Annotated in this window: 229 protein-coding genes, 1 tRNA gene and 2 pseudogenes (2 of these 232 cut by a window edge); 134 read left to right on the top strand and 98 right to left on the bottom strand. The window is 63.4% G+C overall.

Annotated elements, in window-relative coordinates; genetic code table 11:
• Together FJ972_RS10660 and FJ972_RS10655 are read right to left on the bottom strand one after the other, a co-directional pair.
• Positions 1-84: the beginning of a DUF3137 domain-containing protein gene (locus tag FJ972_RS10660; RefSeq protein ID WP_140524958.1), read on the bottom strand. The gene continues 885 nt to the left of window position 1, outside the view; 84 of the gene's 969 nt are visible here — the first part of the coding sequence; its start codon is at positions 82-84; the stop codon falls past the left edge of the window.
• 164 nt (positions 85-248) lie between these two features.
• The gene (locus tag FJ972_RS10655) at positions 249-1277 is read right to left on the bottom strand and encodes a CapA family protein (protein WP_140524894.1); all 1029 of its coding nucleotides are present in this window, start codon (positions 1275-1277) and stop codon (positions 249-251) included.
• Between the two features lie 143 nt (positions 1278-1420).
• On the opposite strand from FJ972_RS10655, the gene FJ972_RS10650 reads away from it, so the two are divergent.
• From FJ972_RS10650 to FJ972_RS10610, 9 genes are all read left to right on the top strand, one after another.
• Positions 1421-2674: a hypothetical protein gene (locus FJ972_RS10650; protein WP_140524895.1), complete on the top strand. Its 1254-nt coding sequence runs from the start codon at positions 1421-1423 to the stop codon at positions 2672-2674.
• A 618-nt stretch (positions 2675-3292) separates the two neighbouring features.
• On the top strand, positions 3293-4924 hold the full coding sequence (locus tag FJ972_RS10645; protein ID WP_140524896.1) for a DUF2778 domain-containing protein: 1632 nt from the start codon (positions 3293-3295) through the stop codon (positions 4922-4924).
• Between the two features lie 127 nt (positions 4925-5051).
• A complete protein-coding gene (uvrB, locus tag FJ972_RS10640; protein WP_140524897.1) occupies positions 5052-8213 on the top strand; it encodes an excinuclease ABC subunit UvrB in 3162 nt (1053 codons plus the stop codon).
• A gap of 416 nt (positions 8214-8629) precedes the next feature.
• Positions 8630-10156 (top strand): ABC-F family ATP-binding cassette domain-containing protein, encoded by a 1527-nt coding sequence (locus FJ972_RS10635; RefSeq protein ID WP_140524898.1) that lies wholly within the window; start codon positions 8630-8632, stop codon positions 10154-10156.
• A gap of 64 nt (positions 10157-10220) precedes the next feature.
• Positions 10221-10499: a type II toxin-antitoxin system RelE/ParE family toxin gene (locus FJ972_RS10630; protein WP_140524899.1), complete on the top strand. Its 279-nt coding sequence runs from the start codon at positions 10221-10223 to the stop codon at positions 10497-10499.
• Positions 10500-10526: 27 nt separating this feature from the next.
• A complete protein-coding gene (locus tag FJ972_RS10625) occupies positions 10527-10835 on the top strand; it encodes a HigA family addiction module antitoxin (RefSeq protein WP_140524900.1) in 309 nt (102 codons plus the stop codon).
• A gap of 127 nt (positions 10836-10962) precedes the next feature.
• Complete coding sequence (locus tag FJ972_RS10620) at positions 10963-11145, top strand: hypothetical protein (RefSeq protein ID WP_140495993.1); 183 nt, start codon at positions 10963-10965, stop codon at positions 11143-11145.
• A 154-nt stretch (positions 11146-11299) separates the two neighbouring features.
• A complete protein-coding gene (locus FJ972_RS10615) occupies positions 11300-11725 on the top strand; it encodes a VOC family protein (protein WP_140524901.1) in 426 nt (141 codons plus the stop codon).
• A 113-nt stretch (positions 11726-11838) separates the two neighbouring features.
• On the top strand, positions 11839-12192 hold the full coding sequence (locus tag FJ972_RS10610) for a DUF1428 domain-containing protein (protein ID WP_140495995.1): 354 nt from the start codon (positions 11839-11841) through the stop codon (positions 12190-12192).
• 51 nt (positions 12193-12243) lie between these two features.
• Here FJ972_RS10610 and FJ972_RS10605 read toward each other — a convergent pair whose 3' ends face one another.
• Positions 12244-13878, bottom strand: a complete 1635-nt coding sequence (locus FJ972_RS10605) for a tetratricopeptide repeat-containing sulfotransferase family protein (protein WP_140524902.1) — start codon at positions 13876-13878, stop codon at positions 12244-12246.
• 187 nt (positions 13879-14065) lie between these two features.
• Positions 14066-14290 carry a hypothetical protein gene (locus FJ972_RS10600; protein WP_140516868.1) on the bottom strand — a complete coding sequence of 75 codons (225 nt, stop codon included), beginning with the start codon at positions 14288-14290 and terminating at the stop codon, positions 14066-14068.
• Between the two features lie 323 nt (positions 14291-14613).
• On the opposite strand from FJ972_RS10600, the gene FJ972_RS10595 reads away from it, so the two are divergent.
• The 5 genes from FJ972_RS10595 to FJ972_RS10575 all read left to right on the top strand — a co-directional run bounded on the left by FJ972_RS10595 (position 14614) and on the right by FJ972_RS10575 (position 16030).
• On the top strand, positions 14614-14820 hold the full coding sequence (locus tag FJ972_RS10595) for a cold-shock protein (protein WP_140495998.1): 207 nt from the start codon (positions 14614-14616) through the stop codon (positions 14818-14820).
• 168 nt (positions 14821-14988) lie between these two features.
• On the top strand, positions 14989-15258 hold the full coding sequence (locus tag FJ972_RS10590; protein WP_140516870.1) for a hypothetical protein: 270 nt from the start codon (positions 14989-14991) through the stop codon (positions 15256-15258).
• Positions 15255-15536, top strand: a complete 282-nt coding sequence (locus tag FJ972_RS10585) for a hypothetical protein (protein WP_140496000.1) — start codon at positions 15255-15257, stop codon at positions 15534-15536. Before FJ972_RS10590 ends, FJ972_RS10585 begins: the two co-directional genes overlap by 4 nt.
• Before the next feature lie 42 nt (positions 15537-15578).
• On the top strand, positions 15579-15716 hold the full coding sequence (locus FJ972_RS10580; protein WP_181165218.1) for a hypothetical protein: 138 nt from the start codon (positions 15579-15581) through the stop codon (positions 15714-15716).
• A gap of 89 nt (positions 15717-15805) precedes the next feature.
• The gene (locus FJ972_RS10575) at positions 15806-16030 is read left to right on the top strand and encodes a hypothetical protein (RefSeq protein ID WP_140496001.1); all 225 of its coding nucleotides are present in this window, start codon (positions 15806-15808) and stop codon (positions 16028-16030) included.
• 78 nt (positions 16031-16108) lie between these two features.
• On the opposite strand, the gene FJ972_RS10570 is transcribed toward FJ972_RS10575, so the two are convergent.
• Positions 16109-16513 carry a Kazal-type serine protease inhibitor family protein gene (locus FJ972_RS10570; RefSeq protein ID WP_140516872.1) on the bottom strand — a complete coding sequence of 135 codons (405 nt, stop codon included), beginning with the start codon at positions 16511-16513 and terminating at the stop codon, positions 16109-16111.
• 581 nt (positions 16514-17094) lie between these two features.
• On the opposite strand from FJ972_RS10570, the gene FJ972_RS10565 reads away from it, so the two are divergent.
• The 3 genes from FJ972_RS10565 to FJ972_RS10555 all read left to right on the top strand — a co-directional run bounded on the left by FJ972_RS10565 (position 17095) and on the right by FJ972_RS10555 (position 18455).
• Positions 17095-17307, top strand: coding sequence for a cold-shock protein (locus FJ972_RS10565; protein WP_006202520.1), 213 nt, complete (start codon positions 17095-17097; stop codon positions 17305-17307).
• Between the two features lie 322 nt (positions 17308-17629).
• Positions 17630-17842, top strand: a complete 213-nt coding sequence (locus FJ972_RS10560; protein WP_006202521.1) for a cold-shock protein — start codon at positions 17630-17632, stop codon at positions 17840-17842.
• Positions 17843-18032: 190 nt separating this feature from the next.
• Positions 18033-18455, top strand: coding sequence for a BA14K family protein (locus tag FJ972_RS10555; RefSeq protein WP_140516874.1), 423 nt, complete (start codon positions 18033-18035; stop codon positions 18453-18455).
• Between the two features lie 87 nt (positions 18456-18542).
• Here FJ972_RS10555 and FJ972_RS10550 read toward each other — a convergent pair whose 3' ends face one another.
• The 3 genes from FJ972_RS10550 to FJ972_RS10540 form a co-directional block, all read right to left on the bottom strand.
• Positions 18543-19181 carry an MBL fold metallo-hydrolase gene (locus FJ972_RS10550; RefSeq protein WP_140496004.1) on the bottom strand — a complete coding sequence of 213 codons (639 nt, stop codon included), beginning with the start codon at positions 19179-19181 and terminating at the stop codon, positions 18543-18545.
• 170 nt (positions 19182-19351) lie between these two features.
• On the bottom strand, positions 19352-19666 hold the full coding sequence (locus FJ972_RS10545) for a hypothetical protein (protein ID WP_140496005.1): 315 nt from the start codon (positions 19664-19666) through the stop codon (positions 19352-19354).
• Positions 19667-19812: 146 nt separating this feature from the next.
• The gene (locus tag FJ972_RS10540) at positions 19813-20706 is read right to left on the bottom strand and encodes a branched-chain amino acid aminotransferase (RefSeq protein ID WP_140496006.1); all 894 of its coding nucleotides are present in this window, start codon (positions 20704-20706) and stop codon (positions 19813-19815) included.
• A 258-nt stretch (positions 20707-20964) separates the two neighbouring features.
• Between FJ972_RS10540 and FJ972_RS10535 the strand changes: the two genes are divergently transcribed.
• The 4 genes from FJ972_RS10535 (at position 20965) to FJ972_RS10520 (ending at position 24939) form a co-directional block, all read left to right on the top strand.
• Positions 20965-21498, top strand: a complete 534-nt coding sequence (locus FJ972_RS10535; protein WP_181165219.1) for a MarR family winged helix-turn-helix transcriptional regulator — start codon at positions 20965-20967, stop codon at positions 21496-21498.
• Positions 21485-22204: a response regulator gene (locus FJ972_RS10530; protein ID WP_140496007.1), complete on the top strand. Its 720-nt coding sequence runs from the start codon at positions 21485-21487 to the stop codon at positions 22202-22204. Before FJ972_RS10535 ends, FJ972_RS10530 begins: the two co-directional genes overlap by 14 nt.
• 48 nt (positions 22205-22252) lie before the next feature.
• Positions 22253-23668, top strand: a complete 1416-nt coding sequence (locus FJ972_RS10525) for an ATP-binding protein (protein WP_140496008.1) — start codon at positions 22253-22255, stop codon at positions 23666-23668.
• Positions 23669-23916: 248 nt separating this feature from the next.
• The gene (locus tag FJ972_RS10520) at positions 23917-24939 is read left to right on the top strand and encodes a glycosyltransferase family 4 protein (RefSeq protein ID WP_140496009.1); all 1023 of its coding nucleotides are present in this window, start codon (positions 23917-23919) and stop codon (positions 24937-24939) included.
• A gap of 13 nt (positions 24940-24952) precedes the next feature.
• On the opposite strand, the gene FJ972_RS10515 is transcribed toward FJ972_RS10520, so the two are convergent.
• From FJ972_RS10515 to FJ972_RS10505, 3 genes are all read right to left on the bottom strand, one after another.
• Positions 24953-25312 carry a tRNA-binding protein gene (locus FJ972_RS10515; RefSeq protein ID WP_140496010.1) on the bottom strand — a complete coding sequence of 120 codons (360 nt, stop codon included), beginning with the start codon at positions 25310-25312 and terminating at the stop codon, positions 24953-24955.
• Between the two features lie 16 nt (positions 25313-25328).
• Entirely contained in the window at positions 25329-25829 is a 501-nt protein-coding gene (locus FJ972_RS10510; RefSeq protein WP_127855850.1) for a YbjN domain-containing protein, read from the bottom strand.
• 316 nt (positions 25830-26145) lie between these two features.
• Positions 26146-26448 (bottom strand): accessory factor UbiK family protein, encoded by a 303-nt coding sequence (locus tag FJ972_RS10505; RefSeq protein WP_140524903.1) that lies wholly within the window; start codon positions 26446-26448, stop codon positions 26146-26148.
• Positions 26449-26662: 214 nt separating this feature from the next.
• Between FJ972_RS10505 and FJ972_RS10500 the strand changes: the two genes are divergently transcribed.
• The 7 genes from FJ972_RS10500 (at position 26663) to FJ972_RS10470 (ending at position 33138) form a co-directional block, all read left to right on the top strand.
• Positions 26663-26902, top strand: coding sequence for a BrnA antitoxin family protein (locus FJ972_RS10500; protein ID WP_031250360.1), 240 nt, complete (start codon positions 26663-26665; stop codon positions 26900-26902).
• A 130-nt stretch (positions 26903-27032) separates the two neighbouring features.
• The gene (gene lgt, locus FJ972_RS10495) at positions 27033-27893 is read left to right on the top strand and encodes a prolipoprotein diacylglyceryl transferase (protein WP_140496012.1); all 861 of its coding nucleotides are present in this window, start codon (positions 27033-27035) and stop codon (positions 27891-27893) included.
• Positions 27890-28987 (top strand): class I SAM-dependent methyltransferase, encoded by a 1098-nt coding sequence (locus FJ972_RS10490; protein WP_140516882.1) that lies wholly within the window; start codon positions 27890-27892, stop codon positions 28985-28987. The genes lgt and FJ972_RS10490 overlap by 4 nt, the downstream gene beginning before the upstream one ends.
• A 357-nt stretch (positions 28988-29344) precedes the next feature.
• Complete coding sequence (gene pgeF, locus FJ972_RS10485) at positions 29345-30139, top strand: peptidoglycan editing factor PgeF (protein WP_140496014.1); 795 nt, start codon at positions 29345-29347, stop codon at positions 30137-30139.
• Positions 30139-31290, top strand: coding sequence for a M24 family metallopeptidase (locus FJ972_RS10480; protein WP_140516886.1), 1152 nt, complete (start codon positions 30139-30141; stop codon positions 31288-31290). The genes pgeF and FJ972_RS10480 overlap by 1 nt, the downstream gene beginning before the upstream one ends.
• 43 nt (positions 31291-31333) lie before the next feature.
• Positions 31334-31963, top strand: coding sequence for a hypothetical protein (locus tag FJ972_RS10475; protein ID WP_140496016.1), 630 nt, complete (start codon positions 31334-31336; stop codon positions 31961-31963).
• Positions 31964-32202: 239 nt separating this feature from the next.
• On the top strand, positions 32203-33138 hold the full coding sequence (locus FJ972_RS10470) for a ribose-phosphate pyrophosphokinase (protein WP_140496017.1): 936 nt from the start codon (positions 32203-32205) through the stop codon (positions 33136-33138).
• Between the two features lie 117 nt (positions 33139-33255).
• Here the strand turns inward: FJ972_RS10470 and FJ972_RS10465 are convergent, their stop codons facing one another.
• Entirely contained in the window at positions 33256-34125 is an 870-nt protein-coding gene (locus FJ972_RS10465; protein WP_140496018.1) for an AraC family transcriptional regulator, read from the bottom strand.
• A gap of 121 nt (positions 34126-34246) precedes the next feature.
• Here FJ972_RS10465 and FJ972_RS10460 point away from each other — a divergent pair, with 121 nt between their 5' ends.
• A complete protein-coding gene (locus tag FJ972_RS10460) occupies positions 34247-35500 on the top strand; it encodes an MFS transporter (RefSeq protein ID WP_411908957.1) in 1254 nt (417 codons plus the stop codon).
• A gap of 40 nt (positions 35501-35540) precedes the next feature.
• On the opposite strand, the gene FJ972_RS10455 is transcribed toward FJ972_RS10460, so the two are convergent.
• From FJ972_RS10455 to msuE, 5 genes are read right to left on the bottom strand one after another with little or no spacing between them, the layout of a single operon-like run.
• Positions 35541-36299, bottom strand: coding sequence for an ABC transporter ATP-binding protein (locus tag FJ972_RS10455; protein WP_140496020.1), 759 nt, complete (start codon positions 36297-36299; stop codon positions 35541-35543).
• 17 nt (positions 36300-36316) lie between these two features.
• Positions 36317-37315: an ABC transporter substrate-binding protein gene (locus tag FJ972_RS10450; RefSeq protein WP_140524904.1), complete on the bottom strand. Its 999-nt coding sequence runs from the start codon at positions 37313-37315 to the stop codon at positions 36317-36319.
• 47 nt (positions 37316-37362) lie between these two features.
• Positions 37363-38211 carry an ABC transporter permease gene (locus tag FJ972_RS10445; protein WP_140496422.1) on the bottom strand — a complete coding sequence of 283 codons (849 nt, stop codon included), beginning with the start codon at positions 38209-38211 and terminating at the stop codon, positions 37363-37365.
• A gap of 24 nt (positions 38212-38235) precedes the next feature.
• The gene (locus FJ972_RS10440) at positions 38236-39594 is read right to left on the bottom strand and encodes an LLM class flavin-dependent oxidoreductase (protein WP_140524905.1); all 1359 of its coding nucleotides are present in this window, start codon (positions 39592-39594) and stop codon (positions 38236-38238) included.
• A gap of 34 nt (positions 39595-39628) precedes the next feature.
• On the bottom strand, positions 39629-40186 hold the full coding sequence (msuE, locus tag FJ972_RS10435; RefSeq protein WP_140524906.1) for an FMN reductase: 558 nt from the start codon (positions 40184-40186) through the stop codon (positions 39629-39631).
• Between the two features lie 97 nt (positions 40187-40283).
• On the opposite strand from msuE, the gene FJ972_RS10430 reads away from it, so the two are divergent.
• Positions 40284-40430, top strand: coding sequence for a hypothetical protein (locus FJ972_RS10430; protein WP_181168390.1), 147 nt, complete (start codon positions 40284-40286; stop codon positions 40428-40430).
• A gap of 185 nt (positions 40431-40615) precedes the next feature.
• On the opposite strand, the gene FJ972_RS10425 is transcribed toward FJ972_RS10430, so the two are convergent.
• Positions 40616-42586 carry a putative bifunctional diguanylate cyclase/phosphodiesterase gene (locus tag FJ972_RS10425; RefSeq protein ID WP_140524959.1) on the bottom strand — a complete coding sequence of 657 codons (1971 nt, stop codon included), beginning with the start codon at positions 42584-42586 and terminating at the stop codon, positions 40616-40618.
• A 321-nt stretch (positions 42587-42907) separates the two neighbouring features.
• On the opposite strand from FJ972_RS10425, the gene FJ972_RS10420 reads away from it, so the two are divergent.
• The 5 genes from FJ972_RS10420 to FJ972_RS10400 all read left to right on the top strand — a co-directional run bounded on the left by FJ972_RS10420 (position 42908) and on the right by FJ972_RS10400 (position 47945).
• Positions 42908-43942: a class I SAM-dependent methyltransferase gene (locus FJ972_RS10420; RefSeq protein ID WP_140524907.1), complete on the top strand. Its 1035-nt coding sequence runs from the start codon at positions 42908-42910 to the stop codon at positions 43940-43942.
• Between the two features lie 379 nt (positions 43943-44321).
• The gene (locus tag FJ972_RS10415) at positions 44322-44960 is read left to right on the top strand and encodes a 50S ribosomal protein L25/general stress protein Ctc (RefSeq protein ID WP_140496025.1); all 639 of its coding nucleotides are present in this window, start codon (positions 44322-44324) and stop codon (positions 44958-44960) included.
• A 23-nt stretch (positions 44961-44983) separates the two neighbouring features.
• Entirely contained in the window at positions 44984-45697 is a 714-nt protein-coding gene (gene pth / locus FJ972_RS10410; protein WP_140524908.1) for an aminoacyl-tRNA hydrolase, read from the top strand.
• Positions 45698-45792: 95 nt separating this feature from the next.
• Positions 45793-46896, top strand: a complete 1104-nt coding sequence (gene ychF / locus FJ972_RS10405; protein ID WP_140524909.1) for a redox-regulated ATPase YchF — start codon at positions 45793-45795, stop codon at positions 46894-46896.
• 143 nt (positions 46897-47039) lie between these two features.
• Positions 47040-47945: a DMT family transporter gene (locus tag FJ972_RS10400; protein WP_140524960.1), complete on the top strand. Its 906-nt coding sequence runs from the start codon at positions 47040-47042 to the stop codon at positions 47943-47945.
• 25 nt (positions 47946-47970) lie between these two features.
• On the opposite strand, the gene guaD is transcribed toward FJ972_RS10400, so the two are convergent.
• On the bottom strand, positions 47971-49335 hold the full coding sequence (guaD, locus tag FJ972_RS10395; protein WP_140524910.1) for a guanine deaminase: 1365 nt from the start codon (positions 49333-49335) through the stop codon (positions 47971-47973).
• A gap of 134 nt (positions 49336-49469) precedes the next feature.
• Between guaD and FJ972_RS10390 the strand changes: the two genes are divergently transcribed.
• The 4 genes from FJ972_RS10390 to FJ972_RS10375 all read left to right on the top strand — a co-directional run bounded on the left by FJ972_RS10390 (position 49470) and on the right by FJ972_RS10375 (position 53099).
• Positions 49470-50804, top strand: a complete 1335-nt coding sequence (locus tag FJ972_RS10390; protein WP_140524911.1) for a uracil-xanthine permease family protein — start codon at positions 49470-49472, stop codon at positions 50802-50804.
• A 269-nt stretch (positions 50805-51073) separates the two neighbouring features.
• Entirely contained in the window at positions 51074-52048 is a 975-nt protein-coding gene (gene corA / locus FJ972_RS10385) for a magnesium/cobalt transporter CorA (RefSeq protein WP_140516906.1), read from the top strand.
• A 122-nt stretch (positions 52049-52170) separates the two neighbouring features.
• Positions 52171-52641 carry a MaoC family dehydratase gene (locus FJ972_RS10380; RefSeq protein WP_140496031.1) on the top strand — a complete coding sequence of 157 codons (471 nt, stop codon included), beginning with the start codon at positions 52171-52173 and terminating at the stop codon, positions 52639-52641.
• Positions 52638-53099, top strand: a complete 462-nt coding sequence (locus tag FJ972_RS10375; protein ID WP_140524912.1) for a MaoC family dehydratase — start codon at positions 52638-52640, stop codon at positions 53097-53099. The genes FJ972_RS10380 and FJ972_RS10375 overlap by 4 nt, the downstream gene beginning before the upstream one ends.
• Before the next feature lie 45 nt (positions 53100-53144).
• On the opposite strand, the gene FJ972_RS10370 is transcribed toward FJ972_RS10375, so the two are convergent.
• The 5 genes from FJ972_RS10370 to petA all read right to left on the bottom strand — a co-directional run bounded on the left by FJ972_RS10370 (position 53145) and on the right by petA (position 57992).
• Positions 53145-53690, bottom strand: a complete 546-nt coding sequence (locus FJ972_RS10370) for an adenine phosphoribosyltransferase (protein ID WP_140496033.1) — start codon at positions 53688-53690, stop codon at positions 53145-53147.
• Between the two features lie 191 nt (positions 53691-53881).
• Positions 53882-55027, bottom strand: coding sequence for an alpha-hydroxy acid oxidase (locus tag FJ972_RS10365; RefSeq protein ID WP_140524961.1), 1146 nt, complete (start codon positions 55025-55027; stop codon positions 53882-53884).
• Positions 55028-55213: 186 nt separating this feature from the next.
• A complete protein-coding gene (locus tag FJ972_RS10360; RefSeq protein ID WP_140524913.1) occupies positions 55214-56086 on the bottom strand; it encodes a cytochrome c1 in 873 nt (290 codons plus the stop codon).
• A gap of 27 nt (positions 56087-56113) precedes the next feature.
• Positions 56114-57415, bottom strand: coding sequence for a cytochrome b (locus FJ972_RS10355; protein WP_140496035.1), 1302 nt, complete (start codon positions 57413-57415; stop codon positions 56114-56116).
• 16 nt (positions 57416-57431) lie between these two features.
• Positions 57432-57992 carry a ubiquinol-cytochrome c reductase iron-sulfur subunit gene (gene petA, locus FJ972_RS10350; RefSeq protein WP_140496036.1) on the bottom strand — a complete coding sequence of 187 codons (561 nt, stop codon included), beginning with the start codon at positions 57990-57992 and terminating at the stop codon, positions 57432-57434.
• A 311-nt stretch (positions 57993-58303) separates the two neighbouring features.
• Here petA and FJ972_RS10345 point away from each other — a divergent pair, with 311 nt between their 5' ends.
• Positions 58304-58648: a cupin domain-containing protein gene (locus tag FJ972_RS10345; protein ID WP_140496037.1), complete on the top strand. Its 345-nt coding sequence runs from the start codon at positions 58304-58306 to the stop codon at positions 58646-58648.
• A gap of 146 nt (positions 58649-58794) precedes the next feature.
• Positions 58795-59679, top strand: a complete 885-nt coding sequence (locus FJ972_RS10340; RefSeq protein WP_140496038.1) for an alpha/beta fold hydrolase — start codon at positions 58795-58797, stop codon at positions 59677-59679.
• On the opposite strand, the gene FJ972_RS10335 is transcribed toward FJ972_RS10340, so the two are convergent.
• The 5 genes from FJ972_RS10335 to FJ972_RS10315 are packed head-to-tail and all read right to left on the bottom strand — an operon-like array spanning position 59660 to position 64794.
• Positions 59660-59971 carry a DUF6665 family protein gene (locus FJ972_RS10335; RefSeq protein ID WP_140524914.1) on the bottom strand — a complete coding sequence of 104 codons (312 nt, stop codon included), beginning with the start codon at positions 59969-59971 and terminating at the stop codon, positions 59660-59662. The two genes, FJ972_RS10340 and FJ972_RS10335, sit on opposite strands and share 20 nt — an antisense overlap.
• A gap of 2 nt (positions 59972-59973) precedes the next feature.
• Positions 59974-60441 (bottom strand): GNAT family N-acetyltransferase, encoded by a 468-nt coding sequence (locus FJ972_RS10330; RefSeq protein WP_140524915.1) that lies wholly within the window; start codon positions 60439-60441, stop codon positions 59974-59976.
• A gap of 4 nt (positions 60442-60445) precedes the next feature.
• Positions 60446-62329, bottom strand: coding sequence for an ABC transporter ATP-binding protein (locus FJ972_RS10325; RefSeq protein WP_140524916.1), 1884 nt, complete (start codon positions 62327-62329; stop codon positions 60446-60448).
• Between the two features lie 13 nt (positions 62330-62342).
• A complete protein-coding gene (locus FJ972_RS10320; protein WP_140524917.1) occupies positions 62343-64244 on the bottom strand; it encodes an ABC transporter ATP-binding protein in 1902 nt (633 codons plus the stop codon).
• A 28-nt stretch (positions 64245-64272) separates the two neighbouring features.
• Complete coding sequence (locus FJ972_RS10315) at positions 64273-64794, bottom strand: hypothetical protein (protein ID WP_181168391.1); 522 nt, start codon at positions 64792-64794, stop codon at positions 64273-64275.
• Positions 64795-65077: 283 nt separating this feature from the next.
• On the opposite strand from FJ972_RS10315, the gene FJ972_RS10310 reads away from it, so the two are divergent.
• Both FJ972_RS10310 and soxR read left to right on the top strand, forming a co-directional pair.
• Complete coding sequence (locus FJ972_RS10310; RefSeq protein WP_140516924.1) at positions 65078-65551, top strand: tRNA (cytidine(34)-2'-O)-methyltransferase; 474 nt, start codon at positions 65078-65080, stop codon at positions 65549-65551.
• Positions 65552-65701: 150 nt separating this feature from the next.
• Positions 65702-66172: a redox-sensitive transcriptional activator SoxR gene (soxR, locus tag FJ972_RS10305; RefSeq protein ID WP_140496043.1), complete on the top strand. Its 471-nt coding sequence runs from the start codon at positions 65702-65704 to the stop codon at positions 66170-66172.
• Between the two features lie 69 nt (positions 66173-66241).
• Here the strand turns inward: soxR and FJ972_RS10300 are convergent, their stop codons facing one another.
• Positions 66242-66499 carry a hypothetical protein gene (locus FJ972_RS10300; RefSeq protein ID WP_023770299.1) on the bottom strand — a complete coding sequence of 86 codons (258 nt, stop codon included), beginning with the start codon at positions 66497-66499 and terminating at the stop codon, positions 66242-66244.
• Between the two features lie 119 nt (positions 66500-66618).
• Here FJ972_RS10300 and hemF point away from each other — a divergent pair, with 119 nt between their 5' ends.
• The 3 genes from hemF to FJ972_RS10285 all read left to right on the top strand — a co-directional run bounded on the left by hemF (position 66619) and on the right by FJ972_RS10285 (position 68504).
• Entirely contained in the window at positions 66619-67533 is a 915-nt protein-coding gene (gene hemF, locus FJ972_RS10295; protein WP_140524918.1) for an oxygen-dependent coproporphyrinogen oxidase, read from the top strand.
• A gap of 309 nt (positions 67534-67842) precedes the next feature.
• The gene (locus FJ972_RS10290; protein ID WP_140524919.1) at positions 67843-68103 is read left to right on the top strand and encodes a DUF1344 domain-containing protein; all 261 of its coding nucleotides are present in this window, start codon (positions 67843-67845) and stop codon (positions 68101-68103) included.
• Positions 68104-68318: 215 nt separating this feature from the next.
• Entirely contained in the window at positions 68319-68504 is a 186-nt protein-coding gene (locus FJ972_RS10285) for a DUF1059 domain-containing protein (protein ID WP_140496047.1), read from the top strand.
• A 58-nt stretch (positions 68505-68562) separates the two neighbouring features.
• Here the strand turns inward: FJ972_RS10285 and FJ972_RS10280 are convergent, their stop codons facing one another.
• The 3 genes from FJ972_RS10280 to FJ972_RS10270 are packed head-to-tail and all read right to left on the bottom strand — an operon-like array spanning position 68563 to position 71100.
• Entirely contained in the window at positions 68563-69828 is a 1266-nt protein-coding gene (locus FJ972_RS10280) for a CCA tRNA nucleotidyltransferase (RefSeq protein ID WP_140524920.1), read from the bottom strand.
• Positions 69825-70457, bottom strand: coding sequence for a CoA pyrophosphatase (locus FJ972_RS10275; protein WP_140524963.1), 633 nt, complete (start codon positions 70455-70457; stop codon positions 69825-69827). Before FJ972_RS10275 ends, FJ972_RS10280 begins: the two co-directional genes overlap by 4 nt.
• 13 nt (positions 70458-70470) lie before the next feature.
• Entirely contained in the window at positions 70471-71100 is a 630-nt protein-coding gene (locus tag FJ972_RS10270; protein WP_140517010.1) for a DUF1285 domain-containing protein, read from the bottom strand.
• A gap of 135 nt (positions 71101-71235) precedes the next feature.
• Here FJ972_RS10270 and FJ972_RS10265 point away from each other — a divergent pair, with 135 nt between their 5' ends.
• The 4 genes from FJ972_RS10265 (at position 71236) to FJ972_RS10250 (ending at position 78214) form a co-directional block, all read left to right on the top strand.
• Positions 71236-72240, top strand: coding sequence for an AAA family ATPase (locus FJ972_RS10265; protein WP_140496049.1), 1005 nt, complete (start codon positions 71236-71238; stop codon positions 72238-72240).
• Entirely contained in the window at positions 72240-73253 is a 1014-nt protein-coding gene (locus FJ972_RS10260) for a DUF58 domain-containing protein (RefSeq protein ID WP_140524921.1), read from the top strand. Before FJ972_RS10265 ends, FJ972_RS10260 begins: the two co-directional genes overlap by 1 nt.
• Complete coding sequence (locus tag FJ972_RS10255) at positions 73250-76072, top strand: DUF4159 domain-containing protein (RefSeq protein ID WP_140524922.1); 2823 nt, start codon at positions 73250-73252, stop codon at positions 76070-76072. Before FJ972_RS10260 ends, FJ972_RS10255 begins: the two co-directional genes overlap by 4 nt.
• 63 nt (positions 76073-76135) lie before the next feature.
• Positions 76136-78214 (top strand): hypothetical protein, encoded by a 2079-nt coding sequence (locus FJ972_RS10250; protein ID WP_140524923.1) that lies wholly within the window; start codon positions 76136-76138, stop codon positions 78212-78214.
• A gap of 46 nt (positions 78215-78260) precedes the next feature.
• Here the strand turns inward: FJ972_RS10250 and clpS are convergent, their stop codons facing one another.
• From clpS to FJ972_RS10230, 4 genes are all read right to left on the bottom strand, one after another.
• Entirely contained in the window at positions 78261-78566 is a 306-nt protein-coding gene (gene clpS, locus FJ972_RS10245) for an ATP-dependent Clp protease adapter ClpS (protein WP_140496053.1), read from the bottom strand.
• Between the two features lie 99 nt (positions 78567-78665).
• On the bottom strand, positions 78666-78989 hold the full coding sequence (locus FJ972_RS10240; RefSeq protein ID WP_140496054.1) for a hypothetical protein: 324 nt from the start codon (positions 78987-78989) through the stop codon (positions 78666-78668).
• A 211-nt stretch (positions 78990-79200) separates the two neighbouring features.
• Positions 79201-79434, bottom strand: coding sequence for a hypothetical protein (locus FJ972_RS10235; RefSeq protein ID WP_140496055.1), 234 nt, complete (start codon positions 79432-79434; stop codon positions 79201-79203).
• Positions 79435-79472: 38 nt separating this feature from the next.
• Positions 79473-79775 carry a hypothetical protein gene (locus FJ972_RS10230; protein ID WP_140496056.1) on the bottom strand — a complete coding sequence of 101 codons (303 nt, stop codon included), beginning with the start codon at positions 79773-79775 and terminating at the stop codon, positions 79473-79475.
• Between the two features lie 280 nt (positions 79776-80055).
• Between FJ972_RS10230 and FJ972_RS10225 the strand changes: the two genes are divergently transcribed.
• Both FJ972_RS10225 and FJ972_RS10220 read left to right on the top strand, forming a co-directional pair.
• A complete protein-coding gene (locus tag FJ972_RS10225) occupies positions 80056-80772 on the top strand; it encodes a response regulator (protein ID WP_140496057.1) in 717 nt (238 codons plus the stop codon).
• Positions 80769-82178, top strand: a complete 1410-nt coding sequence (locus tag FJ972_RS10220; protein ID WP_140496058.1) for an ATP-binding protein — start codon at positions 80769-80771, stop codon at positions 82176-82178. Before FJ972_RS10225 ends, FJ972_RS10220 begins: the two co-directional genes overlap by 4 nt.
• A gap of 15 nt (positions 82179-82193) precedes the next feature.
• Here FJ972_RS10220 and choV read toward each other — a convergent pair whose 3' ends face one another.
• The 4 genes from choV to FJ972_RS30120 all read right to left on the bottom strand — a co-directional run bounded on the left by choV (position 82194) and on the right by FJ972_RS30120 (position 85464).
• Positions 82194-83375 (bottom strand): choline ABC transporter ATP-binding protein, encoded by a 1182-nt coding sequence (gene choV / locus FJ972_RS10215; RefSeq protein ID WP_140496059.1) that lies wholly within the window; start codon positions 83373-83375, stop codon positions 82194-82196.
• Complete coding sequence (gene choW, locus FJ972_RS10210) at positions 83372-84226, bottom strand: choline ABC transporter permease subunit (RefSeq protein ID WP_140496060.1); 855 nt, start codon at positions 84224-84226, stop codon at positions 83372-83374. The genes choV and choW overlap by 4 nt, the downstream gene beginning before the upstream one ends.
• 139 nt (positions 84227-84365) lie before the next feature.
• Positions 84366-85301: a choline ABC transporter substrate-binding protein gene (locus FJ972_RS10205; protein ID WP_140496061.1), complete on the bottom strand. Its 936-nt coding sequence runs from the start codon at positions 85299-85301 to the stop codon at positions 84366-84368.
• Between the two features lie 37 nt (positions 85302-85338).
• On the bottom strand, positions 85339-85464 hold the full coding sequence (locus FJ972_RS30120) for a hypothetical protein (protein ID WP_263483040.1): 126 nt from the start codon (positions 85462-85464) through the stop codon (positions 85339-85341).
• 75 nt (positions 85465-85539) lie between these two features.
• Between FJ972_RS30120 and FJ972_RS10200 the strand changes: the two genes are divergently transcribed.
• From FJ972_RS10200 to FJ972_RS10160, 9 genes are all read left to right on the top strand, one after another.
• Positions 85540-86151, top strand: coding sequence for a thymidine kinase (locus FJ972_RS10200; RefSeq protein WP_140524924.1), 612 nt, complete (start codon positions 85540-85542; stop codon positions 86149-86151).
• 136 nt (positions 86152-86287) lie between these two features.
• The gene (locus FJ972_RS10195; RefSeq protein WP_140496063.1) at positions 86288-86677 is read left to right on the top strand and encodes a c-type cytochrome; all 390 of its coding nucleotides are present in this window, start codon (positions 86288-86290) and stop codon (positions 86675-86677) included.
• Between the two features lie 326 nt (positions 86678-87003).
• On the top strand, positions 87004-88092 hold the full coding sequence (locus FJ972_RS10190) for a hypothetical protein (RefSeq protein WP_140496064.1): 1089 nt from the start codon (positions 87004-87006) through the stop codon (positions 88090-88092).
• 40 nt (positions 88093-88132) lie between these two features.
• Positions 88133-89278: a hypothetical protein gene (locus FJ972_RS10185; protein ID WP_140524925.1), complete on the top strand. Its 1146-nt coding sequence runs from the start codon at positions 88133-88135 to the stop codon at positions 89276-89278.
• A 24-nt stretch (positions 89279-89302) separates the two neighbouring features.
• Complete coding sequence (locus tag FJ972_RS10180) at positions 89303-91213, top strand: AAA family ATPase (RefSeq protein ID WP_140496066.1); 1911 nt, start codon at positions 89303-89305, stop codon at positions 91211-91213.
• Positions 91214-91315: 102 nt separating this feature from the next.
• Positions 91316-91732, top strand: a complete 417-nt coding sequence (locus FJ972_RS10175; protein WP_140524926.1) for an endonuclease domain-containing protein — start codon at positions 91316-91318, stop codon at positions 91730-91732.
• 109 nt (positions 91733-91841) lie between these two features.
• Entirely contained in the window at positions 91842-93143 is a 1302-nt protein-coding gene (locus FJ972_RS10170; protein ID WP_140524927.1) for a DUF6638 family protein, read from the top strand.
• 105 nt (positions 93144-93248) lie between these two features.
• Positions 93249-94373 carry a DUF2333 family protein gene (locus FJ972_RS10165; RefSeq protein ID WP_140496068.1) on the top strand — a complete coding sequence of 375 codons (1125 nt, stop codon included), beginning with the start codon at positions 93249-93251 and terminating at the stop codon, positions 94371-94373.
• 392 nt (positions 94374-94765) lie between these two features.
• Positions 94766-96445, top strand: coding sequence for a formate--tetrahydrofolate ligase (locus tag FJ972_RS10160; RefSeq protein WP_140496069.1), 1680 nt, complete (start codon positions 94766-94768; stop codon positions 96443-96445).
• Between the two features lie 69 nt (positions 96446-96514).
• On the opposite strand, the gene FJ972_RS10155 is transcribed toward FJ972_RS10160, so the two are convergent.
• Positions 96515-97159: a cysteine hydrolase family protein gene (locus tag FJ972_RS10155; protein ID WP_140524928.1), complete on the bottom strand. Its 645-nt coding sequence runs from the start codon at positions 97157-97159 to the stop codon at positions 96515-96517.
• Between the two features lie 132 nt (positions 97160-97291).
• Between FJ972_RS10155 and FJ972_RS10150 the strand changes: the two genes are divergently transcribed.
• Complete coding sequence (locus FJ972_RS10150; RefSeq protein ID WP_140524929.1) at positions 97292-98296, top strand: GlxA family transcriptional regulator; 1005 nt, start codon at positions 97292-97294, stop codon at positions 98294-98296.
• Positions 98297-98311: 15 nt separating this feature from the next.
• Here the strand turns inward: FJ972_RS10150 and FJ972_RS10145 are convergent, their stop codons facing one another.
• Positions 98312-98869 carry a sugar O-acetyltransferase gene (locus FJ972_RS10145; protein WP_140524930.1) on the bottom strand — a complete coding sequence of 186 codons (558 nt, stop codon included), beginning with the start codon at positions 98867-98869 and terminating at the stop codon, positions 98312-98314.
• Positions 98870-99002: 133 nt separating this feature from the next.
• On the opposite strand from FJ972_RS10145, the gene FJ972_RS10140 reads away from it, so the two are divergent.
• The 6 genes from FJ972_RS10140 to FJ972_RS10115 all read left to right on the top strand — a co-directional run bounded on the left by FJ972_RS10140 (position 99003) and on the right by FJ972_RS10115 (position 106721).
• Positions 99003-99464: a DUF4126 domain-containing protein gene (locus FJ972_RS10140; RefSeq protein ID WP_140516958.1), complete on the top strand. Its 462-nt coding sequence runs from the start codon at positions 99003-99005 to the stop codon at positions 99462-99464.
• Positions 99461-100837 carry an FAD-containing oxidoreductase gene (locus tag FJ972_RS10135; RefSeq protein ID WP_140524931.1) on the top strand — a complete coding sequence of 459 codons (1377 nt, stop codon included), beginning with the start codon at positions 99461-99463 and terminating at the stop codon, positions 100835-100837. The genes FJ972_RS10140 and FJ972_RS10135 overlap by 4 nt, the downstream gene beginning before the upstream one ends.
• A 192-nt stretch (positions 100838-101029) precedes the next feature.
• Positions 101030-102208 (top strand): MFS transporter, encoded by a 1179-nt coding sequence (locus tag FJ972_RS10130; protein ID WP_140524932.1) that lies wholly within the window; start codon positions 101030-101032, stop codon positions 102206-102208.
• A gap of 92 nt (positions 102209-102300) precedes the next feature.
• Positions 102301-103356, top strand: a complete 1056-nt coding sequence (locus tag FJ972_RS10125) for a succinylglutamate desuccinylase/aspartoacylase family protein (protein ID WP_140524933.1) — start codon at positions 102301-102303, stop codon at positions 103354-103356.
• A 222-nt stretch (positions 103357-103578) separates the two neighbouring features.
• A complete protein-coding gene (locus tag FJ972_RS10120) occupies positions 103579-105768 on the top strand; it encodes an anthranilate synthase (protein WP_140524934.1) in 2190 nt (729 codons plus the stop codon).
• Between the two features lie 5 nt (positions 105769-105773).
• Positions 105774-106721 carry a cation diffusion facilitator family transporter gene (locus FJ972_RS10115; protein ID WP_140524935.1) on the top strand — a complete coding sequence of 316 codons (948 nt, stop codon included), beginning with the start codon at positions 105774-105776 and terminating at the stop codon, positions 106719-106721.
• Positions 106722-107060: 339 nt separating this feature from the next.
• On the opposite strand, the gene FJ972_RS10110 is transcribed toward FJ972_RS10115, so the two are convergent.
• The 3 genes from FJ972_RS10110 to FJ972_RS10100 all read right to left on the bottom strand — a co-directional run bounded on the left by FJ972_RS10110 (position 107061) and on the right by FJ972_RS10100 (position 108468).
• On the bottom strand, positions 107061-107306 hold the full coding sequence (locus FJ972_RS10110) for an antitoxin (RefSeq protein WP_140524936.1): 246 nt from the start codon (positions 107304-107306) through the stop codon (positions 107061-107063).
• Positions 107307-107372: 66 nt separating this feature from the next.
• Positions 107373-108284 carry a hypothetical protein gene (locus FJ972_RS10105; RefSeq protein ID WP_226880534.1) on the bottom strand — a complete coding sequence of 304 codons (912 nt, stop codon included), beginning with the start codon at positions 108282-108284 and terminating at the stop codon, positions 107373-107375.
• Complete coding sequence (locus FJ972_RS10100; RefSeq protein ID WP_226880532.1) at positions 108253-108468, bottom strand: hypothetical protein; 216 nt, start codon at positions 108466-108468, stop codon at positions 108253-108255. The genes FJ972_RS10105 and FJ972_RS10100 overlap by 32 nt, the downstream gene beginning before the upstream one ends.
• A gap of 102 nt (positions 108469-108570) precedes the next feature.
• Between FJ972_RS10100 and FJ972_RS10095 the strand changes: the two genes are divergently transcribed.
• The 5 genes from FJ972_RS10095 to FJ972_RS10075 all read left to right on the top strand — a co-directional run bounded on the left by FJ972_RS10095 (position 108571) and on the right by FJ972_RS10075 (position 111668).
• Entirely contained in the window at positions 108571-109008 is a 438-nt protein-coding gene (locus FJ972_RS10095) for a DsrE family protein (protein ID WP_140524937.1), read from the top strand.
• A 67-nt stretch (positions 109009-109075) separates the two neighbouring features.
• The gene (locus FJ972_RS10090) at positions 109076-109867 is read left to right on the top strand and encodes an SDR family NAD(P)-dependent oxidoreductase (RefSeq protein WP_140524938.1); all 792 of its coding nucleotides are present in this window, start codon (positions 109076-109078) and stop codon (positions 109865-109867) included.
• A gap of 63 nt (positions 109868-109930) precedes the next feature.
• Positions 109931-110239, top strand: a complete 309-nt coding sequence (locus tag FJ972_RS10085) for a putative quinol monooxygenase (protein WP_140496083.1) — start codon at positions 109931-109933, stop codon at positions 110237-110239.
• Between the two features lie 5 nt (positions 110240-110244).
• Positions 110245-110502 carry a type II toxin-antitoxin system Phd/YefM family antitoxin gene (locus FJ972_RS10080; protein WP_140524939.1) on the top strand — a complete coding sequence of 86 codons (258 nt, stop codon included), beginning with the start codon at positions 110245-110247 and terminating at the stop codon, positions 110500-110502.
• A 62-nt stretch (positions 110503-110564) separates the two neighbouring features.
• A complete protein-coding gene (locus tag FJ972_RS10075) occupies positions 110565-111668 on the top strand; it encodes an AbrB family transcriptional regulator (protein ID WP_140524940.1) in 1104 nt (367 codons plus the stop codon).
• Positions 111669-111708: 40 nt separating this feature from the next.
• On the opposite strand, the gene FJ972_RS10070 is transcribed toward FJ972_RS10075, so the two are convergent.
• Both FJ972_RS10070 and FJ972_RS30115 read right to left on the bottom strand, forming a co-directional pair.
• Entirely contained in the window at positions 111709-112137 is a 429-nt protein-coding gene (locus tag FJ972_RS10070) for a siderophore-interacting protein (protein WP_226880599.1), read from the bottom strand.
• A 42-nt stretch (positions 112138-112179) separates the two neighbouring features.
• Positions 112180-112427: pseudogene (locus FJ972_RS30115) on the bottom strand (siderophore-interacting protein); the annotation flags it as partial.
• An 898-nt stretch (positions 112428-113325) separates the two neighbouring features.
• Here FJ972_RS30115 and leuA point away from each other — a divergent pair.
• The 4 genes from leuA to FJ972_RS10045 all read left to right on the top strand — a co-directional run bounded on the left by leuA (position 113326) and on the right by FJ972_RS10045 (position 118881).
• Positions 113326-115062, top strand: coding sequence for a 2-isopropylmalate synthase (leuA, locus tag FJ972_RS10060; RefSeq protein WP_140496087.1), 1737 nt, complete (start codon positions 113326-113328; stop codon positions 115060-115062).
• Positions 115063-115244: 182 nt separating this feature from the next.
• On the top strand, positions 115245-117020 hold the full coding sequence (locus tag FJ972_RS10055) for a tetratricopeptide repeat protein (RefSeq protein WP_140524941.1): 1776 nt from the start codon (positions 115245-115247) through the stop codon (positions 117018-117020).
• Between the two features lie 329 nt (positions 117021-117349).
• Positions 117350-118153 (top strand): alpha/beta fold hydrolase, encoded by an 804-nt coding sequence (locus FJ972_RS10050; RefSeq protein ID WP_140518309.1) that lies wholly within the window; start codon positions 117350-117352, stop codon positions 118151-118153.
• 110 nt (positions 118154-118263) lie between these two features.
• Positions 118264-118881: a hypothetical protein gene (locus tag FJ972_RS10045; RefSeq protein WP_140496090.1), complete on the top strand. Its 618-nt coding sequence runs from the start codon at positions 118264-118266 to the stop codon at positions 118879-118881.
• Here FJ972_RS10045 and FJ972_RS10040 read toward each other — a convergent pair.
• Positions 118865-119788, bottom strand: a complete 924-nt coding sequence (locus FJ972_RS10040; RefSeq protein WP_140524942.1) for a metallophosphoesterase family protein — start codon at positions 119786-119788, stop codon at positions 118865-118867. The genes FJ972_RS10045 and FJ972_RS10040 overlap by 17 nt on opposite strands.
• A 53-nt stretch (positions 119789-119841) precedes the next feature.
• Here FJ972_RS10040 and FJ972_RS10035 point away from each other — a divergent pair, with 53 nt between their 5' ends.
• Complete coding sequence (locus FJ972_RS10035; RefSeq protein ID WP_140496092.1) at positions 119842-120339, top strand: NUDIX domain-containing protein; 498 nt, start codon at positions 119842-119844, stop codon at positions 120337-120339.
• Between the two features lies 1 nt (position 120340).
• Here the strand turns inward: FJ972_RS10035 and FJ972_RS10030 are convergent, their stop codons facing one another.
• On the bottom strand, positions 120341-121333 hold the full coding sequence (locus FJ972_RS10030) for a glutathione S-transferase family protein (RefSeq protein ID WP_140524943.1): 993 nt from the start codon (positions 121331-121333) through the stop codon (positions 120341-120343).
• 287 nt (positions 121334-121620) lie between these two features.
• Here FJ972_RS10030 and FJ972_RS10025 point away from each other — a divergent pair, with 287 nt between their 5' ends.
• The 5 genes from FJ972_RS10025 to FJ972_RS10005 all read left to right on the top strand — a co-directional run bounded on the left by FJ972_RS10025 (position 121621) and on the right by FJ972_RS10005 (position 125269).
• Positions 121621-122157 carry a GNAT family N-acetyltransferase gene (locus tag FJ972_RS10025; protein WP_140496094.1) on the top strand — a complete coding sequence of 179 codons (537 nt, stop codon included), beginning with the start codon at positions 121621-121623 and terminating at the stop codon, positions 122155-122157.
• 59 nt (positions 122158-122216) lie between these two features.
• Positions 122217-122978, top strand: a complete 762-nt coding sequence (locus FJ972_RS10020; protein WP_140524944.1) for a 3-hydroxyacyl-CoA dehydrogenase — start codon at positions 122217-122219, stop codon at positions 122976-122978.
• A 67-nt stretch (positions 122979-123045) separates the two neighbouring features.
• Entirely contained in the window at positions 123046-123825 is a 780-nt protein-coding gene (locus tag FJ972_RS10015) for a HugZ family protein (RefSeq protein WP_140496096.1), read from the top strand.
• 156 nt (positions 123826-123981) lie between these two features.
• Entirely contained in the window at positions 123982-124326 is a 345-nt protein-coding gene (locus tag FJ972_RS10010) for an ArsR/SmtB family transcription factor (protein ID WP_140496438.1), read from the top strand.
• Positions 124327-124465: 139 nt separating this feature from the next.
• Complete coding sequence (locus FJ972_RS10005) at positions 124466-125269, top strand: TrmH family RNA methyltransferase (RefSeq protein ID WP_140524945.1); 804 nt, start codon at positions 124466-124468, stop codon at positions 125267-125269.
• A gap of 2 nt (positions 125270-125271) precedes the next feature.
• Here FJ972_RS10005 and FJ972_RS10000 read toward each other — a convergent pair whose 3' ends face one another.
• On the bottom strand, positions 125272-126420 hold the full coding sequence (locus tag FJ972_RS10000) for a hypothetical protein (protein ID WP_140524946.1): 1149 nt from the start codon (positions 126418-126420) through the stop codon (positions 125272-125274).
• 187 nt (positions 126421-126607) lie between these two features.
• Positions 126608-127144, bottom strand: coding sequence for a DUF1134 domain-containing protein (locus tag FJ972_RS09995; RefSeq protein ID WP_226880597.1), 537 nt, complete (start codon positions 127142-127144; stop codon positions 126608-126610).
• 387 nt (positions 127145-127531) lie between these two features.
• Here FJ972_RS09995 and chpT point away from each other — a divergent pair, with 387 nt between their 5' ends.
• Both chpT and FJ972_RS09985 read left to right on the top strand, forming a co-directional pair.
• Positions 127532-128161 carry a histidine phosphotransferase ChpT gene (gene chpT / locus FJ972_RS09990; protein ID WP_140496099.1) on the top strand — a complete coding sequence of 210 codons (630 nt, stop codon included), beginning with the start codon at positions 127532-127534 and terminating at the stop codon, positions 128159-128161.
• Between the two features lie 241 nt (positions 128162-128402).
• Positions 128403-128771, top strand: a complete 369-nt coding sequence (locus FJ972_RS09985) for a response regulator (protein WP_140496100.1) — start codon at positions 128403-128405, stop codon at positions 128769-128771.
• A 90-nt stretch (positions 128772-128861) separates the two neighbouring features.
• On the opposite strand, the gene ctrA is transcribed toward FJ972_RS09985, so the two are convergent.
• On the bottom strand, positions 128862-129557 hold the full coding sequence (gene ctrA, locus FJ972_RS09980) for a response regulator transcription factor CtrA (protein ID WP_006203583.1): 696 nt from the start codon (positions 129555-129557) through the stop codon (positions 128862-128864).
• 451 nt (positions 129558-130008) lie between these two features.
• Here ctrA and FJ972_RS09975 point away from each other — a divergent pair, with 451 nt between their 5' ends.
• On the top strand, positions 130009-130386 hold the full coding sequence (locus tag FJ972_RS09975) for a flagellar export protein FliJ (RefSeq protein ID WP_140496101.1): 378 nt from the start codon (positions 130009-130011) through the stop codon (positions 130384-130386).
• Positions 130387-130447: 61 nt separating this feature from the next.
• On the opposite strand, the gene FJ972_RS09970 is transcribed toward FJ972_RS09975, so the two are convergent.
• Positions 130448-130846, bottom strand: a complete 399-nt coding sequence (locus FJ972_RS09970; protein ID WP_140524948.1) for a winged helix-turn-helix transcriptional regulator — start codon at positions 130844-130846, stop codon at positions 130448-130450.
• Positions 130847-130934: 88 nt separating this feature from the next.
• Between FJ972_RS09970 and FJ972_RS09960 the strand changes: the two are divergent.
• A pseudogene (locus FJ972_RS09960) lies at positions 130935-131860 on the top strand (NADP-dependent oxidoreductase).
• A 67-nt stretch (positions 131861-131927) separates the two neighbouring features.
• On the opposite strand, the gene FJ972_RS09955 reads toward FJ972_RS09960, so the two are convergent.
• Positions 131928-132203 carry a DUF1153 domain-containing protein gene (locus FJ972_RS09955; RefSeq protein WP_006203587.1) on the bottom strand — a complete coding sequence of 92 codons (276 nt, stop codon included), beginning with the start codon at positions 132201-132203 and terminating at the stop codon, positions 131928-131930.
• 288 nt (positions 132204-132491) lie between these two features.
• Here FJ972_RS09955 and mnmA point away from each other — a divergent pair, with 288 nt between their 5' ends.
• A complete protein-coding gene (mnmA, locus tag FJ972_RS09950) occupies positions 132492-133682 on the top strand; it encodes a tRNA 2-thiouridine(34) synthase MnmA (protein ID WP_140496104.1) in 1191 nt (396 codons plus the stop codon).
• A gap of 37 nt (positions 133683-133719) precedes the next feature.
• On the opposite strand, the gene FJ972_RS09945 is transcribed toward mnmA, so the two are convergent.
• Positions 133720-134685, bottom strand: coding sequence for a Gfo/Idh/MocA family protein (locus FJ972_RS09945; RefSeq protein ID WP_140496105.1), 966 nt, complete (start codon positions 134683-134685; stop codon positions 133720-133722).
• A gap of 240 nt (positions 134686-134925) precedes the next feature.
• Here FJ972_RS09945 and FJ972_RS09940 point away from each other — a divergent pair.
• A tRNA-Met gene (locus FJ972_RS09940) sits at positions 134926-135002 on the top strand.
• Positions 135003-135122: 120 nt separating this feature from the next.
• Here the strand turns inward: FJ972_RS09940 and FJ972_RS09935 are convergent.
• Entirely contained in the window at positions 135123-135935 is an 813-nt protein-coding gene (locus FJ972_RS09935; protein WP_140496106.1) for a helix-turn-helix domain-containing protein, read from the bottom strand.
• A 53-nt stretch (positions 135936-135988) separates the two neighbouring features.
• Here FJ972_RS09935 and FJ972_RS09930 point away from each other — a divergent pair, with 53 nt between their 5' ends.
• The 7 genes from FJ972_RS09930 to FJ972_RS09900 all read left to right on the top strand — a co-directional run bounded on the left by FJ972_RS09930 (position 135989) and on the right by FJ972_RS09900 (position 144951).
• Positions 135989-138067 carry a CocE/NonD family hydrolase gene (locus FJ972_RS09930; RefSeq protein ID WP_210239842.1) on the top strand — a complete coding sequence of 693 codons (2079 nt, stop codon included), beginning with the start codon at positions 135989-135991 and terminating at the stop codon, positions 138065-138067.
• Positions 138068-138256: 189 nt separating this feature from the next.
• Positions 138257-139831: an ABC transporter substrate-binding protein gene (locus FJ972_RS09925; RefSeq protein ID WP_140496108.1), complete on the top strand. Its 1575-nt coding sequence runs from the start codon at positions 138257-138259 to the stop codon at positions 139829-139831.
• 131 nt (positions 139832-139962) lie between these two features.
• Positions 139963-140901, top strand: a complete 939-nt coding sequence (locus FJ972_RS09920; protein ID WP_140522202.1) for an ABC transporter permease — start codon at positions 139963-139965, stop codon at positions 140899-140901.
• Position 140902: 1 nt separating this feature from the next.
• Positions 140903-141796, top strand: coding sequence for an ABC transporter permease (locus FJ972_RS09915; RefSeq protein ID WP_224655834.1), 894 nt, complete (start codon positions 140903-140905; stop codon positions 141794-141796).
• Entirely contained in the window at positions 141793-142812 is a 1020-nt protein-coding gene (locus FJ972_RS09910; protein WP_140522204.1) for an ABC transporter ATP-binding protein, read from the top strand. The genes FJ972_RS09915 and FJ972_RS09910 overlap by 4 nt, the downstream gene beginning before the upstream one ends.
• Entirely contained in the window at positions 142809-143825 is a 1017-nt protein-coding gene (locus FJ972_RS09905) for an ABC transporter ATP-binding protein (protein WP_140522206.1), read from the top strand. Before FJ972_RS09910 ends, FJ972_RS09905 begins: the two co-directional genes overlap by 4 nt.
• Entirely contained in the window at positions 143815-144951 is a 1137-nt protein-coding gene (locus FJ972_RS09900) for a succinylglutamate desuccinylase/aspartoacylase family protein (protein WP_181168601.1), read from the top strand. The genes FJ972_RS09905 and FJ972_RS09900 overlap by 11 nt, the downstream gene beginning before the upstream one ends.
• 96 nt (positions 144952-145047) lie before the next feature.
• On the opposite strand, the gene FJ972_RS09895 is transcribed toward FJ972_RS09900, so the two are convergent.
• The 10 genes from FJ972_RS09895 to FJ972_RS09850 form a co-directional block, all read right to left on the bottom strand.
• Positions 145048-145797 carry an SDR family NAD(P)-dependent oxidoreductase gene (locus FJ972_RS09895; protein WP_140522210.1) on the bottom strand — a complete coding sequence of 250 codons (750 nt, stop codon included), beginning with the start codon at positions 145795-145797 and terminating at the stop codon, positions 145048-145050.
• A 16-nt stretch (positions 145798-145813) separates the two neighbouring features.
• Complete coding sequence (locus FJ972_RS09890; protein WP_140522211.1) at positions 145814-146755, bottom strand: 3-hydroxyacyl-CoA dehydrogenase; 942 nt, start codon at positions 146753-146755, stop codon at positions 145814-145816.
• Positions 146752-147627 (bottom strand): N-acyl homoserine lactonase family protein, encoded by an 876-nt coding sequence (locus FJ972_RS09885; protein ID WP_140518016.1) that lies wholly within the window; start codon positions 147625-147627, stop codon positions 146752-146754. The genes FJ972_RS09890 and FJ972_RS09885 overlap by 4 nt, the downstream gene beginning before the upstream one ends.
• Positions 147599-148216 carry a hypothetical protein gene (locus tag FJ972_RS09880; protein ID WP_140522213.1) on the bottom strand — a complete coding sequence of 206 codons (618 nt, stop codon included), beginning with the start codon at positions 148214-148216 and terminating at the stop codon, positions 147599-147601. The genes FJ972_RS09885 and FJ972_RS09880 overlap by 29 nt, the downstream gene beginning before the upstream one ends.
• Entirely contained in the window at positions 148209-149252 is a 1044-nt protein-coding gene (locus tag FJ972_RS09875) for a LacI family DNA-binding transcriptional regulator (protein WP_140496117.1), read from the bottom strand. The genes FJ972_RS09880 and FJ972_RS09875 overlap by 8 nt, the downstream gene beginning before the upstream one ends.
• Positions 149253-149275: 23 nt before the next feature.
• The gene (gene hisD, locus FJ972_RS09870; protein WP_140518013.1) at positions 149276-150565 is read right to left on the bottom strand and encodes a histidinol dehydrogenase; all 1290 of its coding nucleotides are present in this window, start codon (positions 150563-150565) and stop codon (positions 149276-149278) included.
• 65 nt (positions 150566-150630) lie between these two features.
• Complete coding sequence (locus FJ972_RS09865; protein WP_224518896.1) at positions 150631-151851, bottom strand: sugar ABC transporter substrate-binding protein; 1221 nt, start codon at positions 151849-151851, stop codon at positions 150631-150633.
• A 103-nt stretch (positions 151852-151954) separates the two neighbouring features.
• Positions 151955-152983 carry an ABC transporter permease gene (locus tag FJ972_RS09860; RefSeq protein WP_181180793.1) on the bottom strand — a complete coding sequence of 343 codons (1029 nt, stop codon included), beginning with the start codon at positions 152981-152983 and terminating at the stop codon, positions 151955-151957.
• The gene (locus tag FJ972_RS09855) at positions 152980-153972 is read right to left on the bottom strand and encodes an ABC transporter permease (RefSeq protein ID WP_140522215.1); all 993 of its coding nucleotides are present in this window, start codon (positions 153970-153972) and stop codon (positions 152980-152982) included. The genes FJ972_RS09860 and FJ972_RS09855 overlap by 4 nt, the downstream gene beginning before the upstream one ends.
• Positions 153969-155504 carry a sugar ABC transporter ATP-binding protein gene (locus FJ972_RS09850; RefSeq protein WP_140522217.1) on the bottom strand — a complete coding sequence of 512 codons (1536 nt, stop codon included), beginning with the start codon at positions 155502-155504 and terminating at the stop codon, positions 153969-153971. Before FJ972_RS09850 ends, FJ972_RS09855 begins: the two co-directional genes overlap by 4 nt.
• Before the next feature lie 641 nt (positions 155505-156145).
• Here FJ972_RS09850 and FJ972_RS09845 point away from each other — a divergent pair.
• Positions 156146-156583 (top strand): GFA family protein, encoded by a 438-nt coding sequence (locus FJ972_RS09845; protein WP_140522221.1) that lies wholly within the window; start codon positions 156146-156148, stop codon positions 156581-156583.
• 28 nt (positions 156584-156611) lie between these two features.
• On the opposite strand, the gene FJ972_RS09840 is transcribed toward FJ972_RS09845, so the two are convergent.
• From FJ972_RS09840 to FJ972_RS09785, 12 genes are read right to left on the bottom strand one after another with little or no spacing between them, the layout of a single operon-like run.
• Positions 156612-156866, bottom strand: coding sequence for a cytochrome C oxidase subunit IV family protein (locus FJ972_RS09840; RefSeq protein ID WP_140522223.1), 255 nt, complete (start codon positions 156864-156866; stop codon positions 156612-156614).
• Positions 156867-156871: 5 nt separating this feature from the next.
• The gene (locus FJ972_RS09835) at positions 156872-157513 is read right to left on the bottom strand and encodes a cytochrome c oxidase subunit 3 (protein ID WP_140522225.1); all 642 of its coding nucleotides are present in this window, start codon (positions 157511-157513) and stop codon (positions 156872-156874) included.
• Positions 157510-159153, bottom strand: coding sequence for a cytochrome c oxidase subunit I (gene ctaD, locus FJ972_RS09830; protein ID WP_140518010.1), 1644 nt, complete (start codon positions 159151-159153; stop codon positions 157510-157512). The genes FJ972_RS09835 and ctaD overlap by 4 nt, the downstream gene beginning before the upstream one ends.
• Positions 159150-160109 carry a cytochrome c oxidase subunit II gene (gene coxB, locus FJ972_RS09825; RefSeq protein WP_140522227.1) on the bottom strand — a complete coding sequence of 320 codons (960 nt, stop codon included), beginning with the start codon at positions 160107-160109 and terminating at the stop codon, positions 159150-159152. Before coxB ends, ctaD begins: the two co-directional genes overlap by 4 nt.
• Positions 160106-160858, bottom strand: coding sequence for an SCO family protein (locus tag FJ972_RS09820; RefSeq protein WP_140522229.1), 753 nt, complete (start codon positions 160856-160858; stop codon positions 160106-160108). The genes coxB and FJ972_RS09820 overlap by 4 nt, the downstream gene beginning before the upstream one ends.
• Positions 160855-161355 (bottom strand): hypothetical protein, encoded by a 501-nt coding sequence (locus FJ972_RS09815; RefSeq protein ID WP_140522231.1) that lies wholly within the window; start codon positions 161353-161355, stop codon positions 160855-160857. Before FJ972_RS09815 ends, FJ972_RS09820 begins: the two co-directional genes overlap by 4 nt.
• Entirely contained in the window at positions 161348-162478 is a 1131-nt protein-coding gene (locus FJ972_RS09810) for a hypothetical protein (protein WP_140522232.1), read from the bottom strand. Before FJ972_RS09810 ends, FJ972_RS09815 begins: the two co-directional genes overlap by 8 nt.
• The gene (locus tag FJ972_RS09805) at positions 162475-163011 is read right to left on the bottom strand and encodes a c-type cytochrome (protein WP_140522234.1); all 537 of its coding nucleotides are present in this window, start codon (positions 163009-163011) and stop codon (positions 162475-162477) included. Before FJ972_RS09805 ends, FJ972_RS09810 begins: the two co-directional genes overlap by 4 nt.
• Positions 163008-163535, bottom strand: coding sequence for a DUF3341 domain-containing protein (locus FJ972_RS09800; protein WP_140518005.1), 528 nt, complete (start codon positions 163533-163535; stop codon positions 163008-163010). Before FJ972_RS09800 ends, FJ972_RS09805 begins: the two co-directional genes overlap by 4 nt.
• The gene (gene nrfD / locus FJ972_RS09795) at positions 163532-164905 is read right to left on the bottom strand and encodes an NrfD/PsrC family molybdoenzyme membrane anchor subunit (protein WP_140522236.1); all 1374 of its coding nucleotides are present in this window, start codon (positions 164903-164905) and stop codon (positions 163532-163534) included. Before nrfD ends, FJ972_RS09800 begins: the two co-directional genes overlap by 4 nt.
• Positions 164898-167873 (bottom strand): TAT-variant-translocated molybdopterin oxidoreductase, encoded by a 2976-nt coding sequence (locus tag FJ972_RS09790; protein WP_140522238.1) that lies wholly within the window; start codon positions 167871-167873, stop codon positions 164898-164900. The genes nrfD and FJ972_RS09790 overlap by 8 nt, the downstream gene beginning before the upstream one ends.
• A complete protein-coding gene (locus tag FJ972_RS09785) occupies positions 167857-168513 on the bottom strand; it encodes a cytochrome c3 family protein (RefSeq protein WP_140522240.1) in 657 nt (218 codons plus the stop codon). Before FJ972_RS09785 ends, FJ972_RS09790 begins: the two co-directional genes overlap by 17 nt.
• 195 nt (positions 168514-168708) lie before the next feature.
• Between FJ972_RS09785 and FJ972_RS09780 the strand changes: the two genes are divergently transcribed.
• Positions 168709-171177: a membrane-bound PQQ-dependent dehydrogenase, glucose/quinate/shikimate family gene (locus FJ972_RS09780; protein ID WP_140522242.1), complete on the top strand. Its 2469-nt coding sequence runs from the start codon at positions 168709-168711 to the stop codon at positions 171175-171177.
• Between the two features lie 108 nt (positions 171178-171285).
• On the opposite strand, the gene FJ972_RS09775 is transcribed toward FJ972_RS09780, so the two are convergent.
• Positions 171286-171558: a hypothetical protein gene (locus FJ972_RS09775; RefSeq protein WP_181165225.1), complete on the bottom strand. Its 273-nt coding sequence runs from the start codon at positions 171556-171558 to the stop codon at positions 171286-171288.
• Positions 171559-171921: 363 nt separating this feature from the next.
• Here FJ972_RS09775 and FJ972_RS09770 point away from each other — a divergent pair, with 363 nt between their 5' ends.
• The 4 genes from FJ972_RS09770 to FJ972_RS09755 all read left to right on the top strand — a co-directional run bounded on the left by FJ972_RS09770 (position 171922) and on the right by FJ972_RS09755 (position 175214).
• Entirely contained in the window at positions 171922-172764 is an 843-nt protein-coding gene (locus FJ972_RS09770) for an HlyD family secretion protein (RefSeq protein WP_246674168.1), read from the top strand.
• Positions 172761-174359 (top strand): DHA2 family efflux MFS transporter permease subunit, encoded by a 1599-nt coding sequence (locus FJ972_RS09765; protein WP_140522246.1) that lies wholly within the window; start codon positions 172761-172763, stop codon positions 174357-174359. Before FJ972_RS09770 ends, FJ972_RS09765 begins: the two co-directional genes overlap by 4 nt.
• A gap of 101 nt (positions 174360-174460) precedes the next feature.
• The gene (locus FJ972_RS09760; protein ID WP_181165226.1) at positions 174461-174625 is read left to right on the top strand and encodes a hypothetical protein; all 165 of its coding nucleotides are present in this window, start codon (positions 174461-174463) and stop codon (positions 174623-174625) included.
• A gap of 145 nt (positions 174626-174770) precedes the next feature.
• Complete coding sequence (locus FJ972_RS09755) at positions 174771-175214, top strand: PPC domain-containing DNA-binding protein (RefSeq protein ID WP_140522248.1); 444 nt, start codon at positions 174771-174773, stop codon at positions 175212-175214.
• A gap of 19 nt (positions 175215-175233) precedes the next feature.
• Here FJ972_RS09755 and FJ972_RS09750 read toward each other — a convergent pair whose 3' ends face one another.
• Positions 175234-175842, bottom strand: coding sequence for a cysteine hydrolase family protein (locus FJ972_RS09750; RefSeq protein WP_140522250.1), 609 nt, complete (start codon positions 175840-175842; stop codon positions 175234-175236).
• A 238-nt stretch (positions 175843-176080) separates the two neighbouring features.
• Here FJ972_RS09750 and FJ972_RS09745 point away from each other — a divergent pair, with 238 nt between their 5' ends.
• The 3 genes from FJ972_RS09745 to FJ972_RS09735 are packed head-to-tail and all read left to right on the top strand — an operon-like array spanning position 176081 to position 177934.
• On the top strand, positions 176081-176497 hold the full coding sequence (locus FJ972_RS09745) for a GFA family protein (protein WP_140513577.1): 417 nt from the start codon (positions 176081-176083) through the stop codon (positions 176495-176497).
• Between the two features lie 44 nt (positions 176498-176541).
• Positions 176542-177504: an ATP-dependent DNA ligase gene (locus tag FJ972_RS09740; RefSeq protein WP_246674116.1), complete on the top strand. Its 963-nt coding sequence runs from the start codon at positions 176542-176544 to the stop codon at positions 177502-177504.
• Between the two features lie 13 nt (positions 177505-177517).
• On the top strand, positions 177518-177934 hold the full coding sequence (locus tag FJ972_RS09735; protein ID WP_140513578.1) for an HD domain-containing protein: 417 nt from the start codon (positions 177518-177520) through the stop codon (positions 177932-177934).
• Between the two features lie 77 nt (positions 177935-178011).
• Here FJ972_RS09735 and FJ972_RS09730 read toward each other — a convergent pair whose 3' ends face one another.
• Positions 178012-178350, bottom strand: a complete 339-nt coding sequence (locus FJ972_RS09730) for a DUF427 domain-containing protein (RefSeq protein WP_318012459.1) — start codon at positions 178348-178350, stop codon at positions 178012-178014.
• A gap of 361 nt (positions 178351-178711) precedes the next feature.
• On the opposite strand from FJ972_RS09730, the gene FJ972_RS09725 reads away from it, so the two are divergent.
• Entirely contained in the window at positions 178712-178993 is a 282-nt protein-coding gene (locus FJ972_RS09725; RefSeq protein WP_140522252.1) for a hypothetical protein, read from the top strand.
• A gap of 99 nt (positions 178994-179092) precedes the next feature.
• Here FJ972_RS09725 and FJ972_RS09720 read toward each other — a convergent pair whose 3' ends face one another.
• Positions 179093-179710 (bottom strand): flavodoxin family protein, encoded by a 618-nt coding sequence (locus tag FJ972_RS09720; protein ID WP_140522254.1) that lies wholly within the window; start codon positions 179708-179710, stop codon positions 179093-179095.
• 149 nt (positions 179711-179859) lie between these two features.
• Between FJ972_RS09720 and FJ972_RS09715 the strand changes: the two genes are divergently transcribed.
• The 3 genes from FJ972_RS09715 to FJ972_RS09705 all read left to right on the top strand — a co-directional run bounded on the left by FJ972_RS09715 (position 179860) and on the right by FJ972_RS09705 (position 182390).
• Positions 179860-180573 (top strand): MgtC/SapB family protein, encoded by a 714-nt coding sequence (locus FJ972_RS09715; RefSeq protein WP_224618017.1) that lies wholly within the window; start codon positions 179860-179862, stop codon positions 180571-180573.
• Positions 180574-180735: 162 nt separating this feature from the next.
• Positions 180736-181122, top strand: a complete 387-nt coding sequence (locus tag FJ972_RS09710; protein WP_140522256.1) for a hypothetical protein — start codon at positions 180736-180738, stop codon at positions 181120-181122.
• A gap of 77 nt (positions 181123-181199) precedes the next feature.
• The gene (locus tag FJ972_RS09705; RefSeq protein ID WP_140522258.1) at positions 181200-182390 is read left to right on the top strand and encodes an NADH-quinone oxidoreductase subunit D; all 1191 of its coding nucleotides are present in this window, start codon (positions 181200-181202) and stop codon (positions 182388-182390) included.
• 54 nt (positions 182391-182444) lie between these two features.
• Here the strand turns inward: FJ972_RS09705 and FJ972_RS09700 are convergent, their stop codons facing one another.
• Positions 182445-182882, bottom strand: a complete 438-nt coding sequence (locus FJ972_RS09700) for a CBS domain-containing protein (protein ID WP_140522260.1) — start codon at positions 182880-182882, stop codon at positions 182445-182447.
• A 120-nt stretch (positions 182883-183002) separates the two neighbouring features.
• Positions 183003-183176, bottom strand: a complete 174-nt coding sequence (locus tag FJ972_RS09695) for a hypothetical protein (RefSeq protein ID WP_140522262.1) — start codon at positions 183174-183176, stop codon at positions 183003-183005.
• A 202-nt stretch (positions 183177-183378) separates the two neighbouring features.
• Between FJ972_RS09695 and FJ972_RS09690 the strand changes: the two genes are divergently transcribed.
• A complete protein-coding gene (locus FJ972_RS09690; protein WP_140496151.1) occupies positions 183379-183564 on the top strand; it encodes a hypothetical protein in 186 nt (61 codons plus the stop codon).
• Between the two features lie 25 nt (positions 183565-183589).
• Here FJ972_RS09690 and FJ972_RS09685 read toward each other — a convergent pair whose 3' ends face one another.
• Both FJ972_RS09685 and FJ972_RS09680 read right to left on the bottom strand, forming a co-directional pair.
• The gene (locus FJ972_RS09685) at positions 183590-184339 is read right to left on the bottom strand and encodes a metallophosphoesterase family protein (protein WP_140496152.1); all 750 of its coding nucleotides are present in this window, start codon (positions 184337-184339) and stop codon (positions 183590-183592) included.
• Positions 184332-185141, bottom strand: a complete 810-nt coding sequence (locus tag FJ972_RS09680) for a nucleotidyltransferase family protein (protein WP_140496153.1) — start codon at positions 185139-185141, stop codon at positions 184332-184334. Before FJ972_RS09680 ends, FJ972_RS09685 begins: the two co-directional genes overlap by 8 nt.
• Before the next feature lie 269 nt (positions 185142-185410).
• Here FJ972_RS09680 and FJ972_RS09675 point away from each other — a divergent pair, with 269 nt between their 5' ends.
• A complete protein-coding gene (locus FJ972_RS09675) occupies positions 185411-187114 on the top strand; it encodes an HAD family hydrolase (protein WP_140522264.1) in 1704 nt (567 codons plus the stop codon).
• A 100-nt stretch (positions 187115-187214) separates the two neighbouring features.
• Here FJ972_RS09675 and FJ972_RS09670 read toward each other — a convergent pair whose 3' ends face one another.
• From FJ972_RS09670 to FJ972_RS09650, 5 genes are all read right to left on the bottom strand, one after another.
• Positions 187215-187412 carry a hypothetical protein gene (locus FJ972_RS09670; protein ID WP_140496155.1) on the bottom strand — a complete coding sequence of 66 codons (198 nt, stop codon included), beginning with the start codon at positions 187410-187412 and terminating at the stop codon, positions 187215-187217.
• A gap of 173 nt (positions 187413-187585) precedes the next feature.
• Positions 187586-188932 (bottom strand): PQQ-dependent sugar dehydrogenase, encoded by a 1347-nt coding sequence (locus tag FJ972_RS09665; RefSeq protein ID WP_140522266.1) that lies wholly within the window; start codon positions 188930-188932, stop codon positions 187586-187588.
• Complete coding sequence (locus FJ972_RS09660) at positions 188919-189377, bottom strand: DUF2231 domain-containing protein (RefSeq protein WP_140522267.1); 459 nt, start codon at positions 189375-189377, stop codon at positions 188919-188921. The genes FJ972_RS09665 and FJ972_RS09660 overlap by 14 nt, the downstream gene beginning before the upstream one ends.
• 106 nt (positions 189378-189483) lie before the next feature.
• Positions 189484-190674 (bottom strand): acetate/propionate family kinase, encoded by a 1191-nt coding sequence (locus FJ972_RS09655; protein ID WP_319023026.1) that lies wholly within the window; start codon positions 190672-190674, stop codon positions 189484-189486.
• An 18-nt stretch (positions 190675-190692) separates the two neighbouring features.
• Complete coding sequence (locus tag FJ972_RS09650) at positions 190693-193080, bottom strand: phosphoketolase (protein WP_140522702.1); 2388 nt, start codon at positions 193078-193080, stop codon at positions 190693-190695.
• 164 nt (positions 193081-193244) lie between these two features.
• Here FJ972_RS09650 and FJ972_RS09645 point away from each other — a divergent pair, with 164 nt between their 5' ends.
• The 6 genes from FJ972_RS09645 to FJ972_RS09620 all read left to right on the top strand — a co-directional run bounded on the left by FJ972_RS09645 (position 193245) and on the right by FJ972_RS09620 (position 198059).
• Positions 193245-193847, top strand: coding sequence for an alpha-ketoglutarate-dependent dioxygenase AlkB (locus FJ972_RS09645; protein ID WP_140522269.1), 603 nt, complete (start codon positions 193245-193247; stop codon positions 193845-193847).
• A gap of 147 nt (positions 193848-193994) precedes the next feature.
• Positions 193995-194435 (top strand): DUF2267 domain-containing protein, encoded by a 441-nt coding sequence (locus FJ972_RS09640; protein WP_140522271.1) that lies wholly within the window; start codon positions 193995-193997, stop codon positions 194433-194435.
• A 49-nt stretch (positions 194436-194484) separates the two neighbouring features.
• Complete coding sequence (locus tag FJ972_RS09635) at positions 194485-196254, top strand: thiamine pyrophosphate-dependent enzyme (protein ID WP_140522273.1); 1770 nt, start codon at positions 194485-194487, stop codon at positions 196252-196254.
• Positions 196255-196608: 354 nt separating this feature from the next.
• Positions 196609-197073, top strand: a complete 465-nt coding sequence (locus tag FJ972_RS09630; protein ID WP_140522275.1) for an Hsp20 family protein — start codon at positions 196609-196611, stop codon at positions 197071-197073.
• Between the two features lie 66 nt (positions 197074-197139).
• Positions 197140-197604, top strand: a complete 465-nt coding sequence (locus FJ972_RS09625) for a hypothetical protein (protein WP_140522277.1) — start codon at positions 197140-197142, stop codon at positions 197602-197604.
• Between the two features lie 152 nt (positions 197605-197756).
• Positions 197757-198059: a DUF982 domain-containing protein gene (locus FJ972_RS09620; RefSeq protein ID WP_140496450.1), complete on the top strand. Its 303-nt coding sequence runs from the start codon at positions 197757-197759 to the stop codon at positions 198057-198059.
• Positions 198060-198200: 141 nt separating this feature from the next.
• Here FJ972_RS09620 and FJ972_RS09615 read toward each other — a convergent pair whose 3' ends face one another.
• The 4 genes from FJ972_RS09615 to FJ972_RS09600 all read right to left on the bottom strand — a co-directional run bounded on the left by FJ972_RS09615 (position 198201) and on the right by FJ972_RS09600 (position 201437).
• Positions 198201-198911 carry an SDR family NAD(P)-dependent oxidoreductase gene (locus FJ972_RS09615; RefSeq protein ID WP_246671683.1) on the bottom strand — a complete coding sequence of 237 codons (711 nt, stop codon included), beginning with the start codon at positions 198909-198911 and terminating at the stop codon, positions 198201-198203.
• Between the two features lie 132 nt (positions 198912-199043).
• Positions 199044-199379 (bottom strand): hypothetical protein, encoded by a 336-nt coding sequence (locus FJ972_RS09610; RefSeq protein WP_140496164.1) that lies wholly within the window; start codon positions 199377-199379, stop codon positions 199044-199046.
• On the bottom strand, positions 199379-200245 hold the full coding sequence (locus FJ972_RS09605; RefSeq protein WP_140522704.1) for a DUF6772 family protein: 867 nt from the start codon (positions 200243-200245) through the stop codon (positions 199379-199381). The genes FJ972_RS09610 and FJ972_RS09605 overlap by 1 nt, the downstream gene beginning before the upstream one ends.
• Before the next feature lie 52 nt (positions 200246-200297).
• Complete coding sequence (locus FJ972_RS09600; RefSeq protein WP_224684726.1) at positions 200298-201437, bottom strand: mandelate racemase/muconate lactonizing enzyme family protein; 1140 nt, start codon at positions 201435-201437, stop codon at positions 200298-200300.
• Positions 201438-201570: 133 nt separating this feature from the next.
• Between FJ972_RS09600 and FJ972_RS09595 the strand changes: the two genes are divergently transcribed.
• From FJ972_RS09595 to FJ972_RS09515, 17 genes are all read left to right on the top strand, one after another.
• Entirely contained in the window at positions 201571-202329 is a 759-nt protein-coding gene (locus FJ972_RS09595; protein WP_140513598.1) for a FadR/GntR family transcriptional regulator, read from the top strand.
• Positions 202326-203114 (top strand): SDR family NAD(P)-dependent oxidoreductase, encoded by a 789-nt coding sequence (locus FJ972_RS09590; protein WP_140496167.1) that lies wholly within the window; start codon positions 202326-202328, stop codon positions 203112-203114. Before FJ972_RS09595 ends, FJ972_RS09590 begins: the two co-directional genes overlap by 4 nt.
• A 79-nt stretch (positions 203115-203193) precedes the next feature.
• Positions 203194-204438, top strand: coding sequence for an ABC transporter substrate-binding protein (locus FJ972_RS09585; protein ID WP_140496168.1), 1245 nt, complete (start codon positions 203194-203196; stop codon positions 204436-204438).
• Between the two features lie 23 nt (positions 204439-204461).
• Complete coding sequence (locus tag FJ972_RS09580) at positions 204462-205382, top strand: carbohydrate ABC transporter permease (protein ID WP_140496454.1); 921 nt, start codon at positions 204462-204464, stop codon at positions 205380-205382.
• Entirely contained in the window at positions 205379-206221 is an 843-nt protein-coding gene (locus tag FJ972_RS09575; protein WP_140496169.1) for a carbohydrate ABC transporter permease, read from the top strand. The genes FJ972_RS09580 and FJ972_RS09575 overlap by 4 nt, the downstream gene beginning before the upstream one ends.
• Positions 206222-206229: 8 nt before the next feature.
• The gene (locus FJ972_RS09570) at positions 206230-207255 is read left to right on the top strand and encodes an ABC transporter ATP-binding protein (RefSeq protein WP_140496170.1); all 1026 of its coding nucleotides are present in this window, start codon (positions 206230-206232) and stop codon (positions 207253-207255) included.
• A 120-nt stretch (positions 207256-207375) separates the two neighbouring features.
• On the top strand, positions 207376-208839 hold the full coding sequence (locus FJ972_RS09565) for a phospholipase D-like domain-containing protein (RefSeq protein ID WP_140522283.1): 1464 nt from the start codon (positions 207376-207378) through the stop codon (positions 208837-208839).
• A 107-nt stretch (positions 208840-208946) separates the two neighbouring features.
• A complete protein-coding gene (locus FJ972_RS09560; protein WP_140513604.1) occupies positions 208947-209747 on the top strand; it encodes an endonuclease/exonuclease/phosphatase family protein in 801 nt (266 codons plus the stop codon).
• A gap of 112 nt (positions 209748-209859) precedes the next feature.
• Entirely contained in the window at positions 209860-210192 is a 333-nt protein-coding gene (locus FJ972_RS09555) for a hypothetical protein (protein WP_140496173.1), read from the top strand.
• A gap of 125 nt (positions 210193-210317) precedes the next feature.
• Positions 210318-210920 (top strand): ANTAR domain-containing response regulator, encoded by a 603-nt coding sequence (locus FJ972_RS09550; protein WP_140513606.1) that lies wholly within the window; start codon positions 210318-210320, stop codon positions 210918-210920.
• A gap of 2 nt (positions 210921-210922) precedes the next feature.
• Positions 210923-212149: a CmpA/NrtA family ABC transporter substrate-binding protein gene (locus FJ972_RS09545; protein ID WP_181173435.1), complete on the top strand. Its 1227-nt coding sequence runs from the start codon at positions 210923-210925 to the stop codon at positions 212147-212149.
• Between the two features lie 210 nt (positions 212150-212359).
• Complete coding sequence (locus tag FJ972_RS09540; RefSeq protein ID WP_140496176.1) at positions 212360-212680, top strand: hypothetical protein; 321 nt, start codon at positions 212360-212362, stop codon at positions 212678-212680.
• A 68-nt stretch (positions 212681-212748) separates the two neighbouring features.
• Positions 212749-214050, top strand: a complete 1302-nt coding sequence (locus tag FJ972_RS09535; RefSeq protein ID WP_140522287.1) for an MFS transporter — start codon at positions 212749-212751, stop codon at positions 214048-214050.
• A 20-nt stretch (positions 214051-214070) separates the two neighbouring features.
• Positions 214071-216521, top strand: a complete 2451-nt coding sequence (gene nirB, locus FJ972_RS09530) for a nitrite reductase large subunit NirB (protein ID WP_140522289.1) — start codon at positions 214071-214073, stop codon at positions 216519-216521.
• Positions 216522-216729: 208 nt separating this feature from the next.
• Positions 216730-217059 carry a nitrite reductase small subunit NirD gene (nirD, locus tag FJ972_RS09525; protein ID WP_140522291.1) on the top strand — a complete coding sequence of 110 codons (330 nt, stop codon included), beginning with the start codon at positions 216730-216732 and terminating at the stop codon, positions 217057-217059.
• Between the two features lie 3 nt (positions 217060-217062).
• On the top strand, positions 217063-219954 hold the full coding sequence (locus FJ972_RS09520) for a nitrate reductase (RefSeq protein ID WP_140522293.1): 2892 nt from the start codon (positions 217063-217065) through the stop codon (positions 219952-219954).
• Between the two features lie 382 nt (positions 219955-220336).
• A complete protein-coding gene (locus FJ972_RS09515) occupies positions 220337-221191 on the top strand; it encodes a hypothetical protein (RefSeq protein ID WP_140496181.1) in 855 nt (284 codons plus the stop codon).
• Positions 221192-221379: 188 nt separating this feature from the next.
• Here FJ972_RS09515 and FJ972_RS09510 read toward each other — a convergent pair whose 3' ends face one another.
• Together FJ972_RS09510 and FJ972_RS09505 are read right to left on the bottom strand one after the other, a co-directional pair.
• Positions 221380-222894 carry an aldehyde dehydrogenase family protein gene (locus tag FJ972_RS09510; protein WP_140522295.1) on the bottom strand — a complete coding sequence of 505 codons (1515 nt, stop codon included), beginning with the start codon at positions 222892-222894 and terminating at the stop codon, positions 221380-221382.
• Positions 222895-223065: 171 nt separating this feature from the next.
• Positions 223066-223491, bottom strand: the end of a protein-coding gene (locus tag FJ972_RS09505; RefSeq protein WP_140522297.1) for an RNA polymerase sigma factor. It continues 837 nt past the right edge of the window; the window shows 426 of its 1263 coding nt (coding positions 838-1263); its start codon lies off the right edge, out of view; the stop codon is at positions 223066-223068.

Here is a 223491-nt window from a genome sequence, read left to right as displayed (position 1 = left end):
GGCCCGCGCCGCTTCATAAGCCTCGATGTTTTTCCGGATGCCGGCAACCACGGCGTCGCCGGGCATGAAATCCGCTGTTTCCACCGCCACCCCCGCTTGCCTGGACCGGTTCATGATAGCCGGTTTTGTCTGAAGTATCGACTGTGGCGCCTCTTCAACAGATGCTTGCGCCGCCCCTTCATTCGCCAATCATCAGCGCTTGGAAAAGCGCCGACATGGCGATTTTGGCCAATGTCCACCACCTGTAGTTACGGAAAGACAGCGCTCAACCGCCTTTGCACCTTGTCACGCATGCGGCCCTCCAATCCTTCCACCGGCGCCAGCCGCTCATGATCCCCGGCGCGCAGCCGCACAAAGGGATGCATCCGGTAGGAAATGACTGACCCCCGCGTTCCCGCATCGGCGCTGACGTCGGCGACAAGAATCCCGCCAATGCGTCCCGGCCAAGGCTGGCGGATAAGGGCGGTTCCGAGGAAATCGCCAAGTCCATAGGCGACAATCGTATCGCCGATCCGCTCCACCGGCTGCACGACATGGGCGTGGTGGCCGGCGATCAGCCCGACGCCCTGCCCTGCCAGGCGCCTCGCCAGTCTCCGCGTTTCGGCGCGCGGAAAGTGGCGGAACTCCCAATCCCAATGCGGCACGGCGCAGAGGAGATCGAACCCGTCACCTCGCAGGTGGGCAATATCGCCGGCCATCGAAACGCGGCCGGCGAACAGGTCCTCGCCCGCATTGCGCCACAGCGTGAAGGCGGCGAACCCGACAGTCAGCGGCCCGACTTCGACAGGCTGCACCGGGCTGTTGCCGGCGAGGCCAATAGTGCCGATACCGAGCCGCTTCAGCGCCGCCACGGTCTCATCGAAACCGGCGACGCCCTGGTCGAGCACATGGTTGTTGGCCAGCGACAGCACCAGTCTTTCACGCGAGATGCCGACTGCCGCCAACGCGTCGCCGAGAAAGCGCTCGCTCATCGCGTGATGGGTGCCGAGCCTGGTGCCGAGCACGGCGCTTGGCTTGTCCACGATCGGGCTTTCGCAATTGCCGATCACCAGGTCGGCCGCGCCAAGCAGCGTTTTGATCACCGGATCACAGTCGGGCGCGCTGCGGTTGGCCACCGCCGAAATGTCGCCGACGAAGGCGAGCCGCACCGTCCGTTTCGGCGCCCGATCCACCATCGTTCCGGCCACGGGCGCGAAGCCTTGCACACCACCGGACAGCGACGGTTTCAGGAATCGCGGCAGCCACGACAGTTTGTAGGAGAGCGGATAGTTCGACACGCGATGTCCAATCGTTTGCCCTGTGTAGACCGTCTGCCGGGCGCGTTGAAGCCAGCCAATGGCAATCATGCATCAGCGCCCGGCAGACGCGGCATTGCAAATGCGTGTATGATTGCCGGCACGACGCGCATGGGAGGGGGAAAATGACACCACTGGCAAGTCTGCTGGCATTGGCACTTGCTCTGGTTCTGCCGATGTCTTCGGCGCAGGCCGCCATGCCCGAAACCGCGGCCGCTCTGTTCGAGGCCAAAACCGTGGTCGCGCGCGACACGGCGCTCTCGACGCTGGAGGCAGCCGCATCCACCGACCCGGCATCCGCCTATGCCGCCGGCGCCGGCGAATTCTTCACCGCGCTGGAATTGCTGGCCAGCGGCCTGCACCGCCACGGCTTCGAGAGCCCGCGATCCTTCATGCTGCCGCTGATGCGGCTGCCTGTGCCGGAAAACCCGAACCCCGAACCGCTGACCTACGAACAGTTCCGCGCCATATTGGTCGCCTTCCGCAACCGGCTCGAGAAATCCGCAGCCACGCTGGGCTCGGTGCCTGCCGATGCCGATATCGGCATTGTCATTGACCTCACCCAAGTCGGCATCGACCTTAACGAGGACGGCACGATCGCGCCGGACGAAAGCATTGCCGCCATAATGGCCTCGCTGTCGCGCGGCGTGGCGCCCGACGATGCCGCGCCTGCGCTCACCTTCCGCTTCGACCGCGCCGACGGTTATTGGCTGCAGGGCTATGCCGAGTTCCTGATGGCGCAGGCCGATTTCTGGCTGGCGCATGATTTCAGGAGCACGTTCGACGGTTCCTTCCACATGCTCTTCCCGCGCGCAAAACTGCCGTTGCAGGACATCCTCGTTCCGCCGGCTGGCGACATGGGCAGCAGCATCTTCTCCTCGGAATGGCGCATCGCCGATTTCATCTCGCTGGTGCATCTTGTCAACTGGCCGGTGGTCGAGCCCGAGCGGCGGCAGGCGGCGCGCCGTCACCTGCTGGAGATGATCCGGCTGTCGCGCGAGGACTGGAAGGCGATCTGCGCCGAGACCGACAATGACCGCGAATGGCTGCCGGGACCGCAACAGAAGGGCGAAAACCCGCTCACCGGCCTCGAAGTCGGAGAGCAGCAGGTCGCGGCCTGGCTCGCCACCTTGACCATGGCCGAGGACCTGCTCCAAGGCCGCGTGCTGCTGCCGCATTTCCGCATCACCGGCAAGGGCATTAATATGAAGCGCTTCTTCGACGAGCCGAAACCGTTCGACCTGGTGCTGTCGATCACCGGCCCGGCCATCGCGCCGTATCTCGAAAGCGGCACAATCCTGACCAGCGACGATTTCGACCAGATCCAGAGCGAATTCGGCGGCGGTGGTTTCCTGACGTTTGCGCTGTGGTTCAATTGACGGCCTAACAGGGCTGCGTTCCTGGGCGGTCGGCGCCAGCCCCCCACCCGGACCTGCGCTCCGACCTCCCCACAAGGGGGAGGTAGAAGCTCCATTGCAAACCCTAGAAAATCGCGCCCTGGTACAGCACCGCTTCCGCCTCCTCCGGCGCGAACCGCCGTGCCAACACGGTGGCCGATCAATGGCCGCCGCGAAACCGCGGTACGGGCCGGTTATCTGCGGCGGGCGGGTAGCAGTTTTGGGGCGACGCGCTGGGCCTTCTCGGGAGTACGGAATGACACGCGCCACCGTCGCGGCCCCGCTGAAACGGCCATTCGCTTCAATTAGCGAGAGCTGTTTTGCTTGACTCGGCCGTTAAAAGCAGGCAGCAAAATACTCTTGGAAGGGCTGCAATACCGCGTTCATGGTCGTGGACGAGCCTTTTTTGGCACAAAGTCCACGTCTCTCGGTTGGTTTTGAGAGGGATTGGTTAACCAACTTTGTCCATATTTTGAAGCAATCGGCAACCAAAGACAGGCGCGGCAAACGCGTCGGGGACCACCTGGGATCACTCACAGAATGGTCGTCGCGGCTATCACAGCCGCGGACGTGGGAGCCGATTGGAGCAAGATTGGTTGAATGGCGTTCTTGAGTAAGAAAATTGTCGGGGACAGGCGTTGGGACGGCGAAGCTGCCGACAACGCGTCACGTGCCTCATCCTTCAACTCTAAGCGGATCGTCCGCTGGGTAGCCGTGCCCGGCGTCAGCGCTGCCGTTGGCCTGTGGCTGGTCGGGACAATGGCTGGTCTGAGCTCCGTCGGCGCTTCGCTGTCGTCGACGTCGAGCGTCCTGCCGCAGAGGCTGGCCATGCCGGGCTCGCTCGCTCTTGCCGATCCGCTGAAACAGCATTTCCTGATGCCCGCTGCGCCATTCGCACTGGCCAACGCCGATGGCGGCACGCAGGCGCTGCAGAATCATGCCGTGCAGTGCGGCTCCGGATGCTTCAGGCTGGCCGCGCTCGCTCCCCGGGCGGAAAAGTCGGCGCGCCTCGTGGCCGCGTCCACGGCACACCCTGTCCCGGTCGCCAAGACGACCTCGCAGGAGCGCTTCGAGCGCATGGAAGCATCTCTCTCGCCAAGCAAGCTCGCCGCCGCCTTCGCCAACGCGGCCAAGCCCGTGGCCACGGCCGGCGCACCCGCCCGTCCTATCATCTCGACCTCCGCTCCACAGGTCGCCAAGGCATCGCTGGTGCCGGGCGCCAAGCTCATCGCCAGCCTGTCTGAAGACTTGCCGGCACCCGCGGCGGAGCGCTTCGCCCGGATCGACACCGGCTCGGTGGTTGTTCAGACAGCGCCGCAGCCGATGCATTTTGCCCAGCCGGATACCGGCACGCCGGACAATTCGCAACTGGCCCTCGCGCTCGCCCGCTCGCTGCCGGTCGAGGACGAGGCATTCGCCTCGCCATTGCCGATGACGGAGTCTTCGGCCGATGTCGCGGTTTCGCCTGTTGAAATCCAGCAGGAACAGCCGGGCGATGCCGCGGCCTTGCCCGACGCGCTCACCGATGACGTGCCGCTGCCGACCCGTCGGCCGCAATTCGACGCGCCGGAGCCGTTGAAGTCCGTGGAGCAGGAAAAGCCGACTCAACAGCCCAAGGTCGTGCAGCAGAAGCCGGCACCTCAGACAAAGCCGGTCCAGCAAGCCCAGCCGGCAAAGCCGGCCCGGCAGGGCCGGCCGGCGGATGGCGGCGACGCGTTGGCCTATGCGAAGCCAGACACGCCTTCGGGCGGCCTCGGCCAGGCGTTCAGGAACCTGTTCAACGCGCCGGGCGGCTCCAGGAGCGGAGCCGGCAGCGGTGTCGCCATCTATGACATCAGCGCCAAGACCGTCTACATGCCCGACGGTTCGAGGCTCGAAGCGCATTCGGGCATCGGCGCCATGGCGGACCAGCCGCGCTATGCCGATCAGAAGAACCGCGGACCGACACCGCCCAATACCTACAATCTGTCGCTGCGCGAGTCGCGCTTTCATGGTGTCGAGGCTTTGCGTCTGACACCCGTCGATGGCCGCAATAAATACAATCGTGACGGCCTGCTGGCCCACACCTACCTGCTTCGGGGCCGCTACGCACAGTCCAGTGGCTGCGTCGCCTTCAAGGACTATGCGCGCTTCCTCGCCGCCTTCAAGAAGGGCAAAATCAAGCGCCTCGTCGTGGTGCCGCGCCTGAACGGATCGCCGACACGCGTGGCGGACAACGCACGCGGCGCCTGACCGCAATCGGCAGGCATCACCGGCACTTGCCTCCTCCTGACAGCCTTCTGTCAGGAGCTGCATCTGGCCGTGCGCCTCGGCTGATCGCGCTCTTTCCATTTTCGCCAAGACCTCCCATATTCCGCCCATGGTCAAATCCACCGAAAAGAGAACGCCGTCGACGGCGAATGACGACCGCGCCGCGCCCAAGCGGCGCAGCCCGCTGACCGATTTCCTCGACGCCTCGGAACCGCTGCACAAAGGCGGCTTCGCCGAGATGCCGCAGCCCGAACTGTCGGGCACGCCGCTCACCGGTTCGGTCGCGGACTGGGCCGAGCAGATCGAGCAGGAAGCCGAACGCGAAGGGCGCCAGGCCGGCAAGGACGGCGGCAAGTCGCCGAAGCCATCGAAGAAGATCCCCGAGCGCTCCGCGGCGCCCGGGCGCACGGCGCGTGGCACCTCGATGGGCGGCGCGGCGACAGCCCGCGAGCGCGCGGCGGCCGGCCTCAATCCCGTCGCCGGCCTCGACGTCTCGCTCGAGGAAGCCGAGACGATGACGTCGAGCGGCGTCACCGCGACGGTGGCGGCTCTCTCGGCATTGATTGAATCCGGCAATCCGCTGCACAAGGACGGCGTGCTGTGGACGCCGCACCGGCCTGCCCGGCCGGAAAAATCCGAGGGCGGGATCATCATCAAGATGGTGTCGGATTTCGAGCCGGCCGGCGACCAGCCGACCGCCATCAAGGACTTGGTCGAGGGCGTCCAAAACAACGACCGCACGCAGGTGCTGCTCGGCGTCACCGGCTCGGGCAAGACCTTCACCATGGCCAAGGTGATCGAGGAGACGCAGCGTCCCGCCTTGATCCTGGCGCCGAACAAGACGCTGGCGGCGCAGCTTTATTCCGAGTTCAAGAAATTCTTCCCCGACAATGCGGTGGAGTATTTCGTCTCCTACTACGACTATTACCAGCCGGAAGCCTATGTTCCGCGCACCGACACCTTCATCGAGAAGGAATCCTCCATCAACGAGCAGATCGACCGCATGCGCCACTCGGCGACGCGCTCGCTGCTCGAACGCGACGACGTCATCATCGTCGCTTCGGTCTCCTGCATCTACGGTATCGGCTCGGTCGAGACCTATACGGCCATGACCTTCCAGATGCAGATCGGTGACCGGCTCGACCAGCGCGCTCTGCTCGCCGACCTCGTCGCCCAGCAATACAAGCGCCAGGACATCAATTTCGTGCGCGGCTCGTTCCGCGTGCGCGGCGACACGATCGAGATCTTCCCGGCCCACCTTGAGGATCGCGCCTGGCGCATCTCCATGTTCGGCGACGAAATCGAGGCGATCACCGAATTCGACCCGCTGACCGGCCAGAAGACGGGCGAGCTGAAAAGCGTCAAGATCTACGCCAATTCGCACTATGTGACGCCGCGCCCGACGCTGAACCAGGCCATCAAGTCGATCAAGGAAGAGCTCAAGCACCGTCTGGTCGAGCTCGAGCGCGCCGGCCGTCTGCTGGAGGCGCAGCGGCTGGAACAGCGCACCCGCTTCGACCTGGAAATGCTGGAAGCCACCGGCTCCTGCGCCGGTATCGAGAACTATTCGCGCTATCTCACCGGCCGCCAGCCGGGCGATCCGCCGCCGACCCTGTTCGAATATATTCCCGACAACGCGCTGGTCTTCATCGACGAAAGCCACGTCACCGTGCCGCAGATCGGCGGCATGTATCGCGGCGACTTCAGGCGCAAGGCGACGCTTGCCGAATACGGCTTCCGCCTGCCTTCCTGCATGGACAACCGGCCGCTGCGCTTCGAGGAATGGGACGCCATGCGCCCGCTCTCGGTCGCTGTCTCGGCAACCCCCGGCGGCTGGGAGATGGAGCAGTCCGGCGGCGTGTTCGCCGAGCAGGTCATCCGACCGACCGGCCTGATCGACCCGCCGGTCGAGGTGCGCCCGGCCAAGACCCAGGTCGACGACGTCGTCGGGGAGATCCGCGAGACGACCAAGGCCGGCTACCGCACGCTGGTCACCGTGCTGACCAAGCGCATGGCCGAGGACCTCACCGAATATCTGCACGAGCAAGGCGTGCGCGTGCGCTACATGCACTCCGACATCGACACGCTGGAGCGTATCGAAATCCTGCGCGATTTGCGCCTCGGCGCCTTCGACGTGCTGGTCGGCATCAACCTTTTGCGCGAAGGCCTCGACATCCCCGAATGCGGCTTCGTCGCCATACTCGACGCCGACAAGGAAGGTTTTTTGCGCTCGGAGACGTCGCTGATCCAGACCATCGGCCGCGCCGCCCGCAATGTCGACGGCAAGGTCATCCTCTATGCCGACCAGGTCACCGGCTCGATGGAACGCGCCATGGCCGAGACCAATCGCCGTCGCGAAAAGCAGATGGAGTGGAACGCCGCCAACGGCATCACGCCGGAATCGGTCAAGTCGCGCATCTCGGACATTCTGGATTCGGTCTACGAGAAGGACCATGTCCGCGCCGATATCTCGCAGTTCACCGACAGCGCCGGCGCCATGATGGGCAACAACCTCAAGGCCCATCTGGACGCGCTGGAGAAGCAGATGCGCGACGCCGCCGCCAACCTCGATTTCGAGAAGGCGGCCCGCATTCGCGACGAGATCAAGCGGCTGCGTGAGATGGAGATGTCGATCTCCGATGATCCGCTGGCCAAATACGCCGATATGGAAAGCCCGGTCTCGGGCCGCGAAAAAGGCAAGCACAACAAGGGCGTGGCCAGGCATCGTACATCGGAGGAACAGGAGCGGTTCCGCAAGCTCGACGAAGCACGCGCCGCCGAAGAGGCAGCCAAGGCTGCCCGGCCCAATCTCTTCCGCAAGCCCGATCTCGACGAGATGGGCGCCGATGGCGCGGTGCCGGTGAAGAAGCCCCTGTTCGCCAAACCGTCGATCGACGACATGGGCCCAGGCACCGACATGCCGACGCCGGCCGGTGCCGTGTCGCGCTCGCTGTTCAAGAAACAATCGGCGTCCGAAGCACACGGCTCGGATTTCGGCATTCCCGGCGAGCCGACCAAACCGCTGTTCAAGAAAAACTCTCTCGACGAGATGACCGTGCGCCGCACCGAGAAACCGGTCGAGGGAAAAGTGCCGGCGAAGCCTCAGCCGATCTCTCCCGTTGTTGGGGCCGGCAGGACAGACGGGGGCGCGAAGGAACGCGAGGACAAACCCGTCGTGCGCCAACGCGCCGGCATTGGTTCTTATGAAGACCCCGGCGACGCCCGCCGCGAAAAGCGCCGGCCCGCGAAGACAGGACGGCCCGGAAAGTAGTTCGTTCGAAAGGCCGGCGGGACGGCGCCCCCTCTGTCCTGCCCGTCCTCCACAGCAGCTGCGCTGCAGCTGCGGAGGGTGGACCGGACATCTCCCCCGCGAGTGGGGAGATTGGCAGCTTCAGCGCCCCGCTCGACGCTACCCTCCTCTTGCCCAGCGCATGACCTTTGGTGTACTCAGTCCCCACACCCAAACGTCTTGAAAGGAGGGCTGCGTGTTTATCGATCACCATCGTCAGCGTGGCCCGATTTCCGCCCTGCGAGCTTGCTTGCAGGGCTGACCAGGGACGGTCCGGGTTTTTCCCGCTTCGATTTTTTGGTCTGCCCTTCGTGGTGCGCATTGCCGAGCCTGATGGCCGCTTGCGCACTGACAAAGTGCATTGAGCCGGACTTTCCGGATAGACCAGAGAAATCGACATGGCCCTGATCAGCCTCAAATCCCTCGGCGTCACGATGAGTGCGCCGCTCTTTTCCAATCTCGACCTCACCATCGGCAGCGGCGACCGGCTCGGCATCGTTGCCGCCAATGGTCGCGGCAAGTCGACCTTGCTCAAATGCCTGGCCGGCGAGATGGAGCCGACCTCCGGCGACATTACCCGCACGCGCGGCTTGCGCGTCGGCCATGTCGAGCAGTCCGTTCCTGCTGCCCTGCTTGGCCGCAGCTTTCATCAGGTGGTGGCTGACGCTTTGCCGCCCGAGCAAGCCGAAAGCGAACTATGGCGTGTCAATGTGGTGCTGGATTCGCTCGACGTTCCTGAGGCGATGCGCGAGCGAGAGATGCAGGCGCTGAGCGGCGGCTGGCAGAGGCTGGCACTGATCGCGCGTGTCTGGGTCACCGATCCCGACATGCTGCTGCTCGACGAACCGACTAACCATCTCGACCTTGCCCGCATCAGCCAGCTCGAAACTTGGCTGAACGCGCTACCGCGAGAGGTGCCGGTGGTGATCGCCAGCCACGACCGCGCCTTTCTCGACGCCGCCACCAACCGCACGTTGTTCCTGCGCCCGGACCAGTCGCCGGTGTTTTCCCTTCCCTACTCCCGCGCCCGGCAGGCCCTCGATGAGGTCGATGCCTCGACCGAGCGAAAATTCCAGCGCGACATGAAGGTGGCGCAGCAATTGCGACGCCAGGCTGCCAAGCTCAACAATATCGGCATCAATTCGGGCAGCGACCTTCTCACGGTCAAGACCAAGCAGCTCAAGCAGCGCGCGGAGCGACTTGAGGACGCGGCGGCCCCGGCGCATCACGAGAAATCGGCGGGGGCGATCCGGCTGGCCAATCGCGGCACGCACGCCAAGGTGCTGATCACGCTCGACGACGCGGCGGTGGAAACGCCCGACGGCACGCTCTTGTTCAGGACCGGCAAGCGCCACATCTGCCAGGGCGACCGCATCGTGCTGCTTGGCCGCAACGGCGTTGGCAAGTCGCGCTTCGTCACGCTGATCCGCAACGCCATTATCGAACCCGACACGGTTCAGAACGTGAAGGTGACGCCGTCGACGGTGCTCGGCTACAGCGATCAGGCGCTGTCCGGCATCGGCGGCGACGATACGCCACTGGCGATGGTGTCGCGCCGTTGCGATGTCGGCGAACAGCGCGCCCGCTCTCTGCTTGCCGGCGCCGGCGTCGGCATCGAGATGCAGGAGCGCAGGATCAGTGTGCTGTCCGGCGGCCAGAAGGCGCGGCTGATGATGCTGGCGCTGAGGCTCGCCAATCCGAATTTTTATCTGCTCGACGAGCCGACCAACCATCTCGACATCGACGGCCAGGAAGCGCTGGAGGAGGAATTGCTCAAGCACCAGGCAAGTTGCGTGCTCGCCTCGCACGATCGCTCCTTCATCCGTGCCATCGGCAACCGCTTCTGGCTGATCGAGAGGCGGCGGCTGACCGAAGTCGACGATCCCGAGGAGTTCTTCCGCTCAGTGGCTGAAGGGGCGGGATAGATCGGATTGTAAGTTATCCGCTTACAGGTCCTTGAATCTTGTAAGCGATCTGTTTACATACGTCATGATCAAGTCTTTCAGGAACAAGGCCCTGTCAGAGCTCTTTCAAGCCGGGAAAACCGGCAAGATCGACACCAAGATGCACAAGCGCGTTCTTGTCCGGCTTGACCGCCTGGAAGCTTCAGAAAAGCCGGAGGAGATGAACCTTCCTGGCTTTGCCTTCCATGCGCTGAGAGGCTTCGATCCCATCCGTTACACGGTCCACGTCAACGGCCCGTGGTGCATCACGTTTGAATTCGACGGCAAGGACGCCGCCCGCGTCGATTTCGAGCAATACCACTGAGGCGGCCAGATTGGAGAAGTTCGACCAATGAGCGTGCACGAGCCGACGCGTCCTATCGAGCGCTGTCCCTCCCACCCGGGAGCGCTGCTTGGGGACATTATCCCGGCAACTGGAAAGACCAAGGTGGAAATTGCAAACCTGCTCGGCATCTCCCGGCAGCAGCTCTATGATATCATCCGCGAAAAGAAGCCGGTTTCACCGGCTGTGGCCGCCCGCCTTGGGAAGCTGTTCGGCGATGGAGCCGCGATCTGGCTTCGCATGCAGGCAGCTTTCGATGCCTGGCATGCCGAACGTGAGGTGAATGTTTCGGCTATTCCGACGCTCAAGGTCGCGTAGGCGGTGGCGCTCGAATGAGAAATTAAACGCTGCGAGAAAAATCGACGACCTGTCGGATCGCCTGAACCTGCCTCGTCCTTGGGATGCCGACACGATGATGCCGGCGCCAACCCAGGGAGAATGCATCATGTCCGTCCTTTCCTCCATCGGCCGCATCGCAACCCGATATGCGGCGGCGCGTGCCCGCCATCGCAGCGAGCGCATCCTGCTTTCGCTGCCCGTCGAACTGCGCAAGGACATCGGCTTTCCAGAACTCTTCGACGCGCAGAACAGCCGCCGCTCAGCCGCCGTCCCGGCCAGGGTCATATGAACGGCCGAGCCATGCGTCTATTGCTGGAGTTCGCCGGTCGCCCGGCCAGTCCGGGCCCGGCCCACGAGAAAAATTTCAAGCCCATGTAGGACCGCCGTCACCTCGCGCGTCCTATGGTCCGCAAGGCCAAATCAAACGTGAAGAGGAACACGCAATGACCGACCAGACCCCTGTTCAGCCCAAGGCGAAAGTGCTCGGCGGATTGACTCCCTATCTGCAGGTGGACGGCGCCTTCAAGGCCGCAGAATTCTACCAGAAGGCGTTCGGCGCCAAGCAGGTCTTTTTCTACCCTGCGGACGAAAAAGGCCGCACTATGCACATCCATCTTCACATCAACGGTTCGACGTTGATGTTGGGCGACGCCTATCCCGAGCACGGCCACCCGCACCAGGCGCCGCAGGGCTACACACTCCAGCTTCATCTCGGCAGCGACGAGATCGACGGCTGGTGGCAGCGCGCGGTCGACGCCGGCTGCGAGATCGTGACGCCGCTGCAGGTGATGTTCTGGGGCGACCGCTGGGGCCAGGTGAAGGACCCTTTCGGAGTCGCATGGGCGATGAACGCTCCAGTGGAGCAATAACCGTCGCAATTCGATAGCGGGCGTCAGCACTCTCGGCGAGAAGTGCGCGCCCACCTGCCCCGGGTCGCATCCCTGCCGGCCCGGCGCCGGATGCAGCAAACAAGGAGATTGCCATGTCCTATGTCGACGGTTTCGTGCTTGCCGTGCCAAAGGCAAAACTCGACGATTACAAGAAGCTGGCCAACACCGCCGGCGCCGTCTGGAAGGAACACGGCGCGCTCGCCTATGTCGAGTGCGTCGGCGACGATGTGCCTTATGGCGAGGTCACGTCGTTTCCACGCGCCGTGCAGGCCAAGGACGACGAAGTCGTCATCTTTTCCTGGATCGTCTACAAATCCAGGCAGGACCGCGACGCGGTCATGGCCAAGGTGATGGCCGATCCACGATTGCAGCCGGATATGTCGACAATGCCGTTCGACGGCAAGCGCATGATCTTCGGCGGGTTCCAGACGTTCATGGAATTGTAGGCAACGCACTTGGGCGGAGCGGGAGCGCTCCGCCGGAAATGCCGAGCCGCATTAAGCCAGTCTGTCCAGCAGAGGCTTCAGCCTGTCGCCGTAGCGCTTCCACAGGTCGACCGAGCCTTGATACATCGGCTGGCGCACCTGCGCGGCGGAAGCCGTGCGCACCGGCCGGTCGGTCTGGTGGAACGACAGCACGGCATCGTCCCATGGCAGCCCGAGATAGTTGATCAGCGCCCGGCTCTGGCCTTCCTGGTCGGCGACGAAATCCTCGTAGCGCACATCGTGCACGACGCCAGGCAGCACCTTGTGCCAATGCGCCATGATGTCCGTGTAGAGATTGTGGAAATCGGCGAGTTCGCCCAGATCATAGCCGTAGCGGTGGCTGTCGCCGCGGAAATGCACCTTGTAGATCGAAAGGCAGGTTGCCGCCGCATGGCGGGCGCAATGGATGATCCTGGCCTTTGGCATCATCATGTGGATGAAGCCGACAAGCAGGAAGTTGCCCGGCATCTTGTCGGTGACGTGGCGCATGTGCGGATAGCGGGCATGCAGCATGTCGAGATAGGCGCGTCCCGCCTCGGCAAAATCCGTATCGGGCGCATCCGAAACGCCCCAGGGGAAGCCGCCGGGCATGGTCGCCGGGAACTGCCTGCCGACCGCCGTCTTCAGGATGCCGAGCTCGCCGGCGCCGTAGACCTGCGGATGGCTGGCGATGATCTGCTCGACCAGGGTCGTGCCCGAACGAGGCATGCCGATGACGAAGATCGGCGTATCGTCGGAGATCGCGCTGGGCCTGTGCTTCTGGAAGAAATCCCTGTCGAACACCGTTTTCATAGCCTCGAATTCGGCGCGTGTCCTTTCCGCGTCGTAGTCGATGCCCTTGCGGCGGATGGCATTGCCTTCGGCGAAATAGTCGAAGGCTCTGTTATAATCCTTCAGATCGTCATTGACCTTGCCGAGGCCGAAGGCAAGCTGCATGCGCGCCAGGCTGTCCGGCAGCGCCTTGGCGTGCTGGGCCTCCATCCCGGTCAATTCGGCATCGCGCTCCTTCTGACGCTTGACCTGCGTCAGCATCAGCCAGGCGCGCGCCATGCCGGGATCGGCCGCCAGCGCCTGCCGGAACAGCTCGGCCGCCTCGTCGAGCTCGCCTTTTTCCATCAACCCGACGCCCAGCCCGTGCAGCAGTTCGGCGTCCTTCGGACGGATCGACAGCGCCTCGCGAAAGACGGCCAGCGCCTCGTCCAGGCGCCCCGCTTCCTGCAAGGTTTCGGCAAGCCCGATGCGGGCGCGGAAATGGAAGGGATTGCGCGCGACCGTGCCGCGATAGATCTCCTCGGCGCCCTCGAACTGCCCAAGCTGTTTCAGTGACGAGCCGAGATTGTCGCGCGCCGCGAGCTGGTCCGGCCGCAGCGCCACCGCGCCGCGGAAGAAGTCGGCGGCCGCCGCGACACGGCCGAGATCGCGCATCACCGTGCCGAGGTTGTTGAGGAAATCCGGATTCTTCGGCTGCAAGCGCACCGATTGCTCGAGGAGACCGAGCCCCTCGGCGCTGCGCCCGGTCTGGTGCAGCAAAAGACCGAGAAAATGCGCAGCCGCCGCATGGTTGACCTTGTGCGTCAGCACTTGCCGATAGAGCGCCTCGGCCTCTTGCCGCCGCCCCGCCTGATGCAGTTGCAGCGCCCTCTGCACATGCTGGTCGAGACTCGACGGCGGCTGTCCGCCCGAGCCGGAGTTGGCGCCAGCACCCGCCGCTCGTCTCTGATCTCTGTTAATGGGAAACCTGCCGTGTTTGTCCGCCTGCCGCGATCTAGGCCATTGGCGCGGCGGGTTCAAGGCTTTGCTTGGTTTCTTGCGCTTGCCATCGGCGCGGACAAGATCAAATCAGCCGGTTGGTCTCGGCCGTCTGCCTGGCGCGCCGAACCGTTCCGTCAGTATCGGCGATCGTCCGCCTTTCAGCCTCGTCGCTCCTGACGGTCAGCCGCGCCGACTTGACGATCATAGGTTTGCCGGTACGCCCGATGGCGACGGCATATGCGGTGGCCGGCCTGATGGGCGGGTTGATCGCTGTGGTATTACCTCTTGAGCTTCTCGCAGAAACCATGGTTTTTGTCCTTTTTGGAGAAATAAAACGCAAATTTCGGGAGTGGACCCCAAAATGATTTTTTGAGAATTTTTGGAAAATATCATCAAACCATAGCAGAGTTTTTCAAATGAACGCAGCAATCTTTTTCCGTTGGCTTACTTATTTTTCCAAATCTTCTTGAAAACCATGCAAAGTCGAGCTACATATATATGAGCGTTTGGGCCAGAATTGGCATTTCGCGGCGTCAGAGGTTCTCGACCCGCCAATCTCACTCCAAATCATCGATATCGGCAGCGCGGCGCATTTGCTCCGCGACCGTTCTCATTCTTCGAAAGACACCCATGAACACCGGAACCGTGAAATTCTACAATGGCCAGAAGGGTTTTGGCTTCATTCAACCAACCGACGGCGGCAAGGACGTTTTCGTCCACGTCAGCGCATTGGAACGCGCGGGCTTTCCTGGCCTCGCCGAAGGCCAGAAGCTGCAATTCGAGTTGGAGCGTGATGCCAAGGGCCGCGAGTCGGCCGCCAATTTGCAACTGATCTGATCCGGCCGAATTCGATGACCGCTGACCACGGATGTACTGGCAGCTCTCGAAAATGGCTTATTTCCAGCGATTGCCGGAAATAGGAAAGCGGGGCTCGTCCCCGCTTTTTTGCTTTGAGGCTCTCCGCCTCGCATGTCGCCACAGGGCTTAAAACATCAAGGCAGGACAATGCCGGACCGCACGACCCATTCCGTCGCACATTTCATGGCTCCTTTCGTACTCGGCGGGCTGGAAGGGCAACTGCCGGCGGGCGACTACGACATCGATCACGACGAAGAGCTGATCGAGGGCATGTCGCGGCTTGCCTGGCGCCGCGTCGCCACCTTCATCCATTTGCCGGCAAGGGCGGTGAAAAACCCGACCACCAGTCAACTCGTCGCCATCGATTACCTGGACCTCGAAACAGCGCTGAAGCGCGACAGGGAGAATGCAGCATGATCCGTTTCCAGCAGAATGCGCGTCCGCGCACCGACACGCCCTCGCATCTCTTCGCCGTCGGCCAGACCGTGCGCATGAAGAGCCGCACAGGGCTCCTCAACAAGACAACGGAACTGTTCGAGATCAAGAGCAGGCTGCCGGTCAAGGACGGCTCCCCGCAGTACCGCATCCGCAGCGAGCAGGAGACCCACGAGCGGGTCACCACGGAAGACAATCTCGAACCAGCCGACAATCCGATTGGTGACAATCCGACTGTTGGCAACAATCCGGCGGTCTGAGACCCCGGCGCCGCCAGACCACCAGCACGAGGAGCAGACAAGATGGCCAAGGGTCAACAGCGCAGCAACCGCGAAACACGAAAGCCCAAGAAGGACAAGGTGGTGGCCAAGCCCGCCTCCCCGTTCGGCTCGTCGGTCAAGCAGGCCGAGAGCGGCCTGAAGCCTAAATCGAAGAGCTGATCGCGGACGACTTCTTCCGCGCCCATCCCTGCCGCAGAATCTCCTGCCGGAGAATCTCCCTGGCGGAACAACGCATCATGGAGGCGTCCTTGAATTTCGTCATCGAGTTTTACCGATCGCGCGAAGCCGAGGAAGCGACGCTCGACAAGGTGTCGCTGGAAGCCCCTACCCTGCGCGCAGCCTGGCAGGGCGCCACCGCGCTCTTCCATACGCTCGCAATGCCGCAAATCCCCGACCGCGTGCGCATCTGCGATGAGCACGGCAGCGAGCTTTACTCCGGGCCGGCCGACGGCGCCTATCCATCCGCGTTGTGACCGTCACACGTCCCCGAAATTTGTTTTAGACGGCATCCGCGTTTTCCCAAGGTGCGGAAAAGACGAACACCCGGCCTTTCAGCAGCGGCCCCCGCCAACGATGCGGTAGTCGGCGGCGCGTGCCTCGCAGGCGTTGGGGAAGGTTCGCAACTCTCCGCCGCGCCGGGCGCAGACCGGCGCGTATTCGCGGGTGCAGAAAGTCTGCTCGCCGCCACCCTCGCCGCCGTCACGGCAGGGACCGTCGCGCACGATGCGATAACCCGCCCGGTCGGCAAGACAGGCATTGGCGAAGGTCTGGCGGTCGCCACCGCGCCGGGCGCAGACGGGCTCGTACTGTTTGGTGCAGAATTGCGGTCCCGGCCGCGGCGGCCGTGGCCGCGGTCCCGGGCCGTCGTCGACGACCACTGTACAGGCGGCAAGAACAGCCGACAGGAACAGGACGACAAAACCCTGTCGCGAGAAGATTGCCGCAAGAAACCTCATGATCGTCTCTCCCTCGATCCTCGCCTCGCTGCGTGCCGCTCCAAATACGCAGCTGTTCGGGACAATGATATTCACGAAGCAAAGGCTCAAACCAGTCGCGCTGTTGCGATCCTCCGCATTCCATCGCCGATTGCAACCCTCGTTTGCAGCCGGCTGCTAAAAAGAACGTCGCCTGGATTATCCCGGCGCCTCGCACCGCCAGCCGTCGCCGCCGCTGGCCCATGCGTGACGGGGCTGTGGCCGATGACCCCTCAGGCAACGAGGCCTATTTGCGGCGCGTCGATGCTCGGATTGGTCGATTCATGCGTCGGGACGCGCCCATCGGGGGCGGCCCGCGGCGCTATCTTGCAACCTTCACTTTTCCGTGCGATAAATTCCGTGTTCGGGCATTTGCGACCCGGAGAGCGGAACGTTTTGGACGACCTTTCCCCGATACTGTGAATCTCTGACGGCCCCGTTTTTCGGCGGGGGGTTTGACCATGCGCCAATGCATGACTGCCGAAAGCTACCACCGGGAACTGCCCTCGACGCGAGGTGGCGGGCAGGACCATCAAGACTGAACGGGTGAAGGAGTTTCCCCAATGGCCCAGACCGGCACCGTTAAATTCTTCAACGCGACCAAAGGCTTCGGTTTCATCACGCCCGACGGTGGCGCCAAGGACGTATTCGTCCACATTTCCGCGATCGAGGCCTCGGGCCTGCGCACGCTCGTCGACGGCCAGAAGGTCACCTTCGACGTCGAGCCGGATCGGATGGGCAAAGGCCCCAAGGCCGTCAACCTCCGCGCCGCCTGAGCCATCGGCCAGCAGCACGCCCTTCCTGGCCGTGCGACTGAGGCTCCGAAGCTTGAATGACTTCGGAAGAGGCAAACGAATTTTGAAGGCGCGGCGATTTTCGTCGCGCCTTTTTCATGTCGCAGCGCAGCAAAAATGCTGTCGCCCCAAAGTGGATCCGGTGTCGGGTCAACGACATGCATCATAATGAAAACTTAAAGCGCGACGCGCTTTAAGTGCCCGCAAAACTTTCTCTTGCCGATGACGCTAAAATAAAGGACAAATTTCCATTCGGGCATTTGCCGGCCCGAGACTGGAGTTTATGGGATCAAAGGAGCTTCCCATGCCGCAGACCGGCACCGTCAAATTCTTCAACCATGCCAAAGGGTTCGGCTTCATCACACCGGATGATGGCGCGAAGGATGTCTTCGTTCATATTTCGGCCGTGCAGGCGTCGGGTCTTCCCGGTCTTGAGGATGGGCAGAAAGTGACATTCGACACCGAGCCTGACAAGCGCGGCAAGGGTCCCAAGGCCGTCAACCTGTCGATCGGCTGAGCCTGCTCCGGAACGGCGGCTGTTCTGGCAGGACAGCTTCGCTCCCTGGAGCGTTCGATAGTTGATGCCCGTGCCCTCCGGTCAGGCAAAAATTCGTTCAGCCCCCGTTCAGCCACGGTCTCATATTAATCTTTCGTAAAGCCGGACCGCATCCCCGGAATTCTTACGGGCCGGCACGAAGGAGATCGACATGAACCGAATTTTCAAGACAGCCGTGCTGTCCGCCGCAGTGGTTGCCACCACGTTCGCGGCCTTGCCCGCGGCCAATGCGGGCGATTGGCGTCACCGCCACCATCATGACCATGGCGATGCCATTGCCGCCGGCGTCCTCGGCCTCGCGGCCGGCGCGCTGATCGGCGGTGCGTTGGCCAACCAGCAGCCGCCGCCCCGCGACTACTACGATGATGGCTATTACGATCGCGATGTGCGGATTCGCCCGGCGCCGGTCCGCCGCTACTATGCCGAACCGCAAGTGGTCTACGCCGACCGCTATGCCGAACCGTGGACGCGCGGCTGGTACGACTATTGCTCCGACCGGTACCGCACCTTCAACGCCCGCACCGGCACCTTCACCGGCAATGACGGCGAGCAGCATTTCTGCACCGCTAACTGATCAAGGGCTTCCCTGCCTCAACAAAAGCGCTGACCGCAAGGCCGGCGCTTTTTTGTCAAGCCGGCACCGGCTTCGGCGCGACGCGCTTCACGTCAAAAACGGATTGCTCCGCCGCTCCTCGCCGAAACGCCCGCCCGGACCGTGGCCGCAGATGAAGCCGATGTCGTCGCCGAGCGGCAAAAGCTTGTCCTTGATCGAGGCGATGAGTGCCGCATGATCGCCGCCCGGCAGGTCGGTGCGCCCGATCGAGCCGCGAAACAGCACGTCCCCGACATGGGCGAATTTGGCCGCGCGGTTGTAATAGACGACATGGCCGGGCGCGTGGCCGGGGCAATGCAGCACCTCGAAGAGATGCGAGCCGAACGAGACCGTCTCGCCTTCGGTGAGAAACCGGTCGGGCACGCAGTTGCGCACGCCGGCAATGCCATAGCGCTCGCCCTGGTTCTCAAGATTGTCGAGCAACATCCTGTCGGCCTCGTGCGGGCCGATGATCTCGACACCGAGCGCTTCCTTCAACTCCATCGCGCCGCCGGCATGGTCGATATGACCATGCGTGATCCAGATCGCGCCGGCCGATATCGCATTGTCCTTCAGCGCCGCCAGCACCTTGTCGATATCGCCGCCCGGATCGACGACGACACCGTGCTTGTCGTCCATGTCGAACAGGATCGTGCAATTCTGCTGGAAAGGCGTGACCGGCACGATGCCGGCATTGAGCTGACCCATGATCGTCCTTTCGATGTTCACGCCGTGATGTAGAGGCGCGAGCGAAGGGCGTCCACCCTTGGGATCGGTCGTTCCAAAGCGCGTCGCGTCGAAACGCATTCATGCGGCGCGCTCTGGAAACAGAAATGGGCGGCCGAAGCCGCCCATTTGGCCAGCCCGAGATCGCAGGCTTACTTCTTCATGGCGCCCATGACCGCGCCGATAATGCCGGTCAGGATCGCGCCGCCGCCGGCGCCGCCGACGATGTTCTGCAGGTTGAGCGCGCTGCCCAGACCACTCGTCGCTGCCGCAGCCGCTGCCGGATCGACTGTGCCGCCGAGCAGGCTGCCGAGGATCGCCGCGCCGCCGACGCCGCCAATGGCGCCGCCCAGGATCTTGGGAAGCTGCCCCAGCGCCGCCGTCTTGATCGCCGCGCCGACCGCCTGACCACCGATGATGCCTGTAATGATCTGAACGATGATCGGAAGAAGCGTATTCATGTCCATCTTACCAGTCCCTCCATAGCTGCCAGCCTCCCGGGCCGACACCATCATGGAGACGCTGAATTCGGCGAAAGTCAAATGCAGAAACGCTGAAATAAAAGGGGCGGCCCGAAAACCGCCCCTGCTTGCGTGAAAAGCTGTGACTTTCGTTATTCTGCGGCGATCGCGTGCTTCGGCTGAACGGCCGCAGAATAGTCATTCATCAGAGTCTTGGCGATCTCGCCGACCTCGAATCGGTACGGCCCGATCTCCGAAACCGGGGTCACTTCCGCTGCCGTTCCAGTCAGGAAGCACTGCTCGAAGCCCTCGAGTTCTTCCGGCATGATGGCGCGCTCCACCACCTCCAGGCCGCGGTCCTTGGCGAGGCCGATGACCGTGCGGCGGGTGATGCCGTCGAGGAAGCAGTCCGGCTTTGGCGTGTGGATCCTGCCGTCCTTGACGAAGAAGATGTTGGCGCCGGTGGCTTCCGCGACCTGGCCGCGCCAGTCGAGCATCATGGCGTCGGCATAGCCCTTGGCCTCGGCGGCATGCTTGGACATGGTGCAGATCATATAGAGGCCTGCAGCCTTCGATTTGGACGGCGCCGTGCGCGGGTCGGGCCGGCGCCACTCAGCCATATCGAGACGTATGCCTTTCAGCTTCTGCGCCGGATCGAAGTAGCTAGGCCACTGCCAGATGGCGATGGCGCAATTGATGCGGTTGTTCTGCGCCGAAACGCCCATCTGCTCGCTGCCGCGCCAGGCGATCGGCCTGACATAGGCATCCTTGAAGCCCTGCTTCTTCAGCAGGGTGCTGGAGGCGTCGTTGAGCTCGGCCACCGAATAGGGGATCTTGAAGCCGAGCAGCCGCGCCGATTCATGTAGGCGCTCGGTATGCTCGTTGAGCTTGAAGATCTCGCCGCCATAGGCGCGCTCGCCCTCGAACACCGCGCTGGCATAGTGCAGGCCGTGGGTCAGCACATGGATCTTGGCCTCGCCCCATTGCACGAACTCGCCATTCATCCAGATGAAGCCGTCCAGTTGATCAAAGGGAACGGATGCCATGGTAACCTCCCGCGGGCGGCAGCCCGCATATCGTTGTTCGTTGCGTGCTCTTGTCGGCCGCGCCAACTGGTTGGGGCGCCTGCCGCTGTCTGGAAAGGTAGGCGGATAATCGTGCTCTGGCAAACTCAGGAAGTTCCGGAAAACCCGGCCTGTCTTGCCTTTTCGTTCGCAATCCGCCCAAAACCTTGTCAAAAATTACCATTGCAGGGAAATTACGTCAATAGTACTGACATAATCTTCCCTGCCCATGGAGAAAAGATGACGGATCGAAGCCGAGCAGCCGGGACACCGATCAGGACCGCGATGTCAATCGAGGATGGCATTGATTTCGCCCTCATCGAGCTGTTTTTCTTCGCCTATCGCGATTTCACCTCGGATCCCGATCAGATCCTGGCCGACTATGGCTTCGGCCGCGCCCACCACAGGGTGCTGCATTTCGTCAACCGCAGGCCGGGCCTGACGGTCGCCGAACTGCTCGATGTCTTGAAGATCACCAAGCAGAGCCTGGCGCGCGTGCTGAAGCAGCTGATCGACACCGACCATGTCGTGCAGTTGCAAGGGCCGCGCGATCGTCGCCAGCGCGAACTGTATCCGACCGCCAAGGGCCGCGCGCTGGCGCTGGCACTGGCACGGCCACAGTCGCGCCGCATCCATGCTGCATTGGAAGATTCCGGAGCCGCCGAACGGACCCAGGTGGAACGCTTCCTCGAAGCAATGGTCAATCCGGAACTGAGAGCCCAGATCGACGTTGGGTCCGCAAAAATGTCAGGGAAAAGCCATGGAGAGCACTGAACGCGCTGATCACGCGGCCGCACCGGACGACGATGCGCCGCATTTGCTTGTGGTCGATGACGACACCCGCATCCGCAACCTGCTCAAGCAATATCTGACCGAAAACGGTTTTCGCGTCACCGTCGCCGGCAATTCGGGCGAAGCCCGGCGCAAGCTCGCCGGCCTCGACTTCGATCTTCTTGTGCTGGACGTGATGATGCCCGGCGAAAACGGCGTCGATCTGACCAAGGCGCTGCGGGCCGAGAAGAACGTGCCGATCCTGATGCTGACAGCGCTATCGGAGACCGACAGCCGCATCACCGGCCTGGAGGCCGGCGCCGACGATTACCTGCCAAAGCCTTTCGATCCGCGCGAATTGATCCTGCGCATCAACAACATCCTGCGCCGCGGCGGCCCTGCGACCACGCCCAAGGTGGAGCAGCTCGTCTTCGGTCCCTACACATTCCAGATCGCCAGGCGCGAATTGAAGCGTGGCGGCGAGGCGCTGAAGCTGACCGATCGCGAGCAGGAGATCCTGGCGATATTCGCCGCGCGCGCAGGCGAAACCATTCCACGCCACGAACTGGTCGGCGACGAATCGGATGTCGGCGAACGCACCATCGACGTCCAGATCAATCGGCTGCGCCGCAAGATCGAGCGCGATCCCTCCAATCCGGTCTGGCTGCAGACGGTCCGCGGTATTGGGTATCGGCTCAGCGTCGAATAGACTACCGCCTTCGGCCTGCCTGACGGCCACGGAGCGAGCGAAAGGTGAATGGCGACCACGGAACTGGAACAGCCGGAATCTGACGGCTTGAGCACCCGCTCCACACGGCTGCTCAAGAGGGGTCCGCGCGTCTGGAACCGGTTCTGGCGCCTCGTTTCGCTCTACATGCCCAAGCGCCTCTACGCGCGCTCGCTGATCATCGTCATCGCGCCGATGATCCTGCTGCAATCGGTGGTCGCTTTCGTCTTCATGGAGCGGCATTGGGCGACCGTGACGCAGCGCCTGTCGCAGGCGACCGTGCGCGACATCGCCGCCATCATCGACCTGATCGAGACCTATCCGCACGACGCCGACTACGCCAACATCATCCGCATCGCCCAGGACCGCATGCAGTTGAAGGTCGACCTCCTGCCGCCCGACCCGCTGCCGCCGCCCGGGCCGAAGCCGTTCTTCTCCATCCTCGACGACGTTCTCTCCGCCGAGATCACCCGCCAGATCAACCGGCCGTTCTGGATCGATACGGTCGGCAACTCCAACATCATCGAGGTCCGCGTCCAGCTCGAAGGCAAGGTGTTGCGCGTCTTCGTGCGCCGCAGCCAGGCCTATGCTTCGAACACGCACATCTTCCTGATCTGGATGGTCGGTACCTCGCTGGTGCTGCTGATGATCGCCATTCCCTTCCTGCGCAACCAGATCCGGCCGATCCTGACGCTGGCCGAAGCCGCCGAAAGCTTCGGCAAGGGCCGGCCGATGCCGCGTGATTTCCGCCCGCGCGGCGCGGAGGAGGTCCGCCGCGCCGGCTTTGCCTTCATCCAGATGCGCGAGCGCATCGAGCGCCAGATCGAACAGCGCACCGCCATGCTCACCGGCGTCAGCCATGACCTCAGGACCATCCTCACCCGCTTCAAGCTGCAGCTGGCGCTGGCGGGCGGCAAGGCCGAGACCAAGGCCGCGCTCAACCAGGACATCGACGACATGCAGTCGATGCTCGAAGGCTATCTTGCCTTCGCCCGCGGCGAGGCCTCGGAAGACACCGGGCGCTTCGATCTCGAAGCCTATTTCCAGAAGCTGAGCGAGGAAGCTCGGTTGCGCAAATGCAAATTGTCGACGACGCTTTCCGGCGATCCGACCGTGCATGTGCGGCCGAACGCCTTCGCCAGGCTGATGTCGAATGTCATCGGCAACGCCTTCCGCTACGCCAAGACGGTGGAAGTGGCCGCCAATCATGGCCGCGGCTCGCTCGTCGTCACCATCGACGATGACGGTCCAGGCATTCCGGCCGAAAAGCGCGAAGAGGTGTTCAAACCCTTCATGCGGCTCGACGAGGCCCGCAATCTCGATGCCAGCGGCACTGGTCTCGGCCTGTCGATCGCCCGCGACATCGCCCGCAGCCATGGCGGCGACATCACGCTCGACGTCAGCCCGCTCGGCGGCTTGCGCGCCGTGATCAAGGTTCCGGCCTGACAGGGATTCAATCGCGGGAAGCGGAAATCGTTTCGGGACGAGGTCATGTTCGGCCGATTTCATTGGCGCGTCATGAAACCATGCTGAAGAGCGCGCATGAAGCGCGCGACCTCACTTGATTCGAGCCCGCCGTCTGACTTCGATCCCGTACCCGCCCGGGTGTGCTGGAGCGAAGCGAGGGCAGCAGGCTGGTCGCCGTCCGGGCATCGGGCCGAGGCAACCGCCGACCTTTCGAGCAAAGGCCCGTCATGCGCATATTGATGGTCACCGACGCCTGGCGCCCACAGGTCAATGGCGTCGTCCACACGCTGGAGCGGCTCACCGAAACACTGAAATCGTTCGATGTCGCGGTGGATTTCCTGACGCCCAACATCTTTCGCACTTTGCCCTTGCCGACCTATCCCGATATCCGCCTGGCGTTGACCACGCCAGGTCATGTCGCGCGCCTGATCGAGGCCTACAAGGCAGACCACATCCACATCGTCACCGAAGGTCCGCTCGGCATCATGGCGCGGCGCTACTGCCGCAATGCCGGCCGGCCGTTTACCACCAGCTACCACACACGCTTTCCTGAATATCTCAGCGCCCGGCTGCCGGTGCCGGAAAGCTGGGCCTATCGCTGGCTGCGCGATTTCCACAATTCCGGCCAAGGCACGCTGGTCGCGACGCAGTCGCTGGCGGATGATCTTGCAGCGCGCGGCTTCAACAAGCTGAGGCCATGGACGCGCGGCGTCGACACCGATCATTTCCGGCCCGACAAGAGGAAGGATCTCGGCTTCCCCGGCCCGTTGTTCCTCTGTGTCGGCCGCGTCGCCATCGAGAAGAACCTCTCCGCCTTCCTCGATCTCGACCTGCCCGGCAGCAAGGTGATTGTCGGCGAGGGCCCGGAACTGGCGAAGCTCAAGGCGCGCTACCCCGCCGCGCATTTTCTTGGCCACCGCCCCAACGATGAACTGGCCGAAATCTACGCCTCGGCCGACGTTTTCGTCTTTCCGAGCCGCACCGACACCTTCGGCAACGTCATCATCGAAGCGCTGGCCAGCGGCACGCCGGTCGCCGCCTTTCCGGTCACGGGACCGATCGACATCGTCGGCGACGGCTTCGGCGGCGCGGTCTCCAACGACCTGCGCGCGGCATCGCTCGCCGCCCTCGATGTCGACCGCGCCCAGGCGCGAGAACGCGCTATGCGCTACAGCTGGAAAGCCTGCGCGGAAATGTTTCTCGATACGGTCCAGGAGGCGCTGGGCACGACGCGGAAGCTGGCCGCCTGACGCTCCCTCTCGGCTAAAACAGCCGCCCGCCGTCCGGCACCTTGCGCTCGATGGCGCCGAGCACCACGGCGCCCTCCTCGTCGGGAAAGCCGAGCGTCAGCACTTCCGACATGAATGGCCCGATCTGGCGCGGCGGAAAATTGACCACCGCGAACACCTGCCGGCCGATCAGCGTCTCGGGCGTATAATATTTGGTGATCTGCGCCGACGATTTCTTCACCCCGATCTCGGGGCCGAAATCGATCTTGAGCTTGAACGCCGGCTTGCGCGCCTGCGGAAACGGTTCGGCCTCGATGATCGTGCCGGCACGGATGTCGACACGATCAAAATCGGCGAAACTGATCTCGGGCTTGCGCTCGCTGCTTGAACTCATGTCGAAAACATCTTGGTCAGGCGTTGCCGAAAGTCTCGAACAGCACCCCGGCCAGCGCGTCCTTGGCCGATGTGCCGGACCAGACGACGAACTGGAACGCCTGGAAGTAGCATTCGCAGGCCTCCAGCGCCGACGACAGCAGCACCTCCACCTGCTGGCTCGAAGGCTCGACCCCGCCGGCCAGAAGCAGCGACTGGCGGAACATGATCGCGCCTTCCTGCTCCCACAGGTCGAAATGGCCGAACAACATCTGTTCGTTGATCAGCGACAACAGCCGCATCACTTCCAGCGCGCGCGCCTCCGGCACCTTGATGTCGAAGGCGCAGGCCAGATGCAGCGCCTCGAAATCCTCCATCCACGAGAAGGAGACGTGATAGTCGGTCCAGCTTCCGGCGACCGAGATCGAGATTTCGTCGTCGCCGGCCCGTTCGAAGGACCAGTCATTGTTGTGGGCCACCTGCTCAATGACATCCACCGGATGGATTTCGCGGGAGAATTCGAGTTCGAGAAGTTCCATGGAATGCTTCCTGTGTTCAGGGGAGCGCCACACGCTCCGCGGGGCACACACGACGAACAATCTGATCTAGAACTCGGACGGCCAGGACTTCTCGACGCAAAGACCCCAGACCGGACCCCACCGCCCGGCGCATGACCCTGCTCCGAATCATGCAACAAATTCAGTCTATTGATCGGGAGTCGCGTGAACAGCCCAATTTTTCGCGCTGCGTCATTCGCATGTGGAAAGGCGCTGTCACACAGAGTCACGCAATGCCGGTAAGCGATTCACGGCAAAGCGCTTTTCAGGCTGGTGCTTTGTGGAAAAGTTTAACGAATTATTTTTTCGGCCTGGGCTTTGCGGAAGCCGCAGGTGTGGCCTGCCCGGTCAGTTCGGCAAGCTTGGCCTCAAGCGCCTCGATGCGGTCGGCAAGGCGAGCATTCTCTTCCCTGGCCTTGGCGGCCATCTCGCGCGCGGCCTCGAACTCCTCGCGCTGCACCACGTCCATCGAATTCAGGATGCGTTCGGCCTGTCCCTTGAAGGCGGTCTCCACCTCGCGCCGCACGCCCTGCGCGGCGCCCGCGGCATCGGTCATCAGCTTGGCGAATTCGTCGAGAATGCGGTTCGGTCCGGTCGACATGGCAAATCCTCGGTTGCTGAAATTGAGTTAGTAGTGCCGCGCGCCGAATGCAAGAACGTTGAGGGTTGCCGTTCCATCTGCGTTGCTGTGGCGCATGGCGGTGCCATTCCTGTAAGAAGCTCCCGGACGACGCCAGAGCTGTACTTGAGGGCGCAAGCTCGCCTATTGTGTTCTCGTCTCGTATTGCCTCAAGCACACTTCAGTCAGGTCACCAATGGCAACCCCTCCGCGCCGACCGACCAATCCGATGGCAGCCGCCGAAGCTGCCTTCAAACCGGTGAAGAAGCCGGCACCGCCAATTCGCGAAGCTTCGGCCGCGCCGAACGTCCGCGAGCTTGTTTCGATCCGGATCGACCGGGCCGTGCTCGATCATTTCCAGGAAGATGGCCCCGGCTGGCAGGACAGGATCAACGACGCGTTGCGGCAGTTGGTGGCCGCCAAGCCAAGGGACTGAGCTCACCGCCCGCACGGCGCGATGGGCCTGCAAGCGGTGATCCGATCCGATCTTTGAGGCCGACCACCTTGCCTTGACCCCGCCAAAACCCTGCCGCATGGTCCGCGCCAAACGCAACCGAGAGCTCCCGTTGAACGAATATTTCCTGCTGCCGCTGGCCTCGTTGCCCTTTCCCAACATCGACCCGGTGCTGATTCAGATCGGGCCGCTGGCGGTGCACTGGTACGGCGTCGGCTACATCGTCGGCATCCTGTTCGCCTGGTGGTACGCCAAGCGGCTCGCCGCCAATCCGAAACTCTGGCCCGACGGCATCCTGCCGATGAAGCCGGAGGACCTCGATGATTTCATCATCTGGGCGGCCATCGGCGTCGTGCTGGGCGGGCGCACCGGCTACGTGCTGTTCTATGACCTGCCGCGCTATATCGCGCATCCGCTCGACATCTTCGCCGTCTGGCAGGGCGGCATGTCGTTCCATGGCGGCCTGCTCGGCGTCATCCTCGCCATGACGCTGTTTTCGATCAAGCGCGGCATCCGCACCTGGTCGCTGTTCGACGTCGTGGCCGCTGGCGTGCCGGTCGGTCTTGGCCTCGTGCGCGTCGCCAACTTCATCAACTCCGAGCTCTGGGGCCGGCCAACCGACGTGCCATGGGCGATCGAGTTTCCCAATGGCGGGCCGTTTACCCGCCATCCGAGCCAGCTTTACGAGGCCCTGCTTGAAGGCCTGGTGCTCTTTCTCGTGCTGCGCTTCCTCACCCACTCTCGCCTCAAGCTGAAAACGCCGCGCTTCGTCGGCGGCGCCTTCATCTGCGGCTATGGCCTGTCGCGCATAGCAGTCGAATTCTTCCGCGAGCCCGACCAGCAGCTCGGCTATCTCCTTGGCACCAACTGGCTGACCATGGGCATGATCCTGTCCTCGCCGATGGTGCTGGCCGGCATTTGGGCGATGACGACAGCCAAGCCGGTGCCGCAGTCACGGCCGCAGGCGACATGACGCGGCTGAAGGCACGCATCGTCGATCTGATCGAGGCGACAGGGCCGATCCCCGTCAACGAATACATGGCATTGTGCCTGTTCGATCCCGAGGCGGGCTACTACACCACGCGCGAACCGTTCGGCGCCGCCGGGGATTTCGTCACCGCGCCGGAGATCAGCCAGATGTTCGGCGAGCTCGTCGCCGTTTGGCTCTACCAGGCCTGGCTGGCGGTCGGCCGGCCGACGCCGGTCACCATCGGCGAGATCGGCCCTGGCCGCGGCACGCTGATGAAGGACATGCTTCGCACCCTGTCGCGGCTCGAACCGGCACTGGCCAACGACGCCGCTTTCGCCATGATCGAGACCAGCCCGCGCCTGACCGAGGTGCAGAAACAGACGCTCGGCGCCACACCGTTCTCGATTCGCTGGCACGAGACCATCGATACGCTGCTGCCACAGCCGCTCTTCATCGTCGGCAACGAATTGTTCGACGCCATCCCCATCCGCCAGTTCGTCCGCGTCGGCACTGGCTGGCGCGAGCGCGTGGTCGGCCTCGACGGCGCTGACAATCTTACCTTCTTCGCCGGCGCCGGCTCGCTCGACCCGACGCTGCTGCCCGCCGATGCCGGCGAGGCACCGCAAGGCGCGATCGTCGAAGTGGCGCCGGCGCGCAGCGCCCTGATGGCGACCATCGCCGAGCGCATAGCCGCTCATGGCGGCTCCGGCTTGTTTGTCGACTATGGCCATCTGCGGCCGGGTGTCGGCGACACGTTGCAGGCCCTGCGCCGTCATGATCACGAAGATGTGCTGGCCAATCCCGGCGAAGCCGACCTCACCTCCCATGTCGATTTCGCCGCCCTTGCCGGGGTGGTGCGCGCGCATGGTCTGGACGCCCATCTATCGACGCAGGGCGATTTCCTGCTCGGCCTGGGCATTCTGGAGCGCGCCGGCCGGCTTGGCGCCGATGCCAGCCAGGCGGCACGCGACAAGATCGCTGGCGATGTCGAACGCCTCGCCGGGCCGCAGGCCATGGGCGACCTGTTCAAGGTGCTTGCCATAGTGCCGCGCGGCGTTGCCGTTCGCCCCTTTGCCCAGGCTCCGAGCTCGGATTGACAAGGCGTGACGACGGCCAGTCCGGTTGTGTCGGTAGCTTTTCATGGCCGGCAACTTCTCATGATAGGAATTTTTTCTTGACAGGGTGAAGGCAACTATGGTAGATACTTGGTTATGGTGCTGAGTTGCGCCAGGGACCCGCCGCACAGGCGGGTTTTTCCGTTCAATGCTCCCTCACCGCGCAGCGGCGAAGGAACCGTTACCCCGGATTCGTTGCGTTGCCCCTTCGCCACGCCGGATTGACTTTTCACCGTCACCCCTCCCAATCTCCCGTCCGGTAAAAGAGCGGCTGAACGCCGGCCGTCTCGCTTCGGACTTTTTCTTGACGAAACCGCCCACACGGACAACAACGCCCACATGCTGAATCAGACCAAACTGGATCCCGTGCGGTCGCCGCTGCTGGACCTGGCGCAGGCACAAGGCATCCGCCACGGTTATTTCACCCGCGTCGGCGGCGTCTCGACCGGCATCTATCAGGGCCTCAACATCGGCACCGGCTCGGATGACGACCAGGCGCTGGTCGCCGAGAACCGCCGCCGTGTCGCCGCCTGGATGGGCGTGCCGGCGGACCATCTCCTGACCGCCTGGCAAATCCATTCGCCTGATGTCGTCGTCGCCAGGGGACCCTTTGCAGGCGAGCGTCCCAAGGCCGACGCCATCGTCACCGACCGGCCGGGCATCGCCATCGGCGCCTCGACCGCCGATTGCGGCCCTGTGCTGTTCGCGGATGCCGCGGCGCGTATCATCGGCGCGGCGCATGCCGGCTGGAAAGGCGCCTTCACGGGGGTGCTCGAGAACACCATTGCCGCCATGGAAAGTCTCGGCGCCAGGCGTGAAAACATCGTCGCCGTGCTCGGCCCCTCGATCGGCCCGGAAAACTACGAGGTCGGGCCTGAATTCGTCGCCCGCTTCGTCGAGGCCGATGGCGAAAATGACAGATATTTCGCGCCTTCGGCGAATCCCGGTCATTCGATGTTCGACCTCAACCGCTACACGGTGGACCGGCTCGACAGGGCGGGTGTGACCGCGCAAGGTCTCGGCCGCTGCACCTATGCCGAGGAAGATCTGTTTTACTCCTACCGGCGCACGACGCACCGCAAGGAACCCGATTACGGCCGGCAGATATCGGCAATCGTTTTGGAGAGTGAATAATGGCGCTGCATTTTGAACGATCCGAATTCGACGCGCGCCGCGACCGGCTGGTGATCGAGATGGCCGAGAAGAAGCTCGACGCCATCCTGCTCTTCGCGCAGGAAAGCATGTATTGGCTGACCGGCTACGACACGTTCGGTTTCTGCTTCTTCCAGTGCCTGGTGGTGAAAGCCGACGGGTCCATGGTGTTGCTGACCCGCTCGGCCGACCTGCGTCAGGCGCGCCACACCTCAATCATCGACAACATCGTGCTGTGGACCGATCGCGATGGCGCCAATCCGGCCGTCGACCTGCGCAATCTGCTGAACGAGCTCGACCTGCTCGGCGCCCGCATCGGGGTCGAATACGACACTCATGGGCTGACCGCCTATAATGGCCGCCGCCTCGACGAGCAGCTGCAGACCTTCGGCCAGATCGCCGATGCATCCGGCATCGTCGGCCGGCTGCGCCTGTTCAAGAGCCCGGCCGAGATCGCCAAGGCCGAGAAGGCGGCGAACCTGGCCGACGACGCGCTGGATGCGGCCTTGCCGCTGATCAAGCAGGGCGGTGACGAGGCGCTGATCCTTGCCGCCATGCAAGGCGCGATCTTTGCCGGTGGCGGCGACTATCCGGCCAACGAATTCATCATCGGCTCCGGCGTCGACGCGCTGCTGTGCCGCTACAAGGCCGGTCGCCGCAAGCTCACCAAGAACGACCAGTTGACGCTCGAATGGGCGGGAGTCTTTCATCACTATCATGCGCCGATGATGCGCACGGTGCTGACCGGCAAGGCCTCGAAGCGTCACCAGGACTTGTTCGACGCGGCCCGTGCCGCGCTGCTGGCGGTCGAGAAGGCGATGACGCCGGGCAACAGTTTCGGCGATGTGTTCGACGCGCATGCCCGTGTCATGGAGGCACGTGGACTGACCAAGCATCGGCTGAATGCCTGCGGCTACTCGGTCGGCGCCCGCTTCACCCCGTCCTGGATGGACATGCCGATGTTCTACCAGGGCAATCCCGAGCCGATCGCGCCGAACATGACGTTGTTCGCCCACATGATCATCATGGATTCCGAAACCGAGACGGCGATGACGCTTGGCCGCACCTATCTCACGACCGAATCACAGCCGAAGCCGCTTTCCCGCCATGATCTCGACTTGATCGTACAGTGAATCCACGATGGGAGGCGTTCTTCGCCAAGGAGTTAGAAGGCAAATGAGACGATCGCAGCTGACGACCGTGTCATTGCTCGTGGTCCTGGCGCTCGCCGCCTGCACCAACGCAAAAGACGTCCTCGAACCCTCCGCCATCACCCCGCCCACGGCCGCGGCGCCGGCCACGCCGGCAGCCCAGGGCAGCGCCGCCACCCCGGCGCCCGCTGGCCCTGCCACGACCACGGCGGGCGCTCCAGCAACGACCACGACGTCAGCCACGCCCGCACAGACCGCCGCAATCCTTGCCAGGACGCGCCTGCAGATCGCGCCGATCGTCGGCGCTTCGGTGGAAGCGGCGACGCCGCTGACGGCGGAGTTGCAGACGCGCGCTAGGCAGCGCGGCATCACGCTGGCCGGCAGCGCCGACCAGACCGCGACCCATGTGCTCAAAGGCTATTTCTCGGTGATCTCCGAAGGCAAGGACACCACCGTCATCTATGTGTGGGACGTCTACGATCCCTCGGGCAACCGCCTGCATCGCATCAACGGCCAGCAGAAGGCGGCTTCGGCCAGTTCCGGCGCCAGCGGGGGCGGCGACAGCTGGAAAGCGGTGGCGCCAGCCACCATGCAGGCGATCGCCGACCAGACCATCGACCAGTTCGCGGCATGGCTCGGCGGCAAGGCGGGCTAGACCATCGGACCCGAATGGAAACGGCCGCGGGGAAATCCCATGCTCGAACAAGGGGAAGGAGCAGCGGCGGCGGGTCAGCTGCCCAGTGTTGCCCATACGCGATGGCGCGAACATTTCCCAGGATTAGCCGGCGGATTTCCAATCACGGTGCTTGCAATAGCCGCGCGGGCCGCTAAAAGCCCGGTTAAAGGGCGTAGGCGAGTCTGTTGGGGCTCTCCATCCTCCACCAGGAACGGTGCATGAAACTCTTCGCGGGCAATTCCAACAGGGTGCTGGCCGAGGCGGTCGCCCGCTATCTCAACATCCCGCTGGGCAAGGCCAGCGTCAGGCGCTTCGCCGACCAGGAAATCTTCGTCGAGATCCAGGAAAACGTGCGCGGCGAGGATGTCTTCATCCTGCAGTCGACTTCCTTTCCGACCAACGATCACCTGATGGAACTGCTCATCATGATCGACGCCTTCATGCGCTCGTCGGCCAAGCGCATCACGGCGGTGATCCCCTATTTCGGCTATGCCAGGCAGGACCGCCGCGCCTCCGGCCGCACGCCGATCTCGGCCAAGCTGGTCGCCAACATGATCACCCGCGCCGGGGTCGACCGCGTGCTCACGCTCGACCTCCACGCCGGCCAGATCCAGGGCTTCTTCGATATTCCGACCGACAATCTGTTCTCGGTGCCGGTCATGGCCCGCGATGTGAAGGCGAAATACAAGCAGCTCGGCAACGTCGTCGTGGTGTCGCCCGACATTGGTGGCGTGGTGCGTGCACGCGCGCTGGCCAAGCGCTTCGACGCACAGCTCGCCATCGTCGACAAACGCCGCGAGCGTCCCGGCGAATCGGAGGTCATGAACATCATCGGCGCGGTCGCCGGCAAGGACTGCCTGCTGATCGACGACATCGTCGATTCCGGCGGCACGCTGTGCAACGCCGCCGATGCGCTGCTGGCCAACGGCGCCACCAGCGTCACCGCCTATATCACTCATGGTGTGCTGTCGGGCGGCGCGGTCACCCGCATCAGTGGCTCCAAGCTGCAGGAACTGGTGATCACCGATTCCATCCAGCCGACCCAGGGCGTGCTCGACGCCCCCAATATCCGCGTCATCTCGATCGCCGACCTGATGGGCGAAGCCATCTCGCGCACGGCAACCGAGGAATCGGTGTCGAGCCTGTTCGACTAATTGTCGATCCCGGCGGGCGCGTAGCGCAGCAAAACCGATTACAACGTGCAATCAGTGCTCCTGCAAATGGACCTTAGACCGAAGGTTGGCGCATCAGCTTGATGCCATCGGCATGCCTCAAGCGGCGATCGGACCGCCTATGCGCCGCGGGTTTTCGCCGGCATCTCGCGCACCGCGCATATAGCCGCGCGGCGAGGCGCCCAGCATGCGCTTGAACATGGTGATGAAGGCCGGCACGCTGTCATAGCCGAGATCGAGCGCCACCCGGGTGATCGGCTCCCCATCGGCGAGCCTCGGCAGCGCCGCGAACAGGCATGCTTGCTGGCGCCATGTCGACAGCGACAGTCCGGTCTGGCGATGAAAGGCGCGCGTGAAGGAGCGTCGGCTCATGCCGGCGGCGTCCGCCCACTCGTCGATCGTCGCGCGCGGCGACGGTGCCGCCACGAAACGCCGGCACAGCGCCGCCAGCCTGGGATCGGAGGGGAACGGCAGGCCAAGCGGCCGCTCCGGCAAAGTCGGAATTTCGTGCAGCAGGAGATTCATGATCAGCCCGCCACGCCCTTCCAGCACGCCGCCTTGCGGCAGTTTTTCCGATTCAACGATCAGGCTGTGCATCAGGTCGGTGACGCCGACGACGCGCAAGCCTTCCGGCAGTCCGGGGATCGCTCCCGGCATGACATAGACCGAGCGCATCGAGACATCGCCCAGCATCTCGACGGAATGCTCGGTGCCCGCGGGGATCCACATGGCGTGATCGGGCGGCACCATCCAGCGCCCGTGCCGCGTCGTCACCAGCACGACGCCGACCAGCGCATGCAGCAACTGGCTGCGGCTGTGGCGGTGCCGCGGCACATGGTAGCCGTCGGGATATTCGGTCGGCAACGCCACCGCCGGCCCGGCCACTTGCTCCAGCCATAGCCAGCGACGCTCGTGCAACTGCTCGAGGTCGGCATTGCCAGCGTGAAAAATTTCCCTGCCATGCGGCATAAGCTATGGCCCACTTGCGAAACTATTGGACCAAACCACGAAAGAAGTCGTCCCGCAAGCGGCCTATAAGCCATCCGTTCCCAAGGCGGCCGCAGGAGCGTCCGCCAGCTTGCCCGCGGGTATGCCCGCCAAAAAGACTACGGAGCCTGCCTTGACCGATACGACAGCCGTCGCCCCTCCCGCGACCGCCAGCCATGCTTCAGCCCAGGCGACGGCCTTCACCGTCATCCTGGCGGTGAGTTTTTGCCATTGCATCAACGACATCATGCAGTCGCTGCTATCGGCCATCTATCCCCTGTTGAAGGAGAATTACGGCCTCGATTTCTGGCAGATCGGCCTTCTGACCTTCACCTTCCAGGTGACTGCGTCGTTGCTGCAGCCGGTGATCGGCATGATCACCGACAAGCGGCCAATGCCCTATTCCCTGCCCTACGGCATGGCCTCTTCGCTGATCGGCCTGATCGTGCTTGCCTATGCCGGCCACTACACGCTGCTCCTGATCGGCGCTTCGCTGATCGGCATCGGCTCGGCGATCTTCCATCCGGAATCCTCGCGCATCGCCCGCTTCGCCTCAGGCGGCCGCTTCGGCCTGGCGCAGTCGCTGTTCCAGGTCGGTGGCAATTTCGGCCAGTCCATGGGACCGCTGCTGGCGGCATTTATCGTCGTGCCTTTCGGCCAGACCAGCATTTCATGGTTCGCCGTCGGCTCGCTTATCGGCATCGTCGTGTTGTGGCAGGTCGGCGGGTGGTACAGCCGCTTGCGCGCCACACAGGCGAACCGCAAGACGTCCAGTTTCGTCTCGCCCTTCCCGCGCCGCAAGGTGATGGGGGCCCTGGCCGTGCTGACGCTGCTGGTGCTGACCAAGAACGCCTACATCGCCAGCCTATCCAGCTACTACACCTTCTACGCCATCCATAAGTTCGGCGTTTCGGTGCAGATGTCGCAGGTCATGCTGTTCCTGTTCCTCGGCGCCTCGGCGCTGGGCATCCTGCTCGGCGGTCCGTTCGGCGACCGCTACGGACAGAAGGCGATGATCTGGTTTTCCATCGTCGGCGTGCTGCCCTTCACGCTGGCGCTGCCTTACGCCAACATGGAATGGACGATGGTGCTGACGGTGCTGATCGGCCTGATCCTGTCGTCGGCCTTCTCCAACATCGTCGTCTTTGCGCAGGAACTGGTGCCGGGCCGCGTCGGCATGATCGCCGGCATCTTCTTCGGCTTCGCCTTCGGCGTCGGCGGTATCGCCGCCGCCGTGCTCGGTATCGTCGCTGACATGAAGGGCATCGACTTCGTCTTCCAGATCTGTTCGTATTTGCCGTTCCTGGGCCTGTTGACGGTGTTCCTGCCCAATATGAAGGAAGCACGGAAGGCCTAACCTGGGAAAGCGCCTCGACACGTGCGAGCGCGTCGAGGCCTCAGTGCAGGCCGAATTCGCGCAGCAACTCCTCACGGTGGCGCACGAAGCGGCTTTCGCTGCGATCACGGGGGCGCGGCAGGTCGACGGTGATCAGACGCGCCGCGCCGCCTTTCTCCTTGGGCAGGATCAGCACTCTGTCGGCGAGATAGATCGCCTCCTCCAGATCGTGGGTGACCATGACCATGGTGACGTTTTCCTCGCTCCAGATGCGCGCCAGTTCCTCCTGCATGGAGATCTTGGTCATGGCGTCGAGGGCGCCGAGCGGCTCATCGAGCAGCAGAATTTCGGGCTGCACCGTCAGCGCCCGGGCGATGCCGACGCGTTGCGCCATGCCGCCCGAAAGCTGCCGCGGGTAGGCATCGCTGAACTCGGCAAGACCGACCAGCGCTATGTAGAAGCGCGCCCTCCGCTCGGCCTGCACCTTGGGCACGCCGCGAACTTCGAGGCCGAAGGCGACGTTGCCAAGCACGCTCAGCCAGGGCAGCAAGCGCGGTTCCTGGAAGATCACCGCCCGCTCCGCGCCGACGCCTTTTATTTGCTTGCCATCGATCGCAACGGCGCCTTCGTCGGCGGTTTCCAACCCGGCAAGGATGCGCAGCAATGTCGTCTTGCCCGATCCGCTGGCGCCGACAATGACCAGGCACTCGCCGGAGCGGATGTCGAGATTGAGCGAACGCAGCACGGCGAGCGAGCGCCCGCCGAGTGCAAAGGACTTCGACAGGTCGCGGATCGTGACCTCGCCGCGTGCTGTGGCCATGCTGGGTGCCTCCTTGCTCAATTGGTCTTGCTTTCGCCTGGCCGGTAGAGGATGTCGGCAGCCTTGAGCTTGCCCTTCGGCAGGCGGCCGTCGCGCTCGAGCACAGCCACCCAGAAGTCGATGTCGCGGTCGGTCGCCACCGCCTTTTCGCGCAGACCGAAACCCGTCCAGTAGCGCGCCAGTTCGCCGTTCTCGCCGCGTTTGTCGAGGATTTCGGCCAGCACCTTGCGGGCCTCGTCGGGATTCTGCCGCGACCAGTCGGCCGCACGCGCGGACTGTTCGACCAAGTTCTTGGCGGCGTCGCGATTGGCGGCGATGAAATCCCGCCGCAGCACGATGAAGCCGCCCGCGATCTCGCCCAGCACGTCGGCGTCGTTGAACACGCCGCGCACACCGCCATTGGCCACCAGGGCACCGGCGAAAGTCGCCTGCCAGTAGCCGAGCCCGGCGACATCGACCTGATGCGAGCGCAACGTCTGCTCGAGTTGCGGCCCGGGCACCACGACGAGCTTGGCGGCGTCCGGCGGCAGGCCGACGCTGTGCAGCGCTTCACGCACCGCGTAGTCGAGATGGGCGCCGAGCGTGTTGACCGAGATCGTCTTGCCGGCGACGTCCGCGATCGACCTGATCGGGCTGTCCTCCAGCACATAGAAAACGCTTTTGACCTGGCTGTTGATGCCGTTGCTCGGATAGGCGGCGACGAAGTCGTTGCCGCCGGCGATCGAGTTGATCACGGCCGGCGTGGCGGCCGAACCCAGGTCGACGCTGCCGGAGGCGAGCGCAAACAGCGATTCCGGGCCGCCGCCGGCATAGCCGACATTCTCGAGCTCGATGCCGAGGCCCTTGAAGTAGCCGAGTTGGTCGGCAAGCTCATGCGGCGAGATGCTGCCGCGGCTTGCGAGATAGCGTATCTTGACGGAAGCGGCCTGCGAGCGCGCGATCGATGGTAGCCCGACGGCGATGATGCCGGCGGCAAGAGGGGCGCGCAGAAGCAGCGAGCGGCGTGTGATGGTCATGATCCGGCCTTTCACTTTTCAAAAATGACGATGATGGGGGCGGCTGTTCAGCCGGCGGAACTGCTCCAGCGGCAAAGCCGCCGCTGCAGGCTGACCAGCACCTGGTTCGCGATCAGGCCGAGCGCGGCCAGGATGACGATCGACGCGAACATCAGCGGGATCTGGAAATTGTACTGCGCGTTCATCACCTGGAAGCCGATGCCTTTGTTGGCGCCGATCATTTCCGAGGCAATCAGCAGCAGCAGCGCGGTGGTCGCGCCGAGCCTCAACCCGACGAAGATCGAAGGCACGGCGCCCGGCAGCACGACGCGCCGGAATATGGTCAGCCGCCGGGCGCCGTAGACGCGCGCCATTTCGAGCAGCTTCGGATCGACCTCCTTGACGCCGCTGATCGTGTTGAGCAGCAGTGGAAACAGCGTTGCCCAGAAGATGACGAACACTTTGGAGGCTTCGCCTAGCCCCAGAAGCAGGATGAAGACGGGATAGAGCGCCAGGGCCGAGGTCTGCCGGAACAGTTGCAGGATCGGATCGAGCGCCGTCTCGACGCTGCGGGTCTGACCCATGACGAGGCCGAGCGGGATGGCGACCGTAGCCGCCGCGGCGAAGGCGAGGCCGGCGCGCTGCAGGCTGATGGCGATGTCGCCGAGCAGGCTGCCCCCGGCGAGGCCCTTCCAGAGCGCTACGACGATCATGTCGATCGGCGGCAACACCGCGGCATTGACCCAGCCGCCGCTCGCCGCCGCCTGCCAAAGCGCCAGGAACCCCAAAAGCACGCCATAGCGCGACAGCAGACGCGTGAGGGTTCGGCCAGCCAGGCTCAGAATATCGGCGCCGAGCCCGTTGCCGTTTTCATGCGCGCCGATGCCCGTCGGCCGTTCAATGTGCTGCAAAGTCATCGTCATGCCTTTCGCTTCAACGCATCATTCGGCGGCGAGCACGGTCGAACGGGCAACCGTCCAGGGGTTCTGCGGCCGCTTGAGGCCAAGATGCTCGCGCAGCGTCCTGCCCTCGTAAGCGGTACGAAACAGGCCGCGCCGCTGTAATTCGGGGACCACCAGGTCGACGAAATCGTCTAGCGCGCCGGGCAGCCATGGCGGCAGGATGTTGAACCCGTCGGCGGCTTCGTTGCTGAACCATTCCTCCAGCTGGTCGGCGACCTGAATGGCGCTGCCGATCACGGTGTAGTGGCCTCGTGCGGTCGCGACCCATTGATAGAGCTGGCGGATGGAGAAGTTGTGCTCGTCGGCGATCTGGCGGATCAGCGCCTGGCGGCTCTTCATGCCTTCGGTTTCGCGGCTCGGCGGCAGCGGTCCGTCGAGCGGATAGCCCCTGAGATCGAGCGTCTGCCCGGCAAGTCCGTTGAGCAGCGCGACGCCGTCCTCGGGCAGGATCAGGTCGTTCAATTGCTGATACTTGGCTCGCGCCTCTTCTTCGGTGCGGCCGACAAAGGGCGCCACGCCCGGCATGATCAGCACCTGTTCGGGATCGCGGCCGGCCGCCGCCACGCGGGCCTTGATGTCGCGATAGAATTCCTGCGCGGAGGCAAGGTTCTGATGCGCGGTGAAGATGACCTCGGCCGAGGCGGCCGCGAGCTTGCGCCCATCCTCGGACTGGCCCGCCTGCACGACCACGGGGTGGCCCTGCACCGGGCGGGGCACGTTGAGCGGCCCTTTGACACTGAAATGCTCACCCTTGTGGTCGATGTCGTGAAGCTTGTCCTTGTCGTAGAAGCGGCCCGTTTTCTTGTCGCGGATAAAGGCGTCGTCCTCCCAGCTGTCCCACAGCGCCTTGACCGTCTCGACATGCTCATGCGCTCGTGCGTAGCGCTCGGCATGGTTGGGCTGGATGTCGCGGTTGAAGTTGCGCGCCGTGTCGTCGCCCGCCGAGGTGACGACGTTCCAGCCTGCCCGGCCATTCGACAAGAGGTCGAGCGAGGCGAATTTACGGGCAAGCGTGTAGGGCTCCTCATAGGTGGTCGAGGCCGTGGCGATGAATCCGAGATGCGTCGTCAGCGGCGCCAGCGCCGCAAACAACGTCACCGGTTCGAAACCCGCGATCTTGGCGTTGCCGCCTTCGCGGGCGCCAAGCCCGACCGTCAGGTTGTCGGCGAGGAAATAGGCATCGAACAGGCCCCGTTCGGCGGTCAGCGCGAGCTGCTTGTGAAACTCGAAATTGGTCGCGCCGTCGGCCGGAGCGTCGGGATGGCGCCAGGCGGCGACATGCTGGCCGCCACCGGGTAGAAAGGCGCCGAGCTTGATCTGTCTTGATTTGATGGTCATGGCTGGGTCCCTTTGTTCGAAAACCATTTGGAGTTCAGGCGGCGAGGCCGACGCTGCGTGCCGTCCCGACGACGCGGGAAACCTCGGCAACCGCCTGCCGGGCGCGGGCATGGATGGCCTCCGACACCAGGACGCCGTCGGCGAAATCCCTGTCCGATGCGTAGATCGCGGTCGGCACGGTCAGCGCCTCGAAAAAACCGAACAGCGGCCGCAGCTGATGTTCGACGATCAGCGAGTGGCGTTCGCCGCCCCCCGTCGCGGCAAGGATGACCGGTTTTCCGCGCAGCGACGACGGATCGAGCAGATCGAACAAATGCTTGAAGAGCCCGGTATAGCTGCCTTTGAAGGTCGGCGACCCCGCGACCAGCACGTCGGCGCCGACCAGTTGTTCGATGATGGCGCGGGCCGCAGGATCGAGATCGCCGAGGCGCCTTGCCGCCGGCAGCGACGGACCGAGATTTTCAATGTCGTATATAGCCGAGGTCGCCCCGATGCGGTTCGCCGCCTCGCCGGCGATATGGCTGATAAAGGCCTTGGTCTTCGATGGGCGGGTCAGGTTGCCGGATATTCCCACCACCAGCTTGTTCGTCATCGGGCTCTCCTCGCGGTCCTTATTCATTAAGACTACCGATTTTGTAGAATTAAATGAGCGAGAAGATTTCAAAACTGGCGGAATAGGGAGATTGAGTTTGCGCCGCAGCGCCCTTCAGTGGTTCGGCAGATGCGCGGTTCCGGCCAAGGGCGTCGCCATTCTCGGACGCCAGGCCGACGAGCGACAGATCCAGGTCGACCCGACCGCCGCCGCAAGCTGCCCGTCCACTGCAACGCTCGAATGAGACCCCGACCGGACGCTGGCCGAACTCGATGCCTGAACCGAGAGATCCAGCCGCTGTGCGCGGCGTTGACGAGCGATCGTTAGCCACACCCGCGCCTGGCAGCCGTCCCGAAGGATGGATTGTGCGGGGCGAGGATCAAATCGACGGCCCGCCGTGCGGGTCGGCGGGACCTGAGCCAAGCCTGATCAGGCGGATTTCAGCACGGTGAATGGGCGCTTGACGGTCCGCTTGGCCTGGAAACTCCCGGCCGGAGCGGGACGGCCGACATGAAAACCCTGGACCTTGTCGATGCCGAATTCGCGCATGAGAGCCATCTGCTCGTCCGTTTCCACCCCTTCGACCAGGATTTTGTGGCCGCGGTTTCGGACCAGGGCGACAATGTCCTGGAGCATTGCCTTGCCGTTCGGGGTGGCGCAGTCGTGAAGGAAGGAGCGGTCGATCTTCACCGTATCGAAATCGATCAGGCGAAGCCACGAGAGGCCAGCGAAGCCGGTGCCGAAATCATCAAGCCAGATCTTGATCCCCAGCAGCTTCAGGTCGCTGATGCAGCGAAGAATGTCCGAATGCATCTCCATCTCCAGCCCCTCGGTGATCTCGAAGGCCAGCCTGTTGCCGGTTACGCCGGTCTCGCCCAGGATGGTCGCGACCGACGCCGCGAAGCCGGGCGTCTTGAGCTGGATCGGAGAGACGTTGACGCTGACCACGCGCACATGATCGTGCGCCAGGAGCTCGGCGCACACAGTCCTGATGGCCCAGCGCCCGAGTTCCAGGATGGCGCCGGTTCGCTCCGCTACAGGGATGAACAGGCTCGGCGGAACCGATGTGCCGTCCAGCATTTTGAGGCGCATCAGGGCCTCCACCGCTTCAACCCGGTCCGTCGCGACATCCTGGATCGGTTGATAGACGAGTGAAACGAGATCCTGGCCGATCGCGATCTTCAGCAAAGCCGCAATGTTCTCGCTCTCGTCGCTGCTCTGGGGATCGGTTGGGTCGAACAGCCGGGCACAGTTTCGACCGCCTGCCTTTGCCAGATAGAGTGCGCGATCGGCCTCGTGGATGATCTTCTCCAGCTTGGCACCGGTCTGCCTCCTGGTGAATGCGGCGCCAACGCTTACCGTCACAACCGAGATACCGTCGCGCCGCAGTTCGTGGGTAAGCGCCAGATTCTCGACGGTGCGGCAGATGGCTTCCGCGATATCTATGATCTGATCCTTGTTCTCCATGCGGGCCAGGACGATGAATTCTTCACCGCCGTAGCGGCCGATCGAGCCATTGTATTCCCTGATCATATCCCGGAGGGCATTGGCGACATGGATAAGGCAACGGTCGCCTTCCTGGTGGCCGTAGCAGTCATTGAACTTCTTGAAGAAGTCCACGTCGATGAGCATCGCCACGAAACTGGTGCCGACCCTTTGCCACTCCCCCCAGTAGTCCCTGAGCTTTTCGTCGATCGCCCGTCGATTCTCCAGACCCGTAAGCGGATCGGTCCGCGACAGCCGCAGCAGGGCCTTGCCGCGTTCGGTGGCTTCCTTGTGCTGGATTTTGGCCTCCAGCGCGTTCAGGAAGACGTTGTAGCGCTCCTCGTTCAGCTTCCAGTTCACATAGGACGTGAATGTGAAGCACGAAACGTAGAAGGCGCCAAATACCATCTTGTATGTTACCGTGGCAGGCACAAAGTAATTCACGGCATACAAGACACACATAATGATGGTTGATGTCACGATCGATAAATTAAAACTGAATGTAAAGAATAGATTCGCACTCATCATGAAAATGGTGCCGAATACCATATAGTAGGCGACGCTTTCCTTGTCCGCGCTCATAAAGGCCGGGAACAACCAGCCGATATAGCCGAAAATGATGGCCCCGGCGCAAGTCACGTCGAGCCATTCCGTGGCCACTCCCCGGCGAAGTTGCGCCTCCAGGATCGACAGCGCGGTCACGCCGACGGCGAAGCGCGCCATGATCGTATAGGCCGCCACGTCCGGGATCAGCAGCAGATCCGTTGCCGAAAACAGGAGATAGATGGCCACGGCGATCCAAAGCCCAGGCCGGGCTTCCAGTCTTCGCTTCGCCTGGGCTTCCCTCCGGTAAAGGACGCGAAGCTCGTCGGGCCCCGGCTCGTAGCGGGCTTCGTACGGCTCTACATGCGCCATGTCGGCCAGTCTGGATGACACGCGTTCGCTCTCGACAAATCCTGGTTGAAGGGGATTTTGCGTTCCAAGTTCTTTTTTGGCTTCTGCCCCCACGCGGGCCAACTCCTTGGACGCGACGGCGACTGCGCACCTCGCACGACAATGCAACGGCGCGAAACAAATTTCGGTTAATTCAGGCCGTGAATCCAATGCGGTGGGTTTTAACGCGCGAACATGGTTGGCGGGAAATTAAGCATACCGTTAAAATGCGTTCGGGACGACATTGGCAAATCGAGCATTGTACGCAATAAGTTAACTGACTGTTAACTATGGAGTGCTCGAGTGCAAAGTGTCTTTGATGGCAAAAGCCTGATTACTGCCGAGATGATTGCCGGCAGTTTTCCTCGAAGAAAGCCCGAGCATCACGGCGAGGCGTTCGAAACCGCCCGCGCGGAACTCGCGCTCATTCTCCACGCGACACGCCAGCAGGTCGAGGAAGAGAAAGACCCTGCCGAGATCGTTCGTCGCCTGCTGTCCTATCTCAACGCCCTGCGGGCCAAGGTTCACCCCGACGTTTGGCAGTCGTTGATCCCGGTGGCGCAGAACCATCCGATCCTTGACTACTTTCTCCAGGACCCGCTCACCCGGTGGTCATTCACCAAGCCCAGGGGCTATTCCGGCGACGCGCAGTTGCTTGACTACATCTATTGTGATCCGCACGTGGCCGAAAGCGTGGCGAGCGCCTCGGACACAGGGAAGGCACTCTACAGCCATACCAAGGACGTACCGTCCTGCGTGGCGGCGCGGGAACGGCGCGATCTCTTGACCCGGTATGTCGACGAGACGGCGGACAAGAGCGGACCGCAAGCCGAGGTCCTGGCGATCGCCGCCGGTCATTTGCGCGAGGCCAATCGTTCGACCGCCTTGGCTGAGGGCCGCCTCAAGCGTTGGGTTGCGCTTGATCAGGATCCCCAGAGCGTTGGATTGATCGCGCGAGACTTCCAGGGCACCGCGGTCGAGGCCGTCGACGGCTCGGTGCGGACCGTGCTCACCAGGGGCCACAAGCTGGGTAAGTTCGACCTCATCTACGCCTCCGGCCTTTACGACTACCTCCAGCACAACGTCGCCGTGAAACTCACGAAGACTTGCCTGCAGATGCTGAAGCCGAACGGCAGGTTCCTTTTTGCCAACTACGCCGAGGGCAATCCCGACGCCGGCTATCGGGAAACGTTCATGGACTGGGTGTTGCTGCTGCGCTCCGAGGCCGACATGTGGAACATCATCAATGCCAGCGTCGACCGCAACACCGTCGAGGCGCAGGTGTTCTTTGGCGAAAACCGCAACGTGCTGTATGGCGTCATCGAAAAGCGCGGATAGGGCAATTCCAGGAAAAATGTGCAGCGGTTTTCCCGGAGAAAGTGCGTAGCGCCTTCCCGGGCAATTGCCTAAGACAAAGAACTGGAGCGGGTCGGCGATCCTATCGACGCTGAACCGCTCCAGTGACAACCTTGGACCGGCGCCGGCGTGAAGCCTCGAGCGCTTTCGGCCGGGAGAGGCGTCCCGTCCCGGACCATTGCCTTTGGATGACTGCCTTTGGCTTGCACCTCCCGCCGCCTTCCGCTATAGAGCCGCCACCCGCGTAGACACCCTTGGAGGCAACGCGGCGGAAGGCCGCCTCACCCGGCGGCTTTCGACGTTTACGGTCCAGGCCCATTGCCAACCGCAAACGCTCCAAAACAACGCGAAAGGAAGTGCCATGAGCCACGATACTTACGAGCTCAAGGCCGAAGCGCGCGAACAGGTCGGTAAGGGGTCCGCCCGTGCAGTTCGCCGCAACGGTAAAGTGCCTGCAGTAATTTACGGTGACAAGCAGCCTCCCCTGGCGATCGCTCTCACCTACAAGGACATCTACTACAAGATCCACGGCGGCGGGTTCCTGACCACGATCGCCACGATCGATGTCGACGGCAAGAAGATCCAGGTCCTGCCGAAGGACTTCCAACTCGACCCCGTCAAGGATTTCCCTGTCCATGTCGACTTCCTGCGCATCGGCAAGGACACCGAGGTCAATGTCGACGTGCCTGTCCACTTCATCAACGAGGACAAGTCGCCCGGCATCAAGCGCGGCGGCGTGCTCAACATCGTGCGTCACGAGGTCGAGTTCCACTGCCCGGCCAATGCGATCCCGGAATTCATTACCGTCGATCTCACCGGCGCCGACATTGGCGATTCGATCCATATCTCGTCGGTCAAGCTGCCGGCCGGCGTCAAGCCCGTCATCTCCGACCGCGACTTCACCATCGCGACCGTCGCCGGTTCGTCGGCGATGAAGCCGGAGACGGAAGAGACGGTCGAGGCTGCACCTGAGGCGGCTCCCGCCGCCGAAGAGAAGTAACTTTTTCACGCCCGGAGCTGACGATGCCGCTTGTCTTTGCAGGCCTCGGCAATCCGGGCGCGAAATATGCCGCCAACCGGCACAATGTCGGCTTCATGGCGGTGGACGCGATCGCCCGCCGCCACTCCTTTTCGCCCTGGTCTAAGAAATTCCAGGGATTGATCGCCGATGGCACGCTCGGCGGTGAAAAGATCATCCTGATCAAGCCGCAGACCTTCATGAACCTGTCCGGCCAGTCGGTCGGCGAAGCGCTGCGCTTCTACAAGCTCGGCCCCGGGGCGCTGACCGTCTTCTACGACGAGATCGACCTTGCCGAAGGTAAGCTGCGCATCAAGACCGGCGGCGGCGCCGGCGGCCACAACGGCATCCGCTCGATCGACGGCCATGTCGGCAACGCGTATCGGCGTGTGCGCATCGGTGTCGGCCATCCCGGCGTCAAGGAGATGGTGCAGCATCATGTACTCGGCGATTTCGGCAAGACCGACCGCGACTGGCTGGACCCGCTGCTCGACGCGGTCGCCGACAACGCGGCGATGATCGTCAAGGGCGACGAATCCGGCTTCATGAACAAGGCCGCCCTCGCCGTTCAGGGCAAGGCCGGCGTGGAACCGGAAAAGCCGGCGCCCAAGCAGCAAAGCCACATCCGCCAGGCACGGCCGCAACAGGCGCCCGCCAAGCTGCCGGAGAGCGGCCCGATGGCCGCCATGCTGAAGAAGCTGTTCGGCAACAAGGACTGAGCTCGGGTCCATACGGCGTTACAGGGCTTGACGTTCATCACCCCTATCGCCCATAGCCCTCACCAAATCTCAAATTCCCGATAGGACCGGACAAAATGGGTTTCAAATGCGGCATCGTTGGCTTGCCCAATGTCGGCAAGTCGACGCTTTTCAACGCGCTGACGAGGACGGCCGCCGCGCAGGCCGCCAACTACCCGTTCTGCACCATCGAACCGAACACCGGCGAGGTGGCGGTGCCCGATCCGCGCCTGCAGAAGATCGCCGCGATCGGCAAGTCGAAGGAGATCATCCCGACCCGCATCTCCTTTGTCGACATCGCCGGCCTGGTGCGCGGCGCCTCGAAGGGCGAAGGCCTGGGCAACCAGTTCCTCGCCAACATCCGCGAGGTCGATGCCATCGTGCATGTGCTGCGCTGCTTCGAGGATGACGACATCACCCATGTCGAGGGCCGCATCGACCCGGTCGCCGACGCCGAGACGGTCGAGACCGAGCTGATGCTCGCCGACCTCGAGAGCCTCGAACGCCGCATCGCGCAATTCCGCAAGCGCGCGTCCGGCAAGGACAAGGAAGCCTTGACCGTGCTGCCGATGATGGAGGCAGCGCTTGAGCTTCTGCAGGCAGGCAAGCCGACCCGCATCCTGCTCGACGGCATCTCGGCGGAAGACCTGCGCATTCTGCAAGGCTTGAACCTTCTGACCTCACATCCCGTGCTCTACGTCTGCAACGTCGCCGAGGCTGACGCGGCCACCGGCAACGAGCACACCAGGGCCGTGGAGCAGATGGCCGCCGCGCAGGGCGCACGCACCGTCGTTATTTCGGCCGCGATCGAAGCCGAGGTTGCGCAGCTCTCCGACGAGGAAGAGATGGAATTCCTGTCCTCGCTCGGCCTCGACGAGCCCGGCCTGAACAAGGTGATCCGCGCCGGCTACGAATTGTTGCAGCTCATCACCTATTTCACCGTCGGGCCGAAGGAGACGCGCGCCTGGACTGTGCACAAGGGCGCCAAGGCGCCGCAGGCCGCCGGCGTCATCCACACCGATTTCGAGCGCGGCTTCATCCGCGCCCAGACCATCGCCTACAATGATTTCGTCACGCTGGGCGGCGAAGTAGCGGCCAAGGAAGCCGGCAAGGCGCGCGACGAAGGCAAGGAGTATGTCGTCCAGGACGGCGACATCATGCTGTTCAAGTTTAATACGTGATCCTTCGGTCATCTCCGCAGGGACCACAGGCCAGAGTGTGAACAGACCAGGCCGGGTCGCATTCCCGACAGGGTAAGGCCGTGCACGGGCTGCCCTCGCTAGGCCTTTCCGCTATTGGCTCAGTGAACGCGGAAGGGGACCATATGAAAAGGACCATCCCGACCCTGATCGGTTTCTCGGCCATTCTGACCTGGTCGTTCCTCGCGCTGCTTTCGACCGCCGCGGGGCCGATCCCGCCCTTTCAATTGGCGGCAATGACGTTTCTGCTGGGAGGCTCAGTCGGGGCGGCCAGCTGGATTGTCCGCCCGTCGGCGCTCAAGTCGCTGCGGCAGCCATGGCAGGTCTGGGCAATCGGCACGGCAGGGCTGTGCATCTATCACTGCGCGTACTTTTTCGCCATCCAGTCCGCCCCGCCGGTCGAGGTGAGCCTGATTGCTTATCTCTGGCCATTGCTGATCGTCGTCTTCGCCGCTTTCCTGCCGGGAGAGCGGCTGAGGTCTCACCACATAGCCGGTGTGATGCTCGGCCTGGCGGGTGCCATCGTCGTCATCACCAAAGGCGGCAGCGTGGGCCTTGCTGACGGCGTGAAGCCGGGCCACGTCATTGCCCTGTTCTGCGCCTTCGTCTGGTCCGGTTATTCCGTCCTGTCGCGCCGTTTCGGCCAGGTGCCGACCGATGTGGTGGCGGTGTACTGCCTGATCACCGCGGCCGTCGCCTTCACTCTCCATCTCGCGCTCGAGATCACTGTCTGGCCGCAGACAATGACGCAATGGAGCGCTATCGTCATTCTAGGCGTGATACCGCTCGGCGCCGGCTTCTACGCATGGGACTATGGCTGCAAGCATGGAGACATCATGATCCTGGGCGCGCTTTCCTATGCCGCGCCGCTGTTCTCGGTGATCGTGCTGCTGCTGGCCGGATTCGGTATCTTTCACTGGTCTGTTGCGCTCGCTTGCGTCCTGATCACGGTCGGCGCGGTGATCGCTGCCAAGGACATGTTGCTGAAGGTGCAAAAACAATCTCTTACCGAGGAGCCATCGCGCGCATAGGGCCAGATCTGCGACTGCGACGTGGCTACTGCCCGGCCACCGTCCTTCCGCTCACCCACACCGTGGCGATGTTGGCGCGTGCCGCGTTGAGCACGATCTTCTGGAAGACATCGTCGAGCGTGTCGTCCGCCGGGATGATGTGGATGTTCGAGGCCTTCGCCGTCGTGTCGATCAGCAGCGCGTCGAATTCATGGCCGACGCGAAAGCTGCCCGTCGGCAGGTCGAGCGCTTCGGCACCGCCGGCGGTGGCCAGCCAGAACGCCTCCTGATGCGTGATCGGCGCGCCGGGCGCGCCGCGCTGCGCTGCGTCCATGCCGGCATGGACGCCGCTCTGCAGGGTCCTCGAGGCTGACAGCGCATGCCGGCAGCCGTCGAAGAGCGACGGGCTGTAGCCGCCGGAAATGTCCGTCCCGAGCCCGACATGCATGTGCCGGTCAAGCGCGTCGCGCAGCGGAAACACCGCATTGGCGAAATAGAAGTTGGACAGCGGGCAATGCGCAACCCCAGCCCCCTTCCCCTTGATGAGGTCCATATCCCGCCCGTCGATGAAGTTCGAATGCGCCAGGATGGTGTGGCGCGTCAGCAGGCCGAAACCGTCGAGGCTCGCCGCGTCGGTGCAGCCAAAGCGCGTCTCGACGAATTGCCTTGCCCAATCGCTCTCCGAGCAATGTGTCTGCACGTGGCAGCTAAATTCCGTTGCGAGTTCGCCCAGGCCTTGCAGCGCCGCATCCGTGCAGCTTGGGATGAAGCGCGGCGTGATCACCGGCCGGACCAGCGGTCTTTCGCCGGTATCCAAGGATCTGACCGCCTCGATGAAGCGTCTGGTGTCGGAAATGGCGCTTGCCGCGTCGGCATCGCGATAGAAACACGGGCACTGCTCGGGATCGTCCATCGCCACCTTGCCGACCAAAGCGCGCTGGCCCTTTTCGAGGCATATCTCGGCAAGCGCCAAGCTGGCCTCGACATGGACGGTGGCAAAATAGAGCGCCGTGGTGGTGCCGTTGGCGAGAAGATTGTCGATCAGGTCGGCATAGACCTCGCGGGCGTAGCCGGTGTCGGCATAGCGCGCCTCGAGCGGAAACGTATATTTTTGCAGCCAGACCTCGAGCGGCACGTCCAGTGCCTTGCCCATTTGGGGCCATTGCGGCGCGTGGATGTGCAGGTCGATCAGGCCGGGCAGCAGGAACTGGCCTTCGCCGAGCTCCACTAGGCTGCCCGCCTGGCGGGCATCGGTCTTCCTCGCCGCGTATTCGGGATGGCCGGGTGCGAGAATCTCCGCGATCCGTCCCTGTGCATCGATGCTGAACAGATGGTCCTCCAGCACCTCCAGCCGGCCGCGCTCCGGCGTGTGGAAGGCGGTGCCAAGCAGCGTGAAGGCCTCTCTTGTCATGGATCGCTCCGGTTGCGCTGGCGCGTGTGGCCGTTATTGCATGCGCGCAAGAAAACAGTTGGCAAACCTTTGCGCCGCTGTCCTTTGGCGCCGACTGATCCCATGATCGGCCGGGAAATTCCAGAGGGGACATCATGGAACGCACTGCACCGGAAATCACTTTGATTGCTCAGCCGGACGATCCGGTGCCACTGGGCAAGGCCGCCCTGCTCGGCCTCCAGCACGTGCTGGCGATGGATGTTTACATCGTGCCGTTCATCATCGCATCGGTCCTGGCCTTCAGCGCGGGCGATGCCGGCGCCTTCATCCAGTCGGCCTTCGTCGCGGCGGGCATCGCCACCCTGATCCAGTCGCAGCTTCTGATGCGCCTGCCGGTGGTGCAGGGGCCGTCTTTTGTGCCGATCGGCGCGGTGCTGGCTATCGCCTTCGGCGCCGACGGCGGCATTGCCGGTCTTTCCGCGGTGATCGGAGCGCTCATTCCCGGCGCCATACTGGTCATGCTGCTCGGTTCGCCCACGGGAATCTTCCATCGCTTGGTGGACCGCTTTGTTCCGCCCATCGTCGGCGGCGCCATCATCATCGTCGTCGGCATCGCGCTGATGCCGGTCGCACTCCGCGAAAGCGTGTTCGCGGTCCACGGCACGGCCACCGTCGGCGGCAATATCATCCTTGCCTTTGTTGCGGCGGCGGTGCTCGTCGGCTGCATGCTGACCGGCATGGCACTCGGCGCAAAGGGCGCCTGGCTGCGCCTGCTCTCCGTAATCATCGCACTTGTGGCCGGCTGCGTGGCCGCCGCCTCCATGAGCCAACTCAACATGGGAGCGGTCTCCGAGGCGACCTGGTTTTCGATGCCGCGCATCGCCTTCCTCAATCTTGACGTGACGTTCTCGCTCTCGGCGACGCTCACGATGCTCATCGTCTATATCGTGGTCCTCGCCGAAACCACCGGCACCTGGTTCGCGGTCGGCGCCGTCATCGACAAGCCCCTGTCGAACGAACAGCTCGACAGGGGCGCCACCGGCGAAGGCCTCGGCTGCCTGGTCAGCGCACTGCTTTGCAGCACGCCGGTCACCGGCTATTCGTCGAATGCCGGCATCATCGCCATCACCGGTATCGCCAGCCGCGCCGCCTTCGCCGCGGCAGGCATCTTCCTGATCCTGTTCGGACTGATCGGCAAACTGTCGGCGGTGATCGCCTCGATCCCGGGCCCGGTCATCGGCGGCGTGTTCGGCGTGCTCTGCGTCGTCATCGCCATGAACGGGTTCCGCGTCGTGCGCGGCACGCCGCTGACGGAAAGGAACATGCTGGTCGTCGGCCTGCCGATCCTGATGGCCCTGTTTGCTACGCTTGCGCCGCCGGATTTCGTCAAGACGCTTCCCGATATCGTGCAGTACATTCTGGGCTCGTCCATCGCCTTTGGCGCCGTCTGGGCCATCGTGCTGCACCAGATCCTGCCGAGCGCCCGATAGGGGCATTCGCAGGCCGGCCCCCGCGGGTCCGGCCTGCTCTCCTCGATAAGCCCTAAGCGCGGTCGATGACCCGACCCGTCGAAGCTTTCATGCTGCCGGCTGCTCGACGAATTTTTCTGAGCGCCCCTGGTGTCGGCCCCAAGTCCGGCTTGTCTTGATTTTGTCATGCCGCAAGTCTAAGCGGCGGGCACAGGCTCGGCGCACGAAGGCTAGTGCGATCCGATACGACGCAGCAATCCGAACGCGCTTTCCGGCAAGGAGATCTGGCGATGATCAAGGCTTTCGTCGTGGACAATGATCGCCTGCGTCTCACGGACGATCTCCTGGCCAATGGCGACAAGGTCGTCTGGGCCGATCTCTTCAATCCGACCAAGGACGAAGAGGCTACAATCGAGAATTGGCTCGGCATCGCCATTCCGACCCGCGAGGAGATGGAGGAGATCGAGATTTCCAGCCGCCTCTATATCGAGGACGGCGCCTACTTCATGACCGCCACCTTGCCCGCCCAGACCGACGTCGACGATCCCCTGATCTCGCCGGTCACCTTCGCGCTCGCCGGCAATAGGCTGGTCACCGTGCGCTATCACGAACCGAAAGCGTTCAAGACCTTCCCTTTGCGCGCCGAGAAGGTGGCGACTGGCTGCACCAGCGGCGACACCATCCTGATCGGCCTGCTGGAAGCGATCGTCGACCGGCTCGCCGACATCCTCGAGCGCGCCGGCCGCGACGTCGAAGCGATCTCGCGCGACATTTTCGAGGCGCGATCGACCAAGGTGTCGAAGCGCAACCGTGATTTCCAGGAACTCTTGAAGGGCATCGGCCGCAAGGAGGACATCGCTTCCTCCGTGCGCGACAGCCTGATCTCCTTGCAGCGGCTGGCCGGCTTCCTCGCCCATGTCGCGACCCAGGCCAAGATGAGCAAGGACGTCCGCGCCCGCATCAAGACCTTGTCGCGCGACGTGCTTTCTCTTGCCGACCACGCCACCTTCCTGTCGCAGAAGATCTCCTTCCTGCTCGACGCCACGCTCGGCATGATCTCGATCGAGCAGAACGCCATCATCAAGATCTTCTCGGTCGCCGCCGTCATCTTCCTGCCGCCAACGCTGGTCGCCTCGATCTACGGCATGAATTTCGACGTTATCCCCGAGCTCAAATGGGAGCTCGGCTATCCGTTCGCGATCGCCATGATGGTTCTGTCGGCGATCCTGCCCTTCTGGTATTTCCGCCGCCGCGGCTGGTTATGACGCAACGGCCGGCCGGGCGCCCGCGGCTGGCTCACCAGAAAGGGCTTGACCAAACGCCGTCCGGCCTGCATCCGGGTTGCCGATCCATGTGGATCGCGCGTTCGGCAACCGGATTCCACGCCATGACTGGAAAGACATGGGCCTATGAGGACTTCGTCGAAGGAGCCTCGTTCGACCTCGGCACCAAACAGGTGAGCGCGGCCGAGATCATCGAGTTCGCCAGCGAATTCGATGCCCAGCCGATGCATCTCGACGAGGAGGCCGGCAAGGCAAGCATCCTGGGCGGCCTCTCGGCCTCGGGCTGGCATACCTGCGCCATGTTCATGCGCATGCTATGCGATGCCTTCCTGCTGGACTCGACCTGCCAGGGCGCGCCCGGCGTCGATCAGGTCAAATGGAAGAAGCCGGTGCTGGCCGGCGACACGCTCAAGGGCAGCCTCGTCGTCCTGGCCAAGCGTCCTTCGAAATCGAAGCCGCAGCTCGGCTTCGTGACCATGCGCAGCGAGCTGGTCAACCAACGCGGCGAAAGCGTCTTCGAGCTCGAGAATTCCGTCATGTTCCTCACGCGCAATGCCGCGGGGAGCCTTGCATGATGCTCGACGAATTCTTCCGCGTCGGCACCACCGTCACGCTGGGCTCTCATACGTTCGAAGCCGAGGCGATCAAGGCCTTCGCCCGCAAATACGACCCCCAGGTCTTCCACGTCGATGAGGATGCCGCGAAGAAGAGCGTGCTGGGCGGGCTGTGTGCGTCCGGCTGGCATACCGCCGCCACCTGGATGAAACTCAACCTCGAAACCCGCATAGACGCCGAGTGGAGCGGCCCTGGCCCGACGCCCGAATTTGGCCCCTCGCCCGGCTTCAAGAACCTGAAATGGCTGAAGCCGGTCTATGCCGGGCAGACCGTGACCTTCACCCGCACCGCCCTTTCCCACCGCCCGATCGCCTCACGTCCGGGCTGGCGGGTGCTGACCTTGCGCTCGGAAGCCTTCGATTCGACCGGCGACAAGGTACTGGAGTTCGAAAGCGCCGTGCTGGTCAAGGTGGAGTAATGGCGCCTCTTCCTTCTCCCAGGGAGAGAAGGAAGAACTGCTCTCTCAATGCCCCTCGAACCCGATCAGCGTCCGCACTGGCACGCCGAGCGCTTCCAGCTTGGCGCGGCCGCCGAGATCCGGCAGGTCGATGACGAAGCAGGCGGCAAGGATATCGGCGCCGATCTGGCGCAGGAGATTCACCGCCGCCTCCGCCGTGCCGCCGGTGGCGATCAGATCGTCGACCAGGATCACTTTCTCGCCCGGCGACACGCCGTCCTTGTGCATCTCCATCTCGTCCAGCCCGTATTCCAGGCTGTAGGCGACGCGCACTGTCTCATAAGGCAGCTTGCCTTTCTTGCGGATCGGTACGAAACCGGCGGAGAGCTGATGGGCGACGGCGCCGCCGAGGATGAAGCCGCGCGCTTCGATGCCGGCGATCTTGTCGATCTTCTCGCCGGCATAGGGATGCACCAGCTCATCGATGGCGCGGCGGAAAGCGCGCGCGTTGCCAAGCAGCGTGGTGATGTCGCGGAACAATATGCCGGGCTTGGGATAGTCCGGAATGGTGCGGATGGCCGCCAGCAGCGTGTCTTCGAGCGAAGGTTTCATGAGGCGGCTCCGGGTGGTCCAGTTTCGGCGGAAAGGCGTGAAATGGCGCAGCGCCAAATCCTAACCCGGCGCGACCGACAACGGCTAGCGCGATGTGGCGGCCGAGACAAGCGCATCCGGCGAAAGGAGCATATACGTCCAAAGGCTTGCCTCTGCCGGCGCTGCGATCTTTCGCATCGAAGCAATGGCCATCACCGAAAACGCAAATTCTGGCGGGTCAACTGTTCGATCGAGCTGCACCCCATCAGCTTCATGCCGCGTTCGATCTCGATGCGCATCTGTTCGAGTGCGCGTTCGACGCCAGGCTGGCCCGCCGCCGCCAGCGGAAACAGATAGTAGCGTCCGACGCCGACGGCCTTGGCGCCGAGCGACAGCGCCTTTAGCACATGCGTGCCGCGCTGCACGCCGCCATCCATGAGGACGTCGATCTGGTCGCCGACCGCATCGACGATCTCGGCGAGCTGGTCGAAAGCCGCGCGCGAACCGTCCAGTTGCCGGCCGCCATGGTTCGACAGCACGATGCCCTTGCAGCCGATCTCGACGGCGCGTCTGGCATCCTCCACCGACATGACGCCCTTGAGGCAGAACGGTCCCGGCCAAAGCCTCACCATCTCGGCGACGTCGTCCCACGTCATCGACGGATCGAGCATTTCGGTGAAGTAGCGGCTGATCGACATCGTGCCGCCGCCCATGTCGATATGCTCGTCCAGCTGCGGCAGCTTGAACGCCTCATGCGTGAAATAGTTGATCGCCCAGGCAGGCTTCATCGCGAACTGCGCCATTCCCGCCAGGTTGAGCTTGAAGGGAATCGCAAAACCGGTGCGCTTGTCGCGCTCGCGGTTTCCCCCGGTGATGCTGTCGACGGTCAGCATCATCACTTCGACGCCGATCTCCCGTGCCCGCTGCATCATCGCCCGGTTGAGGCCGCGATCGCGATGGAAGTAGAACTGATAGACCTGCGGGCCGCTGCTGATTTTTCGGACTTCCTCGAGGCTGACCGTGCCGAGCGAGGAAACTCCGAACATGGTGCCGTATTTTGCAGCGGCCCTGGCGACCGCCCGTTCGCCCTGATGGTGGAACAGCCGCTGGAGAGCGGTCGGCGAACAGTAGAACGGCATCGCCAGCTTCTGGCCCATGACGGTCACCGACATGTCGATCTCGTTCACCCCGCGCAGCACGTTGGGAACGAGATCGCAGGTTTCGAAGCTCTCGGTGTTGCGGCGATAGGTGATCTCGTCGTCCGCCGCGCCGTCGATGTAGTTGAAGATCGGCCCCGGCAGCCGCCGCTGCGCCATGCGGCGGAAATCGGAGAAGTTGTGGCAGTCGCTGAGCCGCATCATGGAACCCCAAACGCCCTATAGGCGGCAAAGCTTTCGCCGCCGTCGGGGCGTCGAATAGCAATCGCCTGCCGCGCTGCCAACCGGCTTGTTCGACAACAAAGCGATCACCTCACGCGCCAGCCTCTTCGGCAAGCAAAAAGGGCGCTTCGCGGGCGCCCTTTCTTCAATCTCCGGCCGCGCGGCTTAGTGCGCGACTGCTTCCCAAACCTTGCGCTTGGTCATGTAGACCAGTGCGCCGAACAGGAGCAGGAACACCAGCACCCGGAAGCCGGTTTTCTTGCGGGCTTCCATATGCGGCTCAGCCGCCCACGCCAGGAAAGCGGCGACGTCGCGGGAGTACTGGTCGACGGTCTGCGGCGCGCCGTCGTCATAAGTCACCTGGCCGTCGGAAAGCGGCTTGGGCATCTTCAGCGACACGCCGGACATGAAGTACGGATTGTAGTGCGTGCCTTCCGGGATGACCATTCCAGCCGGAGGCGTCTGGTCGTAGCCGGTCAGCAGCGAGTGGATGTAGTCAGGGCCGCCGGCATCATACTGGGTGAAGATGTCGAAGACGAACTGCGGAAAGCCGCGCTCCACGCCCCGCGCCTTGGCCAGCAGCGACATGTCGGGCGGGGCTGCGCCGCCATTCGAGGCTGCCGCGGCTTCCTCATTGGCGAACGGCGCCGGGAAATGGTCCGACGGCTTGCCGGGACGGTCGAACATGTCGCCGGCGTCGTTGGGGCCGTCATGGATGGTGTACTCGGCCGCCAGCGTCTTGATCTGTGCGTCGGAATAGCCGAGGTCCGAAAGCGTGCGGAATGCCACCAGGTTCATCGAATGGCAGGCCGAGCAGACTTCCTTGTAGACCTTGAGGCCGCGCTGCAGCTGCGCCTTGTCATAGGTGCCAAACGGGCCGGTGAAGCTCCAGTCCATTTCCTTCGGTTCGTTGATCGGGAAATGCGTCGGCGCCGCCGCGTTATGCGCCTCTTCGGCCGCGGTCGCCCAGGTGCCCGTAGCCCCAAGGCCGGCGGCCACAAGGCCGATCAGCGCAAGCGAGGTGAGAATCTTTTTCATGCCAAATCCCCTTAGATTCTCTACCGCTCAGCCCTTGGTCTCAGGTGCGGCCGTGGCGCCCGCCGGATGCCCGCTGCCGCCCTTGTTCTTCTCGAGCACCGCCTCGGTGATCGAGTTCGGCAGCCTGCGTGGCGTCTCGATCAGGCCGAGCACCGGCATGATGATCAGGAAGAAGGCGAAGTAGAACAGCGTCGCCATCTGCGCCATGAACACGTAGCTGCCTTCCGCCGGCTGCGAGCCCAGCCAGCCAAGCAGGATGGCATCGGCCACGAACAGCCAGAAGAACAGCTTGTACCAGGGCCGGTAGACCGCCGAGCGCACCTTGGAGGTGTCGAGCCACGGCACCAGGAACAGCATGGCGATGGCGCCGAACATGCACAGCACGCCGCCGAGCTTGGAGTTGATCGGCCCGATGTTGAAGGTGATGGCGCGCAGGATCGCGTAGAACGGCAGGAAGTACCATTCCGGAACGATGTGGGCCGGCGTCTTCAGCGGGTTGGCGACCGTGTAGTTGTCGGGGTGGCCGAGATAGTTCGGCAGGTAGAAGACGAAATAGGCGAAGAAGAACAGGAACACGATCATGCCGAACGCGTCCTTGATGGTCGCGTAAGGGGTGAAGGCGACGGTGTCGGTCTTCGACTTCACCTCGATGCCGGTCGGGTTCGACTGGCCCACGACATGCAGCGCCCAGATGTGCAGCACGACCACGCCGGCGATCATGAACGGCAGCAGGTAATGCAGCGCGAAGAAGCGATTGAGGGTCGGATTGTCGACCGCGAAACCGCCGAGCAGAAGCTGCTGGATCCAGTCGCCGACCAGTGGAATGGCGCTGAAGAAGCCGGTGATGACGGTGGCGCCCCAGAAACTCATCTGGCCCCACGGCAGCACGTAGCCCATGAAGCCGGTCGCCATCATCAGGAGGTAGATGATGCAGCCGAGGATCCACAGCAGCTCGCGCGGCGCCTTGTAGGAGCCGTAATAGAGGCCGCGGAAGATATGGATGTAGACCGCGACGAAGAAGAACGAGGCGCCGTTGGCATGCATGTAGCGCAGCAGCCAGCCGGAATTCACGTCGCGCATGATCTTTTCGACCGAATCGAAAGCGAGATTGGTGTCGGATGTGTAGTGCATGGCCAGCACGATCCCGGTCAGGATCTGCGCCACCAGCATGATCGACAGGATGCCGCCGAAGGTCCAGGCATAGTTGAGGTTGCGCGGCACCGGATAGGCGACGAAGCTGTCATAGATCAGCCGCGGCAGAGGCATGCGCGCATCGAACCAGCGCTCGATACCGGTCTTGGGCGTATAGGTCGAGTGTCCCTCGCTCATCGAAATATCCCCTGCCTCAACCGATAAGGATCTTGGTATCGGAAATGAACTTGAATACCGGCACAGCCATGTTCTCGGGCGCCGGGCCTTTGCGGATGCGGCCGGCGGTATCGTATTGCGAACCGTGGCACGGGCAGAACCAGCCGCCGAAATCGCCTTCCTGGCCGAGCGGAATGCAGCCCAGATGCGTGCAGACCTGAACCATCACCATCCAGGCTTCCTTGCCGGGCGTGGTGCGGTTGGCGTCGGTCGCCGGCGCGTCGGCCGGCAGGTTGGCGTTGCGGGCGATCGGATCCTTGAGATCGGCGAGATTGACGGCCTCGCCGTCCTTCATCTCCTTTTCGGTGCGGTTGCGCACCACCACCGGCTTGCCGCGCCACTTGACGATCAGCGACATGCCCGGCGTCAGCGAGGAGACGTCGACCTCGACCGAGGCGAGCGCCAGCGTCGAGGCATCGGGGCGCATCTGGTCGATGAACGGCCACGCGACGGCGCCCGCGCCGACCACGGCGGCCATGCCGGTGGCGACGTAGAGAAAATCTCGACGGTTGGGATCCTGGGTGTCGGTTGCGCTCACGGGTGCCTGATCCTTTCGCCTCTTCCGTGCCGGTGGGCGAGCCTTGTTCCCCGCTCATTCACGCCAACCCGACAGCGCATGGCGAACAGGCTAGCGAATTCCTCCGGCATTTGGACTTCGGTTTATGCGTGAAGCCCGTTTTTGTCCAGACGGGTGAAGGCACAAGGGCAGATTGTCGCGGGGACGAAATCCGGCACCGCGCGACAAGGCGGCGGATGACCGTGAAACACCGCCAAACAGCCGGGAAACAGTAGCGAATCCGGGGGCCAGCCTCGCCTCGACACCTGGCTCCGGGGGTCTATCCTGCCCCCATGGCGCATGTCATAGACCGCGAGGAATGGGCTGTTCGCCCCGACCGCTGGAAGGGCGAGTTGCAATGTGCCCCCTACGGTTCCAACTCCTGCCTGATCTTCAACTACCTGCCGGAGACCGGCGGCGGACCGCGCCTGCATTCCCATCCCTACGCCGAGATCTTCATCATCCGCCAGGGCATCGGCCTGTTCACGGTCGGCGGTGAGGAGATCGAGGCCTCTGCCGGCCAGATCGTCATCGTGCCGCCCGGCACGCCGCACAAATTCACCAATCTCGGCCCCGGCCCGCTGGAAACGACCGACATCCACGAGAACGGCACTTTCATTACCCAATGGCTGGAGTGATCCAGGACCAGGTGATTCCTGGAAAAGCGCAATTCCTGGAAAAGTATGAAACGGTTTCCGTCCGCAAACGGGTCAAACAATCCAGCCCTGTCGGTCTTCCGATCGCCGCCTAGATCTATGGCATAGGCAGCCGGCAGGGTCAGGACATGCAAACCTCGAACATCGAAATCGAAGGGCTTAGCATAGCGATCCGCGAGGCGGGCCCGGCTGAAGCGCCTGCATTCCTGCTGCTGCACGGCTGGCCGCAAAGCTCCTATGCGTTCGAAGGGGTGATCGGCCGGCTGGCTGCCGAGTACCGTGTCGTCGCACCTGACCTGCCGTGCATCGGCGGCTCGCAAGGCATGCCTGAGGCCGGCGACAAGAGAACTCTGGCGAGGCTGATGAGAGGCGTTGCCGAGGCCTGCGGGCTGCGGCACCTCTTGGCGGCCGGTCATGATGTCGGCGGCCAGATCGTGTTCGCCCTGCTGCGCGACCATCCCGAGATCCTTTCCGGCGCGGCGATCATGGATGTCGCTGTTCCGGGTGTCGCGCCATGGGAAGAGGTCATTCGCAATCCGCGGATCTGGCACTTTGCCTTCCATGCCGTCCCGGCGCTACCGGAAACGCTGGTGAGCGGCCACCAAAGCACCTATTTCGACTTCTTCTTCAATGTGCTTTCGAAGGATCGGACATCGATCCCGGCGCAGGCCAGGGAAATCTATGCGAGAGCCTATTCCCGGCCTGAAAGCCTCCAGGCCGGTTTCGATTGGTATCGCGCCTTCCCCGAAGATGCCAAAGCCAATGCTGCACGGCCCGCGACGCCTACAGCGATTCCGGTGCTGTATCTCAGGGGCTCGGCCGAGTCCGGCGATATCGGCGACTATGTCGAGGGCCTTAGGGCCGCCGGGCTTTCGAATGTCGAGGGCGACATCATTGCCGACAGCGGGCACTTCGTCCCCGATGAGAACCCCGAAGCGCTCGCCAGCCGCCTGGCGAGATTCCACAGGGAAATCGGCGCGGCAAGCGCCAACCCTACATGGCGCCGAGCCTGACCAGCACCGCCGTCGGGATGTTGTATTCGCGGATGACGGCATCGTGCTTTCGAAGGCCGCACAGTTCGCGCTGAATGAAATAGCCATGCACCGCCACCGCCGCCTCCTTGAGCAGCCTGGGACGCAACTGCTCGTCGCCATTGTTGCGCAGCCGGGCCAGCGTTTCTTCGACGCGCTGTCCGGCGCGGCCGAGCGCCGCCGCCTTCTCGGCAAGGACTTCATGGCCGAGCGCGTCGAAGGCGGCTTCGGCGGCCGAGGCACTGGTCAGACGGGACGGCGGGCGCAAGGACATTTTCAACCTCCTTTCGCGAAAATCATCCGGTGCGTGACGAATTCTTCGCCCGCCACCGGCGCGAAGCCAAGCCGCTCATAGAAGCCGAAGGCGTCCTGCGGCGCACGGGTGTTGAGCACCGCGAAATGGTGACGAGCCCTGTCGACAACGGTCTCGCCCAGCATCCGGCCAAGGCCCGTGCGCCGATGGCGCGCGCCAACGAACAAATGCCGGACCCGGCCATGGTCCCTGCCCTCGAAATAAGGATCGATGTTCAGCCCGCACACGCCGGCGAGTTCTCCGCCGTGCCAGGCTCCGAACAGTGCCTCGCCTCTTTTCAGGAACTTGTTGCGGCCGCTTGCCCAGCCGTCGCGAAGCCGCACCAGCATCCAGTAGCCCTCCCGCCGGCTCTCTTCCATCAGCGTATCGAAGGCCGGTGTCGTCGGCCGCAGCCGTTTCAGCAGATAGCCGATCTCGTCGGTCGCGCCCATGCCGCTACTCCGCCGGCCGCGTCTCTTCCAGCACGCTTTCCTCGTGATAGAGGAAGCCGCCGGACTGACGCTTCCACAGCCGCGCGTAGAGCCCGTCGAGCGCCACCAGTTCGTCATGCGTGCCTTGTTCGACAATGCGGCCGCCGTCGAGCACGACGAGGCGGTCAAGCGCGGCGATGGTCGACAGCCGGTGGGCGATGGCTATGACCGTCTTGCCTTCCATCAGCCGCGTCAGGTTTTCCTGGATCGCCGCCTCGATGTCGGAATCGAGTGCCGAGGTCGCCTCGTCCAGGATCAGGATCGGCGCATCCTTGAGGAAGACACGCGCGATCGCCACGCGCTGGCGCTGGCCGCCCGACAGTTTGACGCCGCGCTCGCCGACATAGGCCTCGTAGCCCTGTCGGTCGCGATTGTCGCGCAAGGTCAGGATGAAATCATGCGCCTCGGCTTTCCTGGCCGCCGCGATCACCTGCGCGTCGGTGGCGTCGGGCATGCCGAGTTTGATATTGTCGCGCAGCGAACGGTGGAAAAGCGCTGTGTCCTGACTGACGACGCCGATATTGGCGCGCAGCGAATTTTGCGTCACCTGCGAGACATCCTGGCCGTCGATGGCGATCTTTCCGCCTTCGAGTTCGTACAGCCGCAGGATAAGGTTGGCGAGCGTGGTCTTGCCGGCGCCGGACGGCCCGACCAGCCCGACCTTCTCGCCCGGCCGCACCACGAGATCGATGCCGTTGAGCACGCCGAACCCCTTGCCGTAGTGGAACTCGACATTCTTCACCTCGATGCGCCCGCCGGCCACGACCAGTTCCCGGGCGTCGGGTGCGTCGACCAAACCGAGCGGCTGCGAGATCAGCGCCTTGGAATTCTCCAGCACGCCGAGATTGCGCAGGATGCTGTTGAGCTGCATCATCAGCCGGCCAAGCAGCATGTTGAGCCGCAGCACCAGCGATAGCGTGAAGGCGACCGCGCCGACGGTAATCGAGCCCTCGACCCAGAGATAGACGGCAAAGCAGCCGATCGCCGTGATCATGATGCCCGACAGCGTCGTCAGCGCCATGCGCACGCCGGTCAGCCGGCGCGTGAACGGGCGCAACGCGTCGAGATAGATGTCGAAGCCGCTCCTGATGTAGCGGTCGTCGCCATCGGCGGAGAACAGTTTCAGCGTCTGTACGTTGGAGTAGGAATCGACGATGCGGCCGGTGATCATCGACCCCGCCTCGGCGGTCGCCTCGGCATGTTTGCGGATTGCCGGCAGATAGAGCCTGGCCAGCCAGGCGAAGGCCGCGATCCAGATCACCACCAGCACTGCGAGCCTGATATCGAGCCCCGCGACCAGCGCCAGCGTCGTCACCGTATAGACGATCATGAACCAGACGACCTCGATGAAGCTTTCCATCAGGTCGCCGGTCGCTTGCCCAGCCTGCCAGACTTTTGTCGCGATGCGGCCGGCGAAATCGTTCTGGAAGAAGGAGTAGGACTGGCGCGACACGTGCCGGTGCGCCTGCCAACGCACCAGATTGTAGAAGCCAGGCGTGATCGTCTGCTCGTCGACCAGGGCCGACAGGCCGACGACGATGGTGCGGACGACCAGCACCACGACGATCATGAACACAAGTTCCGGCCCGGCGGCCGTCCACAGCGCATGCCAGCTGCGTTCGCCGGGAAGCTGGTCAAGGATGTCGACCAGCCGCCCGACAAAGTAGAACAGCCCGGCCTCGACCAGCGGCGCGATGCCGCCGATGACCAGCATGGCGAAGAAGGCGAACTTGGCCTGGCCGACATAGTGCCAGAGAAAACCGGCGACGCCGGACGGCGGCCGAAGATTCGTGGGCTCCCTGAACGGATAGACCCAGTTCTCGAACCAGCGATAGACGGCTGTCATCATGCGGCGGCGGCCATCATTCAGCGGCTTGTCCCTTTGCGCCAACGTCATTGGCAACAACGTCGCTTGCGACACCGATCGGGCCGTCATCCAGCAGGAAACCGCCCGACTGGCGCTGCCAGAGCTGCGCGTAGAGCCCGCCCTTGGCCACCAATTCCTCGTGCGAACCTTCCTCGATGACGCGGCCCTGGTCCATCACCACAAGCCTGTCCATCGCCGCGATGGTCGACAGCCGGTGGGCGATGGCGATGACGGTCTTGCCTTGCATGAGCTTGTAGAGGTTCTCCTGGATGGCCGCTTCCGCCTCGGAATCCAGCGCCGACGTCGCCTCGTCAAGGATAAGTATGGGCGCGTCCTTCAACATAACGCGAGCGATGGCGATGCGTTGCCGCTGGCCGCCGGACAGTTTGACGCCGCGGTCGCCGACATAGGCATCGAATCCCTTGCGGCCGCTATGGTCCGAAAGCCCGGCGATGAAGTCCAGCGCCTCGGCGCGCCGCGCAGCCTCGACAAGCATGTCGTCGCTGGCGTCGGGCCGGCCATAGAGGATGTTTTCGCGCACCGAACGATGCAGCAACGAGGTGTCCTGCGTGACCATGCCGATCTGGGCGCGCAGTGAATCCTGTTTCACCGCTGCGATCTCCTGGCCGTCGATCAGGATACGGCCGGCTTCGAGGTCGTAGAACCGCAGCAGAAGATTGACCAGCGTCGACTTGCCGGCGCCGGAGCGGCCGACAATGCCAACCTTCTCGCCCGGCTTCACCGCCAGCGACAGGTTCTCGATGACGCCCTTCTGCTTGCCATAGTGGAAGCGGATGTCCTCGAAGCGTATCTCGCCTTTGGAGACCGTGATCTCCTTCGCACCGGGCCTGTCCTCGACAAGGCGCGGCAGCGAAATCGAGGCGATGCCGTCCTGCACCGTGCCGATATTCTCGAACAGGCCCGACATTTCCCACATGATCCACTGCGACATGCCCCACATCCGCAGAACCAGGCCGATGACCACGGCGACCGCGCCGATCGTCACCGCCTGGCCCAGCCACAGCCACAACGAGATGGCGGTAACCGAGAACAGGAGAAGCGCATTCAGGATGTAGAGCGAGCCGAACAGCACCGTCACCAGCCGCATCGACCGGTAGACCGTGTCGAGGAAGCCCATCATGCCCTCCTTGGCGAAGGAGGCCTCGCGGCGGGCATGGCTGAACAGCTTGACCGTCTGGATGTTGGAGTAGCTGTCGACAACGCGGCCGGTCATGACCGAGCGCGCATTGGCCTGTTCCTCGCCGACCTTGCCCAGCCGAGGAATGAAATAGCGCAGCAGAAGGATGTAGCCGACCATCCACACGCCGAGCGGTGCGGCCAGCCGCCAGTCGGCCGAGCCGACGATGAGCAGCATGCCGAGGAAATAGACGATGACGTAGTTCAGGACGTCGATCACCTTGATCACGCATTCGCGCACGGCGAGCGCCGTCTGCATCAGCTTGGTGGCGATGCGGCCGGCGAATTCGTCCTGGTAGAAGCTCATCGACTGCTTGAGCAGATAGCGATGCACCTGCCAGCGGATACGCATGGGATAGTTGCCCATCAGCGTCTGCTGGTTGAGCAGCGAATGCAGCCATACCGTGCCAGGCAGCGCGAACAGCACGATGAAGGCCATGCTGGCGAGCTTCCAGCCCTCCGTCTGCAGGAAGGTTTCGCGGTTCTGCGCCGAAAGCCAGTCGACGATGCGGCCGAGGAAGCCGAACATCCACACTTCCGCGATGGCGATTGCCGCCACCAGCACCGCATCGACCAGGATATAGGGCCATGCGCCGCGCGTGTAATGCAGGCAGAAGGCAACCAGCGTCTTGGGCGGCTCGACCGGCTCCGCGCCCGGGAACGGATCGAGCCTTTTTTCAAACCAGCTAAACAACAACATAGGTCATGCTCATGAAATCTGTTTCCGCTCACGCGGCGCGTGAACGTACGAAGTCCTCGGACCGCATGGCGCCGAGGGCCGACGGTCCGGAATCATCCGGACCGTCGGCCTTGCTTCGCGCTATATAGGGGTTCGCGGGCTTTTCGCCGACAGGCTCTTTTGTTGATCCTGACGGTGCGGTGTCGACAAGGCGGATCTTCGCGCCCGGCCGGATCGCCCGGATGATACGGCGCACCAACGAGGGCCGGCTCGGGTCGGGAACCGCGCGCGAGAAATCGACATCGGGCAGCATGCCGCGATGCGGACGCCGGCGAACCTCGGCGTGGACCGCCGACGAATACGTTTCGCCGATCAGCAGCGCCCAGGTCGGCAGCCGGTGGATATGCAGGCTCCTCGAGCCCGGTATTCTGTAGGGATCGAACATCGGTCCGTCCTCCGTGTGAAAATAGAGATAAAAAGGGTGTTCGACGTCCTGCCGCGGGATCGGCGGCTGATCAGTCGAGACGCGTTGGGGCGGGGCCATCGGCCCCTTCGGCAGCTTGAAAAACATCGCAGGATTCCTTCGAAGACCAGGGAATGGTTTCGGCGGAAATCGGTGCGGAAGCGTCTAAGAGATCAGGAGAACCGTCGTACCGAAACCGCCAGCGGGCATGTAAGCCCACGGAGAGGGTGCTGGATGTGCATGGTCATCATGAATTACCCCTCCTTCGGTTCGGGTTGACAATGTACGCTGTATACCCGACTTCGCAGAAAATGGCCACCCGCAGGTCCAGCAATTTCCAAAACCGCGAAGCCGCTGTGGCCGATTTGCCACTTAATAGAAGGATGCGGAAATGAACGACCGTCTCCGCATCGCCCTGTACCAGCCTGACATCGCCGGCAACACCGGCACAATCCTGCGCTTCGCCGCCTGCCTCGGGATCGGCGTCGACATCATCGAACCGACCGGCTTTCCGCTCTCCGATAAAGCGCTCAGGCGCGCCGGCATGGATTACCTCGAAATGGCTGCCCTGACCCGGCATGTCGACTGGCACGCCTTCGAGGAGTGGCGCAAGGCCCGCGCGCGCCGGCTGGTGCTGCTGTCGACCAAGGCCGCGACCCCATACACCAGCTTCAACTTCGCCACTGGCGATATCCTTTTGTTCGGCCGTGAATCCGCAGGCGTGCCGGATCCGGTCCATCAGGCGGCGGACGCGCGGCTGACGATCCCGATGCAGGCCGGCGCGCGCAGCATCAATGTGGCGCTCTCCGCCGCCATGGTGGCCGGCGAAGCCACGCGACAACTGGGCCAGAATGCCATCCGCTGAAGCGGCGGCCACGGTCCCGCCGGCGCCCGCGACACGGCCCTCGCCCGTCATTCTCACCCAGGCGCACATCGCCATCTCCTGTCGTTTGCATGTCGATGGCTTCTTCGCTACAAGCTCAACTTAACTTGAGGTCAAGCGGAAAAGTGCGAGATGGCGCCAGCAGCGGAATTAACGGTTGGCCAAGTGGCCGCGCGCAGCGGTGTCGCGGTGTCGGCGCTGCATTTCTACGAAGCTCGCGGCCTGATCCGCAGCCACCGCACGTCAGGCAACCAGCGCCGCTACGGCCGCGACGTGCTAAGGCGCGTGGCCATCATCAAGATCGCGCAGGAGGTCGGCATTTCGCTGGCCGAGATAGCGACGGCGCTTCAATCCCTACCCGAGGGCCGCACCCCGACGCGCGACGACTGGAGCCTGCTGTCGACCGCCTGGCGCGACGGGCTCGACCGCAAGATCGGTCAATTGAAGAAATTGCGCGACGGGCTGACCGACTGCATCGGCTGCGGCTGCATGTCGATCGACAAATGTCCGCTCCGCAACAAGGATGACCGGCTGGCCAGGGAAGGAACAGGGGCGAGAAGGCTGGTTCTTCCTTCTCTCGGTTCACGGAGAGAAGGTGCCTGAGCGTAGTGAAGGCGGATACAAGGGGCCGCGCCTGTATTGGGTTGTCCCCGTAAACAGGGCGAGGAAATCCTAATCCGCCGCCGGCAGGCGCCTTATGGTGAATTCGATCAAATCGCCCGGCCGCTCGAACCAGCTTTCGATCTCGGTCCAGTAAGCCTGCTTGGGGAAGCGCTCGAACCATTCCTTTGCCTTCAGGCGAGCGTCTGAACGCGGCAGGACGAAGGTTTCGCGCAAAAATCCGTCGCGCGGCATGCGCGCGCGTTCAGCCCGGCTTTGATCGAGCCTTTTCTTCAGGCCATCCAACGGCGGTCTTGCCGGGGTGCGCACGAAGGTCTCCTTGCTCCGATCAGATCAGACTTGACCCTTTCCCCTAAGAGATTAGGGATCGCGCCGGCAAAAGACGAGTCATTTGTAGGGGCCGGCCGCCCCGAAACCGGAGACAGCACTTGGAACGACCTGAAATACCGGCTGGCCTGCCCGCCGACATCGAAGAAAAGAAAATGAAGGCACGCCTGTGGTTCGAGGCATTGCGCGAACGCATCTGCGGTGCTTTCGAGCAGATCGAGCAGGATCTCCAGGGCCCGCTCGCTTCGTGGTCGCCGGGTCGGTTCGAAAGGACGCCGTGGGAGCGTGATTCCGGCAAGGGTGGTGGCGGAACCATGTCGATGATGCACGGCCGAGTCTTCGAGAAGGTTGGCGTCCACACCTCGACGGTTTACGGCGAATTCTCGCCCGAATTCAGGAAGCAGATGCCCGGCGCCGAGGAGGACCCGCGCTTCTGGGCATCCGGCATTTCGCTGATCGCGCACCCTTGGAACCCCAACGTTCCGGCCGTGCACATGAATACGCGCATGGTCGTCACCTCGCGCCACTGGTTCGGCGGCGGCGCCGACCTCACCCCGGTGCTCGACCGACGCCGCACACAGGACGACCCTGACACAATGGCCTTCCACCGCGCCATGCAGTTCGCCTGCGAGAAGAACGCCGGCATCGCCGACCATGCGAAATTCAAGGCCTGGTGCGACGAGTATTTCTTCCTTCCGCATCGCAACGAGCCGCGCGGCACCGGCGGCATCTTTTTCGACTGGCTGCATTCGGGCGAGGACAAAGGCGGCTGGAATGCCGATTTCAACTTCGTCCAGGATGTCGGGCGCGCTTTTCTCGTGGTCTACGGCCATCTGGTGCGGGGTAATTTTAACGAGAACTGGACCGATGGCGACCGCGACGAACAGCTCATCCGTCGCGGCCGTTACGTCGAGTTCAACCTGCTTCACGATCGCGGCACCATCTTCGGCCTGAAAACCGGCGGAAACGTCGCCTCGATCCTCTCCAGCCTGCCGCCGGAGGCTCGCTGGCCGTAAAAAGATGGTGAGCGCGCCGTGAGCCGCATTGATGTCCCATTCGCTGCGAAATGGGCACCGAATGTGGCGCGGGAGCCGTCGCAAAGTTTCTTTTTCGTCTAATAGGCATCGGAAAAGACTAGGCTATTTGTCGGGACGGGTCGGGAAGCGCCGGCGGTTCGCCTGCGCAATTCCAGGAGTGCAGAGCGGTTCTCCGTTCGGAATTGCGTCAGAACGAAGCGGATCGCGACTCGACGCAACCGGACGGCCCAGGACGATGCGGGACACCTCTGCCAAAAGGGTGCCCGCGCTTTCCAGGAGTACTTCGCAATGCGCAAGATCATTGTTTCGGCCGCAGCGGTTGCCATTCTTGCTTCCGGTTCGGTGGCATTCGCCGCCGTCAAGCACACCACCGGCACGATCAAGACCTTTGATACGGCGTCCAAAAGCCTGGTTCTCGACAATGGATCGTCTTTTACGCTTCCCCGGACCTTCAAGGATCCTGGCCTGAAGGTCGGCGAGAAGGTCAGAGTTTCATGGGACATGAGCGGCAAGGATAAGGTTGCCGAGGCAGTCAAGATCATGAAGTGATGACCTGCCCATAGGGCTGGCGTAAGAGGGCGGAGCAGCGCTGCTCCGCCTTTTTGTCGTTGACGGCAATCAATGCCACCCCATCTGTGTTATGGTTTCACCCGCTCGTGGTCCAACCAGTCTCAAGGTCGGACAACGCGCCAAGAAGATGCGGAGTCCCTGCCGCCTTTTGCAGGGCGGTCGACCGGACTCCATGGAGGAAAAGGAGAAATCCCATGAAGGAATTCCACTGCGGCTCGCTCGTTCCAGGTTGTGAATGGCACACGCGCGCCGAAGAGGAAGCCGAGGTCATGCGCCGTGCCGTCGAACATATGCGCGAGACGCATGGCGAGACGATCATCCGCGAAACGATGATCGAAGCGATCCGCTCGCGCATCGAGAAGGTCCGCGACGCCGCCTGATTTGGAGCAAGTTCCGGAAATCGCGGCGATTTCCGCCCGGATTGCGTTGACTGATGCTTTATCCGGCCTTCAGGGCCTGCGCGGCGCGCTTGAGCAGCGCGTCGCGATCGGGCCCAAACCCGGCATCGACCCATTCCGCTTCGAGATTCCTGAGGATCGCGCCGAGTTTTGGCCCGGGCATCCCCCCGATCGCCGTCAGATCGGCGCCCTTGAGCGGAAACACGGGCCTTTCCCATCTCAATGCGAAGGCGAGAAGTCGGGAAAAGCCGCCTGCCTCGATGAGCGCATCGGTCTGGTCCACCGCGCGCACCCGTGCCGCTGCGAGTGACAGGCGAAGCCGGTCGACGACCCCCTGCCGGTCGCCGCGGTAGAGCGTCTTGGCCAGTTCGCCTTCGGTCGTTTTCGGCTCGATTCCCGGCGTAAGCGCCCAGTCGCGCAAACGGTTTGCTTCCGCCGTCGACAGTCTCAGCCGCTCGGCCAGCGTCTTCATGCGCGCCGCATCCGGCGGCACGATCGCCTCCAGCCTGAGCAGTGGGTCCGCGGTCCAGCCCAGATCCTTCTCGGCTCTGGCCAGGCCGTGGATCGCGTCGATGCCCCATTTCTCGCTTTCCGGCAGCACGCTGGTCAAAACGCTTGCCTGCCGCATCCACAACAGCGCGCGGGACGGATCGGCCGCCGACAACAGCTTCTTGAGTTCGGACCAGACGCGCTCGGCCGAGAGCTGCACGAGCCCTCCCTTCAGCCGGGCGCAAGCCTTCAGCCCCTCGGCGTCCGGCCGGCCTTCGCCATACCAGGCGAAGAAGCGGAAAAAGCGCAGGATACGCAGATAGTCCTCGCGGATACGCGCTTCCGGATCGCCGATGAAGCGCAGCCGGCGCCCCTCTATGTCGGCGACGCCGCCGACCAGATCGACGACCGTGCCGTCGGCTTCCGCGTAGAGCGCATTGATGGTGAAGTCGCGCCGTTCGGCATCAAGCTTCCAGTCTCGCCCGAACGACACCTTGGCGCGGCGGCCGTCGGTCTCGATATCCGCGCGCAGCGTGGTGATTTCATAAGGCTTGCCGCCGGCAATCACGGTGATCGTGCCGTGCTCGATGCCGGTCGGAACCGTCTTGAACCTCGCCGCCTCGGCGCGGCGGATTGTCTCCTGCGGTAGGCAGGTGGTGGCGATGTCGATGTCGGCGACGGGCTGGCCGATCAGCGTGTTACGCACCGCGCCGCCGGCGACCCGCGCTGCCTCGCCGCCGCTCGCCAGAATGGCAAGCAGGCGCTGCAGATGCTTGTCGCCGAGCCAGTCGGCCCTGTCGGCGATCGAGACCTTCACCCATAGAGCCTTTCATAGAGCGTGCGGATGATGCCGGCGGTGACGCCCCAGATGCGCCGGTCGCCATAGGGCATATCGTAGAAGAACCATTCGAGATCGTTCCAAATGCGGCTGTCCCTGATGTGGTTGGCCGGATCCATGAGGAAGCGCAGCGGCACTTCGAAGGCCAAGTCGACCTCCTCGGCATTGAGTGTCAACTGGAAAGGCGGCCGCACGATGCCCAGCACCGGCGCGATCCTGTAACCGCTGCCCGCGACATAATCGGGCATGCGGCCGATGACCTCGATATGGTCCCGGCCAAGGCCGATTTCCTCGAAAGCCTCGCGCAGCGCCGCCGCTTCCGGACTGGCGTCGGTCGGATCGATCGTCCCGCCGGGAAAGGCCACCTGCCCGGAATGGTTGCGCAGCGTCTCGGCCCGCTTGGTCAAAAGAACCGTGGCATCGTCCTGGTGATCGACGATCGGGATCAGCACCGCCGCTTCGCGCAGCGGTTTCGCCCGGTGGAGGCGCGGATGGCCTGGATTGAAGCGATGATCGCCATAGTCGTCGCCGGCATGCGCCTGCGGCTGCGCGGCAAAGCGCGCGCGCAAATCGGCAATGGAAAAGGGCGTCGGCGTCACCTGGTCCATCATGAACTGTCCGTCACGCGCTCAGCTGCCTCAGCCTGTCGGCCGGCATGATCGGATAGGCCTGGCCTTTCGAACGAACGGCAAACATCAACCTGCCGCCGATCTCGATCTCCTCGCCATGCTCGACCAGTTCGTACATCACCGGCCGCGCCACCAGCGCCTCCAGCCGCCCGCGCACCAGCACATAAGGCTTCAGCCCGCCGGTCTCGTGCTCGTCGACGAAGCGCAGCGGCCGCTCCGGTCCGGCCTCGACGACGTCGCCGACATTGGTGCGGAACGTGATGATCTGGCCCTCGCCGCTGCCCGAGACATCCATCTCGACGGCGATGAAGGGTGCGTCGGCGACGCGGATGCCGACCTTTTCCACCGGCGTCACCAGATAGGTCCTGCCGTCCGCGTCCTTGCGCAGCACCGAGGAAAAAAGCTGTACCAGCGGCATGCGGCCGATCGGCGTGCCGAGATAGAACCAGGTGCCGTCAGCCTTGATTTCCATATCCAAATCGCCGCAGAAGTCGGGATTCCAGCGCTCCACCGGGGCCGGCCCCTTGCCGGCGCGGGCCGCACGCGAGATCAGCGCCTCGAGGCCGCGCGCCTCGGTCGCGGCCGCCAGGCTTTGCTGTCTTTGTTCGGAGCCCTCTGCCATCGTCACGAAATAGTCACTGTTGTTGCGCTTGTCAGCCTAACTCTGTGATTTAAATTTGAAGGCAGGCGCCAGACGGAGCCGAATCGCGGCATTCTGCGTCAAGCTGGTATTTCCAACCACAAGGATCGATGCTGCATGAGCGTGATGGTCAAGGAAAGCCCGATCAGCGAAAAAGACATGATCGCCGAGGCCGAGAAGGCGCTGGCCGACATTTCCAGGGTCCGCGACGGGGTCGGTCGCATCATCTTCGGCCAGGAAAGTGTCGTCGAACGCGCTCTGGTGGCGCTTCTGGCCGGCGGCCACGCGCTGCTGGTCGGCGTGCCGGGCCTCGCCAAGACCAAGCTGGTCGAGACGCTGGGCATCGTGCTCGGCCTCGATTCGCGCCGCATCCAATTCACCCCCGACCTGATGCCCTCGGACATTCTCGGCTCCGAGGTGATGGAGCAGGACGAATTCGGCAAGCGCTCCTTCCGCTTCATTTCCGGGCCGATCTTCGCGCAGTTGCTGATGGCCGACGAGATCAACCGCGCCTCGCCGCGCACCCAGTCGGCGCTGCTGCAGGCCATGCAGGAGTATCACGTCACCATTGCCGGTGCCCGCCACGACCTGCCCTCGCCTTTCCATGTGCTCGCGACGCAAAACCCGCTGGAACAGGAAGGCACCTATCCGCTGCCCGAGGCACAGCTCGACCGTTTTTTGATGCAGGTCGACATCCTCTATCCCGAACTCGAGGCCGAGCGCCGCATCCTTTTGGAAACCACTGGGGTCGAGGACGCGAAGGCACAGAATGTGCTGCAGCCGGCGCGGCTGAGGGATATCCAGACGCTGATCCGCCGCATGCCGGTGCCTGAAAGCGTGGTCGAGGCAATCCTGGCCCTGGTGCGCTCGGCGCGCCCCGGCCAGGGCAACGCCGAAACCGACAGGCATGTCGCCTGGGGCCCGGGTCCCCGCGCCAGCCAGGCACTGATGCTGTGCACGAGGGCGCGCGCGCTCTATGATGGGCGGCTGGCGCCGTCGGTCGACGATGTGCGGGCTCTGGCCGAGCCGGTGCTCCAGCACCGCATGGCGCTGACCTTCGCCGCCCGCGCCGAAGGCACCAGCGTGCGCGATGTGGTGGCCAAGCTCGTGAAAGGGATTTGATGGCGCGCATCGGCGAGCTCCAGGCTCCGGCAGCGACGCGCGACGCGCTCGCCCGCGGCCGGTTGCGGGCTTCGCTCGTGCCCGACTTGCTGGTCGAGGCGCGCCGCATCGTCAACACCGTGATCGCCGGCTGGCATGGCCGCCGCAAGCGCGGCATCGGCGAGAATTTCTGGCAGTTCCGGCCCTATGTCGAAGGCGATTCCTCGCGCATCGACTGGCGCCGCTCGGCCCGCGACGACCACACCTATGTGCGCGACCGCGAATGGGAAGCGGCCCATACGGTGTGGCTGTGGGCCGACCCCTCGCCGTCCATGCTCTACAAATCGACCGGTGCCGCCGTTTCCAAGCAATCGCGCGGCCTGGTGCTGGCGCTGGCCATGGCCGAGCTGCTGTCCCGTAGCGGTGAGCGCATCGCCTGGCCCGGCCTTACCGATCCGTTCACCGCCCGCAACGGCGCCGAGCGCATCGCCGCCCAGCTCATGCATGCCGGCGACTTGCCGGCCAAGCCCGATCTCTCCGGCATCCGCCGCTTCTGCGACATCGTCATCGCCAGTGATTTCCTCGACCCGGTCGAGGAAACCATGGCCTGGCTCGACGTGCTCGCCCGCCATGGCGTGCGCGCGCATCTGATCGAGGTCGCCGACCCGGCCGAGGAGACATTCCCCTATGCCGGCCGCACCGAATTCACCGACCCGGAGAGCGGCGAGAAGCTGACCGCCGGCCGCGCCGAGATGCTGGCCGATGAGTATCGCCTGCTCTATGGCGCCCGACGCCAGGAACTGGCCAGCTGGTGCAAGCGGCTCGGCTGGAGCTTCACCGTCAACCACACCGATCGGCTGGCTTCCGACGCCCTGGTACGCCTGCACATGGCGATGACCGATGGCGGTCAGCCCGGGCTGACCGCTGTTGGCCGCGCCGGCATGATCGCTGGTGGCGATCAGCCCAGGCCGATCGCTGGCGATCGCGGCGGCATGATCGCTAGTGGCGATCAGCCAGGAAAGGCCGTCGCATGAGCTGGCTGCCGCTTTCCTTTGGCGCGCCCATGCTGCTGTGGGGTCTTTTGGCGCTGCCGGTGATCTGGTGGCTGCTCAGGCTGACCCCGCCCAGGCCGCAGACCGAGGTGTTTCCGCCGCTGAAGATCCTGGCGCGCGTGCTGAAGCGCGAGGAAACCCCGCAGCAGAGCCCCTGGTGGCTGACGCTGCTCAGGCTGCTGATGGCGGCGCTCATCGTCGCCGCCCTTGCCGAACCGGTCTTCAATCCGCGCGAGAAACTGCCGGCCGAGGGCGCGGCCCTGGCGCTGGTCGTCGACAATGGCTGGGCAAGCGCCGCCGACTGGAACAAGCGCATCGCAACCGCCGAGCGGCTGATCGCCGACGCCGGTTCGAACGGCGTGCCGATCATCATCGCCTTCACCGCCGAAAAACCCAATGCCGAGATCGGCCCCTTCGATGCGGCCGCGGCGCTCGACCGCCTGCGCGCGGCAAAGCCCCGGCCGATCCCGACCGACCGACCGGCGGTCTACGCGCGCGTCGCAGCCGCCCTGGAGCGCCTGCCGGGCGCCAGCGTCGCCGTGCTGGCCGACGGCCTGGCGGCGAAGGGCGACGAGGCCGCCTTCAACACGCTTCTGTCCAAAAACGCCGCCCGCGTCGTGTGGGCCGTTGCCGACCGGATGTCGCTGACCGGCCTGACAGGCGCCGAGAACGACGTCGACGGTTTTGCCCTCACCGCCATCCGCGCGCCCGGCGATGCGGCCCCGGCGCAAGTCACCGCTGGCGCCTTCGACGACAAGGGCCGCCGCATCGCTGATGCGACGCTGACTTTCGCACCCGGCCAATCAACCGCCACCGGCACCATGGCGGTGCCGTTCGAGTTGCGCAACGATTTCGCCTCGATCGCGCTCGACGGCGAGCGTCAGGCGGGCGCGGTGCGCGTGCTGGACGAAAGCTCCAAGCGCCGCCGTGTCGGGCTCCTGTCGCAGGCCGAGGCCGACCAGGCGCAGCCGCTGCTATCGCCGCTCTACTATATCAGGCGCGCGCTCCAGCCCTTCGCCGACCTGGTCGAACCTTCCAGCGCCGACCTGGCCGACGCCATTCCGCAGATCCTCGACCAGAAGCCGGCGATGATCGTCATGGCCGATATCGGTACCATTCCCGCACAGATCAGGCCAAGGCTCGTCGACTGGGTTGAAAAGGGCGGCACCCTGGTGCGTTTCGCCGGGTCGCGGCTGGCCGCCGCCGGCAATGACGACGACCTGCTGCCGGTGCGTCTGCGCACCGGCGAACGCTCGCTCGGCGGCGCATTGTCATGGACCACGCCGCAGCCGGTCACCGAATTCCCCAAGGCTGGCCCCTTCGCCGATCTGGCGCCGCCGACCGAGGTGACCGTTTCCAGGCAGGTGCTGGCCGAACCGACGCCCGATATCGTCGAGCGCACCTGGGCAGCGCTTGCCGACGGCACGCCTCTGGTCACCGGCCTGAAGAAGGGCAAGGGCACGCTCGTGCTGTTCCACGTCACGCCCGAAGCAACCTGGTCGAACCTGCCGATCTCAGGCAGCTTCGTCGAGATGCTGCGCCGCATCGTGCAGCTGTCGCGCAACCAGGGAGCCGCCATCGCCAATGCCGAAGCCGCCGCCACCTCGCTGGCGCCCTACCGCATGATAGCGGCCGACGGAATGCTGGTGCCGCCGACGCCGGATGCGCGCCCGCTGGTGCCGGGCGCCGGTACACTGCCGGTGACCTTCGAAAACCCGCCCGGCCTCTATGGCTCGGAAGCCGGCGTTTTCGCCCACAATTTGCTCGATGCGACAAGCACGCTTGCGCCGCTGGCGCGCCCGCAAATCACTGTCCCGGTCACCACAATTCAGTATGCCTTTGACGAATCGCGTAATTTGAAGGGCGCGCTGGTGGCCGCCGCGCTGGCGCTGATGGTGCTCGATACGCTGGCGGTGTTCTGGATGGGCGGCCTGTTGACGCGCAGGCCGCGCCGCGCTGCGGCCGTAACCACCATGGCGGCCATTCTGATCGGGCTCGGCGCGCTGTTCGGCCATGTCGGCCCCGCGCGCGCCGACGATGCCAAGCCTGGCGACACCGCCGCGATAGAGGACATCTCCAAGACCCGGATAGCCTATGTGCTGACTGGCGTGCCCGGCGACGATTCGATCAGTCGCGCCGGGCTCGAGGGCCTGACCCGCTTCCTCATTGAGAAGACCGCGCTCGAGCCGGGCGCGCCGGCCGGCGTCGACATCTCCAAGGACGAGCTTTCGTTCTTTCCCCTCATCTATTGGCCGATCGATCCGGCCGCAGCCATGCCCAGCCAGGCCGCGATTGCCCGTATCGATGCCTATATGCAGCAGGGCGGCACCGTGCTGTTCGACACGCGCGACCAGTTCGCCAACGGCATCGGCGCCGACTCGACCAGCCCCGCCACCGAGCGGCTGCGCGACATCCTCGGCAACCTCAACGTGCCGCCGCTGGAGCCGGTGCCGTCGGATCATGTTCTGACCAAATCCTTCTTCATCCTGCCCGAATTCCCTGGCCGCTTCGCCGGCAGCCCGCTCTGGGTCGAGGCATCGCTCGACGCCAGCAATGCCGAAAACCGGCCGGTGCGTACCGGTGACGGCGTCTCGCCGATCATGATCACCGCTAATGATTTCGCCGGCGCCTGGGCCGTCGACGAGAATGGCGACCCGCTGCTGCCGACCGTGCCCAACGACCCGATGCAGCGCATCTATGCGTTGCGCGCCGGGGTCAACATCATGATGTACATGCTGACCGGCAACTACAAATCCGACCAGGTGCACGTGCCCATATTGCTTGAACGGTTGGGCCAGTAAGATGACGCTCCTTCTTGCGCTCGCTCCCCGGATCGGCCCTCCCTGCAAGGGGGAGGGTAAGGCATGAACTGGTCGATCTCCTTCGAACCGCTGATCTCCTGGCCGCTGCTGGCCCTTGTGCTGGTGCCGCTGGCCCTGCTCGCGGCCGTCGGCCTGTGGTTTCGCCAGCGCGGCGCGGTCCTGCGCCTCGTCGCATTGCTGGCGCTCGCCGCCGCTCTCTTCAATCCGGTGTTCCTCAACGAGGAGCGCGAGCCGCAGCAAAGCGTGGTTGCCCTGATCGTCGACCGGAGCCAGAGCCAGGACATCGGTGAACGGACCAAACAGACCGACGAGGCGCTGGCCGGGCTTGAGCAGCGCCTCGGCCGCTTCAAGCAGTTCGACGTCCGCGTCGTCGAGGCCGGCAAGTCGGAAGCCGCCGAGGAACGCACGGAAACGCGGCTGTTCGGCGCGCTCGAAAACGCCTTCCGCGACGTGCCGCCCTCGCGCATCGGCGGCGCCGTCATGATCACCGATGGCGAAGTGCATGACGCACCCGCCGGCGCGCCTGATTTCAATGCCCCGCTGCACGCCTTGATCACCGGCAACGACCACGACAAGGATCGCCGCATACGTTTCGAGAACGCGCCCCGCTTCGCCCTCGTCGGCAAGCCGCTCGATATGACCTATCGCGTGATTTCAACCAGCAACGAGACCGGGCCGGTCGATGTGCGCGTTTCGGTCAATGGCGAGCAGGTCGCGGTCGAGCATGCCACCGTCGGGCAGGCCATGCCGCTGCACGTGACCATTCCCGGCGCTGGGCGCAACATCATCGAACTCGCCATCGATCGCGAGCCGGGCGAGCTCACCGACACCAACAACCGCGCCATCGCGCTGGTCGACGGCATTCGCGAGAACCTGCGCGTGCTGCTCGTCTCTGGCGAGCCGCATGCGGGCGAGCGCACCTGGCGCAATCTGTTGAAATCCGACGCCTCGGTCGATCTCGTCCATTTTACCATCCTGCGGCCACCGGAGAAGCAGGACGGCACGCCGATCAACGAATTGTCGCTCATCGCCTTCCCGACGCGGGAACTGTTCGTCGAGAAGATCAAGGATTTCGACCTGATCATCTTCGACCGCTACCAGCACCGCGACGTGCTGCCGATCCTCTACTACGACTACATCTCCGAATATGTCGAAAAAGGCGGCGCGCTGCTGATTGCGGCCGGACCCGAATATGCCGGTGAAAGCTCGATCGCGCGCACGCCGCTGATGTCGGCGCTGCCGGCGATGCCGACCGGCGAGGTCGTCGACAAGGCGTTCTACCCACGCCTCACCGACATCGGCCAGCGCCATCCGGTGACGCGCGGTCTCGACGGTTCTGCCAGCGAGCCGCCGCACTGGAGCCGCTGGTTCCGCACCATAGGCGTGCAGAATCCCGAAGGCGAGGTGGTGATGAAGGGGGCCGACAACCGGCCGCTGCTCCTGCTCGACCGCAAGGGAGAAGGCCGCGTCGGCATGCTTCTGTCCGACCAGGGCTGGCTGTGGGCGCGCGGCTTCGAAGGCGGCGGCCCGCATGTCCAGCTCTACCGCCGCATCGCCCACTGGCTGATGAAGGAGCCAGAGCTCGAGGAGGAACGGCTGACCGCCGACGGGCGCGGCATGGTGCTGGAAATCCGCCGCCAGACCATGGCCGACGACCCCGGCCCGGCCCAGATCATTACGCCCTCCGGCAAGACCATTACCGTCAAGCTCGAGAAATCCGAACCCGGTGTCTTCCTGGGCAGCGCCCAGACCTCCGAGATCGGCCTTTACCAGGTCGGCAATGGCGACCTTACCGCGCTCGCCCATGTCGGGCCGGTCAACGCACCCGAATTCGCCGACGTCGTTTCCACGCAGGACCGGCTGAAGGCTCCCGCCGAAGCCACCGGCGGCAGCGTTCGCAGGCTTGCGGGATCGACCCTTGGAGGCGGCGACGTGACCTTGCCCTCGATCGTCCCCGTACGGTCCTCGGGAGAAGCGTCCGGCGCCGACTGGATCGGCCTGCGCACCACCGACGATAGCGTGCTCAAGGCGGTCTCGCGCGTTCCGCTGTTCGGCGGCTTTCTCGGCCTCGGCCTGCTGCTGCTGGCGATGGGTTCGATGTGGTACCGCGAAGGACGATAGGAGCATTTTCCCTCCTCCCCTTGTGGGAGAAGGGAAGAAACCTGCTCTACTCTTCCGGCTCCGTCGTGAACATCAGCGGATAGCCCTTGGCCTTGCCGGCGTCGGTGGCCCGTGTCGCCTTTGTCTCGGCGACGTCCTTGGTGAAGACGGCGACGACGCAGACGCCGCGCCGATGCGCCGTGATCATCACCCGATGCGCCTGGTCTTCGCTGAGCTTGAACTCGCCCTTCAGCACCGTCACCACGAATTCACGCGGCGTGAAATCGTCATTGAGCAGGATGACCTTGTAGAGCTTCGGCCGCTCGGTCTTGGGTAGGGTCTGCGTACGGGGTTTTGTCGTGATTTCAGGCATGGGAACCGGCAATTGCGCGAGCCTCGGCTACGCCCTATTTTCGCACGGGCGAAAGCGAGCGTCCAATCACAGAGCTATGTGGGAAGTGCGGCCCGCGGTTCAACGGCCCTGGCGGCCGAAGCCGCTCCGGGAGGGCAAGTTTCCGGCAGCATCCGACCGGCGTTCCATCCAGGATGCGACCGGCCAGGCGACGACGCAGATCAGCGTCACGCTGGCAAGTGCGATGAGCAGCCAGGTCTGCGCGGGCGTGATGTAATCCCAGTCGGTGGAAATCACAGGCGCGAACAGTGACGGCTCGGTGCGGCCGCTGGCCGGATCCGGCACGGGACTGGCGGTGAACAGGATCATAAGCCGGGCGGCGCCGGTGGCGACCAGGCTGCCGAACACGATCGAGCGCAGAATGGACGAAAGCCGCCTCTTCATGCGGATTGTCCTACGGCGCCGGCCTTGCAATCGGGTTAAGGCCGATCGAGACAAAGCCGCCGGCGCCGGCTTCGGCCACATCGTTCGGACCTGTCCGTTCGCTTCACTGCCGATACACGGCCTTCGGCTTTTTCGGACAGGAAGAAGGCCGCTCCAGCAAAACGCGACTGGAGCGGCCTTGTCATAAGGCAGGCAGTGTGCCCGACCTGGATTAAGCCTTCGGAGCGACCTTCTTGTCGGTCTTCTTGACAGTCTTCTTCGCCTTCTTGTGCTTCTTGGCAACGACCTTCTTCACCGGAGGCTTGGCGGTCGTGGTCGCCGGAGCGGTGGTCGTCGAGGAAGCAGCCGGAGCGGCGGTCGTGGTGGCAGCGGCGTTGCCGAGAGCCGGCATGGCGAAGGCGAGAGCAACGGCGAGACCGGTGGCGGAGAGGATGGACTTTTTCATGGCTTCATTTCCTTTTCATGCGGGTCGGGTTTCGAGTGTCACTGAACCGGGTCGTTCGGTGTCACCCCCAGCAACTTCAAAGCGTTGGCGAGCATCCGGATACCCTGTGCCTGTTTCTTGGCGGCGCAGTACCGGTTGCCCTTTCTCTGAAGTGCCTTTGCCGCGGTGACCTGCGTTGCCGCGGCATGGGTTTCGAGGGCTTCATCGAATTGGTGGCTGAGATTGGCACACCGCTCGGTCCGGGTGGTGGGCGTCACTTTTGCATCCGATTGTCCAGCAGCGGCTGTGACGAGCGAAATGCCCATCAACGCACCCAACAAACTGATCGACAACCTTGGCATCGGTTAATCCGTGAACCCGGAGACTTGCGTCGCGGCCAAATGACCTGACCGCCACGGCACCGTTATGCCGGCCTAGTTTTTCAGGAGTTTTTCCCGATTATAGAATTTTGTTTCTGGATTGTGTCTGTGCGCCCCGGCGGGAGGCCTCCAGCGCATTCGGTGTGGAGATTGCCAGATTTACCTTGCCTTGAAATCCAAGGCACTGGCCAACATATGGCCCGAATTCTATCGTGTGGGTGGCCGCCTGCCGGCTTGGCAGGTCAACGAAGACAGGATCCCCGTGAAATCCGACGCACACATACTGATCGTCGACGACGACAAGGGCATTCGCGACCTGCTGCAGGAGTTCTTCCAGAAGCGCGGCCTGCACACATCGGTTGCCGCCGACGGCACCGAGATGGAAACGATCCTGCGCCGTGCACAGGTCGATCTCATCGTGCTCGACGTCATGCTGCCCGGCAGGAGCGGGCTGGAACTGTGCCGTGACGTCCGGGCCCAGTATTCGACGCCGATCATCATGTTGACCGCCGTCACCGAGACGACAGACCGCGTGGTTGGCCTCGAGATGGGCGCCGACGACTATGTGCCCAAACCTTTCGACCCCCGCGAATTGCTGGCCCGCATACGCGCCGTGCTGCGGCGCAACGGTGCCCCCGAGCCCAAACGCGTCACATCGAAGCAGATCTACCGCTTCGCCGGCTGGACGATGGATTGTTCGCGGCGCCGGCTGACCGCGCCCGACGATGTCAGGGTCGAACTGACCATGGCGGAGTTCAATCTGTTGCAGACCTTCGTCAAGAGCGCACAGCGCGTGCTGACCCGCGACCAGCTCATCGAACTCTCCGGCGGCGATAGCGATTATTCCTTCGACCGCAGCATCGACATCCTGGTCAGCCGGCTGCGGCGCAAGATGGAAGATGACCCCAAGACGCCCAAGCTGATCCTGACGGTGCGCAGCGGCGGCTATCAGTTCCTCCCCGAAACGACTTCCGAATGAGACGTTTCCTGCCGCAGACCCTGCCTGTGTGGGTGCTGCTGATCGTCATTGCCGGCCTGTTGATCAGTCAGGTCGCGACGCTCTACATCGTGTCGCGCGACCGCGCGGCCGCCAATGACGTGGTCGATCTCTACCGCCTCAACGACCGCGCCTATTCGCTGGTGCAGCTGATGCATGCCGCCACGCCCGAGGAGCGCAAGGCGACCGCATCCGGCCTGTTCAACGCCACCTACGCTCTCACGGTTTCAGACACCCCCGCGGTCACCTCGTCGATCGCCGGCGACGATGAACTCGCCGAGCTGGAAGACATTCTCGTTGGACGGCTGTCGAAGTTCGGCGTCACCGACGCGCGCGTCCGGCGCGATCCGGCGACGCAGGAATCCGACAGCCCCGGTGGCGAGGTCATGAACAGGGACGTCGGCCAGGTGGAACGCGATCTCCTGGTGCTGGCGGCGAATTTCGCCCAGAGTGACAAGCTGACCGCCTCGCTGCGCTTCGCCGACGGCCAATGGCTGAACTTCACCGAGCCGATCACGCCGGTCGGCCCGATCCTGAGCTTCGACAGCCTGCCGCTCTATTCGCTGATAGCGGGGCTGGTGGTGATCATGTCGATCTGGTCGCTGCGCCGGCTGACCGCGCCCTACCGAATGATGGAAACCGCCGTGAACCGGATCGGCAATGACCTCAAGAGCCCGCCGATCGCCGAAAGCGGCAGCCGCGAGGTGCGCGCCGCCGCCAAGGCGATCAACGCCATGCAGGCGAGACTGCGTGAATATGTCGAGGACCGTGAGCACCTGGCCGCCGCGCTGGCGCACGACCTGCGCACGCCGATGACCAGGATGCGGCTGCGCCTGGAACTGTTGCGCAAGTCGGCGGTTCGCGAGGCGCTGGCGCACGATCTCGCCGATGTCGAGAGCATCGCCAGCTCGGTGATCGACTTTGCCACTTTCGAGGTGAACGAGGAAAAGAGCGAGCGCATCGACTTCTGGTCGCTGGTGGAATCGATCGCCGACGGCTACGCCGAGGTCTCCTTCGACAATGATGATACGCGCTCGCGCGGTCTGATCTGCATGGCGCGGCCGGTCGCGCTCAAGCGCTGCGTCACCAATCTTGTGCAAAATGCAGTCACCTACGGCAAGAAGGCGCATCTCAGCCTGTACCGGTCGGGCGACATGATCACGCTGGCCATACGCGACGAAGGGCCGGGTATTCCGCAAGCCCAGATCGACGCCGTGTTCGGATCTTTCGTGCGCCTGGAACAGTCCCGCAACCGCCAGACCGGCGGCCTCGGCCTCGGCCTCACCATCGCCCGCAACATCGCGCGTGCCGCCGGCGGCGAGATCCGCCTGTCCAACCATCCGGACGGCGGCCTGCTGACGGAGCTGCGTCTGCCGCTGGCGACTTGAGACGCGACTGAGGGATTACCGCCGCAGCACCGCGCTCAGCACGTCCCTGATGCCGATCGCGCCGACGAAGCGCGACTGGTCATCGAACAGCGCCACGGGCGCAGTCTGCGACCGGTGCATGGCCAGCATCACGGTCTTCAGCGACGTTCCGGGATTGGCCCAGAACACCTGGGCCGCTTCCTCGGGCTGGCCTTCGACCTCGGCGCAGGACACCCATACCGCCGGCTTGCCGTCACGCTCAGCCGCCGCCACGAGGCCATGGTCGTCGATCTTGAAGCGCGTCGTCTTGCGCCGGTCGAGCCACACCCAGCCGTCCTTGCCCTGTTCGAGATCGCGGCGGTCGCGCATCACGTTCCAGGCGGTGAGCACCGACAGCGGATTCACATTGGCGATGAAGTCGCGGACATAATCGTTAGCGGGCTTGAGCACGATGTCCTCCGCCGCGCCGGTCTGCACGATGCGTCCGCCCTCCATGATTGTGATGTGGCTGCCGATCTTCAGCGCTTCCTCGAGGTCGTGGCTGACGAAGATGATAGTCTTCTTCAGTTCGGCCTGCAGCTGCAGCAACTCGTCTTGCAGCTTGGTGCGGATCAGCGGGTCGAGCGCCGAGAACGGCTCGTCCATCAGAAGGATCGGCGCCTCGGTGGCGAAGGCGCGCGCCAACCCGACGCGCTGCTGCATGCCACCCGAAAGCTCATGCGCGTATTTCTTCGACCACTGCTCGAGATTGACCAGCTTGAGCTGCCTGTGGACGCGCTCCTTGCGCTCGGCATCCGGCACGCCGGCAAGTTCGAGGCCAAGCCCGACATTCTCTTCCACCGTCCGCCACGGCAGCAGGCCGAACTGCTGGAACACCATCGCAACCTGCTTCTGCCGCAGGCGCCGCAAGGTAGCCTCGTCGCAGGTGACGACATCGACGGTGCGGTCGCCATCCTTGACCAGAACCTGGCCGCGCGAGACGACGTTCAGGCGATTGACCGCTCTCAGCAGTGTCGACTTGCCCGAGCCGGACAGACCCATGAGGACGGAAATCTCGCCCTCATGCACGGTAAGGCTGGCGCCGGCACAACCGAGCACATTGCCGGTCTGCTCGAGGATCTCGGCGCGCGTCGCGCCCTTGTCGATGAGCGCCAGCGAACCCGCCTGGTCGGCGCCGAAGACGATATCGACGTTCCTGAAATCGACGGCGACGGTCATTTCTTGCCTCCAACGCCAATGCGGGTCATGCGGTCGAGCACGATGGCGAGCACGACAATGGCGAGCCCGGCCTCGAGGCCGAGATCGATGCGGCGCGAACCGAGCGCGCGGTTGATCTCGGTGCCGAGCCCGCCGGCGCCGATCAGCGCTGCGAACACCACCATCGACAGCGACAGCATGATCGACTGGGTCAGGCCCGCCATGATGGTGGGCAGCGCCGAGGGCAGTTCGACCTTCCACAGCAGCTGGCTCCTGGTGGCGCCGAAGGCCTCGCCGGCCTCGATGATCGACTTGGGCACGGAGACGACGCCGAGATGCGTGAGCCGGACCGCGGTCGGGATGACGAAGATGATGGTGACGATGAGGCCGGGCGCGTTGCCAAGGCCGAACAGGGTCAGCACCGGGATCAGGTAGACGAAGGTCGGCAGCGTCTGCATCAGGTCGAGCACCGGCAGCATGAAGCGGTAGACCTTCGGCTTGTGCGCCGCCCAGATGCCGAGCGGCACGCCGATGGCCATTGCCATGGCGGCGGCGGCCACGACCAGCACCAGCGTCTGCACCGTCTGTTTCCACAGGTTCTGGTTGATGATGAAGATCAGCCCGAGGAAGACGCCGATCGCGAGCGGGCGCGAACGCTGCAGCAGCCAGGCAATGATGGCGATGATGAGCGCCAGCAGCACCGGCGGCACCACCAGCAGGAGGTCGACCAGGCCGTCGAGGATGAAGTTCAGGCCGTTGGAAAAGGCCCTGAAGACGGTGTCGAAATTGTCGGTGAGAAACCCGAAGAACGCCTTGCCCCATGGGCCGATGGGAATCTTGTAGCTGACCAGGAATTTGGAAATCGGATCCATCTTGCCCCCTCTCCTACCGGCATCGCTTTGCCGCGGTGTCCGCTGTCGTCACGTCATCTTCTCACAGCATATGAAAAAGGGCAGCCTTTTCCAGTGGCTGCCCTTTTGTTCTCACGCGTGCATGCCGAAGTCAGTCGGCTCAGCTCCCCAGTGCGGTCTTGATGGCCGCTGCCGCATCGCCGCCGTCGAAGGTGGTCACGCCGGCGATCCAGGGTGTCACGGCATCCGGATTTTTCTTCAGCCAGTCGGTGGCGACAGTCTGGGCGTCGCCGCCCTTGAGGATGGCGTCCATCAACTGGCCTTCCATGTCCAGGTTGAACTTGAGGTTGGCAATGAGCTTGCCGGCGTTCGGGCACTCGGTGGTGTAGCCCTTGCGCACATTGGTGTGGACGGTGGCGGCACCGAAGCCGCTGTCGCCCATGCCGTCGAGATAGGTGATCTTCATGGCGCCCATCACCGGGTGCGGCGTCCAGCCGAGGAAGGCGATCCACTCATTGTTCTTCATCGACTGCTCGGCCTGCGTCAGCATGCCGGCCTCCGAGGATTCGACCAGTTCGAAGCCTTCGAGATTGTCCTTCGGGTTCTTGATCATGTCGAGGATGATGCGGTTGCCGTCATTGCCGGCCTCGATGCCGTAGATCTTGCCGTCGAACTTGTCCTTGAACTTGCCGAGGTCGGTGAGTGTCTTGACGCCGGCATCCGCCACATAGGTCGGCACGACGATGCCGTAGCCGGCGCCGGTCAGGTTCGTGCTGATGGTCTCCACCGAACCGTCGGCCGTGTAGTCCTTGATGTCGTTGGTCATCGACGGCATCCAGTTGCCCAGGAAGACATCGAGGTCCTTGTTCTTCAGCGACGCCATCGTCACCGGCACCGACAGTTGGATTACCTGCGGCTCGTAGCCGAGCGCCGTGAGCAGCACCGAGGCGATGCCGGTCGTCGCCTGGATATCGGTCCATCCGACATCGGAAAGGCGTACCGCCTTGCAGCTAGCCGGATCCCCGGCGAAGGCAGCGCTCGTCGACAAGAAAGCCGCAAGGCCGAGGCCTGCGACGAAGGAATTCATACGCGACATGAACTTTCTCCCATTTCGATTCTTTGGCGAGGCGAAGTCACGGTTTTTGTGCCCGCCTTGTTTCGTCAGCCAAACACCATTCTCGTGCGGTTTCAAGCATTAAGGCAATCACGATCAACGGCGCTGGCTGGCCGATCAGCGACACGTCAGCCGCTTTTTCCATGCGAGCCGGCTTTTTTGGTGGAAGGCCTGCCAGGGGCCTTCCCCGGGCCCGGCCAAGTGGGCTTAAAAGGGCGCCATGGCCAAACTGTATTTCCACTACGCGACGATGAATGCGGGCAAGACGACGATGCTCCTGCAGGCGTCGTACAATTACCGCGAGCGCGGCATGACGACGATGCTGTTCGTCGCCGGCCACTACCGCAAGGGCGACACCGGCCTGATTTCGTCACGCATCGGACTGGAAACGGAAGCCGAGATGTTTCGTGACGGCGACGACCTGTTCGCCCGCGTCGCCGAACATCATCAGCACGGTGCCGTGCATTGCGTCTTCGTCGACGAGGCGCAGTTCCTCGAGGAGGAGCAGGTCTGGCAGCTCGCCCGGATCGCCGACCGGCTCGACATTCCGGTCATGTGCTATGGCCTGCGCACGGATTTCCAGGGCAAGCTGTTTTCCGGCTCGCGCGCTTTGCTGGCCATAGCCGATGAGCTGCGCGAAGTGCGCACCATCTGCCGCTGCGGCCGCAAGGCGACGATGGTGGTGCGCCTCGGCCGCGACGGCAAGGTCGCTCGGCAGGGGGAGCAGGTGGCGATCGGCAAGGACGTCTATGTCTCGCTCTGCCGTCGCCATTGGGAAGAAGAAATGGGTCGCGCCGCCCCCGACGATTTCATCGGCTTTGTCGCGCCTTGACCGGGCTGTGGCATCACGGCCGCCGCTCTTGCCCCCATGGTGCAGTCCTCAGCGATCCGCCACGATGCAAAGTTTGTTAAGGCCCCGGTCCTATTCTGCGTCCTCTCGTTCCAGCCAGAACTCGTCGGGGTCAGCCATGTTTCGAGCCGCTTCGTCTGCCGCAGCCTTTCTGCTTGCCGGCGTCCTTGCCGCCCATGCCGGCGGCGATCCGGCACTGGGCAAGAGGGTCTTCAACCGATGCATGGCCTGCCATGAAGCAGCGAGCGACCGCGACAAGGTCGGCCCGCATCTGATGGGTGTCGTCGGCCGCGCCGCCGGCAGTGCCGAGAGCTTCCTCGGCCATTACTCCGAAGCGATGAAGAGTGCAGGCGCCGCCGGTCTCGTCTGGGACGAGGCCAACCTCGCCGAGTATCTGAAGGCGCCGCGGCAAAAAGTGCCCGGTAACAAGATGGCCTTTGCCGGCCTGAACAACGACGAGGACATCGCCAATGTCATCGCTTATCTGAAGGCCGATCCCAAGCCCTGAGCCAGGATTATTCCGTCCCCGCGATGGACGCCGAGCTGCCACCGTCCTCACCGCGCTCGATGCTCCGTCGGATTTCAGGCATTCGTGGCAGCGGGGGACTGAATGCCTGGCCGACATCCGCCGACGTTGAAGTTCAATGACAGTTGAACCACGCGTAGTCCAAACGATCCTTTCGCCATGATCGCGGATCGATTGCGTTTCAAGGGCGTGGGCAAGGTTTTTGTTTTCGAAGCGCCCCTGTCTTCACGTCTTTCAATCCCCTGAAGCCCCACATATATTCGCCGCTGTTCGCAATCAGCGACCTGATGCCGGAGCGGGAGGCCCTTATGGCGACATTGCAGAATTTCGATGCCGAAATTGCCAGGACCAAGCAGGTCGTCCAGGACATGCGCACCAAGATAGACCAGTCCGGCGCCGTGCTCGACAAACTTGCCACCGCCGACAAGAAGATCGGCGACGCCAATTTCGATATCGAGAACGCCCGCATCGAAGACGTGCTGAAGCAACAGAAGGTGATGGAAGGCAATATTGCCGACCTGATCATCGGGCTGGAGGACGCCACCAACGTTTTCGGCGCCGAGTTCGAGAGCATGAAGAACTACACCGGCTGGGAAAACTTCATCGGCATCTTCTCCAGCCAACGCAAGCAGCGTCTGCGCACCGACCGCGTCCGCAACATGTCACTGGCGGGCAACCTGCAGGAATTGCTGGCCAAGTCCGACACCATCGTCGGCATATTGAAGGCGCAGAAAGAAGTCCTCGACCAGCGCTACAAGACCTCCGAGACCAGCCTGTCGCAGGTTATCGAGCGCCGCAAGGCCACCATGTCCAACCTGGAAACCGTGCAGAAGCGCATCGAGGAGCTCAATCCGATGCTGCTCGACATCGAAAACAAGATCGCGGCCTCCACCAGCCAGAAGGAACGCACGCAGCTCGAAGGCGAACGTTCCAAGCTCGCCACGGAATACAATGAGAAGCAGGCCAAGGAACAGGAGTTGCTGGCCGAGAGCCAGACGCTGGAGCGCTACACCTCGATGTTCCAGACCTTCGTCGATTCGCTCAACAACCAGATCGCCGCACAGTCGACCCTGATCAACAAGCTGACCATCGACACCGAGCAGCGCATCGTTCTCTACAAGGCGCTGGAGGATTCGCTGAAGACCGCGGCTCAGCAGGACGTCGCCCACAAGATCAACACGCTGGGCAGCCAGGTCGACAACACCGCCGAGGAGACCATGGCCGGCATTGGTGCCGCCTCGCAGAAGCACATTGGCGACCTGCTCGAGATGCACGAGAAGAACATGGTGGCCACCGCCGACATCCAGCGCCGCAAGAAGCTGGCCGACGACGCCTTCGCCCGCCGTTTCGACGAAGTGCTGAAGAAGCACAATTCGGCCAATTACGTGCAGTCGTAATTGCCGCCCGCACCGGTGCGACAATGCCATGGCCAATAGCATGACCTCCGAAAACGACGCGGCGGCGCGGTATTTCTCGGCAATCACGGCAGCGCTCAGCGGGCTGGAAGTGTTCATGCGCGACGATCGCTCGCCGCTCTACCGGCACGGCATCGTCGCCAAGATCGTCGCGGAATACATCGCCCGGCTCGACAAGTCGTTCTCCTGCTGGCGCAACCGGCTGGGCTTCATGGACACGTTCCGCATTTCGCGCGCCGAAAGCGGATTCCCGGTGTTCCAGAACCTGCTTGAGCTCGAAAACGACCGCCGCCAGGCTGACACGCGGCTCGCCAACATCCCGCTGGCCGACGAATTGCGCGAGGAGATGGCCGACTTCATCCTGCGCCACAAGGAATTCCCCCAAGCGCTGCAGAAGTCGATGGCCGAGAGGCTTTATCTCGAGGACGTCAAGAGCGAGCAGACCTTCGGCCCCTTCACCCTGGCGCAGACGGCCAAGGTTTCCGTCAATCCGAAGACGGCGCGGCCCTACTACCTCGTCCATTGGGCGACCTTCGACGGCAGCGCCAACCTGCCGCTGGTCTACATGGTGACGGTGGAAGATTCCTCCGAAGACATGATCCGCCAGCTCGTCGACCGCAATGGCAAGCTCAGCGACCAGATCGACATTCCATTGCCAGTCGATGGCCTGCTCAATCCCGAGCTTGCCCATCGCTTCGACGATTTCACCGAGAAGAACTCGGCCTATACGCTGTCGCCGGCAACGATCGCCGTCAACCTCGACAAGGATTTCGAGCCGCTGCACCCCAAGCAGCTTCGGCGCGTCGTGCTCGGCCCCTTCTATTCGGCCGGGATCACCGACAACAATTCTACGGTGACCGAGGTTCTGGCCAAGGTGCGCAAGCCGGAGAACGCCTGGCTGCTGACCTGGACCATCCAGGAGGTTTACTCCAAGGGCGAAAAACCCGGCCGCAGGGGGCTGTTTTCAAGCGAGAAGACGACGCAGGAGTTCTTCATCAACACCGACGACCTCGAGGCCGCGCGCCAGGGCGTGTCGAGCTACGAGAACCACGCATTGATCCCGCACGAGGCCTACCAGGCGCTCTATGCCGCCGGCGAAGCGCAGAAGATCTTTTCCGGCTACAAGGTTCACATCCTGTCGAATGGGCAGGTCATCTCGGACGTCTGACCGTCACACCACGGAGCAACCTTCATGGATACCGGCCTGACCACCATCCCGGAAGCGGCGATCGAGAAGCACCGCGCCACCGCGCAGAGCTTCATCACCCGCATCGTCGTGCTGGAAGACCCGTCCAGCTCCTCCGGCACCGCGCTTGCCGGCACCAATCGCCGCTTCGTCTCCACCGTCTCTGTCGGTTCGGTGCGCCGCACGCGCGAGGTCGAGCTGGCGAAGACCGTCGGCGCCGTTCACCCCGACGACCAGTTGCTGACCATCCCGCAGCACACACTTTTGTTTCGTGCCCGGCGCGGCACGGCGCTCGCGCTCGCCATATCGGATGTTTTCGCCGAAGGCTCGGATCTCGAAAGCCTGCAGGCCAGGAACACCCGCGCTCCCCTCGAAGGCGACGAGGCCACCACCTTCAAGAAGCTTCTGTCGGCCTCGGCTTACATTTCCGCCTTCAGCCTGTCCTCCTACCTGTTCCAGCTCATCGACAGCGATGGCGAGGCGCCCAACGACATTCCCGAGCCGGATTTCCTCTTCGACACGCCGCAGGACGCGGTGAAGTCGATCCTGGCCGGTCTCGACAAGGCGATTTCGGGTGCATCCGACGATGCCGACCTGATGACCAGGGCGCGCGCCTTCGCCCGCGTCGCCATCGATGGGCTGCTGTCGCGAAAGGGCCGCTTCGACGGTATCGGCCCGTTCGAGAACGCGCATATCCGCATCGATGCCGACGATTTCACGCTCGACGGCTTCGACGTCGCGCCGGGCAAGCGTTCCAGGCCGCTGGTGATGACCTTCAAGAAACCGGAAGAGGTCGTCGGCAACCACATCGCCAAATATCAGTCGGTCAAGCTCGCCAAGATGTTGATGGCCTATGATTTCGAGCGCGAGCTGAACCCGTTCGTCGAGCTCGGCGGCTTCCTGTTCACCTTCATCGGCGACGGCGCGCCGGGCACCGGCAAGACGACGCTGATCCAGATGATTGCCGGTCTCGTCAATGGTTACTGCCAGGTCGCCGGTTATCCCTTCGCCTACGAGAATTTCGGCGTCGACCAGATCTCGTCCTATCAGGGCAAGTCCGGCCAGAACTGCCGCCAGTTCATCAACAATGTGTTGAACCCGCGCGTCATCGGTTTCGGCACCATCGACGACGTCGACCAGGTGGCGGCGCGCCGTTCCGACGACCGCGCCTCGGCCGGCCAGCAGGAGATCACCGGCGTGCTGATGGACGCCTTCGCCGGTGCCGCCACAGTGGTGCGCGGCAACTGCTCGTTCGGCATGTTCTCCAACTATCCCGAAAATGTCGACGATGCGCTGCGCCAGCGCGCCGGCGCCCGCTGGCTGGTCGACGGGCCGCAGACGCGTGACGATTACATCGACATTTTCGTGCTGCTCGCCGGCAAGAACCACAAGATCCCGCTCGGCGACCACGAACTCTACGCCGCGCAGGAGATCCAGCGCGCCGTGGCCGAAGCCTATGAGGAGCACAAGAAGCCGCGGGAGGACGGGCTGATCCGGGTCCATGAGCGCTACATGAAGGAGAATGGCGCGCCCAAGACCATGGCCGACATCGGCACCTATCTGCACCTGATCAAGCAGGCCGAGCCGCGCTTCACCGGCCGCGCCATCAAGAACGTCACCGACGCCATCAAGATGCGCGCCATGGACATCGAGCTTCCCGACGACTGGTTCGAAAAACCAGAGGTTTTCATGCACAAGAGCTATGACGAGAAGAAAGCGATGATCGAGCAACTGCGCGGCCCGTTCTCGATGGACATGGTCATGCAGGAGATCAACCGCTACGCCGACAGCGAGTTCCGCTACTCCGACAAGTCCGACGACTCCGCCGTGGAAAAGCTGCTGCGCGACGCGCGGCTGCGCGAACGGGCAGCGCGTGAGATGGAGGAGATGAAGAAAAAGGGGCTGTGGAATGCTTGAGCTTCCTTCGAAGCCAGCAGGTGCTGAAAGGTTTGGCGCTAGCGCTGACGCCCCCCCTCTCCCCGTCCTTCACGGGGAGAGGGTAAGGGTGAGGGGCAGCGCATGCGTGGACCATTAATCGAGACGACCAAGCGAGCAAGACGATTGGGTCAGTCGGACAATGACGCCGAAGATGCGCTTTGGATGGAATTGCGCGACCGCAGACTGAACGGGTACAAATTCGTGCGACAGTTTCCGATAGGCAGCTACTTTGCTGATTTTGCCTGCAGAGAATGCCAGCTGGTTGTCGAAGTGGACGGCAGTCAACACGCTGACAACAAATATGATCGGGTCCGTGACCAATTCATGGTTTCAAATGATTGGTCTGTACTCCGCTTTTGGAACGCGGACGTATTAAAGGAACGAGACGCGGTGCTCGAGACTATATTGGCGGCTATCGAACGGCGCCTCGATCGCCATATCGAGACGAACAATCTTCGATTTATCGCCGCCAAAGGCTATGGGGAGACATGTCCTTGACCGTCAGCGCCGCCCCTCACCCTTACCCTCTCCCCGTGAAGGACGGGGAGAGGGGGGCGTCAGCGTTGGCGCTTCGCCTTACCAAGCAAAGCCTCTTGGGCTCTTCGACATGAACGCCCGCAAACCCGATCTCCTGCGCGACAACGAGCTCATTTACGGCCGGCTGCTCGTCGTCGACGAGCCGCATCTCATCGAGCGCTACAACAAGGCGCTTGCCGCCTTTGGCCTCGAGCCCACCAAGCTGAAGAGCTTCCAGATCGACCGCACCGGTTTTTCGCCGGAAGTGGCGGAGGAATGCGGCAACTACGGCTACCTCGATCCCAATGAGGTCAACCGCCGCTTCATCATCCTGACGCCGTCGCAGATCGACCTGCCGGTGGTGCACACCGCCTTCTCCAACACCTCGCAGCTGATGTTCGAGTTCATGTCCAGGAATCAGCGCGCCATAGACGCGCTGACCATCAAGGATGTCATCTACGGCGAGATCGAGGATTCCATTCCCAAGGTCAACGATATCGAGGATCTGCTGTCGATCAACCAAGTCGAATTCAAGGTGCTGTCGGCCGAAGATGTGCTGGGCAAGGCCGCGGAGCTCGGCAAGCTCGTCGACCGCCTGAAACAGGAGCCTGACGCCTGGCGCGACAACGCCATGCTCACCCGCATGGTGGAACTGGCCAAGATCTGCGGCGACATCCGCGAGAACGCGCTGGTGCCCGACCAGGTAATCTTCCGCCACAACGCCTACTGGACCAGCCATTTCGGCGGGCTCTACGTGTTCGTCGACCCCGACATGACGACCGTCATCAGCGATCCGGCGGCCCCCGGGTTCCGCCGCTCGCGGCCGTGGCAGGTAAGCTATCTCTCGATCAAGGACGCCGACAAGGTGTTCAAGTTCCTCGCCGCCACCGGCCGCATCGAACTGCCGCGCGCCTCCTGGATCGAAGCCTCGGGCTATCTCGAGCACCGCGCCGAGATGGTGGTGCGCGCGCTGATCCGCGACGCCGAGCCGGATCGCAATCTGACCGACGTCGACAAGGTCTGGCTGCAGACCTGGATCCAGGGTCATGCCGATGTGATCGCCAGGGACGGCAATTTCCCCTTCCTCAACGCCGCCAAGCGCGAGATTGCCCAGCTCGGCCATCTCAAGATCGAGGATGTGTTCCCGCAGCAGCGCTTCCTGGCGGTCCGCGCCAAGCCCGACCATCCCGACGCCTGGCTGACCAACCGGCTGATCTCGGATTTCGTGCCGTCGGACTTCGTCTCGCGCTACGTCTTCAACAAGCAGGGCTTCTACAAGGACTATGAGGGCTTCAGCGACGCCTGGCGATCGCATGTTGTGGACATTCTGAAAACCACATATCTGAAGGACAAGGTGGCGTTCCGCACGCGCCTTTACGGCCTGACTGACTAGAACGAAACCGGCCGTCATTTCGTTCTAACTTGTTGTATTGGCGCATGATGTTATCCAGAAAAGTCTGTAGCTTTTTGGCATCGTGCTTTGAGGGGTGACACAGCCATGCTCGATCCGATCGTGAACTTCTTCGTCAGGATTTTCCAATGGATCGGCCGCGGCATCGGGCTCCTGATCGGCGTCATCTTGTGGCCGTTCATCTGGGCCGGGCGCTGGTATACGCAGCGCGGTTGGATCCTCAAGGCCCTGGTCGGCCTCGCCTTGCTCGTGCTGCTCGGCCTCTATGCCAATTTCTTCTACGCCACCCAGTGGTGGAACAATTTCAACCCGAGCTATCCCGACACCTACACGTTCGAGAAGCGCAACATCTCGGCGGGCGAACAGGTAGCCGCCGGTGCCGGTGCCGACACTGCCAGGACCTGCGGCAACTCCGGCATCGCCCAGATTGCCGCCGATTTGACCGACTTCAACGTTAACCAGAATGCCTGGATCTCGTCGATGATCCTCTACAAGCTCGGCCTGTTCGGCATCAGCTGGGACAACACGCCGTGGATGGACAACAAGGCCTCATTCCAGCGCGGCATCAACCAGGCGGTGCGCCGCACCGCGACCGAGCTCGCCGACAATCTCGGCCGTGTGCGCACGACATCGCAGATCGACGCCGACCTGCAGGATGCGCGCGGCAATCTGCAGTTCGACGAGTACACCTGGTATTTCGGTGTAAGCCCGTTCGGCCCGAAGACGCCGACCCCGAGCTATTATCGCGACGCCGTGCGCAAGCTGCGCTCCTTCAACGCCCGCCTCGCCACCTGCCAGGCCACCTTTGATGCCCGTGCCGACAATCTGAAGCAATATATCGACCGTATCGCCAGCGATATCGGCTCGACCTCGGCCATCCTCAAGGAACGTGCCGAAAACCATAACAATGGCTGGTTCGATTTCCGCGCCGACGACCGCTACTGGTTCGCCTATGGCCAGCTCTACGCCTATTACGGACTGATGAAGGGCGCGCAGGCCGACTTCGAGGACGTCATCAAGGAAAAGCACCTGCAGAGCCTGTGGGATACGATGGACGCGCAGTTCGTCTCGGCGCTGCGCATCCAGCCCTTCATCATCGCCAATGGCCGCGAGGACGGCTGGCTCCTGCCCACGCATCTGACGACCATGGGCTTCTATGTGCTCAGGGTGCGTTCCAACATGGTCGAAATCAGCAACGTGCTGACGCAGTAGGGCTGGTCGGCCCAATGCATGTGGCTCAAAAGTGGTCCGGCCTGGGGAGAACGACATGCATGGAGACAAATGCCTGAAGCGCGATGCGCTTTAGGCCGGCGATGGCGGATTTGCGCCGCCTTGTCTGTCGCATTCCGTGCATTGCGCGGCTGTTTTGAGACGGCGGACGCGTCCCCGCTCTGGCTTCTATACGGCGCGGCAAGCGGAGCCAGAAAGAACCGGAGGCAGGTCGGCCCGCCGCAGAGGAATTTTCTTCATAGGAAACATAGTTGCATGAAAGTTGACGCCACGGCAGCGAGAGGGCTAGAACATGCCCTTGCCCGCGCGGCGTATCGAACATGCACCAGTGATCAACCCGTCCCCTCCACCGTCCAATCCAGAGGAAAGCCGTCATGGCAGAAGTGAAGTCCGACATCGAGATCGCCCGCGGTGCGAAGAAAAAACAGATCCAGGAGATCGGCGCCAAGATCGGCATCCCGACCGAACACCTTTTGCCCTATGGCCATGACAAGGCGAAGGTCTCCGCCGAATTCATCAAATCGGTGAAGGGCAACAAGGACGGCAAGCTGATCCTGGTCACCGCCATCAACCCGACCCCGGCCGGCGAAGGCAAGACGACCACCACCGTCGGCCTCGGCGACGGCCTGAACCGCATCGGCAAGAAAGCGATCATCTGCATCCGCGAAGCCTCGCTCGGTCCGAATTTCGGCGTCAAGGGCGGTGCGGCCGGCGGCGGCTACGCGCAGGTCGTGCCGATGGAGGACATGAATCTCCATTTCACCGGTGACTTCCATGCCATCACCACCGCGCACAACCTCCTGTCGGCGTTGATCGACAACCACATTTACTGGGGCAATGAGCTCGGCATCGACACCCGCCGCGTTGCCTGGCGCCGCGTCATGGACATGAACGACCGGGCGCTGCGCGAGATCATCTGCTCGCTCGGCGGCGTCGCCAACGGCTATCCGCGCGAGGCCGGGTTCGACATCACCGTCGCCTCGGAGGTCATGGCCATCCTGTGCCTCGCCACCGACCTGAAGGACCTGGAGAAGCGCCTGGGCGACATCATCGTCGCCTATCGCCGCGACAAGTCGCCTGTCTATGCCCGCGACCTCAAGGCCGACGGCGCCATGGCCGTGCTGCTCAAGGACGCCATGCAGCCGAATCTGGTGCAGACGCTGGAGAACAATCCGGCCTTCGTGCATGGCGGCCCGTTCGCCAACATCGCGCATGGCTGCAACTCGGTGGTCGCCACCACGACGGCGCTCAAGCTTGCCGACTACGTCGTGACGGAAGCCGGCTTCGGCGCCGACCTCGGCGCGGAAAAATTCTTCGACATCAAGTGCCGCAAGGCCGGGCTGAAGCCGGCGGCGGCGGTCATCGTCGCCACCGTACGCGCCATGAAAATGAATGGCGGCGTCAAGAAGGAAGACCTCGGCAAGGAAAACATCGAGGCGGTGAAGAAGGGCTGCGCCAATCTCGGCCGCCACATCGAGAACATCAGGCAGTTCGGCGTGCCGGCGGTAGTTGCCATCAACCACTTCTACTCCGACACGGATGGCGAAATCCAGGCGATGAAGGATTATGTCGCCTCGATGGGCGAAGAGGCGATCCTGTGCAAGCACTGGGCCAACGGCTCGGCCGGCATCGAGGATCTCGCCAAGAAAGTGGTGGCGCTGGCCGAATCCGGTGCCTCGCAGTTCGCGCCGCTCTATCCCGACGCCATGCCGCTGTTCGAGAAGATCAACACCATCGTCCAGCGCATCTATCGCGGCTCGGAAGCGATCGCCGACAAGTCGGTGCGCGACCAGTTGCACGCCTGGGAGCAGGCCGGCTACGGCCACTTGCCGGTGTGCATGGCCAAGACGCAGTATTCCTTCTCGACCGACCCGAACCTGCGCGGTGCGCCAACCGGCCACACCGTACCGGTGCGCGAGGTCAGGCTTTCGGCGGGTGCCGGCTTCGTCGTCATTATCTGCGGCGAGGTCATGACCATGCCCGGCCTGCCCAGGGCGCCGTCGTCGGAAAAGATCTTCCTCAACGAAGCCGGCCAGATCGAAGGCCTGTTCTAGAAATCCTCAATTCCAAAAAGTGCAAAGGGCGCCGCAGCGATGCGGCGCCCTTTGTATTTCCGCAGACGACTACGCAGCGTTGCGAGCCAGCGCCCGCTGGTTGGAGCCGAAGATCGTATCGCGTTCCGGCAAGGTGCCGGTCTTCAGGCACTCGATCCATTCGGCGGTCTTGAGCACGGCGGCGAAGCGCGACTGCAGGATGATTGTCACCACGCGGTGGATCTCCTCGGCCGAGGCATAGCCGGCGCTGTTGGCGTAAGGCACCGAGCCGGTCGCGTCGGACAGGAACTCGACGGCAAAGCCCATATGCACGGCGTGGATGATGGTCGACAGGTCGCAATTATGCGTCATGTAGCCGACCACCACGATCGTATCGACAGCGTTGGCGCGCAGCCACTCTTCGAGATCGGTGCCGGTGAAGGCGGAAGGCAGCGTCTTCTCGACATAGTGGTCGCGTGGCCGCCTCGATATCTCGGGATGCAATTCCGCGCCATGGCTGCCCTTGGCGAAGATTGGTGACGTCTCCGGCGCCATCTGCTTGACGACCACCACCTTGATGCCGGCCGCGGCTGCCGCGTCCATGGCGCGCGCCACGTTGACGACGCTGTCGCGGAACGGCGGATGCTGGATGGCGAGATTGCCGCCGTCATAGTCATTCTGGACGTCCACGACGACGAGCGCGCGGCGCGGCGTCTTGCTGGCTGGTTCGGACATGATGCATTCCTTTCAGGCTTGATGTGATGCCCGAGCATAGGTCCGCCACCATCGGACGAAAGTGGCCCGATTGACATCATTCGAAAGAATTGGGACAATCCGCATAACCCCGCGCAGAAATCCCCGGAAGACATGACCCACCAGATCGTCGCCGTCGTCGCCGTCCTCGCCTTCGACGGCATCAGCCCGTTCCATCTCTCCGTGCCTTGCCTGGTGTTCGGCGAAGATCGCACATCGTTCGGCCTGCCGCGCTTCGACTTCCGCATCTGCGCGATCGAGGCCGGTCCCGTCCACACCGAGGCCGGGCTGAGCGTCGCCGCGCCGCATGGGCTTGAGGGGCTCGACGGCGCCGACATCGTCATCGTGCCGAGTTGGCGGGATCTCGAAGACCCGCTGCCGGAACCGCTGACCCAGGCATTGCGGCGGGCCCACCGCAGTGGTGCCCTGATCGTCGGCCTTTGCCTGGGAACATTCGCAGTCGCTGCTGCCGGACTGCTTGGCGGTCGGCGTGCGGCCACGCATTGGGCCTATGCCGAGCGGCTTCAGAAGCTTCATCCCGACATCGCGGTGGACGCCGAGGTGCTCTATGTCGACAATGGCGACGTGGTGACGTCGGCCGGCGTCGCGGCCGGGCTCGACTGCTGCCTCCATATCGTTCGCGCCCGCTACGGCGCCGAGGCAGCACTGCGGCTCGCGCGGCAGATCGTGCTCTCCCCGCACCGGCAAGGCGGACAGGCGCAGTTCATCGAGCGCCCGCTGGCGAGGAGCGCCGATACCGACAGGTTCACACAAGCACTCGACGCGGTGCGTGCGACGCTCGGCGATGCGCACAGCCTGGACCGCGTCGCCGAAGCCGCCGGCCTGACCCGGCGCACCTTCACCCGCCGCTTCCAGAAATCGATCGGCACCAGTTTCGGCGATTGGCTGATCGAGCAACGGCTTGAACTGGCGCAGCGTCTGCTCGAGGCGACGGAAAAATCGATGGACGTCGTGGCCTTCGAGGCCGGCTTCGGCAGCGCCGCTTCGCTACGCCAGCATTTTTCGGCGCGTCTCAGGACCTCCCCGGCGCAATACCGGCGTGAATTTTCCAGGCGGGCCGACCAGGGCGACCGGTCGCCGCACGCGCTTTCGCACTGAGCGCCCGCCGGGCACTCAACCGCGTTTGACCGCCCGCGCCGGATTGCCGACCACCGTCATGTTCGCGGGCACGTCGCGCGTCACCACGGCGCCGGCGCCGACGATGGCGCCCTCGCCGATGCTGATCCCGCCGAGGATGACGGCACTGCCGCCGATCCAGGCATCGGCACCGATCTCGACCCGCCTGGCGATTTCCAGCCCGGCTTGTCGCCCCGCGGCCTCCCTGTGATGCTCGGCGCAATAGATCTGCACATTGGGGCCGAGCAGCGTTCCCTTGCCGATGCGCACGCTTGCCGTGTCGAGAATGATGCAGCCGGCATTGAGAAAGACGCCGTCCCCGAGAAAGATGTTGAAGCCATAGGCACAGTGGAACGGCGCCTCGATGCGGGCGCCCTCGCCCGCGCCGCCGAGCAGATCCTGCAAGGCAGGCCCGATGTTGCCGCGCTGACGGGGCGCAAGCGAATTGTGCTCGAATACGGCGCCCGCAGCCACGCCGCGCAGCGCCTCCAGTTCGTCATCCATGCACGTATACCACTCGCCCGCCGCCATTTTTGCGCGTTCGCTCTCAGCCATGCGGTGCCTCCGTCATCATTGCCACGCACCGTTGCGGCGTAAGAGAGCGCCTATGCAAGTACTGGCCAAATACCGGACCTATGGTAGCCTGCCTTTTCAGGGCTATCCCGGCCCGGGATCGAGGGGGATCAACATGCTTTACATTCTTGCACTTCTGATCGGGGTCATTGCCGGCCTGCGCGCCATGACCGCGCCGGCCGCCGTCGCCTGGGGCGCCTGGCTCGGCTGGCTGCCGGTTGCCGGCACCTGGGCAAGCTTCATGAGCCACTGGGCCGCTGTCGGCATTTTCACTATCCTGGCCATCGTCGAGCTGGTCACCGATCAGTTGCCGTCGACGCCGAGCCGCAAGGTGCCGCAGCAATTCGGCGCCCGCATCCTGCTCGGCGCCTTCAGCGGCGCCGTGATCGGCGCCACTGGCGGCGCCACCATCGTCTGCCTGATCGCCGGCGCCATAGGGGCCGTCATCGGCACGCTCGGCGGCGCGGAGGCGCGCGGCCGGCTGGCGGCCGCCTTCGGCAAGGACCAGCCCGCGGCCTTCATTGAGGATGCGGTCGCAATCGTCGGCGGCCTCTTGATCGTGGCGGCGGTGGCATGACGGCGAAAACCTTCGATGCCATCGTCATCGGTGCCGGCCAGGCCGGCCCTTCGCTGGCCGGCCGGCTGACCGCGGCCGGCATGAGCGTGGCGCTGATCGAGCGCAAGCTGGTCGGCGGCACCTGCGTCAACACCGGCTGCATGCCGACCAAGGCCATGGTCGCCAGCGCCTATGCCGCGCATCTGGCGCGGCGCGCCGCGGACTATGGCGTGACCCTCTCCGGCCCGGTCGGCGTCGACTATGCCAGGGTCAAGGCGCGCAAGGACAAGGTGTCGAACGACGCCCGCGGCAATCTGGAAACCTGGATCGCCGACATGGATAAATGCACGCTCTATCGCGGCCATGCGCGTTTCGAATCCGCCAACACGGTGCGCGTCGGCGATGATCTCCTGACCGCCGGCAAGATCTTTCTCAACACCGGCGGCCGCGCATCGGTACCGGATCTGCCCGGCATTCACGACATCGACTTTCTCACCAACTCTTCGATGATGGACCTCGACGTGTTGCCGCGCCACCTCGTGGTGGTCGGCGGCAGCTACATCTCGCTCGAATTCGCGCAGATGTTCCGCCGCTTCGGCGCGGAGGTCACGATTGTCGAAAAGGGCTCGCGGCTGATCGGCCGCGAAGACGAGGATGTGTCCGACGCCATCCTGTTGATCCTCGAAAACGAAGGCATCGCGGTCCATCTCGGCGCCGACGCCATAAGCTTCGCCAGGCAGGGCGAGGATATTGCTGTTGCCTTCTCCGCCGGCAAGCCGCCGGCCGTCGGCTCGCATGTGCTCCTGGCTCTGGGGCGAACGCCCAATACCGACGATCTCGGCCTCGACCAGGCCGGCATCGAGGTCGACAAACGCGGCTTCATCACCGTCGACGACCAGTTGCGCACCAGCGTGCCCGGCATCTGGGCGATGGGCGACTGCAATGGCAAGGGCGCCTTCACCCACACGTCCTACAACGATTACGAGATCGTTGCGGCCAATTTGCTCGACAATGATCCGCGCAAGGTCACCGACCGCATCGAGGCCTACGCTCTGTACATTGACCCGCCGCTCGGCCGCTGCGGCATGACCGAGGCGTCAGTGAAGAAGTCGGGACGCCGCGCGCTGGTCGGCCAGCGGCCGATGAGCCGTGTCGGCCGCGCCGTCGAGAAAGGCGAGACGCAAGGCTTCATGAAGATCCTCGTCGACGCTGACACAAGGGAAATCCTCGGCTGCTGCGTGCTTGGCCCCGGCGGCGATGAAGCCGTGCATTGCGTGCTTGACCTGATGTATGCCAAGGCGCCTGTGGACACGCTGGCGCGCGCCATGCACATCCACCCCAATGTCTCGGAACTGCTGCCAACCATCGCCCAGGAGTTGAAGCCGCTGGTCTGAACTCCGGCTTCAGCGGTCGGTTCGGCCGCTCGGCCGGGTTCGGTCAGGGTCGTTTAGGCAGCACGGCATAAGCACCGCTGCCAGTGCCTCTTTGCTCTCCGCTTTCTGCATTGCTGCATTGCGGCAATGGCGCTTGTGCGCCATGGGGCGCTCGCGCAGTTTCCATTTGAACCGATTCAGTCTGGACCTCCCATGCCTTTGCCGATCCTTGCGCTTGCCATTGCGTCCTTCTGCATCGGCACCACCGAATTCGTCATCATGGGTCTGCTGCCGGAGGTCGCCGCCGACCTTGGCGTGACCATTCCCGCGGCCGGGCTGCTGGTCACGGGCTATGCGCTGGGCGTGGTCTTCGGCGCGCCAATCGTGGCGATGGCCACCGCGCATCTGCCGCGCAAGCCGGTGCTGGTCGGACTGGCCGCACTGTTCGTCGTCGGCAACCTGCTCTGCGCCATCGCGCCCAATTACTGGATGCTGATGGGCGCGCGCGTCTTCACCGCCTTCGGCCACGGCGCCTTCTTCGGCATCGGTTCGGTCGTCGCCGCCAGCCTGGTGCCCCGCAACAAGCGTGCCAGCGCCATCGCGCTGATGTTCGCCGGCCTGACGCTGGCTAACATCCTCGGCGTTCCCGCCGGAACGGCGCTTGGCGAAGCCTTCGGCTGGCGCGCCACCTTCCTGGCGGTGGTCGGCATCGGGCTGATCTCGGTCGCGGCGATCGCTTGGCTAGTGCCGCCGGATGTCACTGAACCAAGCGGCGACGGCTTGCGCGGCGAATTGCGCGTGCTCGGCAAGCTGCAGATGTGGCTGGCCATGCTGATCGCGGCGCTCGCCTCAGCCAGCCTGTTTGCCGTCTTCACCTATATCAAGCCCTATCTCACCGACGTGTCGGGCCTGTCCACGGCGGCGGTCACCTGGGTGCTCTTGCTGTTCGGCGCCGGCATGACCATCGGCAACATCATCGGCGGCCGGCTGGCCGACTGGAAGCTGATGCCGACGGTCATCGGCACGCTGCTGCTGCTGGCGGTCCTGTTTGTCGGCTTCATGCAGTTCGGCGCTATCGCCAGTGTCGCCATAGGCATCGTCTTCCTGTGGGGCATGCTCGTCTTCGTCGTCGTGCCGCCGTTGCAGATCCGTGTCGTGGAAGCCGCTTCCGAGGGACCGAACCTTGCCGCCACGCTGAACCAGGGCGCCTTCAATGTCGGCAACGCCAGCGGCGCCTGGATCGGCGGCGTGGCGCTCTCCTGGGGCGTTTCCTATGCCAACCTGCCGCTGGTGGGCGCGGCACTCGCTCTGCTGGCGGTCGCCGTAGCCGTTGCCTCGCGGGCACTGGACCAGCGCGCTCCGGTCGTCACTCTTCAACCTGCCGCGCAGTAGCTGCTTGCGCCCATAGCGCGACAGCCTGGACCAATCGACAAGCGCACAGTCGAAGAGGCATGTCTTCTCGCCTCTCGACGGAGAAAGACCCCATGCAGAAATCGATCGAACGCATAGCCGGCGACAGCGAAGGGGTTTCCTACGAATTCCCGCTGTTTCGCTTCGCTGGAACCGACGAATCCGCGCCTTCGGCCTATCTGCAGGCAGCACTTCATGCCGGCGAACTGCCCGGAGTCGTCGCCATTGACGCGCTGATGCCGATGCTGGCCAGGGCCGAGGCGGAGGGGCGCATCAAGGGCGACATCACCATCGTGCCCTGGGCCAATCCGATCGGCCGCGCCCAGTATCATTTCGGCGAACATCAGGGCCGTTTTCATCTGGGCACGCGCACCAACTTCAACCGCGGTTTCCCGCTGCTCGCTGCGCCCGACACGGCACTCCTGCCCGACACCGCGCATGGCACGCCCGACCAGCGGCTGAAGACGAGACTGGTGCAGCTTTCGCTCGGCCACGACATCGTGCTCGACCTGCATTGCGACGACGAGGGTCTCTCCTACCTGTATGTCCACACAAGCCTGTGGCCGGCAATGGCCGACTGCGCCGCCGCCATGGGCGTCGAGGCGGTGGTGCTGTGGAGTGAAGACACGGACGGCACTTTCGAGGGCGCCTCGATCATGCCCTATCAGAACGTTCCCGCCGATGTGGCGAAGCTCGGCCGGCGCGTCGTCACGACGGTCGAATATCGCGGCATCCTCGATGTCGATGGCGCGTTCGCGGCGTCGGACGCCGCGGGGCTCTACCGGCTGCTGGTGGCGCGCGGCGTAGTCGCCGACCCGGCCCTGCCCTCACCCGGTGCCTTCACCGGGGTTGTCGCGCCGCTCGAAAACATCGACATGATGCCGGCGCCCCGGGCGGGTGCCGTGCTCTATGACGTGGAGCCCGGCGACCGCGTCGCCAAGGACACGCGGCTTGCCGTCATCGTCCACGCACCGGGCGAAGCCGATGGCCGCACCGAGGTGTTCGCGCCGCAGGCCGGCATCGTCCTGACCCGGCGCTCGCGCCGTATCATCCGCGCCGGCGAGGATCTGTTGAAACTGGTGGGCGACAGGAAGAGCGCCGACGCAAGGTCCGGCACACTGGAAGATTGAGCCTCCATCGAATCCAGTTGCGCGGTCGCTCAATCGCCGCTATGGGAATCGCCATGAACATGCGTTCGATCAAGACCGTTTGGTGGTGGGCCTGCTGACAGCGGCCTGTTCGAACGCGTGCGCGTGAAAAGAGAGGGTGGCCGCAGCGGAATGTCCGGGCGGCCATTTGTTTTTTCCAAGCCATTCCCGGGTCCGTTGCCCAAGAAGCTGATGGAGACGGCAATGACGATGAAGGTTCTGGACAACGGCGCAGAGAGTTTTGTGACCGGGGGTGGCATCACCATCACCCGCGAGCGCCACGACCGGCCCTATGAAGGCGCCATCGACGCCTATGTCGACGGGCTGAATGCGCGCCGGGGCGCGGTGTTCTCTTCGAACTATGAATATCCCGGCCGCTATACGCGTTGGGACACCGCCATCATCGACCCGCCTTTGGTGATCTCGGCGCGTGGCCGGTCCATGCGCATCGAGGCGCTGAACCGGCGGGGCGAGGTGCTTCTGCCGGTCATCGTCAAGACGCTCGGCGATATCGCCGAGATCACGATCGCCGAGGCGTCGAAAAAGCTGATCCGCCTCGACGTCGCCAAGCCGGGCCGTGTCTTCACCGAAGAAGAACGCAGCCGCGTTCCTTCCGTCTTCACGGTTCTGCGCGCCATCACCGCCTTGTTCAAGACCGCCGAAGACGCCAATCTCGGCCTTTACGGCGCCTTCGGCTACGACCTCGCCTTCCAGTTCGATCCGGTCGACTACAAGCTCGAACGCAAGCCAAGCCAGCGCGATCTCGTGCTGTTCCTGCCCGACGAGATCCTGGTCGTCGATCATTATTCGGCCAAGGCCTGGACCGATCGATATGACTACGCCGGCAAGGGTTTTTCGACCGAAGGCCTGCCGCGCGACGAGATCGCCGAGCCGTTCAAGACTGCCGACCGTATCCCGCCGCGCGGCGACCATGAACCCGGCGAATACGCCAATCTTGTGCGCCGCGCGATGGACAGCTTCAAGCGCGGTGACCTGTTCGAGGTCGTACCCGGGCAGATGTTCTACGAACGCTGCGAGACCCAACCCTCCGAGATTTCGCGCAAGCTGAAGTCAATCAACCCCTCGCCCTATTCCTTCTTCATTAATCTGGGTGAAGGCGAATACCTGATCGGCGCTTCGCCCGAAATGTTCGTGCGCGTCAACGGCCGCCGTGTCGAGACCTGCCCGATCTCGGGCACGATCAAGCGTGGCGACGACGCCATTTCCGACTCAGAGCAGATCCTGAAGCTGCTCAATTCCAAGAAGGACGAATCCGAGCTCACAATGTGCTCGGATGTCGACCGCAACGACAAGTCGCGCGTCTGCGAGCCGGGTTCGGTGCGCGTCATCGGCCGCCGCCAGATCGAGATGTATTCGCGGCTTATCCACACGGTTGACCATATCGAGGGCAGGCTGCGCGAAGGCATGGACGCCTTCGACGCGTTTCTCTCGCACGCCTGGGCGGTGACCGTCACCGGCGCGCCGAAACTATGGGCCATGCGCTTCATCGAGCAGAACGAGAAGAGCCCGCGCGCCTGGTATGGCGGCGCCATCGGCATGGTCAATTTCAACGGTGATATGAACACCGGGCTGACACTGCGCACCATCCGCATCAAGGACGGCATTGCCGAGGTGCGTGCCGGCGCCACATTACTGTTCGACAGCATTCCCGAGGAAGAAGAAGCCGAAACCGAACTGAAGGCCTCCGCCATGCTCTCCGCCATCCGCGACGCCAAGACGGGCAATGCCGCCAGCACCGAACGCACCACCGCGCGCGTCGGCGACGGCGTCAACATCCTGCTCGTCGACCATGAAGACAGCTTCGTCCACACGCTGGCCAATTACTTCCGTCAGACCGGCGCCAATGTCTCGACCGTGCGCACCCCCGTGCCGGAAGAAGTTTTCGACCGGCTGAAGCCGGATCTCGTCGTGCTGTCGCCTGGTCCCGGCACGCCCAAGGATTTCGACTGCGCCGCCACCATCGGACGAGCGCGCGCCCGCGAGCTGCCGATCTTCGGCGTCTGCCTCGGCCTGCAGGCGCTGGCCGAGGCCTATGGCGGCGAATTGCGGCAGCTGCATGTGCCGATGCACGGCAAGCCGTCGCGCATTCGCGTCTCCAAGCCCGGCATCATCTTCTCCGGCCTGCCCAAGGAAGTCACCGTCGGCCGTTACCATTCGATCTTCGCCGATCCGGTGCGGCTACCCGACGATTTCGTGGTCACCGCCGAGACCGAAGACGGCGTCATCATGGCCTTCGAGCACCGCAAGGAGCCGATCGCCGCGGTGCAATTCCATCCGGAATCGATCATGACGCTCGGCCACAATGCCGGCATGCGCATCATCGAGAACATCGTCGCCCACCTGCCGCACAAGGCCAAGGACAAGGCCGCCTAGAGACGATGGTCGAAACGCGGGACACGACGGCGGTCGCGGCGAAGGCCGCGACCAGGCGCAAGGTCGCAAGGCTTGCCTTCTGGTCGATCGTCGTCGCTTGTGTGGTGCTCGCACTCAAGCTTGCCGCCTGGTACATCACCGGTTCCGTCGCACTCTATTCGGACGCGCTGGAATCGATCGTCAACGTCATCGCCTCGGCCGCCGCGTTCTGGGCGATCCAGGTCAGCTACAAGCCTGCCGACCAGGACCATCCGTTCGGCCACCACAAGGCCGAGTATTTCTCGGCCGTCCTGGAAGGCGTGCTGATCGTGGTCGCGGCACTCCTGATCCTGAACGAGGTCTGGCAATCCTGGCTCCACCCCGTCCCGCTCCAGCAGCCTTGGGAAGGGCTTGCCGTCAACGGTGTGGCGACGGTCATAAACGCCTTCTGGGCCTGGGCGCTGATCCGTACAGGGCGCAACGCAAGATCGCCGGCACTGGTCGCCGACGGCCAGCACATCATGACCGACGTCGTGACCTCGGTCGGCGTCTTCGCCGGCCTCGTCGGCGCGGTGCTGACCGGATGGCAGATCCTCGATCCGGCGCTGGCCGTGATCGTCGCGCTCAACATTCTTTGGCAGGGCTGGCATGTTATCGGCTCGTCGATGAACGGGCTGATGGACCGCGCCGTCGATACCCAGGAGCACATGCGCATCCGCGACATCATTTCGGCTAATTGCAAAGGCGCGCTCGAAGTGCACGACCTCAAGACACGCATCGCCGGCCGCGCCACCTTCATCGAATTCCATCTGGTCGTCGATGCCGACATGTCGGTTGGCGCCAGCCATGTCATCTGCGACCGCATCGAGGATTCGCTGCAGGCGGAAATCCCTTCCGTGCGCGTCACCATCCATGTCGAGCCCGATGATGAAGCCAAGCTGCCCAAGGGCACGACGGCGGTGCCGTTCGCGTGAGGCATTTCACCACGTCTCGATTGACAGAGCTTTGATCCGCTCGAAGTCCCGGATATTGCGGGTCATCAGCGTAAGATTCCGCGAGCGCGCCTGCCCACCAGTCAACGCATCGTAGGGACCAATTGGAGTTCCCAATGTGGCAAGCGTTGCCCTCCGGCATGTCTCGCATCTTCCCGATAGAATTCGAGCACAGGAAACTGCAGAGCTTCGATACGCGCCAAATTTTCGACACAATAGGCGAGACGGCAAAGTCCTGCGGCCTATGCCGTTTCAGCAGGCAAGCAGACCCTCATCGCCCCTTCGTGACCGCGATGACGGCATTGGTGTCGAGCAGGTAGATCACTTGAAGACGTCTTCCAAGGCAGGTCGATCCTGCCCGTCCTGACGTTCCAGTGCTGCCTGGGCGAAATCATCATCAAGCGGTCCAATCACTTGGTCGAGCCACGCCCAGTCCTGCGCAAGCGGTTCCAAGATGACGGTTTGCCCGTGACGGCGTATCGAGACCTCCTCTGTGTCGAAACGGAACTCCTTCGGCAGGCGCACGGCTTGGGACCTGCCTGACCAGAACACTTTCGCTTTGTTCATCGTGCTATCCTCAAATGAGATATAGCAAAGATATATCCCTTCGTGCTGACCTAACCAGGGCTCCGCTTAAGGCGCGCAAGCCGATTGCGGCATCGGTTCCAGCCGGTAGATCTTGTCGTCCGACTTCGTCTTGCCGTCGGCTGCCTGTGAACAGAAATCGACGATCGCAAGGCTGTTGTTGGGATTGGCCAGCATCATCATGCCGTTGGCGCCGCGCTTGAGGAAAATCTCCTTCTGCGTGATATCGCAGGAGAAATCGCTCATCTTCGAGCTCGCCGCGCAGCGCCACTGGTCGGCCTCGCCCTGGCAGGAATAGACCTGCGTGACCTTGCCCGACTTTTGTCGCGTCGTGACCGAAACGGCGATGTCGGCGCCGTCAGGCCAATTGGCAAGGTCGCCGCCCGCCGCGAATGAAGCCAGTTCGACCGGCCCACGGAACACGCGGATCGACTGCGTCAGTTGGTCGGGATGCGAACCGAAATGCGCGGCATCGTAGTCGCGTCCGTAGCAGAAGGCCTGGTCGGGCTTCAGCCGGTCGCGCAGCGGCGGACCCATCGCCGGGTCGATCGGGTCGATGCGGGCGAACTCCGCCTTGCAGGTCGCTGCCGGCATCGGGTCGAGGCGGAAATTGTCGTCCTGCGAGCCCAGCGCCTGCCTGTTGTATTCAGTCGTGCCGAGTTCCTCTTCGGAACCGGCATCGAGATAGATATCGGGCTGCAGGTCCGAAAGGATCAGCCGGCCCTTGTCGTCGACTTTCAGCGACGCCAGCGTGCGGTCGCATTCCATGCCGCAATGGATCGGGTTTGATGCGCCATCCTCGGATTGGTGACTACACCAGCCGCCGGCCCATTCCGGAGCCTTGGCGCCACGCACCGTGGTGGTGACGAAGCCATTGTAGGACGTGCCGGCATTCGCGGCCGGTTCCTCGTTCGGCCTGCTGACCGGATCATGGCCGTAGTAGAAGAAGATCCGGGCCACCTTCTGCTCCGGATGCGCCTTGAGGTGGTTGGTTGGCATCGTAGATGCGGCCGAAACAGGCGTCCTGACCGTTGGGACTGAGTTCGGTGAGCTTGGCCGCCTCGTCGGCGAAAGCCGTCGCGCCCAGCAGGCTCAACAAGGCCGCTCCGGACAGGACGCTTGCCAGTCTCTGTTCGAACGCCATGTGACCCTCCGCATCGGCAGGACGCGACGCCGATTTATGCTACACTCGGCGTCGCGGCCACGCAATTCGCGGCCATCTGTCAACCCGGGGGGAACCATCGCCATGCGTCGACGCGACATGTTCCGCGCGATTCTCGTCGGAGCCGGCACGCTGATTGGACTGCGGGTGGCGCAAGCCGCGGCCACCGAGGCCACGAGATTGAAGGTCGCCTATCATCTCAGTGACCTCGACAAGGTCAATTTCGTGCTGGGCAACATCAAGAACCATTACGAAGGCACCGGCGGCAATGTCGATATCGCGCTGGTCGTCCATGGTCCGGCTCTTGCCGGTTTCAAGTCGAAGGGCATATCGGCGGCGATCTCCGGTCGTTTCACCGGTCTCGTCCAGCAAGGGCTCGATCCGCATGCCTGCGCCAACACCATGCACGGCATGGATATTTCGCTCGCCGACCTGCTCGACGGTTTTCATGCGGCCGACAGTGGCGGCGTCGTCAAGCTCGCCGAACTGCAAAGCCAGGGCTATGCCTATCTCAGGCCTTGAAGCTGCATGGACTGAATGCAAGGGTAGCAAGACCAGCTAAGAACCGCGAAATCCCGGAGAAACGACAGTGCCAGCGACAACCACTCCCCTCGGGCTTGTCATTCCCGATCTCGCCGGCAAGGCGGTGCTGGTCACCGGCGCCTCGACCGGCATCGGCGCGGCGCTCGCCTTGGCTTATGCGGCGCAGAAATGTCTGGTCGCACTGCACTACAATTCCAGCCGTGACGCCGCCGAGAAACTTGGCAAGGCCATTCGCGACAATGGCGGCGAGGTGCTTCTCGTCCAGGGCGATTTTTCCCTGGCCGCCGACGTCGAACGCGTCGTCGAGGACAGCGCGCAGCATTTCGGCCGCCTCGACGGGCTGGTCAACAATGCCGGCGGGATGCTCGGCCGCGTGCCCTACGCCGAGCAGACAGAGGCGCATTACGACGCGGTGATGGATCTCAACGCGCGTTCGGTGCCGACCGCCTCGCGCAAGGCGATGCCGTGGTTGAAGAGACAAGGCGGCTTCATCGTCAACACCTCCTCGATCGCCGCCCGCAACGGCGCCGGCGGTGGCGCCGGGCTTTACGGCTCGGCCAAGGCTTTCGTCTCCAACGTCACGCGCGGCATGGCCAAGGAACTGATCGGCTTCGGCATTCGCGTCAACGCGGTGGCACCCGGCACCATTCTCACGCCGTTCCACGAACGCTACTCGACCGAAGAGCAGATCAGGGGCATGGTTGCCACCATTCCGCAGGGGCGCGCCGGCACGGCTGAAGATTGCGTCGGTGCTTATCTGTTCCTCTCCTCCGATCTGTTGAGCGGCTACATCACCGGCCAGGTGATCGAGGTGAATGGTGGCCAGTTGATGCCTTGAGCCGCGACCTGCATACTGACGAACGGTATACTCTTGTCGAAAACGCTGAAGGGAGACGAAGGGATGTACGGTCTGATCGGCAAGATGCGGGCGGCCCGCGGCCAGCGCGACGCTGTCATGGACGTCCTGCGCGCCAGCACCGGCGCCCTGCCCGGCTGCCTGAGCTATATCGTTGCCACCGACCCGGCCGATGCCGATGCCATCTGGGTCACAGAAGTGTGGACTGACCAGGCAAGCCACAAAGCCTCGCTGCAGCTTCCCGAAGTCCAGGCGGCCATCGCCAAAGCGAGGCCCTTCATCGCCGGCTTCGAGTTCCAGGTGGAAACCAACCCCGTCGGCGGCTTTGGATTGGCTGACGACAAGACGGGCTGATCCGGGTGGACGACTCGACGCAGATAGTAAACATTAGCGATGCGAAGGCCAATCTTTCACGTCTCGTTCAGCGAGCCGCCAACGGCGAACCTTTCATGATCGCCAAGGCTGGCAAGTCATTGGTCAAGGTCATTCCTATGGATCAATCGGTGCCGGTACAATCGCGACGGGTTGGCTTTATGGCTGGTCAGTTTTCGGTGTCCGACCGTTTCGATCGCATGAGCGGTGGAGAAATCGAGCAACTGTTCGGCACAGACATCTGAGGCGACCGCTTTTCGATGCAGCGGGGGTTCGCATCCCTTACCGCTCAGTCTAAGACCAGAACATGGATTCCTCGCCCAAGCAGCCGTCTCCTGGCCAGCCGGCCGTCGAGCGCATGGCGCGCATGCGCAAGCCTTGGCAATGGCTGGCCCTCCTCGTCATTTCCGTGCTGTTTGCCGGTGCGCTCGAACTGGCCGCGCTGCCGGCGGCGCTGCTCATCGGGCCGATGCTGGCGGCCATCGTCGCCGGCACCAACGGCGCTACCGTGCGCGTGCCGCGGCTTCTGTTCGGCTCCGCCCAGGCGATCGTCGGCTGCCTCATCGCCGCTTCGATCTCGGCCGACATTTTTCGCGTCTTCTATGCCGAATGGCCGCTGTTCCTCGGCGCAGTGACAGCCACCGTCGCGGCGTCCAGCCTGCTCGGCTGGCTGATCAGCCGGTGGCGCATCCTGCCCGGCACGACCGCCGTCTGGGGATCCTCCCCAGGCGCGGCCACCGCAATGGTGCTGATGGCCGGCGCCTTCGGCGCCGACCAGCGCCTCGTCGCCTTCATGCAGTATCTGCGTGTCATCTTCGTCTCGATGACGGCGGCCATTGTCGCCAAGATGTGGGTCGACACGTCAGGCGTCGAAATCCCGCCGATTATCTGGTTTCCGCCGATCGATGCCCAAGCCTTAGCAGCAACCATTGGCATCGCGCTGGTCGGCGGGCTGGCGGGAAGGCTTTGCCGGTTGCCTTCGCCCTCCTTTCTGGGCACCTTCATCTTCGGCGCGGTGATCCACCTTGGCCTCGGCGTGCCGATGCAATTGCCGCCTTGGCTGCTGGCTGTCAGTTACGCCATGGTCGGATGGTCGATCGGGCTGAACTTCACAAGGCCGATCCTGCGCCATGCGACACGTGCCCTGCCGCAGATCGTCGCTTCGATCGTGGCTCTGATCGCCTTTTGCGGCGGCCTCGCCTTCATGATCAGCCATCTGCTCGACATCGATCCGCTGACCGCCTATCTCGCGACCAGCCCCGGCGGCATGGACAGCGTCGCCATCATCGCCGCCGCCGCCCAGAACGTCGACATCTCCTTCATCATGGCGCTCCAGTCGGCGCGTTTCCTGATCGTGCTGCTTGTCGGCCCGAGCATCGCGCGGCTGGTAGCGCGCGCGGTGAAGGAATAGGCTGCTCCGCCCCGGCTGCCGGCATACTTATGGATCGATCCTAATCCTCGTCGTCGCCCTCGGCCTGCGCGTCGCGACGCCAATAGGCCGTTACCAGGTGCCGGTCGCGGCCCAGGCCCCACTCCTTGCGCACGATCTTGCGGATCTCGCGGAAGTCCGTGAACTCGCATCCGGCCCAGACGTAGAGGTTATCGGCAAGCGCCATGTGGCTGCGCTCGCGCAGGGCGGCCGCCAGCAGGCCGGCGGTGCCGGCCGCGCGGTCGTGCCGGTAAAGCCAGGTGATTTCGATGTTGTCGCCTTGCGCCAGCGCGATGCGGTCGTCCGGGCCATCGACCTCGATGAGCGCCTCGACGCGGGTTGACGGCCGCAGTTCCCCCAGAATCCGGCCAATTGCCGGCAGCGCTGTGTCGTCGCCGACCAGCAGCAGGGTCGGCGCCGTCGGCGTCTCGCCGCCGCTTGGCCCGATCATGCCGATGACGTCTCCCGCCACCGCGTTCTGCGCGAATGTGGCGGCGGGCGTGTCATGGCCGGGGTGCAGCACGAAATCGACATCGAGCCAACCGCTTGTCGGATCCACCGCCCGGATCGTGTAGATGCGGACGGTGAGCGCATCCTCACCGGCAGGCCACACAAGCAGGCCGTCGGCGCCTATCGAGGCCAAACGGGCGGCCTGCCCCGCGGCGGCAGCAGCAGCCGGATGTGCAGGCCGCCATGGGTAAACCGGCCAAGATCATCGCCTGCAAAGCGCAGGCGCTGCATGTGCGGAGAAATCCGCTTTGACGACACCACCGTGATTTCGCGGAAGAAGATCGGGGTGCCGGTGTCGCTGCCGTCGCCTTGCCAGCGCAGTCCGCTCGTCGTTCCGAGATGCTGCGCGACGTGGCCGGCGACCGTCATCTTCATGTAGGACAGGCAGGTTTCGTCTACGGCCGAGACGCGGATCAGCATGGAGTCGCCCTCGAGTGCCGCGCTCAGCGAACCGTAGTACAGGCGAAGTTCCCATCGATCGGCAACACCGGTCTCGACCTCGAATTCGCTGTGCTCGGTGCGCAGCCGGTCCATCACCGACCTGATCGCCGCATCGCTGATCCGGGTTTGCGCTCGCAGTTGGTCCATCGTTCGCGTCTTTCGAAACGGTTTGAAGCAATCGGCCGCAGGAGGGCCGCGCCGGCAGCGGCATGCCATAGACGTTCCGAAGTTTCCACAGAAACTTGAATACATAAGTCATCTTATATATTGAACCGCTACGTCCCGTTGGCGGCCAGGTCCGGCCTCGGCCTGTTGGAAGGGCACGCACGTCGGCGACGACGTCAGACGGAACGTGGCCCGGCACGCGCCCGGCTGTCGGCATGGCTTTCGGTACGGCTTGCCTCCGGCTGGCCGCTCCTGTATGAAAGCCGCCATGAACACGCGCGCCACCACCGCTTCCCGTCAGACCGGCTTTGCCGGCGAGACCGTGCGCGCGCTTGCCTCGACGCTGCTTCTTCTCGGCCTTATCGGCGATCGCCGGGTTCGCTGAAGGAGCGCCCGGCGGTCGAGCCGCCGCGCAAGCGCATGCTCCTTGGCAGTCACATCAAGCGAACGAAAAACTGGTAAAGGCGCCACTCGCCACCCATCCGCCTGAAGGCGGATTCGAGGGTCGCCGGGAGAAACGACGATGAACGCACGAGAAGAAATCCGCGTAAGCGAGGCCCCGGCGGGCCAGCAGAACGGCGGCATGCCGGACGCCGCCCGCAAGTACCAACCCTACCCAATCGTCGGCCTCACCGACCGGACCTGGCCCTCGAAAGTGATCGACAAGGCGCCAATCTGGTGCTCGGTCGACCTGCGCGACGGCAACCAGGCGCTGATCGACCCGATGGGCCACGAACGCAAGGCGCGCATGTTCGCGCTGCTGCTCGACATGGGTTTCAAGGAGATCGAGATCGGTTTTCCTTCGGCCTCGCAGACCGATTTCGACTTCGCCCGCTGGTGCATCGAAGAGGGCAGCGTACCGGCCGACGTTTCGCTGCAGGTGCTGGTGCAGTGCCGGCCCGAACTGATCACCCGCACCTTCGAAGCGCTCAGGGGCGCCACCAACCCGATCGTGCATTTCTACAATTCGACCAGCGAGTTGCAGCGCCGCGTCGTCTTCGAGAAGGACGTCGCCGGCATCAAGCGCATCGCCACCGATGCCGCCAAGATGATCACCGACATGGCAGCGGGTGCCGGCGGCGGCTACCGTTTCGAATACTCGCCCGAAAGCTTCACCGGCACCGAGCTCGAGGTGGCGCTGGAGATCTGCAACGCGGTCACCGAGATCGTGAAGCCGACGCCTGACAACAAGCTCATCATCAACCTGCCGTCGACCGTCGAGATGTCGACGCCCAATATCTATGCCGACCGCATCGAGTGGATGTGCCGCAATCTCGACAGGCGCGAGAACCTGATCATTTCGCTGCACCCGCATAATGACCGTGGCACCGGCATCGCCACCACCGAGCTCGGCCTGATGGCCGGCGCCGATCGCGTCGAAGGCACGCTGTTCGGCAATGGCGAGCGCACCGGCAATGTCGACATCGTCACGCTGGCGCTCAACATGTACACGCAAGGCGTCGATCCGAAGCTGGACTGCTCCGACATCAACCGGATGAAGGATGTCTACGAATATTCGAACCAGCTGAAGATTCCCGAGCGCCATCCCTATGTGGGCGAACTCGTCTACACCGCCTTTTCCGGCTCGCACCAGGATGCCATCAACAAGGGTATGAAGGCGCTGAAGAAGGCCAACACGCCAGTGTGGGAGGTTCCCTACCTGCCGATCGACCCGGCCGACGTCGGCCGCAGCTACGAAGCCATCATCCGCATCAACTCGCAGTCCGGCAAGGGCGGCATCGCCTATGTGCTGCAGGCGGATTACGGGCTCAACCTGCCGCGCAACCTGCAGATCGAGTTTAGCCAGGCAATCCAGGCGATCACCGATGCCGAAGGCAAGGAAGTGCCGGCCAGGCGCATCTATGAGCGCTTCCTCGATACCTATGTCGACCAGCCGGGCGCCAGGCTGAAATTCCTCGATCACCACACCTATCCGGACACCGAGGTAAAGGGCCGGCGCGTTGTCGAGGCCGTCATTCTCGACGACGGCAAGGAGATGACGATATCAGGCACAGGCACAGGCCCGATCGACGGCTTCGTCGATGCGCTGTCGCGTCATGTCGGCGTCGATATGTCGGTGCTCGACTATTCCGAGCACTCGATGCAGCGCGGTTCGAACGCCTCGGCCATTTCCTATGTCGAGATGGAATATCCTGACGGCAAGCTGTTCGGCGCAGGCATCAACACCAACATCGTCGCTGCCTCGCTGGAGGCCGTGGTGTCCGCCGCCAACCGGATTATCGGCAAAAGAGCCGGTTGATACAGGCCTGGAACGACTTCGGGACCATCGTCGTTTAGCGATTGGTCCCGACTTTTGTGTCATTAACCACCGGGAAATTATCCGGTGTGGTACGTGATCGCATAATACGTGTATGCTTGTACGGTGGTGCGGTAACGATATGATCGCGCCTCAACCTGTGCCGACTTCGAGAGGATCGACACTTGCAGCATGCCACGCCTGCCGCCCCCGCAGTGCGCGAGACACTGGAGCGACTGCTTGCCAGCGAAACGTTCGGGAGATCCGAGCGCGCGCGCAAATTGCTTCGCTATCTCGTCGAGCGCGAGCAGGCCGGGGAAGCCGACAGGCTCAAGGGCTTTTCCATCGCCATGGATGTTTTCGGCAAGGACGGCGATTTCGATCCGTCCACCGATGCCGTCGTGCGGGTGCAGGCGGGCCGCCTGCGCGAACTGCTGCAACATTATTTCGCCAATGAAGGCATTGCCGAGCCGGTCCGCATAGCCATTCCGCGCGGCGGTTACGTCCCGGCCTACGAACTCAATGCCATCCGCCTGCCGCAAGCAGCGGAAGCCGCCAGTCACGCAGAGCCGACAGCCAGCCTGCCCGAACAGTCCGGTGCCGCCGATGATGCCGCACCCATGGCGGCCTTGCTCGGCCAGGTTCCTGCGGCGGGCCTCTCGGTGACGCGCCATCTCAGGTTCTTCTGGATCGCGATCGCCGTGGTTATCGCCATGTTGGGCGTTCTGATCCTGCGCCAGGGCGGCGGTGCCTTGCTGGCGGGAGGCGACATCCCGGCAACGTTCGAGACCGCCGGCGAAACCGGCAGCATCACGCCGTCGCCCATGGTCGAAGCGCTGCCGCTCGTCTACATCGCCCTCAGGGCCAACACTCCCAATGCCAGTCGCGTCGCCGCATCGCTGCGTGCCGGCCTGAGCGGCTTTGACACGATCGACTTCATCGGTCGCAACACCGTCAACAAAGCCGATCCGGTCGCCGATGCGACGAGTTTCATTTTCGATATCCTGCCTGGACCAGACGCGGGCGACGTTACCATCGAACTGCAAAGCTTGGCGTCCGGACGGGTGCTGTTGTCGCGCAACCTGACCGCCGCCGACAGCGCACCAACCGTAGTCGAGGATCGCATATCCGGCATTCTCAGTGCGGCACTTCCCGCTTCTGGCACCATCTACAATTACATCGAGCAGTCCGGCGCGGAGACCGGCCTGACGCAGTGCCTGCTGCTCAACGACAAATACTATCTCGACCAGAACGCCAGGACTCACGAGACCGCCTATCGTTGCCTCGAAGCCCTTGCCAACAGTGGCGCGAAATCGTCACTGGTTTATTCGGAACTCGCCTCATTGCATTTGGAGGCCGTGACCGACCACTACGCCTACCCGCCGGACGCAACGATCGAGAAGGCGATGACGTTTGCCCATCGCGCCGTGCAGATGGGGCCGACCAGCCCGTACGCACATCGCTCCTACGGCTACATCAATTCGCGCCTCGGCAATGCCGACGAGGCCCTGCGATGGATGCGCAAGGCCCATGATCTTAACCCCTACGATCTCGCCATGGCCGCCGCCTATGGCTACGGGCTGGTTTTCGCCGGCCGGTACGCCGAAGGAACACCTCTTCTGGCGCATGCCGTGGATGCCTCGAGCGGCCACCCGACCTGGTGGGACTTTGGGCTTTTCGCCGGAGAATTAATGCTGGGCGATACCAGCAAGGCAGCGATAGCCAGCAGCGCTCTGAGAACCACTGCGGCGAAATCGCACTATCTCGCCGCCCGTCTGATCGGCGCCAAGATCGCCGGTCGGGACAACCAGGCACGCAGGCTGCTTGATGAGTTGATAACCGAATTTCCGAAATTCGCCGCCAATCCGCGCGCAACCTTCATCGACAGAAAATATCCCGCCGATCTGACCGAGCGGCTGGTCGACGCCTTGCGTGCCGCCGGGCTCTTCAACGCGAGCTAGATGTGAGCCATTCCAGGGCAGCTGGTGCCGGGTTCCCTTCCGGAGTTGCGTGAAAATGAGGACTTCAAGCGGACAGCGAGTCCATCGAATAATGAAAGGCCCAAAAGCGTTTCGCGTCGAAACGGATTCATGCGATACGCCTTAGGTCTTTTTGCTCGTGCGTGTCGTTCGCCCAAATCGAGGTCGCTTTTGGGAGCGGCATCCACCAGCAGCCGGCTCGCTGTTCGGCCAATCGCCTAATCGCGAAAATTTTACTGGCGAATGCTCTGGACTAGGAGCAATTCAGCCACATTTCCATCGCGCCTTCTCGAATAAAGCCTCAATCTTTCATGACTTCATCACTTTATGCCGACGAACGGGGTGTGGGTTCGAAGACCATCGTCCTGCTGCATGGTTTTGGCGGCAGCCACGATGTCTGGCGCGAGGTGATCTCCTTGCTGCCGCCTTCCGTACGCACATTGGCCTATGATCTGCCGGGACACGGCCTGTCGCTCGACTTTCCGTCGGCCGGACCGGCCAAGGTCGCGGCAAACGCCATCCTTGCCGACCTCTCCGCACGCGCGATCAAGCGCGTCCACCTCGTCGGCCATTCGATGGGCGGCGCGGTTGCAGCGCTGATGGCGTTGGCGGAGCCGGCAAAAGTCGCCTCGCTGACACTCCTGGCGCCGGGCGGTTTTGGCCCCGAAATCAATGGACCGTTGTTGCGCCGCTTTGCCCGCGCGCAGGACCTGGCCGAAGTCCAGGCCTGCCTCGCCGAAATGTCCGGCCCTCGAGCCGCGCCCTCGCGTCGCATGGCCGAATTGCTGTGCGAAATGCGCGGCCGCCCCGGACAAACCGAAAAGCTCGTCGAGATCGCGGCCGCCATGACCAGGAGCGATCGACAGGGCGTCATCCCGCGCGAGCGGCTCGATGCGCTGAACATGCCGGTGATGGTGGCGTGGGGATCGGATGACGCCGTTCTACCCTTTACCCAAGTGGATGACCCACCGGAGCGCTTCCATGTGCACCATGTGCTGGAGGCCGGCCATATGCTGGCCGAGGAAGCGCCCGACCTGATCGCCGAGATCATTCGCCGCAACAGCAATCGCCGCGTCGGGCCGCAACGGGTGAAACTGTCCGCCGCGGCCAGCTGACTTCTTCCGTCTGCGCCGCCAACGGCGACCCTTGATGCATTGATCTCGCCAGTGCATTTTGCCGGCGGCTGTGTTAACTCCATGTTAACCAAACCCGCGAGGCCACGCCCATGAAGGATGCAGGCGAAAAGATCATCGACCCGTCGAGAAAATTGTCCGATGCCATTCGCGATGTAAAGAATGCCTTTGCCGATCGCGACGACGTCGTCGTCGACATGCGCGAGGCGCATCGCATGCGGCTCGACCTTCTTGCCACCGAACTCGCGCCCGTTTTTGCCGACGTTCCCGCCGACATGGACAGTTTCGACTTCGTCGTCTCGTCCGGTCTGCAGCCGCGCCTGTGGATCGACGCCGTCAGCCATGTCGCCATGGGGCGCGACCGCCGCACCTACCGTTTCCTGAAGGACACCCGCATCGGCCGTGTGGTGCTGGCCGAATCGAGCGAGATGAAGCCGGTTGCCGATTCCGTGACGCGCTATGTCGCCGAGCGGATCGTCGAACGTCAGAGAATGATGGAGGGTGGCGTCGAGGCTGCCGTTCCCGGGATGAAGCGGCACGTGGTGCCGGAAGCCGAGCCGCCTTTGCGATCGCCACCGCGCAGCAAGGGCTGGTCGGCCGTCCTGTCCGGCCTTGGCCTGATCGCCGCAGGCGCGCTGGTGGGACTGGCGGTTTCGATCGTGCTGTTCTGGGACCGTATCGTGGCGCTGGGGCTCAGCTTGCGGCCATAGCCGGTTGCGCCCCGAGCTCGAGCGTCTGCAGATCCGAAGGTGGTATCGCCGGCCCCGTCAAGCCGCGCCGCGTCAGGCGGATGCGCCAATCGCCTTTTTCACCGTCTATGTCGAACAGATTGTACTGCGCCGCCGGAGGCTTGCCGCCGGGAGCCTGGCCGGCCGCGGCGACGCCAACCACCGGGACCTTGGAGTCGCGCGGGCCGATCTGAAACAGCGACGGCAGATGTGAATGGCCATGCAGGACGAGCTCGGCACCGTGCCGGCGAATGATTTTGTGGAAGCGGGCGATGCCGAACAGCCGCTTGTGCTGCGGGACGGCGCCCCGCACCGGCGGATGATGGATCATGATCGCACGGAACAATCCTTGCTTCGCCGTCGCATCGAGTATTTTGCGCAGCCGCTCGGCCTGGCCTTCCATGAAGAAGCCGTTGGCCATGAAGGGTGCCGTGGCACGCGCCGTGGTGATGCCGATCAACGCGACATTGCCGCGCACGCGCAGATAGGGAAACGAATTGCGATCGACCGGACTGTTGACGCCGTCGCCCGTCATCCATGCCGCCCAGGACCGGCACACCTTGTCGAAGGCGCCAGGCACATAGGCGTCATGATTTCCCGGCACCACCGACACGTCATGCGGCGAGCCGAGCGTCTCCAGCCAGTGCTTGGCCATCTCGATCTCGCCATCGAGCGCCAGGTTGACGAGATCCCCGGTAACCGCGAGGTGATCGGGCGCGCTGGCCTTGATATCGGCCACGATGGTGTCGATCACCGCATCGTGCATGTGCCGGCGGCGGTTGCGCTGCCAGTTGACGTAGCCCAGCACCCGCTTGGAGGCGAGATCGCGATAGGTTACTTCAGGGAGTGGCCCCAAATGGATATCGGAAATATGTGCGAGCCTGAACATTTCTCTTTCATAGGCGACGCGCACGCGGCTTTCCACCCACGGTTTCGCGACTGATGACGACCGATCCCGAGAGCACTTTGCGCCAGACCGGCTGGCCGGGGCTGCGAGCCAGGCTGTTCCATCTCTACTTTGTGCTGCGGCGGCCAATGACGCTTGGCGTGCGCGGGCTCATCCACGAAACGGCATCCAACTCCCTCTTCCTCATCCGCCACACCTATGTGCCGGGCTGGCAGCTTCCCGGTGGCGGAGTCGAGATCGGCGAGACGATGGCCGAAGCGCTGGCGCGCGAACTGGCGGAAGAGGGCAATATCACGCTGACCGCTCCGCCGGTGCTGCGCTCGATGCATTTCAACCGCCGCGCCAGCCGCCGCGACCATGTCGGCCTGTACCTGATCGAAAAATTCAGCCAGACAGCCCCGAAACTGCCGGACCGCGAGATCGCCGAGGCCGGTTTCTTTCCGCTCGACCGTTTGCCCCAGGGCACGACGCCGGCAACGCTGCGGCGCATCGCCGAGGTTTTTGGCGGGAAGCCGCCATCACCCTATTGGTAGTTCAGGCAGCCGCCTTGGCGAACCGTGCCCTGTCATGCCCCGCGCCGTAGTTAATTTCCGGCCCCACAGGCACTATACGCGTCGGGTTGATCATTTCGTGGCTGCCGTAATAGTGCGACTTGATATGATGGAGGTTCACCGTGCCGGCTACGCCGGGCACCTGGTAAAGATCGCGCAGATAGTTCGACAGGTTGGGATAGTCGGCGATGCGGCGCCGATTGCATTTGAAATGGCCGACATAGACCGGGTCGAAGCGCACCAGCGTGGTGAACAGCCGCCAGTCGGCTTCGGTGATCCGCTCGCCGACGAGATAGCGCTGATTCGACAGCCGATGCTCCAGCGTGTCGAGCGCGGCGAACAACTCCCCGAACGCTTGCTCGTAGGCGGCCTGCGTGGTGGCGAAGCCAGCGCGATAGACGCCGTTGTTGATGGCGGGATAGACCAGCGCATTGACCGCGTCGATCTCGCCGCGTAGCGCCTGCGGATAGAAGTCGAGGTTGGCGTCACCCCAAGCGTCGAAAACTGAATTCAGCATCCGGATGATTTCGGAGGATTCGTTGGAGACGATGGTCTCATCCCTTTTATCCCACAGCACCGGCACCGTGACCCGGCCGGAATAGTTAGGGTCGGCCCTGGTGTAGATCTGGTGCAGGAAGTCCAGGCTATAGAGCGTGTCACCTGTGGCTCCGTCCTGCGCCAGGAACGTCCAGCCATCGGCGCCCATGAAATGATGGACGACCGACACGGAGATGATGCCTTCAAGCTTCTTCAGCGCCCGGAAGATCAGCGTTCGGTGCGCCCAGGGACAGGCAAGCGAGACATAGAGGTGATAGCGACCGGGCTCCGCCTTGAAGCCGCGGCCGCGGCCTTCGGCAGGCGCCCCGTCACGAGTGATCCAGTCGCGCCATTGCGACTGCGCCCGCACGAATTTGCCGCCGCTGCCTTTGGTGTCGTACCAGCGGTCCTGCCATTTGCCTTCGACCAGCAATCCCATCGCTTGTCCTTTCCTGTCTAGGACATCATGTAGGGCTCCAAGTCGTTGCATGGAATCGCCGGGCGCTGAACAGATCGTCAAGCACGTCGCGGCGCCCGTTGCTCTCTACCTGCAAAACCGCCGATTGCAGCGGCGGGAAATTGATGCTAGCGGACACTCCGCATGTTCGATTTTGCTTTGATCCGGTTCGACCGACGACGAAAGGGCGCCCACGCTTGATAAAGCGCTGATTGGCGAATGCTGCCGTTTGCAGCAAACCTTTCCTCCTGTACCGGAACGCAAAGACCATGAGCCTTGCCGACGTAGAATACCTGCCGGAAACTCCGGCGCACGACCCTCAGATCGAAGCCATCAATGACGAAGCCTTCGGGCCCGGCCGTTTTGTGCTGGCCGCCTACAAGATCCGCGAGGCCGGCGGGCATGAACGCGCGCTGTCCTTCGTCGCCATGGACGGCGATCTCGTGGTCGCATCAGTTCGCATGACCCGCATCGCCGCAGGCGCCGGACGCGCGCTGATGCTCGGGCCGCTGGCGGTGCGGCCGGCCTTCAAGAATCTCGGCATCGGCCGCCGGCTGGTGGCGATCGCGCTGGAAGCGGCCGCCAAGGCCCGAGCGCCCGCCGTCATGCTGGTCGGCGACGAGCCCTATTATGGACCGCTCGGCTTCAAGCGTATCCCGCGCGGCCAGATATCGATGCCACGCCCCGTCGATCTCGACAGGCTGCTGTCGCACGAGATCATGCCGGGCGCGGTTGCAAGGCTCACGGGCGAGGTCTGCCATGCCGACCAGGCCAGGGTCGCCGAGCACTTTGCCGCGATGGCTTGACCATTCGCGCCGATTGCGCGCCTGATCCACGCCTGACTCTCATGTGAAAGGATGACGCCATGAATCCAAACGGCGAGGTCGCGGTTGTTACCGGCGGCGGCTCCGGCCTTGGCGAGGCGACGGCGCGCGCGCTGGCCGCCAGGGGCGCCCGCGTCGCCATCTTGGATGTCGGCGTCGATCGGGCGGCCAAGGTGGCGGCCGAGATCGGCGGCATCGCCGTCCAATGCGATGTCGGCAGCGCCGACAGCGGTGTTGCCGCGCTTGCCGAGGTCGCGGCCAAGCTGGGCGAACCGCGCATCCTGGTCAATTGCGCCGGCATTGCCATCGGCGTGAAGACGATCGGCAAGGATGGTCCCCATCCGCTCGATCAGTACCGCAAAGTGATCGAAGTCAATCTGATCGGCACTTTCAACATGATCCGCCTCGTCGCCGACCGCGCCGCAAAGCTCGACCCGCTGCAGGGCGGCGAGCGCGGCGTCGTCGTCAACACCGCATCCGTCGCCGCCTATGACGGCCAGATCGGCCAGGCCGCGTATTCGGCATCAAAGGGCGGGGTCGTCGGCATGACGCTGCCGGTGGCGCGCGATCTTGCCCGTTCCGGCATCCGGGTCTGCACCATCGCACCCGGCATATTCAAGACGCCGATGATGGCCGGCATGCCGCAGGAGGTGCAGGATTCGCTGGGCGCCGCGGTGCCCTTCCCCTCGCGCCTCGGCGAGCCGTCGGAATATGCGGCCCTTGCCTTGCACATCATCGAGAATCAGATGCTCAACGGCGAGACCATTCGTCTCGATGGCGCCATTCGCATGGCTCCGAAGTAGCACTTGCCAGCCTGGCGCCATCGTCTGATAAGTGGAATAGTCAAATCAACTTAGCGGGGCGAGCATTTTGGCCGATCGAACGAAGGACGTGATCCGCGAGACCGACGCCGAGGCGGTCCGGCAGGCCAAGACACTCATGCGCCGCACCCGCTTCGGCGCCTTGGCGGTGTTGGAGCCGCAAACGGGTTCGCCGCTGGCGAGTCGGGTCGGCGTCGCCACCGACGTCGACGGCACGCCGCTGATCCTGGTGTCGCAGCTTTCGGCCCATACGCCCGCCATACTTGCGGACCCGCGCTGTTCGCTGCTGCTCGGCGAGCCGGGCAAGGGCGACCCGCTCGCGCATCCCCGGTTGACGCTGATCTGCCGGGCAGCGCGGATCGAGCGCGGATCGGACGCGCATGCACGCGCCGAACGCCGCTATCTCAACCACAATCCGAAGGCCAGCCTCTATGCCGGCCTCGGCGACTTTTCGATCTTTCGTCTCGAACCGCAGCGCGCCAGCCTGAACGGCGGCTTCGGCAAGGCCTACCTGCTTGATCGCACCGATCTCATCACCGACGGGCCGATCGTCGAGGAACTGGCAGCCAGCGAGCAATCCGCGATCGACCACATGAATGCGGACCATCTCGACGCCGTCGCCCTCTACGCGCATCATTTTGCCCGGGCATCCGGCGACGGCTGGGTCATCGCCGGATTCGATGCCGACGGCATGGATCTGGCCTCTGGCGACGATGCCGGCAGGGTCTTCTTTCCGCAGCCCTTGGTCACAGCGCATGAGTTGAGGCACGTCTTGGTCGACATGGCCAAGAGCGGCCGGGCGGCAACGTCGCCAAATAACCGCACTTAAATTACGTTTGATCAAAAGCAACGCTTGAGATTTGAATGAAATGTTCTACCCTTTGGCTGTGGCGCTGACTCGTTGGCGACCATTCACAACTGAGTTTATGGATTCAGGCACCATTGCCCCCATGGTGCCTCGATGAGCAAAGAGCATGGGGGATCGATGATCTCGACAAAGCTAATCGCCAACGCCGGATCGGCGGCCGAATTTCTGATGCTGATGGGCAATGAAAAACGGCTTTTGATCATGAGTTATCTGATCGACGGTGAAATGTCGGTCGGAGCCATCGCCGAGAAGGTGATGCTCAGCCAGTCCGCCCTGTCGCAGCATTTGGCAAAGTTGCGGGCGCTGGACCTTGTGGACACCCGCCGCGACCGCCAGATGATTTACTACTCCTGCAAATCCGACGCCGTGCGCGAACTGCTTGCCACGCTCGACGGCATTTTCGGCAGCGGCAAGGATGATCTGTCCCAGATGGCACAAAGGCTGCGCCGCGCCGGAACTTGAACGGCTGGTCGCGTAAACGTTTACGCCACCAGCGGCCTTCCGCAATGTGCGTCCATCCTGGGCGCGCAAAATACACTTTGACACTGCCTCCGTGCATCGTGTTCTTGGCAACCGATTCCGATTGTCAGCCGAGGCTCAGATGATCCTTGTCCACATCGACGATCCGCGGGATCCGCGCGTCGCCGCCTATCTCGACATCCGCGAGCGTGACCTCGCCGGCCGACAGGGCCGCTTCATTGCCGAGGGCAAGGTCGTGCTCGACATGCTACTGTCGGCCGCTCGCTTCCGTGCCGAATCGGCGCTGGTTCTGGAGAACCGCTTGGCCGGCCTCGAAGAAATCCTGCACAAGGCATCTCCTGACCTGCCGGTCTATGTCGCCGCCGGGGCTGTGATGGATGCCATTGCCGGGTTTCACATGCATCGCGGCATTCTTGCCATTGGTCGCAAGGAGACGCCCCAGCTGGCCGAGGCCCTGCTGGACGGCTTGCCTGCCCGAGCATTGATCGTGGTGCTCGTCGGCATCGCCAACCATGACAACATGGGCTCGATTTTCCGCAACGCCGCCGCGTTCGGCGCCAACGCGATCCTTTTGGATGCGACCTGCTGCGATCCGCTCTATCGCAAGGCGATCCGCGTTTCGGTCGGCGCGGCCTTGAAGGTCCCGTTTGCCTCGTTCAGCGACACCGCGCGGTTCGCCGCGACGCTCGACCGGCGTGGCTTTACCCAATTTGCGCTGTCGCCGCGCGGGACATCAGACATACGCGATGCAAAACCGGCCGAACGCCTGGCACTCTACCTCGGGACTGAGGGCCAAGGCCTGCCCGAAAGCCTGCTCGCCCGTCTCAATACTGTTCGGATCAACATGTCGGAAGGCTTCGACAGCCTGAACGTCGCGGCGGCATCCGCCATCGCCCTGCATCATTTCTGCGCTGGCGGTGCCTGAATTCAATCTGCCGCAGCCGGCTTCTGTAATGCCCGCACGCGGTCGGCAAGGCTGCGGCCGCCGCTGTTCGGACGCGCATCCTGCTGCGCCTCCAGCGCCTTGGCGATCGGCGACCCCGGCCCTTCGAGCTTGGCTGTCAAGTTGACGACTTCCGCCGCCAGGTCATTCATCTGTTCGCGCAACATGGAACTTGCGTGGCGTGTATCGCCCTGTGGGCCGGCGGCCTCGGCGGCGGACAGATCCGCCTTCAGCCGCTTGTTCTCGCGTACCAGTGCCGTCAGTCTGGCCTCCAGCCGCTCACGGTCGGCATCGAGCCTGGCGATCGCCTTTTCGACGTCGTCGCGCCTGTCCGCCTGTACCTGCCCGCTGATCAACCGCAAGGCCGACGCGCCGTCCTCGGCCTTCGCTTTTTCGCGCTGCCGCGCCAGATCTTTCTCGCGGCGTTCGAGCTTCTCCTCTCGGTCGGCAAGCGCGGCGAGCAACCGTTCGACTTTCTTGTCCAGTTCGGCGGTTTTTTTCCTCTCGGCCTTCAGCGCCTCACGCGCGGCCTTGCTTTCGGCCGCGATCTCCTGGTTGCGCCTGTCCGCCTCCTTGCGCTGGCCGCGCAGCAGCGCGATATCGCTGGCGAGCTTCTGCAACTCGGATTCGCGCGCCACAAGTTCGATCTGGCGGCTGCTGGAGGAGAAGCTGGCGTCGTCATACATGCGTTCCAGCTTCTCAAGCTCAAGCGCGCGCTTCTCCAGTTTGCGTTCGGTCTCCTTGAGCCGCTCGGACAGCCGGTGCAGTTCATCCTCGCGCTGGTGCAGCGCCGCGTTCTTGGCAGCCAGTTCATCGAGCACCTGGTTCTTGTCCATGCGCTCCATCGCCAGCCCCTTCAGGGCCTCGCGGCCGCGATTGATCTCGATGAGCTGCTCGGTCGACTTCTCGCGCAGCGCCTTGACGTTCATCTCGAGGCGGCGCGTCGCCATGGCGAACTCCGCCCGGATCCGGTCCTTGTCGGCCCCAATTTCGGCTTGCGTCAGCGGGATCGAGGCTTCGATGCGTTTGCGCGTCAGAGCGACCGCCCGTCGCCAGATGGCCGGAGCCACCATCAGCGCCAGAAAGCCGGCGCAGAGAAAGCCGAGAGCAAAGAACAGGACCGACTGAACCAAGTGACTATCCGTTATCGCGCGCCGACATGCAACAATACGAGGATCAAAAGCCGTCGCGAATTTTGACCATTACTCTGTTGGCATGACGGAAATCAGGCGCTGCGGCAAGGGCTCGCCGCGGCGCATATGGGTCATCGGATCTGGATTCTCATCGAAAGCGTATACACATTCCGGTTGTGACCTCGGGTCAGAACGGATTCCACGTCGCCCGGTCGGTAAGCTTCAGGTAGCCGAGATTGACGCCGAGCCGGGCGCCGACGCCGGTGCGGATCGGCACCAGCAGCACATTGTTGTTCTTCAGCACGTTGAATCCGACGCCCGCCACCACATAGGCCGAGCCGGCGACGCCGCCATAACGGTTGTAGAGATTGCCGACGTCATCGAGATTATAGACGAGCATCATCACCCGCGATCCCTCGCCGCCGAAATCCCAGCCGAGCGACGGGCCTTGCCAGAACACTTTATGGTCGCCGGCATTCTTGGTGTAGAGCGTGCCTTCGCCATAGGTCAGGCCGCCGATCAGCGCGCCGGATCCCTCCTCGCCAAGCAGATAGCCGTTGGGCAAGCCATAGGAAGCAAAAATCTTCTCCACGACTGTGGCAAGGCCGCCCGATGTCGCGCCGAAGAACTTGTGACCGGAATCGACAATCTCCTGAGCGGTGTACTCCTGGGCCCGCAGGGCCGATGTCGAGAAGACGAGAACGCCCAGGAGCGTGATCGCCATTGAGAGGACACGGAGAAAACTCCGGCCGTAGAATCGGGAAAACATGCTTCCAATCTCCGTCAGGGAGCACTTTCGCCGACGCCTCGCACCCGTACGGCTCTTTAGGCGGCCGTTAAGGATGGCTGTTAGGGGCAAACTATGCCGTAATCCTTTTTCAACCATTAAACTCGCACATGAAGATGGCGGTTCGAAGGCTGTTGGGGTCGTTCATACAGGCAAGCAGCCTGCGTGAACGCGCCATAGGCCCCAACGGCGATTTTGGGTTTGTTGCTGCACGCACGGGCGCTGTGTATTCAGAAAGCTCGGGAAGAGAGTGTGATTCGCGTGGGCAGGCGACGATCGATCGCGCGGCCATGATTTATGGGATTTTTGCAGGGATTTTCGCCGATGTCCGATCTTTTCACCCTTTCCGCCCCCGATCTGGCGGCACTTTTGTGCAGCCGGGTCTGCCACGACATCATCTCGCCTGTCGGCGCGATCAACAACGGGCTTGAACTGCTCGATGAAGGCGGCGCCGACGAGGACGCCATGAAGCTGATCCGCCAGAGCGCCCGCAACGCCTCGGCGCGCCTGCAGTTCGCCCGCATCGCCTTCGGCGCGGCGGGTTCCGCCGGCATGCAGATCGACACCGGCGATGCCGAAGCCGTCGCTATCGCCTTCCTCAAGAACGAGAAGCCGGAACTCACCTGGAATGGAAGCCGTGCACTGTTGCCCAAGAACAAGGTCAAGCTGCTGCTCAACCTGATCCTGGTCGCCAACGCTGCCATTCCACGTGGCGGCAAGCTTTCGGTGACGCTGGAGAATCTCGAGACCGAGCCTCGCTTCGCGCTTTCGGCGAGTGGCCCCATGTTGCGGGTGCCGCCGAAATTCCTCGAACTGCATTCCGGCCACAAGCCGGAGGAACCGATCGACGCGCATTCGGTGCAGCCTTACTATACGCTGCTTCTGGCGCGGGAGGCCAACATGACGATATCGATCCATGCAACCGCGGAAGAGATCGTGCTTTCCGCGGCCTGAGATCCGCGCAAACCAGCAGCAAAGTATTTCAGCGCTGTAATATTGGTTGAATGGACCTGTGGCGAAAGATGAACTTCGCCTGGCAGCGCCGGCCAAAGCATCTGCAAGGAAAAGCTTGCAAACTGGCATCTTTGCAAAAATTTTACCTAATGGCTTTCCGGCTTCTTTACCAGATCGGCCTATGCTGTGCGGCAGATACCCCGACGCGACCGGATTGCCACAAGGCAAAGAGGACCCGGAAATGAAACGCTGCATGTTCGTCGACGATTCTAGCGTCATCAGGAAAGTTGCGAAGCGCATCCTGGGCGGTTCCGACATGATGGTCATCGAAGCCGCCAGCGGGCTTGATGCGCTGGAGATGTGCGCCGCCGATATGCCTGATATCATCGTGGTCGACGGTGCACTGCCGGATGTACAGGCGGTCGACCTGATCCGGCGCGTGCGCGCCATGGAAAGCCCGACCAAGCCGCAGATCCTGATCTCGTTGGTCGAACTGGACATCGCCTCGATCATGCGAGCCAAGCGCGCCGGCGCCCAAGGCTATCTGTTGAAGCCGTTCAACCGCCCGCAGCTACTCGAGCGCTTTCGCACCCTGAAGATCGCTGCCTGATCCGTCGGATCGCGGTTACCACCGGTCTATGACGCAAAAACCCGGCTGACGCCGGGTTTTTGTTTGAAATTTCGATCGGGCGGCCGTCACTCAGGCGCTGACGCGGATGTCTTCCGGTTCGCGCAGCACATAGCCGCGGCCCCAGACCGTCTCGATGTAATTCTGGCCGCCGGACGCCGCATCGAGCTTCTTGCGCAGCTTGCAGATGAAGACGTCGATGATCTTGAGTTCCGGCTCGTCCATGCCGCCATAGAGGTGGTTGAGGAACATTTCCTTGGTGAGCGTGGTGCCCTTGCGCAGCGAGAGCAGCTCCAGCATCTGGTATTCCTTGCCGGTAAGGTGCACGCGCTGGCCGCCGACTTCGACGGTCTTGGCATCGAGATTGACCACCAGGTCGCCGGTGGTGATGACCGATTGGGCATGTCCCTTCGAACGGCGCACGATGGCATGGATGCGCGCCACCAGCTCGTCCTTGTGGAAAGGCTTGGTCATGTAATCGTCTGCGCCGAAGCCGAGGCCGCGCACCTTGTCCTCGATGCCGGCCATGCCGGAAAGGATGAGGATCGGCGTCTTCACCTTGGAGAGACGAAGCGTTCTCAAGACCTCATAGCCGGACATATCGGGTAGGTTGAGGTCGAGAAGGATGATGTCGTAGTCGTAGAGCTTGCCCAGATCGACACCCTCTTCGCCGAGGTCGGTCGTATAGACGTTGAAGCTTTCCGATTTCAGCATCAGCTCGATGCTTTGTGCGGTTGCACTGTCATCTTCTATCAGCAGAACACGCATTTCATTCCCCTTTTCTGCTGCCGGACCATCTTGCGACCCATCCGGGACCGGAGCAGTGATTGCCTGGTGCAGAGGCTGCCATGGAATGGTTAACAAAACCTAATTCCGCGTCGATGACGGTACCAGATTTTTTAACCACTTTCTACACCCTCTTGAATTTAATACCGAATCACAGGACCAAACCGCTAATGCAACACATTAAAAACCTGGACTAAGTGACTCCAGGGACTCATCGACATCGCTTCCATGTCGCCAGCCGGATTTTTACCCGGCCTTAAGTCCTGACCCGTATGATTAACAATGCCCGTAAACGAATGGTTACCGTCGGCAAAAAACTTTAGGGTTTTGTTTCCCATAGTGCGGGGAAAGCTGGTGGACACGGGCAGCGCTTGGGCCTTTCCAAGTGGTTTGGACGATATGTGCAGGTGTGCGTTTCCGGGAGTACCGAATCATGAAGTCACGTGAAAACCTCGTTCGGCTGAAACAGTTTCAGGTGAATGAGAAGCGGCGGCAGCTGCTGCAGCTCGACATGATGATCGCCGAATTCGAACGCATGGCCGCCGAGCTGGAGCTTCAGATCAGCGCCGAGGAAAAGAAGGCCGGTATCACCGACATCAATCATTTCGCCTATCCGACCTTCGCCAAGGCGGCCCGTTTGCGCCGCGACAACCTCAGAAATTCGCAAGGCGACCTCGCCCAGCAGCGAAGCGCCGCCGAATCATTACTCGGCGAAGCTGAAGCGGAGCTTTCCAAGGCGGAAATGCTCGAATCGCGCGACACCAAGATTCGCGAGGCCGAAACCGGCGGTCGTAGCGCGATGATCGGCTGAACCGCCCGATATCCGCGTCTTTGAGCACGTCCAAGCGGGCGCGCAACGCATTGGGCGAGCGCTAAGCGGCCCACTCCCCTTCATTCGCGGCCGCAGCTCGCGCCCGGGCCTCCTTGATGTCGGGAACGTGTTGTTCCGACCAGGATCTGATCTGGTTGAGCAATCCCGCCAGATTCTGGCCAAGTTCGGTCAATTCATATTCGACCCGAGGCGGGACGACCGCAAACACCTCGCGCCGCACCAGGCCGTCGCGCTCGAGCACGCGCAACGTCTGCGTCAGCATCTTCGGCGTGACGCCTTCGAGCTTGCGGGCAAGCTCGCCATTGCGCTGCCGGCCTTGGCGCAGCGCACAAACAACCAGGTAAACCCACTTGCTGGCCAGCGTCTCCAGCACCGTGTGTGAGGGACAGGTCCGCCGGAACGCATCATAGCCGAAGGGGGAGTCGAGATAACTATCCATACGGTACCTATATATCAAAAAGGTACATACTGGACAAGAGACTATTACTCTCCAAATGATAGTGGGACCGGTCATCAGGAGAAATCTTATGCGTGCCATTATCCAGAATTCCGTCGGCGGACCCGATGTCCTTGTCATCGCCGAGCGCCCGGCGCCCTCGCCCAACGCCGGCGAAGTGCTGGTCCGCATCAAGGCGGCCGGCATCAATCCGGTCGATGGCGCCGTGCGCGCCGGCTATTACCCGCTGCTCGGCGAACCACCCTTCATCCTCGGCTGGGACCTTCGGGAACCGTCGAGGCGCTGGGGCCTGGTGTCAGCGGCCTGAAACCAGGTGACGCGGTGTTCGGCATGCCGCGCTTCCCAAAGCAGGCGGCAGCCTATGCCGAACTGGCCGCGGTGCCCGCCGATGAAATCGCGCGCAAGCCCGCGCACGCCGATTACGTCCAGGCAGGCGCATTGCCGCTGGCCGGCCTCACCGCCTGGCAAGGCCTCGTGCGTCATGGCGCGATGAAAGCCGGCCAGCGCGTGCTGGTCCACGCCGGGGCCGGCGGCGTCGGCCATCTGGCGGTGCAGGTCGCCAAGGCGGGCGGCGCCTGGGTTGCCGCCACCGTCAGCACGGAAAAATGGGATTTCGTCCACAAGCTCGGCGCCGACGAGGTCATCGACTACACCAAGGATGATTTTACCGACAAGGCGAAGGACATCGACCTGGTGCTCGAGACGGTGGGCGGCGAGCACGCCCATCAATCGTTGAAGGTGCTCAGGGACGGCGGCGTGCTGGTGTCACTGCTCGACATCAGCGACAAGACCAGGGCGGATGCCAAGGCGCGAAGCATCCGCGTCGAACGCATGTCCGTTGTTCCCGACCGCGAAGGCCTGCTGGAACTTGGCAGGCTCGTCGATGCGGGAAAGCTTACCGTGCATGTGGCAAAGACCTTCCCGCTAGAACAGGCCGGCGCCGCGCACGCTTTCCTCGCCAGCAAGCCGGTCGGCAAGGTGGTGCTGACGGTCTGAAACGCGCAAATGCTGTCAAGAAACCAAAAGGGCGCGAACTTCGCGCCCTTTTGCAGATTCTTGAGCGTCAGTGCCGGTATTGCTGGATGCGCGTCGTGCGCAGCCCGGCGAGGCCGTATTCGTCGATCGAGGCCTGCCAGGACAGGAACTCCTCGGTGGTCAGCTTGTAGCGCTGGCATGCCTCCTCGAGGCTCAAAAGCCCGCCGCGCACCGCTGCAACCACTTCCGCCTTGCGCCGGATAACCCAGCGACGTGTATTCGTCGGCGGCAGATCGGCAATTGTGAGAGGGCTGCCGTCAGGCCCGATAACATATTTGACTCGCGGTCTAACCAGATCGGTCATCGTACTCTCTACAAAAAACTCAAAGACCCAATCCCCACCACGTTACCGCCACAGCTTTAAAAATTGCCTAAGCAGACCCTAACAGCTAGGTAATGATCATGAACGCCGCGTTAGTCTTTTCGCAAACATTTGAAATATCTGCCGGGAAGTTCCGGATTCGCTCGAAAAATCTGCGCGGTCACCGGGCCGGCAGTTGCCCGCCGATCGGTCCCGCAAGCTGGCGCAGCCGCCAAGCTTGACCTATATTCGCGTCATTGGCATGCAAGCGCCGCGCAGAACGAAAGAACCATGAACAGCCTCGATCTTCCCGGACGTCCCGAAAACACCCGTATCGTCGTCGCCATGTCGGGCGGCGTCGATTCGTCCGTCGTCGCGGGTCTCTTGAAGCGCGAGGGTTATGATGTCGTCGGCGTCACCTTGCAGCTTTACGATCATGGCGCCGCGACGCACCGGGCCGGGTCCTGCTGTGCCGGGCAGGATATCGATGACGCCCGCCGCGTTTCCGAGACGCTCGGCATTCCGCATTATGTGCTCGACTACGAAGAGCGCTTCCGCAAGGCGGTCATCGATCCCTTTGCTGAGAGCTATGTCGCCGGCGAGACGCCGATCCCTTGCGTTTCCTGCAACCAGACGGTGAAGTTCGCTGATCTGCTGGCCACCGCCAAGGATCTCGGCGCCGACGCGCTGGCCACGGGCCACTACATTCGCTCCGGCGCCAATGGCGCCCATCGCGCGCTCTATAGGCCGGTCGACGCCGATCGCGACCAGAGCTATTTCCTCTTCGCCACCACGCAGGCGCAGATCGATTATCTGCGCTTTCCGCTCGGCGGCCTGCCGAAGCCGCAGGTTCGCGCCATTGCCGAGGAGATGGGCCTGACGGTAGCCGCCAAGCAGGACAGCCAGGACATCTGCTTCGTGCCCCAGGGCAAATATTCCGACATCATTGCCAAGCTGAAGCCGACGGCCGCCAATCCGGGTGACATCGTCCATATCGACGGCCGGGTGCTCGGCCGCCATGAAGGCATTCTGCGCTACACCATCGGCCAGCGCCGCGGCATCGGCGTGGCCTCCGGCGAGCCGCTCTATGTCGTCCATCTCGACGCCGAGCGCGCCCGTGTCGTGGTCGGGCCGCGCGAGGCGCTGGAGACGCACAAGATCTACCTGCGCAACATGAACTGGCTTGGTGACGGCGCGCTGGCCGACATGCCCGCGGGCGGGCTGGAACTGTTCGCCAAGGTTCGCTCGACCAGGCCGCCACGCCCGGCGATGCTGCGTCACGAGGCGGGCGTCACATCGGTCGAATTGGCCGATGGCGAGTCCGGTATCGCGCCTGGACAGGCTTGCGTGCTCTATTCCGACGACGGCAACGAGGCCCGCGTGTTCGGCGGCGGCTTCATCGAACGCTCCGAGCGCGGCGCCGAGGCCGAGGCGATGTTGAGCCGACTTGCCGCGTCACCGGCGCAGGTTCCCGCCGAGTAGGCAACGATCTCTCCGCCGCGACGCGGCCCGATCTTCTTCAGGGATTGGATTTGGTGTGCGTGACCGTACCCGCGGTCAGGATGCGCAGCACCCGGATTGCCTCCTCGCCGCTGGTGCGCGGTTCGGCCCGCGTTTCGATGCAATGGATGAAGTGCTCGAGTTCGCGCGTCAGCGGCATGCCTTGGCCAACCGCGACATAGGAGGGCTCATTGGTGGTGAACGCCCATTGGCCGCTGTCCTGCCAGACCGCGTGGCGATAGACGGCGAGCTTGCGCTCCCATGGTTCGACATCGTCGAAGACAGCCATCGCCTTGGTGCCGACCACGGTCAGCCGCCGTTCGCGGTAAGGGTTCAGCCGCGAGGCGAAGAGATGGCTGCGCAAACCGTTGGGAAAGCGCATGTGCAGATGCGCGAAGTCGCTGAGATTGTCGAGCAGCGCCGCCCCTTCGCCGCGCACCTCGATCGGTTCGGTGCCGGTGATGGCCAGGATCATAGACAGGTCATGCGGCGCCAGGTCCCATAGCGCATCGTTCTCGGTGTGGAATTTGCCGAGGCCGAGCCGGTGCGAATGGATGTAGCGGACCTCGCCGAGCTCGCCCTTGTCGATGAGCGCCTTCAGCGTCTCGAACGCGGGATGGAAGCGCAAGACGTGGCCGACCATGAAGACGCGGCCCTTGTCCTTCGCCGCCTGCACCGAGCGCTCGGCATCGGCAACCGTCAACGCGATCGGCTTCTCCACCAGCACGTCCTTGCCGCTTTCGGTGGCGCGCACCGCCATCTCGGCATGAAATTGCGGCGGCAGCGCCATGACGATGGCGTCGATGTCATTGCGGACGAACAACTGGTCCGGTTCGATCGCGAGGCAGTCCTGTTCGCTGGCAAAGCCTTCGGCGCGGGCACGGTTGGCGTCGGAGACCGCGTGGAGCGCGCCGAGCGCCTTGAGGGTGCGGATGTGGTTGGAGCCCCAGTATCCGCAACCGAGGACTGCAATGCGCGGCTTCATCTGTTCTCAAACTCTAAAAACTCGTGGCCGAGACATAGCGACGTGCCTCTTCGAACTCAACCCCGGCGGCTGCAACCAATTATCGGCGCGGCAAAGCTTTTCGGCAGCGAGAATAAGCGCCCCTGCCGAGCGGTTCGAAGCTTGACAGGCTCACCCTCCCAACCTTATATCCGCGCGACCTTGGCGAACGCCTCGAAATGCCTTGCGATTTAAGGCGGATTTCGGGCCTTTCGCCGCCCTGGCGGGGTAGCTCAGTTGGTTAGAGCACGGGAATCATAATCCTGGGGTCGGGGGTTCAAGTCCCTCTCCCGCTACCACCTCTCACCTGTACGGCCCGGAGACATAGGTAACAGACTGTACCTAAGACATGGGTGACAACCTCGTGCTGAACGGGTTGGACAGGCCCGCGCTGATGCGGGTCGCGTTGGGAGGAACGTCTACACCTCTTCCGTCTCGAGCACGAACGTCCCGGTGGGGATGCGGTTGGTGATCATGGCGCGGATGCCGACATCGATGGCGGGGTCAGTTTCGTCGAATAGGCCGCAGGCCTGCAGCGCCTTGCGCTGGTCGACGGAGCGGCCGAGATATTCCAGAAGCACGACCGAGGCTGCGGGTCTCCGCCCTCGTAAAAGGGGCATGCCCGTCTGGATGCCGACCAGATAGGCGACGCTCGTCTGGTAGCTCGGATAAAGGATCACCTGGGTGATGCTGGTCTTGAGCAGGGTTTCGGATTCGAGCGCGAATATGCGATCGCCGAGCAGCAGCAGGGCGGCCGAATATTTCGAGGTCTTTACGCCATATTTGCCGAAATGGACGAGCCTTTCCATGCATTTCCAGAAATAGCGGCCTTCCTTTTCATAGATTACGACCAGGCATTTGATGATCTTGCCGGCATAGCCGAACGAGTAGAAATAGCGGAAATAGTAGCCGACATAGCGCCCGAGATCGCCGGAACGCTGATAGAGCTGCTCCATATGCACCAGCATGTCCGATGGCGCATGGACGCCGAGTGGGCGGCGGCGCAGGCCGACGATCTCGGCAAAGCGCTGCTGGTCCATCAAAAGCTCGCCTTCGCTCACGCCGAAGAAATCGCAGATCTTGCGCATGTTGCGGCGGGACGGCCAGGTCTGGCCGCTCAGATACTTGTTGAACTGCTGGCGGTTGATCTGCAGGCGCCGGCACACGGCGGCTATCGACGGATAATAGCTGCACAGGAAGGCGAGGTTCTGGGGAAGCGGTTCGGTCTGCATGACCTAATGCATACTGACGCCAGAACAGTGTCAAGTCGCGAAGGGTCGCGAAATTGTGCGGCACCGCCGATTTGCCCAAGGTGGCGCTCTCCAACAGAGGCCTCGTCATGCGCACAGTGTCCAACTTCCCCCATCCGATCCGCTCGGTCGACCATTTCGAGATTCCGATGCCGGACGGCTGCCGGCTTGCGGCGCGCATGTGGCTTCCCGAGGGTGCCGAACAAAAGCCGGTGCCGGCTATCCTGGAATACATCCCCTATCGCAAGAACGATCTGACCGCCGCGCGTGATGTCGTCATGCACCCCTACGTGGCCGGCCACGGCTACGCAGTGGTGCGCGTCGACCTGCGCGGAACCGGCGATTCCGAAGGGCTGATGCTCGACGAATACCTTCAGCAGGAGCTTGACGATGGCTGCTCGGTCATCGAATGGCTGGCCTCCCAGCCCTGGTGCGACGGCAACGTCGGCATGATCGGCATCTCCTGGGGCGGCTTCAACGGATTGCAGATCGCGGCCATGCGGCCGCCTGCGCTGAAGGCGGTGATCAGTTGCGCCTCGACCGACGACCGCTACGCCGACGATGTCCACCACATGGGTGGCACGCTGCTCATCGACAATCTCTCCTGGGCGGCGATCATGTTCGGGCGCAACACGCTGCCGCCCGACCCACGCAACAAGCCGCACAATTGGCGCGCTTTGTGGCACAGTCGATTGAAGGAAAGCGGGCTATGGCTGAAGAACTGGCTGGAGCACCAGCACCGCGACAAGTTCTGGAAACACGGTTCGGTCTGCGAGGATTTCGGTGCAATCACCTGCCCGGTCTACGCCGTCAGCGGCTGGGCCGATGGTTATTGCCGCTCGGTCTTCCGCCTGATGGAAAAGCTGCAGGGCCCGCGCAAGGGGCTGGTCGGGCCATGGGCGCACACTTATCCCCATATCGGCAAGCCTGGTCCTGCCATCGGCTTTCTGCAGGAATGCGTCCGCTGGTGGGATCAATGGCTGAAGGGCCGTGACACCGGCATCATGGACGAGCCGATGCTGCGCCTGTTCATGCAGGATAGCGCCCCGCCGCAAACTTCCTACGAGACGCGCGCCGGACGCTGGGTCACGGAGCCGGCATGGCCATCGCCGAATATCGAGCGGCAGTCCTTCTTCCTTTCCGGCAATGGGCGCCTGTCCCTGCGCCGGGCAGACGATGCGGCCGGAACGCAGACGGTCCGCTCGCCCTTGTCGGTTGGCCTGCGCGGCGGCAAATGGTGCTCCTATGCCGTGCCCGGCGACCAGCCGGCTGACCAGCGCGGCGACGATGCCGGCAGTCTGGTCTATGAGACGCAAGAGCTGGCGCACGATGTTGAGATCGCCGGCGATGCAATGCTCGATCTTGTCTTCGAAAGCGACAGGCCCGTCGCCATGGTGGCCGTCCGTCTTTCGGATGTCGCCCCCGATGGCGCGACGACGCGCGTCAGCTACGGCCTTTTGAACCTGACGCATCGCGATAGCCATGAGAGGCCCGAACCGCTCGAACCGGCAGGGCGCTACCGCGCCTCTGTCCCCTTCAAGCACGTAGCACAGCGCTTCAGCGCGGGCCACCGCATACGCCTTGCCATCTCGACAAATTACTTCCCGATCGCTTGGCCTTCGCCCGAGCCGGTCACGCTCACCGTCCATCCGACGGATTGCCGCCTTGAACTTCCGGTCCGCGTCGGAGGCGCCGGAGATCCGGCGCCGGCACCTTTTGCCGAACCCGAAGGGGCGTCGCCCTTAGGGGTGGAGACGATCTCGAAGCCGCAAAAGGATTGGGCGATCACGGAGAATCTGGCAGACGCTTCGACTGTCGTTGAGATCGGCGAAGGCGCCGGCACCTATCGCATCGTCGACAACGATCTAACCATTACCTCGCTCGGCCGCGAACGCTATTCCTTCCGCGGCGATGATTTCGGGTCGGCCAGGGCCGAGGCGAAATGGGAGTTCGAATTTTCGCGCGCTGATTGGCGCATGCGTTCGGTGACTGAAACGACCATGACCGCGACGCCATCGCACTTCCACGTCGAGGCGCATCTCGAGGCATGGGAAGGCGACGAGCTTGTCCACGAACAGAAATGGACCGAGGCGATAGAGCGCCGCCTGCTGTGACATTCGCGAACTGACGCTAATCTCGCTCACATCTGCGTCGGCAGCGAAATTGACCGGCTTGCCGGCTGAATTGAAGAATGCGCCGTCCGAACTCGCGGCCCCATCAGGCGGCGCGGCACCAAAAAGGAGGGATCCCGGCAATCGTCGGGAAACCCGCTCAGTTGAAAGGGGAACGAAACCGTGAATGGAATGAAATTGAATCGCAGGCATTTCCTGCAGGCAGGCGCCGGCCTCGGCGCGGGGATCATCGCCTCCGGCCTGCCCTTGTCGCAGGCCGTATGGGCGGCCGAAGGCAAGGTGCTCAAGGCCCGCGCCTATTCCGATATCGACAAGCTCGATCCTGGCTTCTACCAGAACGCGTACAATGTCGACGTCATGAACTGCATCTACACCAAGCTTACGCGCTATAAACCGGGTTCGGAGTGGGGCTGGGAACTCGAGGCCGCCGAATCCGTCGAGCAGATCGATCCGACGCACATCCGCTTCCGCCTGAAGAAGGGCATCAACTTCACTGGCGGATTTGGCGAAATGACCGCCGAGGACGTGAAGTTCTCGTTTGAGCGCGTCATCCAGCACAATTCTCCGGTCAAGGGCGACTGGGGTCCGCTTGACCGCATCGAGATCGAGGACGACCATACTGGCGTGATCGTGCTCAAGACGCCTTTCGTGCCGCTCTGGAACATCACTCTTCCCTATGGTTGCGGCCACATCGTCTCGAAAAAAGCGGTGACGAAGGCAGTTGCCGACGGCGGCGATTTCGGCATGAAGCCGCCCTGCTATTCAGGTCCCTACGTGTTGTCGGACTGGAAGCCGAACCAGCTCGTCCTGTTGACCCGAAATCCCGAATGGAAAGGCCCTAGGCCGGGCTTCGACGAAATTCATATCCTGCCCATGAGCGATATCAAGACCGCCGAGCGCGCCTATCAGGCAGGCGACATCGACTTCACCGATTTCAGCCTCGATTCGCTGGCCACGTTGAAGGACAGCCCGCCCGAAAACACCAAGATCGAAGAAAAGCCTTCGCTCTACTATGTCTATATCGGCATGAACTCGGACCATCCGAAGCTGAAGGACGTCAATGTCCGCAAGGCGATTCAATGGGCCATCAATGTGCCGCAGATCATGGACGCGGCCTATTCAGGCCAGGCCCAGGTCGCGACCGGCCTTATCGCTCCAGGCTTGGTGGGACACCGGGAAAAAGCGCTGATACCGCCGGAGGGCGATCTCGAAAAGGCGAAGCAGTATCTTGAGAAGGCCGGCATCACCGAACTCAGCCTCACCATCGACGCGCTCAACGTGACCACCTTCTCCACGATCGCGGAGATGGTCCAGGCGCAGCTGTCGCAGATCGGCATCACGGTCGAGGTCAATGTTCAGGATTCCGGTTCGTTCTGGACCATCGGCATGGAATCGGAAGGCGAACGTTGGAAGGACATGCAGCTGATCGTGCAGCGTTTCTCGATGGTGCCGGATCCCTATTACGCCACCACCTTTTTCGTGCGCGACCAGGTCGGTGTGTGGAACTGGGAGCGCTTCCGCAGCGAGCGCTTCGACGAGCTCAACGCCAAGGCGGTAACCGTCGAAGACCCGCAGGAACGGGCCAAGATGTATTATGAGATGCAGGACATCATGGAAGATTCCGGCTCCTACCGGTTCCTCACCCATGAAGGCTCGCCGATCATGTACCGAACGACGCAACTCGAGGCCGAGACGCGCCCAGACGGGCGGCCACTCTATCTCGGCTTTGAGCCGAAATCGGCCTAGCGCATTCTAGGAAAAGTGCGTAGCGGTTTTCCGTCCGGAATTGCGAAAAAACAAAGGGTTAGAGCGGGTCGGCGATTCTATCAAACGCTGAACCGCTCTGACGCGGTCGCTGGGACAGGCTGAGTCAAAACATGTGGTTATATCTTGGCAAGCGTATCGTGCTGGCGGCGGCAATTGTCGTCGTTGCCGTCACGCTGCTGTTCCTGATGATCCAGGCCGTTCCCGGCGATCCCGCCGCGGTCCTGCTCGGACCGCGTGCGACGCCGGAACTGAAGGCGCAATTGCACGAGGAAATGGGCCTCGACAAGCCGCTGCCCGTGCAGATCGTCTCATTCTTCGGGGGGCTGCTGCACGGTAATCTCGGCACCGATGTCTTTACCCAGCGCCCTGTCGCGGCCATCGTTTTCGAGCAATTGCCTTACACGATCGAACTCATCCTGGTTTCGATCGCCTGGGCCGTTATCGTCGGCGTGCCGCTCGGCTGCTATTCGGCGCTGCGCCGCAACTCCGTGATCGACAAGGTCGTGGGTGTATTCGCGGTCGGAACCATCGCCATCCCGTCCTTCGTCATGGCGATCTATGCGCTGTTGATCTTCTCGGTCGGCCTGCGCTGGCTGCCGGCCATCGGCGCCGGCTCAGGCTTCCGCGACGGGTTCGTCCATCTCATCCTTCCAGCCTTCGTCGTCGGTATCGGCTGGGTGGGCTACATCTCGCGCATCGTGCGCGCCTCCATGCTGGAGATTCTTGGCGAGAACCACATTCGCATGGCGCGCTCCTTCGGCCTTTCAGAGCGGCGCATCGTGGCGCGCTACGCGCTGCCGCTCGCGATCGTGCCGACAGTGACGATCATCGGCGTCGGCATGGCGCACCTGCTCTCGGCGGCGGTTTTCGTCGAGGTGGTCTTCGCCCGGCCCGGCATCGGCGCGCTGATCGTCAAGGCGGTGGACTCGCGCAACTATCCGATCGTCATGGGCACGGTCCTCGTCACCACCGTTCTGTTCGTCATCTCCACGACGCTCGCCGACCTCGTCAACGCGGCGCTCGATCCAAGAATCCGCGAGAATTTGTAGCGTGTCCGAAGTTCAACTCATTCGCGAGGCGGTCGATGAACGCCGCGGGCCGGGCGCGGCCACCATGTTCCTGCGGCAATTGCGCAAGTCTCCGCTCGGCATGATGGGCGCCGTGCTGGTGGTGCTGATGGTGGCGACTGCGGTCTTCGCCACCTGGATCGTGCCTCACGATCCGATCAAGATCATGGTTGGGCCCCGGCTGGCGCCGCCCTCTTTGCATTTTCTTCTCGGCACCGATCAGTTGGGACGCGATGTCTTCTCGCGGGTCGTCATGGGCGGAAGGATCGCGCTGCTCGTCGCCTTCGTCTCGTTGGGCGCCTCGCTCAGCGCAGGGCTTGTGCTCGGCCTCATCGCCGCCTTCGGTCCGCGCTGGCTGGACAATCTGCTGCTGCTGGTCTTCGACACGATCCGCTCCTTTCCGGTTATCATCTTCGCCTTGGCAGTGGTGACGCTGCTCGGGCCGAGCCTTGCCAGCGTCATCTTCGTCGTCGCGATCACGTCCGTGCCGATCTATGCGCGCGTGGTGCGCACGCAGGCCCACGCACTGCGCGAGAGCGAGTTCATCACTGCGGAGCGCGCCATGGGCGCCGGCATCGTGCGAATCCTTGCCGTGCACGTGCTGCCCAATGTGATCGGGCCGCTGCTGATCCTGGTCAGCATGGATGTTCCGCTGGTCATCACGCTGGAGGCCGGCATGAGCTTCCTAGGCATGGGTGTCCGTCCGCCGACGCCGGACTGGGGAACCATCCTCAGTGACGGCTATGGCTATATCCACAAGACGGTGTGGCTGGTGATCGCCGGCGGCATCCCGATCGTCATAACCACGCTGGGCTTCACTTTCCTCGGCGAGGCGCTGCGCGACATTTTCGACCCCAAGCTTCGGAAAGACCTATGAATCCCGGCGCTCAGGCAGGACATTCTCCAAACCGCGACCCGCTTCTGGCGATCCGTGGTCTGTCTCTCGATTTCGGCACGCCGCGCGGTCGCGCCCATGCACTGCGCGATATCCATATCGACGTGCCGGCGGGCGAAGTGGTCGGCATCGTCGGCGAAAGCGGTTCGGGCAAATCGACGCTCGCCTATGCCGTGATGGGGCTGCTGGCGGAAAATGCCGAGATGGTGAACGGCGCCATCCTGTTCGAGGGGCGCGACCTGCTCGGCATGGCTCCGGCGGAGCGGCGCGGCTTACTCGGCAACCGCATGTCGATGATCTTCCAGGATCCGATGACGGCGTTGAACCCTGTGCGCAGCATCGAAAGCCAGATGATCGATATCCAGCATCACGAGGGCGGCTCGCACCGGACCAAGCGCCAGCGCGCCCTGGGTATGCTTCATCGGGTCGGCATTCCGGACCCGGAGAGCCGCATCGGCGGCTATCCGCACGAGTTTTCCGGCGGAATGCGCCAGCGTATCTGCATCGCCATGGCGCTGCTGGTGAAGCCGGCGCTGCTCATCGCGGACGAACCGACCACAGCGCTCGACGCGACGCTGGAGGTGCAGATCATCCATCTGTTGAAAGAGCTGCAAAAGGAGATCGGCTGCTCGATCCTGTTCGTCTCTCACCACCTCGGCGCTGTCGCCGAGCTCTGCGACCGGGTGGCGGTCATGTATGCGGGCGAGGTGGTCGAATACGGCACCGTGCGCGACATCTTCCGCCGACCGGGGCATCCCTATACGCGCGCGCTGCTCGAATGTGATCCCGGACGCATCCGGCAACGCACCCGCCAGTTGCCGACGATCCCAGGCGAGGTGCCGAGCCTCCTCGGTACCCAGGCGGGTTGCATCTTCCGTCGGCGCTGCCCGCAAGCCTTTACCCGGTGCGTGGATGACAGTCCTGTCCCGTGCGCTATCGGCGCAACGCACACCGCACGTTGCCATCGTCTCGACGACACGCTGGTGGCGCCGGTATGAGCCCCCTGCTTTCTGTCGAGGATCTTCGCGTACGCTTCCGCACCATGGGCGCGCTGAAGGCGCTCGCCAGCGGCGTTAAGAACCCGTTCGTGGACGCCGTCTGCGGCGTTTCCTTCGAGATCCGCAAGGGCGAAACGCTCGGCCTCGTCGGTGAAAGCGGTTCGGGAAAATCCACCATCGCCCGCGCCATCATGGGCCTGCGGCCGCCAACGGGCGGCACGATACGCTTCGATGGTCAGGTGCTGAACGGCCTCGCCCCGACGGAGCGCAAGCCGCATCTTCGGCGCATGGCGATGATGTTCCAGGATCCGGTCGGATCGCTGTCGCCGCGACTCACTGTACGCTCACTGCTGATGGAGCCTTTCCGCATTCACGGCGTTACCGGCCGCGACCCCGCCGCCGAAGCGGAACGCCTGCTCAACATGGTCGGCCTGCCCGCCGATTTCGGGCGGCGATATCCACACCAGCTTTCCGGAGGCCAAGCGCGCCGCGTCGGCGTGGCGCGGGCCCTTGCATTGCAACCCGATCTTATCATCGCCGACGAGCCGACCGCGGGTCTGGACGTGTCCGTTCAGGGTGAAGTCCTCAATCTGCTTGGACGTTTGCAGGGCGAACTCGGCATCGCCATTCTCATCATCACGCATAATCTCAATGTCGTGCGCCACATGACCGATCGCATGGCGATCATGTATCTCGGCCGCTTCATCGAGGTCGGCTCGACCGAGCGGATATTCGCGCAGCCGCGCCACCCCTATACGGAGGCGCTGCTGTCGGCCAATCCGGAACCCGACCCGGACGCCGTGCTCGACAGGGTCGAGCTCAGCGGCGAGGTGCCGAGCCTGATGACGCGCCCAACGGGCTGCGAGTTTCACACCCGCTGCCGCTATGCGCAGGGCATCTGCAAAAGCGTCTTCCCGTCCCGGGCAGCCGACCGGGAAGATCCCCGCCATGTCTTCAATTGCCACTTCCCGCTATCGGAACGTGCGCTCGCCGGAGCCACCAATGTCTCGTGAAATCCTCGATGTTCCTCTTGCCAACGGCACGCCGGGCAGCCAACACAGCGTGCGCATTATCCGGTATGGTGCCGCCGACGCGCGCCCGAAAGCCTACATACATGCCGCGCTGCATGCCGACGAAGCGCCCGGCCTGCTGGTGTTACACCATCTGGTCGAGCAGCTTGACGCCGCCGACGCGCGCGGCGAAATCCGGGGCCAGATCGTCGTCGTTCCCTACGCCAACCCGCTCGGCCTGGCGCAGTTCGTCAATGGCGATCATCTGGGGCGTTACGATCTGGCCAGCGGCCGGAATTTCAACCGCAAATGGCCTGATGTCGCCGGCGAATTGACCATCCGACTTGCCGATCGGCTCGGAAGCAGCGCCGACGACAACACGGTGCTCATCCGCAGCACGATTCGCGAAATTCTCGACGAACGCGGCGCAGGGCAGCCTGTCGATTCCCTTTACACCGCCTTGGCACGCGAGGCTTTCGATTCCGATCTTGTGCTGGATCTGCACTGCGACGACGAAGGGCTGATGCATCTGTTCGTGCGGCCCGAGATCTCGGCCGAATTGTCCGACCTTGCGCGGGAACTCGGTTGCCGGGCGGTGTTCTCACAGGGTTCGTCGGGCGGCTCAACCTTCGCCGAAGCAAGCGTCGAGCCCTGGATCAGGCTTGCGGCTGCCCTTCCCGATAAGGTGATCCCGATCGGCTGCCTCGCCGCGACGGTGGAACTGCGCGGCTTCATCGACATCAGTGATGAGATGGCGTCGGCTGACGCTTCCGCCTTGCTCAACGTGCTTCGCCGCCGCGGCTACGTCGCGGGGCAAGCGGGCCTGCCGCCCGCCGCGCTTTGCGAGATCACCGGCTTCGATGCGTGCGATGTGGTTCGCACGCCCGCTTTCGGTGTCATCGTCTACCGCGCCGAACTGGGTGAACGCGTCACTTGTGGACAGCCGATCGCGGACATCATCGTGCCTTCTTCGCTGGGCCGCGAGGCGCGCGTGACGGTACGGGCGCGCACCGACGGGCTCGTGGTGACGCGAAGGCTGAAGAAACTTGTCGCCGCCAATCAGGTCATTGCCAAGGTGGTGGGCCAAAAGCCCCTCGCCCACCGGACAGGCTATCTGCTGGAGGATTAGATCGATCAGCGGGCGCGGGCACTTCTTGACCGCAGCTCGATGATTGGCGGCCACGCGTAGAAACGAGGTCCGTTCGACCTGATCCTGTCCCGGGCTCTAGGCCAGGGGCCGACCGCCGTCGACCGGAATGATAACGCCGGTCACGAAACGGAGATGGGTCGCAGCCGCCAAAACCGCCTCGGCGACATCGTCGGGCGTGCCCAGCCGCCCCAGCGGCGTCCGGCTTGCCTGTTCGTCCCGCCAGGATTCGTCACGGCCCTTGATGAAGTCGGTGTCGACGACGCCGGGCGAGACCGACACGACCCTGATTCTCGGGGCCAGGGCACGCGCCAGCGACTTGGTCAGATTATCGACAGCGGCTTTCGACGCACAATAGGCGATGTTGCTTCCCATGGCGGTGACCCCTGCGATCGACGAGATGTTGACAACAACCCCGCTGCCGGTGCGATCGAGCAGCGGCCGCATGGCCCGCGTCGCAGCAATCACACCGCGCACGTTGACGCTGAAGATGCGGTCGATCAATTCATCGTCCAGGCTGTCGAGATCCGGATGTGGCACGAAGCGGGTTGTCCCGGCGCAATTGACCAGGACATCCAGCCGGCCAAAGCTTTTCTCGATCTGACCAGCGAGGCGCGCGAGGCAATCGCTGTCCGTCACGGTCGCCTCGGCGACGAAGTGATCGCCGTACGCCAATGACGAAACCAGATCGTCGGCCGTCTGCCGCGAACGGTTGTAGCCGATGACAACCGAAGCCCCTTCCGCAGCAAGCCTGGATACGATCCGCGCGCCGATGCCGCCGGTTGCTCCAGTGACCAGGGCAACCTTGCCTGTGAGTGTGGCTGTCATGGCCGTCTCCTGAGTGTCAAACCCCGGTGCTTCGCTTATGGGCGGCCAGCGCCATTAGATTGCGGTCGCGCCAGGCGCTGCGTTCGGCGAGTTGGGATGCTGACAACTTTTCGCGGCGCGCTTCCTCGGCCTTGGCAACCAGCCCTTCCGACCAGGGGGCCGGATCGCGCCTGGCGAGGGCGATCGAATGGTAGAGCGGTCCCAGACGTCTCGCGTAGTCCGCGATCCCGCCGGGCGCATTCAGATCGATCGTCTCGAAAGGCCCCATGAAGGACCACCGGTAGCCGAGCCCATGCGACACCGTAAGGTCGATATCGGCGGCACTTGCCACGCCCTCCTCGAGCAGGGCCCAGGCTTCGTTCAGCAATGCCCCCTGAAGCCGGTTGAGGACGAACCCTTCGACTTCCTTGCGCACGATCACGGCAGCCTGCCCTACGGCCTCCATCTGCACCCGCAGCCACGCAACGGCCTCCGCGTCGGTCCAGGGCGCCGGGACCAGTTCCACCAACGGGATCAAATGCGGTGGATTGACGGGATGAGCGACGAGAAAACGCCGGCGGTTGGCACAGGACCCGGTGAAGGCCGAGGCCGGAATGCCGGAGCTGGAGCTGCCTACGACCGCGTCGGGCCGCATCGCCCGGTCAATCTCCAGACAGACCGCCTCCTTGATGTCGCGCACTTCCAGCACCGACTCCTGGATGTAGTCGGCATCCGCTACCGCACCCTCCAGCGTATCGACAACGTTCAGCCGCCGCATGACTGCATCGACGGCATCTACCAGCCCGGCCTCTTGCATATCGGCAAGGCTGGCCCGGATCTTGTCGAGCACCGCGGCGCGGATGTCGGCGCTGCCGTCATAGATGGTCACATCATGGCCGGCCCGGGCGAAGACGATCGCCCAGCCACGGCCGACCAGTCCGGCACCGACAATGGCGACTTTGCGGATTGCATCCATCATTGCACCCGTGACGTCTCGCCGTCCGCGAGGCAAATTTCGGTGATCCGCAGGCCATCCTGAGTGATGCGGGATGGGAACCGGTCCTTCAACCGCTCTTCGTGGATGGGAATAACCCGCCGTGCCTCGTGGCCCACCTGCTTCATCATCTCCTCGGTAGCGAGAACGAGATTGGTCTGGCTGCCGACCGCAAGCCCCACCGGAACGTAGAGCGTCTCGATATCGACGGCAGCTCCCGAGCCCTCGATGTTGTCGAAGACGTAGACCAGATCGCCAGCCAGCACCCAGGTGTCGTCCTTGCCGTTGCGCACGGTGACCCACATCGACCCGTAGGTATGGCTGTCAAAAGCGGCATGGAGATCGATGTCGGGCAGGACGTCCTGTTTCGATCCGTCGATCGTTACCAACCGCTTCTGACGGGCCAGATCGACGCCGCGCACGATGTCGCCGGGGTCGACGGCTACGTTCATCCAGCGCATGCGGTCCGGCAGCGACATCGCCCAGACCCACTTCGCGATCTCCCTCTCCTGGATGTAGAAGGTCGCATTCGGGAAGTCCTCGACATTGCCGAAATGGTCGAAATGCGCGTGCGTGACGAAAACTGTGTCGACGTTCTTGGGCGAGAGGCCGATTTCGCCAAGAACGGCGTCGGGCGAGTGCCAGTTCTCGACGCCAAATTTGTCGGCGAGATGCTTGCCGTAGTCCTTGTTGTTGTAGCCGACATCGACCATGGCAACGCGACCGTTGCCCTTGATCAGCGCGTAGCAGTAGGGAAGTTTCACGTAGCCCTGGTTGTGGGCGCCGTAGAGCACCCCGCTCTTGTGGTAGTTGCTGACATAGCTGTACTCAAGCACCCAGATCGAATATTGGCCCATTGCTTCCTCCCTGTTGTCGCCAACGCTGCGCACAGCTGCAGCAGGCGTGATTGAAATCGACCGGCGTCATACCGGCCCGCGGTTCCGACGCCGCCTGCAGCCCGGCGTAGGCGCGTTTGATCCTCTCCCCGGCCCGGTCGAGCTCCTGCTGCCAGTCGCGCCGCAGTCGGGCCGAACCGAAATCGTCCAGGGCCTCGCCCAGCGTTGCATGAGCGGCCCCCAGACGCGCGCAATGGCTTTCGAGCCCATGCGGCGCGTGCAAGGCGCCCAGCCGCTGCTCCACCTCCGTCCACCGTTCGCGGGCCACCGGAATGTCAGGCAGATCGAGCACGTCGCGGCGTCCGCCGGCCTGAGCCAGGACCAGCAGGCCAGCGAGTTGGCCGATCAGCCGGCGCAGGCCTTCGTAGACGGGGCGGGTTGCCACGACGTAGCGGACGATGGCTTCGTCGGCCAACGCGGCATCGTTCACGGTGGCGACGGGTTCCTCGCTTCCGGTGACGGAGACATGGGGCGCCGCGACGACCTCGCAGTCATAGCGGTGGACGCTTACCGCCCGCTCGAAGAAGCGCTTTCCCGGGATATCAGCCATGGTGCCTTTTTCGCGTCGTCGCGCGCTCGATCACCGCGCCGGGCGGGATTAGTTGAACGATCGGCTCCCGGCCGGAATTCGTGCTCAATTCCTTCGCCAGGCTGACCGTGGCCTCGAGCATCTGGTCAATGGGCTGCCGGACGGTCGTCAGCCCGTGCGAAGGCCAGTGGGCCATCTCGATATCGTCGAAGCCGACGATCGAAATGTCGTCCGGCACGCCGAGCGCCAGCTCTCGCCGCACGCCGTCGAGAAAGCCAATGGCGAGAATGTCGTTGGCGCAGAAGACACCGTCGGGAACCTCTTTCAGGTCACGCAGCTTGCGCGCCGCTTCGTAGCCGGCGTGATAGCTGAACTGGCCTGCCTCGATAACTATCGGCGCGGCGAGGCCACGCTCGACGGCGCGTTCGCTGAAGCCCCTGTGGCGTGCGACATTGGTGGAGGCATCGGGCAAGGCGGCGATGTAGGCCAGGCGCCGGTGGCCGGTATCGACGAGATAGTCGGCGATGCTGCGGCCGCCGAGTATATTGTCGCAGGAAATGCCGAACGCGTGGTCGTCGGCCGAGAGTCGGTTGAAAAAGATCACCGGAGTGCCGGCCCTACGGCATTCCTGCGCGGCCGCCGAAGACAGGGTGGCCGCCAGGATGATGGCAAGATCTGGCTGGTAGTTGAGCAGCAGGCGTAGCGCCTGGTCGACGTCTCCCGACTGGTCGGCGGCGACGAGCATCACGTTCATGTCGATGGCACGAAGGGCGGTGGTCAGCCGCGTCAGCACTTCCGGATAGAACGGGTTCTTGATGTCCGCGACGACAATACCCACGATACGCGTCTTCTTGGTGATGAGGCTGCGCGCGAAAGGGTTCGGCGAATAGCCGATCTCCCTCGCACGGTTCAGCACCAGGTCCCGCGTATTCTTGGCGATCACGGCATCGGCGTGAAAGGCCCTGGATACGGTCGAAACAGACATGCCGAGATCGCGCGCCAGATCCTTCACGGTCAGGCGGGGCTTGCTGTTCTTGTTGCGGGCGATGATCGACATGAAAACTCCGTTGGCGCGCTGGCTTAGGCCTGGTTGCGACCTCCATAGCGGCGGACCCGGATGTTGGCCTGCTCGGCATGCCCATAGAATCCCTCGAGGACACACAGGCGCGAACAGTACTCGCCTATCATGGCGCTCGCTTCGTCGGTCAGAACGCGCTGATAGGTGCAGGTCTTGATGAACTTGCCAACCCACAAACCGCCTGTGTAACGGGCCGCCTTCTTGGTCGGCAGCGTATGGTTGGTGCCGATGACCTTGTCGCCATAGGCAACATTCGTACGCGCTCCCAAAAACAGAGCGCCGTAATTGCGCATGTTGTCGAGGAAGTAGTCCGGATCGCGCGTCATGACCTGGACGTGCTCGGATGCGATCCGGTCGGCCTCCGCGACCATTTCCTCGTAGGAAGCGCAGACGATCACTTCGCCATAGTCCGCCCATGCCTTGGCGGCGATCTCGGCGGTCGGCAGGATCTTCAGCTGCCGCTCGATCTCGGCCAGGGTGTCGCGCGCGAGCCTCTCCGAGTTTGTCAAAAGCACGGCGGGACTGGTCGGACCATGCTCGGCCTGGCCGAGCAGATCGGTCGCGCAGATCTCGCCGTCGACACTGTCGTCGGCAATGACCAGCGTCTCGGTCGGGCCGGCGAACAGGTCGATGCCGATACGACCGTACAATTGCCGCTTGGCTTCAGCGACGAAGGCATTGCCAGGACCGACGAGCATGTCGACGCGCCCGATGGTTTCGGTTCCGAGCGCCATGGCGCCGACGGCCTGCACACCGCCCAGAACGTAGATCTCGTCCGCGCCGGCCATGTGCATCGCGGCCACGATAGCCGGATGCGGACCGCCCTGGAACGGCGGCGCGCAGGCGATGATCTTCTTCACCCCGGCGACCTTGGCCGTCACCACGCTCATATGCGCGGAGGCGACCATCGGGTATTTCCCGCCCGGCACGTAGCAGCCGACTGTTTCCACGGGAATGTTCTTGTGGCCGAGGACAACGCCGGGAAGCGTTTCCACTTCGAGGTCCTGGAGGCAGGCGCGCTGCTTCTCGGCGAAATTGCGAACCTGGGCCTGGGCGAAGCGAATATCCTCGATGTCGCTTGCCGACACCTTGGACATCGCCTGCTCGATCTCGCTGTCGCTGAGCCGGAAGCTTGGCGGCGACCATTTGTCGAAACGCTCCGACAACTCCCGGACAGCGGTATCGCCTCGCTTTTCTATGTCGGCAAGGATCGTCTCGACGGTCGTCCGGACGGCCGCATCGCTCTGGGCGACAGCTTCGGGATCCCTGCCCCGTTTCAGAAAAGTCGGCATATTCTCATCCTTATGTTGAGTCAGGTGGGCGGCAGGATGCCGTCCACCTGTTGCATTGCTGATCATCAGGGTTTTACCGTCGGCTCGATCTTGGTGAGCTTGTATTCGTCGGCCGGAGCCTTGCACGATGAGCAGTTGATGCCAGGGGCATCGGGCGCCTGCTTCACGTCCGCGGGCAATGCCTGAATGGTCGCTCCTGGTGTTGGCTTGCCCTCGAGCGCCGACTGCAGCGACAGTTCCGGCAGCAAATCGGGATTGAAGACCTCGGTGACGAAGGAACTCGGGACCTTGTCGGACGGGAAAACATTGCACCCGTCGGCGAAGGTATCGCCTTTGCAGGGTTTTACTTGATCCGCTGGCACCCAAGGCAGCGGGTACTCGATGTTCATCGGCTTCAGGTCGCGCTTCTTGGTCAGGATCTCCATCATCAGCTTGAAGGCATAGCCTGACGTAGCAGGCGGCGAACCGGCGGACACACCCTTGAGACCCATGCCTTGCATCTTCGGGTCTGCCAGTCCGAGACGAAAACCGTCCGAGTTCTCGCCGGTCATCGGAACCAGTTTGTTGCCCTTGTCGAGCAGCGCTTGAACGGCGCCATATTCGCCTGCCTGAGCCCAGATGCCGTCAACATCGGGATGCGCAGCGAGAGCCTTGGCCGTCTCCTGCTGCGTGGTGCGGTCATCCCAGTAGGAGTAGTATTCCGCGACGACCTTGATGCCGGGATACTGGTTGAAAATGTGCATCGCGCCATCGGTGTGGCGCTTATCCACCGAGTTGCCCGGGACGCCACGGCTCAGGAAGATCTTGCCCTTGCCTCCCAGGATGTTGACCAAGGCCTGGGCGGTATTCTCGCCGAAGCCTGCGGTGATATAGCTGACATTGTAGGCGCAAGGCTCGGTCACCGTGGCGTCGTACATGAAGAAGAGCACGCCCTTCTGGCAGCCGCGATGGACGGTGCGGTTCAGCGCCGTCGACGAGATCGGGAAGCTGATGATGCCGTCGGCGCCAGCCTGTATCATGCTTTCATAGGCCGAGATCTGAGCCTGGGGGTCGGTTCCCGAGATGACTTCCTTCAGCTCCACGGTCTTGTCGTAGGGCGGCGTCTGCGCCAACGCCTTGACGATGTTCGCGGCCTCCGACTGCCACGAATTGCCGCTGTAGCTCAGCGACAGATATATCTTGAACTTCTTGTCCTGCGCTTGGGCATGGTCGACAACCGCCCCAACGCCCATGGCGGTGGCAAGCGTCAGCGACGCGGCCAGTCCCAGTCTTTTTAACAGCCTCATTTCGATCAACCTCCCGTTGGAATTTGGCCCTTGCAGGTGCCGGACCAGAGCTTGTGAGAACGTTCTCACAATTGGACAAAACGCATTTCACGCACAGGCATGGTCACTTCCTCCGCGTCAGCATTCGATTTCCGAGATCGGCCAGGAATTCACCGCGCAGCACCAGCAGGGCGGCGACAATGATTGCGCCCTCTATGACGGTGCGCCATCCTTCGTTGAGGCCGATAGCGGAGATAACGGTGCCAAGCGTCGTCAGAAGAATTGCGCCGCCGACCGTCCCGATGAAAGTTCCGCTGCCGCCGAGGATCGAGGAGCCGCCGACCACGACGGCAGCGATGGAAGGCAGCATGTAGCTGTCGCCCATCCTCAGCGTCGCCCCGTTCGAATAGCCCACCAGCATCATGCCGACGAAGCCTGCGCAAGCGGCACTGATCGCATAGGGGACGAGCTCGAGCCGATTGACAGCGACGCCGGCGATGAGAGCGGCGTTCCTGTTGGTGCCAAGGGCGTAGAGCCGGCGGCCGAGCGCAGTGAAATTCTGCAAGAACCAGCCGAACAGGATGAAAGCGACGGTGAAGTAGATGACCAGCGGCACGCCGAGGAACCATTCCTTCATCAGCCACAGCAAGGCGGACGGAGAACCGCCGCGCGGCGTCCCGCTGGTGTAGCCCAGCGCCACCGATGCCACGACGATCGAGGTCGCCATGGTCATGATGAAGGGAGGAACCTTCAGCCAGACAATTCCCAGTCCGCTGATCGTGCCGACCAGCGCGCAAATGACCAGAATGGCCGGCAGCATGTACCAGATGCCGGCATCGCCGCTACCAATCCACGTCGTCGTCAACACGCCGCCGAGCGTGATGAGGGCGGGGACCGATAGGTCGAGCCCACCGATCAGGATGACGAGCCCTTGCCCAAACGACAACACGATCAGGAAGGACGCGAGGATGAGAACCGTCAGCACCTGATCCCAGGAACCCAGCCCCGGACTGATGAAGCGCGAGCACACCACAAGCACGATACTCAGCCCAAATACGACAAGCGTATTGACCACCTCCCGGTCGAGCCTTTGCCTGCCGCGCCGGTCGGAGTTGGCCTCGAAACGCGTCGCAACGTCCTTATGCGCGTTCACCGGATCTCTTCCTTCTTGAGCAGGCGCGCCACGGCGCTGCCGAACACGATCGCAAGCACCAGCACGAAACCTTGGAATATGCCGGTGTAGAAGGACGAGACCCCACCCGAGAAAAGCACCTTCTGCAAAAGCATCAGCGTACCGGCGCCCAGGATCGAGCCAACGAGGCTGCCCCGGCCGCCACTCAACGGCGTGCCGCCGAGCGCCACTGCGGCAAAGGTGAGCATCAGGAATGGCGTGCCGGCTGTCGGATTTCCTGTCGCCGTCTGGGCGCTCAGCATGAAGCCGGCGACGCCGTAAAGGATGCCGGCGCCGACAAAGGCCGTGATGCGTACCCCTGCCACGGGCACGCCGGAGAAGCGAGCCGACTGCTCGTCGGCGCCGATCGCATAGAGGCCGATCCCGGTATTGGTCCGCCGGAAGGCAAGCCAAAGCGCGATGGCGGCAACCAGAAACAGCCCGGCGATCGGGATGATACCGAACAGGGTGTCGGTCAGCGTATAGGTGACGAAGTCGGCAACCATACCGCCAGGCGCGTCCAGGATAACCAGCGCAAGTCCCTGGCAGACGATCATCGTGCCGAGCGTCGCCGCGATGGTCTGCAGTCCAAGCCTGGCCACGAGAATGCCGTTGATTGCGCCGACGGCACCGCCGATCGCACAGCACATCAGGAGGCTGGCCAGCGCACCGCCCGGACCACCGAACGGATAGACCGCCATCAGCACATTGGTCAGCGAGACGACGCCTGCGACGGACAAGTCGAAGCCGCGGCTGATGACGACCAGCGTCTCGCCCGCTGCCGCGAGCGCCAATGGCGTCGAGTTGTTGACGAGATCGGTGAAGGTGTAGACCGAAAGCGCATCCGGTTGCCAGAACGCGTAGAGCGCATAAAGCAGGACATAGATCATCGCCACGATGCCGGTGCCGCTGATGACAGCCCTCCATAACGCGGAGCGGCGGGGCGCGGGATTTGCCTGGACCGCGGTCATGCGGCCACTCCATTCACCGCGCCCGCAGCGTGGCCGATCAGCGCGCCGACGATAGTCGGCTCATCGATGGCATCGCCCTGATATTCGGCGAAGACGCGGCCGCCATAGAGCACCATGCAGCGATGCGCGAGATGGACGAGTTCCGGCAGTTCGGACGAGTAAAAGAGCACCGAGCCGCCATCGGCAGCGAACTTCCGGATCGCCTCGTAGATCGACTGCTTGGTTCCGACATCGACTCCACGCGTCGGATCGAAAAGCAGTAGAGTGCGCGCACCCGTCATCATGACGCGCGCCAGAAGCGCCTTCTGCTGGTTGCCACCGGAAAGCTCATCGATCTTGAACTGCAGATAGCGCTCCTGCAGTTCGACCGCCTCAGCGGTTTTTTTCGCAATGCGACGCTCGCTGGCCGGCCAGACGACGCCACCCTGCGCGATACGCGAAATGATAGGCAACACCATGTTGCTGGCGGTGCTGAGGCCGGCGAAAATCCCTTCCGACTTGCGGTCCTCCGGCAGGTAGGCAAGGCCGTTGCCGAAATGGAGCGCGGCGCCCGGGCTGGCGATCTGGGCGGGCACGCCGTCGATCTCGATGCCGCCGCTTTTCGCCTTGGAGAGGCCGATCATCGTCCTGAACAGGTCGCGTTGGCCCTGCCCCTCGAGCGCGGCGATGCCGACGATCTCACCTCGCCTGACATCAAACGACACGTCGCGCAAAATGCCGCCGGAGAGGCCCCGAACGCTGAGCGCGACGGGCGCGGTGTCGGCGACCAAAGGCTGCGAGGCGGTCGTCTCACGCGCGCTTCGGCCGACCATCATCTCGAAAATGTTCTCGTCCGAAGCGCCGGACAACTCGACGGTGCCGATGCTGCGGCCATTGCGCAGGATGGTGGCGCGCGAACACAGGGTGCGCACCTCGCCGAGGCGGTGGGAAATGTAGAGGATGGCGGTCTGCAGGTTCTTCTGCCGGCGCACGAGCTCAAACAGCCATTCGACGTCCGCCAGCGCGGCCGTCGGCTCATCGAGGATCAAGAGCTTCGAGGCATGGGTGAAGGCGCGCACGATCTCAAGCCGCTGACGATCCGAAAGCGAAAGCACGCCGACGGGCGTGTCAGGATCAAAGTGGGAGAGAGCGTAGTCGTTAAGAACCTTGCCAGCTGATGCCTTGGCGGTGCGGCGCGAGACGAGACCTAGCTTGCCCTTCGGCATTTTCGGCAGCACGAGATTCTCGGCGATGCTGAGATTCGGCAGCAGGCTGAGTTCCTGAAAGGCCGTCGCCACGCCCTGCGCCCGCGCATCGATGATGCCATGCGGCGCATAAGGCTTGCCGAAGATCGACATGGATCCGCCGTCAGGCGTCACGACGCCGCTGAGGATTTTCACGAGCGTCGATTTGCCGGCGCCGTTCTCGCCCAACAGCGCATGGACTTCCCCTGGCCGCAGATCAATGGAGACGGAATCGAGTGCGACTGTGGGTCCGTAGGATTTTGCAATATTCGCGATGCGAACAGCCAGCCGGATCTCGTCGGTACCCATACCTCCTCCCAAAAGGTAAGTCCGCCGCAGCGGTGAGAACGTTCTCTGAGAACGTTCTCACTAATCCACAAGCACCGCCGGCTTGTCAATTGTGAATCGTTCATTCCTTGTCGAACGCACCAGGCTCCCGGCCTCCGGGCGGCACTTGGCCGTCTTTTGAGTGCTCAGAAGTGGCTGAGCCGGCGCCTTTTCTGGGCGGCTGGTCGGGGGGCGCCCGCCGGGATGGATTCTGCCCCTCGGACTGATGCGTTTTCTCATTCACCTCGCCTGAAGGGCGCGTCAGGCCTTGCCCGGACGCCGGCGGCTTGTTGCCTGCGGCGTCCTGGGAGAATGAATCGGCGGGATCGCCGTCGCTCCTGGCCGGATATTTGGTGGCACCAGTCTCGCGGCGATTTTCGCTTCCAGTCATGGCCGGTCCTCCTTTGGCACAGTCATAACCTGGTTTCGACCGGCAGGTTCCAGCGGCTAGGCCGGAAGCGCAGATTTGAATCCGCCGCCGCTCCTATGGCCGGAAACCAATTTGGCGGCGCTGCGTTGACCCCGCAGGATCAGATCCCCCAACAGCTTCGGAGAAAATTCATGCTCGACCGCAGCGGAAGCGCCGTCCTGACGACCGACAGTCTCTGACAACGGACAGCAACATGGCTCGCATCGAGCGCGGACATTGTTTTTGCGGTGCCGTCATGGCGGTGATGGAAGGAGAGCCTTTCTGGATCTGCTTCGATCATGACGACGATTGCCGGCGGGCGACCGGCGGACCGATGACCATCTGGATCGGCTATCGCCCGCACCAGGTCGAGCTGACCGCCGGGAAGCCGAAGACCTTTTCGAAGACGAAGGGGGTCATCCGCTCCTTTTGCGCCGATTGCGGTACCTCGATCTTCTATGCCGACGAAGGCCTGCGTGACGAACTCTATGTCTCGATCGGCTTCATGGACGCGCCGGAGCGGTTTCCGCCACAGGCACAGGCCTATTGGGATATGCACCTGCCATTCATCGACATGGCCGACGGCTTGCCCCGCGTCGACGGCTACACGAGGCGCCGTGATCCAGCCCTGGGCAATCCGCGCGAACGTTGATGACGCGCGCCACACTAGGCCCCGCAGGCTATTGCCCGATCAGGGTCAGGCCAAAGAGAATGGCCAGCCACAGGCCCACCGCCGCGACCGCGAGCCTGGGGAGGATGCCCTCGCCCGCCAGATGCATGAACAGCAGCGCGATCACCACTGTCTTGGCAGCCGCCGCGGCAAGGTTGATCGCGGAATTGAACCCACCGAGGTCGACAAACGAAGAGCCGACGGTAAGCGCCAGCAAGGCGAGCAGCGCGAGATAGGCGAATGTGAGCTTGGCGAGGTCGCTCATCGTCGTCAGGCCCGGTTGATCAGATAGAGGACCGGGAACAGGAACACCCAGACGATGTCGACGAAATGCCAGTAGAGTCCGATCGCCTGCACGCGGCGCGCCCGGCTCGCCTGCGCGGTCCTCGGCCAGAGCAACAGCATGCCGGCAATCACCGCGATGCCGCCTATCAGATGCAGCGCGTGCAGCGATGTCATGGCGAAATAGAGCGCGAAGAAGAATTCGGCATGGGCCGGATCTGGGCCTGCGAAGCGGAACGGCGCGCCGAGCACCGGCGCCAGGCCCTCGCTGAATTCCTTGCTGTATTCGACGGCCTTGATCACCAGAAAGATGCAGCCAAGCAGGCTCGTGGACATCAAGGCCCAGAAGGCGGGCCGCCAACGCCGGGCAGCCGTGAACATATGGGCAAGCGCCATCGCGAAGCTGCTGGTGATCAGAACCGCCGTATTCAGCGTGCCGAGCGGCAATGACAGATGTTGCGACGCCGCGGCGAATGCCGCGCCATAGCTCAATCGGGCGTAGAGGAACACCAGCACGATCGCGCCGAACAGCATCGCCTCGGAGCCGATGAAAATCCACATGCCGAACGCATCGGCCGCCTTCTCGCGGGCCCGTGTATCGAAGGCAATGCTTTCGGTCGGCCCGCTCATGAGGCTTCGTCCCTGTGCGGGCTGAACGTCTCGTGCCTCAGGCCTTTCATGGCATAGTCATAGGCCGGCCGCCTGACCACGGGCATGGTGTCGAAATTATGCGGGGGCGGCGGCGAAGCCGTCTGCCATTCAAGGCCGGTCGCGCCCCACGGGTTGGCCGGCGCCCGCGTCCCGCGAAACAGCGACCAGCCGAGATAGAGCAGCGGCATAAGATAGCCGACGGCCAGAACGACCGCGCCGGCCGAGGACAATACGTGCCAGAACTGAAACTCCGGCGGATAGGTGTGATAGCGCCGCGGCATGCCGAGAAAACCGAGCACGAATTGCGGGAAGAAAGTCAGGTTGAAGCCGAGGAAGGTCACGGTCGCGGCGATACGGCCCCAGGTTTCGGAATAGACGCGGCCGGTGATCTTCGGCCACCAGAAATGCAACCCCGCCATGTAGGCCGTCACCATGCCGCCGACCATGATGTAATGGAAATGCGCCACGACGAAATAGGTGTCATGAACGTGGACGTCGACGGCGAGAGCGGCCAGGAACAGGCCGGCCAGCCCCCCGAAAGTGAACAGCGCCAGGAAAAACAGCGCATAAAGCATGGGCGTCTCGAAAGTGATTTCGCCCTTGCGCAGCGTCAGCGTCCAGTTGAACACCTTTATCGCCGAGGGGATCGCGACGCAGAACGACAGGAACGAGAACACGATGCCGGCATAGGCCGACTGGCCTGATACGAACATATGGTGACCCCAGACCAGGAAGCCGAACACGGCAATCGCCATCGAAGACATCGCCACCGCCTTGTAGCCGAACAGCGGGCGCTTGCTGAAGCAGGGCAGCACTTCGGAAACCACGCCCATGCCGGGCAGGATCATGATGTAGACCGCGGGATGTGAGTAGAACCAGAACAGATGCTGGAACAGCAGCGGGTCGCCGCCCAGCGCGGGATTGAAGATGCCGATACCGAAGGCACGCTCCAGCACGATCAGGATCAGCGAGGCGGCCAGCACCGGCGTCGCCAGCACCATGACCAGCGCGGTCGCATACATCGTCCAGACGAAGATCGGCAGTCTGAACCAGGTCAGCCCCGGCGCGCGTAACGTGTGGACGGTGACGATGAAGTTGATGCCGGTCATGATCGTCGAGAAGCCGACGATGAAGACACCCAGCGCGGCCATCGAAACGAAGCCGTTGGCATAGAGCGTCGAGAGCGGCGTGTAGAAGGTCCAACCCGTGTCGACACCGCCGGCGAGCACCGCGGCCAGGGCAAAGGCGCTGCCGAAGATGAACACGTACCAGCTGGCGAGATTGAGCCGCGGAAAAGCGAGATCGCGCGCGCCGATCATCAGCGGCAGCAGGAAATTGCCGAGCGTCGCGGGGATCGACGGCACCAGGAAGAACCACACCATGATGATGCCATGCAGGGAAAACAGCCTGTTATAGACATCGTCCGACACCAGATCGCCCGCAGGCGACGCGAGTTCGATCCGGATCATCACGGCAAAAGCACCGCCAAGAAAAAAGAACGCCGTCAGCGACATCAGGTAGAGCCAGGCGACGCGCTTGTGGTCGGTGGTCAAGAGCCAGGCGGCAGGTCCGGCCTCCCCATGCAGATAGCTCGAAGGCGCCAAGGCTTGCCTGCTCATTGGGTCGCCCCGCTTTCCCTGGTTGCTCGCGGCGACAGGGATTTGAGATACGCCAGCAGCATCTGTAGCTCCTGCTCGTCGACAAGGCCGTCAAAGCTCGGCATCACGGGTTCATACCCGGCGGCGATCTCCTTCTTCGGATTGAGGATGGAATCGCGCAAATAGCGGTCGTCGGCAATGACGGTCTGTTGATTGTCCAGGGCCACCGGCCGTCCGAAGACCCCAGCCAGATCCGGCGCCCTCACCTTGGTGGAATTGCCGTGGCAGCCGGAGCAGCCGAGCGCGCGGAAGAGTTTTTCGCCGTCGGCCGCAAGCGTTTCACCCTGGCCCTGCTTGCCCAGCCACGCCGCATATTCTTGCGGCGGCATCACGGTCACCCAGCCGCCCATCTCCGAATGCTGGGTGCCGCAATATTGCGCGCAGAACAAATGATACCGCCCGGGCTCGCTGGCGATGAACCAGACATGCGTGGTGCGCCCCGGCACCGCGTCCTGCTTGACCCGGAAGGCAGGTACGAAGAATGAGTGGATCACGTCCTGCGATGCCAGCGACACGATCACCGCCTCGCCGACCGGCACATGCAGTTCGTTGATTTCACGCTGGCCGCCAGGATGACGGAACTCCCACATCCATTGCTTACCAAGGCCGGCGATCTCGAGTGCGTCAAGGGGAGGGTGTTCGCGGCGCAGGAACAGCACGGCTCCCCATCCGAAGATGGTGAAAGCGATCAGCAGGCTGGCGACTGTCCAGGTCACCTCGAGCGGCGTGCTGCGCGCACGCTCCCCCGTTCGCTCCACCTTGGAGCCGGCGCGATATTTGACGGCGTAGAAAACGACCAGGCTGGTCAGGAAGACGCCCAGCGCGACGGTGAAGGCAAGCAGCACGTAGAACAGGGCGTCGACACTGCCGGCAATCGAGGAGGCCTGCGGCGGCGTAAAAGGGATGCCGAACGTCAAATCGGCCTCCTTCGCGACAGAACGAGGATGGTGGCGCCAAGGCCAAGCAGCGTCGCCATGCCAGTCACCTTCACGACTGCCCAGACCGCTGGCGTGTACTGGCCCTTTGATGCATCGAAGCCGGCACACAGCAGAAAGACGTGATCGGCGATGGATCCAAGCCGCCCGGCCGACGCCTCGACCAGGGCAAGCCTGAGATCGCGCGGCTCGAAACTCAGCGCCGGAAGTACTTGCGCGATGCGGCCTTGCGGCGTCAGCGCGATGACCGCGATCGGGTGAACATATTGCGAGATCCGGTCGCGCCGGTCGAATGTGATGCCGGCCTCCGCGGCAAGGGCGGCGCCAGCGCCATCCTCGCTGGTCAAGAAGCGCCACGCGGACAACCCTGCCTGACCGGCGGACCGCCCGACTTCGGCTTGGATGGACGCCGCATCCGCGACGGTCTCGGAAGCATCTATCGAGACGAAGAGAGCGTGGTAGGTCGCGGGATCGAGGCCGGTCTTGTTCAGATCCGAGGCAACCGCCTGCTGGGTCACGCCGCAGAGGTTGGGGCATTTGTCGTAACCGAAGATGAGCAGCGCCGGCCGCCCGCCGAGAATGCCGGAAAGCGTCTGCCGTCCGCCCGAAGCCTCGCGGAAGACTGTATCGAGGCTGAGCTGCGCGCCGATCTGCGGTTCGAAAACCGGCCGCGCGCGCACGCTGGCGGTCATTGCAGCCAGGAGCACGAGCGGCAGGACCAAACGCCTCATGGCCTCGCCCCCATGGCCGGTGCGGCCTGGCCCTGCTGCGGCGCCCCGGCGTTTGGCTGCGCCGCGTCCGCTCGGGCGCGGCAAATGCCGGCCTGCGGCGCGCGCGGAACCTGGCCTTCGAGCAAGGCGCAGTCCTCACCGGCCGCAGCGGGCGTTACCGCCTCCGGCAGTCCCTGCGCGGCGATCAGCTTCATGGCGTCGTCGATCGGAATGCGCGCGATGCCACCATTGCGGTCGACCCATGCAAGCATGCCGAGTTCACGATCTTCCTGCTGACGGAACGCGGCAAGATCGGCCCCGGGGAAATCCTGCAAGGCGGGACCTGCGGCGCTGCCGTTCATCTGCGTGCCCGCAAGTGGCCAGAACGGGGCCGTATCGAAAATCAGTCTCAGCCCAAGCGCGGCGAGCGCCAGGAAGACAAGCAGGCCGAGGCCAATGAGCACGAGCGCCCTCGGCCAGACATCGCGTGTTTCGGGATGACGCACGACCTTAGCCACGGGCCAGCCTCCCGCGCCAGACGACGATGCGATCAGGCCTGGTCCAGATATAGACGAAGCACCCGAACCAGATGCCGCCCGCGCCGACCATTGCCGCGAGGTCCGGCCACGACACTCCTGCACCGAGGGCGGACAAAGCCGGCCGGACGCGCCAGGCGACATCGGCGAAATGTCCGGCCAGCAGGAACGCGCCGAGCCCTATCAGGCCAACGCGGCTGCGCTTGACGGAGCGGTTCAGGAAACCGGCGAAGGGCAAGGCAAATTGCAGCGCGATCAGCAGCCAAAGCAGATACTGCCAGCCATTTCGACCACGGATGACATACCAATGGATTTCGTCGGGCAGGTCGCCGCCCCAGACGACCAGCCACTGCATGAATGCCAGATAGGCCCAGATGAGCATGAAGCCGAACATCATGTTGGCGAGGTCTTCGCCGAGCGCCACGTCCTCCTCGCCACCCGGCGCCGACTCGATCGCACGGCCGGCCGAGAGCACCGCCAGCGCCAGCCCGCACACGCCGACGACCTCGGCCGCCGCTTCGAGCATCGCATAGATGGTGGAGGAAAAATCCGGCTCTATCGACATCATCCAATCGATGGCAAACACCGTCACGGCAAAGCCGTGCGCGACGAGCCCGATGGCGTAGCCGCCGCCGGTCCTGCTTGCGGCCGAACCGGGCGCCGTCCAGCCAAGTACAAGCCAGGCCAGCGCCAGCCAGACGACAGCATAGACGATGAAACGAACGACGAAGAATGGCACGTTGAGATAGGTCATTTTCTGGCGCACCGCTTCCGTCAGCGCCGGGTCGGCTCCTGCCCAGGGAAAGACCAGATCGAGCCGCGCAAGCACCGGCAGCATCAACAGCAGCGCGACAGGCAAGGTCGCGACGGCGGCCCGCAGCGGCGGCCGCAACGCGTCGCCCCAGCGCCCCCCGGTCAGCCCGTGCACCATGAGCAGGGTCATTGCGCCAAGCGGCGATCCGAGCAGGAACACCGCCGTCATCAGCCAGCCGGCCAGTGTCGCGCGCGGGGCGACGAACAGCCCGGCCGCGCACAGAGAGAGCCCTGCGGCGGCGGCTGCGAGCAGCAGGACGAGGTGGTCGTCGGGCCGGGCGGCGCGCTTCATCGTGCCGCCTCGGCATCGAGTTTCGCGCGAAGAGATTCGGGCAGCGTGCCGGCCGCAGCATGTCGCGAATATTGCAGCGCCCGGATATAGGCCACGATCGCCCAGCGGTCCCGCGGCTCGACACGCGCGGCATAGGGATACATCGCACCGTAACCGTCGGTGATGACGTCGTAGAAATGCCGGTCCGGCGCCTTGCGCAGCGCATCTTGATGGTAGGTCGGAGGCGGCGGGAAACCACGCCTGACCACCATCCCGTGCCCGTCGCCGGTGCGGCCATGGCAGGGAGAGCAGAATATATCGAAGCGTTGCTGCCCACGCTGAAGCAGCGCCATGGTGATCGGGTACGGGAATTTGTCCGGCGTCGCCGCCAGGTCGGCGTCGCGCGTCACCGTGCCTTCGACCGGTGTCCTTGCCGACATGCCGTCGGCGAACTCTCTGCTGGTTTCGAGCGGATCGTAGCGAGGCTGGTCGGCCATGTCCTGCTTGCAGGCGCCGAGGAGCAGGCAAACCGGCAAAAGCAGCCGCGGGTTCATATCGCCACCTCTTCGACCGTCTCGGCGCCAAGCCGTGTCAGCTGCCCCTTGGTGACGCCCTTGCGGTATTTCGGGTCGGTGGCCTCGATCAGCAGGTAGAACTTGCCGCCGCTCGCGTAGGTGAAGCTCTCGGCGTTGAAGACGGGGTGATAATATTGCGGCAGCCGGTTCTCGGCCAGCATGCCGAAGAAGCCGGCAAACACGCTGGCCAGGATCGCGGCTTCGAAGGCGATGACCGTGAACGGCGGCCAGGAATGCAGCGGCCGGCCGCCGACATTGACCGGATAGTCGATCTCGACGGAATAAAGGATCAATGCATACACCAGCACGCCGCCGGCGACGCCACCCGCCAGCATGACCCATGGCAGCCGTGTCTTTCGCATGCCCAATATGTCTGTCAGGCCGTGCACCTCGAACGGCGAGAACGCATCCATATGCCGGTACCCCTTGTCGCGCATCGCTTGCGCCGCCCTGGTCAGCGCATCCGGATCGGCGAAAGCCGCGATGACGCCATGGACGCTCATGCCGCGCCGCCTTTCTGCTCGGCCAGTTCCTCGACCTCGAAGATGGTTATCGCCGGCAGGATGCGGATAAACAGGAAGACCAGCGCGAAGAAGGTGCCGATCGATCCGAACAGGATGCCGAAATCGAGCCAGGTCAGCGACTGCTCGCCCCAGGACGACGGCAGGTAGTCGCGGCTCGGGCCGGTCACCACGATGATGTAGCGTTCGAGCCACATGCCGATGTTGATGACCAGAGCGATCGAAAACAGCAGCGGCATATTGGATCGCACACGGCGAAACCAAAGCAGTTGCAGCACCGCGCAATTGCAGAAGAGCATGGTCCAGAACAGCGGCGCATAAGGGCCGACGGCGCGCTGGACCATCATCGCGCGCTCGTAAGGCTCACCCGAATACCAGGAGAAGAACGCTTCCGATGCATAGCCGTAAATGACGACCATGCCGGCCGCGATCATCAGTTTGGCGGCGTTGTCCATGTGGCGCGGCGTGATCAGGTCTTCCACAGCGAATGCCCAGCGCAAGGGAATGGCTATGGTCAGCACCATGGCGAAGCCGGAAAGGAGCGCGCCGGCGACGAAATAGGGCGGAAAGATCGTCGAATGGAAGCCCGGCGTGATGGCGAAGGTGAAATCGAGAGCGACGATCGAATGAACCGAAACGACCAGCGGTGTTGCGAGTGCCGCCATCAGGAAATAGACCGTTCGGTATCGCGCCCAATGATAGGCCGAGCCGCGCCAGCCAAGCGCGAGGACGCCGTAGAAAAGTTGCCCGCCACGCGACTTCGCCCGGTCGCGCAGCACGCCGAGATCAGGCAGCAATCCCGTGTACCAGAACAGCAGCGAGACGGTGGCGTAGGTGGAAATTGCGGCGAAGTCCCAGACCAGCGGGCTGCGCCATTGTGGCCAATGCATGTGGGTGTTGGGCAGGGGCAGGAGCCAATAGAAGAACCACGGCCGGCCAAGATGCAGGATAGGGTAGAGGCCGGCCATCGCCACGGCAAACAGCGTCATCGCCTCGGCGAAGCGGTTGATCGAGGCGCGCCAGGGCTGGCGCAGCAGCAGCAGCACCGCCGAGATCAGCGTACCGGCATGGCCAATGCCGATCCACCACACGAAACTCGAGATCATCGTGCCCCAGACCACGGGAATGTTGACCCCATAGGCGCCAACGCCGACCGAGACCAGGTAGGTGATGGAATAGAGGAACAGCAATACGAAGGCGAAGCAGACGAAGAACGCCGACCAGAAGAACCGCGGCAACTTCCCTTGCAGGACCACCGCGCTGATACGGCCGCTGATCTCTGGAAAATCGTGACGCCCGCGCAGCACAGGTGTCACGCCTTTGCTCGTCCTGCGGGCGGCCACGTCAGCCATCGCCGCCCTCCGAGCCGGATGTCGCGGCGAGCCTGTCGTTAGGGTTGCTGACCTTGCCCAGATAGGTGGTGCGCGGTCTTGTGTTCAGTTCTTCGAGCAGCGCGTAATTGTGTGGCGAGGCCTTTTCCTGGACGACCTGCGAATCCTTCCTGTTGAGATCGCCGAAGGTGATAGCTTTTGTCGGGCACGCCTGCTGGCAGGCGGTGACGATCTCACCGTCCTCGATCTCCCGGTTCTCGATCTGGGCGCGGATCCGTTTTTGCGAAATGCGCTGTACGCAGTAGCTGCATTTTTCCATAACGCCGCGCGAACGCACGGTGACATCGGGATTGTGGACGGCCTGCTCCGGTCCCGCGCTGTCATTGTCGAACTCCTGGTACTCCAGGAAATTGAACCGCCGCACCTTGTAGGGACAGTTCTGCGAACAGTAGCGCGTGCCGATGCAGCGGTTGTAGACCTGCGCGTTCAGACCGTCATGCGTATGGATGGTCGCATTGACCGGACAGACGACCTCGCAGGGGGCCTTCTCGCAATGCATGCACGGCACTGGCTGGAAGAACATGTCCGGATCGTCGAGCCCGCCCGCATAGTAGCGGTCGACGCGCAGCCAGTGCATTTCGTGTCCGAGTGCCGCCTCGTCCGGCCCCACCGTTGCGATGTTGTTCTCAGCCTGACAGGCCGACACGCAGGCCATGCAGCCGATGCAGGCCGACAGGTCTATCGACATGCCCCAGGCTTCCTGGTCGTAGCTCCAGTCGGGGTAGAGCGATTCCATGGGCGCTGGGGGCGCGTGGTCGCGCACGAAATGGGGATTTGCCCTGAACGCATCGAGCGAAGCATGGCGGATGATCGCCCTGCCCTCCATCGCTTGATGATGCTGGGTCGTGACTACACGCGCCGAACCGCCGCGCGGGCTCAGGACGACATCGTCGGCAAACCATGGCGCATCGCTGGTCCGGATCGCGAAGGCATCGTAGCCGCCTGCGAGTGCCGCTACCGAGCCGGCCTTGCGTCCAAAACCGAGCGACAGCGTCACTGTGTCGTCAGGCTGTCCCGGCGTGATCCAGACGGGTGCGTCCAGCGTCCTGCCGTCCCGCGCCAGGTTGACCACCTGCCCGTTTTCGAGCCTCAGGCGCTGCGCGGTGGCTGGCGAGACCAGCGCCGCATTGCCCCAGACGAGCTTGCTTAACGGCCGGGGCAATTCCTGAAGCCAGGATGAATTGGCGTGGCGGCCGTCGCGAAGCCAGGGATCGGCGACGAAGCGAACCTCCAACCCTTTGGTGGCGGCATTGGGTGCCGAGCCATCGCTATCCGGCGGTGCCGAAACGGCAGCGGGACCAGCAGCAGTGTTCGGCACGATGCCGTCGCGCAGCGCCTTGCGCCAGGCCACCTCGTCCATGGCGGCCCACGTCCGGCGCACGGGTGCCTGCGCATTGGCGCCGAATTCACCGCCCAGCGCGGCAAGCAACTGATGCAGGCTCTTGCCACCGAACAGAGGCTCTATGAGCGGCTGCACGATCGAAACCGTACCGTCATAGGCCCGGATATCGCTCCAGCTCTCCAACTCGTGCGCGGCTGGGATATGCCAGCGAGCCAGAAACGCCGTCTCATCGCGGTAGAGTCCCCAGTGGACAAGAAGCTTCAGGCTCGAAAAAGCCTTCCGTGCATCGAGGTCCGATGGCGCCGTGTGCAAGGGATTGGCGCCGAGCACGACGGTCTTGTCGATCGAACCATCCGTGATGGCCCCGCAGAGCGTTGCAAGATCGCCATCCACCGGCATGGCATCAGGCGGCTCGATCAATTGCAGCGTGTTGCCAAGGGCACCAAGCCTGGCATTCATCGCTAGGGCCAAGGCATGCACGGACGGTGCCTGGTGCGCTCCGGCCACCACAAGCGCATTGCGGCCGGCGCCGCGCAGATCGTCGGCAAGCGCGTTTGTCCATTCCGGACCGAGCGGCGACAAGCCGGCCGCGGCATTGTCGCCATCGAGGGCGGCCTTGATCGCCGCCGCAACGCTTGCGACGGCGCTTGGCCTGATAGCTCGGCGATGGTCGGCGGCAGCACCCGTGATGGTGGGAGTCGTCTCGACGACATAGAGGCGGCTCATCGTGTCCGTAGATTTGCGCACCCGCCGCCGCTGCGCGAAATCACGAGCATAGGCCAGGCGCCCCGGACCATCGCCCAGGAAATCGGCATCCAGGCTGACGATCACATCGGCGCGGTCGAAACGGTAGATCGCCGTCAACGGCCTGCCGAACAATGTACCCGTTGCCTGTTCACCGGAATTGGCCGCAAGCGGATCGTGGCGGAAGACGCGAAGTCTGGGATAGCGCACCCTCAGCGCCGCGATCTGCGCCTTCGTCGTCGGCGATGTCGTCGCCTCGAGCAGCAATGCCAGCCCTTGCCCGCCTGAAGCGAGGAATCCACCAGCCAGTTCGGCGATATCTTTCAGGAACTCATCGTAACTTGCGGGCTCGCCCAGCTTGAGCGGCGTGCGAGATCGCTCGGGATCGAACAGCGACAACACCGCCGCCTGCATGACGGCATCGGTGGCGCCGCGCGATGCCGGATGATCCGGGTTACCCTCGACCTTTGTCGGCCGGCCCTCATGGCTCTCGATCACGGCTCCGATGCCGTAGCCGTCGCTGGAGAGGGCTGTCGCGTAGTAGAGCGGCCGGCCGGGAATGATGTTCTCCGGCTGGCGGACATAAGGCACGATGCTCTCGGCCTCGCTGCAGGCGGCCAGTCCGGCCAGCGACAGCGATGCACCCATCAGTTTCAGGACGGTGCGCCGGTCGAAGCCAGGCTGAAGGCGATCGGCCATCGCGAGGAATTCCGCCTCCACAAAGCGCTGGAACTCCGCCGTGTCAGCCAGTTCGTCCATGCTTCGCCATGGCTCGCGCCCCGCCGCGGCGACCCGCAATGCCGCAAGATCGAAAGCCGGATTTCGGTCAACGGTGGCAGACATAGCAATCCGTCATGGTCTCGGGATGAATGTCGAGCACGCTGATCAGGGAACGCCGGATCTGCTCGATGTCGTTAGGCGGCTTCCAGTGCATCAGGAAAACGGCTTGCGGCGGGCGAAGGTTGGGACCGGGGTCGCGGTGGCAGCCAAGGCACCATTCCATCGACAATGAATGCGCCCGTCGCGTCAGCGGCATCTCGTCGACCGCGCCATGGCAGGTCTCGCAGGCGATGCCCTTGGCGATATGGATGGAGTGGTTGAAGTAAACGAAATCCGGCACCGAATTGACCCGCTGCCATTGCAGCGGCTGTCCCGAGGCGAGACTTGCGCGCACCGGCGCCAACATCTCGGCATTGGTGAAGAGCTGCGAATGACAGGTCATGCACACTTCTGTCGCCGGCAGCCCCGCCGAGGCTGATGTCTCGACCCCGTTGTGGCAATAACGACAGTCCAGTCCGATATCGCCGACATGATGCTTGTGGCTGAACGGAACGGCCTGGGCCACCGGTTGCCCCACGCCGGTAACGAACCCTGAACGCAAAAACGCCGTGCCGCCGACGGCCGCCAGAAGCGCGAAACAGCAAACACCCCACAGAAAGAAGCGGGCAATCCCATTGGCGTTGCTGGAAAAGACCTGCGGCATCCTCGCCGATTTTTCGCTTGGAACAAGCTTTTGGATCGAGCGCCTAACGGCGGCAAAGCGACAAAGGTTCCGTCGGCGCGGAATGCTCACAAAATGGTGAGTTGGGAGCACCCTCGAAAACCGCGGCCGATCGCAACCATGCGGGACGGCCAGCGTTCGAAACAATCATGAGCCTGTCGTAATGGAAATGCTGTCATGACTTCTGCCAATCCGAATCTCGCGGACAGGCGTCGCTCCGGCGTCGCCTTCTGGTGGACTATGTTCGTGGGTGTGCTGCTGGCAATACTTGGTCTGCTGATCGGCGCAGGCGGCGCCTGGCTCGTCGCGCTGGGCGGCTCCTGGTACTATTTGCCCACCGGAGTGGCTCTCCTGGCGGCGGGTGTTTTGCTTTTGAGCGGCAATGCCGCCGGAGTCTGGCTCTACGTCCTGAACTGGATCGCGACGCTCGCCTGGGCTTATTGGGAAGTTGGCATGGACGGCTGGGGGTTGATGCCCCGGGTGCTCGCGCCGACGGTCACCCTGATCTTCGTTCTTTTGACCTTGCCTGCCTTTCGCGCCGGGCACGCGAAACGGGTTCGCGACCGCGGCTGCGCGACCGCATCCGCTGCCCTTTTCATTGTCGGCTGCGCGATCGGGCTTCAGCATTTCACGCCCTCGGCACAATCCCAGGAGGCATCCCCGGTTGCCCCGGTCACGCCACCCGCCGCAGGAAGCGCATCTGGTCAGTCTCCGGTCAGCCCTCAGCCCGATGTCGCGATACACCAGGCTGGACCGAATTGGCCCGTCTATGGCGGCTCGGAACTTGCCACCCGCTATTCGCCTCTCAAACAGATCACCGCCGACAACGTCGCGAAGCTGACCAAAGTTTGGGATTTCCACACGGGCGATATGCCAAGCAAGGCGGCGACCGACAAATACTCCCCGGAAAACACCCCCCTCGAAGTGGACGGGCACCTGTTTGCATGTTCGGCCAAGGGCATCGTCATCTCGGCCAACGCGGCAACCGGCAAGGAGGAGTGGCGCTATGATCCGAAGGTATCCGACGCCGCCATCCCATACGGCGCCAGTTGCCGGGGCGTCGCCTACTACGCCGTTCCAGGCGCAAGCGCCGATCGACCATGCGCAACACGCATCTTGTGGGGCACGCTCGATGCAAGGCTGATTGCCATCGACGCCAGGACCGGGAAGGCATGTGGCGATTTCGGCCAGCAGGGCGTCGTCGATCTCACCCAGGGGCTCGGCAAGACCGTGCCCGGCTGGTATTCGGTGACGGCGCCTCCGACCGTCGTGCGCGGCATTGCCGTGCTTGGCGCCCAGGTGCAGGACGGCCAGGCCGAGGATGCGCCGTCAGGCGTCGTGCGCGGCTATGACGTGATGTCGGGGAGACTGGTCTGGGCTTGGGACATGGGCCATCCGGACCGCACGGGCGCACCGCCCCAGGGCGATACCTACACGCGCGGCACGCCGAACATGTGGACCGTAGCCGCCGCCGATCCGCAGCTCGGCTATGTCTTCCTGCCGCTCGGCAACGCCGCCGTCGACTATTACGGCGTCGATCGCAAGGACTTCGAAAACCAATACAATTCCTCAATCGTCGCCATCGATGTCACGACGGGCAAGCCGGTCTGGCATTTTCAGACCGTCCATCACGACCTTTGGGACTATGACCTCGGTTCGCAGCCGACACTCGTCGATTTTCCGTCAGTCAATGGAAAGGTTCCCGCAATCATCGTGCCCAGCAAGCAGGGCCAGATCTATGTGCTCGACCGCAAGACCGGAAAATCGCTGTTCCCGGTCGAAGAACGGCCGGTGCCGTCGGGCGGCGTCGAACCAGAGAAATTGTCCAGGACGCAGCCTTATTCCGGCTATGCCCATCTCGACCAGCCTGTGCTGACCGAGAAGGATATGTGGGGCATGAGCCCGCTCGACCAGCTCTACTGCCGCATCCAGTTCCGGCAGGCTTCCTACCAGGGCGAATATACGCCCCCCACGGTGGACAAGCCTTTCATCGAATATCCCGGCTACAATGGCGGCTCCGACTGGGGAAGCGTCGCCGTCGACACCGATGCCGGCATCCTGGTCGCCAATTACAACGACATGCCCAACTATGATCAGTTGATACCGCGCCAAAAGGCGGACCAGATAGGCTTCAGGTCGATCGAACAGGGCGGCGCTTCGAAAAGGGCCAAGGACATGGGTGACCCGCAGATGGGTTCGCCGTACGCCATTGCCGTCAACGCGGGCTGGCGCCTCTCGACGGGGCTGCTTTGTTCCGAGCCGCCTTACGGCCATATCCGTGCCATCGAGTTGAAGACAGGCAAGACGCTCTGGGACAAGCCGCTCGGCGAGGCGGTCGAGAATGGCCCCTGGCGCATCCCGTCCATGCTGCCGCTGGATATCGGCACGCCAAACAATGGCGGGCCGCTCGTGACCGCCGGCGGCCTGATCTTCATCGCGGCGGCGACGGACGACAAGCTGCGCGCCATCGACATCAAGACCGGCAAGGTGGTCTGGCAGACGGATCTGCCCGCTGGCGGCCAGACCACCCCGATGACCTATGAGGTCGGCGGCCGGCAATATGTCGTCATCGCGCCCGGCGGTCATCATTTCATGGAGACGAAGGTCGGCGACGACGTGATCGCCTATGCGTTGCCGGCCGACTGATGGCGCGCCCGGCGTGGCCCGGACTGGCTTGCGCTTGTCGGCTGGCAAAGCGTGACCCCGGCCGTCAGCTCCCGTGATTTCTGGGGAACCTTGCCGGGATGAGCAGGTTTAGCTGCCTGAGACACTCCAAATTCGTCGGAAGGAGCAGCTCATGAGCAACGATCCCGACAAGGAGGGGCCTGTTTTTCCGCAGAGGATGCGCGGCAAGGCGAGATTATCCTGCGAACGCGAACGCGCCGTATCATCTTCATTGCGGGACTTGTCGGCATCGTGCTGGTGATGATGCTGCTGCACTTCGCCTAGCGCGGCCGGCCACAAACGCTCAATCTGAAACAGGAACTTTTTCGGACGCGGGTCCGTTGATTTACGTCCTTCCAGCACGCGGCCTTTGCCGCACCAACCCTACCGCGGACCGCTAACGTGGACACGAACTCTCCAGACGTCGCACCGGTCGACGAAAGACCTCAAACAAAACGTCGCCCCGATGCACGACCGAAGCGCGCCTCGTCGCGCCCACAACCGAAACAGGACCTCGATGCTTCCGCCGGGAACAAAGAGGGCCTGTTCGGCTCGCTCAGGCGGCACCCCTACGTCACCGCCGCGGTCATCCTTGTTCTGCTGCTGGCATCGGCCGCAGCGATAATCTGGTTGCTCCAGGCGCGACAGTATGAATGGACCGACGATGCCTTCATCGACGCCCGTACCGTAACCATAGGTGCCGAAATCGCCGGCCGCATCACCGATGTGGCGGTGACCGACAATCAGAGCGTAAAGGCCGGCGATGTCCTGCTGCGCATCGATGACAGGGATTATCAGGCATCCCTCAAGCAGGTTCAGGCGCAGGTGGCGCAGGCCGACGCCGAAACCGCTGACATCGCAGCCCAGATTGAAGCGCAGCAGGCCAAGGTGGACCAAGCACAGAAGCAGGTGTCGCAAGGCCGGGCAGCGCTTGATTTCGCGAAAGCCGAAAATCAGCGCAACAGCGAATTGCTTGCCAAGGGAACCGGAACGCTGCAGCAGGCGCAACAGGCTGCCTCGACGCTTCGCCAGGCCCAGGCGACGCTCGACAGCTCGCAGGCGAACGTCGTGGCGGCCCAGAGACAAGTCGCCGTCCTCGAGGCCCAGCGCAAAAGCGTGGCGGCAAAACTCGACCAGGCCCATGCCAGCGAAGAGCAGGCCCGCACCGCGCTTTCCCGCACCTCGATCACCGCTCCGGTGGCCGGACGGGCGACGAACATATCCGCCGCCGTGGGCGCATATGCCCAACCGGGGCAAGTGCTGATGATGTTCGTGCCCGAGGACGTGTGGGTGAAGGCCAACTTCAAGGAAACACAACTCGACCTTATGCGGCCTGGCCAGCCCGTCGAGATCGATATCGACGCCTACCCGGAGCAGACCTTCAGGGGCCACGTCGACAGCATCCAGGCCGGCAGCGGAACCGCTTTCAGCCTGCTGCCCGCAGAGAACGCGACCGGCAATTTCGTCAAGGTGGTGCAGCGCGTGCCCGTCAAGATCGTCTTCGACAAGAAGACCGGCCTGCTGCTCGGGCCCGGCATGTCCGTCGTGCCGACGGTCAAGGTGCGATGACCGGCCAGGCGACCGCGCAAGCCGGCGAAAGCCGGTCCGCCGCGGGCGGGCGCAATCCCTGGCTTATCGCCATCGTCGTCTCCATCGCCACCTTCATGCTGGTGCTCGATACGTCCATTGCCAATGTGGCGCTGCGCAACATAGCCGGCAGCCTCGCGGCCGGAATGGACGAAAGCACCTGGATCATTACCACCTATCTGGTCGCCAATTCCGTCATCATCCCGATCAGCGGCTGGCTCGCCGGCGTGATCGGCCGCAAACGCTACTACATGATCTGCGTCGCTACCTTCACCCTCGCGTCGCTGCTCTGCGGCCTCGCGCCGAACCTGGAAATGCTGATCCTGTTTCGCATCCTTCAGGGGCTGGGCGGCGGTGGGATGGCGCCCAGCGAGCAATCGATCCTCGCCGATACTTTCCCGCCCGAAAAACGCTCGCAGGCCTTCGCGCTCTACGGCATCGCCGTCATCGTTGCACCGACGGTCGGGCCGACCATCGGCGGCTGGCTGACCGACCATTTCTCCTGGCATTGGATCTTCTTCATCAACGTGCCCTTCGGCATCATGTCGTTGGCCCTTGTGCAATGGCTGCTGGTCGAACCAGACGTGCTGGAGCGCGAGCGCCAGGAGAGGCTGAAGGATGGCCTCAAGATCGACTGGATCGGCTTCATCTTCGTCGTGCTGGCGCTCGGATCCCTTGAGATCTTCCTTGACGAGGGCCAGCGCAACGACTGGTTTGCGTCGGGCTTCATCACGACATTCGCCGTGATCTCGGCCGTCTCGTTCTTTTTCCTGATCCCCTGGGAGTTTCGCCATCGCGATCCGATCGTCGACATGCGGCTGGTTTTCACCCGCCAGTTCGGCACATCCTTCCTGGTGATGATGGCGGTCGGCGCGGTGCTGTTCAGCACAACGCAGATATTGCCGCAGCTCCAGCAGACCACCTTCGACTACACCGCGACGCTTTCGGGACTTTCGATGATGCCTGGCGGCATCGCCATGCTGATGCTGATGCCGATTTCCGGCTTCGCCTCCGGCTTCGTGCAGCCGAAATACCTGATCATGATCGGCATGTCGGCGGTTGCCGTGGGATTGTGGCACCTGACTTCACTGTCGCCGAATGCCGGTTTCAGCTATTTCACCTATGCCCGCATTTTCATCACGGTAGGGCTTCCCTTCCTGTTCATCCCCATTTCGACGGCCGCCTATGTCGGCCTGCCGCCGCAAAAGACCAACCAGGCCTCGGCGCTGATCAATGTCGCCCGCAATATCGGCGGCAGCGTCGGCGTATCGCTCTCCAACACCGTCGTGGCGCAGAACGCACAACTGCATCAGACCCATCTGATCGGCAACACGGCGCAGTCCTCGCCTGTCTATCAGCAGATGCTTCGGCGCATGACTGACTATTTCGTCGCTCAGGGCTCGCCCGCGGTCGAGGCGAAAGTCCAGGCGGTCGGCTGGATTGGCCAGACGATAGGCCGGCAGGCGACGCTTCTGGCTTACGTGGACTTGTTTCGCTACTCCGCGATCGCGACCGCCCTGCTCGTGCCGCTCGCACTTTTGCTGCGCTCTCCCAAGTCGAGTTCCTCCGCGAAATAGCTTCTACCGAGGCAGGCGCTCCTTCGAGCAAGGCAGTTTCATGGAACCGGGCGGCGCTTGTCTGGTTACGTCCCATGACACGGAAAAAAGGAGACAGACCGATGGCCAAGGAAAAGATCCGGCCACAAGACGAAGATCGCGAAGCCGTGCATCTGGCCGAAACGACCGACGTCTCGCCCAAGCAGGCGAAAGATCTTATCCGCAAGCACGACAACGACAGGAAAGAGGTGAAAAAGGAAGCCAAGAACTTCAAGGCTGAGGGGTAGGCGTTCGGGCGGATACTGCCAGCCGCTTCGACGCCGCGCGCCTGCCGCAATATGGAACCGGGACGCGAACGGTTCGTTCGAATAAGTGGGCCGGCCTGAAAATTCACCGCCAAGGTTTCTGCACCTTGGCCACAGGACAACGGCAATGAAATCGAAACTGGTTTCGAAAGTCGCGGGACAGAGGACCTTCGTGGTGGTGCTCGAGCCTGGCGAAGAGGCGATTGGCGTGCTCACTGCCTTTGCCAGCGAAGAACAGATCGACGGCGCATCGCTGACCGCGCTCGGCGCGTTCGAGCGAGCAGCGGTCGGTTGGTTCGATTTCGAGGCAAAGGACTATCGCAAGATACCGGTCAACGAGCAGTGCGAGGTTCTCAGCGCGATCGGCGACATTGCCTTGGGCGATGACGGCAAGCCCAGCCTCCACCTGCATGCCGTGCTCGGACTGAGCGACGGAGCGACGCGGGGCGGACATCTGCTGGGCGGCGTGGTGCGACCGACCCTGGAGGTCACACTGGTCGAGTCCCCCGCTCATCTGCGCCGCACGAAACACGCCGATCTCGGCATCGCCTTGATCGACCTGAGCGCCTGACCTGGACATTGCTTCGAGATCAGGTCCAGTTGGAAAGAACCGTCTCCATCTCGACCGTTTCGACCTGCTGCGCGAACCGCTGATGATAGACGGTCATCAGCGCGTCGTGTGTTGCATCCGAAGAGCTGCACAGGGCATCCGTCACCAGAACCACGCGGTAGCCGATATCGATCGCGCCAAGCACTGTCGCCAGAACGCAGACGTCGGTCTCGCCGCCGGTGATGACGAGAGTGTCGATCCGGCGGGATGAAAGCAGCGTGTGCAGATGCCCTTCGGGCCACGGTGAGTAGATGTGCTTGTCGACAACGATCGCCGGCGGGCAGCATGCCGCCAGCGGCGGCAGGAGTTCGATCATCTCCTCGCCGATCCTGTCGATGGTCATCGATGCCCAGCGTTCATAGTACCGCTTCCAGGTGCCGGTGCCCTGCCCCGGGCGTCGCGCCGGAAGGAAGCGAGTGAAGATCGTTTGTGAAGGATATCTTTCGGCAAGGCTGACGATCCGGGGAAGGACACGGGTGATCCAGGGTGTCGCCCACTCCGACGGCTCGGCGAACAGCCGCTGCATGTCGACACACAGATGGGCACAATGATCGCCCAGAGGTCCATATGCCAGACCCGGAGCCGACATCAGCAGCGACCCGCTTTGTCGTCTTCGGCGTCGAGCCGGCACAAGGCGGCCAGGGACGGATACCTGAACGCACATGCCAGCCGCATAGGGGTTCCGTTCAAGTCGACATCCTTGCGCTAGTCCCCAGTTTCTCGAGTGCCGACCAAACGCGAGGCAGCGAAACTCGTTCCCCTCGGGCTCTCGGAAACCACATCATCGGTGGAACGTTGACCAGCATCGAGGTTCGAGAGATCGGCCAATGGTCGCGCAGCAAGAAATGAGAGAACGAACCGGGGGGTGCCTGTGCGGCAACGTCCGCTATCGCACCATCTCCAGGCCGCGCGCTCACTATTGCCACTGCGACATGTGCCGACGCTCGACCGGCAGTGCGTTTGCAGTCCTGGCGTGGGTACCATCGGCCAGCTTGCAATGGCTTTCCAACAAGCCTTTCGGCCGCAGGTCATCACCCATCGCACAAAGAAGCTTCTGCCGCGACTGCGGATCGCCCATCGCGTTGGCCTACGATGCATCGCCGGATGAGATCGCCCTGCATGTCGGAACCTTCGACGATCCCGCCGATCTCGAGCCAGGCTACAATTACGGATCCGCGCAACGGCTCGGATGGACATGCTGCGGTGTGGACCTGCCGCACCACGACGCCGAAGAGCGGTGGTAGAGGCCGTGGCCGCTGCTTTTCCGCTGCCTTTGGATACCCGCCCCATGGAGGCCAAGGCGGCCGACGCACTGCCGGGCGACGACGGTCTCTGGCAGTATGAGCCGAAGTGGGACGGATTCCGCTGCCTGGCCTTCAAAGGCGCCGCAAGCGTCGATCTCAGGGCCAAGTCCGGCAAGCCGCTCGGCCGGTATTTTCCGGAAATAACGACACTGTTGCGCGATCTCGATACCCAGTCTTTCGTTCTTGACGGCGAGATAGTCATCGAGGTGAATGGCGATCCTTCCTTCGAGGCCTTGCAGATGCGGCTTCACCCTGCCGAAAGCAGGATTCGCATGCTGAGCGCGCAAACCCCGGCCCGTCTCGTCCTGTTCGATATTCTCGCCGATCCGGACGGGGGGATCATGCTCGACAAGAGCTTGACGGAACGACGGGCCGCGATTGAGCGCTTCGTCATGAGGTCGGGCGTTTCCTCGTTGCGGTTGTCGCCGCGCACCACCGACGTGACCACCGCCAGGCGCTGGCTGGGCGAGGCCGGCCACGGCTCCACCGATGGAGTTGTCGCCAAACTGCTGATGGACCCTTATCGGCCGGGCGAGCGCACCATGATCAAGGTGAAGCGGCTGCGCACCGCGGACTGTGTCGTCGGCGGGTTCCGCTACCTGACGGGCAGCAGCCAGGTCGGATCCCTGCTGCTCGGTCTCTATGACGACCACGGCAAACTCGACCATGTCGGGTTTACGTCGACGATCGGCAAGGACGACAGGGCAGAAATTACCGCGAAGCTCGAGAACCTGAGAGGCGGACCCGGCTTTACCGGCAAGGCTCCCGGCGGGCCGAGCCGCTGGAGCACCGAACGCAGCGGGGAGTGGGAGCCCGTGCGGCCGGAGTTGGTGGTCGAAGTCCGTTTCGATCACGTCACCGGCAATCGGTTTCGCCATGGAACGAAACTGCTGCGATGGCGGCCGGACAAGGCGCCCCGGCAATGCGGGTTCGAACAGATTGAATGAAGGGAGGCTGGCAATGAGCATGCTCTACCGCGCGGCCAAGATTGCCGAGGACGCGCATCGATCGCAGACCGACAAGACCGGGCAACCCTATATCGAACACTGCAGGCGCGTGGTCGACACGGTCGAAACCCTTGACCAGAAGATCGTGGCTTATCTGCATGACGTCCTCGAAAAAGGGGAAGGCTGGACAAGGACAAGGCTGAAATCGGCGGGGTTTGGTCCCTCGATTGTCGCTGCGGTCGATGCGCTGACGAAGAGGCCTGGCGAGAATGAAATCGCTTTCGTGCGCCGGGCTGCGTCAAATCCCCTGGCGCGGCCGGTCAAGCGTGCGGATCTGGCCGACAACCTGTGGCAAGCGCGGCGGGCCGGGATTCCCCTCGCGAAATTTGAAGAGGGCCTGCGCATTCTCGACGAAGACCGCGCAGCGTGAAGGCGACCTGGGCCCGGTGTCATCGCACGACAACCCAATGGAATCGGTTCCCTTGGATAAATCCTGCCGCTGTCCTGCTATTCCACTATGTGAGGCGTGTGGCGCTCGTCTTCAGCGGGATCGGCGTCTATGCGAGCCTTGCCGGGATCGAAGGCGGCGTGGCGAGCAAGCACCCGGACAGGCGCCTCGGGCTCTTCATACGCCCACATGAAATCATCCGCCGATCCGCCAACGGCATGCACGCGCCAATAGCTCGCAGTGCCTTTTGGCGATATCGAGGTGGTATCGGTTTTCTCGAGCAGGTCGAAATAGATGTCCTGGAACGGGATGTAGAACACAGGATCCCTCCCCGTTTCCTGGACCTGCAGCGCATGTTCGGTGGAGGCGATGATGGCGTCGGAGAATCTGACAGTCACCGTTCCATGGAAAGGCTGAATATGGAGATTGTTTCCCGACGGTGATCGGGGCTCGGCTGAAGGGTTCATTTGAGTGTCTCTGAGATTTCCAATCGGTAAAGTTCAAGGGCGGTCTCAAAGGCAAAACGAGGTAATGCGGGATTGGTTGCGCGAATGCGGCGGCTACCCCGCGATGCTGCATCCCAGGCCCAAGGCGGAACACCAACCGATCCCGCTGAGAGGAACAATGGGCCGGGTCGGCGGTTATCCGTTAGCCTTTCCGATTCCACGACCCATCAGGATAGCCGAGTTCTGGCGGCGGAAAGCGACACCTGGTGACAAAGGGGCCACATGAGGCACCCGTTCATATCGGAGACATGAGATGGAACCGCGCAAGAAGCAACGATCCGAACAACGGGACGAAACTGAAGCCCCGGCAATCCAGCAGGCGGACTGGGATGCAATCAAGGGCGGCGGGGTTCTTCCAGACAAGGTGTCCGACAATGTCGACGCCGTCGTCGACGTCGAGAAGGAAGGCGACCTGCCGGAGGAGGACGATGACAACGCCTACCAGAACAGCGACGAGGCATTGCCCGATGACGAAGAGGAAGGTGCCATATCGCGCGATCTGGCCAGGCGAGCCGGGCCTTTTGACGAGCCCTGACCCCAAGGGCGCCGACACTGATCTTGCTGGCGCCCGGCAACCATCGAGTGGCCGATGGTGTCAGGGCAACGGGCACTCTGTGCCGCCACGAAAATCTCTTCACTTTCCGACGCCGCGATACTGCCTTTCCTTCAGCACGCTGGCCAGATGGGCCGCATTCGAAGCCGTCATTTCGATCATCTCGACCACGGCTTCCGGCGTTCCGGGCAGGTCGACATAGTTGACGTCGCCCATAGCCTGCCCAACCCAATACACGCCGCCATTGGCAGGAATCGTGAAGCCGACGTCGTTTAGCGCCTGAAAGCACGCCGCGTGACAGGCGTGAGCGCCGTCTTCATTGCCGACGATCGCCACGATCGCGACCTTGCCGGCGGCCGGCATCCGGCCTTGTTTGTCGGTCTCCGATAGAAACGCATCCATGCGCTCCAGGATGCGCTTGGCGACACTCGACGGCTGGCCGAGCCAGATGGGCAGGCCCAGCACGAAGATGTCGGCGTCGAGGATCTTCCTGCGGAGCTGCGGCCAACCGTCTCCCTCGCCCATGTCCGACAGCACGCCGGGTTTGACGTCATGGTCGAGGGCGCGAACAATCTCGCCGCGGACCCCATGCGGCACCATTGCCGCCAGCAGATCCGCCAGCAGGCGGTCCGTGGACGATTTCTCGGCGTCGTCGGAGGCCTTCAAGGTGCAATTGAGCGCAAAGGCGGTGAGCGGCATGGAAAGATCTCCCGAGTGCGTTCTGTGCCAAACGCAGCGGGACGTCGTGGGTTGCCTGAACCCGACAAGAAGCTTCACCTTCCACCTAGGGAACCATCGAACGCTCCGCGGTGTTGGAGAACGAGCCCGTTGCGTGAGTCGTCCCCGCTATGACCATGCCGCTTCATCCAACCTTGACCGACCTAGCCCTGCGCCTGGCTCTTGCTTTTGTTGCCGGCGTGATCATCGGAATGAACAGGGAAGCCCGCGGCCACACCGCCGGGCTCAGAACAACCATCCTGGTCGGCCTGGCGGCCGCGATCGCGATGATGCAGGCCAATATCCTGCTCGAGGTGGGCGGCAAGGGCCCCGATTCGTTCAGTGTGATGGACGTGCTCCGTTTTCCGCTGGGCGTGCTGACGGGTGTCGGTTTCATTGGCGGCGGAGCCATTCTCCGCCGCGGCGATTTCGTGACGGGTGTCACCACGGCCGCCACCTTGTGGGTCATGACCGCAATCGGCCTCGCCTTCGGCGGCGGGCAACTGGCACTTGGCACAGCGGGGACGGTTTTGACGTTGATAACGCTTCAGGTGCTGAAGCAGGTCGATCTGTGGGTCCCACGAACCCATCATGCGATCCTGGCGATCTCGTCGGCGAACGGCGTTCCGCCTGACCTCGACGCGCTGGTTCAACCGCTGGGCTATCGCTGGCGCTTTCTCGGAATGCAGCACGACATCGAGCGCGGCCGGTTCGTATTCTCCTTCGAGCTGAGCTGGAAACAGCCCGACGCGGCCAAACCCTCCGTCGAGATACTGGCGCGGATCAGTCCGCGCTACGACATCGAACGGTTTGACGCGATCAGCGATAAAGGTCCCCGACCATAGGCAGGGCAGCGATGCGTCCTCGTCCCTGCCTTGGATTCGATCGGAGCCGGAACAAATCCGGACTTCGCGCTTTGAACACGCAACACTGTTCGAGGCGATGGCTTGCTGTCCCTGTCGCGCGTCATCCCGGTCGACCCTCCTCGAACAAGGAAGGAAGATATCATGAATAAGGCAATCATCATCCTGGCGGCACTCACTCTGGCTTTGCCTGCCCATGCTCAGTCCCGAAACGCACCCCTTCCCCCGGACGCACCGGCACCGGAAGCCGTGCCAGGTCAGACCGGCCCCGACCAGGGCATCACCGGACAGACATTCACCAACATAGCCATCGTCGCATTGGCGGACTTGCCACCCGACCTCAAGACCAAGGTCGAGACCGTGGTTGCCCAGACCAGCCAGGAAGACCTTCACGTCCTGCAGCGTTCGGTCAGCGCATCGCCGGAAGCTTCCTCGGTCCTGGCCGCGAATGGACTTGATGCCTCCGAAGTGGTGGCGGCCAACATTGACGGCGACGGCACGCTGACGCTGATCATCCAGACCACGACCTGACGGCGTGGGGCAGAACCCGGTGCTTCGGCGGATGTCCCATTCCCGGTGCCAGGCGGCAACGGTCGAAGGAGGGCGTCATGGCTGACGCGACGGTCCGCAATTTCACGATAAACTTCGGGCCGCAGCACCCCGCGGCGCATGGCGTCCTGCGGCTGGTGCTCGAACTCGACGGCGAAGTCGTCGAACGCGTCGATCCGCATATCGGGCTGCTGCATCGAGGCACGGAGAAGTTGATCGAGTACAAGAACTACCTACAGGCCCTGCCCTATTTCGACAGGCTTGACTATGTGGCGCCGATGAATCAGGAGCACGCCTTCTGCCTGGCGGCGGAGAAGCTGCTCGGGATCTCGGCTCCACAGCGCGGCCAGCTCATTCGCGTGCTGTATTGCGAGATCGGCCGGCTGCTGTCCCATCTGCTCAATGTCACCACGCAGGCGATGGATATCGGCGCCCTCACGCCGCCGCTCTGGGGTTTCGCCGAACGCGAGAAACTGATGGTGTTTTATGAACGGGCATCGGGCGCCCGCATGCATGCCAACTATTTCAGGATCGGCGGCGTACATCAGGATCTTCCCCCGGACCTGTTGGACGATATCTGGGATTTCTGCGATCCGTTCCTCAAGGTCTGCGACAATCTCGAAGAACTGCTCACCGAAAACCGCATATTCAAGCAGCGCAATGTCGACGTCGGCGTCATCGGTCTCGACGATGCCTGGGCTTGGGGATTTTCGGGCGTAATGGTGCGTGGGTCGGGCGCGGCATGGGATTTGCGCAAGGCGCAGCCTTACGAATGCTACCCGCAGATGGATTTCGATATTCCCATCGGCAAGAACGGCGACTGCTATGACCGCTACCTCGTACGAATGGAGGAGATGCGCCAGTCGGTCCGGATCATAAGGCAATGTCTTGACAAGCTACGGTCGCCGCAAGGCCAAGGACCGGTCGCAATTCCCAACCGGAAGATCACGCCGCCACGCCGCGCGGAGATGAAACGCTCCATGGAAGCGACCATTCACCATTTCAAGCTTTACACGGAAGGCCATCACGTGCCCGAGGGCGAGGTCTATGCCGCCGTCGAGGCGCCGAAAGGCGAGTTCGGCGTCTATCTGGTTTCGGATGGGGGCAATGTTCCTTACCGGTGCAAGATTCGCGCGCCGTCCTTCGCACATCTGCAGGCGATGGACTATCTGTCCCGGGGGCACATGATCGCCGACGTCTCGGCGATCATCGGCTCCCTCGACATCGTCTTTGGAGAGATCGATCGCTGAACCGCCGTCGCCGCCCGCTGGGCGCGGGCAGCGCTCTCGCCCTGTCATCGATGGTCAGTGTGCCGTCTGCGAATGCGCGCCGCCTGGCTGTGAGATGCCGTTCAGCGCTTCGCCGGCTCGTGCGGCCTCGCCATTCTTCGTGAGATCGCCAAGCGAGATGATGCCAACCAGCCGTTTTTCACGGCTGATCACCGGCAGCCGTCTAACCTGAAGGTACCCCATCTGCTGGAGCACGTCTTCGATCTCCTCGTCGTCGTAACAGTACCTGATCTCGGCGCTCATCACTTCGCGTATCCGCGTATCCGGGCCCCTACCCTGGGCGACGCCACGGACGGCGATGTCGCGATCAGTGATCATTCCGACCAGCCGGTCGTCCTCGCCTACGGGCAGAGCGCCGGCATCGAGGCTGGCCATGGCGGCGGCGGCCTCCCGCAGGGTCTGGTCCGGACTGGCGACCTGAACGCCTTGCGTCATGCAGTTGCCAACTTTCATGATGTTCTCCTTTGGTTGAAGCGCCCCTTGCCGTTGCTGTGATGGAAACACGATGGAGGGACAATGGCGCCGGCCCAAGAGGTTCCATTGCCACGGGATCGGGATTCATGCGTCGCACGTTCAGACGACGCGGCTGCCGGCATGCATCGGCGACTCTTCGTTCTCGTCGGGATTGGGCAGAGGCGCCTCGTCCGGGAGTTGTTCCGGATCAGGCTCCTCGATCGGTTCGGGCTTCCAGGTCGGCGCCGGCATCGGCACGTCGCGATTGGGATCTGGTTTTCCTGGGTTTGGCATCGGGATCACCTCCCTTCATTCGGGACGCAACTCCTGGCCGGCGTCATTTGTTCCATGGCCAATTCGCGGTCGCCTCCGGCCTTGCCGCCACGGATCGAGACGGCGCGCTGCCGATCGGATCCGCCGGTCGACTTCAGCCCCGTCTTTCGGAACCGGACGGTTTTCCAATCCGTTGTCTCGACATCGATCGAGGAGAAAGACGATGGCTGGTGACGAGAGAATTTCCGGCAGCAACTTGCCCCAAGTCGCGGTCGACAGTGAACAGGTCCGGCAACTGGTGGCGACAGCCGATCTGCCGTCCAATCAGGCACGCGAGCTCGTGCGCCGTCACGGCAACGATCCGCACAAGCTCGAAGAACTGGCAAAATCGATCAAAGCGGTAAGCTGACCGTCGGGACGGCGCCCCGACTCCGTCAGATTTCAAGCAAGGCATAGGGTCGGCCGGTCGGTTTGGAAACGTGCATGGCGACGTTGTAGACCCTCGCCCCGCCGGGCGTGCGGCCCTCATAGCTTCCCCGATGCGCATGGCCGTGCACGACAGCACTGACCTGGAACCGGTCGATCGTTTCCGCCAGCCGCGACGAGCCCAGAAACGGAAATATCTCCAGGGGTTCGCCGGCGATGGTCTCGACGATCGGAGCGTAGTGCAAAATGACAAGCGTGCGTTTTGCGCGAACCTGGCGCATCGCGTTCTCAAGCCGCATGGCCTCGCTGACGCTCTCGGCGACCATCGACTTGATGGCCGGCTCGCCGAAGGAGCCGAGCATGCGTGAACCGAACCCCCCGACGAACCCTTTCACGCCGACAAAACCGACCTCCTCTATTTCGGTCGTCTGCCCGTCGAGGAGATGGACGCCCGCTTGACGCAGGATTTCCGCGACGTCCTCGACCGCACCGGATTCATAATCATGGTTGCCGAGCACGCCGACCACCGGGATAGAGCAGGCGCGCAGGTCTTCGGCGAGGATCTCGGCTTCGCGGGGCTTGCCCAGATTGGTCAGATCGCCTGGAAGAACGAGGATATCGGCCTCGCGCGACATTTCGCCGAAGAGATCGCGATACGATGTCTGGGCGTCCTCCTTCACATGCAGGTCGCCAACGGCCGCCACCTTGATCGTGGCGGTGCCCTCCATCGCCGGAGCGTCTTCGGTCCGTTCAGCCATCACGAAATTCTCCTGTACCGCCGACGCCGGCGAAGCCCCATTCCTTGACGTCGATTTCGTAATCGGTCTGCGAAAGCAGGCGCCCGCGGCAGATCTTCATTCTGGGGGAAGGCAATTGGCGCTGCTTGGCAAGGCGGTCGAGCAGTTCGTCAAGCAGCCATGTGGGGATGCGGTCGCGCTCGCTCGGATAGATCCATCTGAAACTGAGAATCTGCATCAGCAGCACTTCCCAGTGGACTTCCAGGTAGGAGAGCAGCCTGTGCCAGTCGATCTGGTCCTGCGCCTTGAGGATCGTATGGGCGATGTCCGCCCCGTCATGACGCCCTCGGTCCTGGATGAAGCATTTGGACCATATGAGCTCGGTCGGGCCGACGATCCTCACCCGGCTTCCCAGCAGTTCGGTTTGGCGGGCATGCTCCATCCACTGGTCGCTCACGGGCATCGTTCCATTCGCCGAGGCGAATATGATGTCGAAGAAATGCGTGCCCTTGAAGACCTTCCCAAGCCACCGGTCGTCCTCGATCTCGACCGCGTAGCCGAGCTGCTTGAAATGGGCCAGGATGCGCGAGAAGTCGCCTGCCTTGCAGAAGATATCGAGATCCTTGGTCTGACGGATGACGCCGGTGTAGGCGCTTACCGCATAGGTTCCGGCGACAAGGAAAGGAATGTCGGTGGCGGCGAGTTCGCGAATGGCTTCGGTATAGAACACCTCCGCCTCGGCGTTCTTGAGCGTCGGGGCGGCCTTTGCGTCGATCGCGGGAAGGGATGCCGGAACAGTTCCCGGCAACGGATCGTTGATCATGGCACGCATGGCTCCCACACTTCGGCAACCGATTGATCGCCCGCGTTGTTAACAGCGGGAACCCTGCCTGGTTCCGCCATGGTCGCGTCGCGGCCTGGGGGAAATCGGGCGCGACGGGCAAAATTGCCCGCGGAGTCCTGGGTTTCAATATGATTGCATGGGCCGTTTCCCTGCATGGAACCATCGCCATTGGGCATCGTTAGCCCGAACAGCCGAAGCTGCCTTCGGGCGATCGGGGTGTCTGGTTTCAAGCGCAGACGATATCCAGGATGTATGTTCTTGCCCTAGCGACAGACTATGACGGCACGCTCGCCGAAGACGGGGTCGTCTCCGATGCGACCTATGCTGCGCTCAAACGGCTGAAGCAGACGGGCCGCAAGCTGATCATGGTGACCGGCCGCGAGCTTGCCGATCTCGAGCGGGTCTTTCCGGCACTCGACATCTTCGACAGGGTGGTCGCCGAAAACGGCGCGTTGATCTATACGCCCGCTTCGAAGAAGGAACGGCTTTTGGCGCCGGCGCCTCCGGCTGAATTCGTCGACCGGCTGAAGCGTCGCGGGGTCGCGCCCCTGTCGGTCGGACGCTGCGTCGTGGCCACTTGGGAACCACAGGAAGCCGCCGTGCTGTCGGAGATCAAGGAGCTTGGACTTGAGCTCGAGATCATCTTCAACAAGGGCGCGGTGATGGTGCTGCCAAGCGGGGTCAACAAGGCCACCGGTCTTGCCTGCGCACTCGAGGAATTGGGGTTTTCCGCCCACAACGTCGTCGGCGTCGGCGATGCCGAGAACGACCATGCATTCCTGCGCGCCGTCGGCTTCGGCGTCGCCGTGGCCAACGCATTGCCGACCGTTAAGGAGACGGCGGATTTCGTCACAGCCAGCCCTCGAGGTGCCGGCGTGGTGGAACTGATCGAACAGCTCATATCGCGCGATGCCGGCTTCGTGGAGACGGCTCGCCAACACGTGGAAGTGGGAACCGACATAGCGGGCGCGCAGGTGCACCTTTCACCGCATAGCGGCGGGGTGCTGCTGGCCGGCACGTCCGGGATCGGCAAATCCACGCTTGCCACCGCGTTGACCGAGCGCTTTGTCGAGAAGGGGTTTCAGTTTTGCGTTCTCGACCCCGAAGGCGACTATCAGGAACTCGAGAATGTGGTGGTGGTTGGCGACGCCAAGACCCCGCCGATCTCGCGTGAGGTCTTCGATCTTCTGTCCAAGCCAACCAACAATGTCGCTGTCAACATGCTGGGGCTGAAGACCGCCGAACGGCCCGGCAATTTTGCCAAGCTGCTGCCGGACATGGCCAGCATTCGAGCGCGCACCGGCCGACCGCATTGGCTGATCATCGATGAGGCGCATCATCTTTTGCCTCAGGCCCGGGACGGCGCGTCTTTCGCGCTGCCCAAGAGCCTCCCCGCGACCATCCTGATCACCGTGCACCCCGATCTGGTTTCGCGCGACGTCCTGGCTGGCGTCGAAACCGTTCTGGCGCTTGGACCGGAAGCCGACAAGATCGTCGCAAGCTTCTGTGCCGCCACCGGCATAGACGTTCCCGACGGCGCCGTGCCGCCGCCAAAGGACGAAGTCCTGTTTTGGAACCGATCATCGGGCGAGCCGATCAGGACGGTCAAGGTCGAACGGCCCCGCCAGGTTCGCAAGCGGCACATGCGCAAATATGCCGAGGGCGACCTTGGCGACAACAGCTTCTATTTCCGGGGGCCGGACGGAGCGCTTAACCTGAAAGCGCAGAACCTGATGATGTTCCTTCACATCGCAGAAGGCATCGACGATCGCACCTGGGAACATCACCTGCGCGCCGGCGACTATTCGAAATGGTTCCGCAGCAAGATCAAGGACAAGAACCTCGCCGACGAGGTGGCGGACATAGAAACGGATACCGGCACGGACATGCAGGAGAGCCGCGCGGCCATCGCCGAGGCCATTGGCCGCCGTTACACTGCTCCCGCGGACTGACCTTGAGCCGGGGTAGACACAAGCCCATCCCGATTCCTCGGGATGGACCTTTCTCATGTCATGATACGGAGCGAGCGTCAGCGCGCCTGGCTGAAATGCCCTAGCGGTTTTTGTGGCTCTGTTGGCCCGCTCTTACATGTTGTTCGTGCGAGCCGCCCCGCATGTTGGAGCCGTCGCCCTGTTGCCGCTCATTGTTGCCTGCGGCCTGTTGCTGCTGGCGGTTCTTGTTTTCCGTGTTCTTGTGGCTCTGCTGGCCCGCCTTCACATGTTGCTCGTGGCTACCACCTTGATTGGGCATGGTAATTCTCCTTTCAATCCAACTTCGAGACGACGGTCGTCTCCCCCGGAGAATGCAGATTTCGGCGCCGACGTTCCCTCACGTAATATTTCGTGACATCCTGCCAAAGGGACAAAGGCGGACCGAGCTTGATGCCGACCCGCGGGAGAGCGACATGCCTGAACCAGCGATCATCACCCCGAGGGTGTGACGCGCCACACTGTGTTTCCGACATCGTCCGCGATCAGCAGCGCTCCGGTTTTGTCGATGGCAACGCCGACCGGCCGACCACGCGCCTCCTCCTGGTCGTTGAGGAAACCTGTGACGACGTCTTGAGCCATGCCGCTGGGACGGCCACCGCTGAATGGCACGAAGACGACTTTGTAGCCATTCAGCCCGGGACGGTCCCAGCTGCCGTGCTCGCCGACAAAGGCGCCGCCTCGATACGTCTGCGGCAGGCTGGTTCCGGTGTAGAAGGCCATGCCCAACGGTGCCACATGCGAGCTCAGCGCATAGTCGGGAACGATCGCCTTGGCGACCAGATCGGGGCGCTGCGGCATTACCCGGGGATCGACATGCTGGCCGTAATAGCTGTACGGCCAGCCGTAGAAGCCGCCATCCTTCACCGATGTCATGTAGTCTGGAACCAGATTTGGCCCAAGTTCATCGCGCTCGTTGACGACAGTCCAGAGTGCTCCGGTCTGCGGCTCGAAGCTCAAGCCGTTCGGATTGCGCAATCCGCTGGCAAAAATGCGCGATCGCCCGGTGGCCCTGTCCACCTGCCAGATCGCGGCGCGGTCCTTTTCCGCGCCGATGCCGTTTTCGGTAATGTTGCTGTTCGAACCGACGCCGACATAGAGCAACGAACCGTCCGGGCTGGCGACGAGGCTTTTGGTCCAATGATGATCGATCGGACCGCCCGGCAATTCCGTCAACCTGACACCCGGCGCGGTGATCTTGGTGTCGCCTGGTTTGTAGGGGTAGCGCATGATCGCGTCGGTGTTGGCAACATAGAGGTCGTTTCCCACCAGGGCGACGCCGAAGGGCGAATTCAGGTGATCGAGGAACACATCCCGGACGTCAGGCACGCCGTCGCCATTGCTGTCACGCAGCAAGGTGATGCGGTTGCTCGGTCCCGTATCGCCGCCCGAGGTGACAAGCGATTCGATCAGGCCCATCACGATATCCTTCGGCCGTTTGGCTGGCGGTTCCGGCGGGGCCTTCGATTCGACGACCAGCACATCGCCGTTCGGCAGGATGTAGAGCGAGCGCGGATGCTGAAGCCCGGTCGCCAGCGCATGGATCTGCAGGCCCTGCGCTACCGTCGGCGTTTCGTCCTTCTTCCAACCGACGACGGATGCAAGATGCATCGGCGGGAACAGATATTGCTTTATCTCCGGCAAATTCGGGTTGGGGCCGATCTGAGTGCTTGGGTCGGCGGCGTCGTCGCTGCAGCCCGCGGCGCCGAGCGTGGCAAAGCAAAGGAACGCAAGCCCTGTACCATAAGCGCGTCGCTTGCCGGATCGATCAAACGGTTTCATCGGCCACTCCCACGTGGTGGCGGTAGACAAGGGCCCAGCCCAGCCAGCCGGTAAATATCAGGATGAGTACCACCAGCGCCGACAGGATCAGGCCTGTCGGCAGGACCGAGGTCCAGGCATCACGGGTATGTATGAGCATGTTGAAGAAGGAGAGTATGACCGCCAGCGCATTGCCCAGCATGTGCAGCCACGCAGTTTTATGTGCGCGCACCCGGCGATCGCCCAGGAAGTCGGTGAGGCCGGCAATGGCGGCTAGGACGCCGACGATCACCCCGACCGTCAGCAGCCAGGCGGAGAAATTCGCCCACATCATCTCCGCCGTCCGCCAGTAGTTCAGGTCCGTCAGCAATGCGCCGACGAAGCAGGCGATGGGAATGGGCACGAGCATCGGATGGATGGGATGGCCGGCGATGCTGGCCGTGGAAGCCGGATTCTCCCTTGCCATGAGGAAGTCCTTCCATATCAACTCTTGGCTGGCCCATAAACAATCCCCAAGGCCGGAGGTTCCTGCCTAATGGTCCCGGCGGGTCGCCGCGGACCGAGTTCAGCGGTCAGATCGGCACGGTCGCCAGCACCTGGCGGGCGATGATCAATTCTTCGTTAGTGGCGATTGCGTAAACATCGACCGCGCTGCCCTCGCCGGTGATCCGCCCTTTTCCCGACCGGTTTGCATTCGCGTCGAGCAACACGTCCAGCCATCGCAGGCGCTCGCAAACCGCTTCACGGATCTGCCAGGAATGCTCTCCGATCCCTCCCGTGAACACCAGCGCCTCGATACCCTGGAGCGTGGCTCCCATCGCCGCGATCTCGCGGGCGATCCGAAACGTGAAGAGATCGATCGCCTCTGCCGCGCGAGGATCCTTGCTGCCAAGCAAGGTCCGCACATCTGCCGACACTCCCGAAACGCCGAGCAGGCCGGACTTGTGATAGAGCAAGGCCTCCAACTCTTTCACGGACATGCCGCGCGCCTGCTGAAGGTAGAGAAGCACGCCGGGGTCGATGGCGCCCGGCCGCGTGGCCATCATCAACCCGTCAAGCGCGGTGAACCCCATGGTGGTGTCGAGACTTCTGCCTTCGCGCATGGCGCACAGGCTGCATCCGCTGCCGAGATGCGCGACCACGCAACGCTTGCCCCGGAGTCCGGGCGAAAGCGCCTGCAGCTGGCCTGCGACGAATTCGTAGGAAAGGCCGTGGAAGCCGTAACGGCGGATCCCGCTTTCCTCGAACTCGCGCGGCAGCGCATAGCGGTTGACGGGCGGCTCCAGCGTGCGGTGAAAGGCGGTGTCGAAGCAACCGATCTGGGGTAGGCCGGGCAGCAGTTTGGAGATCGCACGAACCGGCGCCAGGCCGGCCGGCTGGTGGAGCGGTGCCATCGGCGTCAGCGCGTCGAGCGCCTCGACGATCTCGCCGGTCAGCAGGACCGGAGTCGAAAACCGCTTGCCACCATGGACGATGCGATGGCCGACCGCGCTCAGCGGAGCCTGCGCAAGATACGGATCGAGGACATCGAACAAGTCCCGCAGGAGAACCTCTACGGGCGGGCTTGCGGGCTTGACGGCGCGTTTGAAGATGGATTTGCCCGACGCGTCCTTGGCGACGAGGCTTGGCTCGTCATCCAAGTCTTCGCACGCACCGCTCACCGTGAGCACCGGCCCCTCCTGTGATCCGGCTTCGAACAGGCCGAACTTCAGGCTGGACGAGCCTGCATTGAGGGCGAGTATTGCGCTGGTCACGAGCGGCACTCCCCGGCGGGCACAGCCTTAACCATCCGCCGCGCCCGCTTTGTCGCGCCAGGCCCAGTTCCGGATCTCGGGCATGTCCTCGCCATGTTCGCGAACATAGCGCGTGTGCTCGTTCAGGCCGTCGGCAAATCGGGCCCTCGCATCGGCTGCCCTGGCGCTCAGCCCCGGCACCCGGTCGATCGCCTCGATGGCTAGGTGAAAACGGTCCAGTTCGTTGAGCACCGCCATGTCGAAGGGCGTGGTCGTCGTGCCCTCTTCTTTGTAGCCGCGAACGTGGAAGTTGTCGTGATTGGCCCGTTTGTAGGTCAGCCGGTGAATGAGATAGGGATAGCCGTGGTAGGCGAAGACCACCGGTCTGCCGGTCGTGAACAGCCTGTCGAATTCCGCGTCCGCCAGGCCGTGGGGGTGCTGCTCCTTGGGTTGCAGCGCCATCAGGTCCATTACGTTGACGACGCGTATGGCGAGATCCGGTATCGCCTGGCGAAGAAGGTCGACAGCCGCGAGCGTCTCCAGCGTCGGCACGTCTCCCGCGCAGGCCATCACCACGTCGGGATCCTCCCCTCCACGCTCGGTTCCCGCCCAATCCCAGATCCCGATGCCGGCCTCGCAATGACGTATGGCGTCGTCCATCGGCAGCCACTGGGAAGCCGGCTGCTTGCCGGCAACGATCACGTTGACCCGATTGTAGGTTCGCAGGCAGTGATCCGTGACCCAGAGCAGCGTATTGGCATCCGGCGGGAAGTAGATGCGCACGATGTCCGCCTTCTTGTTGGCGACGAGATCGACGAAGCCGGGATCCTGGTGGCTGAAACCATTGTGGTCCTGCCTCCACACATGGGAGGTCAACAGATAGTTGAGCGACGCGATCGGCCGCCGCCAGACAAGTTCACGCGAGACCTTCAGCCATTTGGCGTGCTGGTTGAACATGGAATCGACTATGTGGATGAACGCCTCGTAGCATGAGAAGAGGCCGTGCCGGCCGGTCAGCAGGTATCCTTCCAGCCAGCCTTGGCAAAGATGTTCGCTCAGCACCTCCATGACGCGGCCGTCGCGCGCCAGATGCTCGTCATAAAGCTCGATCTTTTCCATCCAGACGCACTCGGTCGCGTCGAAGACCGCATCCAGCCTGTTGGACGATGTCTCGTCCGGTCCCATGAGCCTGAAATTGCGGGCATCGGCATTCAGCCGTATGACCTCCTCGATGAACGCTCCCATGAGCTTCGTCGCCTCGGCCCTTGCGCCGCCGGGTTTCGGGACCGCGACCCGGAAGTGGCGGAAATCCGGCAATCGCAACTCCTGCTTGAGCATCCCTCCATTGGCATGTGGATTGCTGCCCATGCGCCGCTCGCCGTCCGGCGCCAGGGCCTGTAGCTCGTTTCGAAACCTGCCCGCTTCATCGAAAAGCGTCTCGGGCCGATAGCCGCGCATCCAATTTTCCAGAGCTGCGAGATGGCCTGCATCGTTTCGCGGGTCGGTGATCGGCACCTGGTGCGCGCGCCAGAAACCCTCGACCTTCTTGCCATCCAGCTCCTTCGGGCCGGTCCAGCCCTTCGGGCTTCTCAGCACGATCATCGGCCAGCGGGGCCGATGATCCACTCTGCCGGTCTCGCGCGCTTCCTTCTGGATTTCATCGATCCGATCGAAGACAGTATCGAGCGTTTCGGCCATCAGCCGGTGCATCGCCCGCGGTTCGTCGCCTTCGACGAAAAAAGGTTCATAGCCATATCCAGCCAGCAGGCTCCGCAACTCTTGCACCTCGATCCGGGCGAGCACCGTCGGATTCGCGATCTTGTAGCCGTTGAGATGAAGGATCGGCAGGACAGCGCCGTCATGGACCGGATTGAGGAATTTGTTCGAATGCCAGGAGGCTGCCAGCGCGCCCGTTTCCGCCTCGCCGTCGCCGATCACGCAGGCCACGACGAGGTCCGGGTTGTCAAACGCGGCGCCATAGGCGTGAGCCAGCGCATAGCCGAGTTCGCCGCCCTCATGGATCGACCCCGGCGTTTCCGCGGCGGCATGGCTCGGGATGCCGCCCGGAAAGGAGAATTGGCGAAAGAGCTTGCGCAACCCATCCTCGTCGCGACTGACCTCGGGATAGATTTCGCTGTAGCTCCCTTCGAGATAGGTATTGGCGACCATCCCCGGTCCACCATGGCCTGGGCCGCAAATGTAGATTACGTCGGCATCACGCTGCCTGATGATGCGATTGAGATGGACGTAGATGAAATTCAGCCCAGGCGTGGTCCCCCAGTGGCCAAGCAGGCGAGGTTTGATGTGCTCCGGCCGCAACGGCTCCTTCAGCAGCGGGTTGTCGATCAGATAGATCTGTCCGACCGACAGAAAATTCGCCGCCCGCCAATAACGGTCGATAAGATCGAGCTCTCCTTGTTCAGGCCGGCTACGCATTGCCCGCACGAGTTTCTCCTTGGCAAAGCTGGTTGAAATACGATGCGTCCCGCCCGCATTGAATAATCCGACAGCGAAGTCGAGGTTCCCATGAAATGCGAGCCGCACCACGCGGGCGGCCGGGTAAATCTTGCCTCAGCCGCGGATTTCACCATCTAAGGGCGATGCCATCGCCCGGATCCAGCAATCCCACGGACCCTCGCCAGGACGACCTCTTTGGTGCGCCCGACAGCTTGCCGGAAGGATTTCGTTACCGGCCCGAACTGATCACGCTGGCGCAGGAAGCTGAACTGGTGCGGGAGCTCGAGAGCCTGCCCTTCCAGCCATTCGATTTCCACGGCTATCTCGCCAATAGGCGCGTGGCAGGCTTCGGCCTGCGCTACGACTATGAGCGGCGCCAGGTGATGGAGGCGCCGCCCATACCAGGTTTCTTGCTGCCCTTGAGGGACAAGGTAGCCGGCTTTGCCGGCCTGCCTGCCACCAATTTCGTGCAGGTCCTGATCAACGAATATCGACCGGGCGCCGGCATCGGATGGCATCGCGACAAGCCGCACTTCGGCATTGTCGCCGGAGTGTCGCTGTTGGCTGCGTGCAGTTTCCGCCTGCGCCGCAGGAACGGTGCGAAATGGGACCGCGAAACCGTCACGGTCGAGCCGAGATCCGCATATCTGATGGCGGGCGCCTCGCGGACCGAGTGGGAGCACAGCATACCGCCGGTGAAAGAGCATCGCTATTCGATCACGTTGCGGACGCTCCGGCCGTTGTGATTGTCGGACAGCGACTGCGACAGCCGGTGCAGCATCTCGCGTGAACTGCCGAAGCGAAGAAATTTCGGCCGGGCATGAAACTTTCCCTGCCACCGATGGTTTTGCCGACGGGTTTTGCGGGTGAGCGATTCGATTGAGGAGGCGGCGATGAGCGCTACCGGACTCGAGATTTTCGACAAGACCACCCAAACCACCAATGTCTGGCTGGACGAGATCATGGCCGACCACGGACAGGATCGCCAGTTCGCTTGGCACCTGCTCGGCGTCGTCTTGCGCACCGTCAGGGACCGGCTTCCGGTCGACATGGCTTCGCATCTTGGAGCGCAGTTGCCGCTGCTCGTGCGCGGCACCTACTATGAGCAGTTCGAGCCGTCACGCATGCCGCAAAAGAGCCGTTCCCTGGAAGAGTTTCTCGGCCCCGTTGAGCAGGGCATGGACGATACGCGTCCCGTCGACCCGAAAGCCGCGGTTCAATCGGTCTTCAAGGTCCTCTTTCACCATATCGACCCCGGCCAGATCAGAAAGGTCCGCGCCTCGCTGCCTGAGGACGTACGGCAGCTCTGTCCCGATCCCGATACGAAACACTGAACCTCCTCCCGGTTCGAGAGGCCGGCGTGCTCAATAAAGGAAATCCGCCATGCCCAATGCCGCCGAAATCCTCGTCGACACGCTGATCAACTGGAAAGTGGAGGTCGTCTTCGGCCTGCCGGGCGACGGCATAAACGGCATCATGGAGGCGTTGCGCACCCGTCAGGACCGCATCCGGTTCGTCCAGGTCAGGCACGAGGAATCTGCCGCCTTCATGGCGTGCGCCTATGCCAAATGGACCGGCAGGCTGGGCGTCTGCCTGGCCACCTTGGGACCGGGGGGCACACACCTCCTTACCGGGCTCTATGACGCCAAGCTCGACCAGGCTCCCGTGCTTGCCATCACCGGCATGCAGTTCCACGACCTTATCGAGACTTTTACGCAGCAGGACGTCGACCTGACCCGCGCCTTCAACGACGTAGCGATCTTCAACGCACAGGTCTCCGATGCCGCCCATATGGAAAACCTGGCCGGTCTCGCCTGCCGCTCGGCCCTTGCCCGGCGCGGCGTCGCCCATCTGTCGATTGCCAGCGATGTACAGGAAAACGAGTTGCCCGAGGCGGACCGCTCGAAGCGAAACCGGCCCTCGCACACCCCCGATCGATGGTTCGAAGGCAGCCGGCTTCCGGCTGCCGACCAGCTCGACCAGGCGGTTGAGATTCTCAATGCAGCGAAAAAAGTCGCTATCCTGGCCGGGCGCGGCGCACTCGGCGCGCGCGAAGAACTTGAACGCGCGTCGGACCTGCTGGCGGCGCCCGTCGCCAAGGCGCTGCTCGGCAAAGCCGTGCTGCCCGACGACCATCCGAATACGACCGGCGGCATCGGCATTCTCGGCACCCGCGCCTCGCAGGATGCGCTGAGCAAATGCGACGCCCTGCTGATCGTCGGATCGACCTTCCCCTACATCGAATACTATCCTGAACCCGGCAAGGCGCGCGGCGTCCAGATCGACCGTGACGCGCAGAGGATCGGCCTGCGCTATCCCGTCGAGGCGGGGCTTGTAGGCGATACCGCCGAAACCTTGCGCCTTCTCAACGAACGCCTCGAGCGCAAGAGCGACCGCTCCTTCCTGGAAAAGGCGCGGCAGGAAATGACCCGCTGGCGCAACGCGATGGCATTGTCCGAAGCCAAGCCGGACGTGCCGCTGAAGCCGCAACTCGTGGTCAAGGCGTTCGGCAGGCGTATGCCCGAGAACGCGATCCTGGCAGCCGATTCAGGACAGAATACCGAGATGGCTGCCAGGCACATCGACATGAAGACCGGACAGGCGTTCGGGGTTTCTGGAGCGCTCGCCTCGATGGCCTGCGGCCTTCCCTATGCGATTGCCGCCGGCATTGCCTTTCCGGGGCGCCCTATCTTCGCAGTGGTTGGGGATGGTGGGCTTGCCATGCAACTCGGCGAATTCTCGACTGCGGTACGGCACGGCATTCCCCTCAAGGTCCTCGTGCTCAAGAACGGCATGCTGAACCAGATCGCCTGGGAGCAGATGATGTTCCTTGGCAATCCGCAATTCGGCTGCGAGCTGCAGCCCATCGATTTCGCCATGGCCGCCGAAGCCATGGGCGGCATCGGCTACAGCGTCTCGCGGCCGGAAGAGGTCGAGGGCGTGCTTGAGGCGGCCTTCGCCACGCAGGGACCGGTGATCATCGAGGCCGTCGTGGACGCCTATGAGCCAATGATGCCGCCCAGGATGCCGCCGGATTATGCGAGGAATTTCCGCAAGGCGCTGCCGGACACGCCTGGACACGACCAGATCGAGGACAATGTCGGCGAGGAGCCGCTGAAGTCCATGATGAACGAAGTTTCCGAGGAAGCGTAGGCACAGCCGATCTCGCCCCACGTCCGCGACGGATGGCGACGTGCGCGGCGACACTGCATAGGGATACTTCTACCGAGTCCGTGGGATCGGTATCGGCGCCCCGACCATCGCGGAAGTCTCGGGCCATGTACCGCTTCGGGGCAGATCCTGCTGTTGCAAGAGTGAAAGGGTCGTGCGGCAGAACTACCGCAAGCCACTGGTCTTGCATGGCAACTTAGCATCAAAAAATTTTTGGGACCCCTCTTGAAGAGATTTCTGGCCGTTCCCAGATCGTTTCGCGTCGAGGCTTCGGCTCGATGAAAAAGGCGTCGCGACACCTGCGGCGTCCCATGTTGCTTTTCGGAGGATATGGATATGAGAAGCGTGGATTTTGCACCCCTTTACCGCACGACGGTCGGCTTCGACCGTCTTTTCGACATGCTCGACAGCAGCATTCGCTCGGACTGGCCTCCCTACAACATTGAAAAGAAGAATGAGAACAATTACCGCATCACCATGGCGGTAGCAGGCTACGACCTAGACGAGCTCGAACTCGTGCAGAACGGCGCCGAACTGTGCGTTACCGGACGCAAGAAGCCCGATCCAGAGCAGCGGCAAGTTCTCCACCAAGGCCTTGCGACAGGTAATTTCAGACAGGCCTTCAGGCTGGCCGACCACCTAAGGGTGAAGGCTGCGACGCTGAACTGCGGTTTGCTCGCCATCGAGCTCGTGCGTGAGGTGCCCGAGGAACTCAAGCCGCGTCGCATCGAGATTGGCGTCCGCGACCCTGAAAATACAACGAAGTCGATAAGCCAGGATGTGTCGCGCAAGGCGGCCTAGAATGTCGCAACAACCTGCGGTCCGCCTCCCGGCAACGCCGGGAAGCCAAGATTGCGGAGAACGGAGATGAGAAGCGAAGCTGATATCTTTCTTCAAGCCGGCACAAGAAAACCGACCCGCATCGACGTCTCGCCGGTGCCGAAAAACCCCGGCGACGTTCTCAACTGCTCAACCATGAGCCTTGAGGCGAAGCGTGCCTTGCTTGCCTCATGGGCCTCGGACGCGCATGCGGTTGACGACGCTCCGTCGCTGCGCAGGCTGGATGACGGCTCGGTCATGAATGTGGATGAGATCCTTCGCGCGCTGAAGGCACTGGATGAGCGCGAGCAAGGGCATCCGCCGCACAGGGCGGCGTCTCGGTCCCAGCGGCGTTCTTTCGGCCGCTTCCGTCGAGGGAGTTGGTCCCGCTGGATCGCGGGCATCCGAGGTGAAGACGATGATGACGATCCACCTCCGAGCCCGGTCTGCGCGGCGATCCCGAGGGCAGGCGGTGGCGGGGCATTTTCCCTGCCGGAACCTGAAGCAGCCTAGAGCAATCCCGGGAAAGCGCATACCGCTTTTTCCCTGGAAATTACGTGGAAACAAACAGTTAGAGCAGTTCGGCGTCTCGTGAAACGATGAACTGCCCCAATGAAGGGGTTGGGGCCAACCCCTCAAAAGCATCCAGCCAATGGAGGAAGTTCATGAATGACAAAATGTTCGAGCAGCCTGTTCTGGTGAAGAACGGGGATTTCATGATCGAGGAAGTAGCGTGCCTCGAAGATGCATTCGAGTTTCTGCAGAATTGGCCCCGGAACCGCAGAGGCCCGATTTTCGAAACCGCCCTGCGCGCGTGTCAACGCGCCTATGACGGCCATGTCCCAGCCTCGCTGGCACGCGATGCTTTTGCCGGCTTTGCGCGCTCGGCCAGGATCCTTGAAGACGTCTCGACCTCCATACCCTGGATGGCGGGGATCAAGACGGGCAGAGGCGGCATTTCCGCCTGAGGAGAACGTTCGCCGAACCTTCGGTTTCAAGTATGTCAGGTTCCGAGCAAAGTCATGGAGAGCGCCTAATTCCGTAGGTCGTGCCGCCGGCAGGGCGCGGTGACCGGTGCTAACGCCGGTCACCATGCTTGGCGGTGCCGGTCAGCGGAACATCGAGCCGCCATCAACGTCGAGCGCCGCGCCATAGACGAAGCTCGCGGCGTCCGAGCAAAGGAATAGGATCGCGGCGGCCATGTCGTCGGGCCGGCCCATGCGGCGCATCGGCAAATTGGCCGCGATGCGGTCCTTGAGAGCCTGGTCGATATGGGAATGCATCGGCGAATCGGTCGGCCCCGGATTGAGGGCGTTGATGCGCACCTTCTTTCCCGCCAATTCGCGCGCAACCGACTTCACCAGCGACAGCGTGCCGGCCTTGGACGCCGCATAGGCGGTGTCGGCGATGAGCCCGCCGCCGCCATGCACACCGGCGTCGGAGGCCACGCACACGATATTCCCCCCGCCGGCATTGCCTTGCATGCGCTGCACCGCCCCCTGGACGGTGAAGAAGGTGCCCAGCAGATTGACGCCGAGGACGCGCTGCCAGTGCGCCCAATCCTGCTCCGCGATTCTCTTGGCAGTGATGATCGCCGCGCAGGTCACGACGTTGTCGAGCCGCGCCAGCCTGGCGTCGCAATAGTCGAACATGCGCGCGATGCTGTCGGGGTCGCCCATGTCGGCCACCACCTTGTGCGGTGGTGTCCCGGCCGTTCCGCTCAATTCGTCATGGCGCTTCGCCAACCCCTCGGTATCGCGGTCGCACATCACGACCTCGGCGCCCTTGGAGAGAAAGGCACGGGCGGTCTCGAAACCCATGCCGCTCGCGGCACCGGTCACCAGCACGCTCTTGCCGGCAAAACTGTCCTGGGCAAACGTCGGATAGGGATCGATCATGATGTCTCCGTGAACAGTAAGGGTTGGCCGGCGGCAAGGTTTGGCACGGCGTGTTCAGGCCTTCAGGTGCAGTGTCACGAGCACGCTGCATTCCGCGCCGCTGTCGAAACGCGCCGCGACGCGCAGCCAGTTGCCAAAATGGCTAAGCCGCGCCATTGCCATGCCGTCGCGCTCGGCCGGCATGACAAACTCGGTGCCTTCGCGCAGCCAGTGCATTCCATCCGGCGAGATCTCGATCCACGCCGTTGCCGCAGGGCCGACAGGTTGCTTCAACGCGCGCACGAAGAAGATCGCCTCGCGCGCCCATCCTGCCTCGTAAGGCTCGCTGGCGGCCTCGCCGCGCCAGCGCTCGTTGCGCGAGACGACCGCGGTGATGTTCTCGGGCAGCATCAGAAGTCTCCGGAAATGCAGATGGAATCGACATAGAGGAAGGCCCGTTTGGCAACGTCGGTTTCAGCGAAGAGGCCGAAATTGAGCATGCACCACAGGTTCTTCATCGCCGGAATGCGGATCGAATCGAATCCCGAGAGATCGAAGCTGCGATCGTTGCAGCGCAGCCCGAGCGCCGTCATCGATTCCAGATCGAAATCGAAGCACAGATAAGTCCAGTTCACCTTGGTTGGGATCTCGTTGTAGCACAGGCGCTGCGATCCGCCGGGAAGGTCGAGCCATCCCTCCGGCGACAGGTGATAGTGGCTGATCGTCTTGTCGTCGCTGCCGATCGGGATGATCTTCTCGGTCTCGCGCTTGTATTGCCATTTTTGCAAGTGCTGGCCGTCGAGCGCGTTCAAAAAGCGCAGATGCGGCATGACCCGATCGCTGTTGCCATCCTGGTCTCCGCCCTGCAGGTCGAACAGGAAGCCGACGGAGCGCACATCGGTTTCGGACAGCTTCAGCGCATTGGCTTCGGGCTTGAAGGTGAAATACATCTCGAAGCGGATCGGTCCGCGCTTCCTGAATGTGTGGCGTTTGATGGCGACGTTGCGGGCTCCCGGCGCGGGACGTGTCGCAACCTTCAACGCATAGGATGAATCCATCCCCCCGTGTGAGCCGGCGTCCCAGTGCGCGAGCGTCGACAGCATGGCGCTGGTATGTTGCGCGTAGCCCGGCAGCATGGTGTCCAGATCGTCCTCATAGTTGCCGACAAGCTGCGACCAGCCGCAATGGCCGCGCGCGAAATCGTCGAACGACAATATCCGCGGCAGCGGGTCGAAGCGGCTGAGCGCGGGGTCCGCGCGCAACAACGCCAGCCGCATCGCCTCGGCGAGGTCAGCGCCCTGGTTTGGAACCTGGTTCTTCATCTCGGCCTCATCCGGCTTTCAGTTTCTTGACGGCATCCCAGTCGATCTCTATGCCGAGCCCCGGTTTCTGCGGGACGTCCAGCGTGCCGTTCTTCTGCCTGACGCAACCGGGCGCGAGATCGGCCAGACTGGTCTTGAACGGGCTGGCGTCGCACTCGCACTCCATGACGCCGAAATTCGGCATCGCGGCTGCCAGATGGACGCTTGCGGTCTCGCAGACGATGCCCGACATGCCGATATGCGGCGCGTAGCGGACATCATGCGCCGCGGCGTAGTCGGCCATGCGACGCGTCTCGGAGATGCCGCCCGCGCGCGCCACGTCGGGCTGCAGCACGGACAACGTCCGGTTGGCGATCAGGCGCTGCGCCTGGTCCAACGTGAAATTGCTCTCGCCCGCGGCCAGCGGCACGTCGCAGCGCCGGCGCAGTTCCTCATAACCCTGCTCGTTTTCCGGTTGCAGCGGCTCCTCGAACCAGAAATAGCCGTTTGCCGAAAGCGCACGACCTACCTCGACCGCCTCGTCCAGATTGTAGGCCCAGTTCGCATCGACGCAGAGCCCGATCGCATCGCCGGCGCGCTTGCGGATGCGCTCGATCCGTTTGCAGGCTTCGCGCACGGGCCGCGCCATCTTAACCTTGATGCGCGTAAAGCCCTCGCCGAGATAACGATCGAGTTCAGCGTCGGCGGCATCGTCGTCGACCCAGTTGACCGCGGCGGCATAGACGTCGATGCGGTCGCGTCCGACACCGCCGAGAAGCTTCGCGATCGGCTGCCCGGTCGCCTTGCCCAATATATCCCATAGCGCGATGTCCACGCCGGCGATGGCCTCGATCAGCACGCCGCCCGCCCTGCCCGAAAGCGCGCGGCGCATGGACTGCCATAGGGCGCCGATGTTGCGCGCGTCCTGGCCGAGCAGGCGCGGCTTGAGCGAGCTTTCGATCAGCTCGACATAAGCCTTGGGCGAGAACCGCGCCAGGGTTTCGCCTACGCCGACAATGCCCTCGCTCGTGCGCACTTCGACCAGGACCAGCGAGACCTTTTCATAGACGCCCCAGGACGTGACCGTGGGCCGGGGCAATGTCTGGCTGAGGGGATGGGCAATCACCTCGGCAATCTTCAGCGGCCCCGCCGCGATTGGATCGCTCACGTGCATCGGCTCCAGATTTCTCCCTTGGTCCTCTCGCACCGCCTTCATAGCTTTCACTTGTAAACTTAGCAACCAAAAAACTTAGTTGCTATGTTCGGGAAAACCGTGCTAGTGAGCTCGGAAAGGATTCCGAATGCCCCTGGACGAAGCACGCAAGCCGATTTTCTCCGCGAAACTCGCGAGCCCTTCCCGCCTCGCGGACGGCGTCTCGGATGCGATCGCCGCGGCGTTGTTCGACGGACGCATCGCGCCTGGCGAAGCGCTGCCGCCGGAAGGCGAGATCGCCCGGGAATTCGGCGTCTCCAAGCCCATCGCACGCGAGGCGCTGCGCCAGTTGACCAGCGCCGGCCTCGTTTCGACCCAGCAAGGAAAAGTTGCCCGCGCCAAGGCACTTAGCGGCGAGCCGATGGAGCGCATCTACGCCTATGCGGTCCGTTCGAGCCTGACGCGGCTTCAGGAAGCCAACGAGATGCGCCGCGTCATCGAGGTTGGCATAGCCAGGCTGGCCGCCGAGCGCCGCGATCCGCGCGGCCTGGAAATGATGCGCCAGGCCGTGCTCGACATGCACGCCGGCATCGGGAGGCCTGGCGATTTCACGCAAGCCGACATTCTGTTCCACCTCGGCCTCGCGACGGCCACGGGCAACTCCATGATCCGTATTCAGATGGAAGGGATGCGGTCTGTCCAACGCGAGGTTTCGGAACTGTTCTCCCAGCGCTCCAACCGCACGGAAGCGGATTGGAGGGCCACCGTCGAACGGCACCAGGCGATCTACGACGCGATCATGGCGGGCGACACCGATCTCGCGGACCGGCGCATTCACGAGCATTTCGACGCGGCCGACATCGCCTCGTTCGAGGTGGCCGGCAAGCTCGGGGAGCCGTCGCCGTGAGCAAGGACCGTTTTTCCCTTGCCGGACGGCGGGCGCTGGTGACCGGCGCCAGCTCCGGCATCGGGCGCGCGGTTGCGATCGCCCTGGCGCAGCATGGCGCCAGCGTCGCGCTGCATCACTTCGGTGACGCCGCCGGCGCGCGCGAAACGGCTGCCGCTATCGGCCCGGGCACCGCGGTTCTCGAGGCCGATTTCACCGATAGCAAGTCAATGTCGGCCTTTACCGATGAAGCCGCCGGCGCCGGGCCCATCGACATCCTCGTCTCGAACGGCGCGATCGAGCGGCGCCGTGCATGGAGCGAGATCGACGAAGCGCATATCCAGGCCCATGTGGCGGCAAACTTCACGGCCCTGCTTACCCTGGCCACGCGGCTCGTTCCCGCCATGGCCAAGCGCGGATGGGGACGCGTGGTCGCGACCGGCAGCGTGATGGCGAGGCGTCCGCGCGCGGAAACGATCGTCTATGCTTCGCTGAAGGCGGCGCAACTTACGGCGGTGCGCGCCATGGCACGCGAGGTTGCGCCGCATGGCGTCACCATGAATGTGGTATCGCCCGGCGCGATCGAGACGGAGGCAACCGCCGAGCGCTACCGGGACGCAGCCTTCCGCCAAGCGGTCGCGGCGAAGATTCCCGCCGGCCGCCACGGCCAGGCCGACGACCTCGTCGGCGCCTTCGTTTTTCTGTGCAGCGACGCCGCCCGCTACGTCACCGGGGCTGACCTGCCCGTCGACGGCGGCTGGACGATCGGCGACGCGCCCAGCGCGCTGCCGGGGACAACAGCATGACAAGTCGCCGCCGCCTGCCGGCCCGTTCGTTGCGCGCCCGCAGTTGTTGATTGGACCATCGGCGTTTCGGGAGGAAACCATGAAGACCGCAATCAAACTTGCACTATCGACCTTGGCGCTGTGCGCCCTGTCGGCGCACTCGCTGGCCCAGGAACTCCGAGTGACCGTGTGGACGGGCAGCGAGGCCCACCTCAAGATGCTGAACGGCATCGCCCAGGGCTTCATCGCCAAGCATCCGGGCGTCACGGTGAAATTCGAGACCGTCCCGGTCGCCGACTACACGCAGAAGCTCACTTTCCAGGTCGCCGGGGGCAACGCCCCCGACATCGCCTGGATGATGGAGGATGCCGCACCCGCTTTCGAGAACGCCGGGCTGCTGATGGACATCGGCCCGACGCTCAAGGCGACCGAGGGATACAATTTCGACGATTTCTCCCAGCCCGCCATGGCGCTCTGGCAGAAGGACGGCAAGGTCTACGGCGTGCCCTTCTCCACCTCGCCTTTCCTGATCTACTACAACAAGGACATGTTCGACAAAGCAGGTGTCGAAGATCCCAACCAGCTCGCCGCGAAGGGCGAGTGGAACATGCAGAAATTCCAGGAGGTCGCCAAGAAGATCACCGAGGCTAATCCCGGCAAATGGGGCTTCGAATTCAAGGATGGCGAAGGTTACGCATCGCGTATGACGCACGCCTTGCTGCCGCCCGTGCGCGCTTACGGCGGCGATCTGTGGGCCGACGGCCAGTGCGGCCTCGACAAGCCTGAAGCGGTGGCTGCCATCAAGCAGCTCCATGATATGGTGTTCAAGGACAGGTCGATCGTGCCGCCGGGAGAGCAGGGCGACTACTTCTCCGGCAATTCGGCGATGACCGTGAACCAGATCTCGCGAGCCTCGAAGATGCCCGAGGCAGGCTTCAAATGGGGCATCGCCCCCTTGCCTTCGGGACCCGCCGGCGAAGCTCCGGTCATCGGCCAGGCCGCGCTGACAGTCTTTGCGTCCGGCAAGAACAAGGAGCTTGCCGCGCAACTCGTGGCCGACATGACCAGCAAGGACAATGTGGCTGTCATGGCCCAGTTCTTTCCGCCGGCCCGCAAGAGCGTCCTGGAGAGCGACGCCTTCGTCAACTCCAACAAGCTGATCCCGCCCGAGCAGATGAAAAGCGTCGCCGCAGCGATCGTCAACGGCCGCGTTCACCCTTCGCATGAGCATGTGCCGCAGATATTCGCCGCGATGGCGCCGCGCGTCGACGCGCTGTGGCGGGCCGACGCCAATGTCGAAGAGGCGCTGAAGGGCGTCTGCGCCGCCATTCAGCCATTGCTCTGACAGGATTTCGGTTCATGGCCGGCATGGCATCCCGGGACAATGCGGCGCGCCCTGCCAGCGCGCCGTGGCTGAGCTTGAAGGCCAGGGAGATGCTGGAGGCATGGCTGTTCGTCAGCCCGACCTTGATCGGCTTCCTGGTCTTCTTCCTTGGGCCGCTGGTCGCCATCTTCTATTATTCGACGACCGAGTGGAACCTGCTCAGCCAGCAGGCGACCTTCGTCGGGCTTCGCAATTTCCAGAATGCGCTGCTGGAGAACCCCGACTTCTGGCATGTCGTGCGCAATTCCGTGATCTTCGCGCTGGGGCTCGTTCCCCTGAACATGGCGCTGGCGCTCTCCCTCGCGCTGGCGCTTTCGCGGCCGTTCTTCGGTGTCGTCTTCTTTCGCACGGTCTTCTTCGCGCCGGTGGTCACATCGGCAATCGCCTGGGCCATCGTCTGGAAATTCATGCTGCAGGGCGAAGGCGGCGCCGTGAACCAGATGCTCGCCTGGATCGGCATCGATGGCCCGAATTGGTTGCGCGAGCCCAACTGGGCGATGGCGGCCGTCATCGTCACCCGAGTCATCAAGATGGTCGGCCTGAACATGATCCTCTACATCGCCGCGCTCCAATCGATACCGCGCGACTACGAGGAGGCAGCGGCGCTGGAAGGCGCCTCGCGCTGGCAGGTCTTTCGCATGATCACCTGGCCGCTGCTCGCGCCGACGACGCTGGTCATCATGGTTCTGACGACGATCGGCTCGTTCAAGGTGTTCGACCACATCTACCAGATGACCGGCGGCGGCCCGGAAAACGGCACCCTGGTGCTGGCCTTCTACATCTATCAGCAAGGCTTCAAATTCTTCAACGTCGGCTACGCGGCCGCGCTGGCCCTGATCATGTTCGTCATCGTGATGGCGCTCACCCTCGTGCAGGTGATGTTGCGGCGGAAGGAGATGGAGTGACCCAGCGCCGGACCGAGATTCTCTATCGCATCTGCTGGACCATGGCGCTGCTGCTTTTGGCCGTGCCCTTCGTGTTCCCGTTCCTGTGGATGATTTCCGGCGGCTTCAAGAGCACCACCGAAATCTTCGGCGCGCCGACCTTGATTCCCCGCGTCTGGCGCTTCGAGAACTTCGCGGAAGTGTTCACCTATCAGCCCTTCGCGCGGCAGTATTTCAACTCGCTCTACATCGCCGCGACGGTGACGGTGCTGACCTTGTTCATCGCCTCGCTCGCGGGCTACGCGCTGGCGCGCATCCGCTTTGCCGGCGCCGGGCTGTTGATGCTGTTCCTGATGATGGCACTGATGGTGCCGGAAGAGGTCACCATCATCCCTAATTTCTTCCTGATCCGCGCCATGGGCCTGATCGACACGCACTGGCCGCTCATCCTTCTGCCGGTCTTCGGCCCGCAGGGCGTCGTGGCGACCTTCCTGATGCGTCAGTTCTTCCTCGCGCTGCCCAGGGAACTCGAAGAGGCCGGCAAGATGGACGGCCTCTCGCGCTTCGGCGTCTGGTTGAAGATCGCCCTGCCCATGGCGCGGCCGGCGCTTGCGGCGGTTGCGATCATCACCTTCCTGCATTCGTGGAACCTGTTCCTCGAACCGCTGATCTTCCTCAGTTCGCTTGAAAAATTCACGCTGCCGCTGGCGCTGTCCAACTTCAACGACAGTTACGGCCTGCCCTTGTGGAACCTGCAATTGGCGGCGACGAGCCTGGCCGTGGTTCCCATCCTCATCATCTATCTGATCGCCCAGCGCCAGATCATCGAGAGCTTCGCCCTCTCCGGCGTCAAGGGATAAGGGGAGTCATGACAAAGCTTCTGCTCAAGGACATCCGCAAGCGGTTCGGAACGGTCGAGGTGATCCGTGGCGTCGATCTCGAGATCGAGGATGGCGAGTTCGTGGTCTTCGTCGGCCCGTCGGGATGCGGGAAGTCGACGCTGTTGCGGCTGATCTCCGGCCTCGAGCATCTCAGCGAGGGCGAACTCCACATTGGCGGCCGTCTGGTCAATGAGGTTCCGGCGGCCAGGCGCGGCGTGGCCATGGTGTTCCAGTCCTACGCGCTCTACCCTCACCTGACCGTCCGCGACAATATGGGCTTCGGCCTCAAGGTCCGCAAAGTGCCGGCCGGCGAGCGCGCCCGGCGCGTCTCGGAGGCCGCCGCGACGCTGAAGCTCGAGCCGTTGCTCGACCGTTTCCCGCGTCAGCTGTCGGGCGGGCAGCGCCAGCGCGTGGCCATCGGCCGCGCCATCGTCGCCAATCCCGACGTCTTCCTTTTCGACGAACCGCTTTCGAACCTCGACGCCGAACTGCGTGTGCACATGCGCTCCGAGATCGCCGCGCTCCACCAGCGCCTGTCGACGACGATGATCTACGTGACCCACGATCAGATCGAGGCCATGACGCTTGCCGACAAGATCGTGGTGTTGCGCGACGGAAAGATCGAACAGGTCGGCTCACCGCGCGAGCTCTACGACAGCCCCCGAACCATTTTCGTCGCCCAGTTCATCGGCAGCCCGAAGATGAACATCCTGCCGCTCGCCGATGGACGGCCAATCACCCACGGGGCGTCCGTGCCTGCGGCGGCCGTCTCGATCGGCGTTCGGCCCGAGCACCTGTCGCTGGCCCAGCCTTCGTCCGCCACGCTGCGCGGCAAGGTAAAGCTTGCCGAATACACTGGCGCCGTCACGCTCATCCACGTGGAATTGGACGCGGGCCAGACTTGTCTTGTCATCCACAATCAAGGAACGGCGCCCGAGATCGGCGCCGAGATCGGCCTGGACGCAGCCCCGACGAACCTGCACTTCTTCGACGGCGAGGGCCGCGCGGTCTGACGCGATCAGGAATGGCCAGCGCGTAGCCGGCGTGCGGACGCGATAACCCGCGGAAGCATGAGAACGGGCGAATGACCCGCCGCATTGCCTTCTGTACCCGCTCGCTGGATAGTTCCGGCCATGCTGCAGAGCCTGACGACTCACTGGCCTCAAATCCTGGCGATCATCTCGGTGATGATCGCCAGCGTTGGCATTGCCCATGCCGTCATGACCAAGGAGGACGTCCGGGCCGCCACCGGCTGGGTCGGCGTGATGGTGCTGTCGCCGATCCTGGGCGTGCTGATCTATGCCGTGGCCGGCATCAACCGCATCCGGCGCGCCTCGATCAGCGCACAGCGCTCGCTTGCCGGCGATCTGGCGTCCGCCAGGCACGACCGCGACATTGCCGCCGAGGAGGCCCTGATCATCGAACGATACGGGCCGCGCTTCATCGGCCTCAGGACGCTGGGCGACAGGGTCGCGCGGCGCGCGCTTCATCCGGGAAACGCCATCACGGTCCTGGAAACAGGCGACGAAGCCTATACTGCGATGTGCGCGGCCATCGACGGCGCCGAACGCAGCGTCCTGCTCGAAACCTATATTTTCGACAATGACCCCGTCGGCCTGCTCTTCGTGGAATCCCTTGCCCGGGCCGTCCGGCGCGGCGTCAGCGTGCGCGTGTTGATCGACGCCGTGGGCGCCCGCTATTCCGTGCCCAGCATATTGGGCCACCTGCGCGGCGCCGACATCACCGCCGGGCTCTTCAACGGCAACATCGTCATGGGCCTGCACCTGCCCTATGCCAATCTGAGGACCCACCGGAAGATCCTGGTGGTCGACGGCACGGTTGCCTTTACCGGCGGCATGAACATTCGCAAGGGCTTTTCCGCCGAGTTTGCCGGCTCCAACAGTTCCAGGGACACGCATTTTCGCGTGACCGGTCCAGTGGTAGCCGACCTCTTTTCGGTTGCCGCCGAAGATTGGCGTTTCGCCAGCAACGAGGCGCTGAAGGGCGATGCCTGGCGAATTGCCCCGCTGTCGCCGGCGCCCGCCACGCCCATGCTGGTGCGGGCGGTCGCGTCCGGCCCGGACGCCAGCGTCGAGACCAATCACAAGCTGCTGATCGGCGCCTTCTCCGTCGCGCGCAAATCGATCCGCCTCATGTCGCCCTATTTCCTGCCGGACCGCGAACTGATCAGCGCCCTGACGACCGCGGCAAGACGCGGTGTCGAAATCGATATCGTGGTGCCGGCGGTGAACAATCTTTTCCTTGTCGACCGTGCGATGACGGCGCAATTCGACCAGGTTCTGAAGCACTATTGCCGCGTCTGGCGCACGGAAGGACCTTTCGACCATTCGAAGCTGCTTTCGATCGATGGCGCATGGGCCTATATCGGGTCTTCCAACCTTGACGCCAGGTCGCTACGGCTCAATTTCGAGATCGACCTGGAGGTACTCGACGCCGGCTTCGCCAGCGAGGTCGAAAAGCGGATCGCGGCGGCGATCGAGACGGCCGTCCCTGTCACGCTGGAAGCATTGCGGGCGCGGCCATTCGTCATCCGTCTGTTCGATCGCATCCTGTGGCTGGGCTCGCCCTATCTTTAACAAAAGGACGTGTTTGCCAGATAGCTTGAAATCGATGATGGAACAGATGCCGAAAGGTTCTATTTTTTGAGGTGCATGGTGCAAGCAGCAGGAATGGCGGGCAAACGATGCGGGTGAACGGGCGCAGCCTGCCGGCAAGCATGCTTTTGTCCATTCGCGACAAGCGGATGCGGAAGGCCAATGCCACGTCGACCAACAAGGCGGACGCCACCGGAACGCTGGTCGCCTCCTACAATGTCCACAAATGCATCGGCGTCGACCGCAAGTTCGATCCCGACCGCACCAGCCGCGTCATCCGCGAGATCGACCCGGATGTCATCGCCCTGCAGGAAGCGGACAACCGTTTCGGCGACCGGACCGGACTTCTCGACCTGTCCCGGCTCGAACTGGAAACCGGCTTGGTGCCGGTGCCGATTTCGGCGACCGGCAAGGGCCATGGCTGGCACGGCAACGTCTTGCTTTTCAAAAAGGGCGTCGTGCGCGACGTGCATCAGATCAGGCTTCCCGGGCTGGAACCGCGTGGCGCTCTGGTGGCGGAAATCGACCTCGACGGAAGCCAGTCCCTGCGCGTCATCGCGGCGCATTTGGGCCTGCTGCGCCGTTCGCGGTCGCAGCAGGCACAGGTCGTCCTGGATATCATGAACAGCCCCGACGAGAAGCCGACGCTGCTGCTCGGCGACCTTAACGAATGGCGCCTCGGAAACCGCTCCGCGCTGAACACGCTGCATCTGACGTTTGGACCGCTGCCTCCGGCTGTTCCCACCTTCCCCTCGAACCTGCCGCTGCTGGCGCTCGACCGCATCATGGCCAACCGGCACGGAATGATCGCGGCCGTCGAAGCGCATGACACGCCGCTGTCGCGGGTCGCCTCCGACCATCTGCCGCTGACCGCCTTTGTCCGCCTGTAGCCACGCGCCGATAACGCCTTGATGTCGACCGCGTTGGAAAGCGTGTAGGGCGGTATCGGAACGGCGGCTCCTTTTGCGAGTTGATATGGCTTGGACAACAGGAGGACGAGACATGAGAAGCTTTTTCCTGGCCTCGATGATGGCGTTGGCCGCTTCGGCTTCCGTCATTGCGCCGACGCAGGCCGCGAGCGTCACCATCCAGTCCGGCGACGAGCCCCAGTATTCGCCCGACGACGACTATGACAATGGCGAGGTCGTCGTGCGCCGCCATCACGATCGCCAGCGTTATATCGACAATCGCTATAACGACGACGAGGACAGCGATGTTCGTTACAGCGACCGCGAATACCGCCGCTACCATCGTCACCACCGCTGCCACATCGAGTTGGTGAAACACTGGCGCCACCATCACAGGGTGATCGAAGAGGTTCGTGTCTGCACCTGACCCGAGGATCGCTGAAGTGCATCTGCGTGGCCTGATTGCAATGCGGTAAGCTGCGGCCACGCCCCTTCCGCTGCACTGGTTATGCCGCATTGCACAATTCCGTGACCTTGCCCACAATGCGGGGCATGGTCCTATCCTCCCTAGCCGTCCTGGTGATCGACGAAAACCGTATCCGCGCCTCGATCATCGAGGCGGGACTGCGCGAGGCCGGCCATCAGCGGGTGACCGTCGTCCATGACGTGGCGGGCATTGCGCGCCGCATCGCCGAGATCCAACCCGACGTGATTGTCATCGACCTCGAAAACCCCAACCGCGACATGCTGGAGAACATGTTCCAGCTGTCGCGCGCGGTGAAGCGCCCGATCGCCATGTTCGTCGACCGTTCCGACCAGGCCTCTATCGAGGCCGCGGTCGATGCCGGCGTGTCCGCCTATGTCGTCGATGGCCTCAGGCAGGAACGCGTGAAACCGATCCTCGACATGGCCGTCAGCCGCTTCAACGCCTTTTCGCGCATGGCACGCGAACTGGAGGAAGCGCGCAGCGAACTCGAGAACCGCAAGGTCATCGACCGCGCCAAGGGGATATTGATGAAATCGCGGGGTCTGAGCGAAGACGCGGCCTACACGCTGCTGCGCAAGACGGCGATGAACCAGAACCGCAAGATCAGCGACATCGCCCATAGCCTGGTGACGACAGCCGGGCTGCTCGGGCCGCTGGAGGATGAATGAGCATGACAGCTGCGCATCAGATCACCGCCGGCTTCATGCCCCTGTTCGACAGCGCCGTGCTGGTCGCGGCCGGCGAAATGGGCTTTGCCGCGCGCGAAGGCGTCGATCTCGTCCTCCACCGCGAGACCTCCTGGGCCAACATCCGCGACCGCATCGCCATAGGCCATTTCGACCTTGCCCATATGCTTGGGCCGATGCCGCTCGCCTGCAACCTCGGGCTCACGCCGCTGGCATCCGAGACGATCGTGCCCTTTTCGCTCGGCCTCGGCGGCAATTGCGTCACCATCTCCAACGCCGTCTGGGAAGGCATGGCGGCGCATGGCGCCGTATCGGATCTCGATCCGGCCCGCGCCGGCACGGCGCTCGGCGCGTTTATCCGCGAACGCGCGGCGGCCGGCCGCGACCCGCTGCGCTTCGCCGTCGTGCATCCGCATTCCGGGCACAATTACGAACTGCGCTATTGGCTCGCCGCCTGCGGCATTGACCCCGACGGTGAGATCGAGATCGTCATCGTGCCGCCGCCCTTCATGGCCGACGCGCTGGCCGCCGGCCGCATCGACGGCTATTGCGTCGGCGAGCCCTGGAACAGCGCCTCCGTCTCGGCCGGCACCGGCCATATCGTCACCGTCAAGGCGCTGCTGTGGCGCAACAGCCCCGAAAAGGTAATCGGCGCGCGCAAGGCTTGGGCCGAAGCGCAGCCGGAGGCGCTGGCGGCGCTGCTCAGGGCATTGCACCACTCCGCCCGCTGGTGCCAGGACCCGGCCAATCGAGGCGAACTGGCGGCATTGATGGCGCAGCCCGGCTTCCTGGGCCAGTCCACCGAGATCCAGATGCCGGTCCTGACCGGACATCTCCGCCTCGGCAGCGGCGCCGAGCGGAACGTCGAGGACTTCTTCGTTCCGTTCGACAAGGCGGCGAACTTTCCCTGGAAGAGCCATGCGCTGTGGTTCTACACCCAGATGGTGCGCTGGGGCGATATCGCGCACACGCCTGAAAACCTCGCCGTCGCCCGCGACTGCTACCGGCCCGACCTCTATCGGGCGGCGCTGAAGCCGCTCGGCGTGGCGCTGCCGGGCGCCAATGCCAAGGTCGAGGGGGCGTTGAAGATCGCAACGCCCGTCGGCTCGGCCGGGGCAAGCCTGGTGCTCGGCCCCGACGGTTTCTTCGACGGCCGCATCTTCGATCCGGACCAGATCGACGCTTATATCGGGGCGCAGCGGCCAGGGTGATCATTTCCGCGCCGTTCTTGTGCATTGCACAAAATTTATGCGGACTGATCGCATAGCTGACCAATGTTTGGCCTTGTCACCTGGTGGCCGGATCTGCCCGTGAATCGGCTATTCAGCTGAATTCATTCGAAATTCCTTTCTAAGGCGAGACTGGCACGGTTCCTGCATTGAAATAACCGGACCCTTAGTGGGTCACGGAACAGGCGTCCAATGGCGGGCGCCCACAGGCAAAGCTGCCGCTCAGGTCAAGACGCGATCCGGATTCCCGGACGCGAAGACCTGGCCGGCGGCTTTTTTGTTTGGCCGAACACGCAATCGACGGTGCTGGTCCCAGGCAGCGCCCAACCGGAGACGACGATGACGAAACGGATCGGAACTGGAACAACCCTCAAGGATTTCACGCGCCGCGATTTTGTCGCCAGCAGCGCGCTGGCGGCGGCGCTGTTCGTCGCAGCGAAGATGCTGTTCCCGGTTGGCGCCGTGGCCGAGGGCAAAGGTGCCCAAGTGAACGCGCCAAGCTCGCCGCGCTGATGCCGCGCCGCTGACCATCGATCAAGAAAACACGCGCGGTGCTTCTCCATCGCAAACCGGAGCCTAACATGACCGCAATCCTCCCAGCCGCGCCCAGCCAGGACAATGCCCCCCGGCAGGCGCTCGTGATGTCCACCATCGCGTTCACAGTCTGCTTTGCGGTGTGGACGATCTTTTCCATCATCGGCGTGCGCATAAAGCAGGAACTTGGGCTGAACGAGACGGAGTTCGGCCTGCTCGTCGGCACGCCGATCCTCACCGGCTCCCTCGTGCGCATGGTGCTCGGCGTCTGGACCGACCGCTATGGCGGACGGCTGGTTTACACCGCCACCATGCTCGCTGCGGCGGTAGCGACCTTCCTGCTCGCTTTTGCGCACACTTACGGACAGATGCTGATCGCTGCACTCGGCGTCGGGCTTGCCGGCGGCTCCTTCGCCGTTGGCGTCGCCTATGTCTCGCGCTTCTTCCCGGCGGGCAGGCAGGGCACGGCGCTCGGCATCTTCGGTGTCGGCAATGTCGGCGCCGCTGTCACCAAATTCCTGGCGCCTTTCGTGCTTCTCGCCTGGGGCTGGCAATCGGTCGCGCTGATCTGGGCGGCAGCACTCGTCATCATGGCCGCCATCTTCTGGTTCACGACCGGCGACGATCCCGTGATTCGCGAGCGCCGCGCCGGCAAGACCACGCCTGCGAGGAGCTTCTGGCAGGAATTCGCGCCGCTGAAGAACCCGCAGGTCTGGCGCTTCGCCTTCTATTACTTCTTCTCCTTCGGTGCGTTCGTGGCGCTGTCGCTGTGGCTGCCGCGCTACCTGATCGGCGTTTACGGCTTCGGGCTGGCGACCGCCGGCATGATCGGCGCGGCCTATTCGATTCCCGCGAGCATCTTCCGCGCCTATGGCGGAGTGCTTTCCGACCGCGTCGGCGCTCGTACCGTACTCTACTGGACCTTCTCCGTTTGTGCCGTCGCGACCTTGGTGCTGTCTCTCCCCTCGGCAGACTATGTGGTGCGCGGCATCAGCGGGCCGATCGCCTTCCATTTCGAGATCGGCCCGCTCGCCTTCATCGCCGTCGCCTGCGTGCTCGGCTTCTTCATGAGCCTCGGCAAGGCCGCCGTCTACAAACATATCCCGGCTTACTATCCGCAGAGCGTCGGGACCGTTGGCGGCGTCGTGGGCATGATCGGCGGCCTTGGCGGCTTCATCCTGCCGATCGCCTTTGGCGCGCTGAACGATCTCACCGGCGTCTGGTCGAGTTGCTTCATGCTGCTCTTCGTCCTCGTCGTCGCCTGCTTTGCCTGGATGCATGTCAGCGTCAGGCGGATGGGGCGGGCCGCATCAACCAAGGCGTCGACCCTTTCCTATGCTGCAGAGTGACACCGGAGCGGATTAGGAACATGACCCAAAAACTCGTCATCATCGGCAACGGCATGGCCCCCGGGCGCATGCTGGAGCACCTGCTGGAACAGGCGCCGGACCGCTACAGCGTCACCATCTTCAACGCCGAACCGCGCGTCAATTACGACCGCATCATGCTGTCGCCGGTCCTCTCGGGCGAGAAGGCCTACGAAGAAATCATCATCCATGGCGACGGCTGGTACATCGCCAACAACATCACCCTCTACAAGGGCCACAAGATCGTCGCCATCGACCGCGCAGCGAAGACCGTCACGTCGGACCACGGCGTCACCGAACCCTACGATAAGCTCGTCATCGCCACCGGCTCGGTGCCGTTCATCATCCCGGTGCCCGGCCACAACCTGCCCGGCGTTCTCACCTATCGCGACCTCGACGACGTCCAGGCGATGATGCTCGCGGCCCAGTCGCGCGCCAAGGCTGTGGTCATCGGCGGCGGACTGCTCGGACTGGAAGCAGCAGCGGGCCTCAACGCGCAAGGCATGGACGTCACCGTGCTGCATGTCATGCCGACGCTGATGGAGCGCCAGCTCGATCCGGCGGCAGGCTATCTGTTACAGCGCGCCGTCGAGCAGCGCGGGATCAAGGTTGTCACCAAGGCCAATACAAAGGCGATCACGGGCAACGGCAAGGTCGAGCAGGTCGAACTCGTCGACGGCACCGTCATCCCCGCGACGCTGGTGGTGATGGCCGTCGGTATCCGGCCGAACGCAGCGCTGGCGAAGGAGGCGGGCATCGCCGTCAACAGAGGCATCGTCGTCGATGCCGGCATGCGCAGCAACGACCCGGACATCTACGCGCTCGGCGAATGCGCCGAGGTGAACGGCCAGATCTATGGGCTGGTCGCCCCCCTATACGAGATGGCCCGCGTCGCCGCCCGCCAGCTCGCCGGCGACGAGGCGGCCGGTTTTGTCCACATGGACACGCCGACCAAGCTCAAGGTCACCGGCATCGACCTGTTCTCGCTCGGCGACTTCGCAGAGGGCGAGGACCGCCAGGAGATCGTGCTGCGCGACGCGGCGGCCGGCGTCTACAAGCGCCTCGTGCTCAAGGACGACCGCATCATCGGCACCGTGCTCTACGGCGAGACCGCGGACGGCGCCTGGTTCAACGACCTCAAGAAGAAGCAAACAGACATATCGCAAATGCGCGATACGTTGATCTTCGGCCAGTCCTACCAGGGGGGTGCCCCACTGGACCCTATGGCGGCCGTTGCAGCCTTGCCGGATGATGCGGAAATCTGCGGCTGCAACGGCGTCTGCAAGGGCAAGATCACGGGCGCGATCGCGGCCAAGGGGCTGACTTCGCTCGACGACGTGCGCGCGCACACCAAGGCGTCGGCCTCATGCGGCTCCTGCACCGGGCTGGTCGAAAAACTGATGGTGCTGACCATCGGCGACAAGTACAACCCGGCCGCCGTACAGCCCATGTGCTCCTGCACGACGCTCGGCCATGACGAGGTGCGCCGGCTGATCAAGGCCAAGGCGCTGAAGACCATTCCCGCGATCATGCAGGAACTGGAATGGAAAACCTCCTGCGGCTGCGCCAAATGCCGGCCGGCACTCAACTATTATCTCGTCTGCGACTGGCCGGACGAATACGCGGACGACTACCAGTCACGCTTCATCAACGAGCGCGTCCACGCCAACATCCAGAAGGACGGCACCTATTCGGTGGTGCCGCGCATGTGGGGCGGCGTCACCAATGCCGCCGAACTGCGCGCCATCGCCGATGTCGTCGATAAGTTCGATATCCCGATGGTCAAGGTCACCGGCGGCCAGCGCATCGACATGCTGGGCATCCGCAAGGAAGACCTGCCGGCGGTGTGGGCCGACCTCGGCCAGGCCGGCTTCGTCTCCGGCCACGCCTATGCCAAGGGACTGCGCACGGTGAAGACCTGCGTCGGTTCCGACTGGTGCCGCTTCGGCACGCAGGATTCCACCGGTCTCGGCATCCGCATCGAGAAATTCATGTGGGGCTCGTGGACGCCGGCCAAGGTCAAGATGGCGGTGTCGGGTTGTCCGAGGAACTGCGCCGAGGCGACCTGCAAAGACGTCGGCGTCATCTGCGTCGACAGTGGCTACGAGATCCACTTCGCGGGTGCGGCAGGCCTCGACATCAAGGGCACCGAAGTGCTTGGCCTGGTCAAGACCGAGGACGAAGCGCTGGAGCATATCGTGGCGCTGACGCAGATGTACCGCGAGCAGGCCCGCTATCTCGAACGCATCTACAAATGGGCCAAGCGCGTCGGCATCGCCGAGATCAAGCGCCAGATCATGGACGATGGCGACAAGCGCAAGGCCTTCTACGACCGCTTCGTCTTTTCCCAGAAATTCGCCCAGGTCGATCCGTGGTCGGAACGCGTGTCAGGCAAGGACAAGCACGAGTTCCGGCCGATGGCCTCGGTCGGGTTCGCGGAGGCGGCGGAGTGATGGAGATGTTCGCGCGAGCCACCCTCTGTCCCGCCGGCCATCTCCCCCTCAAGGGGGGAGATTGGATGCCACAACGGCCTTTGCCAATCGCCAACTTCGCAGAACGGACGCCATCAGCAAAACTACCGATCTCCCCCCTTGAGGGGGAGATGTCCGGCAGGACAGAGGGGGGCGCCTGGGCGCATTCGTATCAAATAAAGGCGACCCAATGACCTGGACACCGATCGGCTCCCTGTCCGACATCCCCCGCCGGGGCGCGCGCTGTGTTGCCACGCCGCAGGGCAAGATCGCTATCTTCCGCACCGCCGAGGACCAGGTCTTCGCCATCGACGATCATTGCCCGCACAGAGGCGGGCCGCTGAGCCAGGGCATCGTGCATGGCGCGGCGGTCACCTGCCCCCTGCACAATTGGGTCATCTCGCTGGAGACCGGCAAGGCGCTCGGCGCCGACGAGGGCGCGGTGCGCACCATTCCGGTGAAGATCGAGGGCGAGCGTTTGTTCATCGCGCTCGAAGCGCTGGCAAGCCGCGCGGCCTGACCCATGCAGATTGGCGAAGCACGCGAGGTGAGGACCACTTGCCCCTATTGCGGGGTAGGCTGCGGCGTGCTGGCGAAGGTCGCCGCGGACGGACAGGTGTCGGTCCGCGGCGACCCCGACCATCCCGCGAATCTCGGCCGGCTCTGCTCCAAGGGCTCTGCTCTTGCCGAGACCATCGGCCTCGACGGCAGGCTGCTCCACCCCGAGATCCACGGCCGCCGCGCCTCCTGGAATGAGGCACTCGATCTTGTCGCGTCGACCTTCTCGCAAACCATTGCCGAACATGGGCCGGATGCGGTCGCCTTATATGTCTCCGGCCAGTTGCTGATCGAGGACTATTATCTCGCCAACAAATTGATGAAGGGGTTCATCGGCTCGGCCAATATCGACACCAATTCGCGCCTCTGCATGGCCTCCTCGGTCGCCGGCCATCGCCGCGCCTTCGGCTCCGACACGGTGCCCGGAACCTACGAGGATCTGGAGCTTGCCGATCTCATCGTGCTGGTCGGCTCGAATCTCGCCTGGTGCCATCCCGTGCTCTACCAGCGCATAGCTGCCGCGCGTGAGAAGCGCTCGGAGATGAAAATCGTGCTGGTGGACCCGCGCCGCACCATGACATCCGATATCGCCGACATGCACCTGGCGATCGCGCCCGATGGCGACGTCGCCCTGTTCACCGGCCTGCTCGCCTGGCTCGGCCAGCACAATGCGCTCGACCGCGCCTACATCACGGCGCACACGACCGGCTTCGGACAAGCCCTTTTCGCCGCCTCGGCACTCGACCTTGCCGGCATCGCTGCCGCCACGGGCCTGAGCGAGGACGAGCTCGCCCGCTTCTACGGCCTGTTCGCCGCGACCGCCAAGACTGTCACGGTCTACAGCCAGGGCGTGAACCAGTCGTCGTCCGGCACCGACAAGGTCAACGCCATCATCAATTGCCACCTCGCCACCGGTCGCATCGGCAGGCCCGGCGCCGGGCCGTTCTCGGTCACCGGCCAGCCCAACGCCATGGGCGGACGCGAGGTCGGCGGCATGGCCAACATGCTGGCCGCGCATATGGAGATTGAAAATTCGGGGCATCGCGAACGCGTGAAGCGCTTCTGGAATGCACCTGACATCGCGCAAAAGCCCGGCCTGAAAGCGGTCGACATGTTCCGGGCGGTCGCCGACGGGCGGATCAAGGCGCTGTGGATCCTCGCCACCAATCCTGTCGATTCGATGCCCGATGCCGACGCCGTCGAAGCAGCGATCAAGGCCTGCCCGTTTGTGGTGGTGTCGGACGTGCAGGCCGACACAGACACGGTGCGCCATGCCCATGTCCGGCTGCCGGCCACCGCCTGGGGCGAGAAGGACGGCACCGTTACCAATTCCGAGCGCCGCATCTCGCGCCAGCGCCCGTTCCTGGCCGCGCCCGGCGAGGCGCGGCCAGATTGGTGGATCATTGCGGAAGTGGCGCGGCGGATGGGGTTTGGCGAGGCGTTTTCCTATGACGCGCCGGCCGGGATATTCGCCGAGCACGCGGCGCTGTCGGGCTTCGAGAATGATGGCGCGCGCGATTTCGATATTGGTTGGTATGCCGGTGTCGATGAGAAAGCTTACGAAGCGCTTGCGCCATTCCAATGGCCGGCGCCGAGCCCAGGCGCCCCCCTCTGGCCTGCCGGCCATCTCCCCCTCAAGGGGGGAGATTGGATGCCACGACGGCCTTCGCCAATCGCCGATACCGCAGGACGAGCGCCGTCGACAAAACTGCCGATCTCCCCCCTAGAGGGGGAGATGTCCGGCAGGACAGAGGGGGGCGCCTGGGCTCGACATCTCTCGGAGGGGAACGTTCAAGCTGAGCCCCAACCGGAGAACGATAAAGCAGGGCCACCGAACACCCGCTTCTTCGCCGACGGCAATTTCTACACGCCCGACCGCAAGGCGCGCTTCATCGCCGTCCGCCCTGTCACGGAAACCCGCACGGACGAGAAATTCCCCCTCATCCTCAACACCGGCCGTGTCCGCGACCATTGGCACACCATGACACGCACCGGCAAAAGCCCGCGTCTGTCGCAGCACATCGCCGAACCCTTCGTCGAGATTCATCCCGACGACGCCGCGCGATACGGCATCGGCGACGCCGACATCGCGCGCGTTTCCAGCCCGCGCGGCGCCGTGCTCGTGCGCGCGCTGATCACGTCCCGCCAGCGCCGGGGCAGCGTTTTTGCGCCGATGCACTGGACGGACCAGTTCGCCGCCAAGGGCCGACTCGACACGCTCACGGCGCCGCTCACCGACCCGGTTTCCGGCCAGCCGGCACTGAAGCACGTCGCGGTGCACATCGAGAAATTCGCCGCGATGGCGTTCGGCTTCGCCGTGACCCGACAAAGGCCCGAAGCGGTCGCCGGCGACTATTGGGCCGTGGCCCGCTGCAGGGATGGCTGGCGGGTCGAGCTCGCCTTTGCAGACGACAAAATCGACTGGACGACTTTTGCCCAATCCCTGTTCGGCGCCTCGACCGATGCCGAAATACTCGCCTATCACGACCGCGATGCCGGCCAGCATCGCATCGCCGCCTTCGATGGCGTACAGCTCGCGGGCGCCCTGTTCGTCGCTCCCGGCCCGGTCGCCGTGTCGCGCGGATGGGCAACGCAGCAGCTCGAAGAGGCCCATGCCAGCCAACGCGAGCGCTTCCGCATCGTCGCCGGCCGCGCCGGTGCCGAACGGCCCGATGCCGGCGCGACCGTCTGCTCCTGTTTCAACGTCGGGATCAAGCAGATCACGGCGGCGGTGGCTTCCGGCTGCACGAACGTGGAAGCCATCGGCGCCGCGCTGAAGGCAGGCACCAATTGCGGCTCCTGCCGCTCTGAGATCCGCGCCATCATCCAGGCACATCGCGTTCAGGCGGCCGAGTAGGCGGCAGAACCCGCCATCGGCGGCCTCCCGATGCGTATGCGCCGGCGGACCCCGCGTCAGCCCATCATAGCCGGGCGGCAGAACGACACCCGGGGCGTAGCTGCGGTTGTCCAGATCGCTAAGCGCGCCGTACTTGCCGCCGTGTGGGTTGCCGCCGACGTCTCGCCGCCATCATTGGCTACAGAACTGGACTTTAGTCCGAGCTGTCTCATCTGGACACAAAAGCGCAAGGCTGAAAATGTCTTAATGCATGTCGCCCAAAAGTAACCTCGGTTTTGGGAGGACGACATGCACGAAAAAAGCCAAAAGCGCGTCGCATGAATCCGCTTCGACGCGACCCGCTCTTGGAGCGCAGTAAGCTTGGCCAACCAGAAGGAGGCGGATGCTGGACATCGAGGACATAGCCGCTCATCCCGATCTGCACCGCCACGTCCAGGAGCAGTCGCTGGCGCTGATCCACATCTACGAAGCCAGCCCGCGGCTCGCTTCCATATTCGCCACGCAGCAGCGCTGGCTGATGGGCCATGTCGGCCTTGCCATGCATTTCAGGCGCGACCCGGGCGACCGTCGCACCGCGTTGACGGTGTCGCGCTTCATCGAGTTCGTGCATCAGCACAAGGTCGCCAGCCGCAACACCGCCGACGCTTTCATCAAGGAGATGCTGAATTACCGCATCGCCGAATACGTCGCGGGCGGAGACGGGCGCACCCACCCGTTGCAGCCGACAGCGGACACGGTGCGGACATTCACCGGATGGGTGCACGCACATCTACGGACCCTTGACCGACTCGACGGCGCGGACCGGCTGGCGAGATACCTGGAGCGGCCCGATATGCTCGCCGCCCTGCAGCCCCTCGTGGCCGACGGCCTGCTTTCGTCCAAACCGGTGCGCGAACCCAACCAGACCTTTTCCCTGTTCATCTGGCTCAACAATGGCGGCATCGTCATGGATCGGCTCATGTCCGGCATCGACCCCGACCATGCCGGCCTAGATCGGATTCCGACCAGCGTGGTCTCGGTGGCGGAATTCGCCAGTTGGCTCAAACTGTCGCGCACCCACCTCGCCCGAAAACTACGCGATGCCGAGGCGCTCGGCAGCATCGGCTGGCTGGGCCAGCGCGGCAATTCCGTGATGTGGGTCTCGCACCGCTTCTTTCAGGAATACATGACCGTCCAGGCCGCCAAGCTGGCCATCGTGGATGCCGCCTTCGCAGCATGCTTTTCCACCGACCACTGAGAGACTCGCCGCTGCCCAGGCTATGAAGGCGGTCCGTGCCGCTGTGTATCCTTTGAAACAAAAAAACCGCCTCGGCGGCGGGACGTCAGCACCATACGAAGAATGACAGCATAACTGCCCTCAGCAGTGAACCTCAGGCCGCAGAACGGCCCGGGTGCGCAAGGTCACCCGAGCCGGAACCCGCAATGTCACTCGATGTCGAAGGAGACACCCTGGGCGAGCGGCAGCGCCTTGGAATAGTTCACCGTGTTGGTGGCGCGGCGCATATAGGCTTTCCACGCATCGGAGCCGCTCTCGCGGCCGCCCCCGGTTTCCTTTTCACCACCGAAGGCGCCGCCGATCTCGGCGCCCGACGTGCCGATATTGACATTGGCGATGCCGCAGTCCGAGCCGTCGACGCCGAGAAAGCGCTCGGACTCCTGCAGGTCGCGGGTGAAGATCGACGACGACAGCCCCGCTCCCACCGCATTGTGCTCGTCAAGCACGGCGTCGAAATCGGAATACTTCATCACATAGAGGATCGGCGCGAACGTCTCTTCGGTCACCGGCGACACTTGGCTGGGCATTTCGACTAGCGCCGGATGCACGTAGTAGGCGTCCGGATGGCCATTCTCGACCCGCGTGCCGCCGGTCACCTTGCCGCCGTGGGCGGACGCTTCCTGCAGCGCCTTCCGCATGGCTTCGTAGGCTGCCTTGTCGATCAGCGGCCCAACGAGCGCCGACGTCTCCAGCGGATTGCCGACAGAGACGCTCTGATAGGCCTTCTTCAGCCGCGGTACCAAGGCGTCGTAGACGCTGTCATGCACGAACAGGCGCCTCAGCGTCGTGCAGCGCTGGCCCGCCGTGCCCATCGCGCCAAAGGCAATCGCGCGCAACGCCATGTCGAGATCGGCGGTCGGGCAGACGATGCCGGCATTGTTGCCGCCGAGCTCCAGCACCGCGCGTGCAAAACGCTTGGCCAGGCGCGGGCCGACGTCGCGGCCCATGCGGGTCGAGCCGGTGGCGGAGACCAGCGGCACCTTGGGATGATCCACCAGAATCTCGCCGACGGCGCGGTCGCCGATCAGCACCGACGCGAGCCCTTCCGGCGCATCAGTGCCGAAGCGCTTGACGGCGCGCTTGAAGATCGCCTCGCAGGCAAGCGCCGTCAGCGGCGTTTTTTCGGAAGGCTTCCATACCACCGCGTCGCCGCAGACCAGCGCCAGCGCCGCATTCCACGACCACACCGCGACTGGGAAGTTGAAGGCGGAGATGACGCCGACCACGCCGAGCGGATGCCAGGTTTCCATCATGCGGTGTCCTGGGCGCTCGGTGGCGATGGTCAGTCCGTACAATTGCCTGGAAAGACCGACGGCGAAGTCGCAGATGTCGATCATCTCCTGCACTTCGCCGAGCCCTTCCGAGGGGATCTTGCCGACCTCGATCGACACCAGCCGGCCAAGTTCGGCCTTGTGCGCGCGCAATTCCTCGCCGAGCAGCCGCACCAGCTCGCCGCGCTTCGGGCCCGGTACCAGCCGCCAGGCCTGAAACGCCTTGTGCGCGGCATCGATGGTCCTGGCCGCATCGGTCGGCGAGATCGTGCTCAATGCCGCGATCTGCTCGCCCGTGACCGGGCTGCGCACGATCAGGTCGCCGCCGACAAGCGCCTCCTTGGCAACACCCAGTTTCGCCAGCAGCTCGGCGGTTTCCTTCGCTATCGTCATGTCTGTCCCTTTCAGATCCCGCCATTCATGTGGCGTGGTCAAAGCATTGCGCCGTGCATTCCCTATGCGGTCAGGCGCAGGGTGGCGCTGTCTTGGCGTGCCAATAGCGGTTTCAGGAAAAAATCGCCACCCCGGCATGGTCCAAGCTCGGGCCAGACCATTGAACCAGGGTCAGCTTGCGGTGCGCGCTGCGCTGTCCTTCATCAGCCGGTCGATGTGCATGCGTATATGGGCCGCTTCCGCCGCGGTGTTGGCAAGCGCGATGGCGCGATCGAAGGCGACCCGCGCCTCCTCGCCCCGGTCGAGTTGCATCAAAAGCCCGCCCTTGAGGCCGAAGAAGTGGAAATAGCCGGAAAGCCTCTGCTCCAGCGGCTCGATCATGGCGAGCGCGGCCTCCGGGCCACGCACCTTGGAGACCGCAACCGCACGGTTGAGGGTGACGACAGGCGACGGCTGCATTTGTTCGAGCAGGCCGTAGAGCAGGTCGATCTCCACCCAGTCCGTGTCCTCGGCCTTTTCAGCCCGCGCATGCAGCGCGGCAATCGCCGCCTGCACCTGGTAAGGGCCGGGCTTTCGGTGGCGCAGCGCCTTGTCGAC

Origin of the sequence: Mesorhizobium sp. B2-1-1 (assembly GCF_006442975.2) — a bacterium.
GTDB lineage: Bacteria > Pseudomonadota > Alphaproteobacteria > Rhizobiales > Rhizobiaceae > Mesorhizobium.
This window is presented reverse-complemented; position numbering and strand designations above follow the sequence as displayed.

What these genes read in the sequence shown, in the direction of transcription:
- FJ972_RS10650 (WP_140524895.1), top strand. Translation starts at nt 1,421, where the DNA reads ATGACACCACTGGCAAGTCTGCTGGCATTGGCACTTGCTCTGGTTCTG.
- FJ972_RS10645 (WP_140524896.1), top strand. Translation starts at nt 3,293, where the DNA reads ATGGCGTTCTTGAGTAAGAAAATTGTCGGGGACAGGCGTTGGGACGGC.
- uvrB (WP_140524897.1), top strand. Translation starts at nt 5,052, where the DNA reads ATGGTCAAATCCACCGAAAAGAGAACGCCGTCGACGGCGAATGACGAC.
- FJ972_RS10635 (WP_140524898.1), top strand. Translation starts at nt 8,630, where the DNA reads ATGGCCCTGATCAGCCTCAAATCCCTCGGCGTCACGATGAGTGCGCCG.
- FJ972_RS10630 (WP_140524899.1), top strand. Translation starts at nt 10,221, where the DNA reads ATGATCAAGTCTTTCAGGAACAAGGCCCTGTCAGAGCTCTTTCAAGCC.
- FJ972_RS10625 (WP_140524900.1), top strand. Translation starts at nt 10,527, where the DNA reads ATGAGCGTGCACGAGCCGACGCGTCCTATCGAGCGCTGTCCCTCCCAC.
- FJ972_RS10620 (WP_140495993.1), top strand. Translation starts at nt 10,963, where the DNA reads ATGTCCGTCCTTTCCTCCATCGGCCGCATCGCAACCCGATATGCGGCG.
- FJ972_RS10615 (WP_140524901.1), top strand. Translation starts at nt 11,300, where the DNA reads ATGACCGACCAGACCCCTGTTCAGCCCAAGGCGAAAGTGCTCGGCGGA.
- FJ972_RS10610 (WP_140495995.1), top strand. Translation starts at nt 11,839, where the DNA reads ATGTCCTATGTCGACGGTTTCGTGCTTGCCGTGCCAAAGGCAAAACTC.
- FJ972_RS10600 (WP_140516868.1), bottom strand. Translation starts at nt 14,290, where the DNA reads ATGGTTTCTGCGAGAAGCTCAAGAGGTAATACCACAGCGATCAACCCG.
- FJ972_RS10595 (WP_140495998.1), top strand. Translation starts at nt 14,614, where the DNA reads ATGAACACCGGAACCGTGAAATTCTACAATGGCCAGAAGGGTTTTGGC.
- FJ972_RS10590 (WP_140516870.1), top strand. Translation starts at nt 14,989, where the DNA reads ATGCCGGACCGCACGACCCATTCCGTCGCACATTTCATGGCTCCTTTC.
- FJ972_RS10585 (WP_140496000.1), top strand. Translation starts at nt 15,255, where the DNA reads ATGATCCGTTTCCAGCAGAATGCGCGTCCGCGCACCGACACGCCCTCG.
- FJ972_RS10580 (WP_181165218.1), top strand. Translation starts at nt 15,579, where the DNA reads ATGGCCAAGGGTCAACAGCGCAGCAACCGCGAAACACGAAAGCCCAAG.
- FJ972_RS10570 (WP_140516872.1), bottom strand. Translation starts at nt 16,513, where the DNA reads ATGAGGTTTCTTGCGGCAATCTTCTCGCGACAGGGTTTTGTCGTCCTG.
- FJ972_RS10565 (WP_006202520.1), top strand. Translation starts at nt 17,095, where the DNA reads ATGGCCCAGACCGGCACCGTTAAATTCTTCAACGCGACCAAAGGCTTC.
- FJ972_RS10560 (WP_006202521.1), top strand. Translation starts at nt 17,630, where the DNA reads ATGCCGCAGACCGGCACCGTCAAATTCTTCAACCATGCCAAAGGGTTC.
- FJ972_RS10555 (WP_140516874.1), top strand. Translation starts at nt 18,033, where the DNA reads ATGAACCGAATTTTCAAGACAGCCGTGCTGTCCGCCGCAGTGGTTGCC.
- FJ972_RS10550 (WP_140496004.1), bottom strand. Translation starts at nt 19,181, where the DNA reads ATGGGTCAGCTCAATGCCGGCATCGTGCCGGTCACGCCTTTCCAGCAG.
- FJ972_RS10545 (WP_140496005.1), bottom strand. Translation starts at nt 19,666, where the DNA reads ATGGACATGAATACGCTTCTTCCGATCATCGTTCAGATCATTACAGGC.
- FJ972_RS10540 (WP_140496006.1), bottom strand. Translation starts at nt 20,706, where the DNA reads ATGGCATCCGTTCCCTTTGATCAACTGGACGGCTTCATCTGGATGAAT.
- FJ972_RS10535 (WP_181165219.1), top strand. Translation starts at nt 20,965, where the DNA reads ATGACGGATCGAAGCCGAGCAGCCGGGACACCGATCAGGACCGCGATG.
- FJ972_RS10530 (WP_140496007.1), top strand. Translation starts at nt 21,485, where the DNA reads ATGGAGAGCACTGAACGCGCTGATCACGCGGCCGCACCGGACGACGAT.
- FJ972_RS10525 (WP_140496008.1), top strand. Translation starts at nt 22,253, where the DNA reads ATGGCGACCACGGAACTGGAACAGCCGGAATCTGACGGCTTGAGCACC.
- FJ972_RS10520 (WP_140496009.1), top strand. Translation starts at nt 23,917, where the DNA reads ATGCGCATATTGATGGTCACCGACGCCTGGCGCCCACAGGTCAATGGC.
- FJ972_RS10515 (WP_140496010.1), bottom strand. Translation starts at nt 25,312, where the DNA reads ATGAGTTCAAGCAGCGAGCGCAAGCCCGAGATCAGTTTCGCCGATTTT.
- FJ972_RS10510 (WP_127855850.1), bottom strand. Translation starts at nt 25,829, where the DNA reads ATGGAACTTCTCGAACTCGAATTCTCCCGCGAAATCCATCCGGTGGAT.
- FJ972_RS10505 (WP_140524903.1), bottom strand. Translation starts at nt 26,448, where the DNA reads ATGTCGACCGGACCGAACCGCATTCTCGACGAATTCGCCAAGCTGATG.
- FJ972_RS10500 (WP_031250360.1), top strand. Translation starts at nt 26,663, where the DNA reads ATGGCAACCCCTCCGCGCCGACCGACCAATCCGATGGCAGCCGCCGAA.
- FJ972_RS10490 (WP_140516882.1), top strand. Translation starts at nt 27,890, where the DNA reads ATGACGCGGCTGAAGGCACGCATCGTCGATCTGATCGAGGCGACAGGG.
- pgeF (WP_140496014.1), top strand. Translation starts at nt 29,345, where the DNA reads ATGCTGAATCAGACCAAACTGGATCCCGTGCGGTCGCCGCTGCTGGAC.
- FJ972_RS10480 (WP_140516886.1), top strand. Translation starts at nt 30,139, where the DNA reads ATGGCGCTGCATTTTGAACGATCCGAATTCGACGCGCGCCGCGACCGG.
- FJ972_RS10475 (WP_140496016.1), top strand. Translation starts at nt 31,334, where the DNA reads ATGAGACGATCGCAGCTGACGACCGTGTCATTGCTCGTGGTCCTGGCG.
- FJ972_RS10470 (WP_140496017.1), top strand. Translation starts at nt 32,203, where the DNA reads ATGAAACTCTTCGCGGGCAATTCCAACAGGGTGCTGGCCGAGGCGGTC.
- FJ972_RS10465 (WP_140496018.1), bottom strand. Translation starts at nt 34,125, where the DNA reads ATGCCGCATGGCAGGGAAATTTTTCACGCTGGCAATGCCGACCTCGAG.
- FJ972_RS10460 (WP_411908957.1), top strand. Translation starts at nt 34,247, where the DNA reads ATGCCCGCCAAAAAGACTACGGAGCCTGCCTTGACCGATACGACAGCC.
- FJ972_RS10455 (WP_140496020.1), bottom strand. Translation starts at nt 36,299, where the DNA reads ATGGCCACAGCACGCGGCGAGGTCACGATCCGCGACCTGTCGAAGTCC.
- FJ972_RS10450 (WP_140524904.1), bottom strand. Translation starts at nt 37,315, where the DNA reads ATGACCATCACACGCCGCTCGCTGCTTCTGCGCGCCCCTCTTGCCGCC.
- FJ972_RS10445 (WP_140496422.1), bottom strand. Translation starts at nt 38,211, where the DNA reads ATGACTTTGCAGCACATTGAACGGCCGACGGGCATCGGCGCGCATGAA.
- FJ972_RS10440 (WP_140524905.1), bottom strand. Translation starts at nt 39,594, where the DNA reads ATGACCATCAAATCAAGACAGATCAAGCTCGGCGCCTTTCTACCCGGT.
- msuE (WP_140524906.1), bottom strand. Translation starts at nt 40,186, where the DNA reads ATGACGAACAAGCTGGTGGTGGGAATATCCGGCAACCTGACCCGCCCA.
- FJ972_RS10425 (WP_140524959.1), bottom strand. Translation starts at nt 42,586, where the DNA reads ATGGCGCATGTAGAGCCGTACGAAGCCCGCTACGAGCCGGGGCCCGAC.
- FJ972_RS10415 (WP_140496025.1), top strand. Translation starts at nt 44,322, where the DNA reads ATGAGCCACGATACTTACGAGCTCAAGGCCGAAGCGCGCGAACAGGTC.
- pth (WP_140524908.1), top strand. Translation starts at nt 44,984, where the DNA reads ATGCCGCTTGTCTTTGCAGGCCTCGGCAATCCGGGCGCGAAATATGCC.
- ychF (WP_140524909.1), top strand. Translation starts at nt 45,793, where the DNA reads ATGGGTTTCAAATGCGGCATCGTTGGCTTGCCCAATGTCGGCAAGTCG.
- FJ972_RS10400 (WP_140524960.1), top strand. Translation starts at nt 47,040, where the DNA reads ATGAAAAGGACCATCCCGACCCTGATCGGTTTCTCGGCCATTCTGACC.
- guaD (WP_140524910.1), bottom strand. Translation starts at nt 49,335, where the DNA reads ATGACAAGAGAGGCCTTCACGCTGCTTGGCACCGCCTTCCACACGCCG.
- FJ972_RS10390 (WP_140524911.1), top strand. Translation starts at nt 49,470, where the DNA reads ATGGAACGCACTGCACCGGAAATCACTTTGATTGCTCAGCCGGACGAT.
- corA (WP_140516906.1), top strand. Translation starts at nt 51,074, where the DNA reads ATGATCAAGGCTTTCGTCGTGGACAATGATCGCCTGCGTCTCACGGAC.
- FJ972_RS10380 (WP_140496031.1), top strand. Translation starts at nt 52,171, where the DNA reads ATGACTGGAAAGACATGGGCCTATGAGGACTTCGTCGAAGGAGCCTCG.
- FJ972_RS10375 (WP_140524912.1), top strand. Translation starts at nt 52,638, where the DNA reads ATGATGCTCGACGAATTCTTCCGCGTCGGCACCACCGTCACGCTGGGC.
- FJ972_RS10370 (WP_140496033.1), bottom strand. Translation starts at nt 53,690, where the DNA reads ATGAAACCTTCGCTCGAAGACACGCTGCTGGCGGCCATCCGCACCATT.
- FJ972_RS10365 (WP_140524961.1), bottom strand. Translation starts at nt 55,027, where the DNA reads ATGCGGCTCAGCGACTGCCACAACTTCTCCGATTTCCGCCGCATGGCG.
- FJ972_RS10360 (WP_140524913.1), bottom strand. Translation starts at nt 56,086, where the DNA reads ATGAAAAAGATTCTCACCTCGCTTGCGCTGATCGGCCTTGTGGCCGCC.
- FJ972_RS10355 (WP_140496035.1), bottom strand. Translation starts at nt 57,415, where the DNA reads ATGAGCGAGGGACACTCGACCTATACGCCCAAGACCGGTATCGAGCGC.
- FJ972_RS10345 (WP_140496037.1), top strand. Translation starts at nt 58,304, where the DNA reads ATGGCGCATGTCATAGACCGCGAGGAATGGGCTGTTCGCCCCGACCGC.
- FJ972_RS10340 (WP_140496038.1), top strand. Translation starts at nt 58,795, where the DNA reads ATGCAAACCTCGAACATCGAAATCGAAGGGCTTAGCATAGCGATCCGC.
- FJ972_RS10335 (WP_140524914.1), bottom strand. Translation starts at nt 59,971, where the DNA reads ATGTCCTTGCGCCCGCCGTCCCGTCTGACCAGTGCCTCGGCCGCCGAA.
- FJ972_RS10330 (WP_140524915.1), bottom strand. Translation starts at nt 60,441, where the DNA reads ATGGGCGCGACCGACGAGATCGGCTATCTGCTGAAACGGCTGCGGCCG.
- FJ972_RS10325 (WP_140524916.1), bottom strand. Translation starts at nt 62,329, where the DNA reads ATGATGACAGCCGTCTATCGCTGGTTCGAGAACTGGGTCTATCCGTTC.
- FJ972_RS10320 (WP_140524917.1), bottom strand. Translation starts at nt 64,244, where the DNA reads ATGTTGTTGTTTAGCTGGTTTGAAAAAAGGCTCGATCCGTTCCCGGGC.
- FJ972_RS10315 (WP_181168391.1), bottom strand. Translation starts at nt 64,794, where the DNA reads ATGTTTTTCAAGCTGCCGAAGGGGCCGATGGCCCCGCCCCAACGCGTC.
- FJ972_RS10310 (WP_140516924.1), top strand. Translation starts at nt 65,078, where the DNA reads ATGAACGACCGTCTCCGCATCGCCCTGTACCAGCCTGACATCGCCGGC.
- soxR (WP_140496043.1), top strand. Translation starts at nt 65,702, where the DNA reads ATGGCGCCAGCAGCGGAATTAACGGTTGGCCAAGTGGCCGCGCGCAGC.
- FJ972_RS10290 (WP_140524919.1), top strand. Translation starts at nt 67,843, where the DNA reads ATGCGCAAGATCATTGTTTCGGCCGCAGCGGTTGCCATTCTTGCTTCC.
- FJ972_RS10285 (WP_140496047.1), top strand. Translation starts at nt 68,319, where the DNA reads ATGAAGGAATTCCACTGCGGCTCGCTCGTTCCAGGTTGTGAATGGCAC.
- FJ972_RS10275 (WP_140524963.1), bottom strand. Translation starts at nt 70,457, where the DNA reads ATGGACCAGGTGACGCCGACGCCCTTTTCCATTGCCGATTTGCGCGCG.
- FJ972_RS10270 (WP_140517010.1), bottom strand. Translation starts at nt 71,100, where the DNA reads ATGGCAGAGGGCTCCGAACAAAGACAGCAAAGCCTGGCGGCCGCGACC.
- FJ972_RS10265 (WP_140496049.1), top strand. Translation starts at nt 71,236, where the DNA reads ATGAGCGTGATGGTCAAGGAAAGCCCGATCAGCGAAAAAGACATGATC.
- FJ972_RS10260 (WP_140524921.1), top strand. Translation starts at nt 72,240, where the DNA reads ATGGCGCGCATCGGCGAGCTCCAGGCTCCGGCAGCGACGCGCGACGCG.
- FJ972_RS10255 (WP_140524922.1), top strand. Translation starts at nt 73,250, where the DNA reads ATGAGCTGGCTGCCGCTTTCCTTTGGCGCGCCCATGCTGCTGTGGGGT.
- FJ972_RS10250 (WP_140524923.1), top strand. Translation starts at nt 76,136, where the DNA reads ATGAACTGGTCGATCTCCTTCGAACCGCTGATCTCCTGGCCGCTGCTG.
- clpS (WP_140496053.1), bottom strand. Translation starts at nt 78,566, where the DNA reads ATGCCTGAAATCACGACAAAACCCCGTACGCAGACCCTACCCAAGACC.
- FJ972_RS10240 (WP_140496054.1), bottom strand. Translation starts at nt 78,989, where the DNA reads ATGAAGAGGCGGCTTTCGTCCATTCTGCGCTCGATCGTGTTCGGCAGC.
- FJ972_RS10235 (WP_140496055.1), bottom strand. Translation starts at nt 79,434, where the DNA reads ATGAAAAAGTCCATCCTCTCCGCCACCGGTCTCGCCGTTGCTCTCGCC.
- FJ972_RS10230 (WP_140496056.1), bottom strand. Translation starts at nt 79,775, where the DNA reads ATGCCAAGGTTGTCGATCAGTTTGTTGGGTGCGTTGATGGGCATTTCG.
- FJ972_RS10220 (WP_140496058.1), top strand. Translation starts at nt 80,769, where the DNA reads ATGAGACGTTTCCTGCCGCAGACCCTGCCTGTGTGGGTGCTGCTGATC.
- choV (WP_140496059.1), bottom strand. Translation starts at nt 83,375, where the DNA reads ATGACCGTCGCCGTCGATTTCAGGAACGTCGATATCGTCTTCGGCGCC.
- choW (WP_140496060.1), bottom strand. Translation starts at nt 84,226, where the DNA reads ATGGATCCGATTTCCAAATTCCTGGTCAGCTACAAGATTCCCATCGGC.
- FJ972_RS10205 (WP_140496061.1), bottom strand. Translation starts at nt 85,301, where the DNA reads ATGTCGCGTATGAATTCCTTCGTCGCAGGCCTCGGCCTTGCGGCTTTC.
- FJ972_RS30120 (WP_263483040.1), bottom strand. Translation starts at nt 85,464, where the DNA reads ATGGAAAAAGCGGCTGACGTGTCGCTGATCGGCCAGCCAGCGCCGTTG.
- FJ972_RS10200 (WP_140524924.1), top strand. Translation starts at nt 85,540, where the DNA reads ATGGCCAAACTGTATTTCCACTACGCGACGATGAATGCGGGCAAGACG.
- FJ972_RS10195 (WP_140496063.1), top strand. Translation starts at nt 86,288, where the DNA reads ATGTTTCGAGCCGCTTCGTCTGCCGCAGCCTTTCTGCTTGCCGGCGTC.
- FJ972_RS10190 (WP_140496064.1), top strand. Translation starts at nt 87,004, where the DNA reads ATGGCGACATTGCAGAATTTCGATGCCGAAATTGCCAGGACCAAGCAG.
- FJ972_RS10185 (WP_140524925.1), top strand. Translation starts at nt 88,133, where the DNA reads ATGACCTCCGAAAACGACGCGGCGGCGCGGTATTTCTCGGCAATCACG.
- FJ972_RS10180 (WP_140496066.1), top strand. Translation starts at nt 89,303, where the DNA reads ATGGATACCGGCCTGACCACCATCCCGGAAGCGGCGATCGAGAAGCAC.
- FJ972_RS10175 (WP_140524926.1), top strand. Translation starts at nt 91,316, where the DNA reads ATGCGTGGACCATTAATCGAGACGACCAAGCGAGCAAGACGATTGGGT.
- FJ972_RS10170 (WP_140524927.1), top strand. Translation starts at nt 91,842, where the DNA reads ATGAACGCCCGCAAACCCGATCTCCTGCGCGACAACGAGCTCATTTAC.
- FJ972_RS10165 (WP_140496068.1), top strand. Translation starts at nt 93,249, where the DNA reads ATGCTCGATCCGATCGTGAACTTCTTCGTCAGGATTTTCCAATGGATC.
- FJ972_RS10160 (WP_140496069.1), top strand. Translation starts at nt 94,766, where the DNA reads ATGGCAGAAGTGAAGTCCGACATCGAGATCGCCCGCGGTGCGAAGAAA.
- FJ972_RS10155 (WP_140524928.1), bottom strand. Translation starts at nt 97,159, where the DNA reads ATGTCCGAACCAGCCAGCAAGACGCCGCGCCGCGCGCTCGTCGTCGTG.
- FJ972_RS10150 (WP_140524929.1), top strand. Translation starts at nt 97,292, where the DNA reads ATGACCCACCAGATCGTCGCCGTCGTCGCCGTCCTCGCCTTCGACGGC.
- FJ972_RS10145 (WP_140524930.1), bottom strand. Translation starts at nt 98,869, where the DNA reads ATGGCTGAGAGCGAACGCGCAAAAATGGCGGCGGGCGAGTGGTATACG.
- FJ972_RS10140 (WP_140516958.1), top strand. Translation starts at nt 99,003, where the DNA reads ATGCTTTACATTCTTGCACTTCTGATCGGGGTCATTGCCGGCCTGCGC.
- FJ972_RS10135 (WP_140524931.1), top strand. Translation starts at nt 99,461, where the DNA reads ATGACGGCGAAAACCTTCGATGCCATCGTCATCGGTGCCGGCCAGGCC.
- FJ972_RS10130 (WP_140524932.1), top strand. Translation starts at nt 101,030, where the DNA reads ATGCCTTTGCCGATCCTTGCGCTTGCCATTGCGTCCTTCTGCATCGGC.
- FJ972_RS10125 (WP_140524933.1), top strand. Translation starts at nt 102,301, where the DNA reads ATGCAGAAATCGATCGAACGCATAGCCGGCGACAGCGAAGGGGTTTCC.
- FJ972_RS10120 (WP_140524934.1), top strand. Translation starts at nt 103,579, where the DNA reads ATGACGATGAAGGTTCTGGACAACGGCGCAGAGAGTTTTGTGACCGGG.
- FJ972_RS10115 (WP_140524935.1), top strand. Translation starts at nt 105,774, where the DNA reads ATGGTCGAAACGCGGGACACGACGGCGGTCGCGGCGAAGGCCGCGACC.
- FJ972_RS10110 (WP_140524936.1), bottom strand. Translation starts at nt 107,306, where the DNA reads ATGAACAAAGCGAAAGTGTTCTGGTCAGGCAGGTCCCAAGCCGTGCGC.
- FJ972_RS10100 (WP_226880532.1), bottom strand. Translation starts at nt 108,468, where the DNA reads ATGGCGTTCGAACAGAGACTGGCAAGCGTCCTGTCCGGAGCGGCCTTG.
- FJ972_RS10095 (WP_140524937.1), top strand. Translation starts at nt 108,571, where the DNA reads ATGCGTCGACGCGACATGTTCCGCGCGATTCTCGTCGGAGCCGGCACG.
- FJ972_RS10085 (WP_140496083.1), top strand. Translation starts at nt 109,931, where the DNA reads ATGTACGGTCTGATCGGCAAGATGCGGGCGGCCCGCGGCCAGCGCGAC.
- FJ972_RS10075 (WP_140524940.1), top strand. Translation starts at nt 110,565, where the DNA reads ATGGATTCCTCGCCCAAGCAGCCGTCTCCTGGCCAGCCGGCCGTCGAG.
- FJ972_RS10070 (WP_226880599.1), bottom strand. Translation starts at nt 112,137, where the DNA reads ATGATCGGGCCAAGCGGCGGCGAGACGCCGACGGCGCCGACCCTGCTG.
- leuA (WP_140496087.1), top strand. Translation starts at nt 113,326, where the DNA reads ATGAACGCACGAGAAGAAATCCGCGTAAGCGAGGCCCCGGCGGGCCAG.
- FJ972_RS10050 (WP_140518309.1), top strand. Translation starts at nt 117,350, where the DNA reads ATGACTTCATCACTTTATGCCGACGAACGGGGTGTGGGTTCGAAGACC.
- FJ972_RS10045 (WP_140496090.1), top strand. Translation starts at nt 118,264, where the DNA reads ATGAAGGATGCAGGCGAAAAGATCATCGACCCGTCGAGAAAATTGTCC.
- FJ972_RS10040 (WP_140524942.1), bottom strand. Translation starts at nt 119,788, where the DNA reads ATGTTCAGGCTCGCACATATTTCCGATATCCATTTGGGGCCACTCCCT.
- FJ972_RS10035 (WP_140496092.1), top strand. Translation starts at nt 119,842, where the DNA reads ATGACGACCGATCCCGAGAGCACTTTGCGCCAGACCGGCTGGCCGGGG.
- FJ972_RS10030 (WP_140524943.1), bottom strand. Translation starts at nt 121,333, where the DNA reads ATGGGATTGCTGGTCGAAGGCAAATGGCAGGACCGCTGGTACGACACC.
- FJ972_RS10025 (WP_140496094.1), top strand. Translation starts at nt 121,621, where the DNA reads ATGAGCCTTGCCGACGTAGAATACCTGCCGGAAACTCCGGCGCACGAC.
- FJ972_RS10020 (WP_140524944.1), top strand. Translation starts at nt 122,217, where the DNA reads ATGAATCCAAACGGCGAGGTCGCGGTTGTTACCGGCGGCGGCTCCGGC.
- FJ972_RS10010 (WP_140496438.1), top strand. Translation starts at nt 123,982, where the DNA reads ATGATCTCGACAAAGCTAATCGCCAACGCCGGATCGGCGGCCGAATTT.
- FJ972_RS10005 (WP_140524945.1), top strand. Translation starts at nt 124,466, where the DNA reads ATGATCCTTGTCCACATCGACGATCCGCGGGATCCGCGCGTCGCCGCC.
- FJ972_RS09995 (WP_226880597.1), bottom strand. Translation starts at nt 127,144, where the DNA reads ATGGCGATCACGCTCCTGGGCGTTCTCGTCTTCTCGACATCGGCCCTG.
- chpT (WP_140496099.1), top strand. Translation starts at nt 127,532, where the DNA reads ATGTCCGATCTTTTCACCCTTTCCGCCCCCGATCTGGCGGCACTTTTG.
- FJ972_RS09985 (WP_140496100.1), top strand. Translation starts at nt 128,403, where the DNA reads ATGAAACGCTGCATGTTCGTCGACGATTCTAGCGTCATCAGGAAAGTT.
- ctrA (WP_006203583.1), bottom strand. Translation starts at nt 129,557, where the DNA reads ATGCGTGTTCTGCTGATAGAAGATGACAGTGCAACCGCACAAAGCATC.
- FJ972_RS09975 (WP_140496101.1), top strand. Translation starts at nt 130,009, where the DNA reads ATGAAGTCACGTGAAAACCTCGTTCGGCTGAAACAGTTTCAGGTGAAT.
- FJ972_RS09970 (WP_140524948.1), bottom strand. Translation starts at nt 130,846, where the DNA reads ATGGATAGTTATCTCGACTCCCCCTTCGGCTATGATGCGTTCCGGCGG.
- FJ972_RS09955 (WP_006203587.1), bottom strand. Translation starts at nt 132,203, where the DNA reads ATGACCGATCTGGTTAGACCGCGAGTCAAATATGTTATCGGGCCTGAC.
- mnmA (WP_140496104.1), top strand. Translation starts at nt 132,492, where the DNA reads ATGAACAGCCTCGATCTTCCCGGACGTCCCGAAAACACCCGTATCGTC.
- FJ972_RS09945 (WP_140496105.1), bottom strand. Translation starts at nt 134,685, where the DNA reads ATGAAGCCGCGCATTGCAGTCCTCGGTTGCGGATACTGGGGCTCCAAC.
- FJ972_RS09935 (WP_140496106.1), bottom strand. Translation starts at nt 135,935, where the DNA reads ATGCAGACCGAACCGCTTCCCCAGAACCTCGCCTTCCTGTGCAGCTAT.
- FJ972_RS09925 (WP_140496108.1), top strand. Translation starts at nt 138,257, where the DNA reads ATGAAATTGAATCGCAGGCATTTCCTGCAGGCAGGCGCCGGCCTCGGC.
- FJ972_RS09920 (WP_140522202.1), top strand. Translation starts at nt 139,963, where the DNA reads ATGTGGTTATATCTTGGCAAGCGTATCGTGCTGGCGGCGGCAATTGTC.
- FJ972_RS09910 (WP_140522204.1), top strand. Translation starts at nt 141,793, where the DNA reads ATGAATCCCGGCGCTCAGGCAGGACATTCTCCAAACCGCGACCCGCTT.
- FJ972_RS09905 (WP_140522206.1), top strand. Translation starts at nt 142,809, where the DNA reads ATGAGCCCCCTGCTTTCTGTCGAGGATCTTCGCGTACGCTTCCGCACC.
- FJ972_RS09900 (WP_181168601.1), top strand. Translation starts at nt 143,815, where the DNA reads ATGTCTCGTGAAATCCTCGATGTTCCTCTTGCCAACGGCACGCCGGGC.
- FJ972_RS09895 (WP_140522210.1), bottom strand. Translation starts at nt 145,797, where the DNA reads ATGACAGCCACACTCACAGGCAAGGTTGCCCTGGTCACTGGAGCAACC.
- FJ972_RS09890 (WP_140522211.1), bottom strand. Translation starts at nt 146,755, where the DNA reads ATGATGGATGCAATCCGCAAAGTCGCCATTGTCGGTGCCGGACTGGTC.
- FJ972_RS09885 (WP_140518016.1), bottom strand. Translation starts at nt 147,627, where the DNA reads ATGGGCCAATATTCGATCTGGGTGCTTGAGTACAGCTATGTCAGCAAC.
- FJ972_RS09880 (WP_140522213.1), bottom strand. Translation starts at nt 148,216, where the DNA reads ATGGCTGATATCCCGGGAAAGCGCTTCTTCGAGCGGGCGGTAAGCGTC.
- FJ972_RS09875 (WP_140496117.1), bottom strand. Translation starts at nt 149,252, where the DNA reads ATGTCGATCATCGCCCGCAACAAGAACAGCAAGCCCCGCCTGACCGTG.
- hisD (WP_140518013.1), bottom strand. Translation starts at nt 150,565, where the DNA reads ATGCCGACTTTTCTGAAACGGGGCAGGGATCCCGAAGCTGTCGCCCAG.
- FJ972_RS09865 (WP_224518896.1), bottom strand. Translation starts at nt 151,851, where the DNA reads ATGAGGCTGTTAAAAAGACTGGGACTGGCCGCGTCGCTGACGCTTGCC.
- FJ972_RS09855 (WP_140522215.1), bottom strand. Translation starts at nt 153,972, where the DNA reads ATGACCGCGGTCCAGGCAAATCCCGCGCCCCGCCGCTCCGCGTTATGG.
- FJ972_RS09850 (WP_140522217.1), bottom strand. Translation starts at nt 155,504, where the DNA reads ATGGGTACCGACGAGATCCGGCTGGCTGTTCGCATCGCGAATATTGCA.
- FJ972_RS09845 (WP_140522221.1), top strand. Translation starts at nt 156,146, where the DNA reads ATGGCTCGCATCGAGCGCGGACATTGTTTTTGCGGTGCCGTCATGGCG.
- FJ972_RS09840 (WP_140522223.1), bottom strand. Translation starts at nt 156,866, where the DNA reads ATGAGCGACCTCGCCAAGCTCACATTCGCCTATCTCGCGCTGCTCGCC.
- FJ972_RS09835 (WP_140522225.1), bottom strand. Translation starts at nt 157,513, where the DNA reads ATGAGCGGGCCGACCGAAAGCATTGCCTTCGATACACGGGCCCGCGAG.
- ctaD (WP_140518010.1), bottom strand. Translation starts at nt 159,153, where the DNA reads ATGAGCAGGCAAGCCTTGGCGCCTTCGAGCTATCTGCATGGGGAGGCC.
- FJ972_RS09820 (WP_140522229.1), bottom strand. Translation starts at nt 160,858, where the DNA reads ATGAGGCGTTTGGTCCTGCCGCTCGTGCTCCTGGCTGCAATGACCGCC.
- FJ972_RS09810 (WP_140522232.1), bottom strand. Translation starts at nt 162,478, where the DNA reads ATGAAGCGCGCCGCCCGGCCCGACGACCACCTCGTCCTGCTGCTCGCA.
- FJ972_RS09805 (WP_140522234.1), bottom strand. Translation starts at nt 163,011, where the DNA reads ATGAACCCGCGGCTGCTTTTGCCGGTTTGCCTGCTCCTCGGCGCCTGC.
- FJ972_RS09800 (WP_140518005.1), bottom strand. Translation starts at nt 163,535, where the DNA reads ATGAGCGTCCATGGCGTCATCGCGGCTTTCGCCGATCCGGATGCGCTG.
- nrfD (WP_140522236.1), bottom strand. Translation starts at nt 164,905, where the DNA reads ATGGCTGACGTGGCCGCCCGCAGGACGAGCAAAGGCGTGACACCTGTG.
- FJ972_RS09790 (WP_140522238.1), bottom strand. Translation starts at nt 167,873, where the DNA reads ATGTCTGCCACCGTTGACCGAAATCCGGCTTTCGATCTTGCGGCATTG.
- FJ972_RS09785 (WP_140522240.1), bottom strand. Translation starts at nt 168,513, where the DNA reads ATGCCGCAGGTCTTTTCCAGCAACGCCAATGGGATTGCCCGCTTCTTT.
- FJ972_RS09780 (WP_140522242.1), top strand. Translation starts at nt 168,709, where the DNA reads ATGACTTCTGCCAATCCGAATCTCGCGGACAGGCGTCGCTCCGGCGTC.
- FJ972_RS09765 (WP_140522246.1), top strand. Translation starts at nt 172,761, where the DNA reads ATGACCGGCCAGGCGACCGCGCAAGCCGGCGAAAGCCGGTCCGCCGCG.
- FJ972_RS09760 (WP_181165226.1), top strand. Translation starts at nt 174,461, where the DNA reads ATGGCCAAGGAAAAGATCCGGCCACAAGACGAAGATCGCGAAGCCGTG.
- FJ972_RS09755 (WP_140522248.1), top strand. Translation starts at nt 174,771, where the DNA reads ATGAAATCGAAACTGGTTTCGAAAGTCGCGGGACAGAGGACCTTCGTG.
- FJ972_RS09750 (WP_140522250.1), bottom strand. Translation starts at nt 175,842, where the DNA reads ATGTCGGCTCCGGGTCTGGCATATGGACCTCTGGGCGATCATTGTGCC.
- FJ972_RS09745 (WP_140513577.1), top strand. Translation starts at nt 176,081, where the DNA reads ATGGTCGCGCAGCAAGAAATGAGAGAACGAACCGGGGGGTGCCTGTGC.
- FJ972_RS09740 (WP_246674116.1), top strand. Translation starts at nt 176,542, where the DNA reads ATGGAGGCCAAGGCGGCCGACGCACTGCCGGGCGACGACGGTCTCTGG.
- FJ972_RS09735 (WP_140513578.1), top strand. Translation starts at nt 177,518, where the DNA reads ATGAGCATGCTCTACCGCGCGGCCAAGATTGCCGAGGACGCGCATCGA.
- FJ972_RS09725 (WP_140522252.1), top strand. Translation starts at nt 178,712, where the DNA reads ATGGAACCGCGCAAGAAGCAACGATCCGAACAACGGGACGAAACTGAA.
- FJ972_RS09720 (WP_140522254.1), bottom strand. Translation starts at nt 179,710, where the DNA reads ATGCCGCTCACCGCCTTTGCGCTCAATTGCACCTTGAAGGCCTCCGAC.
- FJ972_RS09715 (WP_224618017.1), top strand. Translation starts at nt 179,860, where the DNA reads ATGACCATGCCGCTTCATCCAACCTTGACCGACCTAGCCCTGCGCCTG.
- FJ972_RS09710 (WP_140522256.1), top strand. Translation starts at nt 180,736, where the DNA reads ATGAATAAGGCAATCATCATCCTGGCGGCACTCACTCTGGCTTTGCCT.
- FJ972_RS09705 (WP_140522258.1), top strand. Translation starts at nt 181,200, where the DNA reads ATGGCTGACGCGACGGTCCGCAATTTCACGATAAACTTCGGGCCGCAG.
- FJ972_RS09700 (WP_140522260.1), bottom strand. Translation starts at nt 182,882, where the DNA reads ATGAAAGTTGGCAACTGCATGACGCAAGGCGTTCAGGTCGCCAGTCCG.
- FJ972_RS09695 (WP_140522262.1), bottom strand. Translation starts at nt 183,176, where the DNA reads ATGCCAAACCCAGGAAAACCAGATCCCAATCGCGACGTGCCGATGCCG.
- FJ972_RS09690 (WP_140496151.1), top strand. Translation starts at nt 183,379, where the DNA reads ATGGCTGGTGACGAGAGAATTTCCGGCAGCAACTTGCCCCAAGTCGCG.
- FJ972_RS09685 (WP_140496152.1), bottom strand. Translation starts at nt 184,339, where the DNA reads ATGGCTGAACGGACCGAAGACGCTCCGGCGATGGAGGGCACCGCCACG.
- FJ972_RS09680 (WP_140496153.1), bottom strand. Translation starts at nt 185,141, where the DNA reads ATGATCAACGATCCGTTGCCGGGAACTGTTCCGGCATCCCTTCCCGCG.
- FJ972_RS09675 (WP_140522264.1), top strand. Translation starts at nt 185,411, where the DNA reads ATGTATGTTCTTGCCCTAGCGACAGACTATGACGGCACGCTCGCCGAA.
- FJ972_RS09670 (WP_140496155.1), bottom strand. Translation starts at nt 187,412, where the DNA reads ATGCCCAATCAAGGTGGTAGCCACGAGCAACATGTGAAGGCGGGCCAG.
- FJ972_RS09665 (WP_140522266.1), bottom strand. Translation starts at nt 188,932, where the DNA reads ATGAAACCGTTTGATCGATCCGGCAAGCGACGCGCTTATGGTACAGGG.
- FJ972_RS09660 (WP_140522267.1), bottom strand. Translation starts at nt 189,377, where the DNA reads ATGGCAAGGGAGAATCCGGCTTCCACGGCCAGCATCGCCGGCCATCCC.
- FJ972_RS09650 (WP_140522702.1), bottom strand. Translation starts at nt 193,080, where the DNA reads ATGCGTAGCCGGCCTGAACAAGGAGAGCTCGATCTTATCGACCGTTAT.
- FJ972_RS09645 (WP_140522269.1), top strand. Translation starts at nt 193,245, where the DNA reads ATGCCATCGCCCGGATCCAGCAATCCCACGGACCCTCGCCAGGACGAC.
- FJ972_RS09640 (WP_140522271.1), top strand. Translation starts at nt 193,995, where the DNA reads ATGAGCGCTACCGGACTCGAGATTTTCGACAAGACCACCCAAACCACC.
- FJ972_RS09635 (WP_140522273.1), top strand. Translation starts at nt 194,485, where the DNA reads ATGCCCAATGCCGCCGAAATCCTCGTCGACACGCTGATCAACTGGAAA.
- FJ972_RS09630 (WP_140522275.1), top strand. Translation starts at nt 196,609, where the DNA reads ATGAGAAGCGTGGATTTTGCACCCCTTTACCGCACGACGGTCGGCTTC.
- FJ972_RS09625 (WP_140522277.1), top strand. Translation starts at nt 197,140, where the DNA reads ATGAGAAGCGAAGCTGATATCTTTCTTCAAGCCGGCACAAGAAAACCG.
- FJ972_RS09620 (WP_140496450.1), top strand. Translation starts at nt 197,757, where the DNA reads ATGAATGACAAAATGTTCGAGCAGCCTGTTCTGGTGAAGAACGGGGAT.
- FJ972_RS09615 (WP_246671683.1), bottom strand. Translation starts at nt 198,911, where the DNA reads ATGGGTTTCGAGACCGCCCGTGCCTTTCTCTCCAAGGGCGCCGAGGTC.
- FJ972_RS09610 (WP_140496164.1), bottom strand. Translation starts at nt 199,379, where the DNA reads ATGCTGCCCGAGAACATCACCGCGGTCGTCTCGCGCAACGAGCGCTGG.
- FJ972_RS09605 (WP_140522704.1), bottom strand. Translation starts at nt 200,245, where the DNA reads ATGCGGCTGGCGTTGTTGCGCGCGGACCCCGCGCTCAGCCGCTTCGAC.
- FJ972_RS09595 (WP_140513598.1), top strand. Translation starts at nt 201,571, where the DNA reads ATGCCCCTGGACGAAGCACGCAAGCCGATTTTCTCCGCGAAACTCGCG.
- FJ972_RS09585 (WP_140496168.1), top strand. Translation starts at nt 203,194, where the DNA reads ATGAAGACCGCAATCAAACTTGCACTATCGACCTTGGCGCTGTGCGCC.
- FJ972_RS09580 (WP_140496454.1), top strand. Translation starts at nt 204,462, where the DNA reads ATGGCATCCCGGGACAATGCGGCGCGCCCTGCCAGCGCGCCGTGGCTG.
- FJ972_RS09570 (WP_140496170.1), top strand. Translation starts at nt 206,230, where the DNA reads ATGACAAAGCTTCTGCTCAAGGACATCCGCAAGCGGTTCGGAACGGTC.
- FJ972_RS09565 (WP_140522283.1), top strand. Translation starts at nt 207,376, where the DNA reads ATGCTGCAGAGCCTGACGACTCACTGGCCTCAAATCCTGGCGATCATC.
- FJ972_RS09560 (WP_140513604.1), top strand. Translation starts at nt 208,947, where the DNA reads ATGCGGGTGAACGGGCGCAGCCTGCCGGCAAGCATGCTTTTGTCCATT.
- FJ972_RS09555 (WP_140496173.1), top strand. Translation starts at nt 209,860, where the DNA reads ATGAGAAGCTTTTTCCTGGCCTCGATGATGGCGTTGGCCGCTTCGGCT.
- FJ972_RS09550 (WP_140513606.1), top strand. Translation starts at nt 210,318, where the DNA reads ATGGTCCTATCCTCCCTAGCCGTCCTGGTGATCGACGAAAACCGTATC.
- FJ972_RS09545 (WP_181173435.1), top strand. Translation starts at nt 210,923, where the DNA reads ATGACAGCTGCGCATCAGATCACCGCCGGCTTCATGCCCCTGTTCGAC.
- FJ972_RS09540 (WP_140496176.1), top strand. Translation starts at nt 212,360, where the DNA reads ATGGCGGGCGCCCACAGGCAAAGCTGCCGCTCAGGTCAAGACGCGATC.
- FJ972_RS09535 (WP_140522287.1), top strand. Translation starts at nt 212,749, where the DNA reads ATGACCGCAATCCTCCCAGCCGCGCCCAGCCAGGACAATGCCCCCCGG.
- nirB (WP_140522289.1), top strand. Translation starts at nt 214,071, where the DNA reads ATGACCCAAAAACTCGTCATCATCGGCAACGGCATGGCCCCCGGGCGC.
- nirD (WP_140522291.1), top strand. Translation starts at nt 216,730, where the DNA reads ATGACCTGGACACCGATCGGCTCCCTGTCCGACATCCCCCGCCGGGGC.
- FJ972_RS09520 (WP_140522293.1), top strand. Translation starts at nt 217,063, where the DNA reads ATGCAGATTGGCGAAGCACGCGAGGTGAGGACCACTTGCCCCTATTGC.
- FJ972_RS09515 (WP_140496181.1), top strand. Translation starts at nt 220,337, where the DNA reads ATGCTGGACATCGAGGACATAGCCGCTCATCCCGATCTGCACCGCCAC.
- FJ972_RS09510 (WP_140522295.1), bottom strand. Translation starts at nt 222,894, where the DNA reads ATGACGATAGCGAAGGAAACCGCCGAGCTGCTGGCGAAACTGGGTGTT.